Origin of the sequence: Ancylobacter dichloromethanicus, assembly GCF_018390645.1 — a bacterium.
GTDB lineage: Bacteria > Pseudomonadota > Alphaproteobacteria > Rhizobiales > Xanthobacteraceae > Ancylobacter > Ancylobacter dichloromethanicus.
Window position 1 is genome coordinate 661,467 of record NZ_JAHBGC010000020.1, and the last position, 220,538, is coordinate 882,004.

At 67.7% G+C, this 220,538-nt stretch carries 217 protein-coding genes, 3 tRNA genes and 1 pseudogene (1 of these 221 only partly in view); 90 read left to right on the top strand and 131 right to left on the bottom strand.

The window, feature by feature from the left end; all coding sequences use genetic code 11:
- The first annotated feature begins 312 nt into the window (after positions 1-312).
- The 8 genes from KHC23_RS11845 to mazG all read left to right on the top strand — a co-directional run bounded on the left by KHC23_RS11845 (position 313) and on the right by mazG (position 8,655).
- Positions 313-1,320, top strand: a complete 1,008-nt coding sequence (locus tag KHC23_RS11845) for a septal ring lytic transglycosylase RlpA family protein (protein ID WP_246544515.1) — start codon at positions 313-315, stop codon at positions 1,318-1,320.
- 184 nt (positions 1,321-1,504) lie between these two features.
- Positions 1,505-2,659, top strand: coding sequence for a D-alanyl-D-alanine carboxypeptidase family protein (locus KHC23_RS11850; protein WP_246544516.1), 1,155 nt, complete (start codon positions 1,505-1,507; stop codon positions 2,657-2,659).
- A gap of 2 nt (positions 2,660-2,661) precedes the next feature.
- Positions 2,662-3,510 (top strand): dTMP kinase, encoded by an 849-nt coding sequence (tmk, locus tag KHC23_RS11855; protein ID WP_213372701.1) that lies wholly within the window; start codon positions 2,662-2,664, stop codon positions 3,508-3,510.
- Positions 3,507-4,544 (top strand): DNA polymerase III subunit delta', encoded by a 1,038-nt coding sequence (locus KHC23_RS11860; RefSeq protein WP_213372703.1) that lies wholly within the window; start codon positions 3,507-3,509, stop codon positions 4,542-4,544. Before tmk ends, KHC23_RS11860 begins: the two co-directional genes overlap by 4 nt.
- A gap of 35 nt (positions 4,545-4,579) precedes the next feature.
- Entirely contained in the window at positions 4,580-6,136 is a 1,557-nt protein-coding gene (gene metG, locus KHC23_RS11865) for a methionine--tRNA ligase (protein WP_213372705.1), read from the top strand.
- On the top strand, positions 6,133-6,906 hold the full coding sequence (locus tag KHC23_RS11870; protein WP_213372706.1) for a TatD family hydrolase: 774 nt from the start codon (positions 6,133-6,135) through the stop codon (positions 6,904-6,906). The genes metG and KHC23_RS11870 overlap by 4 nt, the downstream gene beginning before the upstream one ends.
- Positions 6,907-6,921: 15 nt before the next feature.
- Positions 6,922-7,722, top strand: coding sequence for an MBL fold metallo-hydrolase (locus tag KHC23_RS11875; protein WP_213372708.1), 801 nt, complete (start codon positions 6,922-6,924; stop codon positions 7,720-7,722).
- A 96-nt stretch (positions 7,723-7,818) separates the two neighbouring features.
- Entirely contained in the window at positions 7,819-8,655 is an 837-nt protein-coding gene (gene mazG, locus KHC23_RS11880; RefSeq protein ID WP_213373224.1) for a nucleoside triphosphate pyrophosphohydrolase, read from the top strand.
- Positions 8,656-8,671: 16 nt separating this feature from the next.
- Here mazG and hflX read toward each other — a convergent pair whose 3' ends face one another.
- From hflX to dusB, 10 genes are all read right to left on the bottom strand, one after another.
- Positions 8,672-10,078 carry a GTPase HflX gene (gene hflX, locus KHC23_RS11885; RefSeq protein ID WP_213373225.1) on the bottom strand — a complete coding sequence of 469 codons (1,407 nt, stop codon included), beginning with the start codon at positions 10,076-10,078 and terminating at the stop codon, positions 8,672-8,674.
- Entirely contained in the window at positions 10,075-10,326 is a 252-nt protein-coding gene (hfq, locus tag KHC23_RS11890; RefSeq protein WP_013166585.1) for an RNA chaperone Hfq, read from the bottom strand. Before hfq ends, hflX begins: the two co-directional genes overlap by 4 nt.
- Positions 10,327-10,535: 209 nt before the next feature.
- Entirely contained in the window at positions 10,536-11,396 is an 861-nt protein-coding gene (locus tag KHC23_RS11895) for a D-amino-acid transaminase (protein ID WP_213372710.1), read from the bottom strand.
- 79 nt (positions 11,397-11,475) lie between these two features.
- Positions 11,476-12,924 carry a TrkH family potassium uptake protein gene (locus KHC23_RS11900; protein ID WP_213372712.1) on the bottom strand — a complete coding sequence of 483 codons (1,449 nt, stop codon included), beginning with the start codon at positions 12,922-12,924 and terminating at the stop codon, positions 11,476-11,478.
- Between the two features lie 27 nt (positions 12,925-12,951).
- A complete protein-coding gene (gene trkA, locus KHC23_RS11905) occupies positions 12,952-14,328 on the bottom strand; it encodes a Trk system potassium transporter TrkA (protein WP_213372714.1) in 1,377 nt (458 codons plus the stop codon).
- A gap of 150 nt (positions 14,329-14,478) precedes the next feature.
- Positions 14,479-15,846: a nitrogen assimilation response regulator NtrX gene (gene ntrX / locus KHC23_RS11910; protein WP_213372716.1), complete on the bottom strand. Its 1,368-nt coding sequence runs from the start codon at positions 15,844-15,846 to the stop codon at positions 14,479-14,481.
- A gap of 14 nt (positions 15,847-15,860) precedes the next feature.
- The gene (locus tag KHC23_RS11915) at positions 15,861-18,128 is read right to left on the bottom strand and encodes a sensor histidine kinase NtrY-like (protein ID WP_213372718.1); all 2,268 of its coding nucleotides are present in this window, start codon (positions 18,126-18,128) and stop codon (positions 15,861-15,863) included.
- Positions 18,129-18,247: 119 nt separating this feature from the next.
- Positions 18,248-19,693, bottom strand: a complete 1,446-nt coding sequence (gene ntrC, locus KHC23_RS11920) for a nitrogen regulation protein NR(I) (protein ID WP_213372720.1) — start codon at positions 19,691-19,693, stop codon at positions 18,248-18,250.
- Between the two features lie 8 nt (positions 19,694-19,701).
- A complete protein-coding gene (locus KHC23_RS11925; protein ID WP_213372722.1) occupies positions 19,702-20,832 on the bottom strand; it encodes a two-component system sensor histidine kinase NtrB in 1,131 nt (376 codons plus the stop codon).
- Positions 20,829-21,860, bottom strand: a complete 1,032-nt coding sequence (gene dusB, locus KHC23_RS11930) for a tRNA dihydrouridine synthase DusB (protein ID WP_213372723.1) — start codon at positions 21,858-21,860, stop codon at positions 20,829-20,831. Before dusB ends, KHC23_RS11925 begins: the two co-directional genes overlap by 4 nt.
- 187 nt (positions 21,861-22,047) lie before the next feature.
- Here dusB and KHC23_RS11935 point away from each other — a divergent pair, with 187 nt between their 5' ends.
- Together KHC23_RS11935 and KHC23_RS11940 are read left to right on the top strand one after the other, a co-directional pair.
- Positions 22,048-23,226, top strand: coding sequence for a bifunctional 2-C-methyl-D-erythritol 4-phosphate cytidylyltransferase/2-C-methyl-D-erythritol 2,4-cyclodiphosphate synthase (locus tag KHC23_RS11935; RefSeq protein WP_213372725.1), 1,179 nt, complete (start codon positions 22,048-22,050; stop codon positions 23,224-23,226).
- Positions 23,227-23,239: 13 nt separating this feature from the next.
- Positions 23,240-23,776, top strand: coding sequence for a CinA family protein (locus tag KHC23_RS11940; protein ID WP_213372727.1), 537 nt, complete (start codon positions 23,240-23,242; stop codon positions 23,774-23,776).
- Here KHC23_RS11940 and KHC23_RS11945 read toward each other — a convergent pair.
- Entirely contained in the window at positions 23,767-24,627 is an 861-nt protein-coding gene (locus tag KHC23_RS11945; RefSeq protein ID WP_213372730.1) for a DMT family transporter, read from the bottom strand. The genes KHC23_RS11940 and KHC23_RS11945 overlap by 10 nt on opposite strands.
- Before the next feature lie 116 nt (positions 24,628-24,743).
- Between KHC23_RS11945 and KHC23_RS11950 the strand changes: the two genes are divergently transcribed.
- Positions 24,744-26,168: an aminotransferase-like domain-containing protein gene (locus tag KHC23_RS11950; protein WP_246544517.1), complete on the top strand. Its 1,425-nt coding sequence runs from the start codon at positions 24,744-24,746 to the stop codon at positions 26,166-26,168.
- On the opposite strand, the gene KHC23_RS11955 is transcribed toward KHC23_RS11950, so the two are convergent.
- The 6 genes from KHC23_RS11955 to KHC23_RS11980 all read right to left on the bottom strand — a co-directional run bounded on the left by KHC23_RS11955 (position 26,155) and on the right by KHC23_RS11980 (position 32,613).
- Positions 26,155-26,793 carry a dihydroxyacetone kinase family protein gene (locus KHC23_RS11955; RefSeq protein ID WP_213372732.1) on the bottom strand — a complete coding sequence of 213 codons (639 nt, stop codon included), beginning with the start codon at positions 26,791-26,793 and terminating at the stop codon, positions 26,155-26,157. The genes KHC23_RS11950 and KHC23_RS11955 overlap by 14 nt on opposite strands.
- A 10-nt stretch (positions 26,794-26,803) precedes the next feature.
- Positions 26,804-27,805 (bottom strand): dihydroxyacetone kinase subunit DhaK, encoded by a 1,002-nt coding sequence (locus tag KHC23_RS11960; RefSeq protein WP_213372734.1) that lies wholly within the window; start codon positions 27,803-27,805, stop codon positions 26,804-26,806.
- A gap of 40 nt (positions 27,806-27,845) precedes the next feature.
- The gene (locus KHC23_RS11965) at positions 27,846-28,871 is read right to left on the bottom strand and encodes an ABC transporter permease (RefSeq protein WP_213372736.1); all 1,026 of its coding nucleotides are present in this window, start codon (positions 28,869-28,871) and stop codon (positions 27,846-27,848) included.
- Positions 28,868-30,424, bottom strand: a complete 1,557-nt coding sequence (locus KHC23_RS11970; protein ID WP_213373227.1) for a sugar ABC transporter ATP-binding protein — start codon at positions 30,422-30,424, stop codon at positions 28,868-28,870. The genes KHC23_RS11965 and KHC23_RS11970 overlap by 4 nt, the downstream gene beginning before the upstream one ends.
- A 124-nt stretch (positions 30,425-30,548) precedes the next feature.
- Positions 30,549-31,559, bottom strand: coding sequence for a substrate-binding domain-containing protein (locus KHC23_RS11975; protein ID WP_213372738.1), 1,011 nt, complete (start codon positions 31,557-31,559; stop codon positions 30,549-30,551).
- 58 nt (positions 31,560-31,617) lie between these two features.
- A complete protein-coding gene (locus KHC23_RS11980; protein ID WP_213372740.1) occupies positions 31,618-32,613 on the bottom strand; it encodes an ABC transporter permease in 996 nt (331 codons plus the stop codon).
- 456 nt (positions 32,614-33,069) lie between these two features.
- On the opposite strand from KHC23_RS11980, the gene KHC23_RS11985 reads away from it, so the two are divergent.
- Genes KHC23_RS11985 through KHC23_RS11995 form a run of 3 tightly spaced genes read left to right on the top strand, consistent with a single transcriptional unit; the run spans position 33,070 to position 35,975 of the window.
- Entirely contained in the window at positions 33,070-34,212 is a 1,143-nt protein-coding gene (locus KHC23_RS11985) for a LacI family DNA-binding transcriptional regulator (protein WP_246544518.1), read from the top strand.
- Positions 34,213-34,221: 9 nt separating this feature from the next.
- On the top strand, positions 34,222-34,884 hold the full coding sequence (locus KHC23_RS11990) for an aspartate/glutamate racemase family protein (RefSeq protein WP_213372742.1): 663 nt from the start codon (positions 34,222-34,224) through the stop codon (positions 34,882-34,884).
- 29 nt (positions 34,885-34,913) lie between these two features.
- Positions 34,914-35,975 (top strand): aldo/keto reductase, encoded by a 1,062-nt coding sequence (locus KHC23_RS11995; protein WP_213372744.1) that lies wholly within the window; start codon positions 34,914-34,916, stop codon positions 35,973-35,975.
- Positions 35,976-35,990: 15 nt separating this feature from the next.
- Here the strand turns inward: KHC23_RS11995 and KHC23_RS12000 are convergent, their stop codons facing one another.
- The 6 genes from KHC23_RS12000 to KHC23_RS12025 form a co-directional block, all read right to left on the bottom strand.
- Positions 35,991-37,241: an RNA polymerase sigma factor gene (locus KHC23_RS12000; RefSeq protein ID WP_213372746.1), complete on the bottom strand. Its 1,251-nt coding sequence runs from the start codon at positions 37,239-37,241 to the stop codon at positions 35,991-35,993.
- Positions 37,241-37,612, bottom strand: coding sequence for a YciI family protein (locus KHC23_RS12005; RefSeq protein WP_213372748.1), 372 nt, complete (start codon positions 37,610-37,612; stop codon positions 37,241-37,243). The genes KHC23_RS12000 and KHC23_RS12005 overlap by 1 nt, the downstream gene beginning before the upstream one ends.
- 26 nt (positions 37,613-37,638) lie before the next feature.
- Positions 37,639-37,944, bottom strand: a complete 306-nt coding sequence (locus KHC23_RS12010; RefSeq protein ID WP_213372750.1) for a ubiquitin family protein — start codon at positions 37,942-37,944, stop codon at positions 37,639-37,641.
- Complete coding sequence (locus tag KHC23_RS12015; protein WP_213372751.1) at positions 37,941-39,026, bottom strand: WD40/YVTN/BNR-like repeat-containing protein; 1,086 nt, start codon at positions 39,024-39,026, stop codon at positions 37,941-37,943. The genes KHC23_RS12010 and KHC23_RS12015 overlap by 4 nt, the downstream gene beginning before the upstream one ends.
- 12 nt (positions 39,027-39,038) lie before the next feature.
- The gene (locus KHC23_RS12020) at positions 39,039-39,455 is read right to left on the bottom strand and encodes a VOC family protein (protein WP_213372753.1); all 417 of its coding nucleotides are present in this window, start codon (positions 39,453-39,455) and stop codon (positions 39,039-39,041) included.
- Positions 39,456-39,787: 332 nt separating this feature from the next.
- Positions 39,788-40,411 carry a GntR family transcriptional regulator gene (locus tag KHC23_RS12025; protein WP_246544519.1) on the bottom strand — a complete coding sequence of 208 codons (624 nt, stop codon included), beginning with the start codon at positions 40,409-40,411 and terminating at the stop codon, positions 39,788-39,790.
- Between the two features lie 271 nt (positions 40,412-40,682).
- On the opposite strand from KHC23_RS12025, the gene KHC23_RS12030 reads away from it, so the two are divergent.
- From KHC23_RS12030 to KHC23_RS12050, 5 genes are read left to right on the top strand one after another with little or no spacing between them, the layout of a single operon-like run.
- Positions 40,683-41,684 carry an amidohydrolase family protein gene (locus KHC23_RS12030; RefSeq protein WP_213372757.1) on the top strand — a complete coding sequence of 334 codons (1,002 nt, stop codon included), beginning with the start codon at positions 40,683-40,685 and terminating at the stop codon, positions 41,682-41,684.
- Positions 41,671-42,675, top strand: coding sequence for a tripartite tricarboxylate transporter substrate binding protein (locus tag KHC23_RS12035; protein ID WP_213372759.1), 1,005 nt, complete (start codon positions 41,671-41,673; stop codon positions 42,673-42,675). Before KHC23_RS12030 ends, KHC23_RS12035 begins: the two co-directional genes overlap by 14 nt.
- 9 nt (positions 42,676-42,684) lie before the next feature.
- Positions 42,685-43,158, top strand: coding sequence for a tripartite tricarboxylate transporter TctB family protein (locus KHC23_RS12040; protein ID WP_213372761.1), 474 nt, complete (start codon positions 42,685-42,687; stop codon positions 43,156-43,158).
- A 7-nt stretch (positions 43,159-43,165) separates the two neighbouring features.
- The gene (locus KHC23_RS12045; protein ID WP_213372763.1) at positions 43,166-44,683 is read left to right on the top strand and encodes a tripartite tricarboxylate transporter permease; all 1,518 of its coding nucleotides are present in this window, start codon (positions 43,166-43,168) and stop codon (positions 44,681-44,683) included.
- Between the two features lie 18 nt (positions 44,684-44,701).
- A complete protein-coding gene (locus tag KHC23_RS12050; RefSeq protein WP_213372765.1) occupies positions 44,702-46,123 on the top strand; it encodes an NAD(P)H-dependent oxidoreductase in 1,422 nt (473 codons plus the stop codon).
- 154 nt (positions 46,124-46,277) lie between these two features.
- Here KHC23_RS12050 and KHC23_RS12055 read toward each other — a convergent pair whose 3' ends face one another.
- Both KHC23_RS12055 and KHC23_RS12060 read right to left on the bottom strand, forming a co-directional pair.
- Complete coding sequence (locus KHC23_RS12055) at positions 46,278-46,976, bottom strand: DUF6064 family protein (protein ID WP_213372767.1); 699 nt, start codon at positions 46,974-46,976, stop codon at positions 46,278-46,280.
- Positions 46,976-47,893 (bottom strand): aldo/keto reductase, encoded by a 918-nt coding sequence (locus tag KHC23_RS12060; RefSeq protein WP_213372769.1) that lies wholly within the window; start codon positions 47,891-47,893, stop codon positions 46,976-46,978. The genes KHC23_RS12055 and KHC23_RS12060 overlap by 1 nt, the downstream gene beginning before the upstream one ends.
- Before the next feature lie 259 nt (positions 47,894-48,152).
- Here KHC23_RS12060 and KHC23_RS12065 point away from each other — a divergent pair, with 259 nt between their 5' ends.
- The 5 genes from KHC23_RS12065 to KHC23_RS12085 are packed head-to-tail and all read left to right on the top strand — an operon-like array spanning position 48,153 to position 52,626.
- Positions 48,153-49,472, top strand: coding sequence for an NtaA/DmoA family FMN-dependent monooxygenase (locus KHC23_RS12065; RefSeq protein WP_213372771.1), 1,320 nt, complete (start codon positions 48,153-48,155; stop codon positions 49,470-49,472).
- Positions 49,473-49,507: 35 nt separating this feature from the next.
- Positions 49,508-50,353, top strand: coding sequence for a transporter substrate-binding domain-containing protein (locus KHC23_RS12070; RefSeq protein WP_213372773.1), 846 nt, complete (start codon positions 49,508-49,510; stop codon positions 50,351-50,353).
- A 25-nt stretch (positions 50,354-50,378) separates the two neighbouring features.
- A complete protein-coding gene (locus tag KHC23_RS12075; protein WP_213372775.1) occupies positions 50,379-51,107 on the top strand; it encodes an ABC transporter permease in 729 nt (242 codons plus the stop codon).
- Positions 51,104-51,862 (top strand): ABC transporter permease, encoded by a 759-nt coding sequence (locus tag KHC23_RS12080; protein ID WP_213372777.1) that lies wholly within the window; start codon positions 51,104-51,106, stop codon positions 51,860-51,862. The genes KHC23_RS12075 and KHC23_RS12080 overlap by 4 nt, the downstream gene beginning before the upstream one ends.
- Positions 51,859-52,626 carry an amino acid ABC transporter ATP-binding protein gene (locus tag KHC23_RS12085; protein WP_213372779.1) on the top strand — a complete coding sequence of 256 codons (768 nt, stop codon included), beginning with the start codon at positions 51,859-51,861 and terminating at the stop codon, positions 52,624-52,626. Before KHC23_RS12080 ends, KHC23_RS12085 begins: the two co-directional genes overlap by 4 nt.
- Positions 52,627-52,666: 40 nt before the next feature.
- On the opposite strand, the gene KHC23_RS12090 is transcribed toward KHC23_RS12085, so the two are convergent.
- On the bottom strand, positions 52,667-53,980 hold the full coding sequence (locus KHC23_RS12090; RefSeq protein WP_213372781.1) for an NtaA/DmoA family FMN-dependent monooxygenase: 1,314 nt from the start codon (positions 53,978-53,980) through the stop codon (positions 52,667-52,669).
- A 287-nt stretch (positions 53,981-54,267) separates the two neighbouring features.
- On the opposite strand from KHC23_RS12090, the gene KHC23_RS12095 reads away from it, so the two are divergent.
- Complete coding sequence (locus KHC23_RS12095; protein WP_213372782.1) at positions 54,268-55,314, top strand: LysR family transcriptional regulator; 1,047 nt, start codon at positions 54,268-54,270, stop codon at positions 55,312-55,314.
- A 258-nt stretch (positions 55,315-55,572) separates the two neighbouring features.
- Positions 55,573-57,567, top strand: coding sequence for a BCCT family transporter (locus tag KHC23_RS12100; RefSeq protein WP_213372790.1), 1,995 nt, complete (start codon positions 55,573-55,575; stop codon positions 57,565-57,567).
- Between the two features lie 100 nt (positions 57,568-57,667).
- On the opposite strand, the gene KHC23_RS12105 is transcribed toward KHC23_RS12100, so the two are convergent.
- Entirely contained in the window at positions 57,668-58,573 is a 906-nt protein-coding gene (locus KHC23_RS12105; protein ID WP_213372792.1) for an SDR family oxidoreductase, read from the bottom strand.
- A gap of 87 nt (positions 58,574-58,660) precedes the next feature.
- Between KHC23_RS12105 and KHC23_RS12110 the strand changes: the two genes are divergently transcribed.
- Both KHC23_RS12110 and KHC23_RS12115 read left to right on the top strand, forming a co-directional pair.
- On the top strand, positions 58,661-59,488 hold the full coding sequence (locus KHC23_RS12110) for a helix-turn-helix transcriptional regulator (RefSeq protein ID WP_213373229.1): 828 nt from the start codon (positions 58,661-58,663) through the stop codon (positions 59,486-59,488).
- A gap of 140 nt (positions 59,489-59,628) precedes the next feature.
- Positions 59,629-60,540: a LysR family transcriptional regulator gene (locus KHC23_RS12115; protein ID WP_213372794.1), complete on the top strand. Its 912-nt coding sequence runs from the start codon at positions 59,629-59,631 to the stop codon at positions 60,538-60,540.
- Between the two features lie 20 nt (positions 60,541-60,560).
- Here the strand turns inward: KHC23_RS12115 and KHC23_RS12120 are convergent, their stop codons facing one another.
- The 7 genes from KHC23_RS12120 to KHC23_RS12150 all read right to left on the bottom strand — a co-directional run bounded on the left by KHC23_RS12120 (position 60,561) and on the right by KHC23_RS12150 (position 68,305).
- On the bottom strand, positions 60,561-62,258 hold the full coding sequence (locus KHC23_RS12120; RefSeq protein ID WP_213372796.1) for a GMC family oxidoreductase: 1,698 nt from the start codon (positions 62,256-62,258) through the stop codon (positions 60,561-60,563).
- A gap of 2 nt (positions 62,259-62,260) precedes the next feature.
- Positions 62,261-63,049, bottom strand: a complete 789-nt coding sequence (locus KHC23_RS12125; RefSeq protein ID WP_213372798.1) for an ABC transporter permease — start codon at positions 63,047-63,049, stop codon at positions 62,261-62,263.
- Between the two features lie 2 nt (positions 63,050-63,051).
- Positions 63,052-63,921 carry an ABC transporter permease gene (locus KHC23_RS12130; RefSeq protein ID WP_213372800.1) on the bottom strand — a complete coding sequence of 290 codons (870 nt, stop codon included), beginning with the start codon at positions 63,919-63,921 and terminating at the stop codon, positions 63,052-63,054.
- Between the two features lie 104 nt (positions 63,922-64,025).
- Complete coding sequence (locus KHC23_RS12135; protein ID WP_213372802.1) at positions 64,026-65,063, bottom strand: ABC transporter substrate-binding protein; 1,038 nt, start codon at positions 65,061-65,063, stop codon at positions 64,026-64,028.
- A 63-nt stretch (positions 65,064-65,126) separates the two neighbouring features.
- Positions 65,127-66,431, bottom strand: coding sequence for an NAD(P)/FAD-dependent oxidoreductase (locus KHC23_RS12140; protein WP_213372803.1), 1,305 nt, complete (start codon positions 66,429-66,431; stop codon positions 65,127-65,129).
- A gap of 20 nt (positions 66,432-66,451) precedes the next feature.
- Positions 66,452-67,174, bottom strand: coding sequence for an HAD-IA family hydrolase (locus tag KHC23_RS12145; RefSeq protein WP_213372805.1), 723 nt, complete (start codon positions 67,172-67,174; stop codon positions 66,452-66,454).
- A gap of 39 nt (positions 67,175-67,213) precedes the next feature.
- A complete protein-coding gene (locus tag KHC23_RS12150) occupies positions 67,214-68,305 on the bottom strand; it encodes an ABC transporter ATP-binding protein (protein WP_213372807.1) in 1,092 nt (363 codons plus the stop codon).
- A gap of 200 nt (positions 68,306-68,505) precedes the next feature.
- Between KHC23_RS12150 and KHC23_RS12155 the strand changes: the two genes are divergently transcribed.
- A complete protein-coding gene (locus tag KHC23_RS12155; RefSeq protein WP_213372809.1) occupies positions 68,506-69,468 on the top strand; it encodes a LysR family transcriptional regulator in 963 nt (320 codons plus the stop codon).
- Between the two features lie 111 nt (positions 69,469-69,579).
- On the opposite strand, the gene KHC23_RS12160 is transcribed toward KHC23_RS12155, so the two are convergent.
- From KHC23_RS12160 to KHC23_RS12170, 3 genes are all read right to left on the bottom strand, one after another.
- Positions 69,580-71,856: a fibronectin type III domain-containing protein gene (locus KHC23_RS12160; RefSeq protein ID WP_213372819.1), complete on the bottom strand. Its 2,277-nt coding sequence runs from the start codon at positions 71,854-71,856 to the stop codon at positions 69,580-69,582.
- Positions 71,857-72,184: 328 nt separating this feature from the next.
- Positions 72,185-72,787: a helix-turn-helix domain-containing protein gene (locus tag KHC23_RS12165; protein ID WP_213372821.1), complete on the bottom strand. Its 603-nt coding sequence runs from the start codon at positions 72,785-72,787 to the stop codon at positions 72,185-72,187.
- Positions 72,788-73,073: 286 nt separating this feature from the next.
- Complete coding sequence (locus KHC23_RS12170; protein WP_213372823.1) at positions 73,074-73,790, bottom strand: SDR family oxidoreductase; 717 nt, start codon at positions 73,788-73,790, stop codon at positions 73,074-73,076.
- A gap of 129 nt (positions 73,791-73,919) precedes the next feature.
- Here KHC23_RS12170 and KHC23_RS12175 point away from each other — a divergent pair, with 129 nt between their 5' ends.
- The 3 genes from KHC23_RS12175 to KHC23_RS12185 all read left to right on the top strand — a co-directional run bounded on the left by KHC23_RS12175 (position 73,920) and on the right by KHC23_RS12185 (position 76,415).
- Positions 73,920-74,825, top strand: coding sequence for a LysR family transcriptional regulator (locus KHC23_RS12175; RefSeq protein ID WP_213372832.1), 906 nt, complete (start codon positions 73,920-73,922; stop codon positions 74,823-74,825).
- 162 nt (positions 74,826-74,987) lie between these two features.
- Positions 74,988-75,617: a LysE/ArgO family amino acid transporter gene (locus tag KHC23_RS12180; RefSeq protein ID WP_213372834.1), complete on the top strand. Its 630-nt coding sequence runs from the start codon at positions 74,988-74,990 to the stop codon at positions 75,615-75,617.
- 549 nt (positions 75,618-76,166) lie between these two features.
- The gene (locus tag KHC23_RS12185; protein ID WP_213372836.1) at positions 76,167-76,415 is read left to right on the top strand and encodes a hypothetical protein; all 249 of its coding nucleotides are present in this window, start codon (positions 76,167-76,169) and stop codon (positions 76,413-76,415) included.
- 131 nt (positions 76,416-76,546) lie between these two features.
- On the opposite strand, the gene KHC23_RS12190 is transcribed toward KHC23_RS12185, so the two are convergent.
- The 3 genes from KHC23_RS12190 to KHC23_RS12200 are packed head-to-tail and all read right to left on the bottom strand — an operon-like array spanning position 76,547 to position 80,984.
- On the bottom strand, positions 76,547-77,668 hold the full coding sequence (locus KHC23_RS12190) for a siderophore-interacting protein (protein WP_213372838.1): 1,122 nt from the start codon (positions 77,666-77,668) through the stop codon (positions 76,547-76,549).
- On the bottom strand, positions 77,665-78,816 hold the full coding sequence (locus KHC23_RS12195; RefSeq protein ID WP_213372840.1) for an ABC transporter substrate-binding protein: 1,152 nt from the start codon (positions 78,814-78,816) through the stop codon (positions 77,665-77,667). The genes KHC23_RS12190 and KHC23_RS12195 overlap by 4 nt, the downstream gene beginning before the upstream one ends.
- Positions 78,810-80,984: a TonB-dependent siderophore receptor gene (locus KHC23_RS12200; protein ID WP_213372842.1), complete on the bottom strand. Its 2,175-nt coding sequence runs from the start codon at positions 80,982-80,984 to the stop codon at positions 78,810-78,812. Before KHC23_RS12200 ends, KHC23_RS12195 begins: the two co-directional genes overlap by 7 nt.
- Positions 80,985-81,247: 263 nt before the next feature.
- Between KHC23_RS12200 and KHC23_RS12205 the strand changes: the two genes are divergently transcribed.
- Positions 81,248-81,898 carry a TetR/AcrR family transcriptional regulator gene (locus KHC23_RS12205; RefSeq protein ID WP_213372844.1) on the top strand — a complete coding sequence of 217 codons (651 nt, stop codon included), beginning with the start codon at positions 81,248-81,250 and terminating at the stop codon, positions 81,896-81,898.
- 87 nt (positions 81,899-81,985) lie between these two features.
- Here the strand turns inward: KHC23_RS12205 and KHC23_RS12210 are convergent, their stop codons facing one another.
- Positions 81,986-82,651, bottom strand: a complete 666-nt coding sequence (locus KHC23_RS12210; RefSeq protein ID WP_213372846.1) for a GntR family transcriptional regulator — start codon at positions 82,649-82,651, stop codon at positions 81,986-81,988.
- Between the two features lie 160 nt (positions 82,652-82,811).
- Here KHC23_RS12210 and KHC23_RS12215 point away from each other — a divergent pair, with 160 nt between their 5' ends.
- The 5 genes from KHC23_RS12215 (at position 82,812) to KHC23_RS12235 (ending at position 88,805) form a co-directional block, all read left to right on the top strand.
- A complete protein-coding gene (locus KHC23_RS12215; RefSeq protein ID WP_213372847.1) occupies positions 82,812-84,179 on the top strand; it encodes a malonyl-CoA decarboxylase in 1,368 nt (455 codons plus the stop codon).
- 9 nt (positions 84,180-84,188) lie between these two features.
- Entirely contained in the window at positions 84,189-85,712 is a 1,524-nt protein-coding gene (locus KHC23_RS12220) for a malonate--CoA ligase (RefSeq protein WP_213372849.1), read from the top strand.
- A 113-nt stretch (positions 85,713-85,825) separates the two neighbouring features.
- On the top strand, positions 85,826-86,848 hold the full coding sequence (locus KHC23_RS12225; protein WP_213372851.1) for a TRAP transporter substrate-binding protein: 1,023 nt from the start codon (positions 85,826-85,828) through the stop codon (positions 86,846-86,848).
- A 131-nt stretch (positions 86,849-86,979) separates the two neighbouring features.
- On the top strand, positions 86,980-87,486 hold the full coding sequence (locus KHC23_RS12230; protein WP_213372853.1) for a TRAP transporter small permease subunit: 507 nt from the start codon (positions 86,980-86,982) through the stop codon (positions 87,484-87,486).
- Positions 87,486-88,805, top strand: a complete 1,320-nt coding sequence (locus KHC23_RS12235) for a TRAP transporter large permease (RefSeq protein WP_213372855.1) — start codon at positions 87,486-87,488, stop codon at positions 88,803-88,805. Before KHC23_RS12230 ends, KHC23_RS12235 begins: the two co-directional genes overlap by 1 nt.
- A 152-nt stretch (positions 88,806-88,957) precedes the next feature.
- Here the strand turns inward: KHC23_RS12235 and KHC23_RS12240 are convergent, their stop codons facing one another.
- Together KHC23_RS12240 and KHC23_RS12245 are read right to left on the bottom strand one after the other, a co-directional pair.
- Positions 88,958-89,893 (bottom strand): pirin family protein, encoded by a 936-nt coding sequence (locus KHC23_RS12240; RefSeq protein WP_213372857.1) that lies wholly within the window; start codon positions 89,891-89,893, stop codon positions 88,958-88,960.
- A 244-nt stretch (positions 89,894-90,137) separates the two neighbouring features.
- A complete protein-coding gene (locus tag KHC23_RS12245) occupies positions 90,138-91,052 on the bottom strand; it encodes a LysR family transcriptional regulator (protein WP_213372859.1) in 915 nt (304 codons plus the stop codon).
- A gap of 154 nt (positions 91,053-91,206) precedes the next feature.
- Between KHC23_RS12245 and KHC23_RS12250 the strand changes: the two genes are divergently transcribed.
- From KHC23_RS12250 to KHC23_RS12260, 3 genes are all read left to right on the top strand, one after another.
- On the top strand, positions 91,207-91,851 hold the full coding sequence (locus KHC23_RS12250; protein ID WP_213372861.1) for a hydrolase: 645 nt from the start codon (positions 91,207-91,209) through the stop codon (positions 91,849-91,851).
- Positions 91,852-91,867: 16 nt separating this feature from the next.
- Positions 91,868-92,710 (top strand): LysE family translocator, encoded by an 843-nt coding sequence (locus KHC23_RS12255; protein ID WP_246544522.1) that lies wholly within the window; start codon positions 91,868-91,870, stop codon positions 92,708-92,710.
- A 134-nt stretch (positions 92,711-92,844) separates the two neighbouring features.
- Positions 92,845-94,626, top strand: coding sequence for a monovalent cation:proton antiporter-2 (CPA2) family protein (locus KHC23_RS12260; RefSeq protein ID WP_213372863.1), 1,782 nt, complete (start codon positions 92,845-92,847; stop codon positions 94,624-94,626).
- 149 nt (positions 94,627-94,775) lie between these two features.
- On the opposite strand, the gene KHC23_RS12265 is transcribed toward KHC23_RS12260, so the two are convergent.
- On the bottom strand, positions 94,776-95,594 hold the full coding sequence (locus KHC23_RS12265) for a metallophosphoesterase family protein (protein WP_271188623.1): 819 nt from the start codon (positions 95,592-95,594) through the stop codon (positions 94,776-94,778).
- 171 nt (positions 95,595-95,765) lie between these two features.
- Here KHC23_RS12265 and KHC23_RS12270 point away from each other — a divergent pair, with 171 nt between their 5' ends.
- The 4 genes from KHC23_RS12270 (at position 95,766) to KHC23_RS12285 (ending at position 101,300) form a co-directional block, all read left to right on the top strand.
- Entirely contained in the window at positions 95,766-97,388 is a 1,623-nt protein-coding gene (locus KHC23_RS12270) for a CYTH and CHAD domain-containing protein (protein ID WP_246544523.1), read from the top strand.
- A 284-nt stretch (positions 97,389-97,672) separates the two neighbouring features.
- Entirely contained in the window at positions 97,673-100,030 is a 2,358-nt protein-coding gene (locus KHC23_RS12275) for an Orn/Lys/Arg family decarboxylase (RefSeq protein WP_213372865.1), read from the top strand.
- 19 nt (positions 100,031-100,049) lie between these two features.
- Entirely contained in the window at positions 100,050-100,610 is a 561-nt protein-coding gene (locus tag KHC23_RS12280; RefSeq protein WP_213372867.1) for a GNAT family N-acetyltransferase, read from the top strand.
- A 255-nt stretch (positions 100,611-100,865) separates the two neighbouring features.
- Complete coding sequence (locus KHC23_RS12285; RefSeq protein ID WP_213372869.1) at positions 100,866-101,300, top strand: lipid-binding SYLF domain-containing protein; 435 nt, start codon at positions 100,866-100,868, stop codon at positions 101,298-101,300.
- A gap of 29 nt (positions 101,301-101,329) precedes the next feature.
- Here the strand turns inward: KHC23_RS12285 and KHC23_RS12290 are convergent, their stop codons facing one another.
- Positions 101,330-101,542 carry a hypothetical protein gene (locus tag KHC23_RS12290; protein WP_213372871.1) on the bottom strand — a complete coding sequence of 71 codons (213 nt, stop codon included), beginning with the start codon at positions 101,540-101,542 and terminating at the stop codon, positions 101,330-101,332.
- Between the two features lie 459 nt (positions 101,543-102,001).
- Positions 102,002-102,943: an AraC family transcriptional regulator gene (locus KHC23_RS12295; RefSeq protein WP_246544524.1), complete on the bottom strand. Its 942-nt coding sequence runs from the start codon at positions 102,941-102,943 to the stop codon at positions 102,002-102,004.
- Between the two features lie 51 nt (positions 102,944-102,994).
- Here KHC23_RS12295 and KHC23_RS12300 point away from each other — a divergent pair, with 51 nt between their 5' ends.
- The 11 genes from KHC23_RS12300 (at position 102,995) to KHC23_RS12350 (ending at position 113,066) form a co-directional block, all read left to right on the top strand.
- On the top strand, positions 102,995-103,729 hold the full coding sequence (locus KHC23_RS12300) for an SDR family oxidoreductase (RefSeq protein ID WP_213372873.1): 735 nt from the start codon (positions 102,995-102,997) through the stop codon (positions 103,727-103,729).
- Positions 103,730-104,087: 358 nt separating this feature from the next.
- Positions 104,088-105,287 carry a tyrosine-type recombinase/integrase gene (locus KHC23_RS12305; protein WP_213372875.1) on the top strand — a complete coding sequence of 400 codons (1,200 nt, stop codon included), beginning with the start codon at positions 104,088-104,090 and terminating at the stop codon, positions 105,285-105,287.
- Positions 105,288-105,295: 8 nt separating this feature from the next.
- A complete protein-coding gene (locus tag KHC23_RS12310; RefSeq protein ID WP_213372877.1) occupies positions 105,296-105,868 on the top strand; it encodes a hypothetical protein in 573 nt (190 codons plus the stop codon).
- 127 nt (positions 105,869-105,995) lie between these two features.
- A complete protein-coding gene (locus KHC23_RS12315) occupies positions 105,996-106,199 on the top strand; it encodes a helix-turn-helix transcriptional regulator (protein WP_246544525.1) in 204 nt (67 codons plus the stop codon).
- Positions 106,200-106,587: 388 nt separating this feature from the next.
- Positions 106,588-107,550 (top strand): helix-turn-helix domain-containing protein, encoded by a 963-nt coding sequence (locus tag KHC23_RS12320; RefSeq protein ID WP_213372881.1) that lies wholly within the window; start codon positions 106,588-106,590, stop codon positions 107,548-107,550.
- 468 nt (positions 107,551-108,018) lie between these two features.
- The gene (locus tag KHC23_RS12325; RefSeq protein WP_213372883.1) at positions 108,019-109,041 is read left to right on the top strand and encodes a phage major capsid protein; all 1,023 of its coding nucleotides are present in this window, start codon (positions 108,019-108,021) and stop codon (positions 109,039-109,041) included.
- Positions 109,041-109,598 carry an HK97 family phage prohead protease gene (locus KHC23_RS12330; RefSeq protein WP_213372885.1) on the top strand — a complete coding sequence of 186 codons (558 nt, stop codon included), beginning with the start codon at positions 109,041-109,043 and terminating at the stop codon, positions 109,596-109,598. The genes KHC23_RS12325 and KHC23_RS12330 overlap by 1 nt, the downstream gene beginning before the upstream one ends.
- Positions 109,599-109,923: 325 nt before the next feature.
- Entirely contained in the window at positions 109,924-110,325 is a 402-nt protein-coding gene (locus tag KHC23_RS12335) for a hypothetical protein (RefSeq protein ID WP_213372887.1), read from the top strand.
- Positions 110,306-110,722, top strand: coding sequence for an HK97 gp10 family phage protein (locus tag KHC23_RS12340; RefSeq protein WP_213372889.1), 417 nt, complete (start codon positions 110,306-110,308; stop codon positions 110,720-110,722). Before KHC23_RS12335 ends, KHC23_RS12340 begins: the two co-directional genes overlap by 20 nt.
- 2 nt (positions 110,723-110,724) lie before the next feature.
- Positions 110,725-112,839, top strand: a complete 2,115-nt coding sequence (locus KHC23_RS12345; RefSeq protein WP_213372890.1) for a tape measure protein — start codon at positions 110,725-110,727, stop codon at positions 112,837-112,839.
- Positions 112,836-113,066 carry a hypothetical protein gene (locus KHC23_RS12350; RefSeq protein ID WP_213372892.1) on the top strand — a complete coding sequence of 77 codons (231 nt, stop codon included), beginning with the start codon at positions 112,836-112,838 and terminating at the stop codon, positions 113,064-113,066. The genes KHC23_RS12345 and KHC23_RS12350 overlap by 4 nt, the downstream gene beginning before the upstream one ends.
- On the opposite strand, the gene KHC23_RS12355 is transcribed toward KHC23_RS12350, so the two are convergent.
- Positions 113,063-113,251 (bottom strand): hypothetical protein, encoded by a 189-nt coding sequence (locus tag KHC23_RS12355; protein WP_213372894.1) that lies wholly within the window; start codon positions 113,249-113,251, stop codon positions 113,063-113,065. The genes KHC23_RS12350 and KHC23_RS12355 overlap by 4 nt on opposite strands.
- Positions 113,252-113,339: 88 nt before the next feature.
- On the opposite strand from KHC23_RS12355, the gene KHC23_RS12360 reads away from it, so the two are divergent.
- Positions 113,340-113,891: a hypothetical protein gene (locus KHC23_RS12360; RefSeq protein WP_213372896.1), complete on the top strand. Its 552-nt coding sequence runs from the start codon at positions 113,340-113,342 to the stop codon at positions 113,889-113,891.
- Positions 113,884-114,156 carry a hypothetical protein gene (locus tag KHC23_RS12365; protein WP_213372898.1) on the top strand — a complete coding sequence of 91 codons (273 nt, stop codon included), beginning with the start codon at positions 113,884-113,886 and terminating at the stop codon, positions 114,154-114,156. Before KHC23_RS12360 ends, KHC23_RS12365 begins: the two co-directional genes overlap by 8 nt.
- 224 nt (positions 114,157-114,380) lie before the next feature.
- Here KHC23_RS12365 and KHC23_RS12370 read toward each other — a convergent pair.
- The 3 genes from KHC23_RS12370 to KHC23_RS12380 form a co-directional block, all read right to left on the bottom strand.
- Positions 114,381-114,470, bottom strand: a tRNA-Ser gene (locus KHC23_RS12370).
- Positions 114,471-114,632: 162 nt separating this feature from the next.
- Complete coding sequence (locus KHC23_RS12375; protein ID WP_246544526.1) at positions 114,633-115,397, bottom strand: hypothetical protein; 765 nt, start codon at positions 115,395-115,397, stop codon at positions 114,633-114,635.
- Between the two features lie 210 nt (positions 115,398-115,607).
- On the bottom strand, positions 115,608-115,883 hold the full coding sequence (locus KHC23_RS12380) for a hypothetical protein (RefSeq protein WP_213372900.1): 276 nt from the start codon (positions 115,881-115,883) through the stop codon (positions 115,608-115,610).
- Positions 115,884-116,444: 561 nt separating this feature from the next.
- Between KHC23_RS12380 and KHC23_RS12385 the strand changes: the two genes are divergently transcribed.
- The 3 genes from KHC23_RS12385 (at position 116,445) to rimO (ending at position 118,980) form a co-directional block, all read left to right on the top strand.
- Positions 116,445-117,014 (top strand): hypothetical protein, encoded by a 570-nt coding sequence (locus KHC23_RS12385; protein WP_213372902.1) that lies wholly within the window; start codon positions 116,445-116,447, stop codon positions 117,012-117,014.
- 164 nt (positions 117,015-117,178) lie between these two features.
- Positions 117,179-117,508: a heme-degrading protein HmuQ gene (gene hmuQ, locus KHC23_RS12390; protein ID WP_213372904.1), complete on the top strand. Its 330-nt coding sequence runs from the start codon at positions 117,179-117,181 to the stop codon at positions 117,506-117,508.
- A 113-nt stretch (positions 117,509-117,621) separates the two neighbouring features.
- Positions 117,622-118,980 (top strand): 30S ribosomal protein S12 methylthiotransferase RimO, encoded by a 1,359-nt coding sequence (gene rimO, locus KHC23_RS12395; protein ID WP_213373234.1) that lies wholly within the window; start codon positions 117,622-117,624, stop codon positions 118,978-118,980.
- 25 nt (positions 118,981-119,005) lie between these two features.
- On the opposite strand, the gene KHC23_RS12400 is transcribed toward rimO, so the two are convergent.
- The 9 genes from KHC23_RS12400 to KHC23_RS12440 form a co-directional block, all read right to left on the bottom strand.
- Positions 119,006-119,770: a bestrophin-like domain gene (locus tag KHC23_RS12400; RefSeq protein ID WP_213372906.1), complete on the bottom strand. Its 765-nt coding sequence runs from the start codon at positions 119,768-119,770 to the stop codon at positions 119,006-119,008.
- Between the two features lie 16 nt (positions 119,771-119,786).
- Positions 119,787-121,004, bottom strand: a complete 1,218-nt coding sequence (locus tag KHC23_RS12405; protein WP_213372908.1) for an ArgE/DapE family deacylase — start codon at positions 121,002-121,004, stop codon at positions 119,787-119,789.
- Positions 121,001-122,281: an allantoate amidohydrolase gene (locus KHC23_RS12410; RefSeq protein WP_213372910.1), complete on the bottom strand. Its 1,281-nt coding sequence runs from the start codon at positions 122,279-122,281 to the stop codon at positions 121,001-121,003. The genes KHC23_RS12405 and KHC23_RS12410 overlap by 4 nt, the downstream gene beginning before the upstream one ends.
- 125 nt (positions 122,282-122,406) lie before the next feature.
- A complete protein-coding gene (locus KHC23_RS12415; protein WP_213372912.1) occupies positions 122,407-123,492 on the bottom strand; it encodes a BMP family ABC transporter substrate-binding protein in 1,086 nt (361 codons plus the stop codon).
- Positions 123,493-123,593: 101 nt separating this feature from the next.
- On the bottom strand, positions 123,594-124,517 hold the full coding sequence (locus tag KHC23_RS12420) for an ABC transporter permease (RefSeq protein ID WP_213372914.1): 924 nt from the start codon (positions 124,515-124,517) through the stop codon (positions 123,594-123,596).
- Positions 124,510-125,586: an ABC transporter permease gene (locus KHC23_RS12425; protein WP_213372916.1), complete on the bottom strand. Its 1,077-nt coding sequence runs from the start codon at positions 125,584-125,586 to the stop codon at positions 124,510-124,512. The genes KHC23_RS12420 and KHC23_RS12425 overlap by 8 nt, the downstream gene beginning before the upstream one ends.
- The gene (locus KHC23_RS12430; RefSeq protein ID WP_213372918.1) at positions 125,576-127,126 is read right to left on the bottom strand and encodes an ABC transporter ATP-binding protein; all 1,551 of its coding nucleotides are present in this window, start codon (positions 127,124-127,126) and stop codon (positions 125,576-125,578) included. Before KHC23_RS12430 ends, KHC23_RS12425 begins: the two co-directional genes overlap by 11 nt.
- A 231-nt stretch (positions 127,127-127,357) precedes the next feature.
- Positions 127,358-128,335, bottom strand: a complete 978-nt coding sequence (locus KHC23_RS12435; RefSeq protein WP_213372920.1) for a quinone oxidoreductase family protein — start codon at positions 128,333-128,335, stop codon at positions 127,358-127,360.
- A gap of 45 nt (positions 128,336-128,380) precedes the next feature.
- Positions 128,381-129,112, bottom strand: a complete 732-nt coding sequence (locus KHC23_RS12440) for a CDP-alcohol phosphatidyltransferase family protein (protein ID WP_213373235.1) — start codon at positions 129,110-129,112, stop codon at positions 128,381-128,383.
- 170 nt (positions 129,113-129,282) lie between these two features.
- On the opposite strand from KHC23_RS12440, the gene KHC23_RS12445 reads away from it, so the two are divergent.
- Positions 129,283-130,494: a UbiH/UbiF family hydroxylase gene (locus KHC23_RS12445; protein ID WP_213372922.1), complete on the top strand. Its 1,212-nt coding sequence runs from the start codon at positions 129,283-129,285 to the stop codon at positions 130,492-130,494.
- Positions 130,495-130,549: 55 nt separating this feature from the next.
- Here the strand turns inward: KHC23_RS12445 and KHC23_RS12450 are convergent, their stop codons facing one another.
- A complete protein-coding gene (locus tag KHC23_RS12450; protein WP_213372924.1) occupies positions 130,550-131,512 on the bottom strand; it encodes an AEC family transporter in 963 nt (320 codons plus the stop codon).
- A 165-nt stretch (positions 131,513-131,677) separates the two neighbouring features.
- Here KHC23_RS12450 and hspQ point away from each other — a divergent pair, with 165 nt between their 5' ends.
- The gene (gene hspQ, locus KHC23_RS12455) at positions 131,678-132,007 is read left to right on the top strand and encodes a heat shock protein HspQ (protein WP_213373236.1); all 330 of its coding nucleotides are present in this window, start codon (positions 131,678-131,680) and stop codon (positions 132,005-132,007) included.
- 86 nt (positions 132,008-132,093) lie between these two features.
- Here the strand turns inward: hspQ and KHC23_RS12460 are convergent, their stop codons facing one another.
- Complete coding sequence (locus tag KHC23_RS12460) at positions 132,094-132,843, bottom strand: invasion associated locus B family protein (protein WP_213372926.1); 750 nt, start codon at positions 132,841-132,843, stop codon at positions 132,094-132,096.
- Between the two features lie 356 nt (positions 132,844-133,199).
- Between KHC23_RS12460 and KHC23_RS12465 the strand changes: the two genes are divergently transcribed.
- Both KHC23_RS12465 and KHC23_RS12470 read left to right on the top strand, forming a co-directional pair.
- A complete protein-coding gene (locus KHC23_RS12465; RefSeq protein ID WP_213373237.1) occupies positions 133,200-134,900 on the top strand; it encodes an extracellular solute-binding protein in 1,701 nt (566 codons plus the stop codon).
- A gap of 165 nt (positions 134,901-135,065) precedes the next feature.
- On the top strand, positions 135,066-135,374 hold the full coding sequence (locus tag KHC23_RS12470) for a hypothetical protein (protein WP_213372928.1): 309 nt from the start codon (positions 135,066-135,068) through the stop codon (positions 135,372-135,374).
- 55 nt (positions 135,375-135,429) lie between these two features.
- Here KHC23_RS12470 and mfd read toward each other — a convergent pair whose 3' ends face one another.
- On the bottom strand, positions 135,430-138,945 hold the full coding sequence (gene mfd / locus KHC23_RS12475; RefSeq protein ID WP_213372930.1) for a transcription-repair coupling factor: 3,516 nt from the start codon (positions 138,943-138,945) through the stop codon (positions 135,430-135,432).
- A 13-nt stretch (positions 138,946-138,958) separates the two neighbouring features.
- Positions 138,959-139,255 (bottom strand): FAD assembly factor SdhE, encoded by a 297-nt coding sequence (locus KHC23_RS12480; RefSeq protein ID WP_213372932.1) that lies wholly within the window; start codon positions 139,253-139,255, stop codon positions 138,959-138,961.
- A gap of 150 nt (positions 139,256-139,405) precedes the next feature.
- Here KHC23_RS12480 and recG point away from each other — a divergent pair, with 150 nt between their 5' ends.
- The 3 genes from recG to mobA are packed head-to-tail and all read left to right on the top strand — an operon-like array spanning position 139,406 to position 142,552.
- On the top strand, positions 139,406-141,487 hold the full coding sequence (gene recG, locus KHC23_RS12485; RefSeq protein WP_213372934.1) for an ATP-dependent DNA helicase RecG: 2,082 nt from the start codon (positions 139,406-139,408) through the stop codon (positions 141,485-141,487).
- A gap of 7 nt (positions 141,488-141,494) precedes the next feature.
- Entirely contained in the window at positions 141,495-141,935 is a 441-nt protein-coding gene (locus tag KHC23_RS12490; RefSeq protein ID WP_246544527.1) for a YbaN family protein, read from the top strand.
- The gene (mobA, locus tag KHC23_RS12495; RefSeq protein ID WP_271188624.1) at positions 141,932-142,552 is read left to right on the top strand and encodes a molybdenum cofactor guanylyltransferase MobA; all 621 of its coding nucleotides are present in this window, start codon (positions 141,932-141,934) and stop codon (positions 142,550-142,552) included. Before KHC23_RS12490 ends, mobA begins: the two co-directional genes overlap by 4 nt.
- Here mobA and mobB read toward each other — a convergent pair.
- Positions 142,537-143,076, bottom strand: coding sequence for a molybdopterin-guanine dinucleotide biosynthesis protein B (mobB, locus tag KHC23_RS12500; RefSeq protein ID WP_213372936.1), 540 nt, complete (start codon positions 143,074-143,076; stop codon positions 142,537-142,539). The genes mobA and mobB overlap by 16 nt on opposite strands.
- 134 nt (positions 143,077-143,210) lie before the next feature.
- Between mobB and KHC23_RS12505 the strand changes: the two genes are divergently transcribed.
- Positions 143,211-143,450 carry a sulfurtransferase TusA family protein gene (locus KHC23_RS12505; RefSeq protein WP_213372938.1) on the top strand — a complete coding sequence of 80 codons (240 nt, stop codon included), beginning with the start codon at positions 143,211-143,213 and terminating at the stop codon, positions 143,448-143,450.
- A gap of 36 nt (positions 143,451-143,486) precedes the next feature.
- Here the strand turns inward: KHC23_RS12505 and KHC23_RS12510 are convergent, their stop codons facing one another.
- A complete protein-coding gene (locus KHC23_RS12510; RefSeq protein WP_213372940.1) occupies positions 143,487-143,777 on the bottom strand; it encodes a DUF2218 domain-containing protein in 291 nt (96 codons plus the stop codon).
- 82 nt (positions 143,778-143,859) lie between these two features.
- On the opposite strand from KHC23_RS12510, the gene KHC23_RS12515 reads away from it, so the two are divergent.
- A complete protein-coding gene (locus tag KHC23_RS12515; RefSeq protein ID WP_213372942.1) occupies positions 143,860-144,495 on the top strand; it encodes a lipase family protein in 636 nt (211 codons plus the stop codon).
- Positions 144,496-144,531: 36 nt separating this feature from the next.
- Here KHC23_RS12515 and KHC23_RS12520 read toward each other — a convergent pair whose 3' ends face one another.
- Together KHC23_RS12520 and KHC23_RS12525 are read right to left on the bottom strand one after the other, a co-directional pair.
- The gene (locus KHC23_RS12520) at positions 144,532-145,017 is read right to left on the bottom strand and encodes a hypothetical protein (protein ID WP_213372944.1); all 486 of its coding nucleotides are present in this window, start codon (positions 145,015-145,017) and stop codon (positions 144,532-144,534) included.
- Between the two features lie 48 nt (positions 145,018-145,065).
- Positions 145,066-145,141: transfer RNA gene (locus KHC23_RS12525), tRNA-Lys, on the bottom strand.
- A gap of 230 nt (positions 145,142-145,371) precedes the next feature.
- Here KHC23_RS12525 and wrbA point away from each other — a divergent pair.
- Positions 145,372-145,971, top strand: a complete 600-nt coding sequence (gene wrbA / locus KHC23_RS12530) for an NAD(P)H:quinone oxidoreductase (protein WP_213372946.1) — start codon at positions 145,372-145,374, stop codon at positions 145,969-145,971.
- Positions 145,972-146,117: 146 nt separating this feature from the next.
- Here the strand turns inward: wrbA and tgt are convergent, their stop codons facing one another.
- The 7 genes from tgt to gyrA form a co-directional block, all read right to left on the bottom strand.
- Positions 146,118-147,272: a tRNA guanosine(34) transglycosylase Tgt gene (gene tgt, locus KHC23_RS12535; RefSeq protein ID WP_213372948.1), complete on the bottom strand. Its 1,155-nt coding sequence runs from the start codon at positions 147,270-147,272 to the stop codon at positions 146,118-146,120.
- Positions 147,269-148,354, bottom strand: coding sequence for a tRNA preQ1(34) S-adenosylmethionine ribosyltransferase-isomerase QueA (queA, locus tag KHC23_RS12540; RefSeq protein WP_213373240.1), 1,086 nt, complete (start codon positions 148,352-148,354; stop codon positions 147,269-147,271). Before queA ends, tgt begins: the two co-directional genes overlap by 4 nt.
- Positions 148,355-148,482: 128 nt before the next feature.
- Positions 148,483-148,941, bottom strand: coding sequence for a peptidylprolyl isomerase (locus tag KHC23_RS12545; RefSeq protein WP_213372950.1), 459 nt, complete (start codon positions 148,939-148,941; stop codon positions 148,483-148,485).
- A 57-nt stretch (positions 148,942-148,998) separates the two neighbouring features.
- Entirely contained in the window at positions 148,999-149,565 is a 567-nt protein-coding gene (locus KHC23_RS12550) for a peptidylprolyl isomerase (protein ID WP_373878504.1), read from the bottom strand.
- A gap of 41 nt (positions 149,566-149,606) precedes the next feature.
- Positions 149,607-150,107 (bottom strand): pantetheine-phosphate adenylyltransferase, encoded by a 501-nt coding sequence (gene coaD, locus KHC23_RS12555; RefSeq protein WP_213373241.1) that lies wholly within the window; start codon positions 150,105-150,107, stop codon positions 149,607-149,609.
- A 72-nt stretch (positions 150,108-150,179) separates the two neighbouring features.
- On the bottom strand, positions 150,180-151,241 hold the full coding sequence (locus KHC23_RS12560) for an alpha/beta hydrolase family protein (RefSeq protein WP_213372954.1): 1,062 nt from the start codon (positions 151,239-151,241) through the stop codon (positions 150,180-150,182).
- 105 nt (positions 151,242-151,346) lie between these two features.
- Positions 151,347-154,160, bottom strand: coding sequence for a DNA gyrase subunit A (gene gyrA, locus KHC23_RS12565; RefSeq protein ID WP_213372956.1), 2,814 nt, complete (start codon positions 154,158-154,160; stop codon positions 151,347-151,349).
- Positions 154,161-154,460: 300 nt separating this feature from the next.
- On the opposite strand from gyrA, the gene KHC23_RS12570 reads away from it, so the two are divergent.
- Positions 154,461-155,087, top strand: a complete 627-nt coding sequence (locus KHC23_RS12570) for a MarC family protein (protein ID WP_213372958.1) — start codon at positions 154,461-154,463, stop codon at positions 155,085-155,087.
- Positions 155,088-155,105: 18 nt separating this feature from the next.
- Here KHC23_RS12570 and KHC23_RS12575 read toward each other — a convergent pair whose 3' ends face one another.
- Positions 155,106-155,504, bottom strand: coding sequence for a DUF2306 domain-containing protein (locus KHC23_RS12575; protein WP_213372960.1), 399 nt, complete (start codon positions 155,502-155,504; stop codon positions 155,106-155,108).
- A 24-nt stretch (positions 155,505-155,528) separates the two neighbouring features.
- Complete coding sequence (ssb, locus tag KHC23_RS12580; protein WP_213372962.1) at positions 155,529-156,095, bottom strand: single-stranded DNA-binding protein; 567 nt, start codon at positions 156,093-156,095, stop codon at positions 155,529-155,531.
- Between the two features lie 293 nt (positions 156,096-156,388).
- Here ssb and KHC23_RS12585 point away from each other — a divergent pair, with 293 nt between their 5' ends.
- Positions 156,389-156,544: a hypothetical protein gene (locus tag KHC23_RS12585; protein ID WP_213372963.1), complete on the top strand. Its 156-nt coding sequence runs from the start codon at positions 156,389-156,391 to the stop codon at positions 156,542-156,544.
- Positions 156,545-156,639: 95 nt separating this feature from the next.
- Complete coding sequence (uvrA, locus tag KHC23_RS12590) at positions 156,640-159,543, top strand: excinuclease ABC subunit UvrA (RefSeq protein ID WP_213372964.1); 2,904 nt, start codon at positions 156,640-156,642, stop codon at positions 159,541-159,543.
- Positions 159,544-159,660: 117 nt separating this feature from the next.
- On the opposite strand, the gene KHC23_RS12595 is transcribed toward uvrA, so the two are convergent.
- The gene (locus tag KHC23_RS12595) at positions 159,661-160,749 is read right to left on the bottom strand and encodes a COX15/CtaA family protein (RefSeq protein WP_246544528.1); all 1,089 of its coding nucleotides are present in this window, start codon (positions 160,747-160,749) and stop codon (positions 159,661-159,663) included.
- 151 nt (positions 160,750-160,900) lie between these two features.
- Between KHC23_RS12595 and KHC23_RS12600 the strand changes: the two genes are divergently transcribed.
- Entirely contained in the window at positions 160,901-161,143 is a 243-nt protein-coding gene (locus KHC23_RS12600; RefSeq protein WP_213372965.1) for a DUF2842 domain-containing protein, read from the top strand.
- A 17-nt stretch (positions 161,144-161,160) separates the two neighbouring features.
- On the opposite strand, the gene KHC23_RS12605 is transcribed toward KHC23_RS12600, so the two are convergent.
- The 3 genes from KHC23_RS12605 to KHC23_RS12615 all read right to left on the bottom strand — a co-directional run bounded on the left by KHC23_RS12605 (position 161,161) and on the right by KHC23_RS12615 (position 163,389).
- Entirely contained in the window at positions 161,161-162,561 is a 1,401-nt protein-coding gene (locus KHC23_RS12605) for a tyrosine-protein kinase family protein (protein WP_271188625.1), read from the bottom strand.
- Positions 162,562-162,738: 177 nt separating this feature from the next.
- Positions 162,739-162,816 (bottom strand) — tRNA-Pro (locus KHC23_RS12610).
- Between the two features lie 39 nt (positions 162,817-162,855).
- Positions 162,856-163,389 (bottom strand): GNAT family acetyltransferase, encoded by a 534-nt coding sequence (locus tag KHC23_RS12615; protein ID WP_213372966.1) that lies wholly within the window; start codon positions 163,387-163,389, stop codon positions 162,856-162,858.
- Between the two features lie 120 nt (positions 163,390-163,509).
- On the opposite strand from KHC23_RS12615, the gene KHC23_RS12620 reads away from it, so the two are divergent.
- Positions 163,510-164,178 (top strand): nitroreductase family protein, encoded by a 669-nt coding sequence (locus KHC23_RS12620; protein ID WP_213372967.1) that lies wholly within the window; start codon positions 163,510-163,512, stop codon positions 164,176-164,178.
- Here the strand turns inward: KHC23_RS12620 and amaB are convergent.
- Positions 164,151-165,692 (bottom strand): L-piperidine-6-carboxylate dehydrogenase, encoded by a 1,542-nt coding sequence (amaB, locus tag KHC23_RS12625; protein ID WP_213372968.1) that lies wholly within the window; start codon positions 165,690-165,692, stop codon positions 164,151-164,153. The genes KHC23_RS12620 and amaB overlap by 28 nt on opposite strands.
- A gap of 391 nt (positions 165,693-166,083) precedes the next feature.
- On the opposite strand from amaB, the gene KHC23_RS12630 reads away from it, so the two are divergent.
- Positions 166,084-166,458 carry a septal ring lytic transglycosylase RlpA family protein gene (locus KHC23_RS12630; RefSeq protein WP_213373244.1) on the top strand — a complete coding sequence of 125 codons (375 nt, stop codon included), beginning with the start codon at positions 166,084-166,086 and terminating at the stop codon, positions 166,456-166,458.
- A gap of 771 nt (positions 166,459-167,229) precedes the next feature.
- Here KHC23_RS12630 and KHC23_RS24380 read toward each other — a convergent pair.
- The 6 genes and pseudogenes from KHC23_RS24380 to KHC23_RS12660 all read right to left on the bottom strand — a co-directional run.
- Positions 167,230-167,490, bottom strand: a pseudogene (locus tag KHC23_RS24380) (MerR family transcriptional regulator); the annotation flags it as partial.
- A 23-nt stretch (positions 167,491-167,513) separates the two neighbouring features.
- On the bottom strand, positions 167,514-167,819 hold the full coding sequence (locus KHC23_RS12640; RefSeq protein ID WP_018390992.1) for an integration host factor subunit alpha: 306 nt from the start codon (positions 167,817-167,819) through the stop codon (positions 167,514-167,516).
- Between the two features lie 98 nt (positions 167,820-167,917).
- A complete protein-coding gene (locus KHC23_RS12645) occupies positions 167,918-168,889 on the bottom strand; it encodes a beta-ketoacyl-ACP synthase III (RefSeq protein WP_213372970.1) in 972 nt (323 codons plus the stop codon).
- Positions 168,886-169,965, bottom strand: coding sequence for a phosphate acyltransferase PlsX (gene plsX / locus KHC23_RS12650; RefSeq protein ID WP_213372971.1), 1,080 nt, complete (start codon positions 169,963-169,965; stop codon positions 168,886-168,888). The genes KHC23_RS12645 and plsX overlap by 4 nt, the downstream gene beginning before the upstream one ends.
- A 121-nt stretch (positions 169,966-170,086) precedes the next feature.
- The gene (locus tag KHC23_RS12655; protein ID WP_213372972.1) at positions 170,087-170,626 is read right to left on the bottom strand and encodes a YceD family protein; all 540 of its coding nucleotides are present in this window, start codon (positions 170,624-170,626) and stop codon (positions 170,087-170,089) included.
- Positions 170,623-171,186, bottom strand: a complete 564-nt coding sequence (locus KHC23_RS12660; protein ID WP_213372973.1) for a ubiquinol-cytochrome C chaperone family protein — start codon at positions 171,184-171,186, stop codon at positions 170,623-170,625. Before KHC23_RS12660 ends, KHC23_RS12655 begins: the two co-directional genes overlap by 4 nt.
- Before the next feature lie 220 nt (positions 171,187-171,406).
- On the opposite strand from KHC23_RS12660, the gene KHC23_RS12665 reads away from it, so the two are divergent.
- Complete coding sequence (locus KHC23_RS12665; protein ID WP_213372974.1) at positions 171,407-171,943, top strand: outer membrane protein assembly factor BamE; 537 nt, start codon at positions 171,407-171,409, stop codon at positions 171,941-171,943.
- A gap of 18 nt (positions 171,944-171,961) precedes the next feature.
- Here KHC23_RS12665 and KHC23_RS12670 read toward each other — a convergent pair whose 3' ends face one another.
- The 9 genes from KHC23_RS12670 to glyA form a co-directional block, all read right to left on the bottom strand.
- Positions 171,962-173,203 carry an NAD(P)/FAD-dependent oxidoreductase gene (locus tag KHC23_RS12670; RefSeq protein WP_213372975.1) on the bottom strand — a complete coding sequence of 414 codons (1,242 nt, stop codon included), beginning with the start codon at positions 173,201-173,203 and terminating at the stop codon, positions 171,962-171,964.
- Positions 173,204-173,290: 87 nt separating this feature from the next.
- A complete protein-coding gene (locus KHC23_RS12675; RefSeq protein WP_213372976.1) occupies positions 173,291-174,055 on the bottom strand; it encodes an ABC transporter substrate-binding protein in 765 nt (254 codons plus the stop codon).
- Between the two features lie 109 nt (positions 174,056-174,164).
- A complete protein-coding gene (thiL, locus tag KHC23_RS12680) occupies positions 174,165-175,175 on the bottom strand; it encodes a thiamine-phosphate kinase (protein WP_213372977.1) in 1,011 nt (336 codons plus the stop codon).
- A 12-nt stretch (positions 175,176-175,187) separates the two neighbouring features.
- Positions 175,188-175,682, bottom strand: coding sequence for a transcription antitermination factor NusB (gene nusB, locus KHC23_RS12685; RefSeq protein ID WP_213372978.1), 495 nt, complete (start codon positions 175,680-175,682; stop codon positions 175,188-175,190).
- Positions 175,683-175,688: 6 nt separating this feature from the next.
- Positions 175,689-176,183, bottom strand: coding sequence for a 6,7-dimethyl-8-ribityllumazine synthase (gene ribH / locus KHC23_RS12690; RefSeq protein WP_213372979.1), 495 nt, complete (start codon positions 176,181-176,183; stop codon positions 175,689-175,691).
- 42 nt (positions 176,184-176,225) lie between these two features.
- A complete protein-coding gene (locus tag KHC23_RS12695; protein ID WP_213372980.1) occupies positions 176,226-176,816 on the bottom strand; it encodes a riboflavin synthase in 591 nt (196 codons plus the stop codon).
- Complete coding sequence (gene ribD, locus KHC23_RS12700; RefSeq protein ID WP_213372981.1) at positions 176,817-177,929, bottom strand: bifunctional diaminohydroxyphosphoribosylaminopyrimidine deaminase/5-amino-6-(5-phosphoribosylamino)uracil reductase RibD; 1,113 nt, start codon at positions 177,927-177,929, stop codon at positions 176,817-176,819. It abuts the gene before it with no gap.
- Positions 177,930-177,960: 31 nt separating this feature from the next.
- Positions 177,961-178,476, bottom strand: coding sequence for a transcriptional regulator NrdR (gene nrdR, locus KHC23_RS12705; protein ID WP_213372982.1), 516 nt, complete (start codon positions 178,474-178,476; stop codon positions 177,961-177,963).
- 9 nt (positions 178,477-178,485) lie between these two features.
- The gene (glyA, locus tag KHC23_RS12710; RefSeq protein WP_213372983.1) at positions 178,486-179,793 is read right to left on the bottom strand and encodes a serine hydroxymethyltransferase; all 1,308 of its coding nucleotides are present in this window, start codon (positions 179,791-179,793) and stop codon (positions 178,486-178,488) included.
- A 257-nt stretch (positions 179,794-180,050) separates the two neighbouring features.
- Between glyA and KHC23_RS12715 the strand changes: the two genes are divergently transcribed.
- Positions 180,051-181,082 carry a histone deacetylase family protein gene (locus KHC23_RS12715; protein ID WP_213372984.1) on the top strand — a complete coding sequence of 344 codons (1,032 nt, stop codon included), beginning with the start codon at positions 180,051-180,053 and terminating at the stop codon, positions 181,080-181,082.
- 18 nt (positions 181,083-181,100) lie between these two features.
- Here the strand turns inward: KHC23_RS12715 and ldtR are convergent, their stop codons facing one another.
- The 3 genes from ldtR to KHC23_RS12730 all read right to left on the bottom strand — a co-directional run bounded on the left by ldtR (position 181,101) and on the right by KHC23_RS12730 (position 183,274).
- Positions 181,101-181,622, bottom strand: a complete 522-nt coding sequence (gene ldtR, locus KHC23_RS12720) for a transcriptional regulator LdtR (RefSeq protein ID WP_213372985.1) — start codon at positions 181,620-181,622, stop codon at positions 181,101-181,103.
- 133 nt (positions 181,623-181,755) lie between these two features.
- Complete coding sequence (locus KHC23_RS12725; protein ID WP_213372986.1) at positions 181,756-182,187, bottom strand: DUF6163 family protein; 432 nt, start codon at positions 182,185-182,187, stop codon at positions 181,756-181,758.
- Between the two features lie 25 nt (positions 182,188-182,212).
- On the bottom strand, positions 182,213-183,274 hold the full coding sequence (locus KHC23_RS12730; protein ID WP_213372987.1) for an enoyl-CoA hydratase/isomerase family protein: 1,062 nt from the start codon (positions 183,272-183,274) through the stop codon (positions 182,213-182,215).
- Positions 183,275-183,535: 261 nt separating this feature from the next.
- On the opposite strand from KHC23_RS12730, the gene hemB reads away from it, so the two are divergent.
- The 5 genes from hemB to KHC23_RS12755 all read left to right on the top strand — a co-directional run bounded on the left by hemB (position 183,536) and on the right by KHC23_RS12755 (position 188,623).
- Positions 183,536-184,597 carry a porphobilinogen synthase gene (gene hemB, locus KHC23_RS12735; RefSeq protein ID WP_213372988.1) on the top strand — a complete coding sequence of 354 codons (1,062 nt, stop codon included), beginning with the start codon at positions 183,536-183,538 and terminating at the stop codon, positions 184,595-184,597.
- A 21-nt stretch (positions 184,598-184,618) separates the two neighbouring features.
- On the top strand, positions 184,619-185,962 hold the full coding sequence (locus KHC23_RS12740) for a branched-chain amino acid ABC transporter permease (RefSeq protein WP_213372989.1): 1,344 nt from the start codon (positions 184,619-184,621) through the stop codon (positions 185,960-185,962).
- Between the two features lie 8 nt (positions 185,963-185,970).
- Positions 185,971-187,197 (top strand): threonine ammonia-lyase, encoded by a 1,227-nt coding sequence (locus KHC23_RS12745; protein WP_213372990.1) that lies wholly within the window; start codon positions 185,971-185,973, stop codon positions 187,195-187,197.
- Between the two features lie 77 nt (positions 187,198-187,274).
- Positions 187,275-187,790, top strand: a complete 516-nt coding sequence (locus KHC23_RS12750) for an RDD family protein (protein ID WP_213372991.1) — start codon at positions 187,275-187,277, stop codon at positions 187,788-187,790.
- An 83-nt stretch (positions 187,791-187,873) separates the two neighbouring features.
- Positions 187,874-188,623, top strand: a complete 750-nt coding sequence (locus tag KHC23_RS12755; protein ID WP_213372992.1) for an arginyltransferase — start codon at positions 187,874-187,876, stop codon at positions 188,621-188,623.
- Positions 188,624-188,682: 59 nt separating this feature from the next.
- Here the strand turns inward: KHC23_RS12755 and parC are convergent, their stop codons facing one another.
- The 11 genes from parC to rpoZ form a co-directional block, all read right to left on the bottom strand.
- On the bottom strand, positions 188,683-190,917 hold the full coding sequence (gene parC, locus KHC23_RS12760; protein WP_213372993.1) for a DNA topoisomerase IV subunit A: 2,235 nt from the start codon (positions 190,915-190,917) through the stop codon (positions 188,683-188,685).
- Positions 190,918-190,974: 57 nt separating this feature from the next.
- Entirely contained in the window at positions 190,975-191,703 is a 729-nt protein-coding gene (gene recO / locus KHC23_RS12765; protein WP_213372994.1) for a DNA repair protein RecO, read from the bottom strand.
- A 9-nt stretch (positions 191,704-191,712) separates the two neighbouring features.
- Positions 191,713-192,648 (bottom strand): GTPase Era, encoded by a 936-nt coding sequence (gene era / locus KHC23_RS12770; protein WP_213372995.1) that lies wholly within the window; start codon positions 192,646-192,648, stop codon positions 191,713-191,715.
- The gene (gene rnc, locus KHC23_RS12775; RefSeq protein WP_213372996.1) at positions 192,645-193,364 is read right to left on the bottom strand and encodes a ribonuclease III; all 720 of its coding nucleotides are present in this window, start codon (positions 193,362-193,364) and stop codon (positions 192,645-192,647) included. Before rnc ends, era begins: the two co-directional genes overlap by 4 nt.
- Complete coding sequence (gene lepB, locus KHC23_RS12780) at positions 193,361-194,116, bottom strand: signal peptidase I (protein WP_213372997.1); 756 nt, start codon at positions 194,114-194,116, stop codon at positions 193,361-193,363. The genes rnc and lepB overlap by 4 nt, the downstream gene beginning before the upstream one ends.
- Before the next feature lie 132 nt (positions 194,117-194,248).
- On the bottom strand, positions 194,249-194,659 hold the full coding sequence (acpS, locus tag KHC23_RS12785; RefSeq protein WP_213372998.1) for a holo-ACP synthase: 411 nt from the start codon (positions 194,657-194,659) through the stop codon (positions 194,249-194,251).
- A 13-nt stretch (positions 194,660-194,672) separates the two neighbouring features.
- The gene (locus tag KHC23_RS12790) at positions 194,673-195,449 is read right to left on the bottom strand and encodes a pyridoxine 5'-phosphate synthase (protein WP_213372999.1); all 777 of its coding nucleotides are present in this window, start codon (positions 195,447-195,449) and stop codon (positions 194,673-194,675) included.
- Positions 195,446-196,039 carry an orotate phosphoribosyltransferase gene (gene pyrE, locus KHC23_RS12795; RefSeq protein ID WP_213373000.1) on the bottom strand — a complete coding sequence of 198 codons (594 nt, stop codon included), beginning with the start codon at positions 196,037-196,039 and terminating at the stop codon, positions 195,446-195,448. The genes KHC23_RS12790 and pyrE overlap by 4 nt, the downstream gene beginning before the upstream one ends.
- 87 nt (positions 196,040-196,126) lie before the next feature.
- Positions 196,127-196,318 (bottom strand): CsbD family protein, encoded by a 192-nt coding sequence (locus tag KHC23_RS12800; RefSeq protein ID WP_213373001.1) that lies wholly within the window; start codon positions 196,316-196,318, stop codon positions 196,127-196,129.
- Between the two features lie 66 nt (positions 196,319-196,384).
- Entirely contained in the window at positions 196,385-198,586 is a 2,202-nt protein-coding gene (locus KHC23_RS12805; RefSeq protein ID WP_213373002.1) for a RelA/SpoT family protein, read from the bottom strand.
- A 195-nt stretch (positions 198,587-198,781) separates the two neighbouring features.
- Positions 198,782-199,171, bottom strand: a complete 390-nt coding sequence (gene rpoZ, locus KHC23_RS12810) for a DNA-directed RNA polymerase subunit omega (RefSeq protein ID WP_213373003.1) — start codon at positions 199,169-199,171, stop codon at positions 198,782-198,784.
- A gap of 243 nt (positions 199,172-199,414) precedes the next feature.
- On the opposite strand from rpoZ, the gene KHC23_RS12815 reads away from it, so the two are divergent.
- Together KHC23_RS12815 and KHC23_RS12820 are read left to right on the top strand one after the other, a co-directional pair.
- Complete coding sequence (locus KHC23_RS12815) at positions 199,415-200,032, top strand: LabA-like NYN domain-containing protein (protein ID WP_213373004.1); 618 nt, start codon at positions 199,415-199,417, stop codon at positions 200,030-200,032.
- Positions 200,033-200,036: 4 nt separating this feature from the next.
- Complete coding sequence (locus tag KHC23_RS12820; RefSeq protein WP_213373005.1) at positions 200,037-200,702, top strand: uracil-DNA glycosylase; 666 nt, start codon at positions 200,037-200,039, stop codon at positions 200,700-200,702.
- Positions 200,703-200,720: 18 nt separating this feature from the next.
- Here KHC23_RS12820 and epmA read toward each other — a convergent pair whose 3' ends face one another.
- On the bottom strand, positions 200,721-201,764 hold the full coding sequence (gene epmA / locus KHC23_RS12825; protein WP_213373006.1) for an EF-P lysine aminoacylase EpmA: 1,044 nt from the start codon (positions 201,762-201,764) through the stop codon (positions 200,721-200,723).
- A 135-nt stretch (positions 201,765-201,899) separates the two neighbouring features.
- On the opposite strand from epmA, the gene efp reads away from it, so the two are divergent.
- Complete coding sequence (gene efp, locus KHC23_RS12830; protein ID WP_213373007.1) at positions 201,900-202,469, top strand: elongation factor P; 570 nt, start codon at positions 201,900-201,902, stop codon at positions 202,467-202,469.
- Positions 202,470-202,649: 180 nt separating this feature from the next.
- On the opposite strand, the gene smpB is transcribed toward efp, so the two are convergent.
- Both smpB and dapA read right to left on the bottom strand, forming a co-directional pair.
- Positions 202,650-203,123, bottom strand: coding sequence for an SsrA-binding protein SmpB (smpB, locus tag KHC23_RS12835; RefSeq protein WP_018390952.1), 474 nt, complete (start codon positions 203,121-203,123; stop codon positions 202,650-202,652).
- Between the two features lie 39 nt (positions 203,124-203,162).
- Positions 203,163-204,053 carry a 4-hydroxy-tetrahydrodipicolinate synthase gene (dapA, locus tag KHC23_RS12840; protein ID WP_213373008.1) on the bottom strand — a complete coding sequence of 297 codons (891 nt, stop codon included), beginning with the start codon at positions 204,051-204,053 and terminating at the stop codon, positions 203,163-203,165.
- A gap of 355 nt (positions 204,054-204,408) precedes the next feature.
- On the opposite strand from dapA, the gene KHC23_RS24665 reads away from it, so the two are divergent.
- Positions 204,409-206,658: a transglycosylase SLT domain-containing protein gene (locus KHC23_RS24665; protein ID WP_213373009.1), complete on the top strand. Its 2,250-nt coding sequence runs from the start codon at positions 204,409-204,411 to the stop codon at positions 206,656-206,658.
- Positions 206,659-206,812: 154 nt separating this feature from the next.
- On the opposite strand, the gene KHC23_RS12850 is transcribed toward KHC23_RS24665, so the two are convergent.
- From KHC23_RS12850 to KHC23_RS12935, 18 genes are all read right to left on the bottom strand, one after another.
- A complete protein-coding gene (locus KHC23_RS12850) occupies positions 206,813-206,950 on the bottom strand; it encodes a hypothetical protein (protein ID WP_213373010.1) in 138 nt (45 codons plus the stop codon).
- Between the two features lie 3 nt (positions 206,951-206,953).
- Complete coding sequence (locus tag KHC23_RS12855) at positions 206,954-209,068, bottom strand: OmpA family protein (RefSeq protein WP_246544531.1); 2,115 nt, start codon at positions 209,066-209,068, stop codon at positions 206,954-206,956.
- A 116-nt stretch (positions 209,069-209,184) separates the two neighbouring features.
- Positions 209,185-210,444 (bottom strand): aminopeptidase, encoded by a 1,260-nt coding sequence (locus tag KHC23_RS12860; protein WP_213373011.1) that lies wholly within the window; start codon positions 210,442-210,444, stop codon positions 209,185-209,187.
- A 145-nt stretch (positions 210,445-210,589) separates the two neighbouring features.
- On the bottom strand, positions 210,590-210,886 hold the full coding sequence (locus KHC23_RS12865; protein ID WP_213373012.1) for a hypothetical protein: 297 nt from the start codon (positions 210,884-210,886) through the stop codon (positions 210,590-210,592).
- A 164-nt stretch (positions 210,887-211,050) separates the two neighbouring features.
- Positions 211,051-211,635: a nucleoside 2-deoxyribosyltransferase gene (locus KHC23_RS12870; RefSeq protein WP_213373013.1), complete on the bottom strand. Its 585-nt coding sequence runs from the start codon at positions 211,633-211,635 to the stop codon at positions 211,051-211,053.
- Positions 211,636-211,785: 150 nt separating this feature from the next.
- Positions 211,786-212,805 (bottom strand): tyrosine-type recombinase/integrase, encoded by a 1,020-nt coding sequence (locus KHC23_RS12875; protein WP_213373014.1) that lies wholly within the window; start codon positions 212,803-212,805, stop codon positions 211,786-211,788.
- A 38-nt stretch (positions 212,806-212,843) separates the two neighbouring features.
- The gene (locus tag KHC23_RS12880; protein WP_213373015.1) at positions 212,844-213,212 is read right to left on the bottom strand and encodes a MerR family transcriptional regulator; all 369 of its coding nucleotides are present in this window, start codon (positions 213,210-213,212) and stop codon (positions 212,844-212,846) included.
- Between the two features lie 5 nt (positions 213,213-213,217).
- On the bottom strand, positions 213,218-213,823 hold the full coding sequence (locus KHC23_RS12885; protein WP_213373016.1) for a nucleoside 2-deoxyribosyltransferase: 606 nt from the start codon (positions 213,821-213,823) through the stop codon (positions 213,218-213,220).
- An 11-nt stretch (positions 213,824-213,834) separates the two neighbouring features.
- Positions 213,835-214,059: a hypothetical protein gene (locus KHC23_RS12890; protein WP_213373017.1), complete on the bottom strand. Its 225-nt coding sequence runs from the start codon at positions 214,057-214,059 to the stop codon at positions 213,835-213,837.
- Positions 214,056-215,177 (bottom strand): DNA polymerase III subunit beta, encoded by a 1,122-nt coding sequence (gene dnaN, locus KHC23_RS12895; protein WP_213373018.1) that lies wholly within the window; start codon positions 215,175-215,177, stop codon positions 214,056-214,058. The genes KHC23_RS12890 and dnaN overlap by 4 nt, the downstream gene beginning before the upstream one ends.
- A gap of 194 nt (positions 215,178-215,371) precedes the next feature.
- The gene (locus tag KHC23_RS12900; RefSeq protein WP_213373019.1) at positions 215,372-216,301 is read right to left on the bottom strand and encodes a DUF2303 family protein; all 930 of its coding nucleotides are present in this window, start codon (positions 216,299-216,301) and stop codon (positions 215,372-215,374) included.
- A gap of 39 nt (positions 216,302-216,340) precedes the next feature.
- Complete coding sequence (locus KHC23_RS12905) at positions 216,341-216,691, bottom strand: hypothetical protein (protein ID WP_213373020.1); 351 nt, start codon at positions 216,689-216,691, stop codon at positions 216,341-216,343.
- A 23-nt stretch (positions 216,692-216,714) separates the two neighbouring features.
- Complete coding sequence (locus tag KHC23_RS12910; RefSeq protein WP_213373021.1) at positions 216,715-216,951, bottom strand: hypothetical protein; 237 nt, start codon at positions 216,949-216,951, stop codon at positions 216,715-216,717.
- Entirely contained in the window at positions 216,948-217,610 is a 663-nt protein-coding gene (locus KHC23_RS12915) for a hypothetical protein (protein ID WP_213373022.1), read from the bottom strand. The genes KHC23_RS12910 and KHC23_RS12915 overlap by 4 nt, the downstream gene beginning before the upstream one ends.
- A 106-nt stretch (positions 217,611-217,716) precedes the next feature.
- Positions 217,717-218,241, bottom strand: a complete 525-nt coding sequence (locus tag KHC23_RS12920; RefSeq protein WP_213373023.1) for a hypothetical protein — start codon at positions 218,239-218,241, stop codon at positions 217,717-217,719.
- Between the two features lie 185 nt (positions 218,242-218,426).
- Positions 218,427-219,221 (bottom strand): hypothetical protein, encoded by a 795-nt coding sequence (locus KHC23_RS12925; RefSeq protein WP_213373024.1) that lies wholly within the window; start codon positions 219,219-219,221, stop codon positions 218,427-218,429.
- Between the two features lie 99 nt (positions 219,222-219,320).
- Entirely contained in the window at positions 219,321-219,746 is a 426-nt protein-coding gene (locus KHC23_RS12930) for a hypothetical protein (protein WP_213373025.1), read from the bottom strand.
- Positions 219,747-219,769: 23 nt separating this feature from the next.
- Positions 219,770-220,177 carry a helix-turn-helix domain-containing protein gene (locus KHC23_RS12935; RefSeq protein WP_213373026.1) on the bottom strand — a complete coding sequence of 136 codons (408 nt, stop codon included), beginning with the start codon at positions 220,175-220,177 and terminating at the stop codon, positions 219,770-219,772.
- A gap of 41 nt (positions 220,178-220,218) precedes the next feature.
- On the opposite strand from KHC23_RS12935, the gene KHC23_RS12940 reads away from it, so the two are divergent.
- Both KHC23_RS12940 and KHC23_RS12945 read left to right on the top strand, forming a co-directional pair.
- Positions 220,219-220,461, top strand: a complete 243-nt coding sequence (locus KHC23_RS12940; RefSeq protein ID WP_213373027.1) for a transcriptional regulator — start codon at positions 220,219-220,221, stop codon at positions 220,459-220,461.
- A protein-coding gene (locus tag KHC23_RS12945; protein WP_213373028.1) for a ClpX C4-type zinc finger protein crosses the window boundary here: on the top strand, positions 220,458-220,538 show its 5' end (the start). Its footprint extends 573 nt past the window's final position; only the first 81 of its 654 coding nucleotides appear in the window; the start codon lies at positions 220,458-220,460; its stop codon lies off the right edge, out of view. The genes KHC23_RS12940 and KHC23_RS12945 overlap by 4 nt, the downstream gene beginning before the upstream one ends.

Genomic DNA, 220,538 nt, shown 5'->3' on the forward strand with positions numbered 1-220,538 from the left:
CGCGCGGCGGCCCAAATCGGGGTGCAGGGTGCGTCGACACCTATGCGACCCGCGCGAAAATGTCCTTTCCGCTTCGTCACTTACACTTCGTTCACCATGTCGAGAGATGCGCCGCATTTTCGCCTCAGTCGGACAGCCTCTTGAGAGACATACAACCGGATCGTCGGTATCTTGCGGTGATCTTGAATGAGGTGCGCCACCCTTCGTCTGCCGGTCTGGCAGGCTGGAGCGGCGCTCACGAACGGTTCGGGGTGAATGGGGACCTATCCTGCTCTTGCTCGTGCTTCCAGCCGCCTCGCGGCGGGTGGAGCGATGGTCCGGTTCGGCCGGATCGCGGCCCTGTGCGGTGTCGGCCTGCTGGTCGCCAACTGCACCGGGGGCAACACGCTGACGAGCAAGATCGACCCGAAATACGGCGTCTCCGCCAGCCCGCGCGTTGTCGCGGCCGGGCAGCCGGTGCCCAAAGGCGGCGGCGCCTACCGTGTCGGCAAGCCGTATGTGGTCGCCGGCAAGACCTATGTGCCGGCCGAGCCGAAGAAGTACCGGGCCGAGGGCCTCGCCTCCTGGTATGGCGATGATTTCCACGGTCGGCTGACCGCCAATGGCGAAGTCTTCGACATGCACTCCATCGCCGCCGCGCACCCGACGCTGCCGATGCCGTCCTATGTGCGTGTCACCAATATGCAGAACCACCGTTCCATGGTGGTCCGGGTTAATGACCGGGGCCCGTTCCACGGCAACCGCGTCATCGACGTCTCCAAGCGCGCGGCGGACCTGCTCGGGTTCAAGAACAACGGAACCGCCCGCGTGCGGGTTGAATATGTCGGGCGCGCGCCGCTGGAAGGCTCGGACGACTTCCAGCTCGCCTCCACGCTGCGCATGAACGGCAAGCCCGCCAATGCGCCCGCGGTCATGGTTGCCTCCGCCGGCTCGCTGCGCGGCCTGTCCGCCGCCAACGTGCCGCTGCCGCCGAGCCGTCCGTTCGATCTCGGTGAGCCGGCCGACGGGCAGCAGGTGGCGCAGGCGCCGGAAGCCTTCTCGGCGCCGATCGCCCCGCAGCGGGTGGCCAGCAAACCCCGGCAGGCCGTGGTGGCCGCCGCGCTTCCCGCACCGCGTCCCGCCGCTTCGGCAACCCGGCGCGTCGCTGCTCCGGCGTCTTCTGCCGGCGTTCAGGTGGCGAGCCTTCCGCCGGCCATCCGGCCCGCGCCGGTACCCGCCGCCGCCGCGCCCACCGGTTGGGTCGTCGGCGCGCAACCGGTGCTGGGCTATGCCGCGACGGGCTTCGACGCGCCGGCCGATACCGGTCGCGGCCTGTACTGATCTGTTCCGACTGCCTGCGTTCTGGCAACGCCGAGCCGCCGGCCGCATTGCGGCGGCGGCGATCGGCTGTTAACTCTGCCCGGAGCCAGGGAGGATCGCCGTGAGGCTGTTGCGCATCATGTTCCCGGGCCGGTCGCCCGCCGGCGTATCGACGGCCACGCGATGGGCGGCCGGATCGCTGGCCATGCTGACATTCCTCATTGCGAGCCTGCTGCCGGGCAGGGCCCAGACGGCACCGGACATCTCGTCGCCGCAGGCGATCCTGCTGGACTTCGATAGCGGCTCGGTGCTGTACGAGCGCGCCGCCGATACGCCCAGCCCGCCGGCCAGCATCGCCAAGCTGATGACCATGGCCGTGGTGTTCGGCGAGATCGACGCCGGCCGGCTGTCGCAGGACACCGAGTTCAAGGTGAGTGAATATGCGTGGCGACGGGGCGGGGCGCCGTCGGGCGGCTCCACCATGTTCGCTGCCGTCAACAGTACCATCAAGGTCAGCGATCTGCTGCGCGGGGCTATTATCCCGTCCGGCAATGACGCCGCCATCGTGCTGGCCGAGGGCATTTCTGGCAACGAACTGGCGTTCACGGTCAGGATGAACCAGGAGGCCAAGCGCCTCGGGCTGACCGGCTCGGTGTTCGTGAATTCCAGCGGGCTGGCCGACCCCGACCAGAAGACGACGCCGCGCGACATGGCCAAGATTGCCGGGTCCATCATTCGCGAGCATCCCGACCTCTACAAGATTTACAGCGAGCCGGATTTTCTCTGGAACAAGATCCGCCAGAACAACCGCAACCCGCTGCTCGGCATGAGCTTGGGCGCCGACGGCTTCATGACCGGCTACGAGAAGGATGCCGGCTTCAATGTCGTCGGCTCGGCGATCCAGAACGGCCAGAGGCTCATCGTCGTCATCATGGGTGCGAAGAGCGAGAAGGAGCGGGCCGAGGATGCCCGCAAGCTGCTCGAATGGGGCTTCCGTTCGTTCGAATCGCGCACCTTGTTCGAGCCCGGACAGATCGTCGGGGAGGCGACGCTCTATGGCGGCGCGCGCAATGGTGCGCCGCTGACGAGCGACGCGCCGATCCGCGTGCTGGTGTCACGCATGGGCGACGAGAAACTGGTGGCGCGCATCCGCTTCGAGGGGCCGGTTCCGGCACCGGTGAAGAAGGGCGAGGAGCTGGCACGGCTGATGGTCTATCGCGGCGACCAGCTTGCGCTTGAAACGCCGCTGGTGGCGGCCGAGACGGTGCCGGCGGGGCCGCTGTGGCGCCGGGCGATGGACGGCGCCTATGAACTGGTCGTGAGCCTGCTGCGTCAGGGCTACGCCAAGCTGACGGGCTGAGCATGCCTGCCCGCACGCCGCCGCCCCCGCACGCCTCCGCACCAGCCTCTCCGCCGGACCGGTCGGAATCGACCAGGAAGGCCCGGGCACCGGCCAAGGCCGAGCCGAAGCCGGCGAAGGCGACGAAGAAGGCGGCGGCCAAATCCGCCCCCGGATCGGCGGCGAAGCCGGCGCCCAAGAGAGCGGTCTCCACCGGACCCGGCCGCTTCATCACCTTCGAAGGCGGGGAGGGGGCCGGAAAGTCGACGCAGGTGCGCCGGCTGCTGGAGCGCCTGCAGGGCCTCGGCATCGACGCGGTCGTGACCCGCGAGCCGGGCGGCTCGACCGGGGCCGAGATCATGCGCCACCTCATCCTTTCGGGCGCCGCCAAGCCGCTGGGGCCGCTGGCCGAAGCCGCGTTGTTCGCGGCCGCCCGCGCCGACCATCTCGACGCCACCATCCGCCCGGCGCTGGCGCGCGGGGCCTGGGTGGTGTGCGACCGCTTCGCCGATTCGACGCGCGTCTATCAGGGCGCACTCGGCGATGTCGATCCGGGCCTGATCGCGGCGCTGGAGGCGGTGACGGTGGGCGACACCCGCCCGGACCTGACGCTGATCCTCGACCTTCCCGCCGAGGTGGGGTTGTCCCGCGCCGCCGCGCGCTCGGGGAGCAAAGCCGACCGCTTCGAGAGCGAGGGGCTGAACTTCCATCGCCGCCTGCGCGAGGCATTTCGCGCGCTCGCCGTCCGCGAGCCCGAGCGCTGCGTGCTGATCGATGCGGGCGCCGGGGTCGACACGGTGGCCGAGGCGATCTGGGAGGCGGTGTCGTCGCGGCTGAAGCCGCCCGCGCCCCGCCGGAGGAAACGCCGATGAAGGACGCTGCGCCGCTCGAAGGCGACCGCTTCGGCACCGCGCCCGCCCCGCGCGAGACCGCGCATCTGATCGGGCATGAGGAAGCGCAGGCCATGGTGCGCACGGCGTGGGACGCCGGGCGACTGCCGCATGCGCTGCTGCTCGGCGGGGCGGAGGGAATCGGCAAGGCGACGCTCGCCTACACCATCGCCCGTTTCGTGCTCTCGGGCGGAGCCGCGCCGGCACATGCGATCGACGTCGATCCCGGCCATCCCGCCGCGCGGCAGGTGGCGGCGCTGTCGCATCCCGACCTGCTGGTACTGCGGCGCACGCCGAACGACGCCGGCAAGCTGCCCTCGATGATCCCGGCCGAGACGGTGCGGCGGGTGCGCAGCTTCTTCGGCTCCACGGCGGCGCTGGGCGGCTGGCGGGTCTGCATCGTCGACACGCTCGACGAGATGAACGCGCAGGGCGCCAACGCGCTGCTGAAGACGCTGGAGGAGCCGCCGACGCGCTCGCTGTTCCTGCTGGTGAGCCACGCGCCGGGGCGGCTGCTGCCCACCATCCGCTCGCGTTGCCGCATGGTGCCGCTGCGCGCGTTGACGGTGGCGCAGGTGGTGGAGGCGCTGGAAACCTTGAGCGTAAACCTTCCCGCGCTCGACCGCAGCCGTTTCCCCGAGGCGGCGGAAGCCTCGGGGGGAAGCGTGCGCGAGGCGCTGGCACTGCTGGAGGGCGACGGCCTCGCCGTGCGCAACGCGACGAAGGTGCTGCTCGATGCGCTGTCGGAGGTCGAACCGAAGGCGCTGCACGCGCTTGGCGAGCGACTTCAGGGCGACCGGGGAGGGGCGTTGGCGAGTTTCGTCGGCACGGTCGAGGGCTGGATCAGTGACCATGCCACCGGGCGTCGCCAGACCGCTTCCGTCCGCCTTGCACGCCTCCCGGAGGTGTGGGAGAAGGTTCGCCGCGCTGCGGTCGACGCCGAAGTCTACAATCTCGATCGCAAGACCCTCGTCTTCCGGATCTTCGCGTCGCTCAACGAGGCCCTGCGCCCCTGATCGCGCGCCGGCCGGCCGCCCCGCAGGAAACCGCCGTGAGACCCGCCTTCTACATCACCACCGCGATCGACTACCCCAATGGCGCGCCCCATATCGGCCACGCCTATGAGAAGATCGCCTCGGACGCGCTCGCCCGCTTCAAGAAGCTCGACGGCTATGACGTCTTCTTCCTGACCGGCACCGACGAGCACGGGCTGAAGATGGCGCAGACGGCGGAAAAACAGGGGCTGACGCCGCTCGAATGGGCGACCAAGAACGCGACCCGTTTCCAGGAGATGGATGCGCTGCTCGGCGTCGAATATGACCGCTTCATCCGCACCACCGACGAGGACCATGTGGTCTCCAGCCAGGCGATCTGGCAGCGCATGGTGGAGGCGGGCGACATCTATCTCGGCGCCTATTCCGGCTGGTACTCGGTGCGCGACGAGGCCTATTACGCCGAGGACGAGACCACGGTGAACCCCGATGGCGTGCGGCTCGGGCCGCAGGGCACGCCGGTGGAGTGGACCGAGGAGAAGAGCTATTTCTTCCGCCTGTCCGCCTATCAGCAGAAACTGCTCGACTATTACGACGCCCACCCGGATTTCATTCGCCCCGAGGTGCGCCGCAACGAGGTGACCAGCTTCGTGAAGGGCGGGCTTCAGGACCTGTCGATCAGCCGCACCACCTTTTCCTGGGGTATCCCGGTGCCGGGCGACCCGGACCATGTGATGTATGTCTGGGTCGACGCGCTCACCAACTACATCACCGGCGTCGGCTATCCCGATATGGCGAGCGCGAGCTTCCAGCGCTTCTGGCCGGCGAACCTGCACATCATCGGCAAGGACATCATCCGCTTCCACGCGGTGTACTGGCCGGCCTTCCTGATGTCGGCCGGCATCGAGTTGCCGAAGACCGTGTTCGCCCACGGCTTCATCCATAATCGCGGGGAGAAGATGTCGAAGTCGGTCGGAAATGTGATCGACCCATTCGACCTCGCACGTGCCTATGGCGTCGATGCGCTGCGCTATTTCCTGCTGCGCGAGATCCCGTTCGGCCAGGACGGCTCTTACAGCCACGACGCCATCGTCGCCCGCACCAATGCCGACCTCGCCAATGATTTGGGCAACCTCGCCCAGCGCTCGCTGTCGATGATCGCCAAGAATCTCGGCGGCACGCTGCCGGCGCCCGGCCTGCTCTCGGCGGATGACGCGGCGATCCTCGCCAGCGCCGATGCCATGGGCACCAAGGTGCGCGAAGCGATGGAGGCGCAGCAGATCCACAACGCGCTCGCCGCCATCTGGTCGGTAGTGGCCGACGCCAACCGCTATTTCGCCGGTGCCGCGCCGTGGGAATTGCGCAAGACCGCGCCGGAGCGCTTTGGCACGGTGCTGTGGACGACGGCGGAGGTGGTGCGCCAGGTCGCCCTGCTGGCGCAACCCTTCATCCCAGAAAGCGCCGGCAAGCTGCTGGATCTGCTTGCCATTCCGGCTGAAGGCCGCAGCTTCGCCAGCCTTGGCGAGGCTGGCCGGCTGGCCGGCGGCACCGCGCTGCCGGCGCCGGTCGGGGTGTTCCCGCGCTATGTCGAGCCCGAGGCGCCGGCCGCCTCATGATCGTCGACAGCCATTGCCATCTCGACTTCCCGGACTTCGCCGCGGAACTTGACGACGTGGTGGCGCGGGCGCGCGCCGCCGGTATCGGCCGCTTGGTCACCATCGGCACACGGGTGCGCCGCTCAGGTGAGGTGAGGGCGATCGCCGAGCGTTTCGACGACGTGTTCTGCTCGGTCGGCACTCATCCGCACAATGCCGGTGAGGAAGCCGACGTGACGCTCGACGAACTGCTGGCCGCAGCGGACCACCCGAAGGTCGTCGCCATCGGCGAGGCCGGGCTCGACTATCACTACGACACTGCGCCGCGCGCGGCGCAGGCGACCGGCTTCCGGCTGCATATCGAGGCGGCGCGTCGCACCGGCCTGCCGCTGGTGATCCATGCCCGCGACGCGGACGAGGATGTGGCGGCGATTCTGGAAGAGGAAAGCGGGAAGGGGGGCTTCGGCTTCGTGCTGCACTGCTTCACCGCCGGGCCGGACCTCGCCCGCCGCGCGGTGGCGCTGGGCGGCTATGTCTCGTTCTCCGGCATCCTGACCTTCAAGTCCGGCGCACCGCTGCGCGAGATCGCCGCCAGCCTGCCGGCCGACCGGGTGCTGGTGGAGACGGATGCGCCCTATCTCGCGCCCAACAGCCATCGCGGCAAGCGCAACGAGCCTTCCTATGTGGTGGAGACCGCCCATATACTGGCGCAGGCGCGCGGCGTGCCGTTCGAGGAGATTGCCGCGCTGACCACACAGAATTTCTTCCGCCTGTTCTCCCGCGCATCCTAGAGGCTTCCGCCCGCCATGGCGTTCATCTTCACCATTCTCGGCTGCGGTTCCTCCGGTGGGGTGCCGCGAGTCGGGCAGGGATGGGGCGCCTGCGACCCGGACGAGCCGCGCAACCGCCGCCGCCGCTGCTCAATGCTGGCGGAGCGCTTCGAGCCCGGCATCGCCCAGCCGACCCGGGTGCTGATCGACACCTCGCCGGATTTGCGCGAACAGCTGATCGGCGCCCAGGTCGACCGTCTCGATGGCGTGCTGTTCACCCATGAGCATGCTGACCACACGCACGGCATTGACGACCTGCGCCCGCTCACCATCATGCACCGGCGCCGCATCGACGTGTATGTCGACCCGGACACCTCGGTGCTGCTGCACCAGCGCTTCGGCTACTGCTTCGAGACGCCGCCGGGCAGCGACTACCCGCCGATCCTCACCGAGCACCGTTACCATGCCGGCGACACGATCCGTGTCGATGGCCCGGCTGGGCCGATCGAGGCGCAAGCCTTCCGCCAGTTCCACGGCAGCATCATCTCGCATGGCTTTCGCATCGGCGGGCTGGCCTATTCCAGCGACCTGCACGACCTGCCGGACGACAGCCTGCCTTATCTTGAGGACCTCGACATGTGGATCGTCGACGCGTTGCGACCCAAGCCGCACCCGACGCATTTCTCACTGGGCGAGGCGCTAGCCTGGATCGAGCGCCTGAAGCCACGCCGTGCCGTGCTCACCAATTTGCACACCGATCTCGACTACGCCACGCTGATGCGCGACTTGCCGGAGGGCGTGACGGCGGCCTTCGACGGCATGAAAATCGAGTTCTGACAGCGCCTTAGGGTGGCGGATTCACGCCGCCCTACATATTTCGCCTTGCTAGTTATTTTCCATAATATGACTTCTGCGAATGAAAGAGCCGTGGATTTGAAGCCTTCTCGTGACATCCATCGCCTGCTGGAAATCATGGCCGCGCTGCGGGCACCGGAGACCGGCTGTCCCTGGGACCTGGCGCAGGACTTCGCCTCGATCGCGCCCTACACCATTGAGGAGGCCTATGAGGTCGCGGACGCCATTGCCCGCGGCGACCTCGACGATCTGTGCGACGAACTCGGCGACCTGCTGCTGCAGGTGGTCTTTCACGCTCGCATGGCGCAGGAGCGCGGCTCGTTCGATTTCGGCGCCGTGGTGGAAGCCATCACCTCGAAGATGATCCGCCGCCATCCGCATGTGTTCGCTGACGCGCATGGGCGGGACGTCGCGGCAGTGAATGCCGCCTGGGACGCGATCAAGGCGGAGGAGAAGGCGGAGCGGGCCGAGCGGCGGCTCCGGCGCGGCCTGCCGCCGGAACCGGAGCAGGGTCGCGCACTGGACGGCGTGCCGGCCGGGGCCCCCGCCCTCACCCGCGCGGTGAAGCTGCAGAACAAGGCGGCCAAGGTCGGGTTCGATTGGCCCAATGTGCGCCCGGTGCTGGCCAAGATCCGCGAGGAGATCGACGAGGTGGAAGCGGAGATCGTGGCCGGGGACCGTGCGGCGGCCGCCGACGAGGTCGGCGACCTGCTCTTCGCGCTGGCCAACCTCGCCCGCCATCTCGACGTCGATCCGGAAGCGGCCTTGCGCGGCACCAACCAGAAATTCGTCCGCCGCTTCGCCTATATCGAGGACCGGCTGGCCGATGAGGGCCGCCGGCCGGACGCCGCCAGTCTCGACGAGATGGAAGCGCTCTGGCAGGCGGCGAAAACCGCGCCTTCCGCCAGGGATTGATGTTCGGGGAGGGCGTTCAGGCCCCCTCGCCCGTCCCCTTGATCCGCCGCGCGCCGAAGCGGCGCTCGATCTGCTCGGCGCGGTCGGGTGGCACGCGCACCGCCAGATGCAGGTGCCCTTCCCCGTCGCTGCGGCGCTCCAGCACTTCGCTGTGGCGATAGAGCCAGCTCAGGCTGCCGCCATCGGCCGCGTCGAGATCGACCGCGAGGCTGACCCGCTCGCGCGAGAGGCGGCGCGAAATCGCCGCGAGCAGCGGCTCCATGCCGTCGCCGGTCAGGGCCGAGACCGGAATCGGGCGGGCGTCGCCTTCCCGCCGGGCGGCGGTGTTGACCAGCCCGGCCCGGCTCTCCGCATCCAGCCGGTCGATCTTGTTCCAGACCTCGATGACGCGGTGGTCGTCCTCCGGGTCGATGTCGAGATCGGCCAGCACGCCCTTCACGTCATGCGCCTGGGCGTCGGCATCGTCATGCGACATGTCGCGCACATGCAGGATCAGGTCGGCCTCGATCACCTCCTCCAGCGTCGCCCGGAAGGCGGCGACGAGCTGGGTCGGCAGGTCGGAGATGAAGCCCACCGTGTCCGACAGGATCACCCGTTCGCCAGTGGGCAACTGCACGGCGCGCAGCGTCGGGTCGAGCGTGGCGAACAGCAGGTCCTGCGCCATCACCTCGGCGCGGGTCAGCCGGTTGAACAGGGTCGACTTGCCCGCATTGGTGTAGCCGACCAGCGCCACCACCGGGTAAGGCACTTTCCTGCGGCTGGCGCGGTGCAGCGCGCGGGTGCGCTTCACCTGCTCCAGCTCGCGCTCGATCTTGAGGATGCGCTCGCCGATCAGCCGGCGGTCGGCCTCGATCTGGGTTTCGCCGGGGCCGCCGAGGAAGCCGAAGCCGCCGCGCTGGCGCTCCAGATGGGTCCAGGAGCGCACCAGCCGGCTGCGCTGATAATTCAGGTGGGCGAGCTCCACCTGCAGCACGCCTTCCTTGGTGCGGGCACGCTGACCGAAGATTTCCAGAATCAGAGCTGTCCGGTCGATGACCTTGGCGGAAAACGCCTTTTCCAGGTTGCGCTGCTGCACCGGGCTGAGCGGGGCGTCGACGAAGACCAGCCCCGCCTCCTCCGCCTTCACGATGCCGGCGACCTCATCGACCTTTCCGGCGCCGAGAAAGGTCGCCGGGCGTACCTGCGATAGCCCGACCAGCAGGCTGCCGACCACACGGAGGTCGATGGCGAGGGCGAGCCCTACCGCTTCGTCCAGCCGCGCCTCCGGCGAGCGACGGACATCGTCGGCCCCTCCCCCGCGGCGGGTGAGATGCGGAACGATGACGACCACGCGGGTGGCGTCGCCGGATGTCTCATGGTCGACGGGCAGGCCGGCGGCACGGCCGGCCGGCGGCCGGCGGGAGGTCTTAAGCTCCAAAATCAGCCCTTCTCGCCGGTCTCGTCCGGCTCGAACAGCTGAACCGGATGGCCGGGCATGATGGTCGAGATGGCGTGCTTGTAGACGAGCTGCGAGTGGCCGTCGCGGCGCAGCAGCACGCAGAAATTATCGAACCAGGTGACGACTCCCTGAAGCTTCACGCCGTTGACCAGGAAGATGGTGAGCGGCGTCTTGTTCTTGCGGACGTGGTTGAGAAAGGTGTCCTGGAGGTTCTGAGAACGTTCCGCGGCCATGATTTTTTGATCCGTTTGTTTGTTGTTGGTCGTCGCTCGGCGCGGTCGCCTTCACCTGTTCGCTCCGTCCGGGAGCGGACAACCATGAAGACGTGCGCCCCAAACATGGCACACCATGCCTTGCGCGCAAGATGCTTTCGCCAAGTTGGTGACGCTTGGCAAGGTCTTTCATTGCCGGCGTCAAGCCCGCGCGGGGACAAGTTCCCGGTTCAGCGGCCGGTCTGGGCATATTTGTGGAAGTTTTCCCGCAGGGCGCGCGCCACCGCGCCGGGGCGGCCGTCGCCTATGAGGTGGCCGTCGATTCGCACCACGGCCGTGGCGAGGTTGGTCGCCGAGGTCACGAAGGCCTCGCGCGCCGCCCGGGCTTCCGCCACCGTGAAGGGGCGCTCGTCGACGCGCAGTTGCAGCGCCTCGGCGACCTCCAGCATCACTGTCCGGGTAATGCCGCGCAGGATGCCGCCTTCCGCCGGGCGGGTGACGAGCCGGCCGTCGCCGGTGACGATCCAGGCATTGGTCGATCCGCCTTCTGTGACATGGCCGGACGCATCGACGAACCACGCCTCGCGCGCGCCGGCCTGCTTGGCGGCCTGCTTCGCCAGCACGTTGGGCAGCAGGCCGATGGTCTTGATGTCGACCCGCTCCCAGCGATTGTCCGGCACGGTAATGACCGCGATCCCCTCCCCCGCCACGGCGTCGGCCCTCGCCGGGTCGACCGAACGCGCGGTGACCACGAGCGAGGGCGGCGTCGCCGGATCGGGGAAATAATGGTCGCGGCGCGCCACGCCGCGCGTCACTTGCAGATAGACTAGGCCGTTGCGCACGCGGTTGCGCCGGATGGTCTCGCGCAGCACCACGCCGAGCGCGGCGAGCGGCATCGGCAGGCGAATGCGCAGTTCATTCAGCGACCGCACCAGCCGTTCCAGGTGGCGGCGCTCGTCCACCATATGGCCGGCGCGCACCTCGCACACCTCATAAACGCCGTCGCCGAACTGGTAGCCGCGGTCCTCGACATGCACGCCGGCATCGGCATGCGGCAGGTAGGCGCCGTTCACATAGGCAATACGCGACATCGTCGGTCTCCACCGTCAGCTCGTTGAATCGAGCGCACCTTCTTGTTGACAAGGTGCTTCCACCGGATCGCAAAAGCTCCTAGCGCCGCCACAGCGCGAAATTGGCCAGGCCCAGCACGACGAGGATCTCCAGCCGTCCGAGAATCATGGCGAGCGCCAGTATAATCTGCGCATAGGCCGGCAGCGCGCCCCAGTCCGGCCAGCTCACCTCCGGCTGCCAGCCCGCCGTATAGACCGGCCCGACATTGCTCAGCGCTGCCATCACCGCGACGAAGGCCGCCTCGAAGCTCGGCATGGACGGCGCGAGCGCGACCGTCAGCGCCGCAATCGTCGAACAGGCGACGCCGAACATGATCCAGATCGCCTTCATCATCTGCAGCGTCACGTTCTGCTGACCGAGCCGGCGCGGGTGCACGGCGCTGGGATGCACCAGCCGCTCCAGTTCCCGCAGGCTCTGCAGTACCATGATGCCGGCGCGGTAGATCTTGATGCCACCGGCGGTTGAGAAGCTGGCGCCGCCGACGAAGATCACCGCCAGCACAAGCGCCACCGGCAGGCTGGCAAAGGCGCCGCCATGTGGCTCGATGCCGGAGGTGGTGACCAGCGAAACGGCAGCGAACAGGCCGTCCTCCAGCGCCAGCGGAACGGACAGCTTTCCTTCGCCGGCGCGGAAGCCGATCGCTGCCGCGGCAAGCCCGAGACCCCCACATAGAACAAAAAAGACTATGTTTTCATACTGTCCCAACGCATTTCTAATGCGTCGCGTGAGCAGCATGCGGTGCCACAGCACGCTGGTGCCGCCAACCAGCATGAAGACGATCAGCACCGCTTTGATACTGAAATGGCCATAGGCGGCGATGCCGTCCGCGTCGGGAAGCAGGCCGCCGGTCGAGAGCGCGGCGCCGGCGAGGCCGAGCGCCTCGAACAGCCTCACGCCAAGCAGGAACAGCGTCAGCGTGCAGAGGATCGTCGCGCCGAGATAGATCGGCAGCACCAGCCGCAGCGCATCGTCGAGTGTCGTCTGGTGGGTCGCGGCGACGAGGTCGGCGCGGGCGCTGCGGTCCGGCAGCCCGCCCATTCCGGCCGGCCCCAGCACCGCGACGAAGCCGACGAGAGAGAGCAGGCCGCCGGCCCATTGCAGCGTCAGCAGCCAGCCCAGCGTGGCCCGCGGCACGTTCTCGATCGCGTGGATCTGCACCGGGCCGGTGGTGGTAAAGGCCGAGACCGCCTCCAGCCACGCATGCAACGGGCTGAGCGAGGTGGTCGCGGCGATCGGGACGGCGGCGACCACGGGGACGCCGATCCACAGCACCAGCAGCAGCCCATAGGCGGCCAGCCGGTCGAGGCGCCCGGCGCGATGGCGCACGGCGAGATAGACCGCGCCGGCGCCGAACACGGTGAGCAGCGCGGTCATCAGGAAGATGTCGGCGCCCGGCTCGTTACGGAACAGCGACACCAGCGCCGAGAGCAGCAGGAACCCCGCCATCACGCCGGCGGTCTGGGCGCTGTAACGGGCGACCGCGATCATGTCCTGCCGCCTCCCAATGGCCGCCGCTCAGAAGAATTCAAGGCTCACCCGGAACAACTGCTCCACCCGTTTCACCTTGTCGGCGAGCGCGAACATCACCACCCGGTCGCGGGCCTGGATCACGGTATCGCCGCGCGGCAGCAGCACCCGCCCGGCGCGGATCACCGCGCCGATGCGCATGCCGTCGAACAGATCGAGCTGGCGCAGAGGCTTGCCGACCAGCGGCGAGGTCTCCAGCGCCTCGGCCTCGATCACCTCGCCGTCGCCGTTCAGCAGCGAGTGCACGCCGCGAATGCGCCCCTTGCGGACATATTGCAGGATCTTGGAGACAGTGATCTGGCGCGGATTCACATAAGCGTCGATGCCGAGCCCGCGGGCGAAGGCCGGATAGGCCGGATCGTTGAGCAGGGACAGCATGCGCTTGGCGCCCAGCTCGCGCGAGAGCAGGCAGGAGAGGATGTTGACGCGGTCGTCATTGGTGACCGCGATCATCGTGTCCGCGTCACCGACGGCGGCCTCCTCAAGGATCGCCCGGTCGAGGGCGCTGCCCCGCAGCACCACGGTGCGCGACAATTGCTGGGCGATCTCCTCGGCGCGCGGAACGCTGTCCTCGATGATCTTCACCCGCGCCTTCGGGTTGCGTTGCTCCAGCTCGCGCGCGACATAGAGACCGATATTGCCGCCGCCGCCGATGACGATGCGCTGCGCCGGCGGCTCGTCATGGCCGAAGATCGACAGCGTGCGGCTCACCTGGTCGGAATGGGCGGCGAAATAGGCGAGGTCACCGGCCAGCAGCGAATCGGTCGAACGCGGCACGAAGGTCTTGCCGTCGCGATAGACCGCCACCACGACGGCGCGTAGATCGGGAAAGAGGTCTGTCAGCTGGCGCAGCGGCGTGTCGAGAACCGGGCAGTCCTCCTGGCAGCGTACCCCCACCACCACGACATTGCTGTCGTTGAAGCTCACCGTGTCGACCGCCCCCGGCAGCGACAGGCGCCGCAGCACCATCTCGCCCACTTCCAGCTCCGGCGAGATCACCACGTCGATCGGCAGATGGTCGCGCGAGAACAGGTCGCGCCAATGGCCTTGCAGATAGCTCTGCGCCCGCACCCGGGCGATCTTGGTCGGCACGTCGAACAGCGCGTGGCCGACCTGGCAGGCGACCATGTTGACTTCGTCGTGCAGGGTGACGGCGATCAGCATGTCCGCCGCCTCCAGCCCGGCGCGGGCCAGCACGTCGGGGTGCGAGCCGTGGCCGACGAAGCCGCGCACGTCGAGTGTGTCGGTGATCGCCTGGATCAGGCGCGGCGACGTGTCGATGACGGAGACGTCGTTCTGCTCTGCGGCCAGACGCTCGGCGATACCGAACCCCACCTGCCCCGCACCGCAAATGACGACTTTCATGGCGACCCCACTCTACCCGCCGGCGCCGGTCGTTACCGTGCTTAGGTACCTTCGGCGCTGTTCGCGAGTCACTCTATAGCAGGTTCGCGCACCGCCACAGCCGCCCGAGCGCGCGGTCCGCACATCTTCCTGCACCCGCGCGACGGGCGCTCAGCCGATGCCGAGCGCCTTCAGCTTGCGGTGCAGCGCGGAGCGCTCCATGCCGACGAATTCGGCGGTGCGCGAGATGTTGCCGCCGAAGCGGCTGATCTGGGCGACGAGATATTCCCGTTCGAACACCTCGCGCGCGTCGCGCAGCGGCAGACCCATCAGATGTTCGCCGCCATTGCCGCTCGGCAGGCTTGGCACCAGCGAGCCGACATCGGGCGGCAGCATGTCGGCGGTCACCGGCGCCTCGGCGTCGCCGGAGGCCAGAATCAGCAGCCGCTCGATGTTGTTGCGCAGCTGGCGGACATTGCCCGGCCAGTCATGCGACTGCAGCACGGCGAGCGCGTCGTCGGCCACCCGCCGGCGCGGCAGGCCGGTCGACTGCGAGATCTGGTCGAGGAAAAACTCGACCAGCTCCGGCACGTCCTCGCGCCGCTCGGCGAGCGGGGGCACCCGCACCGGCACGACGCCGAGCCGGTGGTACAGATCCTCGCGGAAGCGGCCCTCGGCGATCTCCTTCTCCAGATTTCGCGCGGTAGAGGAGATGATGCGCACATCGACCGAGACCCGCGTGGCGCCACCGACGCGCAGGAAGTTCTGGTCGACCAGCACGCGCAGGATGCGATTCTGGGTCTCGCGCGGCATGTCGGCGATTTCGTCGATGAACAGCGTGCCGCCATGCGCTTCCTCCAGCGCGCCGACCTGGCGGCCCTGCCCTTCCCCGACCTCGACGCCGAACAGCTCGACCTCCATGCGCTCGGGCGTGATGGCGGCGGCGTTGATGACGACGAACGGCCCGTTGGCCCGCCCCGAGGCGGCGTGGATCATGCGCGCCGTAAGCTCCTTGCCGGAGCCGGACGGGCCGACGATCATGATCCGGCTGTTGGTCGGGGCCACCCGCTCAATGCCCTGCCGGAGCTGATTCATCACAGAAGACTTGCCGACCAGAAGTTGAGCAACTGCCGTGCGTTGCTTGAGATCGCGCACCTCACGCTTGAGGCGCAGCGTCTCCAGCGCGCGGTCGGCGACGAGGATGAGGCGGTCGGAGTTGAACGGCTTCTCGATGAAATCGTAGGCGCCCTGCTTGATGGCGGCCACCGCCGTCTCGATCGTGCCGTGGCCGGAGATCATCACCACCGGCACGTCGGGATGGTTCTTCTTGATCAGTTCGAGCAGTTGCAGGCCGTCGAGCCGGGAGCGCTCCAGCCAGATGTCGAGGAAGACCAGATTGGGCCGGCGCGCCTCGATGGCTGCCAGCGCCTCATCGCTGTCCTTGGCGGTGCGGGCGCCATAGCCCTCATCTTCCAGTATGCCCGCGACCAGCCCGCGAATATCGGCTTCGTCGTCGACGATCAGAATGTCCGTCGCCATTTGTTTGTTCTCCTTCAGCCGACCAGCCGGGTACCGGCCGTTCCGCCGGTGCCTTTTCCGTCATTGGAGGCGGTGGGGCCGCCATCACGCGCGAAACGCAGGCGGATCCACGCGCCGCGCCCATTTGGGGCATCGTCCAGCTCGATGCCGCCGCCATGCTCTTCCATGATCTTCCCCACAATCGCGAGACCGAGCCCGGTGCCCTTCTCGCGGGTCGTCACATAGGGTTCCAGCAGCCGCGCCCGGTTCTCGGTCGGCAGCCCCTTGCCGTTGTCGATGACGTCGATCGTCACCATCCGCTCATTGGCGTGCACCGCCACCTGGATCCGTGGCGGCTCGCCGCGTTCCTCGGGTGGCACCGCCGCCAGCGCCTCGGTGGCGTTCTTGACGATGTTGGTCAGCGCCTGCGAGATCAGGCGGCGGTCGAAGCGGGCGACCACCGGCTGCTCGGGCACGTCGAAGTCGATGGCGATGTCCGGATTGCCCACCCGCATGAGAAAGACCACCTGGCGCGCGGTCTCGCCCACATCCTGCGACTCGGCCACCGGCTTGGGCATGCGGGCGAAGGAGGAGAATTCGTCGACCATGCGGCCAATGTCGCCGACCTGGCGGATGATGGTCTCGGTGCACTGGTCGAACACCTCGCGGTCGGCCTCGATCACCTTGCCGTAGCGCCGGCGCAGCCGCTCCGCCGAGAGCTGGATCGGGGTCAGCGGGTTCTTGATCTCATGGGCGATGCGCCGGGCGACGTCGGCCCAGGCGGAGCTGCGCTGCGCCACGACCAGCTCGGTGATGTCGTCGAGGGTGACGACCCAGCCATGCTCGGCCTCGCGCGACTGCTCGGTGGTCACCCGCACCGCGATCACCCGGTCGCGGCCGTTGCGGGTCAGCGTCGTGTTGGCCTGCACGCTGCGCTCGCCGACCTCCATCGCCTGGGTGAGCAGCGAGGCCACTTCCGGCACCACCGTGCCGAACTCGCTGCCGAGCACGTCCGCCTCAAGCACGCCGAGCAGCTTTTCCGCCGGCCGGTTGATGATCGAGATGCGTCCCATCGAATCGAGGCCGATGACGCCGGCGCCGACGCCGGACAGTACCGCCTCGGTGAAGCGGCGGCGGGTGTCGATCTGGTCGCGGGCATGGACGAGGTCGTCGCGCTGGGTGCGCAGCTCCTGCGTCATCTTGTTGAAGGTTTCGGCGAGGCTCGACAGATCGCCCTCGGTGCGGCGCACCGGCACCTCGACATAGAGATTGCCGGCGGCGACGAGGTCGGCGGCGCCGATCAGCCGGCGGATCGGTGCCACCAGCCGGTTGGCGAAATGGATGCCGAGCCAGACGGCACAGAGCAGCACGGTCAGCGAGATCACCGCGTACAGCACCGCGAACGCCACCTGCACGCCCACACGCTGCTGTTCGAGGTCGCGATAGTCGACGACGGCGGCCTGCGTCTCCTTGAGATATTCGATCACCCGCGGGTCGACCGCCCGCGCGACATAGAGGTAGAGGTCGCCGAAATCCTTGAGCGGGATGACCGCGCCGACATAGTCGGCGTCGCCGGGAAGGTAGATCAGCGGCTGCTCTTCGGTCGCGTCCTTCAACGCCAGATTCGCCGGCACGACGAATTCGCGGCCGACCCGGATGGTAGCCCGATCGATCACCTGGAGGTTCTTGTCGATGATCATCGCGGCCGGGATGCCGCGCACCACCGCCTGCGCCGTCAACGCCTGTCGGAAGCGGCTGCGGTCCTGGTCCCACAGCGGCCGGATGCGCTGGAGGTCGCGCGCCATGCCGAGAATGTCGCCACGGATCGAATAGGCGTGCTCGCGCACATAGGTCTGGGCCACCGACACCGCATTGTCGACGATGGAGCGGGTACGCACCGAGAACCAGCGGTCGAGCCCCTTGTCCAGCGTGATGCTGGCCAGCACCGCTACCAGCAGCGCGGGCACCACCGCGACGATGCCGAACAGGCCGACGATGCGCACGTGCAGCCGCGCCGCCGCCCTGCCCCGCTTGCGCGCCTTGACGATGCGCCACACCTCGCGGCCGACGATGCCGATCAACACCACCGACATCACGCCGTTGAGGCACAGCACGACGATGACGACATCCTGCGAGGGCACCAGCGGCGTGATGCCGATCAGGATGATGAAACTGGCCAGCGCCATTAACAGCGCCAGCAGCACCGCCAGCGGCGCCAGACCCCACAGCGAGAAACGGAAACCCATCCCGCCGAGATCGAGCGCATCCTGCCTGTCGGTACCGCGAGTCGGAGCGTCGCTCATCCGTCACCACTTCGGCGGCCGGGAATCGGCACGCGCCACTGATGCAATGATACGACACTGGTGCTAAAATGTGACATTGGCGAGCCGCCCCCGCTTTATTTCGCGAGGGCGCGCGTTGCTCACCGACTGGTGCGGATTATCTGGATGTCCAGATCGCGGATTTTCTTGCGCAGCGTGTTGCGGTTGAGACCGAGCAGTTCGGCCGCCTTGATCTGGTTGCCGCGCGTTGCCGCCAGCGCGGCGGAGAGCAGCGGGTATTCCACATCCTTGAGGATGCGGTGATAGAGGCCGGGCGGCGGCAGATTGTCGCCGAAGCCGCCGAAATAGGTGTTTAGGTGCCGTTCGACCGAAGCCGACAGCGTTTCGTCCTGCCCGTTTTCCTCCGGTGATGGCGGGGAGATGGGCGTCGACAGCTCGGCCTCGATGATCGAGCCGGTGATGACCTCCTGCGGGTACAGCGCGGCGAGGCGGCGGATCAGGTTTTCCAGCTCGCGGACATTACCCGGCCAGCGGTAGCGCTTCAGCCGGTCGAGCGCGGCGGCGTCGATCTGCTTGCGCGGCAGGCCTTCGCGCTCCGCCTGCAGGAAGAAGTGGCGGGCGAGGTCCGGCACGTCCTCGGCGCGCTCGCGCAGCGGCGGCAGGCGCAGCGGCACGACGTTGAGGCGGAAGAACAGATCCTCGCGGAACAGGCCCTGCTGGATCAGGATACGCAGGTCCTTGTTGGTCGCGGCGACGATGCGCACATCGGTCTTGATCGGCGTGCGGCCGCCGACCGTGGTGTATTCGCCCTGCTGCAGCACGCGCAGCAGGCGGGTCTGCGCCTCCATCGGCATGTCGCCGATCTCGTCGAGGAACAGCGTGCCGCTTTCCGCCTGTTCGAAGCGACCGGCCGAGCGGGCATTGGCGCCGGTAAAGGCCCCCTTCTCGTGGCCGAACAGCTCCGATTCGATCAGGTCGCGCGGGATCGCCGCCATGTTGATGGCGACGAACGGCCCGTTGCGGCGCTTGCCGTAGTCGTGCAGCGCCCGCGCCACCAGTTCCTTGCCGGTGCCGCTCTCGCCGGCGATCATCACCGTGAGGTCGGTCTGCATCAGCCGCGCCAGCACGCGGTAGATGTCCTGCATCGCCGGGGAGCGGCCGACCAGGGGGATGTTGTCGGCGTCGTCGCCCAGCCCCTTCAGCGCGTTCTCCGGCTTCTTCGGCTCGGACAGGGCGCGGCCGACGATGGAGATCAGCTCCTTCAGGTCGAAGGGCTTGGGCAGGTATTCATACGCGCCCTTCTCCGAGGCGCGGATCGCGGTCATGAAGGTGTTCTGCGCGCTCATGACGATGACCGGCAGGTCCGGGCGCACCTTCTTGATCCGCGGCAGCAGGTCGAAGGCGTTCTCGTCGGGCATCACCACGTCGGTGATGACAAGGTCGCCATCACCCTGGCTGACCCAGCGCCAAAGCGTCGCCGCATTGCCGCAGGAGCGCACCTCGTAACCCGCCCGCGACAGCGCCTGATTGAGCACGGTGCGGATGGCGGCGTCGTCATCGGCAACCAGGATACTTCCCGTCGGCATGGCGGTTCTCAACTCTTCTCGGTACCGCGGGCGGCGCGATACATGGGCATGAGGACACGGAAGGTGGTGCGGCGCGGCTGGCTGTCGCATTCGATGATGCCGCCATGGTCGCCGACGATCTTTGCCACCAGGGCAAGGCCGAGGCCGGTACCGGTCGGCTTGGTGGTGACGAAGGGATCGAACAGATGCGGCATCAGGTCCTCCGGGACGCCGGGGCCGTTGTCGCGCACGCAGAATTCGAGCGGCAGGCTGACCCGCGCCGGGGCGCCGGGCACCATCAGCCGCACGCCGGGGCGGAAGGCGGTGGTGAGATGGATCTCGCCGTCCGGCGAATCGCCGATCGCCTCGGCGGCGTTCTTCACCAGGTTGAGGAACACCTGCACCAGCTGGTCGCGATTGGCGAGTACCGGCGGCAGCGAGGGGTCGTACTCCTCGACGAAGCGGATGTGGCGGGCAAAGCCGGTGCTGGCCAGCGTGCGCACATGCTCCAGCACCGCGTGGATGTTCACCGGCTCGCGTTCGATCGGCCGCTCGTCGGAGAACACCTCCATGCGGTCGACCAGCTTGACGATACGGTCGGCCTCGTCGGTGATCAGCCGGGTCAGCGAGCGGTCGTCGTCGCTGGCGGAAAGCTCCAGCAACTGCGCCGCGCCGCGAATGCCCGACAGCGGGTTCTTGATCTCGTGCGCCAGCATCGAGGCCAGCGCGGTCACCGAGCGGGCGGCGCCGCGATGGGTGAGCTGGCGGTCCATCTTGTCGGCAATGGTGCGCTCCTGCAGCATGATGACGACATGGCCGGGCACTTCCGACAACGGCGCGACATGGATGTCGACGATGCGCTCGCCGCCATTGCGCGGCGTGCCGAGGTCGACGCGGTATTCGTTCACGGCCGCGCCGCGTGTGCGCACCTGCTCGACCAGCGACAGGATCGGGCTGCCGAAGGGCACGAATTCCTGCAACCGATGACGCACCAGAACCGCGAGCGAGGCCTCGAAGAAGGCTTCGGCGGCGACATTGGCGTCGACCAGTCGATTGTCCTCCGCCACCGTGATCACCGGATGCGGCAGGGCATTGACGACGGCTTCCGCGGTCGCTTTCCCGTCGCGCAGGCCCGGACGTTGCGAGGAAACCGAATTCATGCAGCTTCTCTCCATCCAATGTCGTCATAGGCGTCGCGGATTCCGGAGACGACGCGCGCCGGGTCCTCGAGGGTAAGAAGTCGCTTGCGCCAAAGGGCGGCGGCTTCGGGTGCGCGGCCAGCGCTCGCCGCGGCCGCGGCCAGCGACCAGCCGACATGCTTTCGGGCGCAGCGCATGCCGAGGGAGCGGCCGTAATGCGAGAGCCAGCCCTCATAGAGTTCGATCAGCACGTCGCGCTGTTCGGCGAGCGGCGGGTCGGCGGGCGCCCGGCCGGTGCGCAGGAAGGCGGCGACCTGCCCGGGAAACCAGGGACGCCCCTGCGCCCCGCGACCGATCATCACGCCGTCGGCGCCGGAGGCCGCCAGCATCGCGGTGGCGTCGGCGAAATCGACGAGGTCGCCATTGGCGAGCACGGGGATGCGCACCGCCTGCCTGACCGCGCGGATCGCCGCCCAGTCCGCGCGGCCAGTGTAGAACTGGCAGCGGGTGCGGCCGTGAATGGTGATCATCTGCACGCCGATATCCTCGGCGCGGCGGGCGAGTTCGGGCGCCACCGGCGCGCCCTCGTCCCAGCCGAGCCGGGTCTTCAGCGTCACCGGCACCCTCACCGCGCCGACCACCGCCGCGATGATGCGGGTGGCGAGGTCGAGGTCGCGCAGCAGCGCCGAGCCGGCGAGCCCGGTGGTGACCCGCTTGGCCGGGCACCCCATGTTGATGTCGATGAGCGCGGCCCCGGCGGCCTCGGCCAGGCGGGCGGCGCGGGCCATCAAGGCGGGCTCGTTGCCGGCGAGCTGGACGGCGTGCAGCGCCACCCCCGCCCCTTCCGCCCGCAGCAGGGTTTCCTCGTGTCCGGTCTCCAGCGCGCCGGCGGCCACCATCTCCGACACCGCCAGCGACGCGCCGTAGCGCAGCGCCATGCGCCGCATCGGCGCGTCGGTAATGCCGGCCATGGGCGCGAGCACGACCGAGCCCGGCACCTCAACGGTGCCGATCTGAAGAGGGGCGACGGCGGAAAAACAAAGGGTCAAGCGGCGATCACTCGATGCACATTTAATAAGCCCGACCAGCGGTGCCTATATAATAGCCATGCCGAGCGCAGCATCAACCCATGCGAAGGGCTTACGTCAAATCTTTTGCAATCAGGTGCCGCTTTTGCGCTAAACGAGCCGGCGGGGCAAGTCTGCGCTGATGAAGCGGCAGTCAGCGGAAGGGCGGATGCATACGCGGATGCGCACGGACGTGATCGTGGTGGCGGCCGGCAGCGGCCAGAGGGCGGGCGAAGGATTGCCCAAGCAATACCGGTCGCTGGGAGGGGTGCCGGTGCTGCGCCGCACGCTCGCGGGCTTCATCGGCCAGCCCGGCATCCGCAACGTGCTGCCGGTTATCTCGCCCGGACATGCCGAGCTTTGCGACGCCGCCCTTGCCGGCCTCGATGGGGTGCTGGCGCCGGTGGCGGGCGGTGCCACGCGGCAGGCCTCTGTGCGGGCCGGGCTGGAGGCGCTGGCGCAGGACCCGCCCGAGCTGGTGCTGATCCATGATGCGGCCCGCCCCTTCGTCTCCGCCCGGCTGGTGGCGGAAGCCATCGCCATGGCCTCCGCGCAGGGCGCGGCGGTGCCGGCGCTGGCGCTCGTCGACACGATCAAGGCGGTGGCCGCGCCCGGCTTTCTCGCCACCGGTCCCGACCGCAACGCCCTGCGCGGCGTGCAGACCCCGCAGGCCTTCCGCTACGCGATGATCGCCGCCGCGCATCGGGCGCAGGCGGGCGCGGACGACCTGACCGACGACGCGGCGGTGGCGGAGGCCGCCGGGCACCGTGTGGCGGCCTTTGCCGGCGACCCCGCCAACATCAAGCTCACCACGCCGGAGGATTTCGTGACCGCCGAACGCCGCCTGCTGGCTGGACTGGCCGATGTGCGCACCGCCACCGGATTCGACGTCCACGCCTTCGGTCCCGGCGACCATGTGGTGCTCGGCGGCCTGCGCATCCCCCACACGCACGGCCTCGCCGGCCATTCCGATGCCGACGTGGTGCTGCATGCTCTGACCGACGCTCTGCTCGGGACCATCGGCAGCGGTGATATCGGCCATCACTTCCCGCCGTCCGACCCGCAATGGAAGGGCGCCGCCTCCGACCAGTTCCTCGCCCACGCCGCCGGCCTGGTGCGGGCGGCGGGCGGGCGCATCGCCCATCTCGACGCCACAGTGATCTGCGAGGCGCCGAAGATCGGCCCGTACCGCGAGGCGATGCGGGCGCGGATCGCCGCCATTCTCGACATCGCGGTGGCGCGGGTCAGCGTGAAGGCCACGACCAGCGAGCAACTGGGCTTCACCGGCCGGCGCGAGGGCATTGCCGCGCTGGCGGCGGCGACCGTCCGCCTGCCCTGGATCGACTGAGAGGAGAGCGCCCATGGGCCAGACACGGGATGCCATCGACCTGGAGGCGATTCGCGTGCTCGACCTTTGCCGCGCGCGCGGGCTCACCGTCGCCACCGCCGAATCCTGCACCGGCGGTCTCGTCGCCGGTGCGCTGACCGACATCGCCGGTTCCTCCGACGTGGTCGACCGCGGCTTCGTCACCTATTCCAACGCCGCCAAGCAGGAGATGCTCGGCGTGTCGCCGGCGACGCTGGACGCCCATGGCGCGGTAAGCGAGGAGACCGCACGCGAGATGGTGACCGGCCTGCTGCGCGTCGCCAGAACCTCGCTCGGGGTCTCGATCACCGGCATTGCCGGCCCGGGCGGCGGCTCGGCAGCGAAGCCGGTCGGCCTCGTCCACTTCGCCGCCGGCAATCGCGGGGGAGAGGTCCTCGTGCGGCGGGAGGTGTTCGCCGGGCAGGACCGTGCCGGCGTGCGCCGGCTTTCCGTGCTCACCGCGCTCGCCATGCTGGCGGAACTCGCCGCCCGCGAGCCGGTTCGCGACTTCGCGCCGGGTGGTCAGGCATAGCGCCTGGCGCCGGCGACGCAGAACACGACCGCCACCGTCGAGGCCAGCATGCTCCAGGCGATGGTCTCGTGCAGAAACGCCGCTGCCAGCATAAGGCCGAAGAAGGGCTGCAGAAGCTGCAACTGGCCCACCCCGGCGATCCCGCCCAGGGCGAGGCCGCGATACCAGAACACGAAGCCGATCAGCATGCTGAACACCGAGACATAGCCGAGGCCGATCCACGCCGGCAGGCCGATGCCGGCCAGGCTGCCGGGAAGGCTGAACAGGGCGAGCGGCGCCATCGCCGGCAGCGACGCCAGCAGCGCCCAGGAGATGACCTGCCAGCCGCCGAGCCGGCGCGAGAGCGTCGCCCCTTCGGCATAGCCGAGCCCGCAGAACAGGATGGCGGCGATCATCAGCAGATCGCCGGTCAAGGTGCCGCCGCCGCCCTGCGACAGGGCGAAGCCGGCGACGGTGGCGGCACCGAGCAGGGAGAACAGCCAGAACGCCGGCTTCGGGCGCTCGCCGCCGCGCAGCACCCCGAACAGGGCGGTGGCGAGCGGCAGCACGCCGATGAAGACGATCGAATGCGCCGCGCTCATGTGCTGAAGCGCCAGCCCGGTGAGCAGCGGGAAGCCGACCACCACCCCGAGGGCGACCACGGCGAGCGGGACGATGTCGCCCCTTGCCGGCCGCGCCTGTCGGAGCGCGAACAGAAAGCCGGCGCCGAGCACCGCGGCGATCGCGGCCCGTGCCGAGGTCAGGAAGACCGGCGAGAATTCCGCCACCGCGACCCGCGTCGCCGGCAGCGAACCGCTGAAGATGATGACGCCGAGCAGGCCGTTGCCCCAGCCCGAACCCGATTTTTCCATGTCGCTCCTCCGGACGCCGGGATAGCGGCTTTCCGGCCGGCTCGGCAGGGACAGCCCAGTACAATTTCGCGAATCTGTAGCTATGATGAGAGCGGTACACTTGCCGGAATGCGGACATGGCCAAAGCTGGGACAACACGCACCGAGGCGCTGATGCAGGCGGTCCGCGCGAAGATCGCGGCGCGCGCGCTCGCGCCGGGCGACCGCCTGCCCTCGATTCGCCGCCTTGCCGCGACCATGGGCGTGTCGGCGTCGACCGTGGTCGAGGCCTATGACCGGCTGGAGGCCGAAGGGCTGATAAGGGCACGGCGCGGTTCCGGCTTCTTCGCGACGGGCGCCGATCTCCCGCCCCTGGCGCTGGCGGAGATGGGCGCGCTGCGCCCGCGCGCCGTCGACCCGTTCTGGGTCTCGCGCCAATCGCTGGATTCCGACCCGTCGGCGCTCAAGCCGGGCTGCGGCTGGCTGCCGGCGGACTGGATGCCGACGGGCGCCCTGCGCAAGGGCTTGCGGGCGCTGGGGCGCGAGGCGGACGCGCTGCTCACCGACTACGGCAACACAAGCGGCTCCCTCCCCCTGCGCCGCCTGCTGCTCGGCCGGCTGGCCGAGGAAGGCATCGCCGCCGGTCCGGAGCAGATCATGCTGACCGGGTCGGGTACGCAGGCGATCGACCTCATATGCCGGCTGCTGCTGCGCCCGGGCGATGCGGTGCTGGTGGACGATCCCTGCTATTTCAACTTCCAGGCGCTCCTGCGCGCGCATCAGGTCCGCATCGTCGGCGTGCCCTTCACGCCGACGGGGCCGGATGTCGCCGCCTTCGAGCAGGCCGTCGCCGCCGCCGCGCCGCGCCTCTACATCACCAATTCGGCGCTGCACAACCCGACCGGCGCGAGCCTCTCGCCGCAGACCGCGCATCGCGTGCTCGCCGCCGCCGCGGCGGGCGGGCTGACGGTCGTGGAGGACGACATCTTCGCCGATTTCGAGCCCGCCCTGTCGCCGCGCCTCGCCATCCTCGACGGGCTTGACCGGGTGATCCGGATCGGCAGCTTCTCGAAGACGCTGTCCGCCGCCGTGCGCTGCGGCTACATCGCGGCGCGGGCGGACTGGATCGAGAACCTCGTCGATCTCCAGATCGCGACGAGTTTCGGCGGGCCGAGCGCGGTGGCGACCGAACTGGTCGCCGGCATCCTCGCCGGCGGCAGCTATCGCAAGCACATGAACGAGACCCGGCTGCGGCTGGCACGGGCGCGGCAGGAGGCCGCCGAGCGGCTGGCCGCTCTCGGCCTGGTGCCGTGGATCATGCCGCGCGGCGGGTTCTACCTGTGGTGCCGCCTGCCGGAGGGGCTCGACTCATCCGCCCTCGCCCAGCGCTGCCTGGCCGACAATGTCGTTCTCGCGCCGGGAAACGTGTTCAGCGTCTCCCAGAGTGCGGCCTCGTTCCTGCGCTTCAACGTCGCCCAGATGGCCGACCCGCGCATCCTCGCATCGCTGCGCGGCGCAATGGCGGGCCAGCACGGAACGCCCGTGGGCCTCAACCCGCCGTAAACGCGCTCATCTGCCTGACGAGCATCATGCCGACGGTGGCGCCGGCATCCTGCAGGCCGATGGTCTTCTCCTGGAAGGCGGCCGCCTTGCCGTGCTGGGCGAGCAGGGTCTTGGTCCGCTCCAGCGCCGCCTCGGCCTCCTGCGCCGCCGCAGCCATCGCCGGGGCCAGCGCGGCGCCGCTCTGCGCCTGTACCTCCAGCACGGTGGCGACGGGATCGAGCACGTCGAGGATGGTCTTGTCGCCGAGCCGGGCCTTGCCGCGCTCGGCGATGCCGGTGGTGAAGGCGCGCCAGAACAGCGCCGCCTGCGCGGTGCCGATCGCCTCCGTGCCGTCGAGCGCCTTGGCCCCACGCAGGAAGCCGGTGGCGGTGAGCGTGCCCATGGTCGAGGGCGCGGTCTTGGCGATGACCGCGCCGGCGACGCGCAGCAGCTTCGGCAAGCCGGCGCCCGCGCCTTCCGCCGCCACCGCGTCGGCGGCGGCGGTGAAGGACTTCGCCATGGTGATGCCGAGATCGCTGTCGCCGACCTTGCCGTCGAGCGCGATCAGGAAATCCCGCTCGGCGACGAACAGGTCGCGCCAGCTCCGGAACAGGCCGATCAGGTCCTCGGCGCGAAGGACGTCCATCATCGTCTCCTCAGACCTTGTAGTGGGCGAAGAACGGCGTGTTCGCCGCAGCGGCGATCAGCGGGTCGAGCTCGGCGTCGAGCTTGAGCACCGAGATCGAGGCGCCGGCCATCTCCATGGCGGTGGCGAACTCGCCGACCCAGACATATTTCACCTTGGCGCCCTTCGCCTCGAAGAGCTGCGAGACCCGGCGGAACAGGATGTAGAGTTCTTCTTTCGGCGTGCCGCCGAGGCCGTTCATCAGCACGGCGAATTCGTCGCCCTCGCCGGCCGGCAGCTCGGCGAAGACGCGCGCCATCATCTGGTCGACCACCTCGTCGGCGGGCGCCAGCTTTGAGCGGCGAATACCCGGTTCGCCATGGATGCCCATGCCGATTTCCATCTCGTCCTCGCCGAGCGAGAAGGTGGCGTGGCCGACTTCCGGCACCACGCAGCTGGACAGCGCGACGCCGATGGTGCGCACATTGGCCCGCGCCTTGTCGGCGAGGCGGTAGACCTCGTCGAGCGGCAGCCCGTTCGCCGCGGCCGCCCCGGCCGCCTTGTAGACAAAGAAGATGCCGGCGACGCCGCGCCGCTTGTGCTCCTCGCCGACCACGGAAGAGGCGATGTCGTCATTGCCGACGACCTGTTTCACCTGGATGCCGTCGAGGTCGGCAAGCTCGGCGGCCATGTCGAAATTGATGATGTCGCCGGTGTAGTTGCCATAGATGTAGAGCACGCCGGCGCCCTGGTCGATGTACTTGGTCACCTCGTGCATCTGGTCGGCGCTGGGCGACTGGAACACCCCGCCGACGGCGCAGCCATCGAGCATGTTTTCGCCGACATAGCCGAGGAACAGCGGCAGATGGCCGGAGCCGCCGCCGGTGGCGATGCCGACCTTGCCCGTCTTGGGCTCGGCGACCACGAGGCAGCGCTTGTCGTCGTTGACATAGGTCACCTGGGGGTGAGCGCGGTAGATGCCATCGAGCATCTCGTCGACGAAGTTCACCGGGTCGTTGAGAAACTTCTTCATGGGGTCCTCTTGAGCGCGAAGCCGTGGCGGCACGTTGAAATCAGTTGTTCTTCTTCTGGCAGAACATGAAGAATCCGGCGGCCAGCAGGATGAAGCCGCCGACCACCACGCGCTGCCAGGTGGAGGGAATGCCGACCATCACCAGCACGCTGTTGACCACCACGATCAGCAGCACGCCGAGCAGAGTGCCCAGCACGGTGCCGGTGCCGCCGGTGATGCGCGCGCCCCCGAGGACGACGGCGGCGATCACGTTGATCTCGCTGCCGACCAGATCGAACGGGTTGGCCTGCCGGTTGGCGGCGGCGTGGATGATGCCGGCCAGCCCGGCCAGCGCTCCCGCATAGGCGAACAGGAAGATGTGAATGGTCTTCAGGCTGTAGCCGAGCCGCTCGGCGACGCTGGCATTGCCGCCGAGCGCGAAGATGGCGCGGCCCATCAGCGTGCGGCTGAGGATCCACCAGGTGAGCAGCGCCGCCGCCGGCAGCACGAGGAAATAGAATGGCAGGGTGATGGTGCGCCCGTCCCCGGATTCGAACTGGAACAGCGGCATGCGGCCGAAGGCGCCCATCTGCGTGGGCAGCGACATGATCCAGACAGTGCCGATGAAGGCGAGCAGGATGCCGCGGAACAGATATTGGGTGCCGATGGTCACGATCAGCGAGGGCACCCGCAGATGATGCACCAGCAGGCCGTTCACCACCCCGAGCAGCGCCCCGCCGGCGGTGGCGAGCACCAGCACGAGGGCGATCGGCATGTCGGGAACATGATCCTTCACCACCAGTGTCATCGAATACATGGTGAAGGCGGCGATGGCGGTGAACGAGACGTCGATGCCGCCGGCCGCCAGGATGATGAACACGCCGAGCGCGAACAGTCCCATCACCACGCTGGCGCGGCCGATATCGACCAGCGAGGAGGGCTGCAGAAAGGCCGGGTTGATGACCGAGACGGCGACGCAGATCGCCAGCAGGATGATGAAGGTGATGATTTCCGGGCGCCGGCTCACCAGATCGAGAAAGGCGCTTCGGCGCGAGGGTGCCGCGTCCTGAAGATGGGTCGCGCTCATCGGGCGGCCTCCGTCTGCATGTCCGGCCGGGAGGCGAGCATGGCCTGATAGAGTTCCTCCTCGTCGGTCGCCTGCGCGTCGTATTCGGCGACGACGCTGCCGGCATTCATGACAAGGATGCGGTCGCAGTTCTGAAGCAGTTCGGGCAGGTCGTCGCTGATGATGATGAGCCCCATCCCGTCTTCGGCGAGCTGCTGGATCACCCGGTAGATCGTGTCCTTGGAGCCGACGTCGACGCCCACGGTCGGCCCGTGCAGGACCAGCAGCCGGGGGCGGATCGACAGCCAGCGGCCGATCAGCACGCGCTGCTGGTTCCCGCCGGAAAGCGCCCCGACCGGCAGGTCGATGTCGCCGGTGTTGAGCCGCATGTCCTGCGCGATCCTGCCCGCCAGCGCCCTGCCCTTCGCCTTGTCGACGATGCCGAACGCGTTGGCGAGATCGCTCACCACGAGGGCGATCTCGTTCTCGAAGATCGACTTGTCGAGGAACAGCCCCTCGCCCAGCCGGTCCTCCGGCACATAGCCGATGCCGAGGCGGATGGCGTGGGCGGGATGGCCGATCCGTTCGACCTTGCCGTCGATGCGGATACGCCCCCTGGCCGCCGGGGTGACGCCGGCGATGGCGGTGGCGAGTTCGTTGCGGCCGGAATCGGCGAGGCCGGTAATGCCGAGGATCTCGCCGCGGCGCAGGCTGAAGCTCACCCTGGCGAAGCTCGGCGGCAGCGAGAGGCCGTCCGCCGCGAACAACTCCCCGGCCTGCGGCGCGCCGGTGCGGTAGCGCTGGGAATCGATGGTCCGGCCGGTCATCAACTCGGTCAGTCGATGCTTGGAGTAATCGGTGAGCGGGCCCTGCGCCACGCACTGGCCGTCGCGGAACACGATGGCATGGCCGCCGATGCGGTAGCATTCGTCGAGCTTGTGCGTGACGAACAGCACCGCCACGCCCTCGGAGCGCAGGCGCTCGACGACGGCGATCAGATTGTCGACCTCGCGCCGCGTCAGCGAGGTGGTCGGCTCGTCCATGATCACCAGCCTGGCCCGCGTGGCGATAGCGCGGGCGATGGCGACCAGCTGGCGCTGTGCCAGCGGCAGGTCCGACACGATGGCGTTGAGATAGGCGCGGGCGGTCGGCAGGCCGACCGTCGCCAGCGCTGCCTCGGCGGTGCGCTTGAGGCGGGTGCGGTCGAAAAGGCGCGCGAGCCTGCCGCCATGGGCGACGAGTTGCTCGTTGAGAGCGACATTCTCGGCGACGGTGAGGTTCGGCAGCAGCGAGAGGTCCTGATAGACGGTCTCGATGCCGGCGGCGAGCGACTGGATCGGGTCCAGCGCGCGATGGCTGCGCCCTTCCAGCACGATCTCGCCCTCGTCCGGGGCGTGGGCGCCGGACATGATCTTGATGACGGTGCTCTTGCCGCAGCCATTCTCGCCGAGCAGGTGATAGGCCTCGCCCGCCGCGATGGAAAAACTGACCCCGCGCAGCGCATGCACGCCGCCGAAGCGCTTGTGAATGCCGCGCAGTTCGAGGAACGGGCGCGCCGGTGCGGCGGCCGTCATCGGGGAAGTGGAAGCGTGGGACACCGGGGGCTCCCCTGACACCGTAAGGACGCGCGCGGTGGCGACGCGTGCGGGCTTGCGGGGAACGCGCATGGCGTTCCCCGGCGGTTTTGCTGGCGGGCGATCAGAAGAGATATTCCTTGTAGTTGGCCTTGTCGGCGATCACCATGCCGTTGCCGATGATGAGCACGCCCTCGCCCGGGCCCTTCACCACCTTCACCTTCTCGTAGCCGGGCACGCCGAGATCGGCGCCGTCCTCGATCTTCTTGCCGGCGATCAGGCTCTTGGCGACCGAGTTCATCGCCATGCCCGCCTTCTGCGGGTCCCAGAAGCCGATGGCGGTGATGGCGCCGGATTCGAGCAGGTCCGCCGACGGGTTGGGCAGGCCGGTGCCGACCAGGCAGACCTTGCCGGAGAGACCCGCCTCGTCGATGGCGCGGCCGACGCCGAGCACGTCATTGCCCGCCGAGGTCTGGAAACCCTTGATGTCGGGGTGCTTGCGCAGGATTTCCTTGGCCTTCTCATAGGTGCCGTTGGCGTCGTCGAACGATTCGTTGTTCTTGTCGACCAGCACCATGTCCGGGTGTTTCTTGGCGTTCTCCTCGCCGGCGCCAACCCACTGCATGTGGGTGCGGCTGCCGACCGAGCCGACGAAAGTGGTCCACTTGCCCTTGCCGCCCATGCACTCGGCCAGGCGTTCGTTCAGCGCGCGGCCGTAATCGGCATTGTCGAAGGCCTCCACGTCGGCATGGGTGTTCTTCTGGTTGTCGGCCTCGTGGGTGACCACGATGACGCCGCGATCCATGGCGCGCTTCAGCGTGCCTTCGAGCACGGACGGGTCCATCGGCACCACGGCGAGGCCGTTGACGCCCTTGGCGACGAGGTCGTTGACGATCTGCAGTTGCTGAGCGGCGTCGGCGGTGGCCGGGCCGTACTGGGTGGCGACGACGTCCGGATTGTCCTTCTGGAACTGCGTGACGCCGGTTTCCATGCGGTCGAACCACGGAATGCCGCTGATCTTCACCACGGTGGCGATGACCGGCTTGTCCTGCGCCATCAGCGCGCCGGCGGAGCCGGCAACGACGGCCAGCGCCATCGCCGAGCCAAGCAGCATCTTCTTCGAGAGAGCTCCCATAATTTCCTCCTTTGTTGTTTCCACCCTCATGATCCGATCGATGCGTGAGGGTTTCGCATCACACGAGCTTTCGGCTCTTGTTCGGGGTCAGCAGGCCGACCAGATTGTAGCGGCCGACCGCCAGGAAGGTCAGAAGCAGCGCGCCCCAGGCGAAGTCGCGAACGAAGTTCGAGAGGCCGCCGAAGTTCAGCAGGCTCGACATGAGCTGCAGCGCGATCGTCGCCATCACCACGCAGATCACCCGGCCATAGCCGCCCTCCGGGCGGACGCCGGCCATTACCGCGATGAGGATGGCGATCAGCAGGTAGGACGTGCCGTAATCCCATTTCACGTTGACGTTGCGGGCGGCGATGATCACCCCGGCAAGGCCGGCGAGCAGCCCGCTCGTCGCGTAGGTCGCGATCAGCACCCGCGCCTTGGGAAAGCCGGCGAAGGTCGCCGCCTTCGGGTTGGTGCCCATCAGCATCAGCCACAGGCCGAACGGCGTGAACTTGAGCAGAGCGGCGATCAGGCCGGCCGCGCTGACAAAGATCAGGAAGCTGATCGGCACACCGAGAAACAGCCCGTTGCCGATCTGGGACAGCAGTTCGGGACTGCCGACCGCGACCGCGCGCCCGTCGGAGAGCACCACGGCGATGCCGGTGAACAGCATCTGGGTGCCCAGCGTGCACAGGATCGGGGTGATGTTCAGCCGGCTGATCAGCAGGCCGTTGAAGGTGCCGCCGATGAGGCCGGTCAGCAGCGCCACGGCGATGAAGGCGATGGAAAACGCGGTCTCGTTGTCGGTGCTGGACAGGAACGAACCGACGATGATCGCCGAGGCGACGCCGGAGAGATTGGCGAGGGCGATGCCCGACAGATCGATGCCGCCATTGCCCGCGCACATGGCCAGCATCACGCCGATGGCGAGGAAGCCGATCTCCGGCAATTGCCCGGCCATGGATTGCAGGTTGAACGGCGAGAGGTAGGTGCCGCCGGAAATCATCGCCCCTACGGCGAGCAGCGCCGCATTGATGACGACAAGCATGAAAAGCTGTCCGCCGGTGGTCCTCATGGCCTCCTCCCGGGAGTGTTTTTGCCTTTTGGCGTGGGCCTTATTTAGTAAACGTACGACCCATTCACTAAATCCGTAGCAAAGGCTTTCGGCCGGCGCAAGCGGCCTTGGCGTGTTGCGCGGCGCCTTCATCCGCGCTGCCCGCGCATCGCTTCTCAATTGCGCATGACCAGAATCCGTGCAGGCTGGAGCGCGGAGCCGGACGGTGAGCGGCGAGCCGCTGGCGGGCACAAACCCTTTTAGGACAGTTCTTTTGACCTAATTTGCGGCCGATATCCGCGTGCTGCGCCGCATCATTTCGAGCGCCCGAACACACCCGGCCTGGCCTCGGCAGCGACGGCGGTTTCGGGTGCCGATGCTGATGAGGTGTCGATCTTACGCGGCAGTTGCCACCGTGATTATTTTGGCTTAACCCTGATTGGCGGGCTTCAATGTTTACTAAACAATGCGCCGTAAATGACGCTGATCGAAGCCCTCGAGGACACGCGCCGCGCCATGACCGAGAAGAAGTCCTTCACCATCAGGGACATCGCCACCGCCGCCGGGGTCTCGCCGGCCACGGTGTCGCTCGTCCTCAACGGCAAGGGCGAGATTTCCGAGCTGACCCGGGTGCGGGTGCTGGAGGCGGCGGCGCGGCTCAACTATGTGCCCCGTCTCGCGCGCCCCGGCGCAGCGCGGTTGCAGGCCGACACGCTGCCGACGATCCGCTTCCTCAAGATCGCCCGGCACGGGCACACCGTGAACCGCGACCACAGCGTGTTCATCTCCGACTATATCGACGGCATGTCGGCCGAGGCGATGCGGCGCGGCTATGCGCTGGAGGTGGTCAGCCATGAGGGCCAGAGCGCCATCGCCATTGCCGACACGCTTGCCCTCGCCCCGGTGAGCGGCATCATTGCGCTCGGTACCGAGATGGCGGAGAGCGACATCCGCGTGCTGCAAGGCATCGGCCGGCCGATCGTGTTCATCGACACGTTTTTCGACGTGGTCGAGGCCAATTTCGTCAACATGAACAACGAGGATGCGGTGCACCAGGTGTTGGCGCGGCTGCGCCAGCAGGGGTTTGGCCGCATCGGTTTCGTGGCGAGCCATGTCGACACCACCAATTTCCGGCTGCGGCAGGCGGCCTTCCACCGCCACATGGCGCGGCTCGGGCTCGGGGTCGATCCCGGCCATATTCTCTCGGTGGAATCGACGCTGGACGGCGCCTATGCCGACACGGTGGCGGCGCTGACCCGCGGCATCGGGCTGGCCGATTGCTATTTCTGCACCAATGACGTGATCGCCTACGGCTTCATCAAGGCGCTGCGCGAGTTCGGCATCCGCATTCCCGAGGATGTCGGCGTGGTCGGCTTCGACAATCTGCCGGTCGGCGCGACCATGGACCCGGCGCTCACCACCATCGACGTGTCGAAGCGCAAGATCGGCAACCTCGCCGTCACGGTGCTCGACGACCTGATCAATGCCGCCGAGCCGCAGCCGCCGGTGAAGATTCTCGTCGGCGCCCGGCTCGTCGCCCGGCTGAGCGACCGTGGCCCCGCCGATCCGCGCCCCGCGCCCCAGGCCGTGCGCCGGCGCGGCATTGCCGAAAACGCCTGAGGGTCGATCATGCCGCGTCTCGCCTTGCTACACACCGTGCCGGCCCTCGCGGAGGCGCTGCGCCCGCGCCTGGAGGCGGCGCTGCCCGGCTGGGATTTCCTCGACCTGGTCGACGCGAGCCTGCTCGCCGACGCGATCCGGGACGGCGGCCTCAGCGCACAGACGCGGGCCCGCCTCGCCACCCGGCTGCAGGCGGCGAGCACGGGTGCGGACGCGGTGCTGGTGACCTGTTCGAGCCTCGGCGAAGCGGCCGACGACCTCGCTTCCGGCGTCTCGGTGCCGGTGTTCCGCATCGACCGTGGCATGGCGCAGCAGGCGGTGAAGATGGGTGCCCGCATCGGCATTCTCGCCACCCTGCCGACCACGCTTGGCCCGACCGAACGGCTGATCCGCGATACCGCCGCGGCTGCCGGCCACGCGGTCGGCATTGGTGCGCGGCTGTGCGAGGGCGCCTTCGACCGGCTCGCCGCCGGAGACCGTGCGGCGCATGATTACATGGTGCAGGCCTCCTTCGCCGAACTCGCCCCGCATGTCGATGTGGTGGTGCTGGCACAGGCCTCGATGGCGCGCGCCCTCGCCGACCATGCCGGCGGGCCGGTGCCGGTGCTCACCAGCCCCGAGCCGGGCATCGCCGCTGTTGCCGCCGCTCTCAACGCCTCTTTTCCGGCCTGACGGCCGCATTCGTTCCGGGAGACGCCCAGATGAAATACCGCACGCTCGGCCGTTCCGGCCTCAAAGTGTCCGCCATTTCCATGGGGACCTTCTCGTTCGGCGGGGTCGGCGACTTCGCCAAGGTCGCCAATCACGGCGTGCCCGAAGCCCGTCGCCTCGCCGACGTCTGCCTCGATGGCGGCGTGAACGTGATCGACACCGCCAACATGTACTCGCTCGGCCGCTCGGAGGAGATCGTCGGCGAGGTGCTGGAAGGCCGGCGCGAGCGCGTGCTGCTGACCTCAAAGGCGCGCATGCGGATCGGTGATGGCCCCAATGACGAGGGCGTCTCGCGCTATCACCTCATCCGCGAATGCGAGAAGAGCCTGAAGCGCCTGCGCACCGACCACATCGACATTTATTTTCTGCACGAGTGGGACGGAACGACCCCGCTGGAGGAGACGCTGTCGGCGCTCGACGCGCTGATGCGCGCCGGCAAGATCCGTTATATCGGCTGCTCCAACTACTCCGGCTGGCAGGTCATGAAGGCGCTCGGCATCGCTGACGCGTCAAAGCTGCCGCGCTTCGTCACCCAGCAGATCCACTACACGCTGGAGGCGCGCGAGGCGGAATACGAACTGCTGCCCATCGCCGTCGACCAGGGCGTCGGGGTGATGGTGTGGAGTCCGCTCGCCGCCGGCCTGCTGTCCGGACGGTTCGACCGCGACACCTTCCCCGCCGATTCGCGGCAGGCCGCCGGCTGGTCCGAGCCGCCGATCCGCGATGCCGAACGGCTGTGGTCGATCGTCGACGTGCTGAAGGACATCGCGGCGGCACGCGGCGTCAGCGCGGCGCAGATCGCCCTCGCCTGGACACTGACACGGCCGGGCATCGCCTCGCTGGTGGTCGGTGGCACGGAAGACAGCCACTTCACCGACAACATCGCGGCAGTCGACCTGGAACTGACGGCGGAGGAACTCGACCGGCTCAACCTCGTCAGCCGCCCGCCCTACATTTACCCTTACTGGCACCAGCACAATTTCGCCCGCGACCGCTTCAGCCCGGCCGATTGGGCGCTGCATGCGAGCTATGAGGATGTCGGCAAGGTGTGAGACCGCGCCCGCCGTCTAGGTCAATCCGTCGAGATGGCTGCGTATATGGGCCGCCTCGGCCGCGGTGGTGGCGAGGCTTATGGCGGTCATGAAGCCTTCGCGCGCCTCCCGCGTGCGACCGAGCTGCATCAGCAGGGCGCCGCGCACGCCGTGATAGTGGAAATAGCCGGAGAGCCGGTCGCCGAGCGGGTCCACCATGGCGAGCGCGGCCTCCGGCCCGCGCAGCTTGGCGATTGCCACCGCGCGGTTCAGCGTGATCACCGGCGAGGGCTGCATGATCTCCAGCGTGCCGTAGAGCAGGTCGATCTGCGCCCAGTCGGTGTCCTCGGGCCGCGCCGCCCGCGCATGCAGCGCCGCGATGGCCGCCTGCACCTGGTAGGGCCCGGGCTGGCGATGGCGCACCGCCTTGTCGAGCAAGGCGAGCCCCTCACTGATCATCGCCCGGTTCCACAGCGCGCGGTCCTGGTTGTCGAGCAGGATCACCGCGCCGTCGCGGTCGAAGCGGGCCTCGGCGCGGGCCTGCTGCAGCAGCATGAGCGCCGTCAGTCCCATGATCTCGGGCTCGGCCTGGAACAGCCGCAGCAGCAGCCGGGCGAGACGGATGGCCTCCTCGGTCAGCGCCTCGCGGGCGTTCGAGGCGTCGCCGGCGGCGGAATAGCCCTCATTGAAGACGAGGTAGATCATCGCCGCGACCACGCCGAGCCGCTCGGCCCGCTCGACCGGCCCCGGCGCCTCGAACGGCACGCCATCCTCGCCACTCTGAGCGCGGGCGATGCGCGCCTTGGCCCGGGTGATGCGCTGTTCCATCGCCGCCTCGCTCACCAGGAAGGCGCGGGCGATCTGGCCGACGGAGAGGCCGGAGACGATGCGCAGGGCGAGCGCGATCTGCTGCGTCGCCGGCAGCTCGGGATGGCAGCAGATGAACAGCAGGCGCAGCACGTCGTCACGATAATGCGCGCCATCCATGCGTTCGGCGATCGCCGCCTCGGCATCCTCGGTGTCGGACAACGCCTCTTCCGGCGGCAAGGCGGTCTGTTTGGCCCGGCGCCGCACCGTATCGAGCGCGACGTTGCGGCCGACGAAGATGAGCCAGGCGCTCGCGTCGCGCGGCGGGCCGTTCTGCGGCCATGTCTTCAAGGCCCGCAGGCAGGCCTCCTGGAACGCTTCCTCGGCGAGATCGAGGTCGCGGAAATAACGCAGCAGCGCGGCCACCGCCTGCGGACGCGCGGCGGCGAGCGTGGTGCCGATCCAGCGCGCCTCGTCCATCACGGCCGCGCGCCGCCATCGTGGAACAGGCCGACCGGGCGAATCTCGTAGGAACCGCCCGGGTTGGCGGCGCCGAGTTCGCGGGCGATGCCGAGCGCCTCCTCCAGATTTTCGCAATCGAGGATGTAGAAGCCGAGCAGTTGCTCCTTGGTCTCGGCGAACGGGCCGTCGAGCACCAGCGGCGGGTCCTGGTCCTTGCGCAGCGTGGTGGCGGCGGTGGTCGGCAGCAGCCGCGCCACCGGGCCGAGCTTGCCCGCCCTGGCGAGCCGCTCCTGCACCACGGCGAGCCTCTCCATCACCGCGTCGTCCTCCTCCTTGGTCCAGGCGCAGACGACATCTTCCTGATGGTAGCAAAGCAGGGTGTAGAGCATGTGGAGCCTTTCGCAGTGCTGGCGGATCAGCCGCCGCTGATCGCGGTTATGACAAAGACGTCGGCGCCGGCGGCGAGCGGGGTCGCGAGCTTGGCGCGCCGGCCGTCGACGAACACGTTGATATGCCGCCGGATCGCCGGTGTTTCGTCGCAGAGCCGCTCGCGCATGCCGGGCCAAAGCGCATCGAGCCCGTCGACCATCTCGGCGACGTCGCGGGCGACGAGGGGGACGAGCCGGTCGGCGCCGGGGAACAGCACGACGAGATGCGCCGGCAGCCGCACCACCACCGGTGCCCGCGCCCGCTTCCGCGATGCCTCGCTGATCGCCGTCACCGCTCGATCACCAGCGTTTCGACCGAGGTGATGGTCGGCAGATGCGGCGCGACGCAGTCCCAGCTCTCGCCCTCGTCATTGCTGGCATAGAGCCCGCCCGCATTGGTGCCGAAATACACCCCGGCCGGCTCCAGCGTGTCGGTGGCCATTGCCTGGCGCAGCACGTTGAAATAGGCGCTCCCCTGCGGCAGGCCGGTGCGCCGCGCCTCCCAGTTCGCCCCGGCGTCGCGTGTGCGGTACACGGCGGCGTTGCCCTCCGGCATGAAGCGCCCCTTGATGTCGCCGTTGAGCGGGATCAGGTAGAGCCCGTCCGGGTCGCGCGGGTGCACGGCGGCGGGAAAGCCGAAGGAGGAGGGCAGGCCTTCCTCGATGCTCGCCCAGTTGCGGCCGCCATCGTCCGAGCGGTACATGCCGCAATGGTTCTGCTGGTAGAGCCGCCCGCCGCCGCCGGGCGCCATGACCAGACAATGCACGCACTGGCCGAACTCGGGATAGTTCTGCCCTTCCGGCATGAAGTCGGCCCGGGTGCCGCGGTTGCGGGCCTCCCAGGTGGTGCCGCCATCCTCGGTGGCGAACACGCCGGCGGCCGAGATGCCGACCCAGATCTTTTTCGCGTCGACCGGGTCGGGCACCAGAGAGTGCAGGATCAGCCCGGCCCCGCCGGGATTCCATTCCGGCCGGCTGGGATGCTTCTGCAGGCCGTCGATATGGCTCCAGCTGATCCCGCCATCGGTGCTGCGGAACAGTCCTGCGGGCTCGACGCCGGCATAAAGACTGCCATCCGCCGCGACTGCGAGGCTCCACACCGATTTCACCGGCGCCTGCCCGGCCTCATAGGCGAGGCCCTGGCTCGAATGGCTCCAGCTGGCACCGAGATCGGTGGATTTCCATACCGCTGGGCCGAACCACTCATTGCCGCCTCCGGCATAGATGGTGCCGCTCTGGGAATCGGCGACCACATGATTGGTCGGCCAGGTCTCGCAGAACGGGCCGCGCAGCTCCCAGGAGCGGCGCGCGGAATCGCTGGCGAGCAGAAAGGCGCCCTTGCGGGTGCCGACCAGGACAATGACCTGCTGTGCCATGGTGCCCTCCCCTCACATGGTGGAAACGACGATCATCCAGGAGACGCCGAAGCGGTCGGTCAGCATGCCGAAGCTGGAGGCGAAGAAGGTCGGCCCCAGTGGCATGGTGACCGTGCCGCCCTCGGACAGCGCGGTGAACGCGGCTTCGGCTTCGGCTGCATTGGCGACCGAGAGCGACAGCGAGATGCCCGCGAAGCCGGCGCTGTCGGACTGGCAGCCATCCGAAGCCATCAGCTCGGCCTCGCCGATCTTGAAGCTGGAATGCATGATCTTGTCGTCCCAGCCGTCCGGAATCATGCCGGGCGGCGGTGATTCCGGCGCGTCGCGGAAGCGCATCAGCATGGTGACTTCGGCGCCCACGGCGTGCTGGTAGAAGCCGATGGCTTCCTCGGTACGGCCGTTGAACATCAGATAGGCCTGCACATTCATCGTGTCGTCCTCCCTTCGCCGGGCCCCTTGCCCCGGCTGCCTGCCACGAGGACGAACGGCGAAGGACCCGTCCGACATCACGGCCGATTTTTTTTCGCGAGCCCGGCGGAGCAGGACGGCAGGACGGGGTTTGCGCGCGGATGATCGCCCTGGCTCGGCCGCCTGCGGCGCATTCTGGCGATCAACCCCGCGCAGGTCCATGGTGCAGATGGCCCGCACCCTCCCCCGGCGACGCCCGCTCAGATGCGCGCCGGCCCCTCGCCTGTCAGGCGGGTGCATCGGCCAGATCGCCGTTCACCGGCGGACAGACCGGGCGGAACCGCGGGCGCCGCTTATTCCTGCTCCAGAACCTGCCGCGTGGCCTGCCAGCCCTTCAGGTGATGGGTGCGGAGAATCTCGCGCAGCAGCGCCCCCTCGCGCTGCTGCAGCGCGTCGAGAATCTTCTCGTGCTCGACGACCGCGCGCGCCCAGCGCGCCGCCGAGCGGTTGCCGGCAAAGCGATAGCGCCGGATGCGTGCGCTCTCGGTCCGGTAGATACGCGACAGCGGGGCATTGTGGGCGCAGTCGACAATGCGCTGGTGGATATCCTGATTGAGGTGGAAATAGCCCATCAGGTCCCCGCCGCGCTGGCAGTCGACCATGCGCCGGTGAATCGCCTCGATCGCCGCGAACTCGGCGGCGGTGCCGCGCGCGCAGGCCAGCTCGGCCGCAACGCTTTCCAACCCGATCAGCACCTCTATCGCGGCCTCGATTTCGGCCAGCGACAGGGTCATGACCTCGGCGCCCCGATTGGGAACGATGCGCACGAGCCCCTCGGCTTCGAGGATCTTGAAGGCCTCGCGCAGCGGGGTGCGGGTAACGCCGAGCCCCTCGGTCAGCATGCGCTCGGAGATGCGGCCGCCGGGCGGCAGGTCGCCGGCGATGATCATGTCGCGGATGCGTTCGACGACAAACATGGTGCGCCGGCCGCGCGGGCCTGACGACGGCAATTCAGCCTCAGCGGCGGCGGTCTCAGCTTCGCTTAATTGCATGCAAGAATGCTCTCATACCCAGTTATTCATGTCCAGCGCGGTTGACGCGATCCTATGATTACATGCAATATCGTCGTGGCCCCATAGGAAACGTCGCCTTGATGCGGCGTCATGGCCAAGGGAAACGTCAGAAGGAAGGCAACGGCATGACCTGCGCGGGCACCATTGTGCGCCCGGGCCGTCGGGACGGCGCGCAATGAGCGCCCATTCCGCTACAGGCCCCGATAAGGCAGCAAAATCGACAGTTTTCGACCATGGCGCGGAGGACAGCCTGCCCATTGTCGACGCCCACCATCATTATTGGGATCTCTCGCTCGGCAAGCATCCCTGGCTGAACGGCACGCCGGTGGCCGGTCATCGCTACGGCGACTATCGCGCGATCTGCACCACCTTCCTGCCCGAGGATTACCGTCGGGCAGCGGGCCGACAGAATATTGTCGGCAATGTCTATGTCGAGGCGGAATGGGATCCGACCGACCCGCTCGGCGAGACACGGTGGGTGCATGCAATCGCCGAGCGGCACGGCACGCCCCACGCCATGGTGGCGCAGGCCTGGCTCGACCGCGACGATGCGGCCTCGCTGCTGGCGGCGCAGGCAGGCTTTCCGCTGGTGCGGGCGGTTCGGCACAAGCCCCGGGGGTTCGCCCGCCCCGAGGAATGGCACCCGGATCACGGCCTGCCCGGCTCCATGCTGTGCCCGCGCTTTCGCGACGGCTATGCCCGGCTGGCCGATCACGGCCTGCATTTCGAGTTGCAGACCACCTATTGGCACCTGCCCGACGCCGCCGATCTCGCCCGCGCCTTCCCGCACATAAGAATGGTGATCAACCACACCGGCGTTCCCGGCGATCGGCGCCCGGACACGCTGACACGCTGGCGCGCGGCGATGACGGCCGTCGCCGCCTGCCCGAACGTGATGGTGAAGATCTCCGGCCTCGGCGTGCCCGGGGAGGCGTGGACGGTTGCCGCCAATGAGGGGGTGGTGCGCGACACTCTGGCACTGTTCGGCGTCGAACGCTGCATGTTCGCCAGCAACTACCCGGTCGACGGCCTGTTCCGGTCGCTCGATGGCATCTTCGCCGACTTCAAGGCGATGACCAGGGACATGGCGCCGGCCGACCGTCGTCGCCTGTTCAACGACAATGCGAGAGCCGTGTACCGGCTCCACCAACCGGAGGAAGTCCATGCGCAGTCCTGAGAAGCGTTACCTGAGGCCGGCGGCGTGCATCGCCGGGGCGGTGCTCGCGATGCTGACGCTGCCCTTCGCCGCGCCGGCGCGCGCCGACACCTATCCGAGCCGGCCGATCACCGTGATCGTGCCCTATCCCGCCGGCGGGGGCACCGACATCGTGGCGCGCACCCTGACCGGCCTGCTGGAGAAGGAACTCGGCGTTCCGATCAACGTCATCAACAAGGCGGGCGGCGGCGGTATTCCCGGCCAGACCGCGATCGCCCACGCCAAGCCCGACGGCTACACGATCGGCGTCATTGCCTCCGACATCAGTGTCTACAAGGCGCAGGGCCTGGCTGACCTCACCTACAAGGACATGACGCCGATCGGCCAGACCAACGAGTTGGCGTCAGGCGTCTCGGTGATCGAGGGTTCGCCCTACAAGACGATCCAGGAACTCGTCGCCGGCATCAAGGCCCATCCCGGCCAGCTCAAGGCCACCGGGGCCTCGCCGGGTGTCAACTGGCACATTGCCTTTTCCGGCCTGATGCTCGGACTGGGGCTCGACCCCTCGACGGTGACATGGGTGCCGACCCAGGGAGGCACCGCCGGCCATCTCGACGTCGCCGCCGGCAACTCGACCTTCTCCACCGCCTCGCTGGCCGAAGGGCGTGCGCTGATCGAGGCGAAGAAACTGCGTCCGCTCGCGGTGATGGCCAAGGAGCGCCTGCAACTGTTCCCCGACGTGCCGACTCTGAAGGAATCGCTCGGCATCGACTGGACCTTCGCGCTCTGGCACGGCGTCGTCGGCCCCAAGGGCCTGCCGGACGAGCTGATGAACAGGCTTTCGGCGGCTGTGGAGAAGGTCGCGACCAGCGAGGCCTTCCGCAAGCCGCTGGAGGAACGCGGCTTTAGTCTGGTCTATCGCGACCCGGCGGCGTTCCGCGCCTTCATGGCGAGCGATCTCGCCGAGATGGAGCGGATCTTCGTCGAACTCGACAAGATGAAGCAGCAATAGGAGGCGGGCATGAAGTTCGGCGACGGCCTGATCGGCCTGTTCATCGTCGCTCTCGGCGTCGCCGTCTTCGGGCAGGCGCAGGGCTTTCCCAAGGTCGCCGACCAGTTCTACGGACCGGGCCTTTTTCCGCAGATCATCGCGGCGGGGCTGGTCCTGTGCGGCGCCATCCTGTTCGCCCGCACGTTACGCACCGCGCCGGCTGCGTCGTTCCGGGTCGATGCGGTGTCCTGGCGGGGCAACCGGCGTGGGGCGATGAGCGGCGCGATGGTGCTCGCCGCCCTGCTCGCCTTCGTCTTTCTCGGCGACACGGTCGGCTTCCCGATCATCGGTTTCGTGACGTTGGTCGCCTTCTACCTCTGGCTCGGGCGCCGGCTTCCGGTGGCGCTGCTGGTCGCGGCCGGGGTCACGCTGGCGCTCGACCTGCTGTTCCGCCTCGTTCTGCATGTGCCCGTGCCATCCGGGCCGCTGGCCGCGTTCTGGTAGGGTCGACATGGACAAGTTCATTGCCGCCCTCGATCTGGTGGCCCAGCCGGAAACACTGGTGACGCTGGTAGGCGCCAGCTTCTTCGGCTTCGCCATCGGCTGCCTGCCGGGCCTGACCGCGACCATGGCGGTGGCGCTGCTGGTGCCCATGACCTTCTTCATGAGCCCGATCGCGGCGATCACCTCGATCGTTGCCGCCTCGGCCATGGCAATTTTCGCCGGCGACATCCCCGGCGCGCTGCTGAGGATGCCCGGCACGCCGGCCTCCGCCGCCTATGTCGACGACGCCTACGAGATGACCAAGCGGGGCGAGGCGGGCGTGGTCATCGCCTCCAACGCCACGTTCTCGGCCCTCGGCGGCGTGTTCGGTACCATCGTGCTCATCCTCGCGGCGCCGACGCTGGCCGATTTCGCGCTCGACTTCAGCGCCTTCGAGTTCTTCTGGCTGGGCGCGCTCGGCCTGTCCTGCGCGGTGTTCGTCGCCGGCAGCAATCTGGTGAAGGGCCTGACCTCGTTGATGCTTGGCCTGCTGATCGCCACAGTCGGCATGGACTACACCACCGGCCATCCGCGCTTCACCTTCGGCAATGTGAACCTGCTCGAAGGGGTGAGCTTCATTCCCGGCCTTATCGGCATGTTCGCCCTGCCGGAGATCCTGCGCTCGCTGCTCTCCCCGGGCAGTGTGGGCACGGTGGCACAGGTCACCGCGCGCGATGCCTGGCGCAAGACCTGGGATGCCGGCAAGCGCTACTGGAGCCGCGCGCTCTGCGGCAGCGTTCTCGGCACGCTGGTCGGTGCGCTTCCGGGTGGCGGTGCCGATACGGCGGCCTGGATCAGCTATGCCGGTGCCAAGAAGATGTCCAGGGAGCCCGAGAAATGGGGCAAGGGGCATATCGAGGGAATCGTGGCCGGCAGTTCCGCCAACAATGCCGCGCTCTCGGGGGCCTGGATTCCGGCCATCGTGTTCGCCATTCCCGGCGACACCATCACCGCCATCGGCATCGGCGTCCTGTATCTGAAGGGCGTCAATCCGGGCCCGACCGTGTTCATCAATAATGGCGAGCTGTTCTACGCGGTCTTCATCGTCTTCATCCTCGCCAATCTCATGATGTTTCCGCTCGGATGGCTCGCCATCCGCATCGCGCGGCTGGTGCTGCGCGTGCCGCGCGACCTGATCCTGCCGGCGCTGCTGGTGCTCTCCGTCACCGGCGCCTACGCGATCGACAACGACCTGTTCGGTGTGTGGATCCTGCTCGCGCTCGGCCTCACCGCCTACCTGATGGAGGAGAACGGCTTCCCCATCGCGCCGATGGTGCTCGGCATGGTGCTCGGCAAGATCGTCGAACAGAACTTCATGCAGGCGCTGATCAGCACCAATGGCAACGTGCTCGGCCTGTTCGGCCGGCCGATCGCCGCGGTGCTGGGCGGCATTACCCTCCTCGTCTGGGCCATTCCGCTGCTGCGCTGGGGCTGGTCGCGCCTCCGGCCGGCTCACGCGACGCCCCGGGCGGCCATCGAAGACTGATTGCAACCGGAAACCAACATGAACTTCCATCGCTATTTTTCCGCTGACCGCCCGCCGATCGAGACCTGCATTGTCGGTACCGGCGGCTTCGGGCGCAGTTTTCTGGCGCAGGGGCTGCGGGTGCCGAAGATGCGGGCGCGCGTCGCCGTCGACCGCGAGGCGGAGATCGCCGTGGCCTCGCTGCGCGCGGTCGGCGTCGAGCCGCGCCGCATCCATCTGTGCACCAGCGCCGCCGAGGCCCGGGTGGCCTACGAGGCCGGCGATTTCATCGCCGCCGCCGATCTCGCCACCGTCATCGACCTGCCGTTCGAGGTGGTGGTGGAGGCGACCGGCCATCCCGAAGCCGGCGCTCGCCATGCCCGTCTGGCCATCGAGGCCGACCGCCATCTCGCCATCGTCTCCAAGGAGGTCGACAGCGTCATCGGACCGGGGCTCGCCCGGCTTGCGGCGGCGCGCGGGCGGGTGGTGACGCCGGTCGATGGTGACCAGCCGAGCCTGCTGGTCGGGCTGATCACCTGGGCCGAGACGCTCGGGCTGGAGATCGTCGCCGCCGGCAAGGCGAGCGAGTATGATTTCGTGTTCGACGCCGCGAGCGGGCTGGTGACCAGCAATGGCCGCACCATTTCCGCGCCGGCCTTTGCGGCGGCCTGGTCGCTTGGCGACCGGCCGGTAGCCGAACTTGTGGCGGCACGTGCCGCGGCGGCCTCGGTGCTGCCCCAGCGCGCGGTGCCTGATCTGTGCGAACTGCTCGTGGTGGCCAACGCTACCGGCTTCTCGCCGGACCGCCCGGACCTGCACGCCCCCATCGCCCGCATCCCCGAAGTGCCGACCATGCTGGCCGAGCGCGAGGAAGGCGGGCTGCTGTCCGGCACCCGGCGGCTCGACGTGTTCCACTGCCTGCGCGCCCCCGACGAGGTGAGCTTCGCCGGCGGGGTGTTCGTGCTGGTGCGCTGCACCGACCGGGCGAGCTGGCAGATGCTGGCGGAGAAGGGCCATCCGGTCAGCCGGTCCGGTTCCACGGCGATGGTCTATGTGCCGCGCCATCTGCTCGGCATCGAGGCGGCGACCAGCGTGATGGAGGCGGCCCTGCTCGGCGTGTCCAGCGGCGGGCTGGCGCCGCGCCCCCATCTCGACTTGGTGGCGCGCGCCACCCAGGACCTGGCGGCGGGCAGCGTCCTCGAGATGGGCGGCCATCACCACACGATCGAGGGCGCGGAAGCCGAACTGGTGCCCGGCGCGGCGCTTGCCGAGGACGCGCCCGCGCCGTTCTACCTCGCCGCCAATTGCCGGTTGGCGCGCGCCGTGTCGCGCGGACAGGCCATCACCTTCGGCGATCTGGAATTCGCGGCCGGATCGGAACTGCTGGCGCTGCGCCGGCGGCAGGACGCGCTGTTCTTCGGTGCCGCCGCGGCGGCCGACAAGGTGGCGGCGGCGCTGTGATCGCGCCCCGCCCCGGCCATGCCAGCGCGGCGTTGCCGCCGCTTGCGCGGTTCATCATCCGCGGTGTCAGGCACGGACGCGCGGGAGATGATCCATGATAGGGCACTCTTTCGCGCCCGCCGTGCCGGTGCGGGCGTGCGTCCCACGGCCCGCATTACGCTCCCGCCCGGGGTGTATCTCCGCGAGACCCGCGCGGGATCAACCGGAGCACTGCCAGCAGCAGGACGAGCGCGGCGGCGGCGAAGAGCAGCCAGGCCTGGCCCTCGTCCATGGCGCGCAGGGTGAGGCCGCTGAACAGGCACCACAGCAGCGGGATCGGCAGCAGCACGGCGAGCCACCGGCCTCGCGCCGCCAGCAACAGGCCAAGCGTCACCACGGCAGTGGGATCGGGCGCCAGGCCGAACACCTCCGCGCTCGCCAGCCGACGTGAGGCGACCAGCGGCAGCACGGGATAGAGCGCAAGCCCGGCAAGGGCCAGCGCCAGCCCTGTCGCACCGATGGCGTCGCGCCGTCCGAACGCCGGGCCGCCGGGCAGCGCGGCGGCGCCGAGCAGCATGAGGGCCTGCGCGAAGAAGGCCGGCACGGCATAGGCCATGGCCCAGTTGATCGGTTCATAGCGCTGCAGCAGGAAGGACCAGGCGACGAAGGCCCAGAGCAGGCCGAGGACGAGCCCCGTCCACAACCTCGCCACGCCGGGCCGGCGCAGGATCAGGAGAATGAGCGCGAGGCCCGCCGCGGTCGTCGCCAGTTGGAGCGGCCACAGCGCGGCGTTCTGCGCTTCGACCAGCCGCCAATAGATGCGCGGCGAGAACAGCAGGAAGTCCTCAAGCCGGTAGGTCCACCATTCGGACATCACTGCGCGCCGATATGGGCGGCGATACGTTCGCGAAAGACGCCGTCAGGAAGCGGGCCGCCCGCCGCGGCGACGTTCTCGCGCACATGGTCGACCCTTGTGGTGGCGGGGATGGCGACGGTGACGGCGGGATGCGACAGGATGAATGTGAGGATCAGCTGCGCCCAGCTCGCCGCCCCGACCTCGCCTGCCCATTCCGGCAGCGGCTCGCGGTCGAGCCGCCGGGTCAGCGCGCCCTGCCGGAACGGCCGGTTCACGATCACCCCGATACCGCGCTCGGCGGCCAGCGGCAGCAGGCGCCGTTCGGCGTCGCGGTCGAGCGGGTTGTAGGTCAACTGCACGAAATCGAGCGGGTGGCGGCGCATGATCTCCTCCAGCAGATCGTGGCGGCGGCCCTCCGAGGTGGTGATGCCGACATAACGCAGCCGTCCCGCCGCCTTCATCGCGAACAGCGTGTCGAGATGCGCCTCCCAGCCGAGCAGATTGTGCACCTGTAGCAGGTCAAGTTGCTCCACGCCCCAGAGGCGGCGCGTCTGTTCGATCTGCGCCGGGCCGTTCGCGCCCGAGGAGGTCCACACCTTGTCGGCCGAGAACACGGCGCCGGCGTCCCCCAGTTCGGCGAGGCCCCGCCCGACCACGGACTGCGATGAGCCATACATGGGCGAACTGTCGACCATCCGCCCGCCACCGGCGAAGAAGGCTGCCATGACAGCGGTGCACTCGGCCTGCAATTCCGGGTCGTCGCCGACATTGAAGGTGATCCAGGTGCCGAGTCCGACGGCGGGAATCGGCTCGCCGGAGGACGGTATCATCCGGGAAAGCGGCGCGGCTTGAGCGAACGACCGTGCTGGCGGAAGCGCCGCCACGGCAGCGCCGAGGGCGGCAGTTGCCATCAAGCTCCTGCGTGTAATGGTCACCTGCTGCCCCTCCCCGCTGTGCTCTCCTGACCTAAGGTTCGATCCGGGCGCGTCCACCATGGCGGGCGATCACAGCTGCGTGCGGCCCGCCATCTGATTATATCGCAGACGATCTGCCGGCATAATGAGCACGCACAATTTCAGTGCGGACAAACCAAGCTTCGAGTCTTGGCGATACTCGCCTGCGGAGCCGTGGCCTTAACCTTTGGCGCGTGTCGGCGAAATCCGGCCCGCGCATGCCAAGTAAAAGGTGACATCCATGCCCGCAGACCCCTTCCATCTCGCCTGGTTTCTCCAGGGCTCCAGCATCCAGGCCTGGGGCGAGCCGTGGACCGGCAATATCGGCCAGGACTGGATGGGTGCCGATCTCTTCGTCGATCTGGTGCGGTCGATGGAGCGGGCCTGCTTCGACTATCTGCTGATCGAAGATTCGATCTATATCGGCCAGAACTGGCAGAATTCGCGCGACATCTTCCTGAAAGGCGGCATCTGCGTGCCCCGACAGGAGCCCAGCGTGGTGGCGACGCTGCTGGCGGCCTCCACCCGCAAGCTCGGCATCGTGCCGACGCTGTCCACCTTCGCCTACCACCCCTATCTCACCGCCCGCATCGTCTCCTCGCTCGACCAGATTTCCGGCGGGCGCGCCGGCTGGAACATGGTCACCGGCTCGTCGGACTTCTCCGCCCAGAATTTCGGCAAGGAGAAGCTGCCCGAGCACGACCAGCGCTATGTGATGGCCGAGGAATATATCGACATCGTCAAGGGTCTCTGGGGCTCGTGGGAGCCGGGCGCGATCGTCGACGACCTTGAGAACGGCGTGCTCATCGACCCGGCCAAGGTGCACACCATCGACTATGCCGGCGCCCATTATGCCTCGCGCGGCCCGCTCAATTCCGGCCCCTGCCCGCAGGGCCAGCCGGTGATCGCGCAGGCCGGCGGCTCGAAGAGCGGGCGCAAGATCGCCGCCACCCACGCCGATACCATCGTCGCCGCGCCGAACGGCGTCGCCGCCATGAAGCAGTACCGCGACGATGTGCGGGCCCAGATGGCCGAGCTTGGCCGCAACCCGGATGACTGCAAGATCCTGTTCCTGCTTTCGCCCATCGTCGCGGAAACCGAGGACCAGGCGAAATGGGCGGCCGACGAGCGCCGCGTCTCCGCCGCGCAGAACCTCGACGCCCGCATGGCCCGCTTCGGCTGGAGCACCAATCTCGACCTCTCCGGCCTCGACCTCGACACGCCGGTGAGCCAGCTCACTTTGACCACCAATGGCCACCAGTCGAGCCTCTCGCAGTTCCTCACCCGTGCCGGCGACAAGTCGCTGCGCCAGGCGATGATCGACCATGTGAGCTGCGGCTACTGCGTCGACGTGGTCGGCACCCCCGACAGCGTTGCCAGCCAGATGGACGAGATCATGCAGGAGATCGGCGGCGACGGCTTCCTCATCGCCCTCTCCGACGTCTCGCGCCGCTCGGTGGCGACCATCACCGACGGGTTGGTGCCAGTCTTGCAACGCCGGGGTCTGACCCGCCGTGCCTACGCCCACCAGCATCTGCGCGACACGCTGACCGAATTCTGACCCCCCACCCGACCGCCAACCATGGAAAGACGCCGATGATCTCACGCCTCCCGCATCATCATCTCCGCCGGGTCGGGCGCTTTGCCCTCGGCGTCATCCTGTTCGGGGCCGGCCTGTCGGCCGCCTCCGCCGAAAAGCTCAGGCTCGGCAATGAGGGCGTCTACCCGCCCTTTTCCATGGTCGATTCCTCCGGCAACCTCACCGGCATGGAGCCGGAGCTGGCGCGCGAAATGTGCAAGCGCATCGGCGCCGATTGCGAAATCGTGGTCATGGACTTCAAGGCGCTGATCCCGTCCATGCTGCAAGGCAAGTTCGATGGCATCGTCACCCAGATCTCGCCGACCCCGGAGCGGGTCGACAAGGCGCTGTTCGCCACGCCGATCGTCTACAATCCGGCTACCTTCATCGTGAAGAAGGACAGCAACTACACGCTCACCAAGGAAGGCGTCACCGGCAAGGGCCTGCGCATCGCCCTGCAGCGCGGCGCCTCCATGGTGCCCTACATCCACAAGCATTTCGGCAAGGACACCTTCGTCGAGGTCTATTACGACAACCCCGACCAGATGAAGCTCGACCTGCTCGCCGGCCGGCTCGACCTGGTGTTCGATTCCAAGATCAACTGGACGCTGGAACTGATCGCCAAGCCCGAGGGCAAGGACTACATGCTCGCCGGCGGCGACCATTGGCTCGGCGACCCTGCGATCCCCGAGGCCGAGCGGGGCTACAGCTGGATCTTCCCCAAGAAGAGCGAAGAACTGGTCACGCGCGTCAACACCGCGCTGGCCGAGATGATCAAGGACTGCACCTACACCACCATCCGCAAGAAATACGTTCCCGTCGCCACCCTCGCGGCGGAAGCGGCCTGCGAGAAGACCAACTGATCGCGACCCGCGCGGAGACCGGCGCATGACCAACCTCTCCCTTGCCGATCTGGCAGGCTATCTGCGCCAGCTCGGCGAGGGAGCCCTGGTCACGCTGGAACTGTTCCTCGCCAGCTTCGCCCTCGCCTTCGGGCTCGGTGTGCTGATCGGGGTGGCGACGCTGGCGCGCGGCCGGCTCATACGGGCGGCGTGGCGGGTCTATGCCTCCATCTTCATGGGCGTGCCTTCGCTGCTCGTCATCTTCCTCATCTTCTATGGCGGCAGCGCCATGCTCGGCGCGGTGCTGGGCGAGTTCGGCGCGCGCATCGACATCTCGCCCTTCGGCGCCGGAGTCGCGGCGCTCGGCATCGTCTATTCCGCCTATGTCGCCGAGTTGGTGCGTGGCGCCATCGAGAACCTGCCCAAGGGCCAGTTCGAGGGTGCCCGCGCGCTGGCCATCCCGCCGCTGGTCATGTGGGGCCGGGTGATCCTGCCGCAGGTGATGCGGCTCGCCCTGCCCGGCCTCGTCAATGTGTGGAGCTTCATGCTGAAGGAGACGCCGCTGGTTTCGCTGGCCGGCCTGCAGGACCTCGTCGCCAGCGCCAAGATCGCCGCCGGGGCGACCAAGGAACCGTTCCTGTTCTTCGTCGCCACAGCGCTTGTGTTCATCGCCTTCAGCGCCGCGAGCCTGTGGCTGGCGACCCGGCTGGAGATACGCCTCGACCGCGGCCAGCGCCGCGACCCCGCCCGCACTCCGGCCCGGGCTGAGGCATGAACGCGCTGCCGATCGACCCCGCCCTTGCCTGGGAGAGCCTGCCGGCGCTGTTCCAGGGGCTGCAGGTGACGGTTTTCCTTACCGTCCTGCCGCTGCTGATCGGCCTCGCGCTGGCCTTCCCCATCTGCTTCGCCCGCATGTCGGCGCGGCGCGGGCTGGCGCTGCCGGCGGAAACCTTCGTCGTGTTCTTCCGCGGCGCGCCGCTGCTGATCCTGCTCTATCTCGTCTATTACGGCCTCGGCCAGATCGAGGCGCTGCGCAATGGTCCGTTCTGGATCGTCTTCGGCTCGCCCTTCGGCTGTGCCATCGTGGCGCTGAGCCTCAACCACGCCGCCTATATGGTGGAGGTGCTGCGCGGCAGCCTGCTCGCCGTGCCGCACGGCATTGTCGAGGCCAGCGAGGCGCTGGGCATCACAAGGCGCAACATCTTCCTCTGGGTGCGGATGCCGCTCGCCATACGCTACGGGCTGAAGGCCTACCAGAACGAAGTGGTGAGCTTCATCAAGGGCACCGCCATCGTCTCGGTGGTGACCATCACCGACCTGATGGCGGTGGCCAATTCCATCTTCGAGCAGACCTACGATCCCTTCACCCCCATTCTGTGTGCCGCCGCATTCTACTGGGCGCTGGTCAACGTGGTCCGCATCGGCTTCGCCCTCTGGGGTCGCTGGCTTGGCCGTCATAATGAGGACGAGGCCGTCCGCGCCGCCCGCGCGCAGGCGCCGCTCGGCATCTCCGGGGAAGTGCTGCCGTGAACCCGCTCCCGCACAGCCTCGACCTCGCGGCCGAACCCGCCATCGCCATTTCAGGCCTGGTGAAGCTGTTCGGCGACCACCGCGCCCTGGGCGGTGTCGACCTCACGGTTCGGCGCGGCGAGAAGGTGGTGATCTGCGGCCCCTCAGGTTCGGGCAAGTCGACGCTGATCCGCTGCATCAATGCGCTGGAACGCCTCGACGGCGGGCGCATCGTCGTCAACGGCATCGAGTTGACCGCGGACGAGGGCACGGTGCAGGACATCCGCCAGGAAGTCGGCATGGTGTTCCAGCACTTCAACCTGTTTCCCCATCTCACCGCGCTGGAAAACTGCATGCTGGCGCCGCAGCTCAATCGCGGACTGTCCAGGGCGCAGGCCGCGAAGCTGGCGATGGCGCATCTGGAGCGGGTTCACCTCGCCGACCAGGCGCACAAATACCCCTCGCGCCTCTCCGGCGGGCAGCAGCAGCGCGTCGCCATCGCCCGCGCGCTGTGCATGGAGCCGCGCATCCTCCTGTTCGACGAACCGACCTCGGCGCTCGACCCGGAAATGGTCAACGAGGTGCTCGGCGTGATGGAGGACCTCGCGACCGGCGGCGTCACCATGCTGTGCGTCACCCATGAAATGGGTTTCGCCCGCCGCGTCGCCGACCGCTGCGTGTTCATGGATCGCGGTGCCATCGTGGAAGAAGGCGGGTCGCGGGAATTCTTCGACGCCCCGGCGAGCGAGCGGCTGCGTGGCTTTCTCGCGCAGATCCTGCACTGACGAGGATGGCGCCTGCCGCCCTCGCGATCCCCCTGCCCTCTCAGAACTCCCGCAGCGTCTGGCGAAGCGTGGCGCCCTCGGTGTAGCGGGTGCGGGCGAGGCCCCGGCGCTGCAAGGCCGGCACCAGCCCCTCGCAGATATCGGTGATGTACTGCCGGCTGATATTGGCGGTGAACGGGCGGGTGATGAGGAAGCCGTCGCCGCCGACCTCGGCCATCACCTCGCCCATGCGTTCGGCCACCTGGTCGGGCGTGCCGACCAGCCCGTCGAGCCCGCGCGCCAGTTGGTCGGCGCAGAGCTGGCGCAGGGTCTTGCCGCTGCCCGCCTGCTGGAACGCGTCGAGCGAGCCCTGCTCGCCATTGGTGGTCAGGTGGGGCAGCGGCGCGTCGAGATCGAATGTGGAGAAGTCAATATCGGTGATGGCGGCGATCAGCGCCAGCGCCTTCTCGCAATAGTCCGGCGCCTCGACGATGCGCGCCGCCTTGGCCTTCGCCTCCGCCTCGGTCTCGCCGAGGATGGGGGCGACGACGAACAGCACCTTGATCTCGTCCGGGTCGCGCCCGCCCGCCTGCGCCCGCGCCCGCACGTCGTCGCGATAGGCCTTCAGCCCCGCGACGCCCATGGAGGGGGCGATGATGCTGTCGGCGGTCATCGCCGCGAACTGGCGTCCGCGCGGCGAACCGCCGGCTTGCACGAAGGCCGGCCGGCCCTGCGGCGAGGGCACGCAGTTCAGCGGCCCGCGACTCTTGAAATACTTGCCGTTGAAGTGGATCGGCCGCACCTTCGAGGCATCGGCATAGGTGCCGGTGGCGCGATCGCGCACCACCGCATCGGCATCCCAGCTACCCCAGAGCTGCTTGACCAGCTCGACATACTCGTCCGCCATGTCGTAGCGCTCCTGGCGCGGCGGCAGCTTGTCCATGCCGAAATTCTCGGCCGCGAGGTCCTCGCCCGAAGTCACGATGTTCCAGCCGAAGCGGCCCTTGCAGATGCTGTCGAGCGTCGAGCACAGCCGCGCCAGCATGAACGGCGGATAGGCCATGGTGGAGAAGGTCGCCACCACGCCGAGATGGGTCGTGTTGGCCCCGATCAGCGCCGCCATCGGCGAGGGATCGGCCTTCGGGCCCATGATGTTGTGCTTGAGATAGACCTCGTTGGAGCCGCCATAGGCCTCCGAGATCATCAGCGTGTCTTCCAGCATGATGTAGTCGAAGCAGGCCCGCTCCATCGCCTGCGCCATGTCGATGTAGAATTTGCCGTCCCACGGAGCGCCGCCGCCGCCGGTGAACGGCTTGGTCCATTCGTCGACGGCGAAGTTGGTGAACCATCCGAGGTGGAATGGCCGTGCACTCATGACGCTACCCTGTCCGCTGCCTTAAACCAGGCCGCAGCCTAGGGCGGTGCCGGCGACCGACACCATCATGAAAACCCCAAGCGACATTCCGGCCGGGGACGACACAACATTGAGCAGCCGCACCGGGCCTGACCAATCCCTGTGCAATCGGCCCGGCGCGGCAAGGAGGAACGCCGTCGCTCCCGTTGAATGACGCCGCGAGGACGCGGGCGCATGTGCGGCGCACAATTTGCTACGCGCGCCCCACCGGGGCGGAAGTGAGCATCATCGGTACGGAAGGGTTTGCCATGTCGCATATCAGCCAAATCTACGATATCGACCTGAAGCTGCTGCGCTGCTTCTGCACCATCGTCGAGGAGCAGAGCTTCACCGCGGCGCAGGCAGCCCTCAACCTGTCGCAGTCCACGCTCAGCGAGAACCTGAAATCGCTGGAAATCCGTCTCGGCACCCGCCTGTGCCGGCGTGGGCCCAAGGGCTTCAAGCTGTTTCGCGAGGGCGAGGCCGTCTACAAGGCCGCCAAGGAGCTGTTCGTTTCCATCGAGGCCTTCAAGCAGAAAGCGTCCAGCATCCGGCAGACCGCGGCCTACGAGCTGTCGATCGGCATTCAGGACGGCATCGTCGAGAACCCTTCCGCGCGCATCCATGACGCCATCCGCCGCTTCTCCGAGTACTATCCCAATGTCCGCTTCCGCATGGAGGTCATGCTTGGGTTCCAGCTCACCGGCCGCGTTGCCGACGGCATCGTGCATGTCGGCATCGGCCTGGTGAACGAGCACTATCCCCAGTTGACCTATGAGCATCTGTTCGACGAGCAGGGCTTTATGTGCTGCGGCAGCCAGCACCGCCTCTTTGCCGTTCCTGATGAGAACATCACCCTGGCCGATATCGAGACCACGGCCTATTGCAACCGTGGCCACCTCGAATACTACCATCCCGAGCGCATACGCGATCGCACCACCTGCGGCGACATAGGCCTCGGCATCCAGTCCCAGCTTGCGCTGATCCTGTCGGGGCGGAACATCGGCTATGTGCTCGACCATACGGCGCAACCGCTCATCGCCGCCGGGTCGCTGCGCGCGCTGCGACCGGATCTGGTGCGCATCGTCAACCCGGTCACCGCGATGATCGGTCCGGCGGCCGCCGACTTCAAACTCGCCCGGCAGTTCGTGGACTGCCTGATCGACGTCCACATGGAGCTTGGCCAGAGCCGCCTGCTGCCGCGACCGGATTTCGCCACCGGCTGCGGCACCGTGGTGGATCACAACGGCGTCTACAGCGTGCTCTCCGCGGTCAAGGGCCCGGCGTCGCGCTCGGCCAACGCCCCGGCGATGTAAGTCGCCCCTGTCGGGCCGATGGGCGATGCCGACGGAAGGGCCGGTCTCCCCGACGGGTATCTGCAGCCCGTTGCCCGGCGCTGCGGCGGTCACGCCCGGAAGGTCATCACCCCTTCGCGTCGTCGCGCCGGGATTGGCGTCGTCCCCAGTGCAGGATGGCCCGATGTGCGTCGGGACCGAACATTTGATTAAATGCGAGGCTCATTGGATTCGCCTTGATGCGGCTCCGTCACGGCTGTGGCGCGGAAGGAGCATACGATGTTCAAGCCCTTTATCATCAACCCGCCGGTGTTCTTCGGCTCGGTTATCATCATTGGCCTGTTTCTGGCCGTCGGAATCATCCTCCCCGATCAGGCCAGCACCATTTTCGGCACGCTCCAGAGCAAAATTTTGGCCGGGTTCGGCTGGCTCTACCTCCTATCGGTCGGCATCTTCCTCACGGCCGTGCTGCTGTTCTGCCTTGGCGACTTCGGTCGGCTGAAGCTCGGTCCCGATGATTCCACGCCGGACTTCCGTTTCTCGTCATGGATCGCCATGCTGTTCGCCGCCGGCATGGGCATCGGCCTCGTATTCTATGCCGTGGGCGAGCCGATGACCCATTTCATGCTGCCGCCGACCGCCGAACCGCGGTCGATTCCGGCGATGCGCGAGGCGATGTCGGTAACGTTCTTCCATTGGGGCATCCACGCCTGGGCGATCTATGCCGTGGTCGGGCTCTCGCTGGCCTATTTCGGCTACCGTTACAATCTGCCCCTCACCATCCGCTCGGGCCTCTATCCGCTGCTCAAGGAGCGCATCAACGGGCCGATCGGCCACGCGGTCGACATCTTCGCCATCGTCGGCACGATGTTCGGCATCGCCACCTCGCTGGGGTTGGGCGTGAGCCAGATCAACGCTGGCCTGAAGTACCTGATCGGCTTGCCCATCGGGCCGGAGGTCCAGCTGCCGTTGATCGCCGTCATCACCGCCTTCGCCACGGTGTCGGTGGTCACCGGTCTCGACAAGGGTGTCCGCATCCTGTCCGAAGCCAACCTGGTCATGGCGATCCTGCTGATGCTCTTCGTCCTCGCGGTGGGGCCGACCGAACTGCTGTTCCGCGACTTCGTGCAGAATATCGGGCTGTATCTCGACACGCTCGTGCTGCGCACCTTCAACATCTATGCCTATGAGCCGACGCCCTGGATCGACGGCTGGACGCTGTTCTACTGGGCGTGGTGGATTTCCTGGTCGCCCTTCGTCGGCATGTTCATCGCCCGCATCTCGCGCGGGCGCACCGTGCGCGAATTCGTGGTCGCGGTGCTGTTCATCCCGGCGGGCTTCACCTTCTTCTGGATGACGGTGTTCGGCAACACGGCCATCTTCATCGACACCGGGGTCGCCGCCGGCGAGCTTGGCCGGGCGGTGGCGGGGGACGTTTCGGTCGGGCTGTTCCAGTTCTTCGAATACCTGCCGCTGCCCATGGTCACCTCGACCCTCGCCATCATCCTGATCGCGGTGTTCTTCGTGACGTCGTCGGATTCCGGATCGCTTGTCGTCGATTCGATCGCGGCCGGTGGCGAGACGCAAACGACTGTCGGCCAGCGTGTGTTCTGGTGCGTGCTGGAGGGCGTGGTCGCCGCGAGCCTGCTCTTGGCGGGCGGGCTGGGGGCGCTGCAGTCGGCCACGATCGCCAGTGCGCTGCCATTCACCTTCGTCATGTTGGCGCTTGTGTGGGCGCTGTTCGTCGGCATGCAGGCGGACATCGCCCAGCAGAGGGCGCATGCCAGCCAGCCAATGCCGGTGCCGAGCGCACCGGCCGCCGGCGTCACGTGGCAGCGCCGGCTCGCGCTCATTCTCCACGCGCCGACGCAAAAGGAGATCGAGCGCTTTATTCGCGCCGAGGTGCGTCCCGCCCTTGAGCAGGTCGCGCAGGAACTGACGAGCCGGGGCCGTATCGCCGAGGTGCACGAAGAAGACAACGGCGCCATTGCTCTACGCTCGCCGGCCGAGAATGTGCGCGATTTCGTCTATGGCGTGAGCGCGGTCGGCCATCGCCTGCCGACCTTCCTGGCGGCCGGCGCCGGCAAGCCCGAATTCCGCTACGAGGCACGCACCTATTTCTCCAGCGGTGGGCGAGGCTACGACGTGATGGGGATGACCCGCGACCAGCTCATCACCGACGTGCTGGTGCAGTTCGAGCGCTATCTGAACCTCGTCCATTCACCCGAGACGCAGCTTGTGCATGCCGCGCCCGAGCATGAGGTGGAAGGTTAGCGGCGGGACCCGGCCGAGCCGTCTTGCCTGGCCGGGCCCCAACTCCGGGGTTCGCTATCCCTGGAGGACCCTGCGCCGGCGGGCGCCGGGCCCTTGCGCGTCAGCGGGTTCCGGCGGCGAAATAGCCCGCTTCGCTGATGTCGGTCAGGAGATCGGGCCCGGTGGGGTTCCAGCCGAGATCGGCCCGGGTCCGCTCGCTGCAGGCCGGCTGGTCCACGGAGGCGAAGCCGAAGAACCAGCCGAAATGATCGCGGGCTTCGTCCTCGCCCAGCGACACGCAGGGCACGCCGAGGCCGCCCGCAATGGTCTCGGCGATCCTGCGGAACGGAACTCCCTGTTCGGCCACCGCGTGAAGCGTGCCGGCGCCCGGCCCGGCCTCCACCGCGAGGCGGAAGGCGCGGGCGGCATCGTCCACATGCACCGCCGGCCAGGCATTGCTGCCTTCGCCGATATAGGCTGAGCGCCCCTTCTGCCGCGCCATGTCGATCAGCATCGGGACAAATCCATGGTCCCCCTTTCCGTGCACCGTTGGCGGCAGGCGCATGACGCCGGTCGGGATGCCGCGCGCGGACAGGGCCTGCGCCGCCGCCTCCGAGGCGCGGGGATAGCGGGTCGAGGGCGGCAAGGCGAGGTCCGATTCCATCGCGAGCGGCCCCGCGGCGTCGAGCGAAGCCACGCCCGCGGTGACGATGAGCGGCTTGTCGCTCCCCTCGATCGCGGAACCGAGCGTCTCGATGGCGGCGCGATCGATCGCGCATGCCTCGGCAAAGCGCGAGAAGTCGTGGATGAAACCTGTATGAATGATCGCCTCCGCAGCCTCCGCACCCCGGCGGAGCGTCTCGGGAACCTCCAGGTCGCCGCGAATAATCTCCGCGCCTATGCGGCTGAGCGCATCCGCGCCGCGGTCGGAGCGGGCGAGCCCCAGGACCTGATGCCCGTGCGCGAGCAGCTCTCGCGTGACGGCGGTGCCGACAAATCCCGTCGCGCCGGTGACAAACACTTTCATGGCCGTTCTCCTTCTTGCCTGGAAGGAGAATGCCGGCCAGACTATACCCAGTTAAAGATGTGATCTTATAGGGGTATAATGACTGATATGCTGGACGCTTCCGCCGATGCGAACCGCCTCGGCGCGTTCCTGAAGGACCGCCGGCAGCGGCTCGACGCCGCTGCGCTCGGCTTCGGCGGCCGGCGGCGGACGCCGGGCCTGCGGCGCGAGGAGGTGGCGCAACGGGCCCATATCAGCACCACCTGGTACACCTGGCTCGAACAGGGGCGCGGCGGAGCGCCCTCGCCGCGGGTGCTCGACAGTCTCGCCAGGGCGCTGATGATGACCGAGGCGGAGCGGGAGCATCTGTTCCTGGTCGGCATCGGCCACCCACCGAAGGCCCGCACTTCCCCGGGCGAAGGTATCTCAGGCCGGCTGCAGCGGTTCCTCGACGCCATGCCGACGATCCCGGCGACGGTCGCCACCTCCGCATGGGACATCATCGGCTGGAACCGCGCCGCGCGCCGGGCTCTCACGGACTATGAGGCGCTGCCTCCCGGCGAGCGCAACATATTGCGGCGGATGTTTCTCGACCCGGCGACGCGGGCCGCGCAGAGCGACTGGGAGTCGGTGGCCCGGTTCCTGGTCGCGACCTTCCGTGCCGAGACCGCGCGGGCCGGCGAGGATGGGCGGGCCGTGGAACTGGTCGCCGAATTGTCCGGCAAGAGCGCCGAGTTCGGGCGCCTGTGGGGAGAAAACGACGTGCAGATGACCGGGGAAGGCGCCAAGACGATCCGTCACGCAATCGTGGGGGAGATCACCTTCGAGTTCTCGTCCTTCGCCATCGATGGCCGGCCGGACCTGCGTCTGATGATCTATGTTCCTGCGCACGCTGTTGATCGGGAGAAGATGGAGCGCCTGTGCAATGCCCCGTAGCGGGCGACAGAGGCCGCGTCTTCTGGGCAGTGCGCGTCGTCCTCGGCCCGGCCCGAGTGCCGTGTGGAAGAAGGATGGAAAGCCGCGATTGACGACGTCGTTTGCCAATCCAGGCTGCACTGGGTAACCATTTCTAACCAATGGCACCCGATCTCAACCTCGTTTCCGTCTTTCTGGCCGTTGCGGAAGCCCGGAGCTTCCGCGCGGCCGCCGACAAGCTCGGCGTGACCCGCTCGGCGGTAAGCCAGGCGATCCGGCGGATGGAAGACAGGATGGGCATTGCTCTCGTCCAGCGCACGACGCGCAGCGTCAGCCTGACCGAAGCGGGCCTGCAACTGCACGCACGTGTCGCTCCGGCCATTGCCGAGGTCGAACTCGCGCTGGACAGCGCCCGGGATCGGGACGCCGAGCCGAGCGGGCTGCTGCGCCTCGCCGTTTCCTCCATCGCCGAACGGTTCATCTCCGGGCCGCTGCTGGCAAGCTTCGCGCAGGCTCATCCCGGCGTGCAGGTGGACATCACCGTGACCGACGACGAGTTCGACATCGTCGCGGGCGGCTATGATGCCGGCGTGCGGCTCGGCGAAGTGATCGGGCAGGACATGATCGCCGTGCCGGTCTCCGGCGAGCAGCGCCAGCTCGTGGTCGCCGCGCCGTCCTATATCGAGCGCGTCGGGGCGCCCTCGCACCCCTCTCAGCTGTCGCGGCATTGCTGCATCGGCTGGCGGCCCGCACCGGGTGTCGCGCCCTATCGGTGGGAGTTCGAGGAGAACGGTCGCGAATTCGACGTGGCGGTAAACCCCAGGATCACCACCAACGACATGTGGATCATGGTGCGGATGGCCTGCGCCGGCGGCGGCGTCACCTTCGGCATGGAGGAGACTTTCCGGCCCTATATCGAGCGGGGCGAGCTGGTGGCGCTGATGGAGGATTTCCTGCCGCCGTTCCAGGGATTCTTCCTGTATTTCGCGAACCGCCGGAATCTGCCGCCCAAGCTGCGTGTCTTCATCGACCATGTGCGCTATCGACCCGAAAAGGTCACGCCCGGGGCGTGAGCCCCTGCCCGACCGGCGCTTCAGCGCCCTTCGCGGATGAAGGCGGCAACGCGCTCGGCGATCATGATGGTCGGCATGTTGGTGTTGGCGCGCGGGATCGACGGCATCAGCGAGGCGTCGGCGACCCGCAATCCTTCCACCGCGAACACGCGGCCGGAGGGCGAGGTCACGGCGTGCGGATCATCGGGCCGGCCCATCCGGCAGGTGCCGGAGGGATGCCAGGTGCCGCCCACATTCGCGCGCACGAATTCGGTCAAGGCATCGTCGTCGGCCAGCAGGCCCCGGAGGGTGATGCCCTGCGTCACCGCCGCATGGATGAGCGCCGCCCGCAGCGGCCCCGCCAGATCGAGCAGCCCGGCGAGCGCGCCGCGCTGCACCGCGTTCCACGCGCCCGGCGCCGCGATCCTCGCCACGCGCGGCGTGTAGCTGGCCGGGAAGACGGCGTCGCGGGCTCCGTTCATGCCGGGATCGAGCAGCGCCTGCGCACCCAGGCGCAGCGCCGACGTGAGGCGGACGAGGTCGCGCGCGTCGCTGAGCATGCGGAAATCGACCTCCGGCTCCACCGCCGGATCGCGCGAGGCGAGGCGCAGGAAGCCACGCGAATAGGATTTGTTGACCCAGAAGAACAGGCTGCCGGTGCGCCACCCGACCGAATGCCAGCCCGCGCGCGACAGGATCGCGGCGTGCATGTCGCCCGGCGGTGTGCCGTCCATCCCGGAGGAGTAGCGCCACACCGCCTGCTCGTGATGCTCGCCCGGATCGCGTTCGCGCATGGCCGGGGGAAGCCAGGTCGCGACCGCGATCGAGGGGTGCTCCATCAGGTTGCGGCCGACGCCGCGCCGGTCGGCCACAATCGGGACGCCGAGCGCGCGCAGTTCTTCCGCCGGGCCGATCCCCGAGCGCAGCAGCAGCGCCGGCGAATGGATCGCCCCTGCGGCCACCACGACCTGCCGGGCGGCGATGGCGAGCGGCCTGCCTCCGGGCGCCTGGACCTCGGCCCCGACGACGCGGGTGCCCTCGAACAGCAGGCGCGTCGCGAGATGGCCGGTCAGTATCTTAAGGTTGGGGCGCCGGCGGACCTCGGGCGTCAGATAGGCGAGCGAGGTCGGCTGGCGTTCGCCGTGATCGTCGATCGCCGCCACGCCGCGAAAGGTGCCGTCCTCCCACGCGCCGTTCTGGTCGGGGCGGATCGGGTGGCCGCGCCGGTCCAGCGTCTCCATCACCCGGGCGACGAAGGGCGAGATGCGCTCGTCGCTGATGCGCCGCAGCACCAGCGGGCCGTCCGCGCCATGCAGCGGCCCCGCAATGTCGCGGTCGGCCTCGATGGCGCGGAACGCCGGCAGGCAGGCCTGCCAGTTCCACCCCTGCGCGCCGAGCGCTTCCCACTCGTCATAGTCGCCGGGCGCGCCGCGATTGGCCATCAGCGCATTGATCGCCGACCCGCCGCCGAGAAGGCGGGCCTGCTCGTAGCGGCGCGGCCGCCGCCCTGCCCGTCCGGCGGGATCGCCCATCAGCGCGGTCAGGCCGCTCCATAGGTTGGAGGTGTCGAGATAGGCGCGGCCGGGATAGCGCGAGCGCACCTCATCCGGGATGTCGCCGGCGGCGATATTGCGGCCCGCCTCCACCAGGATGACGTCGCACTGCGGGCTTTCGGAGAGGCGCGCGGCCAGCACGCATCCGGCCGACCCGCCACCCAGGATCAGTATGTCGGTGTTCATGATCAGCCGTCGGTCTTCGCCGTGCCACGCGCATTGAGCGAGGCGAGCATCACCACGAGGAACGACATTGCCGTGAGCAGCGTGCTGATGGCGGCGATGGTCGGGTCGATCTCGTCGCGCAGCGCGGTGAACATGCGCTTGGTCAGGGTCTGATACTGGCCGCCGGAGATGAACAGCGCCACCACGGTTTCGTCGAGCGCCGAGATGAAGGCGAACAGCAGGCCGGTGATCACGCTCGGCCGGATCTGCGGCAGCGTGACGATGAAGAAGGTTCGCAGCCGGTTCATGCCAAGGCTGCGCGAGACCATTTCCTGCGCCGGATCGAATTTGCGCAGCCCCACCAGCACCGAGGTGATGACATAGGGCAGGCTCAGCATGACGTTGGCGAGGATGAGCCCGGTCATGGTGGCGAGCAGGCCGATATTGGCATAGACGAGGAACACCCCCACCGCCGTGATCACGATGGGCACCACCAGCGGCAGCATCAGCACCACCTGCAGGCTGCGCAGCAGCGGCGACGAGCGCAGGTTGAGCGCGTAGGCGGCGGCGGTTCCCATCACGGTGGCGATGATGGCGCTCGACACCGCGACGGTCAGGCTGACGCCGGTCGCCTGCATCCAGGCGGGGCTGGTGAAATAGGCTTCGTACCAGCGCAGCGACCAGAAGGGCGGCGGAAAGGCGAGGAAGCGGGCGCCGGAGAACGACATCGGCACGATGATGAGGATGGGAACGAGCAGCCAGACCAATATGAGACCGACGAAGGCGCGCAGCAGGAGCTTCGAAACCGCCATGGTCAGCGTGCCCCCATGATGCGCTCGAACGGGATCAGCAGGCTGGCGAGGCGGAAGATCAGGAAGACGCAGACCAGCAGCACGATGCTGATCGAGGAGGCCGCGCCCCATTCGTTGTAGATCTCGATATTGCGCGACACCAGCATGGAGACCATGAAGGTCCGCCCGCCGCCGAGCAGTTCCGGGGTGATGTAGAAGCCGAGCGTCAGCACGAAGACGAGCACCGTGCCCGCCACCACGCCGGGCAGCGACAGCGGCAGGAACACCCGCAGGAAGACGTGCAGCGGCGTGCCGCCGAGGCTCGCCCCCGCCATGGTCAGATCGGACGGGATCTTCTGCATGGTGGCGTAGAGCGGCAGCACCATGAACGGCAGCAGGATGTGGATGGTGGCGATGATCGTGCCCAACTCGTTGTTGACCAGTCGCAAGGGCTCGTCGATCAGGCCGAGATCGGTCAGCGCGCTGTTCACCAGCCCGCGCCGCTGCAGCAGGATCAGCCAGGCATAGGCGCGCACGAGCACGCTGGTCCAGAACGGCAGCACGATCATCGCCAGGATGGCGACGCTCCAGCGTCGCGGCGCGCCCGCCGCCACATAGGCGACGGGATAGCCGAGCACGATGGTCGCGCCGGTCACGATGAAGGCCATGCGGAAGGTCTGCAGGAACGTCCGCCAGTAGACGTCGTCGGTCAGGAAGCGGGCATAATGGGCGAGGGTGAACCCGCCATCCTGCCGCACCGACTGCCACGCCAGCCAGCACAGCGGCACGATGAGCAGCCCGCCGACCACGAGCAGCGCGGGGGCCAGTAGCAAAAGGACCAGCCGCCCTTCCCGCCGCTGGTGCAGCACCGATGGATTGAGCGATGACGACATGAAACTCTCCCGACCGGAATCCCCATCCGCCCGACGGCAGCCGGATGGGAAAGGATGACCGGCGGAGGCTCGCGGCGCCCGCCGGCCCGTCGCAGGCGTCGAGGCTATTTCTGGATGAAGGAAGCCCAGCGCTTCTGCGCCTCCTCGCCGGCGGGCGAACTCCACCATTCCACCGAGATCAGCACCTGCTTGGCGGCGTTCTCCGGCGAACTCGGCATCTGCGCGGCGCGCGCGGGCGAAATCTTGCCGGTGGCGTAGGCGGCGGGATTGCCGGGGCCGTAGTCGATATAGGCGGGAAAGTTGGCCTGGATGTCAGGCGCGATGGCGGCGTTCAGGAACCTGTAGGCGGTGTCGAGATTGGGGGCGCCCTTGAGGATGCAGAGCGAAGTATCCTGCAGGAAACCCTGGTTGAAGGTGTAGTCGACCGGCATCCCCTCCTTGATCACCGCGGTGACGCGGCCGTTCCAGGCCATTTCCATGTCGATCTCGCCATCGGCGAGCAACTGGGCTGACTGGGCGCCGGAGGTCCACCAGACGGTGACATGCGGCTTCAGCTCCTCCAGCTTTCTGAAGGCGCGGTCGACGTCGAGCGGATAGAGCTTGTCGGCCGGCACGCCGTCGGCCAGCAGCGCCGCCTCCAGCGTGGCGAGCGGGTGGTTGCGCAGGGCGCGCGTGCCGGGAAATTTCTTCACGTCCCAGAAATCGGCCCAGCTCTTCGGCGGGTTCGAGCCGTAGGCCTTCTTGTTGTAGGCCAGCACCGAGGAATAGAATTCATACGATACCGAATAGGGCGTCTTGTAGGCGGGCGGGATGTCCGCGGCGTTGGGAATCCTGGAGAAGTCGAGCTTCTCGATCATCCCCTGCTCGCCGCCGCGGATACAGTCCTTGGTCGGCGTGTCGACGACGTCCCACACCGGCTTGCCGGTGGCGGTCTGGGTCTTCAGCACCGGCCACGCATCCGGCGAGCTGTCCTGATTGATGGTGATGCCGAGCAGCTTGGCCACCGGATCGAGAATGGCCTTGGTCTGGGCTTCCTGATAGGCGCCGCCCTGCGAGACGAAGGTTATCTGCTCGGCGGATGCACCTGCGGCCGACAACAGAAGCGTTGCCATCATCGCCGAAATCGAGAGTGTCACGCGCATTTTCGTTCTCCTCTGGTCGTTCTTGTCGGCCGCTGATTGCAGTGTGGCGATGGTCGCGGCGCGTCATCGCCCGATGGCGTCGAGAAACTGGTACCAGCCCGCGACGAGGCGGACGGCGGGCGCGCGCAGTCCGTAGAGCGGGATGGGATGGAGCGGCAGGCGCGTCGGCAAGCCGAGATCGGGCTTCGCGCCGGTGACCAGCGCGGCGACGTGGCGCCCGATCGCCGAGGCGAGCGCCACCCCGGTGCCGTTATAGCCGACCGAATAGACGACCCGGTCGTCCAGCCGCCCCAGATGCGGCACGCTGTCCAGCGTCATCGCGACCAGTCCCGACCAGCGATGGGTCACCTCTACCCCCGCAAGTTCGGGAAATTGCTGCACCATGGCCTTCTCCAGCGCCGCGAAGGCGGAGTCGCTGTCGGTCCTGCCGAAGGCGCCGCGCCCGCCATAGAGCAGGCGATCCCCCGACTTGCGGAACCAGCGCATCATGCGCCGCGTCTCGGTGTAGCTGCGTCCGCTCGCCAGCAGCCCGGCGCCGGGCGTGCCGGCAAGAGGCTCCGTCGCGATCATCGCCGAGCGGAACGGGATGATCGACGTGCGCAGCGCCGCCGTCGCCGGCGTGAGGTCGGAGTAGGAATTGGTGGCAAGGACAACCTGCCGGGCACGGACCTGTCCGTCCGGGATCTCCGCGACCACCCCATCCCCCTCGCGGCGGACGCGCGCGACCGCGGTGTTCTCGTGAACGGCGATGCCCCGCCTCTCCAGCGCCCCGGCGACACCCAGCAGGAAGTTCAACGGGTGGATGACGCCGCCATGGGTATTGAGCATGCCGCCGACGAAACCGCCTGATCCGGTTTCCGCCGCCACCTCTCCCGCGTCGCGGATCGACACGGCGGTATCGCCGAGCACGTCGCGCAGCCAGGCCGCCTCGCTCCTCAGCATGGCGAACGAACGGGCATTGTGGGCGCAGCGCAGCGAGCCGGTGGGCCGATAATCCGCACCCTCAAGGCCCAGTTCGTCGATCAATTCGCCGACATGTTCGATCGCCTCAACGCCGAGACCATGCATCCGCTGCGCGACATCGAGGCCGTGCCGCGCGGCGATATCCTTGAAACCGACGCGGAACTTGCCGGATACCACGCCGCCATTGCGCCCGCTCGCCCCCCAGCCGATGCGGTTGGCCTCCAGCACCACCGGCGCCAGCCCCGCCCTGGCGAGATAGTGCGCCGTCGACAGCCCCGTATACCCACCGCCGATGACGATGACGTCGAAGCTCCGCTCGCCGCTCAGGCGGCCGAAGGACGGCCGCGCGAGGGATGTCGCCTGCCACAGCGAGGCGGCATCGGCCGGCGGGGGCTGGGGGAGCATGATCCGGTCCGCCCTGCGGATCAGGCCGCGACGCGGTCGTCGGCGCGTTCGGCGTCGACGGCGTCTGCCAGTTGCTTCAGCGAGGCGAAATGGTAGTCCGGCCGCGTCAGCACCGTGGGGTCGGGCGTGCCACCGAAACCCTCGAGCCCCTGTCGCCGCTCGATCCAGCACACGGTATAGCCCTCGGCCTTGGCGACGCCGATATCGTGGTGCTGGCTCTGCGCCACATGCAGGATTTCCGACTGCTGGAAGCCGAGCGCCGACTGGCGTCCCCGGTTGAAGGCGAAGAAGCGCGGGTCCGGCTTGGCGCAGCCGGTCTCGTCGCAGGTGACGCTGTCATGGAACGGGTTGTGAAGCGTCGCCGAATAGGCCGAGAAGGCGGTGCGGTCGGCATTGGTCATCGCGACCAGCCGGTAGGTCTTCCTCAGCCGGCGCAGCGCCTCCACGGAATCGGCGAAAGCGGGCCAGCGCAGCACGGAAAGCTGGAAGGCGTGCGCGGTCGCCTCGTCGGCGTTGAAGCCGCATTCATTGGCGAGCGAGAGATACACGTCCTTCATCGCGAAGGAGGAGCGTCCGTAGAACTTGTCGCGCCCGCGCTTGTAGGGCTCGAATATCTCCTCGTCGCTCGCCGCGGCGGCCTTCGGCCCGCCCAGCGTCCGCACGGCGGTCAGGATGCCGGTTTCGAAGTCGATCAGCGTGCCGACGATGTCGAACGACATGACCTTGAAATCCGTGAACTTCATCTCTGCATTTTCCTTTTGGGGAGACCGGAAACAGGAATCTCAGGCCGCCGGCGGCACCACGATGGTGTCGTCCGGGTGGATGGCGACGGCGATGCGTTCGCCCGGCGCCCTCAGCAGCGCGCGCCCGTGGTGGTTGCCGGGCACGCGCAGGCTCAGACGCGCGCCGCTGTCGAGATCGAAGAAGATGCGGATGCTCTCGCCCTGGTAGAGCGTCTCGCTGACGGTGCCGACGAGCCGGTTCGGCGCGCCCTCCCCGGCATCGGGGACAATGACCAGCTTCTCGGAATGAACCACCAGAAACAGGTTCGGATGGTCCGGAACGGGGCGCGAGGAAACCAGCGTCGTGCCGTCGAGGTCGACCGAGCGATCGTCGCGGCGGCGCACCGGCAGCAGCGCGGCCTCGCCGATGAACCCGGCGACGAAGGAATCCACCGGGTTGTCGTGCAGCCTTTCCGGCGTGTCGACCTGGACCAGACGCCCCTTGTTCATGATGGCGATGCGGTCGCTCATGGTCAGCGCCTCGCGCTGGTCATGCGTCACATAGATCATGGTCGCGGCAAGCTTCCGGTGCAGATGCTTGAGTTCGATCTGCATGGTCTCGCGCAACTGCTTGTCGAGGGCCGAGAGCGGCTCGTCCATCAGGATCAGCCGCGGCTCGAAGATCATCGCGCGGGCAAGGGCGACCCGCTGGCGCTGGCCACCGGACAGTTCGTGGATCTTGCGCTCGCCGAAGCCGCCGAGTTCCACCATGTCCAGCGCCGCCTTCAGCCGTTCCGGCCATTCGGCCTTCGGCATGCGCCGGGCGCGCAGCGGAAAGGTCACGTTTTCCGCCACGTTCATATGCGGGAACAGTGCGTAGTTCTGGAACACGATGCCGATGTCGCGCTTGTGCGGCGGCTCGTTGGTGATGTCGCGTGGGCCGAGATGGATGGTGCCCGAGCTGGGCTGGACGAAGCCGCCGAGGATGCCGAGCAGCGTGGTCTTGCCGGAGCCCGACGGCCCGAGGATGGAGACGAACTCGCCGGGCCCGACCTCAAGGTCGATCTCGTCGAGGGCGCGGAAGCTTCCGTAATATTTGGAAGCGGAACGGATGGTGACGCCCACCGTGTCCCGTAACATCAGCCTGTTCATGTCTTCCCGATCCGGAAGCGAAGGACGGCATTACATCGATTAGGCGGGGCCAGTGCCGCCATCCCCGCCTTCCGCACGGGTGCCAACCGAGGCCGCGATGCCGTTTCACCGTTCTGCGTTCTGCATTCGTTAGCCGCAGCAGACCAACGTTCCCGGGCATATTCAATTGAAAAAAAATGTGCGCAACGTTACATTATGTAATGCGCAAGCTTCGTCTGGCCCTGCCGTCCATGAACGGCTTCTTCACCTTCGAGGCGGCGGCACGCTGCGGCAGTTTCGCCCGTGCGGCCGAAGAGCTCAATGTGACCCCGGCGGCGGTGAGCCGGATGATGGGGCGGCTCGAAGATCATCTCGGCATCACCCTGTTCGAGCGCATCCTCGGCGGGGTGACGCTGACCGAGGCCGGGCGCATCCTTTACGAGGCGATCTCGCGCGGCTTTTCCGGCATCGAGCATGCGCTGCGGGAGATCGAGGACCGCAAGACCGGGATGGAGACGGTCACGCTGTCGGTATCCACCGGTTTCACCACGCACTGGATCATGCCGCACATGGCGGAGATCAAGCGGGCCTTTCCCTCGCTGGACCTGCGCTTCCAGCTCATCATGTCGGCCGTATCGGGGCCGGTGACCGATGTCGATCTCGGCATGCGTTTCGTCGACGGCGCGGATGAGCGGCACGAAGCGCACTACATCATGCCGGAAATCCTGGTGCCGATCTGCAGTCCCGGCTACCGCGATGGCCAGAGCGGCTCGGCGCGGGACGCGGTCGCGGCGATCGAGACGCTGATAAATGTCGTCGAGACCGCGCCGGACTGGTCGCATGTGTTCTTTCCCGGAAATTCCGGCGCGGCGGCCAATTCGATGATCTTCTCCGACTATGCGATCGTGGTGCAGGCCGCCATGCTCGGCCAGGGGGTGGCGCTCGGCTGGCTGAACGTCGCCTGCCACTGGCTGCGCACGCAGGCCCTGGTGCCGGCCGGCCCGCGGGCGCGGGTGACGCAGCGTCACTGCCAGTTCGTGCGCTCGCGCGACCGCCCGCTGCGGCCCATCGTGGCCGATCTGCGCGACTGGATCATCGCCCGGCTCAACGACGATGTGCGGCAAGTGGCGGCCCTCTATCCCGAACTCGGCATAAGCGAGGTTCTGGACCGGCCGCGCGGGTAACACCGGGAAGGCCCGCAGAAAATCCGCACAGCGGACGCGCCGCCATCGGCACGATGTGCAGCCTTCCGCAGGCGGCGCGGCGCCGCCTGCGGCGTTGCGGTTGCCCCGGCTTCAGACGAGGTCGTCCGAGCCGTGCAGCGCATGGGCGACGGGCACGGTTGCGGCCGCCATCTGATCCGCCACCGCCTCATCGGCGGCATCGAGGAGTGCCTGCCATTCGGCCAGCGCGGTCGCGTCCTTGGCCAAGATGTCGTCGATCGACATGTCGGCGAGCGTCACCCCGTCCAGCGTATAGCTCTGGTTGTTGCCGGCGATGTCGATGACGACCGCGCCGCCCGTTTCCGACACCGAGAACGCGTCCGCCGACATCCAGCCGAAATCGAGCGTGTCGCTGGCCGGATCGAAGGACAGGACGGTGTCGCTGCCCCACGCCCAGGTGATGGCGGTGGTGGTGGTTGTCGCCGTCCCGTCGCCTCCGGTGTCCGTGTTCCCGGTGTCGTCCGTGTCGGTGTCGCCGGTCCCGCCAGTGTCGTCCGTGTCCGTGTCGTCCGTGTCCGTCTCGCCAGTCTCGGTGTCGCCAGTCTCGGTGTCGCCGGACTCACCGGTGCCGGTCCCGTCGCCGACGCCCTCGTCACTGTCGCCGCCGGGACTGGAGGTGTCGCCATCGGATGTGCCGGCGTCCGTGCTGTCGGAAATCGTCTTGAATATCTCGGCGAAGGCATAGGTGTCCTGAACGATGCCGCTGCCGGTCGGCGAGACGTAGCCGGTGGCGGAATCGTTGTCGCGGCTGAGCGACCACATGGAGATGCCGGCAACCGCGTCATTCGCCTCAGCGAAAGCGACCAATTGCTGGGCATCCTCCAGGGTGAACACTTCGGAGGTCACGTCGTTGATGCCGATCATCACGGTGATGACGATGGGGCTGTCGAGGCCGATGCTGTCAAGCTGGGCGATGGTGGCCAGCGCGGCGGAAATGGCGTCGGCGCCCATGTCGCCGGTGTCGTAATATTCGCCGTAGTCCATCGCCATGATGTTGACATTGGAGACCTCCACCCCCGCTGCCATGGCGGCGGCGAGAAGGTCGACGCCGTCCTGGGTCAGGCCGGTGGTGAGCACCGGCAGGGTGAACGACACTTCCAGCTCGGGATTTGCAGCCTGCAGCAGCACCAGCGCCTCGTTGCGCAGCGCGTTGGCGGCGTCGTTGGCGATCGCCGATCCCTCGATGTCGAAGTCGAGCCGGGAGACGTGATAGCGGTCGACGATCTCCTGGTAGGCGGCGGCCAGAGCCTCGGCGCTGGAGAAGGTGAGCGCCCCCTCCTGGCCATTGGCGCCGCCGAGCGAGATGGTCACGTCCACGCCCATGGCCTGGAGCTGTTCGACCTGCGAGAGAATGGTGGTGCCATTGGGCAGGGTGTCACCGGCAATGGTCCCGCTGCCGCCCCAGCCCAGCGTATCGGTGCCGGAGGACAGGACGAAGGCGAGGGTGACGGCGCCGAGGCCGGCGGCCGAGACGATCTCGACCACGTTCTGGCTGCTGGACAGCGACATATCGATGTAGGGCGAGAAGGTCTTGTCGCCCGCGCCGGTGCCTTCCGCCGCCGTGCTCACGCTGAGCACTTCCGAGGCCTCGGAAGCCCCCGCTTCGTCGACCGCGACGATGGTGAAGGAATAGCTGGTGGACGGATCCAGCCCCGTGACCTTGTAGTAGGTGGAACTGGTGGTGCCGATCAGGTTGCCATCCTGATAGATCTGGTAGGTATTGACCGTGCCGACCCCGTTCACCTCGGCCGCGTCCCACACCAGCACGGTGGTGGAGGCGGAGGTGCCGGCTGCATAAAGGTCCTCCGGCGCGTCGGGCACCACCGGGGTGGTGTCCATGTAGCCGACGAGGGTCCACACCGAGCTGCCGGCGGAGGGGTCTTCGCCCTGCGTCCACCAGCCGGCCTGGTAAACCAGATTGCCGATGCTGACCCGATCGCCGCCGGTATAGACGTCGCTGGCCGACCAGGCGGTCGCATAGGCGGCGGTGGCGCCATCGCCATTGCCGTCATCGGTGTCCGGTGCGGTGTCGTCATCGGTGCTGTCGTCGCCACCGGAACTGTCGCTGCCGGCGGCGTCGAGCGCCGCCTGCCAGGCCACGAGCGCCGAGGCGTCGCGGGCGGTGATGTTTGCCAGGGACAGATCGGCGAGCCTCACGCCTTCCAGCCTGTAGGTCTGGTTATTGGAGGGGATGGAGATGACGACCGAACCGTTTTCTTCAGAGAGGGTGAAGTTGGTCGAGGAGAACCAGCCGAAGTCGAGGACATCCGTGGCGGGCTCGAAAGATACCACCGTATTGGTGCCCCAAAGCCACGCGATCGTCGTCGTTGTGCCGGAAGCGGAAGACATGACTACCCCTTGATGATAAATCGCCAGTAACAAGACCGATCGGAGGTCGATCAGCAAGAATTCGGATTGACCGGTCGACGTGACCTGTGAACGCCTTTCGTGCGCGCCCCAGTCTTACCAAGTAGTGACTGTTACAATTACGCGCTTCGAAGTTATATTTTATAAGCTTCGGCTTCATGACAGGCGGCACCTGCTGCGGCGGTGGGCTCACCGCCCATGCGTCAATCCTCCCCCAGCCGCCCGGGCCATCCGGTCTGTCTGCGGCTTGGTCAAGCAGCACGTGTGCTTGCCGAGAGCGGTCACCGCCTCGGCCAGCGCCGGCGGCGACCTATTTCAGATCGTCGAAATAGATGATTTCGGTGACGCCCACCGGCACCGTCTTGCCGCACGGCTCATAGGAGATGGACATCAGGGTCCTGGGCCCGAAACGGCGGAAACGGATGTTCCATTCATGACGAACTTCGGCGTCGACGATTATGTCGGTATGTCGGTCGCTCACACCGCTGATAAGGGCCAGCTTGCCGGATGCGATGTCCTTCCTGAGAGCCTCGTTGGCCAGCAGCAATCCGGATTCGTTCACAAGATGGTTGGCGAACGATTTGCCCTGCAGGAGCGACATGCCCGGCCACAGCGCGCGATAGCCCCGGGACGCCGCCACGAAGCGTATGCCTTCAAAATCATAGAGCGCCATGATTCCGGGTTGGCGTTGGGTGAACACGCGCTCCAGCGCGACCTCACCGAAACTGGTGCCGGAGATCATGTCGCTGATGCGCTTCATGAGATCGGGTGATGGCCGGTCGCGCCCGGTCTCCCAGTAGGAAACGGCCGCCTGGGACACGCCGAGCATGTCAGCCAGGGCAATCTGCTTCATGCCGCTCAGTCGACGCCAGGTGCGTAACCTTTGAGGGAAAAGTTCATCATTTTCCGACATCGGCCTGGCATTCCGTCCGAGGTGCACCGTGTATCGCGCCGGGAGATCATGGCGGGGCTGGTTCCGCAGTGTCAATCGGCGCCGGCCTTTTTGTGGTGAAGTTCTACCGCTTTGCATCGGCGGCCGACTGTATCTGTGTGCGCCGCTCTCTCCCGCAGGGGCGACAGGCGCGCGGGATCGAGGCTCTCCGCGGCCCGACCATGCAGCCACGGCCCGCCACCGAAGGCACCGGCGCGGTGCATGGCGCCTCCCGAGCGGTCTCCGCAAGTGAGCCCTGCGGGCGGCGTCACCAGGGAACGGCGCGGCCCTCGCGGTCCAGATAGCGAAGACCGGGCTTGCCCCGCTGCGCGAGGAGCATGGCCACGATCTGCGGCGCGGTCTCTTCGAGGCCGAAGGGCGCATCGGGCCCGCCCAGCTCGGTGCGGATCCAGCCGGGGGCGGCCAGCACCAGGGCGCGCGGTTCCCCGGCATGGCGGGCCGCGTAGCTGCGCATATACTGGTTCAGCGCCGCCTTGGAGCCGCGATAAACCTCGTGTCCGCCCTTGGTGTTGTTCGCGACGCTACCCTGTCCCGACGACATGATGCCGATCACGCCGACCGGCGACACGCGGTCCTGCAAGCCTTCGACCACCCGCATCGGACCCAGCGCATTGGTGACCATCACGTGGACGAACTCCTCGGTCGACACCTCGGCGACGGTCTGCCCCTGATCGGCGTTGGCGGTTCCCGCATTCACGAACAGGATGTCGATGGTGCGCCCGGCGAGCCGCTGGTGCAGAGCGGCGATCTGGTCCGGTTCGGTCACGTCGAGCTGCTCGATCTCGACGCGGCCGGGATGAGCGTCGGCGAGGTCGTGCAGCAAGGTATGGTGGGTGCCGCGCACGGTGCCGATGACGGTCCAGCCCTGCTTCAGGAACTCCGCCGCCATGGCGTGGCCGAGGCCGCGCGAGGCGCCCACGAGCAGGAGGGTGCCGGCCGTTCGGTTTGCGTTTGTCGGGATCATGGGGGTGCCTTTCTTCATTGTCGGCAGCCAACATGCTGACGCGCGAGAAGATGCACCAGACGCACATGATGCAAACAATAGTTGCGTCATGTGCTATGTCGGTCTGGGCGGGCAGTGTAGAGTCCTGCCATGGACACCACCGACCTCAATCTGCTTCCCGCGCTGGACGCGCTCCTGACCGAAGGCAGCGTGACGGGCGCCGCGCGGCGTCTCGGCCTGAGTTCGTCGGCGATGAGCCGGACCCTTGCGCGCCTGCGGTTCGCGACCGGCGATCCATTGCTGGTGCGCGCCGGGCGCGGGCTTGTGCCGACGCCGCGCGCGATCGCGTTGCGCGACCGGGTTCACACACTGGCGCGGGAGGCGCGGGACGTCCTCAGCCCGCAGGACGAAGGTCTGGATCTGGCCACGCTCGATCGAACCTTCACCCTGCGCGCCAATGAAGGCTTTGTCGGGCTGTTCTCCGCCCCGCTGATCTCGACGGTCATCGCTGCGGCGCCACATGCGCGGCTGCGCTTCGCCCCCAAGCCGATGAAGGACTCCGCGCCGCTCAGGGAAGGAGTGGTCGACCTCGAAATCGGCGTGCTCGGCGCCTTCGCGCCGGAAGTGCGCACCCATTTCCTCTTCCGCGACCGATTCATCGGCGTGGTGCGGGCCGGGCATACGCTGCTCTCCGCCCCGGTGACGCCGCAACGCTATGCCGCCGCCCGGCATGTGGTGGTCTCGCGCAGGGGCAGTTTCACGGGACCTGTTGACGAGGCACTGGAAAGGCTCGGGCTTCGCCGGGAGATCGTCGCCGTCGTGCCGGGCTTTCCGGATGCCCTGCGCATCGCCCGTCAGTCGGAGCTGGTGGCGCTCATCCCCCGCTCGTGCCTCGGCGATGAATCCTTCGTGCAGGGGCTGGCCAGCTTCGAGCTTCCGGTCACCACGCCGGAGATCGTGGTCTCGGCGATGTGGCATCCCCGCATGGATGCCGATCCGGCGCATCGTTGGCTGCGCAATGTGGTGATATCGGTGTGCGGCGCGTCGGCGCCGTGACGGCGTGCAATCGGGCCGGTCGCGGATGAGGCGGCGTACCCCGACCCGCCTTCATGTCCCCCGAGGGCACGCGAGGGGCCATCCGGGCTGAATGAAGTGGGGCTTCATCAGGCTTAGAAAAACAAGTTTTACTTGATCGGCGGCACGCTCCACGAACGCGGCATGACACATGTCCTCATGCCCTTCGCCACCGGCTTCCTGCTCTCGGCCGCGCTCATCGTCGCCATTGGCGCGCAGAACCTCTTCGTTCTGCGGCAGGGGTTGCGGCGAGAGCATGTGGGCGCCATCGTGCTGTTCTGCGGCGCCGCCGACGCGCTGCTCATCGGCGCCGGCGTGGCCGGAGTGGGCGCCTTCCTCGCCGCCGTGCCGCGGTTCACCACGCTTCTCGCCTTGGCCGGTGCCGGCTTCCTCGGCTGGTACGGCGTCCGGGCGCTTCGACGCATGGCGTCCCCCGAGGCGATGGCGGTCGTCGCGGCGGGCGATACGACCCTTACGCGCGCGCTCCTGGCCACCGCCGGCTTCACCCTGCTCAATCCGCATGTCTATCTCGACACGGTGCTGCTGATGGGGGCGGCCGGGTCGACCCAGCCGGAGGCGCTCCGCCCCTTTTTCGTCGCCGGCGCCGCCGCCGCGAGCTTCGCCTGGTTCGCCGCGCTCGGCTATGGCGCTCGGCTTCTGAGGCCGCTGTTTGCCCGGCCGGCGGCCTGGCGGGTGCTCGATGCCGGCGTCGGCATCGTCATGCTCACCCTCGCCGTCTCGCTGGCGGCACGGGCGCTGACGGCGCCGGCCTGAGGAGGCGAGCCCCCTGCCCCCGCCGCGCCCGGCGGCCACATTGCCAACTCAATGGCCCGCTAGACATTTCGTCGTCGCTCATGCGGCCGGGCCCCATCGCTGCGATGTCGGGCCGTTTCTTCACTCCCCCATCGACGCACCAGCGTCAGCCGCCGACCACGGGTCGACGCGGCCAAGAGGATATATGCGTACTCACAAGCTTACCCCGCCCGCCCCTTCCATCGTCCGCTCCAGCCCGGATTGGAAGCCGGAGCCCTGCGGTCTCACGCGCGAGCAAGTCCGCGCCATCATCATCGAACAGATCGGCTAGAGCACGCGCCGATCAGCTTGCATCGCAAGCTGATCGGATAACGCGTTCTCTATCTTAGAGTTAGAGTGCGATCCGATCAGATTGGTTCAATCTGATCGGATCGCACTCTAGCCTTCAGGCGGACGGGACGCCCTGCCGCCGCCATCGGGTCAGGAAGGCGAAATATCCGGACGCGGCCTCGATTGTTCTTGATTTGTTCGAGCCCCCGGCACCAGAGTGCACCAACTCGGGAGTCGTCCATGACCAAGAAGACCTTCTATGTCGTCCAGCCCTTCGTGGCGGGCAAGCGCGGTGCGATCAAGGCCGGCCTCCCGATGGAGGTTCGCAGCGCCGCCGATGCCGAACGAATCGCGGAACGCATGAGCCTGGTGAAGCTCGGGGCGATTGCGTTCTCGACCGATGTGGAGCCGGAAAGCGGGGACGCCGACCCGCCGGTTCTGATCGCCACTTTCGGGCAGGTGCCGGACGGGGTGCTGGAGCCCGCCTAGAGCGTTTTCGAGCGAAGCGGATACCGGTTCGCGGCAGGAAAACGCATCAATTCAACAAGCCGGAGCCTCTCGCCAGAGGGGGGCTGACCCATTCCACGCGCTCAGCGGCCCCATCGCCCGACGGTTCGGCACTATGGCAGATAGGCCTCCGCGCCGGTGGCGATGATCTCTTCCTCGCTGAGCGTGCGGTTCCAGTGCGAATAGAACGTCTGGCGTTCCGACGGCAGGCCGACCTCCCGGCGCAGCATGCGGTGGATCTGCCGGAACGCCCCGTGCTCGCAGCCGCCCCAGAAAAAGACGCCGTCGCGATCGTCAGGCCAGACGACCGAGCGCACCGCGTCGGGAAGCAGCGAGGTGCTACCGGCGGGCGCGCCGTCCCGCCGCAGCCAGCGCAGTTCGACACCGGGCGGATGAGCCAGCAACTGCTGTTCGGACGGGTTGTCGATTTCGATGAACGCCAGTCCGCGCGCGTCCCCGGGCAGTTGTTCCAGAATGCGCGCAACGCCGGGAAGCCCGGTTTCGTCACCGGCCAGCACGTGGAACGTGGCGGGCTTCACGCCATTGGCCGCCGGCCCAAGTATGCCGACGATATCGCCCGGTTCGGCCGCCATCGCCCAGCGTGTGGCGGGCCCGGGCCGCTCATGCAGGGCGAAGTCGATGGCGATCTCGCCGGCGGCGGCGTCGATGCGGCGGATGGTGTAGACCCGCGTCGCCAGCGTCTGCCGCTCCGGCCAGACGACACGGCCGCGATCGTCCAGCGCCGGCCATTCGGGCGTCGCGACCCCTTTCGGCTGGAAGATCAGCCGGCAATGAAGCTGATCCGGGCGGTCGTAGCGCGCGAGATTGTCGCCGTGGAACGTGATGCGACGCATGCGCGGCGTCAGCATACGGGCCTGCGCGACCTCCAGCACGCGCAGATCGTCCGGCGGTGCCGCGCCGACCATGTCCCCGGTCCAGACGATGTCCAGCCGCTCGCTGGCGGCGATGAAGCTGATCGGTCCGACCAGCGCGTGTTTCAGCCGGTTGAACGCCGTCCGGTCGGTCGTTTCCACGGCGAGGTGCAGAAGGCCGGGCCGCGCGTCGAGGCGCGCGCGCCCGAACGGGCCTGTCACCTGATAGACCCCGTCAGCCCGGGTGACGCTCATGTCATGGGTGGCGATGGCGTCGAGAATCGGATCGAGAAACCGGGTGAGCCGGGGAAAGACGACGCTCGCCGTCGCGCGATAGAGGCGTGGCAGCCGGGGCGTGTTCATCGCGCGCTCCCTGCCTCGTGCAGCGAGATCCAGAGCGGGCCGTCGATCGGCCGGCTCAGGAAGCGCTCATTGAGCGCGGAAAGCGTCGCCGCAGGGTCCAGTTCGCCGCAGCGCTCCGGATGCAGCCATCTGGCGGCGACCTCGATGAAGAGGATATTGAGCGGCATCACGCCGATCAGCCCGGTCCAGATGGCGTGGACGCGACCATGGCGCACGCTCGCCATCTGGTCGAAACCGGTGCGGCCGGCGAGGCGCGCCAGCGCCGCCCGCGCCGCGTCGGAGTCCAGCCCCGGCCCGACCGCCGGGCGGTTGCCGGCGGCCCAGCCTCCGCCTGAGGCGATGTAGACCTCGTGCGGCGTCGAAATGAGATATTCAAGATGCAGCTTCTGGAACCAGGGCGCCGTCACCGCCGGCAGGGTCCGGCCACCCGCCAGTGCGAGCAGGTCGCCCCAGATGCGGTTGCCGGCTGCCCAGCAGCAATCATCGAGGGTCGACTGGATTTCCAGATAGGTGGTGACGGGCGGGGCGCCGGCCAGACATCCCCGCACCCGTTCGACGTGGCGGTCGACAAAGGCGGCATAGGCGTCCGCCTTCCGGCGCGCGCCGAGAAGCTCGCCCCACATCCGCATAAGCAGGCGCAGAGCCGCGAGCGGGCCGCCCGCCGGCGCCCCGTCGGCGAAATTGCTGGAAGCGTCACTGAAGATCACCGGAACGCCGTTGCGCTCCAGCCATTCCACCAGCGGATCGCGCGGCCCTTCCGGTGCCATGAAGAAGTTCGCCACCACGAGATCGGGCGACAGGCTGGCGATCTTCTCGCGGGAAATTGAGTCGGCCGTCATTTGCCCGACGGTTTCGATGCGCCGGCCACGCTGGAGCTGCGCTTGCAGCGCCGGGCTGTCGATCCGGTCGGTCGCCGCCCAGCCCACGACGAGCGCGGCCGGGTCGGGGTGCAGCAGCGCCATGCTGACGATGTCCCGCGCCTCCAGCAGGACGATCCGCCTCGGCGCCGCGGCCAGCGAGACCGTGCGGCCCGCCATGTCCGTCACGGCGAGGTTGGTATCCGCCCGCGCCGGCCGGGGCCCCAGGAGGCTGCCCAGCGCCAGCGCGGCGCAGAAACCGCGGCGGTCCCATTCGCGGCCGGCTACCATGTGTAGCGCAGGCCCGCCAGCACGAGCCGGCCATTGCCGAACTGGCAGTAGTAGCCGGAGCTGCAGCTCGAATAATAATCCACGTCCAGCAGATTGGTGACGTTGAGCGTGCCCTGCAGTCCCTGGAGTCGCGCGTCCAGAACCCCGAAATCGTAGCGCAGCGCGGCGTCGACCAGCGTATAGCCGTCGACCTTCAGCGTGTTGGCATTGTCGGCGTAGCTGGAACCGACGACACGCACGCCGCCGCCGACCATCAGGCCCCGGAGCACGCCTGAGTCGAAGCTGTAGCTGGCCCAGAACGAGCTGAAATAGTTCGGCACCGCCTGCGGGTGCTTGCCGATATCGGCGGCGACCGTTGACTGGGTGATCGTGGTGTCGAGCAGGGTGACGGCGGCGATCAGTTCCAGATTGCTCGTCAGATTGCCTCTCGCTTCGAATTCGAGCCCGCGCGAGCGGACTTCGCCCTGCTGTACGTTGAAGCCGGGAATGACGTCCTGCGTCAGCACATTCTGCTGGCGGATATCGAACGCGGCGACGGTGAATAGCGCATCCATTCCCTGCGGCTGGTATTTGACGCCGACTTCATACTGCTCGGCCGTGGTGGGAACGAAGGGTGCACCGGTGGCGTCCACGCCGATCACCGGCTCGAACGAGGTGGAGTAGCTGGCATAGGGCGCCAGTCCGCTGTCGAACAGATAGAGCAGGCCGGCGCGATAGGTCGTGGCCTCGCTGGCCTGATCCGAGGAGGAATTGGCCAGCAGGTTGTCGGTGTCCTGCTGCAGCCAGTCATGGCGCACGCCCAGCACGGCATGGAAGCCGCCGAAGGTGAGTTGGTCCTGCGCGTAGAGGCCCGTCTGCCAGAGCGACTGGTCGCTGTCGATCACGGTCGCCAGCGGCCCCACGGGCTGGCCATATTGAGGGGCGACCACATTGAGCGGCGTCGCCGCGCCCATCAGATATTCCCAGCCGCTCGACGCGTTCTGGTAGTCGACGCCGAGGAGCACCTTGTGCTGGATCGCACCGGTTGCGAAGTCGAACTGCGCGTGATTGTCGGAGGAGATGCCCCCGACATCCTCGATCGACTGCACCGCATAGCGCGGGATGAGCCCGGCGGCGGTGATCGGGCCGGCCATCTGCAGCGACTGGAAATCGACGTCGACATGGGAATAGCGCAGGCTTGAGCGGAAGCTCAGCACCTCGTCGAAGCGGTGCTCGAACGTGTAGCCGATGCCGTACTGTTCGCGCTCGAACGAATCGAAAGCCGGATCGCCGATGTTGAGATCGCGGTTGAGGAAGGGCTGATAGGCTGCCGGCGCCAGCGCGCGCGCATAGAGCGAGTTGAAATAGCCGCCGTCCGGGTCCTTCTGATAGTAGCCGTAGAGGGTCAGCGAGGTGTCCGCGCTGGGCTGCCATTTCAGCGCCGGCGCGACCCCGACCCGCTCTTCGTCGACATCGTCATATTGCGTGCCGGACTGACGGCCGATGGCACTGAAGCTGTACTGCCAGGTGCCATCCTCTGTCAGCGCGCCGCGCGAGGTGAGGCCGCCCTGGAGGCGGCCATAGGTTCCGCCCTCAAGGCGGACCTCGTTATAGGGCTCGGCGGCGGGCGCCCGGCTGATCTGGTTGACGATGCCGCCCGGGCTGACCGCGCCATAGAGCACGGCGGAAGGCCCCTTGAGCACGTCGATGCGGTCCAGCAGGAACGGGTCGATGGCGGTCTGGGCGAAGGCCTGGCCGCGCGGGAGCTTCAGCCCGTCGAGAAAGCTGACATAGTTGGTCGCGGTGCCGAACGAGCCGAACCCCCGGATGAAGATGGAATCGTACCGGCCATTGGTGTCGCGGTCCGACAGCACGCCGGCGGTGTAGCGCAACGCCTCGCCGACGGTCTGCGGGTTCTGCTCATCCATCTGGCGGCGCGTGACGCTCGTCACCGATTGCGGCGTTTCCAGCATGGGCGTGTCGGTGCGGGTGGCGGTGGAGGTGCGCTTGACGAGCAGGGTGTCGCGGTTGTCGGCGGCATCGCTGCTGTCCTCCACCACCGTGACGGGATCGAGTTGGATGGCGGCGTCCTGAGCCGAGGCGCCGTTCGACGCCGCGTTCATGGCAACCAGCAACGTGCCGATGGAGACGACGGCGTGGCGGCGCCCGAACAGAATTCGCTGGCTCATCATGTCCTCGGAACCATTCCCGTCCTGCCGACCCCTGGGGGTGCGGGGCGCACACAGGGCGGCCTGACTTCGCTGGCATTCGAGATATCTAAACGGGACGGTTCCGTCCAGTTTATTCATTCACGATATCAGTAGATTAGAATTGGAATTGGTCTCGATTGGAGTTATGGGAGACGCCGTGCGATGGGGCGTATGTCGCGGCAGGAATCGGCATCGCCTGCGGAAGACACGCGGCGGCGCCGCCGGCACCGATGGGGATGAGCATGGTCGAACGGACGGTGGCGCGGCGGGGCCAGCGCGGCGGTCGCCCCTCGCGGGGAAACGCGCAGGAACCGGTCGAGCGGATACTCGACACCGCGACCCGCCTGTTCGCCTCCCGAGGTTTCGCCGGCACCTCGATCGACCAGGTGGCGGCTCTCTGTGGCGCGGGCAAGGACACGATCTATCGACGCTTCCCGTCCAAGGTGGCGTTGTTCGAAGGGGTGGTCGAACAGGCCCGCTCCCGCGCGCTCGCCCGGCTTCAGCAACTGGCGCCGGTCGACGGCGGGGCGATGGAGCGTGTGAAACGCCTGTTACGCACCTTCCTGTCGATCAATATGGAGCCGGAACTGATCGCGCTGAAGCGCATAACCTTCAGCGAGGCCGTCGTGTTCGAAAAATCAGGCCCGGTTCCCTCGCAGCCCGATCCGTTCATGGCGCGCCTGGTCGAGACGGTCGCGGCGGCGCAGGCGGAAGGTCGGCTGCGGGCGGGCGACCCGGCGGCCATCGCCGCCCACCTCATTCACAGCCTGGTGTCGATCCCGACCGCCGACGCCATGCTCGGCGGCACCGTCTACCATGAGCCGGAGGCGCTCGACCGGCACTTCGAGGCGGTCTGGGAATGGTTGATGAAGGGCGTGGCCGCGCCTGAATAGGCCACGGTTCTCAGGGCAAGCGGCCGTCCTGTCGCCGCCTCCGCCGCGTTGGCGCCGCGTCGCGGCGCGCCAGGTGAACTTGCCGCGTCAGTCGGTCAGTTCGGCTTCGTGCTGCAAGGCGGCGAGCAGCGACATGAACCGTTCACCCTGCACCAGCACATGGGCGCGGATCCGCTCGGCCGCGCGGCCGCCATCCCCTTCCAGCAGCGCCTCCAGAATGGCCTGGTGCTCGGCGAGCGAGGTACCGATCCGCCGCGGCACCTTCAGCTGGAGCCGGCGATAGGGCTGCAGCGCCGTCTGCAGCCGGATCGCCTCGGCCCGCAGCACGCGGTTGCCGGTCGCGGCATAGATGGCGACATGGAACCGGGCATTGGCGGGATAATAGGCGTCGTCGTCGCCCGCGGCGACCGCCGCGCAGCAGGCCTCGTGCGCCTGGATGAGGGCGGCCCGGTCCGCCTCGCCCAGCCGCTGCGCGGCCAGCCGCGCGCACGCGGCCTCGATCTCGGCCATCAACTCGAAGGATTCGACGAGTTCGCGCGGCCCGAGCAGCGCGACATAGGCGCCGCGCCGGGGTCGCATCTCGATCAGGCCGGAGGCGGAGAGCTGGATCAGCGCCTCCCGGATCGGCGTGCGCGACACGCCGAAGCGCTCGGCAAGGCCCGCCTCGTCGAGCCTCTGCCCCGGCCGCAGCCGCCCGGCGACGATGTCTTCTTCGAGCGCTTCGCGAAGCCTCGGGGTCTGTTCACCACGCACGGCATACCTCCGCGCGAACAAAGCCACCTTCCCTGCCGCAATGCAAGAGGCCTCGTCTTGTATACTTGATGATTGACTTTAAATGCAGCTTGCCCTTCACTCGATGCAGGAGCCGTGTTCCGGCACGGCCATCAGGCAAAGATCCAACGCTGGAACGGCCATGGGATCGAATACCTCCTTCGTCGCCGACCTCCTGAACTCCATCGCCGAGCGCGGCCGCACGCTGCTCGACCGCTCGCAGCGCGTGAGCGGGGCGACGCGGGTGGAAACACTCGCCGAGCGCTGCGAGACGCTGCTCTCCGGGCGCGGCGAAGCCTCGGGTGTCGCCCTCGCGGCCGATATCCTCGATCGCTACGCGCACATGAAGACCGGCGAGAGCATCGCCTTCTTCGAGGTGCTGGCCGAGAAGTTCGGCCCGGACGTGCAGCGGCTGGCCGCGGCGCTCGACGCCTATGGGCGCGACGGCGTCACCGCCGCCCCCGACCTGCACCGGGCCAGCGAGCCGCGGCGGCAGGAACTGTTCCGCCGCTTCAACCTCGCCCCGGGCGGCACGCTCTCCCTGGTGCGCATGCGCGAGCAACTGATGGAGGCGATGGTGCGCCGGCGCGACCTCGCCGAGGTCGACCGTGACTTCGCGCATTTGTTCTCGTCCTGGTTCAACCGCGGCTTCCTGGTGCTCAAGCGCATCGACTGGTCGACGCCGGCCAATGTGCTGGAGAAGATCATCCGCTACGAGGCGGTCCACGCCATCCGCGGCTGGGACGACCTGCGCGCGCGCGTCGATTCGCCGGACCGGCGCTGCTACGCCTTCTTCCACCCCGCTTTGGTGGACGAGCCGCTGATCTTCGTCGAGGTGGCGCTGATGAAGGAAAGCCCCGGCGCCATCGTCCCCATTCTCGATCCGTCCCGCCAGTCGCTGCGGCCGCAGGACGCCACCACCGCGGTGTTCTACTCCATTTCCAACTGCCAGAAGGGGCTTGCCGGCGTGTCGTTCGGCAATTTCCTGATCAAGCAGGTGCTGGAGGAGATCGCGCGCGAACTGCCCTCGCTCTCGACCTTCGTCACCCTGTCGCCGGTGCCCGCATTCCGCAAATGGCTGGATGCCGAGCGCCGGGCGGAGCAGAGCGTGGTTCTGTCCGCCGCCGACCGCAAGGCGCTGGAGACGCTCGACACGCCGGACTGGGCGGAGAAGGCCGAGCGGCGCGAGGAACTGGCGGCCGTGCTCGGGCCGGTCGCGGCCTATTACTTCCTGGCCGCCCGCACCGCGAAGGGCACGCCGGTCGACCCCGTCGCCCGCTTCCATCTCGGCAATGGCGCGCGGCTGGAGCGCATCAACCTCATGGGCGACCTGTCGGCCAAGGGCATCGCGCAGGCGGCCGGGCTGATGGTGAACTACCGCTACATCCCGGCCGATATCGAGAAGAACCACGAGGCCTTTGCCGCCAAGGGCGAGGTGGTGGCCAGCGCCAATGTGCGCAAGCTACTCAAGGTCGACCCGGCCTCCCGCGCCCTCGTTCCCGTCACCTGAAAAGCCGTCATGTCCGAAAATCACCTGTTCGCCGCCCTCGCTGCCGCCGCCCCCTCCCCCGCCAAGCCGCTGGCGCTGCTGGCCGACGGGTCCAGCGTCTCCTATGGCGAGATGCTGGCGCTTTCCGCGCGGCTCGCCGGCCTGCTCGCCGCGCGCGGCGTGAAGCCGGGCGACCGGGTGGCCGTACAGGTCGAGAAATCCTGGCCCTGCCTTGCCCTCTACCTCGCGACGGTACGGGCGGGCGCGGTCTATCTGCCGCTCAACACCGGCTACACGCTCAACGAGGTGCGCTATTTCCTCGGCGATGCCGCGCCGGCACTGTTCGTCTGCCGCCCCGAGATCGAGGCCGAGGCCAGCGGCCTCGCCAACGAACTCGGCGTGCCCTGTGTCGAGACGCTGGGTGCCGACGGCACCGGCTCGCTGACCACTGCCGCCGCCGCCTTCCCGCCGACCTTCGACGATGTGCCGCGCGGGCCGGACGACCTCGCCGCCATCCTCTACACCTCCGGCACCACCGGCCGCGCCAAGGGCGCCATGCTGACCCATGGCAACCTGCTTTCCAACGCCCGCACGCTGAAGCAATGCTGGCGCTTCACCGACCAAGACGTGCTGATCCACGCCCTGCCGCTGTTCCACACCCATGGCCTGTTCGTGGCGGCGAACATTGTCCTGCTGAGCGGGGCGTCGATGTTCTTCCGAGCCAGGTTCGATCCGCGCGAGGCGATCGAACTGATGGGCCGGGCCACCTGCCTGATGGGCGTGCCCACCTTCTATACCCGGCTGCTCGACCAGCCCGGCCTGACCCGCGACGCGACGGCCCATATGCGCCTGTTCATTTCCGGTTCCGCGCCGCTGCTGGAGGAGACCCACCGCGCCTTTTTCGAGCGCACCGGCCATGCCATCCTCGAACGCTACGGCATGACCGAGACCTGCATGAACACCTCGAACCCCTATGAAGGCGAGCGCGTCGCCGGCACGGTCGGCTTCGCCCTGCCGGGGGTTGCCATCCGCATCACCGATCCGTCCTCGGGCGCGGAACTCGCCGCCGGTGAGATCGGCATGGTCGAGGTCAAGGGCCCGAACGTGACCAAGGGCTACTGGCGCATGCCGGAGAAGACCGCGAGCGAATTTCATGACGGCTACTTCGTCACCGGCGATCTCGGCCGGATCGATGCGCGCGGCTATCTCAGCATTGTCGGCCGCGGCAAGGATCTCGTCATATCAGGCGGCTTCAACGTCTACCCCAAGGAGGTCGAGGGCGAGATCGATGCCATCGAGGGCGTCGTTGAAAGCGCCGTCATCGGCGTGCCGCACCCCGATTTCGGCGAGGGTGTCACCGCCGTGGTGGTGCCGGCCAAAGGGGCCAGCCTGACCGAACAGACCGTCCTTGAAGCACTCGAGGGCCGGCTGGCCAGGTTCAAGCTGCCCAAGCGGGTGTTCTTCGTCGAGGAACTACCGCGCAATACCATGGGCAAGGTGCAGAAGAACATGCTGCGCGACAGTTACAAGGACATCTACCGCCGGAGTGCCTAGAGACAGGCTTCGGCGCCGGACATGACGACAAGACGGGCGGATCAACCGCCTGACAGGACGATACCGAGGAAACGCCAACAGGCCGCCGGAAGGCAGCCGAAACGGAGGAAACCATGACCGCTACGCGACGGATTGCGCGCGCCCTGACCCTTGGCTGCGGCCTCACCCTTGCCAGTGCGCTGGCCTTTGCCACCCCGTCCCTCGCGCAGGACATCACACTGCGCGCCTCGCACCAGTTTCCCGGCGGCAAGGGCGACCCCCGCGACGAGATGGTGCAGATGATCGCCCGCGACGTCGAGGCGGCCAATGTCGGGCTGAAGATCCAGGTCTTCCCGGGCTCGTCGCTGTTCAAGGCCAATGAGCAGTGGGGCGCCATCACCAAGGGCCAGCTCGACATCACGTCCTTCCCGCTCGACTACGCCTCGGGCCGGGTACCGCAGTTCTCCGCCACGCTGATGCCCGGCCTGGTGCGCAATTTCGACCGCGCCGAGCGCCTCAATGACTCGCCCTTCATGCAGGAGATCAAGGCGATCATCGAGAAGAACGGCGCCATCGTGATCTCCGATGCGTGGCTCTCGGGTGCGTTCGCCTCCAAGAAGGGCTGCATCACCGGCCCCGACAGCATCAAGGGCCAGGTTACCCGTGCCGCCGGCCCGGCCTTCGAGCAGATGCTCGCCGCCGCCGGCGCCTCCATCGCCTCCATGCCCTCGTCGGAAATCTATTCGGGCATGCAGACCGGCGTGCTGGACGCCACCAACACCTCGTCGGAGAGCTTCGTCTCCTATCGCCTCTATGAGCAGGTGAAATGCCTGACGGCGCCGGGTGAGAATGCCATCTGGTTCATGTATGAGCCGGTTCTGGTGTCCAAGCAGGTGTTCGACAAGCTCAATCCGGCGCAGCAGAAGGCCCTCCTCGACGCCGGCAAGAAGGCCCAGGCCTGGTTCGCGCAGGAAGTGCGCAAGGGCGACCAGAAGCTGATCGACACCTACAAGAAGGCCGGCGTCGAGGTGGTGGAGATGTCCGCCGCCGATTACGACGCCTGGCTGAAGGTGGCGCAGGAAAGCTCCTACAAGAACTTCGCCGAAAAGGTGAAGGGCGGCGACGAGCTGATCAAGAAGGCCCTGGCCGTCCAGTGACCGCGCCCGCTCCGCGGCCCTGCGGGGTCGCGGAGCGCCCGCGCCACCGGCTCCCGCCGGCCGCTCGCTCCACGTGAGGCGGGCGCCGCCGGCCCGCCGCGCTCCCGCCCCCTCCGACAAGCGAAACCCCCATGATCCGCCTGTTCCTGCGCGCCGTCGATCTCGTCTCCAGGACGGCCGCCATCCTTGCCGGCGTGATGCTGATCGCGGCGATGCTGGTGATCTGCGAGATGATCTTCCTGCGCTATGTGTTCCGCGCCCCGACCATCTGGCAGACCGACTTCGTCGTCTTCTCGGCCACCGCCGCCATGTTCCTCGGCGCGCCCTATGTGCTGCAGACGAAGGGCCATGTGGGGGTGGACGTGATCGAGATCGCGCTGCCGCCGGGGCCGCGGCGCGCCCTCGGCATCCTCGGCGCGCTGCTCGGCCTGCTGTTCGCGGTGCTGATGACCATCGCCAGCGCGATGTTCTTCCACGAGGCCTATGTCAATGAATGGCGCACCTCGACGGTGGCCGCCATAACCCTGTGGATACCGCTGCTGCCGCTGCCGGTCAGCTTCGCGCTGCTCTCGCTCCAATATGTCGCCGAACTGGTCCGCCGCCTGTGCGGCGTGGATCAAGCCCAGGGTCACGCGTGATGAGCCTCTCCCCCACGTCCTCCGGTGTGCTCGTCATCGGCCTGCTGTTCGCGCTGCTGGCCACCGGCATGCCGATCGCCTTCGCGCTCGGCCTCACCGCCATTGGCGGCCTGCTGCTGGCGAACGGCATCGGCGTGTTCGAGGTGCTGGCCGAAACCATGTTCGCGGGCATCGCCAACCTCGCCTATGTCTCCATCCCCATGTTCGTGCTGATGGGCGCGGCGGTGGCCGCCACCCCGGCAGGCCGCGACCTCTACGAGGCGCTGGACCGCTGGCTCAACCGCGTCCCCGGCGGGCTGGTGCTGTCGAATATCGGTGCCTGCGCCATCTTTGCCGGCATGACCGGCTCCAGCCCGGCGACCTGCGCGGCGATTGGCAAGATGGGCATTCCGGAAATGCTCAAGCGCGGCTACCCGGCCTCGGTCGCCACCGGGTCGATCTGCGCCGGCGGCACGCTTGGCATCCTCATCCCGCCCTCGGTGACGATGATCGTCTACGGCATCGCCACCGAAACCTCGATCGGCCGCCTGTTCCTGGCGGGGGTGATGCCGGGACTGATGCTGGTGACGATGTTCATGGCCTGGGCGCTGTACGATTGCCGCCGCAAGAACTTCAATTTCGACGAGGCCGACAAGCGCTTCAGCTTCGGCCAGAAGCTCGCGGCGCTGCCCAAGGTCACGCCGTTCCTCATCATCATCGTCGGCACGCTCTACGTGCTCTATGGCGGCGTCGCGACACCGTCGGAGGCGGCGGGCGCCGGCGCGTTCCTGACGCTTGGCGTCGTCATCGTGATGTACCGGCTGTTCCAGCCCAAGCCGATCTTCGAGATATTCTCGTCGACGCTGCGCGAAAGCGTCATGATCATGATGATCATGGCTTCGGCGGAACTGTTCGCCTTCGCCCTCTCCTCGCTGTTCATCACCCAGACCGTCGCCGGCACCATCGCCGGCCTGGAGGTCAACCGCTGGGTGCTGATGGGGCTGATCAACCTGTTCCTGCTGGTCTCCGGCATGTTCCTGCCGCCGGTCGCCGTCATCGTGATGTCGGCGCCGCTGCTCTACCCGATCATCGTCTCCTCGGGATTCGATCCCTACTGGTTCGCCGTCGTCCTGACCATCAACATGGAGATCGGCCTCATCACCCCGCCGGTCGGGCTCAATCTGTTCGTGGTCAAGGCCATCGCGCCGCAGGTGCCGGCCCAGCAGGTGCTGAGCGGATCGGTGCCCTATGTGCTGCTGATGCTGCTGGGCATCGTGATCCTGAGCATCTTCCCGGAGATCGCCACCTGGCTGCCCACCTATATGATGGGCCCGCTCTGACGGCGGTGAAGCGGCGCCGCATCCGAGATGGGCGTCGTCGGCAATCGGCGGTCGGTCGCGGGCTGGCGGGCCGCGAGCGACCAGGATGAGGACTATGTGTTCGCCGTAGCGCCATGAGGCATCTGGCATCGGCGTTGCCCGCGATCCATCCTTCAGTCCGGAAGGGGAATGTGCTCGTCCCGGTCGTCGATCGGGAGATCGAAGCGCCCCTTGCCCCAGTTCTGCGCGCGCCATTCCGCTTTGGCCGCTTCGATGCGGTCCTTGGAGGACGCGACGAAGTTCCACCAGATGTAACGTGGCCCCGAGAGCGTCGCGCCGCCGAGGATCATCAGCCGCGCGCCCCGATCGCCGGCCGCCACCGTGATCCGGTCGCCCGGGCGGAACACCATCATCTGCGATGCCGCGTATTCCTGTCCCGCGATCGAGATCGAGCCGTCGACGATATAGATGCCCCGGTCCTCGTGATCGTCCGGCATCGGCAGCCGGCTTCCGGCATCGAGCGTCACGTCGGCATAGAAAGCCTCCGAGAGCATCGTCGCGGGGGCCTTCCGGCCATAGGCATTCCCGAGGATGAGCCGGACCGAGAGGCCGCGATCCTCGATCACCGGCAGCGTCTCCTTGCCGTGGTGCTCGAACGTCGGCGCCATATCCTCCTGGCTTTCCGGCAGGGCCAGCCAGGTCTGGATGCCGAACAGGCTGTTCGGCCCGCGCCGGCTCTCGGCGGAGGTGCGCTCCGAATGGGTGACACCGCGTCCCGCAACCATCCAGTTCAGCGCGCCCGGGTGGATGATCTGGTCTGCCCCGGTGCTGTCCCGGTGATGAAAATCGCCGCGATAGAGGTAGGTGACGGTGCCGAGACCGATATGCGGGTGCGGCCGGACGTCGATGCCCTGTCCGGTCAACAATTCGGCCGGCCCGGCCTGGTCGAAGAAGATGAACGGCCCGACCATCTGCCGGTTCGGCGCCGGCAGAGCGCGCCGAACCTCAAAGCCGCCGAGGTCCCGGGCACGTGGGACGATCAGGGTTTCGATCGCATCGACGCCGACCGCGTCGGGGCACCCCGGTTCGATTGCCGGATTCCAACTCATGCGCGTCATCCTCAACTGGGCCGCCGGACAGCCTCGCCTCGCCGAAGCGAAGGCCTGATGTCGATCGGTCCCGACCATGCGGCCGGGTGAAGGCTTCAGGCCGAACCGAGCCGCAAACTAGCGGGTGAGCGCCTGTCCGATTAGTCCCATGTTGCACCAAGCTGTGTCGCGATATTCGGAACGCGCCGGCGCTGCCGCCGGATCGGGCGGCTGAGGCGAGGACCCTGCAACGTCCGCCCGCGGGTCAGGCGCCGTGTTGATCATCGTCGGTGCCGAGCCCCCAAAGCTGTGGATTCAGTTCGAAGCTCTCGATCAGTATCTCGGTGAGAACCCGCACTTTCCGCTCGGGATGCTGGCCCGGAGGGCGGACGACATAAGCGCCCGCCGAAGGAGGCGGATAGCGCGTCATGATCGGAACCAGCGCGCCGGAGGTCACGTAGTCATAGGTGACGCAATCGGGGAGCAAGGCGATGCCGAGCCCTGCGGCGGCGGCGGCGGCAAGCGCGGTCGCGCTGTCGGCCTTGAACCTGCCCTGCGGCTGAACCGTGACGATCCTGTCGCCATCCATGAACTGCCACGCTTCCGTACCCTGCATCAGGGACTGATGGGTAACGACTTCATCCGGCGCCTGAGGTGAACCGTGCGTCCTGGTATATTCCGGGCTTGCGACGAGCTTTCCCAAGATCGGCCCGATGCGCTTGGCGATCAGGTTGGAGTCCTGAAGGTACCCGACCCGGATCGCGCAGTCGAAACCCTCCGCGATCAGATCCACGAAACGATCGCTGTAGGAGGTATGAATCTGAAGCCGGGGGTGCCGATGCGCCATCGCCGCGAGCGCGGGCGCGAAATGGGTCGGGCCGAAGGAGAGCGGCATGGCAACCCTCAGGCGGCCGCGCAGATCGCCATTCGGGTGGATCGATTCCCGGGCGGTGTCGATCTCGGCGCTGGCACGGGCGGCGTGCTCCCTGAAGGTCATCCCGGCTTCCGTCAGCGCGGCGCCGCGGGTCGTCCGCGCAAGAAGCTGAACGCCGAGTTCCGCCTCGATCCGCAAGAGCCGCCGGCTAACGATCGACTTGGAGGTGCCGAGCCGGCGCGCGGCGGCCGATACGCCCCCGGCGTCGGCCACGGCAACGAAGGTGCGAAGATCCTCGATGTCCAATTCGCGTTCCCCGTTTCGCGACACAGCTTGGCGGAATATGGCACTATTCCATTTCCCAAAGGAACAGCAAGTTGCGGCCAGGCAACGTCGCCCGCTGGCGCATGCCTCCCCGTGAATCCATTGCCGTCGCTGCCGGCAGAGAAAGGAAGTCTTGATGACCTTCCGTAATGGCCTTGCTTCGCTTCTTCGTCCCGAAGACTCCGTGCTCGTTCTCATCGACCACCAGCCCTACCAGCTCGCGAATGTGAACAGCCACGAGCCGCAGATGGTGGTCAACAACACCGCCGGTCTGGCGAAGGCCGCCAAGGCCTTCGGCGTCCCCACCATCCTCACCACCGTGATCGCCGCGCGGGGCGGCCTGCTCTTTCCCCAGATCACCGATGTGTTCCCCGGGCAGGAGGTGATCGACCGGACCTTCATCAACACCTGGGAAGACCCCAGGGTTGTCGACGCGGTCAAGGCGACCGGTCGCAAGCAGCTTATCATCGCAGGGCTATGGACCGAGGTCTGCGTCGCGATGCCGGCGATCCAGGCCCTTGGCGAGGGCTGGGATGTGACCGTGGTCACCGATGCCTCCGGCGGCGTCTCCGTCGAGGCCCACCAGGTCGCCATCCAGCGCATGATCGCCGCTGGCGCGAACGTGATGACCTGGCTGGCGGTAGCGGCCGAATGGCAGCGCGACTGGGCGCGGATCGACACCGCCGTCCCGTTGACCGACGTGATCGTCCAGCATGCCGGCGGCAGCGGCATCGCGTATCTGTGGGAGCAGCAATTGCTCAACACGCCGGTGCCGACCTAAGGTCGATAGATCGGGAATGGCGGGGATTTCGTTGCGCGTCGGGGGGACCCGCATCGACGGCCTCGCCATCCTTTTCCGGTCCGGCCCTGCGGCAACGGCTGGTGTCGCCGTCAACCTGCCGATGGCCCCTGCGCGTCCGCGTTTTCACGTCGGGGTTCATGGCGCCGGGCGGATAGGCTGCATTCGACCCGGCTGCTTCTTTGATGACATGTTGCCGAGGTGCGCGATGGAACTGTCTTCGTATTTCGTCTACGTGCTGGTCAGCGCGGCGCAGAGCGCGACACCCGGCCCATCGACATTGTTTCTGGTGAACAACGCCCTCACCCTTGGCTGGCGCCGCGCGGTGGGGGCGTTGAGCGGCGATCTTGTCGCGATCGGGCTGCTGGCGACACTTTCTGCCGTGGGATTGGGCGCTCTGCTCGTCGCCTATCCCCTCGCCTTCACGAGCCTGCGCCTGCTGGGCGCGCTGTACGTCATCTGGCTGGGGTGGAGCTACCTTCGCTCCCCCTCGCCGCCAGAGGGGACTGCCGCCGTGGAGACGCTCCCCGGGCGAGGCGGCATGGCGCTGTGGCTCCACTCGTTCGGTGTGGGGGTCAGCAATCCGAAGGCCGTCCTGTTCTTCGCCGCGCTGTTCCCCCAGTTCATCCCGGCGGAAAGCGGGCCGTCCGTGCTCGCCCTTCTGGTTGTGACTTTCGTCCTGGTGAAGTTCGTCGTTCTCGGCGGCTACGCGCTCGGGGCCCGGCACCTCGTCCGACGGCTCCGTAGTCCTGAGCATGCCAGGCGCGGACGTCTGCTGACCGGTATCATCTTCGTGGTCTTCGGGACGTTGATGATCTGGTCCGCCCTCACCGCCAACTAGCGTGGCGCGAACTGGAAAGATGGTCCTTCTGATGAAAGCGGGGCAATCGCGAAGCGCGACGGCATGTGCCACAAACGATGCTGGCCCTCTGCAAGGCCATCGTGCGTCAGACACCATACCGGAAAGGCAAGTCGATGGCTGAAGCGAGTCTTGGGCAGATCATCGGACCTGCGGTCGTGCTGATGGGAGCGGCTGTCGTCGCCGTGCCGTTGTTCCGGCGGATCGGCCTTGGCTCGGTCCTGGGCTATTTCGCCGCCGGCCTGCTGGTCGGGCCGTCGGTGCTGGGCCTGATCACCGATGCCGAGTCGATCCTTCATTTCGCCGAACTCGGGGTGGTGATGTTCCTGTTCGTGATCGGACTGGAACTGCGCCCGCAAAAACTATGGGCGATGCGCGGCCAGATCTTCGGTCTGGGCTGTGTCCAGGTGGCGGCCGCCACCGCTGCCCTGGCGCTGGCGGGGGCCGCGCTGTTCGGCTTTTCCGGCCCGGTCGCCTTCATCGCCGGGGCGGGCTTCGTTCTTTCCTCGACCGCCGTCATCATGTCGGTGCTGCAGGACCGGGGCGAACTCTCCAGCGCGGAGGGTCAGAAATCGGTCGCGATCCTGCTGTTCGAGGACTTGATGATCGTGCCGCTTCTGGCGGTGGTCGCCTTTCTGTCGCCGCTGTCGCACGGGCAGGCCGGATGGACCGACATTCTGGTGGCGGCGGCTGCGCTGGCGGCGCTGCTGGGGGTGGGGCGCTGGGGACTGAACCCCTTCTTCGCCCTGCTGGCGCGCGCGCGAACACGGGAGGTGCTGACGGCCGGGGCGCTGCTGGTGGTCCTTGGCGCGGCGCTGCTGATGGACGCGGCCGGCCTGTCGATGGCCATGGGCGCCTTCCTCGCCGGCGTGATGCTGTCGAGTTCCAGTTACCGCCATCAGATCGAGAGCGACATCGAACCGTTTCGCGGCCTGCTCATGGGACTGTTCTTCCTCGCCGTCGGCATGTCGCTCGATCTTTCCGTCGTCGCGGCCGCCTGGCCGCTTCTGCTGTCGATGCTGGCCGCGTTCACGGTGGCGAAGGGCGCCGTCGTCTACGCGGTCGCGCGCCTGTATGGCGGCTCCAACCATCAGGCCGTGCACCGGACGTCGATGTTCCTGCAGGGCGGAGAATTCGCCTTCGTGCTCTATGCCGCGGCCATGGCGGGCGGCGTGATCGACGCGCGGGAAAATGCGCTGTTCGTCACCGTCGTCATCCTGTCCATGGCGATAACGCCGCTGTTCATGATAGCCGCCGACCGGCTCTTGCGTACCGGGGCGTCAATGGACGGCGTCGACGTCGCGCACGATCTGAAGGGGCGGATCCTCCTCATCGGCTTCGGCCGCTTCGGCCAGATCGCCTCTCAGCTTCTGCTGTCCAGGGGCATCGACCTCGCCGTCATCGACCGGGACCCGGACCGCATCCGCGATGCCGGCCGCTACGGGTTCAAGGTCTTCTTCGGCGACGGTGCCCGTCTCGACACCCTGCGCCACTCCGGCGCGGGCGAAGTGGATGCGATCATGGTCTGCATCGACGATCCGAAGGCCGCGCTGCAGATCGTGGAACTGGCGCAGCATGAATTCCCGCAGGCCAGGCTTCTGGTGCGCAGCTATGATCGCGGGCACGCTGTCGAACTGATCCGCGCCGGCGTCGATTATCAGATTCGCGAGACGGTGGAATCCGCCTATCTGATGGGAGCGGAAGGCCTGCGTGTGCTGGGGTTTGCCGAAGCCGAGGTCGAGGAGGCGGCGGAAGATATCCGTCAGCGTGACGCCGGGCGCCTGTCCGAGCAGGTCCAGGGAGACCTCATGTCGGGCCGGGACCGGCTGCTCACCCAGCCTATCCCGGAGCCCCTCGTCAGAGCATCGGTGCCTGCTTCGCCGGTAAAGCAAAGCTGACGGTTCTCGCCGCTGTTCCGCCGTGTTCGGGCTTGCCGTGGTGCCGATTCCGGGCACGCGCAACTGGTGCTTTCAGACACCGACGATCGAGACGGGAGAACTCCGACATCTTCGCCTCATGCCCGAAGCCAGATGGCCGGTTGCCGGGCCTACGGCTTGCTCGACAGAAAGGCCTTGTGGTCGCCGTCAATGACCAGCGCGGTGAGGCGGCCGGTCCGATAGGCGCCGGTATCGATGCCGATGCGGTTGATCCGCTCCTCAGGCTTGGCGCTGATCGTGTGTCCGTGGACCACCACTTTTTCCAGGGGCATCAACGAGTCCAGGAAGGGCGCGCGCATCCAGAGGAGATCGTCGGGGTCCTGGCGGTCCAGGGACGTTCCGGGCCGAACCCCGGCGTGGCAAAAGAAATAGTCCCCAAACGAAACCGCGTGCCGCAGCCCTTTCAGGAAGTGCACGTGCGAGGAGGGCACCGCCGCCACCAGCTTCTGATGCACCTGTTCGAGATCGGCTTCTGTCTTCAGCTTCGATCGGTTGAGCTTCACGCCATAGGAACGCGCCGTGACGTTGCCGCCGCTATTGACGAACACGCCGTCGATGCTGGGATGATCGAGAAAGGCGAGGAATTCCATGTCGTGGTTTCCCGCCAGCGTGATGTAGCGGGGATCCGCTGCCTGAAGCGTGATCAGACGGTCGATGACGCCCTTGGAGTCCGCGCCGCGATCCACATAGTCGCCAAGGAAAATGATCCGCCTGTCGTCCGGCTTTGACCGTGCGGTATCGTTCTCGATCTTCTGCAGAAGTTTGTCGAGGAGAGGCAGGCACCCGTGGATGTCGCCAATGGCGTAAATCCGGATTCCCTCAGGGCCTCGAGCCTCGGAAAGGGTGACAAGGGGGGGGTTCCAAAGTCCAAAAATTCTCTGCCGACTCCAATCCGGTGCGCCAGAATGATCCATCGTGCGGTGGAACACAATATTCCGGCGTCGCTCGGCGCGGCGATTTCCCCCGGGGGTTTGCGGGCCGTGCGGGCTTCGTCCCGGAGCCCCGTGACGGCGAATGCTACTTTTATGTGACAGTCCGAGCCGCTATTCCGTGGTCCTTCAAGCTGACGGGAGGTGGCCTCTTCGTGGCGATAAACGGGCTTGTGCCCGGACGAGCGGAGAGACGACATGTCGGAGCAAACGACAGAGGTTCAGTTGCAGGGCGAGGTGGACGTGCCGGAGCCGGCCGGAGCCGGACGCGAGGTCGAACTCAAGCTGTTCACCGATCCGGCCACCCTGCAGCTCCTCCTCAAAGCCGCGGTGATTGCGCGCAACGCCACGTCGAAGGGCGTGGTCCGGCGCCTGGAGGCGACCTATTACGACACCCCCGACGCGGTCCTCGCCCGGCAGGGCGCGTCGCTGCGCGTCCGGCGCAGCGGCAAGCAGTTCGTCCAGACGCTGAAGCTGGCGTCAGAGGGGAGCCCGCTCGAGCGGCGGGAGATGGAAGCGCGGGTGCCGGATATCGCCCCTCAGCTCGATGCGCTGCCACTGGCCGATCTGGGCGCGCCCTTCGCCGCGCTGCCCGGCACTGAACTCGCGCCGGTGTTCTCCACCAAGATCCGCCGCCATATACAGATGGTGGAGTTTGGCGGCGCCGTCATCGAGGTCGCGTTCGACGAGGGAACGCTGAGCGTCGGCGAAAAGGCGGAAGCCGTCTGCGAGATCGAGCTGGAACTGAAAGCCGGCGGGGCGGGTGCGCTCTACGAGCTGGCCTTGTCCCTGCTGGAGCAGGGTCCCGTCCGCATCGGGTTCCAAAGCAAGGCCGAGCGGGGCTATGCGCTCGCCTTTGGCACCTCGCCCACAGCCGAAAAGGCGTTCGCGACGGGCATCGGGCCGGCCGATACCACGGACGAGGTGATCTCCAAGGTCTTGAACGCCTGCCAGCGCCATGTGATGGCGAATCTGATGGCGGCGCATCATGGTCAGGACCCGGAGGGCGTGCATCAGCTGCGGGTCGCGCTGCGGCGTCTGCGCACCGCGATATCGCTGTTTAAAAAGGAAGTCCCCGCCTCGGCGCTCCAATCCCTCGGCCTTGACGCCAAACGGCTGGCGGGAGCCCTCGGGCCTGCCCGCAATTGGGACGTGTTCGCCACAACGACCATCGCCGAGATCGAGCGCGCCAACTTGCCGGGCGTCGACTTCACCGAGCTGCGATCCGCCACCGTCTCGCCCCGTGCTGTCAGCTATCAGGCCGTGCGGGTCGATCTGATCGATCTTGAATGCACCCGCTTCCTGTTGTCGCTCGGCGGGGTGATCGAGCGCCGAAGCTGGCGGAACGATATCGGTGTCGATGCCCTCGCCGTGCTCACCCAGCCGGCACGCGACTTCGCCGGGCGCGGACTGACCCGCCTGCTCCGCAAGGCGTTGAAACAGGGGCATAATTTCCGAAAGCTGCGGCCGACGGCCCGCCATGAGCTGCGCCTGACGCTGAAGAAGCTGCGCTATGGGGCGGAGTTCCTGCTGCCGCTCTACGACCGCGACGGCGCCGCCCGAAAATATCTGAAGCGGATGTCCCGGCTTCAGGACATTCTCGGTATCGACAACGATATCACCACCACGCAGTCTCTGCTGCGCGAGGTGGAGGAGAGCACGTCGCTTCCGCAGGTCCACAAAGCCATCGGCGCGATCACCGGCTGGCAGGGACGTGACCGCATCGAGACCGCCGAGGCGCTGCGGCGCAGCTGGCGGAAATTCATCGATGCCGAGCCGTTCTGGCTCGGCTAGAGCATTTTCGAGCGAAGTGGGTTCCGGTTCGCGTGAAGAAAATGCGTAAAGACAAAAAATCGGGCATGCGCCGCTCAACTCGCACCGCAAACTGATCGGATAACGCGTTCTCTGTCTTAGAGTGAGAGGGCGATCTACCGATCGGATTGGTTCAGTCTGATCGGATCGCGCTCTCGCCGGCTGCGTGCTTCGCTCTCCCTCCAGGCTTGTCGCCGCATTGTCGTGCGCTCGTCATGAGGCACGTCGAAACGTCGCGTCGAAGCCCAACAGGAGCGGATGCCCGGATGGACTATTTCAAACGCTTCAACTTCCTTTTCGCGACCCCCGCCTTCGATGCGGATGATCTGGAAGGCGCCCGCTATCACCAGATCGTCGCGGAAATCGAGAGTTCCGGCTTCGAGGTGGTACGCGCGCGCACCATCGAGGACGCCGAGATCGCGGTTCAGACCGACGCCGCCATCGGCTGCATGATGGTGGACTGGGGCAAGAAGGGCATGGAGGGCAAGACCGCTTCCCTCATCAACCTGATGCGCCGGCGCGGCCTCGACTTCCCGATCATCCTGCTGATCCGCCGCAAGCGGTTCGAAGACGTGCCGGTGGAGGTGCTGGACTTCATCGACGGCTATGTCTTCCTCTCCGAGGAAACCCCCGCCTTCATCGCCAAGAACCTCATCAGCCGGCTCAAGCAATATGCCGAGACGCTGAAGACGCCGTTCTTCGGCGCGCTGGTGGATTATGCCGAAGAGGGCAACCAGCTCTGGACCTGCCCCGGGCACAATGGCGGCGTGTTCTACTCGCGCAGCCCGATCGGCCGGGTGTTCATGGAGCACCTGGGCGAAGCGGTGTTCCGCGACGACCTCGACAATTCCGTGCTCGATCTCGGCGACCTTCTGACCCATGAGGGCCCGGCCCTCGCCGCGCAGAAGGAAGCGGCCAGGATATTCGGCGCCGAGAAGACCTATTTCGTGCTCAACGGCACCTCGACCTCCAACAAGGTCGCGCTCTCCGCTCTCGTCACCGATGGCGACCTCGTGCTGTTCGACCGCAACAACCACAAGGCCGCCCATCACGGCGCGCTGATGATTTCCGGCGGCATACCGGTCTATGTGCCGACCGTGCGCAATGCCTGGGGGCTGATCGGCCCGATGGATTTCGCGGCGCTGGACGAAGAGGCGCTGCGCGCGCGCATCCGCACCCATCCGCTGGTGACGGATCCCCTCGCCTGGCAAAAGCCGCGCCCGTTCCGCGTGGCCGTGGTCGAGCAGTGCACCTATGACGGCACGATCCACAATGCCGAGATGATCCTCAAAAAGATCGGTCATCTGTGCGACTACATCATGTTCGACGAGGCCTGGGCCGGCTTCATGAAGTTCCATCCGCTCTATGCCGGGCGCTTCGCCATGGGGCTGAAGGATCTGGGACCGGACGCGCCGGGCATCATCGCCACCCAGTCGACCCACAAGCAGCTCGCGAGCTTCTCGCAGGCGTCGCAGATCCACATGAAGGACCGGCACATCAAGGGCCAGAAGCGGCGGGTGGAACACCGGCGCTTCAATGAGAGCTTCATGCAGCATGCTTCCACCTCGCCCTTCTACCCGCTGTTCGCCTCGCTCGACGTGGGTGCGCAGATGATGAAGGGGCGTTCCGGCGAAGTGCTGTGGGACGATACGATCCGCCTCGGCATCGAGCTGCGCAAGAAGATCCGCGCCGTGCGCCGGGAGTTCGAGGAGAAGGAACAGCGCCCCGAGCGCCGCTGGTTCTTCGAGCCCTTCGTGCCGGACCGGGTGGCGATTCCCGATGCATCCAGCCCCGGCGCCGTGCATGACGTGCCGTGGGAGAGCGTTTCCACCGACCAGCTCGCCACCAATCCGGCCTTCTGGCATCTCACGCCGGGCGCCGCGTGGCACGGCTATGCCGGCATGACGACCGGGTTCGCCATGACCGATCCCAACAAGCTGACGCTGCTGACGCCCGGCTTCGATCGCGCCACCGGCGCCTATCTGGAGCACGGCATCCCGGCCCCGGTGGTGGCGCAGTATCTGCGCGAGAATCGGATCGTCGCGGAGAAGAACGACCTCAATTCCCTGCTGTTCCTGCTGACGCCGGGCGTTGAATCGAGCAAGGCCGGGACGCTGATCAGCGGTCTGGTCGCCTTCAAGAAGCTGCACGACGACAACGCCTTGCTGGAAGACGTCATCCCCGAGTTCTACAGGCGCCGGCCCGCGCGCTATGCCGGCGTGCGCCTGCGCGACCTGTGCGGCGAGATGCACCGCTTTTTCCGCAACGCCAATGTCAGCGCGCTGCAGGCCATGCAGTTCTCGGCCGAGCACTTGCCCGATATCGCATTGTCTCCCCACGATGCGGCGCGCTGCCTGGTGCGCAACGACGTGGATTACCTGCCCATCGACGCCATTGCCGGGCGTATCGCCACCACGCCGTTCGTGGTCTACCCGCCGGGCATTGCCACCATCGTCCCCGGCGAGAGGCTCACCGAGCGCGCGCAGCCGATGATCGATTACCTCCGGATGTTTGAAGCCTGCTTCGACACATTTCCGGGCTTTGACGTCGAGATACAGGGCGTCTATCGCGAAACCGATGCCACCGGTCGCGTCCGGCTGTATACGTATGTTGTTGCCGAATAGTCAGGAATCCGATCCGCTCATGGAGCAGAAGAACGCGGTCATCATACGCCCGACGCGGGATTCCGACGTCGATGCCATGCTGGCGATCTACCGCCATCACATCCGCCGGGGCGTCGAGGAGGGGGTGGACGACAACGACACGCCGCAGCCCGACGATCTGCGGGAGCGGCGCAAGAACCTGAAAAACCGGCGGTTTCCCCATATCGTGGCGGTCCGGGGCGGCGAGGTGGTGGGCTATGCCTATGTCGTGCTGTTCCGCAAGCGCCCGGCCTACCGCTACACTGTCAAACATTCCATCTACGTCCATCCCCGGCACATCGGCCACGGCATTGGCAGCCGGCTCATGCGCAGCCTGATCGATGCCTGCGCGGCGGCCGGCTTCCGGCAGATGATCGGCTATATCGATGGCGACAACACCGCGTCGCTCGCCATCCACGAGCGGTTCGGCTTCGTCAGGGTGGGGGTCCTCCCGGCGGTAGCCTACCGCTATGGCCGTTGGGCCGACAGCGTGATGGTGCAGCGTTCCCTGGGCCCCGGCGCAACCGCCCCGCCCACGCCCCTGCCCCTCTCCACCTATTGAGCGACGGACGATTCTTCATCGCGGCGGCTCGCCGCCCCCGGCCCCCTCCACGCGGGTTCGGCCATCGTCAACTCAGGGCCAGCGTTCTAGCCGCACACCAACGACATCGGCCGCCGGAGTGGGCGCGCGTGCTGCATGAACCCTGGCGAAAAGACGTTCGGTCTCGCGGTTGATTGTCGCGCAACGAAACGCCAGAGTGGGCGTTGTCCAGCGATGGCAACATGGCACATCGCTCTAGTTTGGAAGGCATCGTCGATGAAAGTCCTGTCGGTACTACGGGTCGGGCTCCTCGCATTGGCTACGCTCATCGGCGCCGTATCGATGGCGAGCGCCGCTGATGGCTCAATCAGCATCCGTATCGTGAAGGCCGGGTTCGTGGTCGGAGGATCGGCCGGCGACGGCGTGCTGACGTTTCAGGGGCGCAAATATCCACTCTCGGTCGGCGGGCTGAGCTATGGCTTGACCTTCGGCGCTTCCGAGACACGGTTGCGTGGAACGGTCAAAAATATCAAGCGTCCGTCTGACGTTTCGGGGGTCTATGCTCAGGGCGGTGCTGGCGCCGCCTTCGGAAAAGGCGCGCAAGTGGTCATCCTGACGAATCAGAACGGCGCCATTTTGGAGCTGAGCGGCGAGCAAAAGGGCGTCATCGTCAGCCTTGATCTGAGTGGGCTGGCTTTGTCGCTGAAGTGAGGGGTCAGGCGTTCTCGCTCATCCCCCGATCATTCGAGCGCAGGTCGGGAAGACGCAATGACCTGATCCGGTGAGGGGCGAACCTCGTCGAGCGCGGCGAGCGCCTGCCGCGCCATCGGGACTTTGTGCGGACGCTGCATCTTCGTGCGTTCGGGCGGGATCGACCGGACTGCGCTCTCCACGTCGATCTCGCGCCATTGCATCGGCCGCAATTCTCCCGGCCGCACGACGGCGAATGCCACCAGCTTCAGGCCGGCAGCCGTCAGGACGTTGCCCTGATAGTCACACCCCGCCCTCAGCGGCGCGCCGATCGCTGTGGGCTCGATGATCGCACAGTGATGTCGGGCTTCGGCGCGACCGGGAGGCGAAGAGCGGCTCGGGCGCGTGCCATTCCCACGCGCGTTCCCGAGGGGCCGATCCCGGCAGGCAGGGGCGAACAACTGTGGAGCGAAATGTGGGGTAATTAGCAACCCCGAACCCGAAAACCCCTCGACGTCAGCTCCTTAAGTGAGGTCAATGGCGGGCCGCGCCCGACGATGATGAGCACTACGTCTACGCTATAGCCCTCTAACGCCGCACGGTTTGGTTTCGGGCTGATCTGCTCAGTCCATTAGGGCTATCAGGCATTCCCCGAATGCTGGGTCTGGTGGTTAAGAGGGACGACCGGCTTCCAGGGTGATGGGCTGGCAAGCTACTGCTCCTCACGATCGAGCATCAGCTTTTGGAGGCGCGCCGAATGCGCGCCTGTAAGCGTGGCCGAATGCGCTTTGCGACGTATAGCCAACTTTACTCGCTACACTCGCGGCGGTCTCCTCACCATGTGTGAGCGCCGCACGAGCGATGGTCAGACGCCACGCCCGTACGTAACTGAGCGGCGGTTGTCCCACTCGGCGCGTGAACTCAGCGGAGAAGGCAGCCCGCGACATACCGGCCTCGCCAGCGAGTTGGGCCACGGTCCATGGTTGCGCGATACCCCCATGAATGGCGCGAAGGACTCGACCGAGCCGAGGATCTGACAGAGCGCCCAGCCACCCGATCTCGACCTGCTCGACGCTCCCCGCATAGGCGCGGATCGCCTCCACCAGCAACACATCGGCGAGCCGGGCACTGACGATTTCCCTACCGATGATGTCCCGCTCGGCCTCGCCTTCCATCAACCCAAGGATCGTCGCCATCGCACCGGATGCCGCCGAGGATCGGGGAACGAACAGGAAGTCCGGCAGCATGCCGAGCAGGAAATCCGCGTTCCCCGGATCGAACGAGACGGCTCCCCCGATCGCGACCGTCTCGTCACCCCCGAGACGCGCGGCATCGCAGTCGGCGCCGTAGAAGGTCTGGCCATCGAGGGGAGGCAGCTCTGGGTCGCTGGCCACCGCATAGGCCGCGCGTCCGAGGAGGCAGACATCCCCCGCGCTCATGAGCTGCGGCGCCCGCGCCGGTAGCATCATCCAGGCGGTTCCCCGCAACAGTGCCACGAACTTGAGCCGGTCGAGAGCTGGAAATGCGAGGGCCCATTGTCCTGCGGCTTCCAGCCGGGTGCGGCGGATCACCCTTGCGCCAAGAACGTTGAGGACATCCGATAGCGGGTCAGTCACAGCCTTAGACGATCTCGATAAATTCATGGATAATCGAGCATAGAACATCTTAAACCAAGTGCATATCTTCTTCGATGAATTCAATGAAGGAGAATCGCATTGGGCATCGAAGGCAAGGTCGTCGTCATCACGGGCGCAAGCAGCGGGATCGGCCGCGCGACGGCAAAACTACTCGCAGAACGCGGGGCTTTTGTCGTGCTAGGGGCTCGCCGCGAGGAGGCGCTCGCAGCGATCGTCGACGAGATCACCGCTGCAGGCGGCAAGGCCGTACACAAGGTGACCGATGTCAGCCACCGGCGCGATCTTGAAGCGCTCGTCGCATTGGCAATCGAGCATGGCGGCAGGCTCGACGTCATTGTGAACAATGCCGGGATTGGGCCCATATCTCGTTTCGATGCGCTGCGCGTCGAGGACTGGGACGCTATGATCGACGTCAATCTGCGTGGGACGCTCTACGGCATCGCTGCGGTGTTGCCCGTCTTCCAGCGTCAACAGTCGGGCCACGTCATCAACATCGTCTCGACCGCGGGCATCAAAATCCTCCCCACCATGGGTGTGTATGCCGCGACCAAGAACGCAGTGCGGACCATCAGCGAAGCCTTGAGGCAGGAAGCAGGACCGAATCTGAGGGTCACCGAGGTTTCGCCGGGGATGATCTCGACCGACTTTGCAAGCTCAATAACCGATCCCACCGTGAAGGCGGCGATTGGAGAACGGGCTTCCAATGTAGCCATCCCACCGGCTTCGATCGCTCGGGGCATCGCCTACGCGATGGAGCAGCCGGCCGATGTCGACGTCGGCAGCATTGTCATCCGACCGACAGCGCAAGACTGAGTGTCCAGTTACGGGTGGCTCTCGGCCTTGGTCACCAACCGTCCATTGGCGACTCCTGCCGGTACGGGGCAGGCTGGACGTCGTGTTCAATATCCGCGTTGGAAGCCCATGCGGCAATCGGCGGTGTTTGAGTCGCTATCTCGCAGAATATCGCGCCATAACGTGCAATCGGCGGGCTGGCGGAAGGGGTGTCCCCTTCCGCCTAATCCATGTGTGTCCGCCACGGTCCACAATAAGCGGCAAACTCCAAGCGCCGCATGGCTTCCGCCGTCCGAAGATGTCCGCTAGAATCCGCTGCAATCCGGCTCATATTTGTGGGCTGAGTTGTGGGCGATCCGCTTAGGCGGAAGGATCGAGAATGCGCGGTTACGGCAAGCTATCGGCCCTGCAGGTGTCCCGGATCGCCGAGCCGGGCCGGTATGGTGACGGCGGCGGGCTTTGGCTGCAAGTGACCCCGGCCGGCACAAAGTCCTGGCTCTTTCGGTTCATGCTGGACGGGCGCGCCCGGCAAATGGGGCTGGGCTCGCTATCCGATGTGACACTCGCTGAAGCCCGCGAGGCAGCGCGGGGCGCCCGCCGGATGGCAAGCGAGGGCATCGACCCTATCGACGCGAGGGCGAAGCAGCGCGCGGAAGCGCGAGCGGCCCGGCTGCGTCACGTCACGTTCCGGGATTGCGCCGAGCGATACGTGACCGCCCATGAAGCCGGCTGGCGAAACCCGAAGCACCGGGACCAGTGGCGGAACACGCTCACGTCCTATGCGGACCCGATCGTCGGAGATCTTGCCATCGGCCAGATTGACACGGCGCTGGTGTTGAAGGTGCTCGAGCCGATTTGGCGGGTGAAGCCCGAAACCGCGTCCCGGACGCGAGGACGCATCGAGGCGGTGCTGGATTGGGCGCAGGCGCGCGGGTATCGACAAGGCGAGAACCCGGCCCGATGGCGCGGGCACCTCGACAAGCTGCTGCCGTCCAAGGCGAAGGTACGGCGGGTTGAGCATCACGGCGCCCTGCCCTTCCTTCGCGTGCCTGCCTTCGTCGCCGCGCTGCGCGCTAAGCCCTTCGTTTCGGCGAAGGCGCTGGAGTTCACCATTCTGACCGCGGCACGTACCGGCGAGGTTATCGGCGCTCGGTGGCACGAGATTGATTTGGGCGAGGCCAGTTGGACCGTGCCGGCTGAACGCATGAAGGCCGGGCGAGAGCATCGAGTGCCCCTGTCCCCGCGCACGGTCGAGATGCTGCGGTCTCTGCCGCGCGAAGATGGTGGATTCGTCTTCCCTGGCGCCAAGGCCAAGAGCGGCTTGTCGAACATGGCGATGTTGCAACTGGTTCGGGGCATGGATGGAACCGAAGGGCTGACGGTCCACGGGTTCCGATCTGCCTTCCGGGATTGGGCTTCCGAACAGACAGACTGCCCCCGCGAAGTCGCCGAGGCTGCATTGGCTCACACCATCAGCGACAAGGTAGAGGCCGCGTACCGTCGCGGCGACTTGTTCGATAAGAGGCGCCGGCTCATGGAAGACTGGGCGACATTCTGCCGATCGAGTGCGAGGGGGTAGAGGGTCGCATGCCGCTTACAGAATCCCCTTTTGGCGCAAGTGGCTGGATGCTGAGTTTTTCGGCATCCAGCAAAAGTGAGCTAGGTCGCTGGTTCCCAATGCTGGACCTTGCGGTGATCGAGCGAGAGGCCGGATTCTATCTCATCCTCAGGAACGCCAGCAGTGAACACCCTTCTCCCCAGGCAGCGAGGAAGCGCATAGAGTCGCTTCGCCGACGATGCTTTGATCTGTTTAGTGACCTGCAGGCGGGGGCGCTTGGTCCGCTTCGCGGTGTAATAGATCAAGCTGCTCCACCCGGCTGTCGGTCCTCGACGACGCATGCACTCGCGGAAATGACGCAGGCCTTGGCCACGGCAGAAAACCGCATTCCCCTGGGGCGTCGCCGACATCCGCATCATTCACTGGTGCTCAATCTCGCCGCCATTTTACGGGACAAGGGGCTCGACGCTGCGCCCAAAGGAGGCTCGCCCCTATGTCGGCTCGTCGAGATCGTGCTGGCAAGCGTTGGGGAACTTGAAGCTGTTGCGAACCGTTCCGATGCGGTTCTGAAGATTGTCCGAGGCGCCTACGGCCTGAGATAGACAATTCCCACTGGGACTGAGGCTGCATTGTCTATCGGGACTTGATGCGCAAAGAAAATCCCTGCGTATAGTCCGTAGCCATCCGCAAACGCCGCGCCACCGCGCGGCACGATTCAGGATGGCACGAATGCTGAAGTTACTGCGCCTTGACGACGTTAAGGCCGCGACAGGCTTGGGGCGATCTTCACTCTACGACCTGATGGCGCGCGGGGAGTTTCCGCGCCCGGTCCCTCTTACAGCCAAGGCGCGCGGCTGGCTCGAAAGCGAAGTTCGCGCCTGGCAGGAGGCGCGGATCGCCAGTCGCGACCAGCACCCCAAAAAGGCTGCCTGACGGATGGCCGATAAAGAGAAACCCGCTGCCATGGGCGTGGCGAGCGGGCTTCGGAATAGCGATCAGCTTGGCAGCGCGATCAAGTCCGAAGATACCCCGAACCGCTTACAGTTCCAAGGGAATGTTTGCCCCCTGCGCGTGGGAGTGGCGAACTAATGGGTGTGGTTGTTGACTTCCCAAAACGCGATCGAGCCGTGTTGTCGGATGGTGTCGTGCAAGGCGGTAAGCACTCGGGCAGGCGGGTCTATCTCATCGAGTACTTCGATGGTGAGGGGCGGGGCTGCGTTGTTTGGGATGGATTGTCCCATGCAACTGCGCTGACGGCTCTTGACGCATGGCGCCGTTGCGGCGTGCCCGTAACTGATCGGGTGCGTCAGGCTGTAGCCGAATGAGTAGCGAAGCGACAACATGGGCGCTTGCGCAGAAGGCGGGCAACGCAAGCGCGAAGGCCGCTCTTCTCGCCCTCGCTGGCTATGCGGACGAGCATGGTCGCTGCTGGCCCTCACTCCAGCGATTGGCCGACAATAGCGAGCAGTCGCGCAAAACGATCTGGCGCCAGTTGCGACACCTCGAGGCGATAGGCCTAATCGATATATTCACCAGGGCGCGGGAGAACGGTTCAAACACGACCTGCGAATATCAGCTGAAGGGCTTCAGCAGCGCCACCGTTTTGGCCGCGCTTCGACGCGCTCCTGCGGTGGGCTTGGGCCATGGTCATTCTGACCACGCCAAGCATGGTCAGAATGACATGGGGCCGGTGTCACTGGTGACACCACCAGAAACCTCACTTGAAGTAGAGGTTACCCCCATATCCCCCAAGGGGGCGGAGGGTGAGGGGACTTCGAAGGGATGGGAGGAGGATGCGGCCTATCTGGCCTTCCTCGCCGAGTACGGCCCCTCCCAGGCCTGGCCGAAGCACCGCGGGCATCGCCAGTGGCTCAAGCTGACCGAGGGCGAGCGCAAGGCCGCTGTGGCAGCGATCCCGGCCTATCGGGCGATCTGCGCCAAGGAGCGGCGCAAGATGACCGATCCATCGGCCTATCTGCGCGGAACGTTCAAGAACTTCACCGTCCGGCTCAAGCCGAGGGCGCCTGAGAGCGAGGCTGTCCAAGCCCTGCGCCGGGCGCTGGCGACGAACTTCGCCGGCGGCGTGATGGTCGAGCTCGGCTCGGCTCAATGGGCGGCATGGGAAACCGTTGCGAAGGAAGCGCAGTTGCCGCTGCGCGCCATCGCCTATTCCGCCCGCCCCTTCGCTGGACGGCCCCACCCGGTGACAGGCCGCTACATGCCCAGCGAGTGGCCACCGAGCCGTGACGGGCCGGATTGCAAGCAGAGGGCGGCGGGCGATTGACGCGCTGATCGCCGGCGCACCCTCCCCCCGGGGGGGAGGATCGAGCCGAAAACGGCCTCGATTGAAGACCGGCGCCGTTCAAAAACTCGCATTTTTGCAGATTAACGTTCTGAGAAGGCAATCTGCATGAGCCATTCCGCTGCCGCTGAGAGACAAAGACGCTACCGCGCGCGAGCTAAACGCCACACTGCGGTGCTTCAAGTGGCGGTTGATCTAGGGCCGCTCGCGGATGCGCTGGTGTCGGAAGGTCTTCTAGGCGAGTGGGATGCAGAAGACCGTGCGCGAATAGCCGAGGCGCTGGCGAAATTGGTGACCCTATGGGTGAAGCGTTACGCATAACGCTTTTCAGCAAAGCTCTGTGCTAGTTCTGGTGCAAATCATTACTGGGAGCGGTTCCGAATGAACCACATGGAAATCAGCCGGGCATACGAATCGAACCTACGGGCGCGAGATTTCATCCGATGGGTGATGGCCGAGGGCAGCGCCGAAACGCCCGGCGAGGCGCGCGAGATATTCGCCGCGCGCTATCCGAACTCCAAGAACCTGGGCCTCATCACCCGCGACGCGGTGCCGGCCGCATCGAGCGGCGGCAGCACGTGGGGTCAGCAGCTTGTCGGCATCAACGTGCTGGTGAGCGAATATGTGAGCGTGATCCGGCCGCGCACCGTGCTGGGCCGCATTCAGGGCTATCGCAAGGTGCCTTTCGAGGTGCGCTATCCCATCGCAACAGCCGGCGTGCCGGCGGCGTGGGTGGAAGAGGGCGGCGCCATCGCGGTGCGCGCCATGGCCTTTTCCGAAGGCACCATGCAGCGGTCCAAGATCGGCGGCATCGTCGTGCTCACCGACGAAATCGTGCGGTCTTTCGCGCCGGACGCCGAAGCTCTTGTCGAACAGGACATCACCGCCGGCATCGTCGAGTTCTCGGACGGCCAGTTTCTCGACCCGACGCATGCCGGCAGCGGCAACGTCTCGCCCGCCTCGATCACCTATGACGCCCCGAGCATCACGGCGAGCGGCGACGATGCGGACGCGGTGGCAAGCGACCTGAAACGCCTTCTCGACCTCATCACCACGGACATGGCTGCGCCGTACATCATCATGTCGCGGCGCTCGGCGACGCATATCGCCAGCCTGGACAATCCCCGATGGGGCAACATCACCATGGGGCCGAACGGCGGCGCGATCTGGGGCATCCCGGTGCTGACCACGATCGAGATGGCGAAGGACGGCGAGAGCCCGGAGGGCAACATCATCGTGGCGCTGGACGCGGCCGAGCTTCAGGTGGCGGACGATGGCGCCGAGGCGACCGTCTCCCGCGAGGCGTCGCTGCAGATGCTCGACAATCCGACCGGCAACTCTGTCGACCCGACCGCCACGACCGTGGTGAGCCTATTTCAAACCAACTGCATCGGCGTGATGGTCATCCGCTTCCTGCGGTGGCAGATGCGCCGCGCCGGCGCCGTCGCCTACATCGCCGGGGTGCCCTACTGATGGACCGGGCGGCGCGCATCGTGCGGATGGAATCGCGCCTGATCGTGCGGGACGTGCGCGAGGACATGCGGGAGATCGAGGGGCTCGCCACGGCCGGCGTCCTCGACCGCGTCGGCGACATCATCGAGCCGCGCGGCGTCCGGGTGAAAAACCCCATCCCCCTGTTGTGGCAGCACGATCACGCGAAGCCGGTGGGCACCGCGTCCCTGATGGCGCCGACCAAGGACGGGGTGCGGTTCAAGGCCAAGCTGCCGCTCGTGAAGAACCCCGGCCTGTTGCAGGACCGGGTGAACGAGGCATGGGACAGCATCAAGGCCGGCATTATCAAGGGCGTGTCCATTGGTTTCCGCCCGGTGCCGGGCAAGGTCGAGGCCATCGTGAACGGCGGCATGCGGTTCCTGGAGGTGGAAGTTTTCGAACTTTCGCTTGTGACCGTGCCGGCGATGCCGCTCGCCGAAATCGACGTGGTGCGCGGCGTGCGGGTGGTGAAGCTCGCCGACCCGGGCCGTGGCCGCGTGGTGATGCTCAACAAACCTCTCAGACACAAGAACGCATGACGGTGGCCGCGTTGGGTACATCATCGTCAGCGAGGCGGCCCGGCTTATCGGGTCCTCAGCCGGGCCGCCGCCGGTCTTCCTGTCGCCGGGGGGGGTGGCGTCAAAAACCTGCCCTGCCTCAGTACCGGCGTCCCCATAAAACAAACGCGCGTGCATAATTGAGGACATTTTGTTGGCGGGGGGGAGATGGGATCGAAAACCCGTCCTGACCGGCCACCGGTGCCGTCCTGACGCTTGGCTAAACCGGTAGAAAAAAGGTTTCACATGGCACTGATCGCGAAAATGAAGGTCGAAAGGCTATCCGGCCTCGAAAAGGGGAAGTCGCATGCAGGACTATGTTGACGCCGTGTTCGACGGCACCAGGCAGCGGATGGGCATCCCTCGTTCGGTGCTTGGCAACTTGGATGCCGAGATCGGCGGGTCGGCCTTCGCAGCGCTGCGCCGGTTCGTGGAGGGACAGTGGTCGCGCCGTGATGTCGAGATCACCTTGGAATATGCGACACTGACGCCCGGCGAGGTGAAATGGATCCTCAACATGCAAGGGGCTATCGCCGGGCACCGCCCGCCGCGCGTTGGCCGCTCCGCTGTTGCGATCCTCCTGGATGAGAAGCCCATCGCGCCCTATGCGGAACTCGCCGCCCTGATCATTGAGGCGGCGCTATACGGCATAGCCCCCGCCGTAGCTGTGTTCGACGAGGGTGCCGGGGATGGCAAAGAAGCCGCGTGACCTCGAACGGCTGCGCCGCCGGCTGAAGGCGATTCCTGCGGCGGTGCGCAAGGAGGTGTTTACGGCTCTGGACAAAAGCGCTGACGAAATGGTTGCCTTGGCCAAGGTTCTGGTGCCTGAAGAGACCGGCGCTTTGAAAAGTACAATCCGCAAGTCGCCAAGAGTGGCGGATTTCGCGATTGACATAGAAGCTGGCGGCGAGGCGACGACGAAACCTGTGAGGGACGGTGCCAGCGCGACATACGACTATGCGTTAGGCGTCGAATACGGCACCCTTGCCGGCAAGAGACCCGCTCAGCCGTTCTTCTATGTGTCGTACCGAGCAAACCGCAAGAAAGTCCGCCCCCGCACTCGCAGGGCTATCACGAAGGCGATCAAGGCAACGAAAAAGGGCTGATCATGGCGACCGATAGAGAAGGGCTGCAAGTCGTCCTCGAAGGCCGGATTACCGACCTTGAAAAGAAGATGGCGCGTGCTGACGGCGTCACGACGCGAACCTACAACAAGATGTCTCAAGGCGCCGCGCGGACGAGCCTCAGCATCAACAAGAGCATGGGGCAGATTGCCGAGCGCACGGGCGCTTCATTCGCGGCGTTCGGGCGTTCGGCGGCGGCCGGCATCGCGGCGGCTCTCTCGGTGCAGTCGATCGCGCGCGCGGCGGCAGCATATACCGACCTCACCAACAAGCTGAAGGTAACGGGCCTGCAAGGCGATGCGCTCGCCGGCACGTTCCGCGACCTGTTTGAGATCGCCCAGCGCAACGGGACCGCCATAGAGCCGCTGGTGACGCTCTATTCCCGCCTCTCGCAGGCGCAGGCCGAGCTTGGCGTGTCCGGCGAGGAACTGACGCGATTCACTGAGGGCATCGCGGTCGCGCTCCGCGCCGGCAGCGCCGACGCGCAGGAGGCATCGGGGGCGCTGCTGCAGTTGGGGCAGGCCCTCGGCGGCAGCGTCGTCAGAGCCGAAGAATTCAACTCGCTGTTGGAAGGCACGCCGACTGTCCTTCAGACCGTGGCGACGGGCCTGGAAGAGGCCGGCGGCTCGGTGTCGAAGCTGCGCAACCTTGTCCTTGCCGGCAAGGTGTCGAGCGAGGCGTTTTTCCGCGCGTTCCTCGCCGGCATGCCGCAACTCGAACAAAAGGCGGCGAAGGCCACCGGCACCGTCTCGCAGGGCATGACGCGCGTCAGCAATGCCCTTATCGCGGTGGTGGGCGAGCTGGACAAGACCACGGGCGCCAGCGAGGCGGCGGCGACAAACCTCTCGAACGTCGGCAAGGCCATCGAGGGGCTTCCCGGCTACATCAACACGGCAGTGGCCGGGCTGAAGACGCTGCGAACCTATCTCTCCGACTTCGGCAACCTGCCGATTTGGCGTCGGATCGGCGAGGCCATCGGCGTGGACTATTCCGCCGAGGGAATGGCGGGCTACGGAATCACGAAGCCCCAGGCAGCGCAGAGGGCCGGATCGAGCCGCGGGGGCGGTACCACGATGGCACGGACGGGCGTGAGCACCGTTTCCATCGCCGACGCGCCCGTGACCGGCGACAAGGCCACCAGGGAGCGCTTGAACGACTATCAGCGGCTGACGGCGGCAATCGGGGAGCGCAGGGACGCCATCAATGCCGAGACGGCGGCGCAGGCCGGCCTGAACCCTCTGGTGAACGATTACGGTTTCGCGCTGGAGAAGGCCCGCGCGCAATACGACCTCATGCAGGCGGCGACCGAGGCCGGGCTGAAAATCACGCCGACGCTTCAGGCGCAGATTGACGCGCTGGCGACCTCCTACGCCGATGCGTCGGTGGCCGCCGGACAACTCGCCGAGGAACAGGGGAAGCTGCAGCAGTCGGCCGCCGAGTTCAACGACCTCGGCCGCGATGTGCTCGGCGGGTTCATTAGCGACATGCAGCGGGGCGTGTCGGCGGCGCAGGCGCTGGAGGGCGCGCTGGGGAAGGTTGCCGACAAGCTGCTCGACATGGCCCTGAACGCCATTTTCCCGAGCACCGGCGGCGCCGGGCTCTTCTCGTCCCTGTTCGGCGGCGCACCGACCGGGCTCGCCTCCGGCGGTCCTGTCCGCGCCGCCACCGGCGGGCGCATCAGCGGGCCCGGCACCGGCACCTCTGACAGCATTCCGGCGCGGCTTTCCAATGGCGAGTATGTCGTAAACGCCGACGCGACCCGGAAGAACCGGGCGCTGTTGGACGCCATCAACAACGGTGTCGTGCGGCACCTCGCAGACGGTGGAGCGGTGGTGCCGAGGCTCCCGGACTTCCGCCCGGCGGTGCAGCACGGTGCCCGCGCGAGCGGTGGCGGGATTGTCGTCCACAACAACGTGCAGACCTTGCCCGGCACAACGGCAGACACGCGCACGAGTATAGGTGCGGACGGTTCCCTCAACATCATGACGAAGATCCGCCAAATCGCCCGAGAGGAAGCGCTGAACCAGTTGAGCCCCGGAAGCAGGGGCGGGCAAATGCTGCAACAGCATTGGGGCGTTCGCCGGAGTGACCTGGCATGAGCGCCGGGACCGACCTCCACGAAATGCTCGCCGACCGGCTGATGGGGCGCGCGGCGAGCACCTTGGAGACGATGGGCGTTGGACACGAGGCCATCGCGAGGGCGTGCCTTCTGGTGGCCGTCGCCGCCATGGCGCGTGGCGAGAGCATCGAGGCCGGCCGGGTGATGCTGGAGAACGTGCTTGCCGGCTACAACGCCAGCATGGGCACGGACGAGGCGCGGCACTAGCGGCCGGCCAGCCATTCCTTGAGGATCATCCGCAGCGCCTCGGGGCGGCTGGGGATAGGCCGCTGATCGGCCCGCCACGCATCCAGCTTTGCCACGAGATCGGGCTGGAGCCGCACGAGCACCGGTTCGCCGGTTTGCGAAGGTCGCTTGCGTGATTTCGCGATATCATCAGTTGAATTGCTCATGATCGCGTGATATCACGGAAGCGCCGGGCGGGGAAGAGGCGGCAACCTCAATCCAGCCCTAACCACAAACCGAAATGGAGCTTCGGCCATGGCTAACCTCGCCCATAGCACAGACTGCTGCGCTTCTCCGCGCCCCGCTGAAGGCACATCGGCTGAAACCGCAGCTGATCCCGTCCTCGCTGCTGTCCTGGCCTATCGGGAGGAAGAGAGCCGCATCAGTGCCCTTCCGGACCCGGAGATTGACGATGTGCCAATGCCAGCATGGGAGCGGCTGGAAAAGGGCCAGCGTCTGCCGGCCGCCACGACGCGCGATGGTGCTGTCGAGGCCCTGCGTACGGCTGCTGAATTTCATAGTCACTCGACAAGTCGTTTCTTCGTGGCGAACCTGATGCAGGCGGCGCTTGGGTTTCTTGATGGCAGGGCAACGCCAGAGGCTCGGATCGACGCCGCGCTCGCCGAGATCAAGGCGGCACTCGCCGAACTGTACCCCCGCCATTTTCTCACCGGCCACGCGAGCCTGCGGGTGAGCACCGGCGCCGTCGTCGCCGGCGCCTATCCCGAGGAAGGGTACGAGGCGCGGCTGCACTTCCATGCCGACAACCTCGCGGCGCTTGTCGCAAAGGGAGGCACCCATGTCTGAAGAATGCCCCGTCTATTTCCCAACGAAAAACACCGGCATGGACGACCTGCACCATTCCCGGAATCTCCTGGTATGCGCGGTGGCAGCCATTTCTGCGATGCAGGATCATCACGTGCCTGTCGACCTCGACAGCCTGCGGTACCTACTCGACGACTCCCTTGCCTATCTGGAGGGCGCCGTCCCGTGGGCCGAGCGCCTAGATCGCGAAGAGACCGACATCGCATATGGTCGCCTCGTTCCTACCCAACAGGCGAAAGGGAAATGAGCCGGCACGTCCCCGAGATTTGCCAGAGGCCAGCCCGGCGGCCCTTCCCGCTCTGTCGGCGGCTTCTGGCGATTGGCCTATGCAGAGTCGCCCGTGTCTACGCGAACGTGGCGGGCGCCCTAATGCGGGGTGGATAGGCCAGATTTCGCCTTGTGGGCGTGCTTGTGGGTGCGTGGACATTGATCAGAAAAACACAAGTAAATACAGTGCGCTAGGGCGTGAAATGGCGGAAGGGGTGGGATTCGAACCCACGGTGGGCTTGCACCCACGGCGGTTTTCAAGACCGCTGCCTTAAACCACTCGGCCACCCTTCCGGACGATCGGCCGCGCGCGGGCGGCCGGCCTTGCCTGTTCGGCGACGGCGGCGCCGGCCATTGCCCCGCACCGCCGTCGGCGGTCTGCTTTAGGGTGTCGGGGACGAGCCCGTCAACCGTCCGCGCAGCGGCGAGCGGGACCATGGAGGCGGGCGCGCGCCCTCATCCGCCCTGGCCGGGGAGAGTGGGCCAGCTTGGCAGGGTCCATCCCGGAACGCTCCAGCCCGGCGTCGTCCACATCTTCGGCAGCGTGGCTGGCGAGGGGGCCCGGGGTGGCGACGCGGGCGGGGCCGGCGCCCGGACCTGGGGAGCGGGCTTCGCGCCCGGACCGCGGGGCGCCGGTTCCCTCCCCTGTTCCTTCGCCTGCGCCCTTCCCCGCCAGCCGGCCATCCAGCGGGCGGTTTCCTGCAGGATGAGATTTTCGACCGCCGGGTGGGTCGGCAGCTGGGCATGGTTGCGAAAGCGCGCGCCGGCGTCCCAGGCGCTGATGTTCTGCGCGCCGCGCACCCGGCTGAAGCCGGGTCCGGCGATGTTGATGCAGCGCGGAACGGTGCAGGCCGGCGGCGCCGGCGCGGCGTCGATGGTGATCACCAGCGGCGGCTTATATCCCGCCCGCGCCAGCTCGGTGGCATAGCGCAGCGCCGTCTCGCCGCCCATTGAGTGGCCGATGATCACGTCCGGCACGAGGCCCTTGGTCTTCAGCATCAGATGCGAATCGGTGCGGGTGCGGAAGCCCTGCCGGGCCAGCGGCCGGGTCAGTGCCGACACGCCGATATAGTCGCTCTCGACATAGACCCCGAGCCCGTCGAGCAGCAGGACGAGCGGCGGCTGCACCGGGGTGGACGGCGCCTCCTGCGCGGCTTCGACAGGGGGCGGCGGCGGGGTCGGGACGACCGCCGGGCCGGCCTGCGCAGGCGGCGGAGACATCAGCGTCACGAGGCCAGCCATGAGCCCGGCCAGGGCGAAAGACACAGGATTCAATGCGGTTGCTCGACGTGAAGAAGGCGCTCTCCCCGCCAAACGCTTAGCGCAACCGCGCGCTCTCCGCCATCGGCTTTGGAACGGACGGGACGAGCGGGGAGCGCAAGGGCACCCCCGCCCGGTCGGATTCGAGGCGTCGGCCTTGGCAACGGGCGCTCAGGCGGCCCGGCTCCAGTGGTGCGCGTCGTTACGCAGGTGGCAGGCGTCGGTCCAGGTGGCGAACGCCACCCAGGCATCGTTCTTCTGCTGCGGCAGGCGGGCGGACTCCATCTGGGTCAGCAGCATCTCGGCGAAACGGCCGAGTCGGTCGTTGCGCAGCGAGCGGATGAGGCCGATGGCGCCGTCGAGCGAGTCGATGGCGATATCCTCCTGGCCGATCAGCACGTGCAGCGGTTCGGGTCGAAAGGCGGGTCCTTCAACGATGTTGGTCATGTGGAACCTCCCTGTCTCGGCGTTGGATGCCCGTTTCGGGCTTGGCCGCGTCCTCTGCGGGCGAGAGATCATAGGCTGCTGAATTTGGCACCGGAATGACGCAGTCAAGAAGTATCTGGGCACGTTTTCGGGCGCACAGGGCGATTTTGGGCCGCTCGGGGCGACAAATCTCCGTGAAGTCTTGATGTCCACCATGAAGAATACGGAACATCGTACATGGAATGTGGCATCCCAGACGGCGGTTCCAGTCTTGGCGGGCGCCTGCGGAAAGATCCGATGCTTAGAACGGGCGCCGTAACGTGCTTTTTCCCCTGGGTCATGCGCAACAACCTCGATTGCGGCGCCGCTCTTCGTCTCACCGCGCGGACCGGGTATCTATTGTTTTCGCGCGAAGAGATATAGTACATAATATACTATGAACTGATCGAATATTTCGCACATGCGAATATTTGAAATTGCTATTGCTGCCCTGCAGCGTCTAATACCTCTTGCGCTGCCATCATTACATCATGCTACGGTAGCACCGGACGGCAGAAGACCGTCCATGAGGAGGAAACGCCAATGAACATTCACAGCAGGCTCGTCGCATTCGCTGCGGCGGCGAGCATTCTCGGTGCCGTGCCGGCCTTCGCCCAGGAAGAGCCCGCGCATGTGAAGCCGGCGACGGCCTATGTGCAGCAGAATCTGCAGCCCTGGCTCAGCGACCCGGTGGTCATTGCCGCCGTTGTCGAGGCCAACAAGAAGCACAAGCGGCTGATGCAGGAAGACATCATCGCGCTGGACAAGGCCTGGGTTGCCAAGGACCCGGCGGTGGTTGATCCCGTCCGCAAGAACGAGCTGTCGGAATTCCTGATCCAGAAGCGGGATGCCTCCGGCGGCGTGGTCACCGAAGTCTTCGTGATGGACAATCGGGGCCTCAATGTCGGCCAGACCGACGGTACCTCGGACCTGTGGCAGGGCGACGAGGCGAAGTGGCAGAAGACCTACGGCGTCGGCCCGGGCGCCATCTTCGTCGACAAGGTCGAGGAAGACGGGGGCAAGAAGATCGCCCAGGTCAGCGCCGTCATTGTCGACAAGGACGTGGCCATCGGCGCCGTCACTTTCGGCATCGACGTCGACAAGCTGAAGTAAGCCCTGAATCAGGCCCTGTCCCGGCCGTGTCTCTCCGGGATATTGGCGGGCGGCGCGAGCCGCCCCTTTTTTTGTCCGCCGCGGTGCCGACGCCGCCGCGCCGCATCGACCTCGGCGACGGCTTGGGCTAAGTCTGCTGCGCCGGGCCAATGAAGGAGTGCGCCATGTTTCTCGCGATGAATCGCTTCAAGGTGAAGCTCGGGTCGGAGGCCGATTTCGAAACCGTCTGGCGCGAGCGCGACAGCCATCTCCGCACCGTTCCCGGCTTCAAGTCGTTTCATCTGCTGCGCGGCCCCACCAAGGACGACCACACGCTGTACGCCTCGCATTCGCAATGGGCGTCGCGGGCGGATTTCGAGGCCTGGACGCGCTCGGAGGCGTTCCGCAAGGCGCATGGCAGCACCGGCGCCAACAAGCCGCTCTATCTCGGCCACCCCGAAGTCGAGCTGTTCGAGAGCGTCCTGCATCAGGCAATGGACGGCGAGGCCGCCTGAGCGCGGGCTCACAAGCGGGCGAGGCGCGGCAGCTCCGCGCCCGGCGCAGTTGACGGACGGGGCGGCGTGCCGTAACCGCTCGCGATCCTGAAATGCCGGGTGCCCTTCCGATCATGGCCGACATCGCGTCCTCCGACGCCTTCTCCTCCGCGCGCGCCGACGCGCCGCGCATCTCCTTCGTGTCGCTCGGGTGCCCCAAGGCGCTGGTCGACAGCGAGCGGATCATCACCAGCCTGCGCTCGGAAGGCTATGAGCTGTCGCGCCACCACGAAGGCGCCGACCTCGTCATCGTCAACACCTGCGGCTTCCTCGACAGCGCCAAGGCCGAGAGCCTCGCCGCCATCGGCGACGCGCTGAAGGAAAATGGCCGGGTCATCGTCACCGGCTGCATGGGCGCCGAGCCCGAGCAGATTCGCGACGTGCATCCCGGCGTGCTCGCCGTCACCGGGCCGCAGCAATATGAGAGCGTGCTGGCCGCCGTGCATCAGGCGGTGCCGCCGCAGCACGACCCGTTTCTCGATCTGGTACCGGCCCAGGGCATCAAGCTCACCCCGCGCCACTATGCGTACCTAAAGATTTCAGAGGGTTGCAACAATCGTTGCACCTTCTGCATCATCCCTAAGCTGCGCGGCGACCTGGTCAGCCGGCCGGCGGCGGAGGTGTTGCGCGAGGCCGAGCGGCTGGTCGCGGCCGGGGTGAAGGAACTGCTCGTCATCTCGCAGGACACCTCGGCCTATGGCGTCGACCTGAAATACGCGCCGAGCCGGTGGAAGGACCGCGAGGTGCGCACCCGCTTCTTCGATCTCGCCCGCGAACTCGGCGGCCTCGGGGCGTGGGTGCGCATGCACTATGTCTACCCCTACCCCCATGTCGACGAGGTGATCGGGCTGATGTCGGAAGGGGTGATCCTTCCCTATCTCGACATCCCCTTCCAGCACGCCTCGCCGAGCGTGCTGAAGCGCATGAAGCGCCCGGCGGCGCAGGAGAAGACGCTGGCGCGCATCCAGGCCTGGCGTGCCATCTGCCCGGAGCTGACCCTGCGCTCCACCTTCATCGTCGGCTTTCCCGGCGAGACCGACGCCGAGTTCGAGGAACTGCTCGCCTTCCTCGAAGAAGCCGGGCTCGACCGCGTCGGCTGCTTCAAATACGAGCCGGTCGCCGGCGCGCCCGCCAATGATCTCGGTGCGGCGGTTGCCGACGAGGTCAAGGACGAGCGCTGGAAGCGCTTCATGGAAGTGCAGCAGCGGGTCAGCGCCCGGCGCCTCAAGCACAAGGTCGGCACCCGCCAGCAGGTGATCATCGACAGTGTCGGGCCGACGGTGGCGGTCGGGCGCTCGAAGGCGGACGCGCCGGAGATCGACGGCGTCGTCCATGTCGCGGCGCGGCGTCCGCTGCGCGTCGGCGAGATCGTCACGGTGAAGATCGAGCGCGCCGACGCCTACGACCTGCACGGCACGGCGGTCGGCTACTGAAGCCCGGCCGCTGCGAGGCGCCGCGCTATTCCAGCACCCGCCGCAACTGGTCGGACGGAACGATGCTCTCGTCCACGGTCGGCCACGCCAGCAGGACCGTGTAGGCAAGCGTCATCGAGAAGGCGATGGCGAAGGTCGATAGGCCGATCATGAGCTGGTAGCGCTTGCCGACATGCAGCGCCGCCAGGCCGATCAGCGACAGCAGGCCGAGCACCATCACCACGACCCAGCGATGCGGTGCGAGATCGGCGTGGAGGATGAAATAGCGGTCCGTCCGCAGCCGGCGCAGATCGAGCTGGCTGGCGAGCATCACGTTGCGGATATGAATCGGCACCGTGGCATCCGCCTCGGCCGAGGCGATCGCGTCCGCCAGCCCGTCAAAGGCCGTGGAGACGTCCAGGTGCGGGCGGACCCAGCCCTCATCCCATTCGCGCAGCGAGAGCGCGCGCGCATAGGCGCCCACCGCGTCGTCGATCGGCTGGCAGGAAGGCCCGCACACCCGGGCGACGTCCAGCATGGCGTCGAGCTTCTGCACCTCCTGCAGCACGGTCTGGGCATAGCGGTTCTCGCGGCTCCAGATATCGCTCACCATGAAGGCGAGGAACAGCGCGAAGGGCAGGGTCAGGGCGCCGAGATAGGAGGTCTGGAGATCGCGCGGGACGAACACCGCGACCAGGCGTGGGCGCATCGCCACCCAGTAGCAGAGCCACCCCGCCAGCAGCGGAATGGTCGCGACGAACAGCACGAAAAGCGGGAAATAGTCGCTGACGAACACCCGGCTCCAGCTCACGCGGCCCGCTCCCCGCTCACGGCTTCAGCAGGTCGCGCAAAGTGGCCTCGATCACCTGCGTCGCCGCCTTGAGGTCGCTGATGCGCACATGCTCGTCCGCCGCATGGGCGTTGGCTTCCAGGATGGAGCGCGGCCCGGCGCCATAGAGCACGGTCGGCACGCCGGCCGCGGTGTAGTGGCGGGCATCGGTGTAGAGCGGCACCGCCGTCGCCGGAGGGATCTCCCCCAGCACCTCGCCGGCGTGCTTCTGGATCGTCTCGACCAGCCGCTCGGTTCCCGGCAGCGTGCGCAGCGGCTCGGCGAGGATGATGCGGCGGCATTCGATCTCGATGCCCGGCAATCCCTCGACCGCCGCTTCGACCAGAGCGCTCAATTCGGCTTCGACGCTCAGCCCGTCCTCTTCCGGCGTCAGTCGGCGGTCGACGCGCATCACGATGCGGTCGGGCACGACATTGGTGTTGATGCCGCCGGAGATGAGGCCGACGGTGATCTTGGGCGAGCCGATGCCCGGCGTCGCGCTGGTGATGCCGTTGAGGCGCCGGCGCTCGGCATAGATCGCGGCGAGAATGGCGGTGGCGGCCTCCAGCGCGTCGGCGCCGGTCTCCGGCATCGCCGCGTGGGCCTGCTTGCCGCGCACCACGATCTCCAGATGCAGGGCGCCATTATGGGCGATCACCACGGCATAGGAGAAGCCGGCGGAAATGGCGTAGTCGGGCTTGCTGATCTCGTGCTCCAGCAGCCAGCGCGGCCCGACGAAGCCGCCCGCTTCCTCGTCATAGGTGAAATGCAGCTCGACCGTGCCGTCGAGCCCTTCCGGCCGTTCCTTCAGCGCCAGCAGCGCGAAGGCATAGGTGGCGAAGTCGGATTTGGACACGGCGGCGCCGCGGCCATAGATCGCCCCTCCCCGCTCCTCCGCGCCATAGGGATCATAGGTCCAGCCCTCGCCGGGCGGCACCACGTCGCCATGCGAGTTGAGCGCGATCACCGGCCCGCTGCCGGTACCGAAGCGCTCGCGCACGATGAGGTTGACCACCGATTTCATGCCATGGGCCAGCACGAAGGGCTCCGGCACCGCGTGGCGCTCGACCTCGAAGCCGAGTTCTTCCAGCAGTTGCCCCGTCACCTCGGCATGGGGCGCGCAGTCGCCCGGCGGGTTGTCGCTGGGCACGCGCACGAGCGCCTTCAGGAACTCGACCTCGCGCGCAAGCCTGTCATTGTCGCCGGAAGTGCTCACGTCAGTGCTCCGCTGGTGCCGCCGTCGCGTTGCGGCAGTTGGAAACGCTCGATGAAACGGATCAGCGCCGCAGCGGCCAGACCCATGTCCTCGGGCGAAGTATATTCCGCCGGGTTGTGGCTGATGCCGCCCCGGCAGCGAATGAACAGCATGCCGACCGGGCACAGCTTCGACATCGCCTGGCCGTCATGGCCGGCCCCGGAGGGCAGCGCGCGCGCGCGATGGCCGAGATCGGCGACGGCGTTGCCCAGCCGCAGCTGCAGGTCGCGGTAGCAGGGGACGGTTGCCACTTCGTGAAAGGCGGAGATGACGACGCCAAGGCGGCGATTGTCGGCGATGGCGTGCGCCTCGCGCTCGAAGCGCGTCAGCGCCTCGCGGCGCGACATGTCCGAGCCGGAGCGCAGGTCGACGGTGAACACCACGCGCGAGGGAATGACGTTGATCGAGCCGGGCTCGACATGCATCCGCCCGACCGTGGCCACCATGCCGTGCGGGTCCGAGCGGGCGATGCGCTCCACCGCCAGCGCCATCTCGGCGGCGCCGGCCAGCGCGTCGCGGCGCAGGCGCATCGGCACCGTTCCGGCATGGCCGGCCTCGCCGGTGACGGTGACCGACAGCCGCGAGGCGCCGGCGATGGCGGTGACGATGCCGAGCGGCTCGCCCTCGACCTCCAGCACCGGGCCCTGCTCGATATGCGCCTCGACATAGGCGATCACCCGCGAGGGATCATAGGCGGCGGCGGCAATGGCGTCCGGGTCCTTGCCATAGGCCCGCAGCGCCTCGGCAAGGCTCACCCCGTCGCCGTCCGTCGCGGCGAGGCTGGCGGGCGGAAACACCCCGGCGCAGGCGGCCGAGGAGGACAGCGTGGTGGGAAAGCGCGTGCCCTCCTCGTCGCCGAAGGCCAGCACGTCGACGCCATAGGGCGGCGCCAGCCCGGCCTGCGCCACCGCCCCGACGGCGAGGATGCCGAGGATCACGCCGAGCGCGCCGTCATATTTCCCGGCATTGGCGACAGTGTCGATATGCGAGCCGATCAGCAGGCGCGGCGCGTCCGGGCCGGCGGGGTGCCAATGGCCGCGCACCGTACCCAGCGCGTCCTCGCTCACCCCGAGGCCGGCTTCGGCCATCCAGCGGGCGACGAGATCGGCGGCGCGCCGGTGCTCCGGCGTCAGGAAGAACCGGGTCAGGTTGTCGGGCGCCGAGGAGATCCGGCCAAGTTCCTCGGTCATCGCCGCCGCGCGGGCTCCGAGGGCGGCGATATCCACGGGGATCGTCATCGGCTCGACACTGCGCCTCCGGCCAGAAGGGCCATTCCGTCCTGAAAGCGCCATCGCATATGGCGCCGCCTTTGGCAACGATGGTGGCGCGGTCCGCCGCCGCGCCACCGGTCACGCGCGGGGCATTACCGGCCGGGCACCTCGTCGTCGATGCCCTTCACGTACCAGTTCATCGACAGGATGGCCTTGTCGGGCAGTACCTCGCCTTCCTTCACCGCCAGCGTGCCGTCCTGCTTGTAGATCGGTCCCTTGAAGGGGTGAAGCGCGCCCGAGGTGATGGCCGCCTGCGTTTCCTCGGCCATCTTCTTCACCTCGTCGGGCATGTTGGTGTAGGGGGCCATCACCACCTCGCCGTCCTTCATGCCGCCCCAGGTGTCGGTCGATGTCCAGGTGCCGTCCAGCACCGCCTTGGTGCGTTCGATATAATAGGGCGCCCAGTCGTCGACGATGGCGGTGAGCTGCGAGTCGGGACCGAACTTGATCATGTCGGAAGCCTGGCCGAAGGCGAACACGTCGCGTCCTTCGGCGGCCTGCATGGCGGCGGGGCTGTCGGTGTGCTGGGCGATCACGTCGGCGCCCTGGTCGATCAGCGCCTTGGCCGCGTCGGCTTCCTTGGCCGGGTCGAACCAGGAATTCACCCAGACGATCTTGATCTTCATGTCCGGATTGACCGACTGCGCGCCCAGCATCATCGCGTTGATGCCGGAGACGACTTCCGGAATGGGGAAGGAGGCGATGTAGCCGATCGTCCCGGTCTTCGACATCCTGGCCGCGATCTGGCCGATGACATAGCGGCCCTCGTAGAACTTGGCCGCGTAGGTCGAGACGTTCTTGGCCCGCTTGAAGCCGGTGGCGTGCTCGAAGAACACGTCCGGATGGCGCTTGGCGACCTTCAGCGTCGGCTCCATGAAGCCGAACGAGGTGGTGAAGATCAGCTTGTTGCCGGCGCGGGCGAGCTGCTCGATCACCCGCTCGGCGTCCGGCCCCTCCGCGACATTCTCGACGAAGGTGGTCTCCACCCGGTCGCCGAATTCCTTCTCGACCGCCTTGCGGCCCTGGTCGTGCTGGTACGACCAGCCGAAATCGCCGACCGGCCCGACATAGACCCAGGCCGCCTTCAGCTTCTCGGCGGCCTGCGCCTCCGGCAGCCCAGGGCCGGCGAAAGCGAGGCCGGCGGCGAGGCCGACCGCCATGGCGAGAATCTTGCGCATGAACGTCTCCGCTCCATCATTCGCGGCCGGAATTGTCACAGGCGCACGCGGCCGCGTCATACGCCGGGAGGCCGCCATGGCGCGACCGATCCGTCGCCCGCTCAGCGGTCGGGCACGAAAGGCACGCCGAGCGAGGCGGGCGCCCCCTGCCCGTGCTTCAGCGCCGAAATGACCACCAGGGCGATGATCGTCGCCAGATAGGGCAGCGCCGAGAGCAACTGCGAGGGAATGCCGAGGCCGAAGCCCTGCACGTGCAGCTGCAAGATCGAGACCGCGCCGAACAGATAGGCACCGGCCAGCAGCCACAGCGGCCGCCAGGCGGAGAACACCACCAGCGCAAGCGCGATCCAGCCCCGGCCGGCGGTCATGTCGGAGGCCCAGAACGGGGTGTAGGCGAGCGACAGATGGGCGCCCGCCAGCCCGGCGCAGGCGCCGCCGAACATCACCGCCAGCGTGCGGATGCGGCGCACCGGATGGCCGAGCGCGTGCGCCGCCGCGTGGTTTTCGCCCACCGCGCGCAGCACCAGCCCGATCCGCGTGCGGGCCAGCACGTAGGCGACGGCGACGAGCAGGAAGATCGAGGCGTAGACGAAGGCGTCCTGCCCGAACAGCGCCCGGCCGACGATCGGCAGTTCGGTCAGCCCGGGAATGTGCAGCACCGGCGCGGCTTCGAGCTGGGTGCCGACGAAACCGGAGCCGATCAGGCCGGCAAGGCCGAGGCCGAGAATGGTCGTCGCCAGCCCGGAGGCGACCTGGTTGGTGGCCAGCCCGATGGCGAGGCCGGCGAACACCAGCGACAGCGTCACCCCCGCCAGCATCGCCGCCAGCGTGCCGAGCAGCAGGCTGCCCGAGCCATAGGCGGTGACGTAGCCGACCGCCGCGCCGACGATCATCATGCCCTCGACGCCGAGATTGAGCGTGCCGGCGCGCTCGGCCACCAATTCGCCGAGCGAGGCCAGCAGCAGCGTGGTCGCCGCCGCCACCACGCTGGCGAGGACCGCGCCGATGATCGCCGCGTCAAGCATGGCTGGCTCCTTCCACGCGCCGGATGCGGTAGCGCACCAGAATGTCGGCCGCCAGAATGGCGATCAGCAGCGTGCCCTGGAACACCCGCGTCACGTCGAACGGCATCCGCATGGTGATCTGCGCCGCCTCGCCGCCGATATAGGTCAGCGCCAGCACGAGGCTCGCCACCAGAATGCCCACCGGGTGCAGCCGGCCGAGCATCGCGGCGATGATCGCGGTGAAGCCGTAGCCGGGCGAGATGCTCGGCTGTAGCTGGCCGATCGGCCCCGCCACCTCGATGATGCCGGCCAGCCCCGCCAGCCCGCCGGAAACCGCGAACACGCCATAGGTGACGCGCCGCTCGTCGAAGCCGGCGAAGGCGGCGGCGCGCGGGGCCGAGCCGGCCAGTTCGATCGAGAAGCCGACCAGCGTGCGGCCGAGCACGAAGGTGGCGACCACCACCACGATCAGCGCGATGACGATGCCGCCATGCAGCCGCCCCTCGCCCGTCAGCAGCGGCATCAGCGCCACATCGTCGAAGGTGACGCTCTGGGGAAAGTTGAAGCCCTGCGGGTCGCGCCAGGGCCCGCGCACCAGATAGTCGAGCCCGAGCTGGGCGACATAGACCAGCATCAGGCTGGTCAGGATCTCGCTGGAGCCGAAGCGCACCCGCAGGAAGGCCGGAATCAGCCCCCACAGCGCGCCGCCAATGGCGCCCAGCACCAGCATGGCCGGCAGCACCCAGGGGCCGGCCCCGGTGCCGTTGGTCGCCAGCGCCAGCCAGGAGCCGAGCACGGCGCCGGCCACATACTGGCCCTCGGCGCCGATGTTCCAGCGGTTGGCGCGGTAGCAGAAGGCGAGCCCGACGCCGATCAGCACCAGCGGCGAGGCCTTCACCACCAGCTCCTGCAGCATGTAGGCGTCGCCCAGCGGCTCGATGAAATAGAGGGTGAAGGCGCGGATCGGGTCGTGGCCCAGCGCGATGAACATCACCGCGCCGACCACCAGCGTGACCAGCAGCGCCACCACCGGCGCCATCGCGTGCCGCAGCGCCGAGATGTTCTCCTGCCGTTCGAGCCTAAGCGGCATGGCTGCCCTCCCCGGCGGCGCGGTGGGCGCCGCCCATGGCAAGGCCGATCGCCTCGCGCGAGGTCTCTTCCACCGGCACCGGCTCGGTCAGGCGGCCCTCGCTCATGACCGCGATGCGGTCGGCGAATTCCAGCAATTCGTCGAGGTCCTGGCTGACCACCAGCACCGCGCAGCCCTCGGCGGCCCGCTGGCGCAGCGTGGTGCGGATGAAGGCGGCGGCCGACGCGTCGACGCCCCAGGTCGGCTGGTCGACCACGATCAGCACCGGGTCGCGCAGCACTTCGCGGCCGATGACGAATTTCTGCAGGTTGCCACCGGAAAGGCGGCGCGCCTTCGGGTCCTTGCCGCCGAAGCGCACGTCGAAACCCTTCACGATCTGCTTGAAGCGCGCGAAGAGCGGGGAGCGGCGGATGATGTCGGCGGTCACGATCTGGCCGTCGCCATGGGTGGTCAGCAGCACGTTGTCGGACAGGCACAGGTCGGGCGCGGCGGCATGGCCGAGCCGCTCTTCGGGCACGAAGCCGGCGCGCAGGGCCCGCCGCTCGGTCGGGCCGAACCCGCCGGCCGGCACCGTGGAGATGACGATGCTCTCACGGTCCTGCACCGTCCTCTCGCCCGACAGCACGTCGAACAGCGCGGTCTGGCCGTTGCCGGCGACCCCGGCGATGCCGACGATCTCGCCGGCGCGGATCTCCAGGTTGATGTCGTGCAGCGCGGAGCCGCGCGAGCCGTCGCCGGCCAGGTTGAGATGGCGCACCAGCAGGCGCGGTTCGCCGAGCGCATGGGTCGCGGCCCGCGGCGTGCGCGGCACGTCGGCGCCGACCATCAGCCGCGCCAGGCTGGCGAAGGATTCCTGCTGCGGGTCGACCTCGGCGATGAACCTGCCGCCGCGCAGCACCGTCGCCCGGTGGCAGAGCCGGCGCACCTCGTCGAGCTTGTGGCTGATGAACAGCACCGCCCGGCCCTCGGCCGTGAGCAGGTCGACGGTGCGGAACAGGTTCTCCGATTCGTCGGGGGTGAGCACCGAGGTCGGCTCGTCGAGGATGAGCACGCGCGGGTCGCCGAGCAGGCAGCGCACGATCTCGACCCGCTGGCGTTCGCCCACCGAAAGCTCGCCGACCCGGCGGTAGGGCTCGACCTCGAGCCCGTAGCGGTGCACGCAGGCGTCGATGCGCGCGGCGAGCACGGAAAGCGGCTGGTGGCCGGGCAGCCCGAGGGCGACGTTCTCCACCACGGTCATGGCGTCGAACAGCGCGAAATGCTGGAACACGACGCCCACGCCCCGGGCGCGGGAACTGGCCGGGTCGGGGAAGACGACCGGTACGCCCTCATAGAGCAGCTCGCCGGAATCGGGTTGCAGCAGGCCGCACAGCATCTTCACCAGCGTCGACTTGCCGGCCCCGTTTTCGCCGAGCAGCGCATGCGTCTCGCCGGCACGGATGGCGAGGCTGACGCGGTCATTGGCGACCAGCGAACCGAACCTCTTGGTCAGTTCGACCGCTTCGAGCAGCGATTTCGGCCGATGAGACGTTTCCCCCATGTCCCTGTCCATGCCGCTAGCCGCAAAACCGCCGGCGCCGGGCACCGCAACCGCGTATCTGCTGGGAAAGTCGCCGCGATTCAAGATTCATGCGCTGGATGCTGTGGGCTCGTTCTGTGGTGGCGGTACACCCGCAGCATGGCAGGACCGAACCGGGGAGCAAGCCTAAAGTCTGATCCGGCCGGTCCGGAATCTGGCGCGATTTGCGTCAGCCACGGGCGTGTCGCACCGTCATGGGATCAGCACGGTGGAGCCGGTGGTACGCCGGGATTCGAGGTCGCGATGCGCCTCGGCGGCGTCGGCGAGGCGGTAGCGCTGGTTGACCGGGATCTTCACCACGCCGCTGCCGACCACCTCGAACAGGTCGTCGGCATTGGCCAGCAGGTCCTCGCGGGTGGCGATGTGGGTGACCAGCGTCGGCCGCGTGGCGTAGAGCGAGCCCTTCTGCGACAGCGCCAGCAGGCTGAAATCCTTGATCGCCCCGGAAGCGTTGCCGAAGCTGGCGAACAGGCCGCGCGGCTTGATGCAGTCGAGCGAGGCCGGGTAGGTCGCCTGCCCCACCCCGTCATAGACGACATCGCACAGCGCTCCCTCGGTGATCTCCCTCACCCGCGCGACGAAGTCCTCCTCGCTGTAGTTGATGACATAGGCCGCGCCGCAGGCCTTGGCGATCTCCGCCTTCGCCGCCGACCCCACCGTGCCGATGACGGTGGCGCCGAGATGCGCCGCCCACTGGCACAGGATCTGGCCGACGCCGCCGGCCGCCGCGTGCACCAGCAGCGTGTCGCCGGCCGCCACCTTGTAGGTCTGGCGCAGCAGGTAGCGGGCGGTCATGCCCTTGAGCATCATCGCCGCCGCGGTCTCGTCCGCGATCGAATCGGGCAGCCTGACCAGCGGGGCGGCGGACATGATCCGCTCCGAGCAATAGGCGCCCAGCGCCGAGCCATAGGCGACCCGGTCGCCCGGCTTGAGCCCGGCCACCCCCTCGCCGATCTCGGTGACCACCCCCGCCGCTTCGTTGCCGGGAATGAAGGGCAGCCCGTTCGGCGCCTTGTAGAGGCCGCTGCGGAAATAGGTGTCGATGAAGTTGAGGCCGATCGCCGTGTGGCGCAGCTTCACCTCGCCCGGCCCCGGCGCGCCGAGGGTGATCTCCTCCAGCGTCAGCACCTCGGGGCCGCCAATCTCGTGGATACGAATTGCCGAAGCCATCATGCTCTCCTGCCAGCAAGGGAAACCGTGTGCCCGCCCCGCGCCTCAGGCGCCCGGGGGCGCGGCGCCGCGGCGCGCGGGAATCACCCCGAACAGGGTGAAATAGGCCGCGCAGGCGCACAGCCCGACGGTCACCCACAAATCCGGCCGCATGTCCTCGACCACGGCGACCATCGCCAGCACCGCCCACAGCGCCAGCAGCGCAAGGGTGACGAGGCGCAGCCGCACCACGCGGAACGGATGGACGAACTTGATCGGCAGGAAGGTGAGTACCGACAGCACCGCGATGATGCCGGCAATCGCCCAGGGGCTGAGCGGCACCAGGAAGAAGTAGAACACCACCACGTTCCACACCGCCGGGAAGCCCTGGAAATACAGGTCGTCCGTCTTCATCGAGGTGTCGGCGAAATACAGCGCGCTGGTCAGCAGGATCGCGGCGCTGGAGATCATCGCCAGCCAGAACGGCATCAGCCCGCCGCTGGCCACCGCGAAGGCCGGCACGAGGCAGTAAGTGAGGTAGTCGACCACCAGGTCGAGCGTGTCGCCGGACCAGCGCGGCAGCACTTCCACCACCTTGGCCCGGCGCGCCATGGTGCCGTCGATGCCGTCGACGAACAGCGCCAGGCCGAGCCAGGCGAACATGATCGACCAGTGGCCCTCGACCGCCGCCATCAGCGCCATCAGCCCGCAGACGGCGCCGGAGGCGGTGAAGATGTGAACGGCGAAGGCCAGCGTGCGGCGCCCGGCCGGACGCGGGCTGAGCGACTTGGTTGTCATCGCCACCGGTTCTTCTCCCACCACCGCGGGCCCCGAGGGATCGCCGCCTGCCTGTTCTGCATCCGTCATATAGCATGTGCCCGCGGTGATCCGCATTGCCAGACCACGCAGGCCTGCTTATCCCACACTACAGGTTCGGCATACAGTCCCGGAGAGGCGGAGCGAGGCACATGTCATCTGACCCGCGACGGCAGCAGACGGTTGCAGTGGTCGGCGGGGGCGCGAGCGGGCTCGTCGCCGCCCTCGCTCTGGCCGCGGGGGGCCTCGCGGTCAAGCTCATCGCCCCGCCGCGCGCGCCCGACCCACGCACCACGGCGCTGATGGACGGCTCGGTCCGGGCGCTCGACGCCCTCGGCCTGTGGGACGGCCTGCGCGCCCAGGCGGCGCCGCTGCGGGTGATGCGGCTGGTCGACGATACGGGCCGCCTGATCCGCGCGCCGGAGGTCGATTTCCGGGCCAGCGAACTCGGCCTCGACGGCTTTGCCTGGAACCTCGAGAACGAGACCCTGCTGGCCGCGCTGGACGCGGCCGTCGCCGGCACCGCCGGCATCGCGCGGATGTCCGCCAGCGTCACCGGTGTCGCGGAGACGCCCGGCGAGGTCACGCTGGAACTCGACGCGGGCGGCACGCTCCCGGCCGCGCTGGTGGCGGCGGCGGACGGGCGCAACTCGCCCTGTCGGCGTGCGGCGGGCATCGAGGTGACGACGCGCGCCTATCCCCAGGTGGCGGTCACCGCCACGCTGGCCCACAGCCGGCCGCATCGTGACATCTCGACCGAGTTTCACACCCGCACCGGGCCCTTCACCCTCGTGCCGCTGCCGGGGGATCGTTCCAGCGTGGTCTGCGTCGTCTCGGCCCGCGAGGCCGAGGCGCTGGCGGCGCTGGACGACGAGGCCTTCGCGCGGGCGATGGAGCGCAAGGCGCATTCGCTGCTGGGGCGCATGCGACTCGATTCGCCGCGCGGCAGCTTCCCGCTCGGCCAGCGCACCGCCACGCGCTTCGCCAGGGGCCGCATCGCGCTGATCGGCGAGGCTGCCCACATCATCCCGCCCATCGGCGCGCAGGGACTCAATCTCGGCATTCGCGACGCGGCGACGCTGGCGGAACTGGTGAGCGACGCCGCCCGCGCCGGGCGCGACATCGGGGCGGCGGAGGTGACCGACGCCTATGAGCGGCGGCGGCGCGGCGATGTCGCCTCGCGCGGCTTCGCGGTGGACCTGTTCAACCGCTCGCTGCTGTCGGATCTGCTCCCCGTCGCCGGCCTGCGCGGGCTCGGCCTCTGGATGCTCGGCCAGTCGCCGGGCCTGCGGCGGATGGTGATGCGCGAGGGGGTCGGCCCGAGCCGCGACGTGCCCCGCCTTCTCGCCGGCAAGCCGCTTTGAATCCAGCAAGTTGGCGCCGTCTTCGGCGAACCCGGTTCACCGAAGACGGTCTCTCCTATTGCAGCAGCCCGTGCGGCAGCATGTCGTGCTGGATGGCGTAGAGCATCGCCGTCACCGTCGCCACCGAGACGACGGTGCCGACCAGCACCCCGCCCGAGGCGCCGGCGACATAGGTGTCGTACTGCTTGGCCATGATGAAGGCGTTCAGCGCCGGCGGCAGGCTCGCCATCAGCACGGCGGTGGCGATCCACACCGGATCGAACCCGCCGACCAGGCTGAGCACCAGCCAGATCAGCGCCGGGTGGATGACCAGCTTGATCGCCAGCAGCCAAGGCACCTCGCCCCCCACGCGTCCCATCGGCCGCAGCGCGACCGACACGCCGAGGGTGAACAGCGCGCAGGGCGCGGCAGCGTTGCGCAGGAATTCCAGCGTCTTGTCGATGGCCGCCGGCGGCTGGAACTCGAAATAGGCCGAGACCACGCCGAGGAACGTCGCGATGTTGAACGGATGGGTGACCACGCGGCGCACCACCAGCAGCAGGGTCTGGCCGAGCCGGTGCTGGTCGCGCCCGCTCACCGCCATCAGCACCGGCACGATGGTGAAGAAGAACAGGCTGTCGAACACGAAGATCAGCGCCGTCGGCACCGAGGCGGCGGCGCCCAGCGCGCCGAGGGTGAGCCCCGGCCCCATATAGCCGACATTGGAATAGGAGCCGACGATGGCGGCGATCGACGCCTCGGGCAGGTTGCCGTGCCGCAGCCACAGGCCGATGAGCAGCGACAGGGTGAAGCACACCGCCGTCGTCGCCGTCGTTGCCAGGATGAAGGAGCCGTTGGTCAATTCGTGAAACGGGGTGCGCGCCACCAGCGAGAAGAACAGGGCCGGCAAGGCGACATAGATGATGAAGAAGCTGAGCCAGGCGAGCCCGCTTTCCGGGATGCGCGCCAGCCGGCCGCATCCCAGCCCCAGGAAGATCACGCCGAAGAAGGGAAGCGCAAGCGCCAGGACCTCGCCCATGCCGGCTCGCTATCGGCTCGGCGGATCGCGGTCAACCGCGATCTTCGGGGGGTATCGAACTGCGGCTGGGCACGCTCGTTGCATCATCGCCGGCACGGCCTGCGGTTGACAGGTTCTGGCGTCGCCCGGTACGGGTCGCGCGCAGGAAAGGCGGACGAAGTGATGATGAAAGAGCGGAACGCCAAATACCGCATCGGTCAGGTCGTCCGGCACCGGCACTACCCGTTTCGCGGCGTGGTCTTCGACGTCGATCCCGAATTCGCCAATACCGACGAATGGTGGGAATCGATCCCCGAGCATATCCGCCCGACCAAGGACCAGCCCTTCTACCACCTGCTGGCCGAGAACGCGGAGACGGAATACGTCGCCTATGTCTCGGAGCAGAATCTGGAACTCGACATCTCGGGCGATCCGGTGCGCCACCCCCAGGTCGAGGAAATGCTGGCCGCCGATGGCGATGGCGGCTGGCGGGTGCGCAGCGAAAGGCTTCAATAGCCGGCCCGGCGCCCCCCGCTCACGGTCCGCCAGAAACGAAAACGCCCGGCTCAAGGCCGGGCGCTCGCATGTCCGGCGGGTCGGAGCTACTGCGCCGGCGCGTTCTTCAGCTTCTCGGCGCCCAGCTTCTCAAGGCCGGCCTTGGTCTGCTGCTCGCGCTGCTCGGCCTCGGCCTTGAGCGCGTCCTGGCGGGCCTTGACCTGTTCCTGGATCTTGGCGATCTGCGCCTCGAACGCCTTCTGGTCGGTCTGCGGGCCGTCATAGACCTTGGCGAAGTCGCCGAGCCCGATCGGGTAGGAGATCAGCCGGCCGACCGCGTTGGCAACCTGCAGCGTCAGGCCCGGCGCCTTCTTCATGCGGTCGACGAAGCCCTGGTCGACCTGGATGTCGCCGCGGCAGAAACGCTCGTCGCACATCACGAAGGTGCCGAGGATCGGCTGCTCGTTGGCCAGCGCCACGCGGAAACCGTTGCGCAGCAGCAGACCGGTCGGGAAGGCCACGGTGAAGGCCTTCTTCGGATCATCCTGCACCTCGAAGATGCCGAAGCGGACCAGGAACTGCCCGGTGTCGGTGATGATGGTCTGCTCCATCTCGCAGACCTGCTTGTTGATCGACGGCTCCTGCCGGCAGCGCTTCACCCACGGGATCGGGATCGCGGGGATCTGTTGCGGGGCGGCGGCCTGCTGGCCGGCGGCGGGGGCCGGCTGGGCGGCAGGGGCCGCGGGCTTGGCGCCCGGCTTGGCGGGGGCCGTCTGGGCCAGCGCGGCGCCGCTGGCCAAGGCGAGCACCATGAAGGCCCCGGCAAGGCTGCGCGCAAAAGTGGAGCGTTTGATCATTTCGATTTCCTGTCGAGCGAACCAGGTAAGCATTGGCAGCGGACGCCTTGGCGCCATAACGGAATCAGGGGGCTGTCTCAAGTCCAATTGAGGCGACAGAGTGACCCCCGGGGAATTCGGTGTCCTGTTCGTGCTAGAACGCCGGTGGCGAGCACGAGCCGAATCTTTGAACAGGGAGCCGATGCGTGTCCGATATCACCCGGCGCGCCTTCGGGCGCAATGTCTTAATCGCCGGCGCGACGGCACTCGGATACCCGCTGCCGGCCCCGGCACGGGCGCAGGAAAGCGCGCCAGCGACGATGGCCCCGGGCATGGCGGCGCCGGGCATGGCGGGCCCCGCCCGGCACGGCATCGCCATGCATGGTGCCCCGCTGCATCCGGAAGGGTTCGCCCATTACCGCAGCGTCAATCCCGAGGCGCCGCGGGGCGGCCGGCTGATACAGGGCGCGGTCGGCACCTTCGACAGCCTCAACCCGTTCATCGTGCGCGGCACGGCGCCGCCCTTCGTGCGCTGGAACATCGTTGAGAGCCTGATGGCGCGCAGCCCCGACGAGGCGTTCACCTGCTACGCCCTGCTGGCGCGCACGGTGGCGACCGACGACGCGCGCTCCTATGTCGCCTTCGAGATCGACCCGCGCGCCCGCTTCGCCGACGGCACGCCGGTGACCGCCGATGACGTGCTGTTCTCCTTCGAACTGCTGCGCGCCAGGGGCCGGCCGAATCACCGCACCTATTACGGCAAGGTGGCGAAGGCGGAGGTGACCGGCCCGCTCGCCATCCGCTTCACCTTCGGCGTGTTCGACCGCGAATTGCCGCTGATCCTGGCCCTGATGCCGGTGCTGGCCCGCCACGCCACCGATCCGGAGAGCTTCGAGCGGACCAGCTTCACCCCCCCGCTCGGCAGCGGCCCCTATGTCGCCACCGAGGTCAAGCCGGGCGAGACCGTGCTGCTGGCCCGGGCGCCGGACTATTGGGGCCGGGACCTGCCGGTCAATCGCGGCAACTTCAATTTCGACAGCCTGCGCTACGACTTCTACCGGGATGTGAATACGCAGTTCGAAGCCTTCAAGCGCGGCCTGTACGACATACGCTTCGAGACCGACCCCGGCCGCTGGAAGACCGGCTACGACATTCCCGCCGTGCGCGACGGGCGCATCGTGACCGAGGAGATCGCCACCGGCACGCCCAAGCCCTATTCCGCGCTGATCTTCAACATGCGCCGGCCGATCTTCGCCGACATGCGGGTGCGGCAGGCGATGGTCGAGCTGTTCGACTTCGAATGGGCGAACCAGAACCTCTATTTCGGCCTCTACCGGCGCAATGGCAGCTTCTACGACGATTCCGAGCTGTCCTCGCTCGGCCGCCCGGCGGACGCGCGCGAGCGCACGCTGCTCGCCCCCTATGCCGACGCGGTGCTGCCCGAGGTCATGGCCGGCACCTGGCGCGCCCCGCGCTCGGACGGTTCGGGCCGCGACCGCGAGCAGCTGCGCCGGGCGCTCGACCTTTTCAAGGCCGCCGGCTGGGAGCTGAAGGCCGGCACGCTGACCGACCGCGCCACCGGCCGGCCCTTCGCCCCCGAACTGGTGGTCGGCTCGAAGGACCAGGAGCGGCTGGCGCTGGCCTATCAGAACATGCTGCGCCGGGCCGGCGTGACGCTGAACATCCGCCTCGTCGACAATGTGCAGTTCGAGACCCGCAAGCAGACCTATGAGTACGACATGGTGCCCTATATCTGGGACCAGTCGCTCTCGCCGGGCAATGAGCAGGCGTTCTATTTCGGCTCGGCCGCCGCCGATGTGCCGGGCACGCGCAATTTCATGGGGCTGAAGAGCCCGGCCGCCGACGCGATGATCGAGGCGCTGCTGGCCGCCCGGGCGCGCGAGGACTTCGTCTCCGCCGTGCGGGCGCTCGACCGGGTGCTCATTTCCGCGCAGTTCTCGGTGCCACTGTTCTACACGCCCGGGCAATGGGTCGCGCGCTGGCGCAAGGTGGAGCGGCCGGAAACGCTGGCCCTGCAGGGCTCGCTGGCGGAAAGCTGGTGGCAGGGGCCGGGGTAAGCCGCCGGCGCGATCGCGCATCGCCGCCACAGCCGGCCAAAAGCGCGCCCGCACGCCTATGAAGCGCTGGACAGGCGCCCCGGAACGCGTTCCTTAAGGGGAGTATGCGTTGCGGGTCCCGAAGGCGGGGTCGGCTTCATGAAGACAGAGTGCTGGAGCAGGTCCATGCGTTACGCCGTCCTTTCCCTTGCCGCCCTCCTCGTTGCGGGCACGCTGCCCGCCGGGGCGCAGCAGCCGATCGAGGTGCACCCGAGCAAGCAGGCCCAGGGCGGGCTGGAGGTCACCATTCCGCCGATCAACAACCCCAATTACCTCGACTACGGCCCGCTGCCGGACAATCCGGGCTCGGGCAAGAGCGAGGACTACATGGATCAGGCGGGCGGCAATTACGAGAACCTCAGCGGCCCCGGCTCGGATGTCGATGCCGACGTGATGCCGGACGATGACGGCGCCTATGAGAGCCCGCTGGAGTAAGGCGCTTCCGTAGAGGCGCGGCGGCCATCAGGCCGTGTTCGCGGCGAGGCGGCCATCAGGCCGCCTTCGCCCCCTGCTCGGCGATTTTCGCCAGTTCCTTCAGCAGGCTCGCGCTGCCCTTGAGCCGCGCATTGGCGCTCGGCCAGTCCTCCGAGAACACCACCTTGCCGTCGGGGCGCATCTTCGCCACCACATGCGGCTTGCCGACGAAGGCGATGAAGCCGGCCGGGTTGGGAAAGCGCCCGTCGCGGAAGGTCAGCACCATGCCGCGCGGGCCGGCATCCACCTTCTCGACATTGGCGCGGCGGCACAGCGCCTTGATGCCCACCAGCTTGAGCAGTTGCTCGACCTCCTCCGGCAGCGTCCCGAAGCGGTCGACCATTTCCGCGCCCATCGATTCGATCTCGGCGTCGCTCTCCAGGTCCGCGAGGCGGCGGTAGAGGCTGAGGCGGACATGCAGGTCCGTCACATAGTCCTCCGGAATCAGCACCGGCGTGCCGATGGAGATGGTGGGCGACCATTTGTCGGCCACCGGCGCGGTGATGCCGGCCTTGAGGTTGGCGATCGCCTCCTCCAGCATCTCCTGGTAGAGCTCGTAGCCGACCTCCTTGATGTGGCCGGACTGCTCGTCGCCCAGCAGGTTGCCGGCGCCGCGAATGTCGAGGTCGTGGCTGGCGAGCTGGAAGCCGGCCCCCAGCGTGTCCAGCGACTGCAGCACCTTCAGCCGCCGGTCGGCCTGCGCCGTCACCTGCTTCCCGGCCGGCAGGGTGAAGATGGCATAGGCCCGCGTCTTGGAGCGCCCCACCCGCCCGCGCAGCTGGTAGAGCTGGGCGAGGCCGAACATGTCGGCGCGGTGCACGATCAGCGTGTTGGCGGTCGGGATGTCGAGGCCGGATTCGACGATGGTGGTGGAGAGCAGCACGTCGAACTGCCCGTCATAGAAAGCGGACATGATCTCTTCGAGCTGGGTCGCCGCCATCTGGCCATGGGCCACCGCGACCTTCACCTCCGGCACGCTCTTGTCGAGGAAGTCCTTCACCTCGGCGAGGTCCTCGATGCGCGGGCAGACATAGAAGCTCTGGCCGCCGCGATAGCGCTCGCGCAGCAGCGCCTCGCGCACGATCAGCGCATCGAACGGGGTGATGAAGCTGCGCACCGCCAGCCGGTCGACCGGCGGCGAGGCGATGATGGAGAGTTCGCGCACCCCGGTCATGGCGAGCTGGAGGGTGCGCGGAATCGGCGTCGCGGTCAGGGTCAGCACATGCACCTCGGCGCGCATCTGTTTCAGCCGCTCCTTGTGGCCGACGCCGAAATGCTGCTCCTCGTCGACGATGACGAGGCCGAGGTCCTTGAACGAAATGGCCTTGCCCAGCAGCGCGTGGGTGCCCACCACGATGTCGACCGTGCCGTCGGCGAGGCCCTTCTTGGTCTCGGAAAGCTCCTTGCCGGTGACGAGGCGCGAAGCCTGCCGCACCACCACCGGCAGCCCCTTGAAGCGCTCGGAAAAGGTCTTGAAATGCTGGCGCGCCAGCAGCGTGGTCGGCACCACCACCGCCACCTGCTTGCCGTTCAGCGCCACCGCGAAGGCCGCTCTAAGAGCCACTTCGGTCTTGCCGAAGCCGACATCGCCGCACACCAGCCGGTCCATCGGGTGGCCGGAGCCGAGATCGTCGAACACCGCCTCGATGGCGGCCTCCTGGTCCTCGGTCTCCTCATAGGGGAAGCGGGCGCGGAACTCGTCATAGATGCCGGCCGCCGGCACCAGGCGCGGCGCCTCCTGCGTCTGGCGCTGCGCGGCGACCTTGATCAGCTCGGCCGCCATCTCGCGGATGCGGCTCTTCATCCGCGCCTTGCGCGCCTGCCAGCCGCCGCCGCCCAGCCGGTCGAGCTGCGCCTCGGTGTCCTCGGAGCCGTAGCGCGACAGCAGTTCGAGATTCTCCACCGGCAGGAAGAGCTTGGAGCCCTCCGCGTAGTGGATTTCGAGGCAGTCGTGCGGCGCCCCCATCGCCTCGATGGTCTTCAGCCCGATGAACCGGCCGATGCCGTGGTCGACATGCACGACCAGATCGCCGGCGGTCAGCGCGCCAAGTTCCGCGATCACGTCCTGCGGCCGGCGCGCCTTGCGCTTGGGGCGCACGAGCCGGTCGCCGAGAATGTCCTGCTCGCCGATGACGACGAGCGCGTCGGTCTCGAACCCGCTCTCGATGCCGAGCACGGCGAGCGCGATGGTGCCTTTCGGCAGCGCCTCGGCGGCGTCGCGCGAGCCGACGGTCTGGGTGCCCTTGAGGCCGTGATCGGCCAGCACGGTGGCGAGCCGGTCGCGCGAGCCCTCCGACCAGGCGGCGAGGATGGTGCGCTTGCCCTTGGCGAGGTCTCTGAGATAGCCGGCCGCGACATCGAACAGCGCCGCCTCCGGGTCCGCCCGCTCAGGCGCGAAGGAGCGCGCCGGGCGGCCGTCGAGGTCGATCACATCCTTCGATTCCGGCAGCGCATAGGCGGAAAGCGCGAGGTTGCGGGCGGCCTCGCGGCGCGCCTTCCATTCCTCGGCGGTGAGATACAGCGCCTCCGGCGGCAGCGGCTTGTAGGGCGCGGAGGCGCCGCCATGCTCCAGCCCGTGCCGGCGGGCGTCGTAATAGTCGGCGATCTGGTCGAGCCGCGAGGCGGCGGCCTCGTCGTCCTGCGCCTCCATCACCACCGGCGCGTCGGGGGCGTAGTCGAACAGCGTGTCGAGCCCCTCATGGAACAGCGGCAGCCAGTGCTCCATGCCGGGGTAGCGCCGTCCCTCGCTCACCGCCTCATACAGCAGGTCGCCGCGCGGCGCCGCGCCGAAGGCGGCGACATAGGCCATGCGAAAGCGCTTCATGGTCTCGCTGGTGAGCTGCAATTCGCTCATCGGCACCAGGTCGAGCGAACGCATCTGCAGCGCGGTGCGCTGGGTCTCGGGGTCGAAGCCGCGGATCGATTCCAGCGTGTCGCCGAAGAAATCGAGCCGCACCGGCGCCGGCAGCCCCGGCGGGTAGAGATCGACGATGCCGCCGCGCACCGCATATTCGCCGGTGTCGCGCACGGTGGAGGTGCGCTGGAAGCCGTTGATCTCGGCCCAGCCGACGACGTCGTCGAGCGAGAGCGCATTGCCCGGCGCCGCCGAGAAGGACTGGGTCGCGATCAGCGCGCGCCTCGGCACGCGCTGCAGCGCGGCGTTCACCGTGGTCAGCACGATGGTGCCGGCCTCGCGGCCCTTCACCCGGGCGAGGCGGGCCAGCGTGGTCATGCGGCGGGCGATCACCGCCCCGTTGGGCGAGGCGCGGTCATAGGGCAGGCAGTCCCAGGCCGGAAAGGGCAGCACCTCGACGCCGGGCGCGAAGAAGCCGAGCGCCCGCTCCAGCTCCGCCATCCGCTCGCTGTCGCGGCAGATCACCATGAGCGTCGGCCACGGCGCGTCGGCCTGCGCCGCCAGCGCGCGGGCGAGGTCGGCGACCACCAGCCCCTCCATGCCGGCGGGCACGTTGGCGAGGGTCAGCGTGCGGCCGGGAGACAGGCGCGCGGCGAGGGTGGAAAGGGGCGTCTTCATCGGGTCGCGGTCTTCATATCTCGGGAACGCCCTCGCCCGACAGGTGGAACTGGCGGAAGCGGTGGAAAAGCGGGGTGTCGAATTCCGGCGCCGGCACGCCGCCGCCGAGCCAGCCATAGAGGTCGGGGTCCTCGACCTCGATCAGCAACTCGAAGGCGGCGACGTCGTCCTCGCTCAACTCGCCGATGCAGGCATCGGCGAAGCGGCCCATCAGCAGGTCCATCTCGCGTGTGCCGCGATGCCAGGAGCGGTAGAGGATGCGCCGGCGGCGGGCGTCGAGACCCGCGCTCGATCGCGTGGTTCCGGTCATGTCTAGGCCTCGGTTTCGCGCCGCCGCGGCGGCGGCGTCACGCAGGAGGCGCCGTGTTTAGCGCGCCGCGCGGCCGCTGTCAGGTGGACAATCGGTGATGTCGCCGGCCGCGTTGCACCGCGCGCCGCCATCGTCCACATTCGCCCGGCCATGCGGCCCGACATTCTCAACCCCTACTTCGCCTCGATCACCGGCCTGCCCGGCATCGGCCCGAAGCTCGCCCGGCCGTTCAACCGGCTGCTCGGGCGCGAGGAAGGCGCGCGGCTGCTCGACCTGCTGCTGCACCTGCCCTCTTCCACCATCGACCGCCGCGCCCGCCCGACCCTGGCCGAGATCGTCCCCGACACGGTGGTGACGGTGGAGATCCATGTCGACCGTCATGTCGCCCCCCCGCGCGGTTCGCGCGCCCCCTACCGGGTCTATGGCCACGACGCCACCGGCGACCTGACGCTGGCCTTCTTCAAGGCCGAGCGCAGCTGGATGGAGCGGCTGCTGCCCATCGGCGAGACCCGCTGGGTGTCCGGCACCGTCACCCTGTATGACGGCATGGCGCAGATGGTCCACCCCGACCGGGTGGTCGACGCCGCCGGCCTCGCCAAGCTGCCGCCGATCGAGCCGCTCTACCCGCTGGTCGAGGGGCTGGCGCACGGCCATGTCCGGCGCGCGGTCGAGGCTGCGCTGGCGCAGACCGGCGAATTGCCGGAATGGCAGGCGAGCCCGCCCGGCATCGGCTTCCACGAGGCGCTGCGCAAGGTGCACCAGCCGCACGACACGCTGGACGCCAGCCCGCTCGGCCCGGCGTGGCAGCGGCTCGCCTATGACGAATTGCTGGCCGGCCAGCTCGCGCTCGCCCTGCTGCGGGCGCGCACGGTGAAGCAGGCGGGACGGCCGAGCCTCGGCACCGGCGCGGTCTCCGAGGAGATCGTCGCCGCCCTGCCCTTTTCGCTCACCGGCTCGCAGGTCGAGGCGCTCCGCGCGATCCGCGCCGACCTCGGCTCGCAGGACCGCATGCTGCGGCTGCTGCAGGGTGATGTCGGCTCGGGCAAGACCGTGGTGGCGCTGCTGGCGGCGGCCACCGTCATCGAGGCCGGGCGGCAGGCGGCATTGATGGCCCCGACGGAGATCCTCGCCCGCCAGCACATGAAGACCATCGCCCCGCTGGCGGAGAAGGCGGGCCTCGCCGTCGCCCTGCTCACCGGCCGCGAGAAGGGGCGCGCCCGCGCCGAGCTTCTGGCCCGGCTCGCGAGCGGCGAGATCGACCTCGTCATCGGCACCCATGCGCTGTTCCAGGAAGGCGTCGATTTCCGCGACCTCGCGCTCGCCATCGTCGACGAGCAGCACCGCTTCGGCGTGCATCAGCGCCTTGCCCTCGCCGCCAAGGGCGAGGCGGTGGACGTGCTGGTGATGACGGCGACGCCGATCCCCCGCACGCTGGTGCTGACCTATTTCGGCGACATGGACTCCAGCGAGCTGCGCGAGAAGCCGGCCGGCCGCAAGCCGATCGACACCCGCGCCATCCCCTCCGACCGCATCGACGAGATCGTCGCCCGGCTCGGCCGGGCGCTGGTAGAAGGCCGCCGCGCCTACTGGATCTGCCCGCTGGTGGAGGAATCGGAGAATTCCGACCTCGCCGCCGCCGAAGCACGCTTCGCGGACCTCAGGGCGCATTTCGGCCCGCTGGTCGGCCTCGTCCACGGCAAGATGAAGGGGGCGGAGAAGGACGCCGCCATGGCCGCCTTCGCCGCCGGGGAAACCCGGCTTCTCGTCGCCACCACCGTGGTCGAGGTCGGCGTCGATGTGCCGGAGGCCAGCATCATCGTCATCGAGCACGCCGAGCGCTTCGGCCTTGCCCAGCTCCACCAGCTGCGCGGCCGGGTCGGGCGCGGCGACGCCGCCTCCACCTGCCTGCTGCTCTACCGCCGGCCGCTCGGCGAGGTCGCCCGCCAGCGGCTGGAGGCGCTGCGCTCTTCCGAGGACGGGTTCTTCCTTGCCGAGCAGGACCTAAAGCTGCGCGGCGAAGGCGACGTGCTCGGCACGCGCCAGAGCGGCTTTCCCGGCTTCAAGCTGGCGCGGCTCGATGTGCATGGCGACCTGCTGCTGCGGGCCCGCGCCGAGGCGCTGGAAACAGTCAAGAACGATTCCGATCTGGTGTCGCCGCGTGGCGCTCTCCTGCGCCTGTTGCTACATATTTTCGAGCGCGACGTGGCGGTGAAGCTGCTCAGCGCGGGTTGATGACTATATGAACGGGGCCGAACGACTTGGCGACGCGGTGATGCACACATTGATGACGGAGCGGGAACCAAAGACATCTTCCCTTCCGGCACCTCTGCGCTGGGCGATGTTCGCCCTCGCCTGGGTGTGCGTCGGGCTGGGCATTGTCGGCATCGTCACCCCGGTGATGCCGGGAACGGTGTTCCTCATTCTTGCCGCCTGGCTGTTCACCCGTTCCTCGCCGCGCTTCGAGCGGTGGCTGCTGACCCATCCGCGCCTCGGCCCCTCGGTCGTCGCCTGGCGCGCGAGCGGCGCCGTGCCGCGCTGGGCGCAATTGGTGGCCGCCGGCAGCATGGCGTTCAGCTTCGCCGTGCTGGTGGTTCTCGGCCTGTCGGTGCCGGTGCTCGCCATCGTCGCGGCGGTGTTCGTCGGCGTCTCTGCCTATCTGCTGACCCGGCCAACCTCGTGAGCGGCAGCGGGACACCCGCCGGGCTGATCCTCGCCGGCGGCCTGTCGCGGCGCATGGGTGGCGGCGACAAGGGGCTGCTGCGGCTCGGCGGCGAGACCATCCTCGCGCGCATCGCCCAAAGGCTCGGCCCGCAGGTGTCGCCGCTGCTGCTGAACGCCAACGGGCCGGCGGAGCGGTTCGGGCTCGATCTGCCGGTGGTGCCGGACACGCTGGCTGGTGCGCCGGGACCGCTGGCCGGTCTCCTCGCCGGCCTCGACCATCTCGCGGGCGTGGCGCCGGACACCCGTTTCCTGCTTACCGTGCCGGGCGACTGCCCGTTCCTGCCGCTGGACCTCGCCGCGCGCCTCGTCGCGGCGGCGCAGATGGCGGGGGCCGCCTACGCGGTTTCCGGCGGGCGCGAGCATCCTGTGATCGGGGTGTGGCAGGTCGCCGCGCGCGGCGAACTGCGCCGCCTGCTGGTGCGGCAGGATGAACGCCGGATGATGCGCTGGGTCCAGCACATCGGCGCCCTCCCCGTGGAATGGCCGGATCGGCCGCTCGACCCGTTCTTCAACCTCAACACGCCGGAAGACCTCGCTGAGGCCGAGCGCCTGCTCGCCGCCTATCCCGCGCCCTGATTCGCCGCCGGGCGCCAGGCGATGCCGTCGAGCGGAGCGGCGTGCTGGTCGACGAAATCGGCGATGGCCTCGATATCGTCGAGGCCGATCACCGGCAGCGGGCAGTCGGACACCTTCATATCGGTGGCGATGCCGACGATGTGGGGGTCTTCCGGGTACAGCAGGGGCTTGCCCAGCTCGGCCCGGCTGATCTCGATCTTGGGATGGTGGTCGCGCTTGAAGCCCTCCACCAGAACGAGGTCGACCGGCGAGAGATGCGCCACCAGTTCCGGCAGGTCGGGCTCGTCGGCGCCGCGCAGTTCGTGCATCAGCGCCCAGCGATTGGCCGAGGAGATCAGCACCTCGCTGGCTCCGACGGTGCGGTGGGTGTGCGAGTCCTTTCCCGGCTTGTCGACGTCGAAATTATGGTGGGCGTGCTTCACCGTGGAGACGCGGTGCCCGCGCGCCACCAGCACGGGGATGAGCCGCGCCAGCAGCGTGGTCTTGCCCGCGCCGCTCCATCCCGCGAATCCGATCAGCCGCATCTCTACCTCCCGTTGTTTTCCCCAGCACGTGGGACGAATGGCGCCGGCGTCAAGCCGGCAGGTCGCATCGCCCGATCGCGGTTTCCGCTTGCCGCCCCCGTCTGCGCGTCCTACTCGGACCCGGGAAGGCTGCCATGGACCGTGACGACACGCCGCACAGGCTCGACCTCAAAGGGCTGAAATGCCCGCTGCCGGCGCTGCACACACGCCGCGCGCTGGCGCGCGCCTTGCCCGGCGCCGTGCTGCTGGTCGACTGTACCGACCCGATGGCGGTGATCGACATTCCCCATCTCGTGCGCGAGGGCGGCCACGCGCTGGAGGCGCAGGCCAGCGCGGACGGCGTGCTGTCGTTCCGCATCCGCAAGGCGGGATAGCGGGAAGCGGGATGGCAGGCGCGCCGGCCGGCGGGTTCAGGCGTCGTGCCAGTCGAAGGTCAGCGGTGCCTCGCGGAAGGCGAAACGGTCGAGATGGCGGACGACCACGCCCTTCATCCGCTCCAGCGTCTCCGCGTCGCCGGCCTCGACCCGCACCGCGAGGCCGTCCGGGCCGGCATCCAGGGTGGCGAGCGCCCCCTCGGGCAGCTTCACCTCGCCATGCTCGGGCGTGAAATTCACCTCCAGCTTGTGCGCCCAGTGCTTGCAGAGCTGCTGCAGGTAGCGGCTGGCGTGGGAGGTCGGCACGGTGGCGGTCGAGGCGGGCATGGGCGACGTCCATACGGGGGATGACAAGCGACCGGGAAACCGGTCTATCTAGCGGCGTGTTCCTACGCTCCGGGGCCCGAGAATGAAACTGCCGCGTCTGCTCCTCACGCTCCCCATCGTCCTCATCGCCGGCCTCACCGGTCTCACCCCCGGCCTCGCCAACCCGGCCCATGTGCCCCATCACGGGCAGAGCGCCGCCGCGCCGCTGCCGTCCCGCGCCGACACCCATGTCTATCTGCTGCGCGGGCTGTTCGGTGTGTTCTCGCAAGGGCTTGACGCGCTGGCGCAGCAACTGGTCGCCCAGGGCTATCACGCGGAAATCTACGGCTGGGACGAGGCCCAGCAGGTCATCGCCCTGATCGGGCAGCGCGAGCAGCAGGGCCATGAAGGCCCCGTCATCCTGATCGGCCACTCCCTAGGCGCCAACGCCGTCATCTCCGTCGCGGAGAGCATCCAGACGCAGGCGATCCCGGTCGACCTCGCCGTCACCTTCGATGCCACCGCGCCCGACCCGGTGCCGCAGAATGTCGCGGTGCTCATCAATTTCTGGGCGCAGGACGGGTTCGGCGTTCCGGTCACGGCGACACCGGGCTACACCGGAGATCTGGAGAACATCGATCTCTCCGGCCAGCCCGGCATCGACCACACCAGCATCGACACACTCGACCAGTTCCACCAGACCGTCATCGCCCGGCTGGAGGGCCTGACCGGAAACTGAGGCGCCGGCGCCCAAAATGAGAGCCGGCCCAAGGGATTACTTCAGCGCAGCGTCGACCGCCTGACGCACGAAGGCTTCCGGCGCAACCTTGGCGGCGGCCGCCTTGGCGTTGATGTCGTTGAGAATCTGCGGCGGGAAGGCGACGTCGAGGATCACCGCGTCGGCGCTGTCGAGCGAATAGACCGTGCGCGTCACGCGCGAGGCAAAACCGGCCAGCTTCTCGGTCTTCTGCGCGTCGCTCAGCCCAGCCTGCGCCGCGACGCCGGGGCAATAGGCGGTGATCACGCCATCAATGATGAGCCCGGAGCCGAGGCCCTTGCCGCGCAGCGAATCGACCGCCGCGTCGAGCGCGTCCGGCGCGTCGAGTCCGTCGCCCGTGGGCAGCACCGCCTTGATGGTCGCCGCCTGGGAAGCCTCCAGCGTGCTTTTCGGGCACTCGAAGGCACCGGCCGCGAGCGCCGGCTGGGCGGCGGCGACGGCAAGGACGAAGGCCGTGGCCGGGAGGAACTTCGCGTATGTCATCTCAACACCTGCTGCTGAAAACGGCTTCAGGAACAACGCCCTTGCACGTGGTGAGCCCGCTGGGACTCGAACCCAGGACCCCATGATTAAAAGTCACGTGCTCTACCGGCTGAGCTACGGGCTCCCACGGGGTGGGGCTTAAGGGTTTCGATCCGCGAAGGCAAGCCGCCCGGGGCATTCATGCGCAGGGTTTCCAGAGCGCGCGCCGCTCCGCCGGGGCAACGCGATTTGATTGCGGAGATGCAAGACCGCTCCGTCGATCATGCCGCTTCCAGTGAGTGACCGGCAACACTAGCCTGCGCGCGACATCTGGCGGGTTCACGATCCCGTGGCTCGCGGCGAGGAGAGAGACTCATGGCGAAAGTTCTGGTGCTGTATTATTCGACCTATGGCCATATCGAAACCATGGCGGAGGCCGTGGCCGAGGGTGCACGCGAGGCAGGCGCCGAGGTGGTGGTGAAGCGCGTGCCGGAGACGGTGCCCGAGGAGGTCGCCAGGGCCGGCTACTTCAAGCTCGACCAGAAGGCGCCGGTGGCGACCGTCGATGAGCTGAAGGACTATGACGCCATCATCTTCGGCGCGCCCACCCGTTTCGGCACGGTGGCCTCGCAGATGCGCAGCTTCATCGACCAGACCGGCGCCCTGTGGTTCGGCGGCGCGCTGGTCGGCAAGGTGGGGTCGGTGTTCACCTCTTCCGCCACCCAGCATGGCGGCCAGGAATCGACCATTCTCGGCTTCATCCCGACCCTGCTGCATCACGGCATGGTGGTGGTCGGCCTGCCCTACGCGTTCCAGGGCCAGATGGGCGTCGACGAGATCAAGGGTGGCTCGCCCTATGGCGCCTCCACGATCGCCGACGGCGACGGCTCGCGCCAGCCCTCGGCGGCCGATCTGGCCGGTGCCCGCTTCCAGGGCAAGCATGTCGCGACCATCGCCGGCAAGCTCGCGGCTTGATCGCATAAGTGACGTCATACCCGGGCTGGGCCCGGGCATGACGTCGTGACATTACCCGCGCCATTGACGGCGCCCCGTGCGCTCCGTGCGTAACGCGATCCCGGATCGGCCTTCGGTCGTCCGGGATGACGGCCGGCGAAACAGGCTCAGCGCGCTGCGATGTCCCCGCGCGCCCAGCCTTCTTTCACCTCGGCCTTGAACGCCCCCAACCGCCGCTCGGCGATGGCGGTGCGGATGCCGGCCATCAGGTTCTGGTAATAGGCGAGGTTGACCCAGGTCAGCAGCATCGATCCCAGCATCTCGTCGCAGCGCACGAGGTGGTGGAGATAGGCGCGGGAATAATCGCGCGCCGCCGGGCAGTCGCTTTCCTCGTCGAGAGGGCGCGGGTCGTCGGCGTGGCGGGCGTTCTTGAGGTTGATCCGGCCAAAGCGGGTGAAGGCCTGGGCGTGGCGGCCGGCGCGCGTGGGCATGACGCAGTCAAACATGTCGACGCCGCGCGCCACGCTCTCGATCATGTCGTCCGGCGTGCCGACGCCCATGAGGTAGCGCGGCCTGTCCACGGGGAGGATCGGCGTCACCACATCCAGCATCGCCAGCATCACGTCCTGCGGCTCGCCGACCGCGAGGCCGCCGATGGAGTATCCGGGAAAGTCGATGTCGACCAGGCCGCGGGCGGATTCCATGCGCAGTTCCGGGTCGTCGCCCCCCTGCACGATGCCGAACAGCGCCCGGCCCTTCGGCTGCGCCTCGAACGCCTTCTTCGAGCGTTCGGCCCAGCGCAGCGACAGGCGCAGCGCGCGGGCGATATCGTCCTTTGACGCCGGCAGCCGCACGCACTCGTCGAGCTGCATCTGGATATCGGCGCCGAGCAGGCCCTGGATCTCCACCGAGCGCTCGGGCGTCAGCTCATGATAGGCGCCATCGATATGCGAGCGGAAGGTCACGCCCTTCTCGCTCATCTTGCGCAGGCCGGCGAGCGACATGACCTGGAAGCCGCCGGAATCGGTGAGGATCGGGTGCGGCCAGCGCATCAGCTCGTGCAGCCCGCCGAGCCGTGCCACCCGCTCGGCACCGGGACGCAGCATCAGGTGATAGGTGTTGCCGAGCAGGATATCGGCGCCGAGGTCGCGCACCTGTTCGGGATACATGCCCTTCACCGTGCCGGCGGTGCCGACCGGCATGAAGGCCGGTGTGCGCACGATGCCGCGCGGGGTGACGACCTCGCCGAGGCGTGCCGCGCCGTCGGTGGTATGCAGGTTGTAGTGAAAATGGGTCAGTTCGCGAGTGTCGGGATTATTCATGGCCGGGCTTGTGGCAGCAAAAGGCAGGCATCGCCATAGGAATAGAAGCGGTATCCGCTCGCGATCGCGTGGGCATAGGCACGCTTCTGGCTCTCGTGACCGATAAAGGCGGCCACCAGCATCACCAGCGTCGAGCGCGGCAGGTGGAAATTGGTCAGCATGCCGTCGATGAAGCGGAAGTGGCTGCCCGGCGTGATGAAGATGTCGGTCTCGCCGCGCCACGCGCCGAGCCGCCCCTCGTCCACCGCCGCGCTCTCGATCAGCCGCGTCGCCGTGGTGCCGACGGTGACGATCCTGCCGCCGCGCGCCTTCACCGCGTTCAGCGCCGCGGCGGTCTCCGGCGAGACCTCGCCCCACTCGGCATGCATCCGATGGTCGCTGGTGTCGTCCGCCTTGACCGGCAGAAAGGTGCCGGCGCCGACATGCAGCGTGACGCGATGGGTCTCGATCCCGCGCGCCGCCAGACGTTCGATCAGCGAGGGGGTGAAATGCAGGCCAGCGGTGGGGGCCGCGACGGACCCCTCATGCGCCGCGAACATGGTCTGGTAGTCGGCGCGGTCCTGCGTGTCGTCGGCACGTTTTGCGGCGATATAGGGCGGTAGCGGGATATGGCCGATGGCGGCGATGGCGGCGTCGAGCGCCGGGCCGGTTTCCTCGAACCGCAATGTCACCTCGCCGCCCTCGCCCTTGGCCGCGACGCGAGCTGCGAGCGTGGCCCTGCCGTCGGTGGCGGTGAATTCGATCATGTCGCCGGGCGCCAACCGCTTGCCGGGCCGCGCCAGCGCCAGCCAACTCTCCGGCCCGAGCCGCTTGTGCAGCATGGCCTCGACCCGAACCCCTTCGCCCTGCGAGGAGTCGCGACGCCGGATGCCGTCGAGCCGGGCGGGGAAGACGCGGGTGTCGTTGACCACCAGCGCGTCGCCCGGCGCCAGCACGTCGGGCAGGTCGCGCACCTGCGCGTCGGTGAGTTCCGGCACGGCACCGGGACGCACCACCAGCATTCGCGCCGCGTCGCGCGGCGACACGGGCCGCAGCGCGATGCGCTCGGGCGGTAGATCGAAATCGAACAGGTCGACGCGCATGCGATTGAAAGCCTGGAAGACGGTGCAGGCCCGACGGTCGATGGCCGGTCGGGGCATGGCTGGATATAGCGATCCCGGCGCGCGCGTTTGCGCGGCCGGGATGACGCCGACTCTCAAGGTGAAGGCGATCAGGCGGAAACGGTCGCCTTGACGATCTTGTCCGGGTTCTGCACCGGCTCGCCGCGCTTGATCTTGTCGACATTCTCCATGCCTTCGATCACCTCACCCCAGACGGTGTACTGGCCGTCGAGGAAGCCGGCATCGGCGAAGCAGATGAAGAACTGGCTGTCGCCCGAATCCGGGCTCTGGGCGCGGGCCATGGAGACCGTGCCGCGCACATGGCGGCCCTTGTTGAATTCGGCCTTCAGGTTCTTGCCCGAGCCGCCGCGGCCGGTGCCGGTGGGATCGCCGGTCTGGGCCATGAAGCCGTCGATGACGCGGTGGAACACCACGCCGTCATAAAAGCCCTGCTTGGCCAGTTCGCTGATGCGCGCCACATGGCCCGGGGCGAGGTCGGGACGGAAGCGGATGGTGACCGGCCCCTGCGTCGTTTCGAGCAGCAGCGTGGTTTCGGTGGTGTCGGTCATTCTACTCTCCTTGCAAAAGATACAGGCGGTGCGGCGTCACTTGACGTCCGCGCGGCGTCACTTGACGTCCGCAGCCACCTTCATCGAGACGATCTTGTCCGGGTTCTTCACCGGCTCGCCGCGCTTGATCTTGTCGACATTCTCCATGCCGGAGACGACCTCGCCGATGACGGTGTACTGGCCATTGAGGAACGAGGCGTCGCCGAAAGTGATGAAGAACTGCGAATTGGCGCTGTTCGGGGCGGAAGCGCGGGCCATGCCAACCGTGCCGCGCTTGAACGGTACGTTGGAGAACTCCGCCGGCAGGTTGGGGTAGCGCGAGCCGCCGGTGCCGTTGCCGTACTGGCCATCGCCGGTCTGCGCCATGAAGCCCTCGATGACGCGGTGGAACGGCACATTGTCGTAATAGCCCTCGCGCGCCAGCGTCTTGATGCGCTCGGCGTGCTGGGGGGCGAGATCCGCGCGCAGCACGAAGATCACCGGCCCTTTGGTGGTCTGCATGATGATGGCGTTCTGCGGGTCGACATTCGGGGGCAATTTGGGCGCCTGCGCCGACACTGGCGCGGCGGCCAGCACGGCCAGCGCGCAGGCGACGGAGAAGGCGGCGAGAAGGCGTCGGATCATGGGCATGAACTCCGTTGAGCGATGGCGGGCGCCGCCCGCCGCTAGGCCCCGCGCCCGAACCGGCCGGTGAGGCGGGCCAGCACCGGGCTGGGCACGAAGGCGGACACATCGCCGCCCATGGCAGCGATCTGCCGGACCAGAGTGGCGGTGATGGGGCGGGCAATGGGCGAGGCCGGCAGAAACACCGTCTGCACGCCGGGCTTCAGCGTCGCGTTCATCCCCGCCATCTGCATTTCATAGTCGAGATCGGTGCCGTCGCGCAGCCCGCGGATCAGCAGGCTGGCGCCATGTTGCTGCGCGGCGTCGACCACCAGATTGTCGAAGGTGACGCATGCGAGCGCCGCGCCTTCTTCCTGCGCGATCGGCTCGAACACCTCGCGCAGCATCTCCAGCCGCTCGGCCGGGGCAAAGAGCGGCGACTTGCCGGGATGGATGCCGACGCCCACCACGAGCCGGTCGACCAGCCTGGCGGCGGCGCGGGCGACCTCGACATGGCCGTTGGTCGGCGGGTCGAACGAGCCGGGATAGAAGGCGGTGCGCATGGCGCTCATCATTGGCCTCTCGGTGCGCGGCAAGCGTTAGCGGCCCGTTGCGCGTGATGCAAGCGTGCCACGTCAGGGCGGCCCGAGGCTCGCGTCGAGGAAACGCCCCACCTCCTCTGCCGTGCGCCCATGCAGCGTGGCGCGATCCGCCGCCGGCGTGCCGTCCCGGCAGACCATGCCGTCGCCGGGTGTGTCCGCTTCCAGAAGCGCGGCGGCGCCTGATTTGCACAGGGGCAGGAAGCTGAAATGGGCGGCGCCGTCGAGCGCGAGATAGGTAACGCCGCTGGCCGGCAGATGTTCAACAAGATAGCCGGATTCGAGCTTGGCGGGGATCCGGTCGTCGCCCTCCCCCGCCGAGATCACCAGCACCGGTATCCTGATCGCCGCGAGGGTGTCTGGCGTGAAGCCCCGCGCCATGCCGAGATCGAGCGCGACCGCCGCGCCGATGCGCGGATCGCGCAGGTCGCCGGCGAGCCTGGCACGGGCATTGGGCGTCTGGCCGGCGCCGAGTTCGTGATAGGCCTCGCACGCGCCGAGCGTCGTGTTGACCGCGCAATCGGCCTCGAGCCGCGCCGGGTCGGTCCGGGCACCGGCCATGGCCAGCGCGGTCCAGCCGCCGAGGGAATGGCCTATGATGCCTACCTTGTCGGCGTCCACGCCCAGCGCGGGATCGCGGGTCACGTGGTCGATGAGCCGGGAGAGATCGTGCGGACGCTCCCACAGCTGCGCGCCGATCTCCGGATTGCGGTTGCGGCTGGTCGTGCCCGGATGGTTCACCGCCGCGACCACATAGCCACGCTGAACCAGCGCGGCGGCGAGCCAGCCTTGGTTGCCGACATGCCCACCATAGCCGTGGGAGAGCACCACCAGGCGATGGCGGCCTGCCGCCGGCAGGGCGTCGACCATTACCGGCACGCCGACGAAGGCGGCATTGTCGCCCATGAGCGTCGCCGGACCGGGCGCGGCAGCCGGGTACCAGACCGTAGCCTCAAGCATCCGGCCGGGCTGGTCGGCGAGCCGCATCCGGCGAAAACCGACGTCGGTGGTAGCCGCCGAAGCCGCATCGGCGGCGAAGAGAAGCGCGAACGCGACAAGCAGCGCCCCGACCATCGGCCGGACAGACGGGCGCATCATAAGCGGCGGCTCCCTTCGAAATCCGGCGTCGCGGCGTATGACGCCGGCCGGTCATCACCCGGCGGTCACGGCTCGCCCATCACCGGACGGCCGCGAGTCGCGCTCTCAGCCCGCCGCCTCCTCGCCCCCGTCTTCGCTAGCGAGGCCCTCGGCTCCCAGAGCCCCCTCATCCTCGTCCTCGCTGACGCGCTCGACCGAAACGACCTTCTCGTCCTCGGCGGTGTCGAACACGATCACGCCCTGGCTGCCACGCCCGACGGTGCGGATGCCGTTGACCGGGCAGCGGATGAGCTGGCCGCCATCGGTGACGAGCATGATCTGGTCGGCTTCCTCCACCGGGAAGGAGGCGACCAGCGGCCCGTTGCGATGGTTGACTGCCATGGCGACGATGCCTTTGCCGCCGCGCCGCGTGGTGCGGTACTCGTAGGACGAGGTGCGCTTGCCGTAGCCGTTTTCCGACAGGGTGAGGATGAACTGCTCCGCCGCGCCCATGGCGACATAGCGCGCCTGGTCGATCTCGGCGGGGGCGGCGGCAGCCTCCCCGGCCTCGCTCTCGGCGATCTCCGCCTCGACGATCTCCACCTCGGCGAGGTCGGCTTCCTCACCATTGGACTCGACGCCATTCTGGCTGCGGCGGATGGCGTTGGCGAGCTTGATATAGGCCGCGCGCTCCTCGGCCGTCGCCGTCACATGGCGGATAATGGCCATCGAAATGAGGCGGTCGCCCTCTTCCAGCTGGATGCCGCGCACACCCATCGAATCGCGGCCCTTGAAGACACGCACCTCGGTGGTGGGGAAGCGGATGCACTGGCCCCTGGCGCTGGTGAGCAGCACGTCATCGGCCTCTGTGCACAACTGGACGCCGGCGATGGACTCGCCCGCCTCCAGCTTCATGGCGATCTTGCCGTTCCGGTTCACATTGGTGAAGTCGGACAGTTCGTTGCGCCGCACCGTGCCGGAATTGGTGGCGAACATGATCTGTAGCCGGCTCCACGCCCCTTCGTCCGGAAGCGCCATGATCGAGGTGATCCGCTCGCCCTCGGTCAGCGGCAGGATGTTGACCAGTGCCTTGCCGCGCGACTGCGGGGCGGCGACGGGCAGGCGCCACACCTTGAGCTTGTAGACTTGGCCCTTGGAGGAGAAGAACAGCACCGGCGCATGGGTGGATGCGACGAAAAGCCGGGTAACGAAGTCCTCGTCCTTGGTCTGCATCGCCGAGCGGCCCTTGCCGCCGCGCCGCTGCGCCCGGTAGGTAGAGAGCGGCACGCGCTTTACATAGCCGGCATGGGAAACGGTGACCACCATGTCCTCGCGGGCGATCAGGTCCTCATCCTCGAAGTCGCCCTCGGCCTCGGCGATCTCGGTCTTGCGCGGGGTGCCGAACTCCGCCTTCACCGCCAGCAACTCGTCCTTGACGATGGTGCGGATGCGCTCGCGGCTGGCGAGAATGTCGAGATACTCGCGGATCTCGACGGCGATCTTGTCGAGTTCGTCCGCCACCTCGTCGCGGCCGAGCGCGGTGAGGCGCTGCAGCCGCAGATCGAGAATGGCGCGCGCCTGCTCGGCGGAGAGACGGTAGGTACCGTCCTCAGCGAGGCGGTGGCGCGGGTCGTCGATCAGCGCGATCAGCGGCGCGACATCCATTGCCGGCCAATGGCGGGTCATCAGCGCCTCACGCGCGGTCGCGGGGTCGGGCGAGGTGCGGATGGTGTGGATGATCTCGTCGATATTGGCGACGGCGATGGCAAGCCCGACCAGCACATGGGCGCGATCGCGCGCCTTGCGCAGCAGGAATTTGGTGCGCCGGCTAACGACATCCTCGCGGAAGGCGACGAAGGCGGTCAGCAGGTCAAGAAGGTTCATCAGCGCCGGCTTGCCGCCATTCAGCGCCACCATATTGGCGCCGAACGAGGTCTGCAGCGAGGTCATGCGGTAGAGATTGTTCAGCACGACGTCGGCCTGGGCGTCGCGCTTGATCTCGAACACCACGCGCATGCCTTCGCGGGACGATTCGTCGCGAATCTCGGCAATGCCCTCGAGCCGCTTCTCCCGCACCAGCTCAGCGATGCGCTCGATCATCGTCGCCTTGTTCACCTGGTAGGGAATCTCGGTGACGATGATGGCGTCGCGGTCCTTGCGGATCTCCTCGATGGTGGCGCGCGAGCGCATGACGATGGAGCCGCGGCCGGTGAGATAGGCCTGCCTTATGCCGCTGCGCCCGAGGATCAGCGCCCCGGTCGGAAAGTCCGGGCCGTGGATATGGTCGAGCAGCCGCTCGACATCGAGCGCGGGGTCGTCGATCAGCGCGACGCAGGCGTCCACCACCTCGCCGAGATTGTGCGGCGGAATGTTGGTGGCCATGCCGACCGCGATGCCCCCGGCGCCGTTGACCAGCAGGTTGGGGAAGCGGGCCGGAAGAACCGTCGGCTCCTGCTCGCGGCCGTCGTAATTGTCCTGGAAGTCGACCGTGTCCTTGTCGAGGTCGTCCAGCAGGTTCATCGCCGGCTTGGCGAGGCGGACCTCGGTGTAGCGTTCGGCCGCCGGCGGATCGCCGTCGACGGAGCCGAAATTGCCCTGGCCGTCGATCAGCGGCAGGCGCATGGAGAATTCCTGCGCCAGCCGCACCAGCGCGTCATAGATCGCCTGGTTGCCGTGCGGATGGTACTTGCCCATCGTATCGCCGGTGACGCGGGCGGATTTGTTGTAGGGCCGCTCGGGCGTGTAGTTGTTCTCGCGCATCGAGAACAGGATGCGGCGGTGCACCGGCTTGAGGCCGTCGCGCACATCGGGAAGGGCGCGCGAGACGATCACGCTCATCGCGTAATCGAGATAGCTGCGCGACAGCTCCTCGGTGATCGAGACGGGCCGGATATCCGAAGGGCCGCCGCCCTCCGGGTTCAATGTATCGGAATCGGACAAGGAATCGTCTTTCCGTGGTTGCGGAACGTATGGTCCTGTGTAGCCGATTCCACCCCGCAACACCAGCAAGGCGGCATTTTCGACGGCACGAAAAGAATAAACATTTCAGAGCCTTACAGCCGCATTTCCGCAGCGGTGGCGGATCGTGGCGGAAGCGTGGCGGCGGGGCCCTCCCGCGCGGGCCGCAACGGCCCTTGGCATGCCCGGCGGCACGCGATCTACTGGAGCGGGCCGTCTTTGCGCGGCGTGTGCCGGCCGCGCCGAAACAGCGGCCGCCGGCGGCGACGGCGGGGGCGCGACATGCTGGACTACATGTTCTCGGCAGTCGTCACCATGGTGGTGGTGATCGACCCCATCGGCCTCGCGCCGCTGTTCCTGGCAGTGACCTCCGACCTCACCGGCGCCGAGCGGCGCCTGGTGGCGCTGCGCTCGGCTGCCATCGCGCTCGCCATACTGGTCGCGTTCGGCCTCGTCGGCGCCCCGCTGCTGGCGGCGCTGGGCATCACCCTGCCCGCCTTCCGCATCGCCGGCGGGCTGCTGCTGTTCGCCATCTCGTTCGAAATGGTGTTCGGCCGCCGCACCGAGCGCAGATTCGACCCGTCCGAGGTGGCTCAGCGCGAGAAACTGCTGCGCACGCTCGCCGTCTTCCCGCTCGCCATCCCGCTAATGGCGGGGCCGGGCGCGATCACCGCCATTCTGCTGCTCGCCGGCGAGGCGCATGGCGACCCGACGCAGCTGGTGCTGCTGTTCGCCATCACCGCGCTGGTGATCGCCGGCTGCCTCGCCGTCTTCCTCGCCGCCGAACGCATGGACAGGCTCCTCGGCGTCACCGGCAACGTCATTCTCTCGCGCCTGCTCGGCATCGTGCTGACGGCGCTGGCGGTGCAGTTCGTGATCGACGGGATCAGGGCCTCGTTCCTGACCTGAGCCCGAGCGAGACCTCGTTCAGCCGCCGAACAGCACCTGATTCATGATGCGGCCGGGCCAGAAGGTGAACAGCCCGGCGGCGATGAGGCCCCAGTAGAACAGGCCGGTCATGCCCGCCGCGTGACCGGCTACGTCGCCGCGGTGCGCCCGCAGCAGCGCCAGCGGCAAGGTCACGACCACCAACAGGGAGAGCAGGTGGATGGGGCCGAACGGCCCGATCCAGCGCATCCCGCTGATCCAGAACGAGGACACTGCCACGGTCGCCATCAGCCCTGACCATAGCCAGCCGAAGCTGCGATGAGGCAGCGTGCCCTTGGGCGCGACGAACTGCACCGTCCCGAGGCCCAGCGCGGCGATGGCGCTGAAGGCGTGCAGCCGGATGGCCGGCGAAGCGTCGAGCAATGGGGCAAGATCCATCCGGCTCTCCCCCCGTACCGCCGCTCAGAACGGGATTTCGTCGTCGAGATCGCCGCCGCCCGCGCCACCACCGAACTTGCCGCCGCCGGCCGCGCCGCCGCTGACCGGGGCCGGCTTGCGCTCGCCACCGAAGGAACGTCCGCCGCCCGAGCCGCCGCCATAGCCCCCGCCGGAACCGAAGTCGCTGCCGCCGCCGGCGCTGTAGTCATCGCCGCCACCTTCGGAGCCGCCGCCCCCGCCACGGCTGTCCAGAATGGTCAGTTCGCCGCGGAACGGGCGCAGCACCACCTCGGTGAAGTAGCGTTCGCCGCCGGACTGGTCGGTCGCCTTGCGGGTCTCGATCTGGCCCTCGATATAGACCTTCGAGCCCTTGCGCAGATATTGCTCGGCCACACGCAGCAGGTTCTCGTTGAAGATCACCACGCTGTGCCACTCGGTGCGCTCCTTGCGCTCGCCGGAGGCCTTGTCGCGCCATGTCTCGGAGGTGGCGATGCGCAGATTGCACACCCGCCCGCCATTCTGGAACGTGCGCACTTCCGGATCGCGACCGAGATTACCGATCAGGATCACCTTGTTGACGCTGCCCGCCATCTTGTCCTCCGAAACTGTCGGACGCCCGCCGTGGCGCGCGCTCTTAAATTAGGGGACGCATACTAGACCAGCCGGCCCCGGATGGCGCCCCGCAACATCCCGGGGAGAGACGCTTGTCCACCACTTTGCGGCAGCGCATCTCGTCGGATGGCGCACCAGGACAAACGCTCCTGTTGTTCTTGTTATGTTCCTAGCATTAAGGCTAAGCTGCCGCAAGTCGTCGAGTCGCACATTGCGAAGTGCCGGAGCCGGACTATGTTTACCCTGTGTTCTAAAAGGGAGCCTGTCCCATCATGACCCAGTTGCGCAACCGTCCCCGCGCCCGCGCCATCGCCATCCGCGCCGAGGAGGCCCGCCAGGACCTGATCCGTCGGGCCATTCTCGCCGTAGCCGGCGGGTTGGTCGTGGCGGCCGGGCTTGCGGCGGTGCTGAACGGCGCCGGGGGCTGACCCCCTCGCCGGGCGGGCCCTCCGCGGGGCTGCGCCGCCCCGAAAATGCAGATATGGCGTAGCTGCCCGTAAGAAACCGGCGAGAAGAGTGCGCAATGAAGGACCGCGTGGATATCCCGCGCCGCGACGCCCGTACGATTGCGATCCGCGGCGCGCGCGAGCACAACCTCAAGAATGTCGATCTCGAAATTCCGCGCGACAGCCTGGTGGTGTTCACCGGCCTTTCCGGCTCGGGTAAATCGTCGCTCGCCTTCGACACCATCTATGCCGAGGGCCAGCGGCGCTATGTCGAGAGTCTCTCGGCCTATGCGCGCCAGTTCCTCGAGATGATGCAGAAGCCGGATGTCGACCAGATCGACGGCCTCTCCCCGGCCATCTCCATCGAGCAGAAGACCACCTCGAAGAATCCGCGCTCGACGGTCGGCACCGTCACCGAGATCTACGACTATATGCGTCTTCTGTGGGCGCGGGTGGGCGTGCCCTATTCGCCGGCCACCGGCTTGCCGATCGAGAGCCAGACCGTCAGCCAGATGGTCGACCGGGTGCTGGCGCTGCCCGACAAGACCCGCCTCTATCTGCTCGCCCCCGTCGTGCGCGGGCGCAAGGGCGAATACCGCAAGGAACTGGCCGAGTTCCAGAAGAAGGGCTTCCAGCGGGTCAAGGTCGACGGCGAATTCCACGAGATCGCCGAGGCGCCGGCGCTCGACAAGAAGTTCAAGCACGACATCGACGTGGTGGTCGACCGCCTCGTGGTGCGGCCGGACATCGCCAGCCGGCTGGCGGATTCGTTCGAGACCGCGCTGGGCCTCGCCGACGGCATCGCGGTGATCGAGTTCGCCGACGAGAAGGAAGAGAGCGGCGAGCCGCGCCGCATCGTGTTCTCGGAAAAGTTCGCCTGCCCGGTCTCCGGCTTCACCATCGCCGAGATCGAGCCGCGGCTGTTCTCCTTCAACAACCCGTTCGGCGCCTGCCCGACCTGCGACGGCCTAGGCCATGAGAGCAAGATCGACCCCGACCTCATCGTGCCGGACAAGTCGCGCACGCTGAAGCAGGGCGCCATCGCGCCCTGGGCGAAATCGACCTCGCCCTATTACGGCCAGACGCTGGACGCCATCGCCCGCCATTACGGCGTCAAGCTCACCGTGCCATGGGCGGACCTGCCGGAGAAGGTGCGGAACGTCATCCTGCATGGCTCCAAGGCCGACACCATCCGCTTCGTCTATGATGACGGCGTCCGCGCCTATGAGACGGTGAAGACCTTCGAGGGCATCGTCACCAATCTGGAGCGGCGCTGGCGCGAGACCGAGAGCGACTGGGCGCGCGAGGAGATCGGCAAGTATTTCTCCGCCGTGCCCTGCGCCGCCTGCGACGGCTATCGGCTGAAGCCCGAGGCGCTGGCGGTGAAGATCGCCGGCCGTCACATCGGCCAGGCGGCGGAGCTGTCGGTTCGGCACGCGCTGGACTGGTTCGGCTCGCTGCCCGAGCAACTCACCGACAAGCAGAACGAGATCGCCGCGCGCATCCTCAAGGAGATCCGCGAGCGCCTCGCCTTCCTGCTCGATGTCGGGCTGGACTATCTGACGCTGGCGCGTGCCTCCGGCACATTGTCGGGCGGAGAGAGCCAGCGCATCCGCCTCGCCTCGCAGATCGGCTCCGGGCTGACCGGCGTGCTCTATGTACTGGACGAGCCCTCCATCGGCCTGCACCAGCGCGACAATGAGCGTCTGCTCGGCACGCTGCGCCGTCTGCGCGACCTCGGCAATACGGTGATCGTGGTGGAGCATGACGAGGACGCCATCCTCGCCGCCGATTATGTGGTAGATGTCGGCCCCGGCGCCGGCGTGCATGGCGGGCGCATCGTGGCGCAGGGCACGCCGCCGGAGATCCTCACCAATCCGAACTCGCTCACCGGCAAATACCTGACCGGGGAGATGGCCGTGCCGGTGCCCCGTCGCCGCAAGCCGGACCGCAAGCGGCTGCTGCGGGTGGTCAATGCGCGGGCCAACAATTTGAAGAACGTCACCGCGGAGATTCCGCTCGGCCTGTTCACCGCCGTCACCGGCGTTTCGGGGGGCGGCAAGTCGACGCTGCTGGTCGACACGCTGTACCGCGCCGTGGCGCGCCGGCTCAACGGTGCCTCGGAGCCGCCGCTGGCGCATGACGGGCTGGAGGGGCTGGAACATCTCGACAAGGTGATCGACATCGACCAGTCGCCGATCGGGCGCACCCCGCGCTCCAACCCGGCCACCTATACTGGCGCCTTCACGCCGATCCGCGAATGGTTTTCCGGCCTGCCGGAGGCCAAGGCGCGCGGCTACGGGCCGGGCCGCTTCTCGTTCAACGTCAAGGGCGGGCGCTGCGAGGCGTGCCAGGGCGACGGCGTCATCAAGATCGAGATGCACTTTTTGCCGGACGTCTACGTCACCTGCGATGTCTGCAAGGGCAAGCGCTACAACAGAGAGACGCTGGAGGTCACCTTCAAGAACAAGTCCATCGCCGACGTGCTCGACATGACGGTCGACGAGGGCGCCGAGTTCTTCAAGGCGGTGCCGGCGGTGCGCGACAAGCTGGAGACGCTGGCGCGCGTCGGGCTCGGCTACATCCATGTCGGCCAGCAGGCCAACACGCTGTCCGGCGGCGAGGCGCAGCGGGTCAAGCTCTCCAAGGAGCTGTCCAAGCGTGCCACCGGGCGCACGCTCTACATCCTCGACGAGCCGACCACCGGCCTGCATTTCCACGACGTGGCGAAGCTGCTGGAGGTGCTGCACGAGCTGGTCGAGCAGGGCAACACGGTGGTGGTGATCGAGCACAATCTCGAAGTCATCAAGACCGCCGACTGGGTCATCGACCTCGGCCCGGAGGGCGGTGATGGCGGCGGCGAGATCGTCGCCGCCGGTCCGCCGGAGGTGATCGCCAAGAGCGGGCGCAGCCACACCGGGCGGTTCCTCGCCGATGTGCTGGCGCGCCGGCCGCTCAAGCCGCGCAGCGCGGCAGAATAGGCGGGCGGCGGACGTCGCCGCCTGCTGCAGTCCGGGTGCAGAAGGCAGCTTGAGGGCGGCCGGGTGGCAGCTTGATGATGCAGCAGCGCTTGCAGCGACTTCTGCAGCCGGGCAGCGTCAGGCGCCCTCCCTCAACCGCACCAGATTTACCGTCACGGCGATCAGCACCAGCGTCGCGCCGAACTGGTGCGCGAGCGCGATGTCGATCGGGACCTGATGGATCAGCGTCAGGATACCGAGGGTCGCCTGCGCCGCGACCAGGGCGAGAATGAAGTTCGCCCGCCGACGTACCGCGCCGCCCACCCGGCGCGCGCTCAGCCAATGCCCGACCGCCAGCGCGAACAGCACATAGGCAAAGAGCCTGTGATTGAACTGAACGGTGAGAACGTTCTCGAAGAAATTCCGCCAGACGGGTTGTTGCACAAGCAGATTTTCAATCGGCGGCACGATGTGGCCGTCCATCAGCGGCCAGGTCGTGTAGGTCAGTCCGGCATCAAGGCCGGCCACCAGCCCGCCGAGGAATATCTGCACCAGCACGACGGCGAACAGGATCCGCGCATAGCCGCGCAGCCAGTCGGGCGAGGCCCGCTTTTCCCGCGCCGGCTTCAGCGAGACAGCAACCGCCACCGTGGCGGCGAGGATGACGCAGGCCAGCGTGAGATGGGTGGCCAGCCGGTACTGGCTGACATCGACCCGGTTCACCAGCCCCGAAGCCACCATCCACCAGCCGACCGCACCCTGGAGCCCGCCAAGCACGAACAGGCCGCCGAGCTTCCAGCCGAGGGAGCGGTCGATCACGCCGCGCCAGAGGAAGAACAGGAACGGCAACAGGAACACGAAGCCGATCAGCCGCCCGAGCAGGCGGTGCCCCCATTCCCACCAGAAGATGTATTTGAACTCCGCGAGGCTCATGCCGCGATTGATCTGCTGGTACTGCGGGATCTGCCGGTACTTGTCGAATTCCGCCTGCCACGCCGCGTCGCCGAGCGGCGGCAGCGTGCCGGCGACCGGCTTCCATTCAGTGATCGACAGGCCGGATTCGGTCAGCCGGGTCGCACCGCCCACCACCACCATCAGCACGATGAGCGCGGCGACGGCGTAGAGCCAAAGGCGCACCGGCCGCAGCCGATCGCCCGCCCGATGGCCGCCGGCAGGCACCGCAAGGGCTTGGCTGCTGACGTGCGTGGCGACGTGATCCTGGGCCATAGGCCTGCGCTCCCTGCATTGGCGGCCGCCCGCCCCCGGCCGCTCCGCGCCGGGCGCTTCCTCCCGGGCGCGGCGAGCGATATAGAGGCCAGTGCCCGCATGCAACGGGACTCATTGTCTCGCGCCAATCATTTCCCAGCCGGAGCTGCCGATGTCCGACCCGCATACCAGCCTGTCCGCCCGTTCGCGCAAGCTGATCGGCACGGTGCTGATGGTGCTGCTGGTACTCGGCTGGGCGCTGGGGGCGATGGCGCTGGCGCAGGGCCGCGTCACCACCCTGCCCGCCTTCTGGCAGTTCATTGCCTATGTCGTGCTCGGTGCCGGCTGGATCGTCCCGGCCGGGGCCCTGATCCGCTGGATGCAGAAGCACGACCGGCGTCCCGAAACGCTCTGACGCTTTGAAGGCCGGCTTCAGGCGGCGCGCGAGAACGCCTTTTCCGGGCTTTCCGGCGTGAAGGTGATCATCGCGATATCGCCGAACCCAAGCGCGGCAAGCGCGTCAAAGGCCTGCACCGCGTCGGTCGCCATGGCACCCGGCTGGGTGACCAGGATGGTCGTCGGGCTGAGGCCGGCGATCCGCTCGGCGCCGACGAGATCGCCCAGCGGCGGCGCGGCCACAATCACGTGATCGTAGGTCTGTTTCAGCGCGGTGAGGATCAGCGGCAGGCGATCTGCCGCCACCAGCCCGTCGGCCTCGCGCGCCCCGCGCCCGGGCGGAATGACATGGCAGCGCGAGGCGCTCTCGCGATGGATGGCATCGGAGAAACCGGCGACGCCGGTCAGCAGGTCGGTCAGGCCGGGCGCGCGCGGGTCGGCGGTGAGACCCTCCAGCGAGGGTGAGGCGATATCCAGGCAGACCACCACCACCCGTCGCTCGGCGGCGCCGGCCAGCGACCGGCCGAGCGCGAGCGCGCAGCGGGCAATGGATTCGTCGGCGCGGCTTCCGGTGACGGTGACGAGGCGGGCCGCGGCGCCGCGCAGTTCGACGAGGCGCGACAGATCCGCCTGCTCGCGTTCGCGCGACAGCAGCCGCAGTGAACTGCCCATCTCGGCGCATTCGGCATGTTCGGCGGATGAGCCGCCGATCCACGGCAGGTGCTGCAGTGGCCGGGGTGTGGTTTCCGGCATCGGCACGGCGCCGAACTCGTGGCCCCCCGTCGACCGGCGACGGCGCATCCAACTCTGCAGGCCGAACACCAGGGCGAAAGTGCCAATGCCGGCAACGAGGCTCGAGACGAGCGGCGTCGGCCAGCGCGGGGCGGTGGCCGGCACGGCCGACACCACCATGCGGGCCGGCACGGCGGACGGGGAACCCTCGTCCGCTGCAAGGGGGGCGTGGGTCTGGCGCAGTTCTATGTAGCTAGAGGCGAAGGCGTTGGCGACATCGGCCGAGAGGCGGGGATCGGCCGAGACGAAATCAACCTCCACCTGCCCGCCGCCGACCTGACGCACGCTCAGGCCCCGCTCGATGGTTCGTAGCGCCAGTGTCTCCCGCGTCACCGGTGCCGTTCCCGGAGGCATGGCGTATCCCGCCACCCGCACCGCCGCGCCGGACAGTACGCCGCGGCCCTCACTGGTCGGTGAGGCCAGTCGGGCGCCCAGCCGGCGGGTCTCGATGACCTGCCGGGCGAAATCGCGCGAGGACAGAACCTTTACCCCGTCGCGCCCCCCCGCGACGTCACGACCGTCGATCCACAGGCGGGACTGGGATTGGTAACGCGGAACGGCGACCTCGCTGGTCACACCGGCAAGGCCGAGCCCCACAAGCGTCGGCGCCAGAAGGAGGCGCAGAAGTCGCCGTGCCCGCCGCACGGGGCGAATCCCTGTGCCTGGCGCCATCGCCTCATCGGCGGTAGCGGCTGCCGTCTCCACAGAGCCTGCACGCGGGTCCATCATGGGGCCTATTAGGCACCTTCATGGTTTCCACCGTGTTAAAGCAGAAGAGCCTTCGCGGAGCGATCCACCGGCCGCGCCAAGGCGGCGGTGAAATGGTCGGAGCGAGAGGATTTGAACCTCCGACCCCTAGTCCCCCAGACTAGTGCGCTAACCAGGCTGCGCTACGCTCCGACGCCGCGAGGCGCCGTCTGTCTAGCGATTCACCGGCCGCTATGCAAGCCGGCCCGGGCCTGTGGACGGCGGCTCTTTCGCGTCCATGGCCATATCCTCCCCTTCGGGGCGGTCATTCGGCTCCGGACCGACCTCTTTTTCGGTCGCCGCGCTCAACCTTTGGAACAATCCGAGGCAGACCAGCGTCAGGCAGCCGGAAAAGACCAGCAGCGCCGCGTATTTCACCTCGGCGACGTTCTCGCGCGCGGTCTCGAACACCAGGACCAGCGCCTCCAGGAACAGGGCGATGATGATGGTGGAGACGAATTTCGTGAGCCCCCGCCTCGCGTCCGCCGCCGTGCGCCGCTCGCGGCCGGCCGGCACTTCTTCCTCGAAGAAGTACTTCGCCACGTCGAACAGGGCGATGGCGACGATGAGATAACCGACCGCGCCAAGCAGAGAGTGGTGGATCTTCCCGCCGCTCGCCATGGCGTCGCGCAGCACGGAATAGGGGGCGTACAGCAGAAGCACGGCGGCGATGGACATAAGCACGCCGGCGGCGATGGCGAAGACGACCCGGATCACAAAACTCATAGGCCGGCTCCTGTAACCAAGGTGCTGCGGTAACTAGGGTCGGCTTTTCCCGTGGCAAGTATGCCACGCCGCGCGGGAGCGTTCTATGATGGAGCGATTGCTCGCATCGGGAGTGCCCCCATGAACCACCATGCCCACGGAACGTCGCAGCCCGTCGGCGCGCCAGTTGCGGCGCCGCTCGATATCCCCGCCAGTGAAGAGATGCTGGGGCGGCTCGAATCCCGCCGCTCCTCGCCGCTGCGTGAGTTGCTGGAGCCCGGGCCGACGGCGGCGGAGCTTGAGCGCATGCTGCGCCTTGCCGCGCGGGTGCCGGACCACGGCCGGCTGACACCCTGGCGCTTCGTCATCCTCGCCGGCGCTGCACGGCGCGCCCTTGGCGAGCGGCTGGATGCGCTCTATGCGCGGCAGAATCCGGGGCTGCCGGCCGCCAAGGCCGATATGTGGACGCTGTATCTGCTCCGCGCACCGCTAACGGTCATACTGGTGAGCCGGCCCGATGCGGCGGCCAAGGTGCCGGAATGGAACCAGGTGCTCTCCGCCGGTGCGGCAGGAATGGCGCTCACCGTCGCCGCGGCGGCGATGGGCTTTTCCACGCAATGGCTGCTGAAATGGCCCGGACGCGATCCGCAGGCCGCCGCTCTGATCGGCGTGGCCGCCCCCGAGCGGATCGCCGGCTTCATCCATATCGGCCGCCCGGCTGCGTCGAGCGAGGACCGGCCGCGCCCGGTCCTCGACGAGGTGGTGCATTACTGGACGCCCGGTCAGTCGATGTCGAACGACACGCCCTGAGCGAGGGGAAGCGCGCGGGAGTAGTTGATAGTGTTGGTGGCACGCCGCATATAGGCCCGCCACGCATCCGAGCCCGACTCGCGCCCGCCGCCGGTTTCCTTCTCGCCACCGAAGGCGCCGCCGATCTCGGCACCGGATGGGCCGATATTGACGTTGGCGATGCCGCAATCCGAGCCTTCGTCCGAGAGGAACGCCTCCGCCTCGCGCAGATCGTTGGTGAAGATCGACGAGGACAAGCCCTGTGGCACGCCATTGTGCAGCTTGATCGCCTCCGGCAGGCCGGTGCAGCGCAGCACGTAAAGGATCGGCGCGAAGGTCTCGTGCTTCACCACGTCAATCTGTTCGTCGAGTTCGACCAGTGCCGGGCGGACATAATAGGCGTCCGGGTGCGCGTCGACCTGCACCCGCTCGCCGCCGTGGACGCGGCCGCCGGCGGTGCGGGCCGCGTCGAGCGCGGCCTGCATGGCGTCGAAGGCGGCCTTGTCGATCAGCGGGCCGATCAGCGTGCCCGCCTCGCGCGGATCGCCGATGCTGACGGAGCCGTAGGCCTTGCCGAGGCGAGGCACCAGGGTGTCGTAGACGCTCTCATGCACGATCAGTCGGCGCAGCGTAGTGCAGCGTTGGCCCGCCGTGCCCATCGCCGCGAAGGCGATGCCGCGCAGTGCGAGGTCGAGATCGGCGGACGGGCAGACGATGGCGGCATTGTTACCGCCGAGTTCCAGGATGGAACGGCCGAAGCGGCGCGCCACACGCTCGCCGACGACCCGGCCCATGCGGGTCGAACCGGTGGCGGAGATGACCGGCACGCGGGCGTCGTCGGTCAATGCCGCACCGACTTCGGCGCCGCCGATGAGAAGCTGGGAAAGCCCTTCCGGCGCGCCGCGAAAGGCGAAGGCGGCGCGTTCGAACAGCGCCTGCACCGCCAGCGCGGTCAGCGGCGTCTTCTCCGACGGCTTCCACAACACGGCGTTGCCGCAGACCAGCGCCAGCGCGGCGTTCCACGACCACACGGCGACCGGGAAGTTGAAGGCGGTGATGATGCCGACCGGACCGACCGGGTGCCAGGTTTCCATCATCCGGTGGCCGGGGCGCTCCGAGGCGATGGTGAGGCCGTAAAGCTGGCGCGAGAGACCGACCGCGAAGTCGCAGATGTCGATCATCTCCTGCACTTCGCCAAGACCTTCCGAGAGGATCTTGCCGGCCTCCAGCGTCACCAGCCGGCCGAGTTCGGTCTTGTGGGCGCGCAGTTCCTCGCCCAGCAGCCGCACCAATTCGCCGCGCTGCGGAGCCGGGACTGCCCGCCAAGCTTCGTAGGCAACCGCCGAGCGCTCGACCGCCCGTCCCACATCGGCGGCGTCCGCCTCCGGCACCTGGGCGATGATCTCGCCGGAAATCGGCGACCGGACAGGCCTCGTGCCGTTGCGCCAGCTGGAATCGGGTACGCCGAGACCGCGCAGGAGATCGAAGACCTCGTCCGCAACCGGCTTCACCTCGCGGGTTTCGTTCATCGCCATTCTCACGCTCCTCGACAAATGGCCGCAGCCCGACGCGCTCAATAGCATCCCGCGCGCGGCAAAATCCATCGTGGCGTTGGGATTGGGGGCACGGCCGAAAGCGTCTCCAGATCAACCGGGCGCCTGCCGTAAAAGACTGGAACAGTCACCGCTTCAAGGCGTTGCGGCCATGGCTACAGCGCGTGGAGATCACCGAAATGGATGCGCCAGGTCGCGGATCATAACGAAGTTGAGCGTGACTATACGGACGGTTTTTATTATGATGCATACAATGACATGCTTAGCGCCGGCGCGTTATAGCCATAATGTCGTGATGACCTTGCCATATTTCCTTTTCATGCATCGCGCCTCGTACAACAGGAGAAGGAAGAAGGTATTGACGGCTTGGGGAATGGGACGGGTTGCCGCAGCGGCATTCGCGACGGGGATCATCTTTATCGCCGGCGGCAATGCTGCCTTTGCAAACTCAAAGAAGACCAACATAATCGCGACGTCTGGAATGGCGTCCTATTACGGCTATGGCGGGCGCACCGCCAATGGCGAGCGGCATAGTGCGAAGGCCATGACGGCGGCGCACCGCAGCCTGCCCTTCAACACAAGGGTTCGCGTCACCAACAAGGCCAATGGCCGTTCTGTCGTGGTGCGGATCAATGATCGCGGCCCGTTCGTGAAGGGGCGCATCATCGACGTGTCGACCGCCGTGGCCGATGAACTCGGCTTCCGCAAGCGAGGCGTGGCCAAGGTCGAGATCGCTGTCGTCGACTGAAGACAGCGGCCGGATACCCGTTTAGCCGCTCCGGTCCCGCGCGGCGTCGAGAAGACGCTGGCAGTCCTGCAATTCGTAGAGCGCCGCTTGCAGCCGCTGAATATCGTCGCGGCTCAGTCTCGCCCGGGCGGGGGCCTCGTCACTCTGTACCCCGCCTGCGCGTGGCGTCGTCGGCACGGCCGGCGGCACCGCCGCTGACGTCGCCTGAAATGGCGGCGGCACGAAGTTCAACTCATCCTCGGGTATGTGCGCGGCCGGTCCGGAAACGACGGGCCGGAACGGGAAGGATGCGCGGGCCTCGGGCTGATTCGTCTCCGTCGGGTGCGGCTCGATAGGCGAGCGTTCGACCGGAACCGGCTCGGGCAGATGGTTGCCCGGGTCCCGTCTATCCGGCACGGTCCTTTCGAAGGGCGGCGGCGCCACCTCGATCTGCGGCGGCTCTTTGCGCCGCAACGGTTCGTGACGTGACGGTCTTGCCGGCGGCTCCAGATCCGCCAGCAGGGGCAGGTCGAGATGATCGGGCTCGCCATCAGGCCGACGCCGCGCGCGGCGGGCCGGCGCGTCCTCGGCAGGGTCGCGCTGGCGGCCGGGCAACAGATTGAGAATACCGCCAAGGGTGCCGCCGCGCGGCGCCTCCGGCTCCGGTGCTCTCGCGGGAGGCGCGGTATCGGGGGACTCATCCAGTGGAGGCGGCGCGGGCGCACGCGCACCGCGCTCCTCACGTCGGTCCAGTTCGGCAATGGCCTGGTCATCCGCCTCGACGTCGCGCCAGATGGCTTGCACATGGCGCGGGCCCTCTTCCTTCAGTATGCGCTGGACGCCGCGGATCGTGTAGCCTTCCCCGTAGAGCAGGTGGCGGATGCCACGCAGCAACTCCACGTCGTCCGGGCGGTAATAGCGCCGACCGCCGCCGCGCTTGAGCGGGCGGATCTGCGGAAAGCGGGTTTCCCAGAAGCGCAGGACATGCTGGGGGAGGTCGAGGTCTTCGGCGACCTCGCTGATCGTGCGAAAGGCGTCCGGCCCCTTCTCCACCCCCTGCTGCTCCTGTCGCGGGCTCACGACTCGGGCGAGGCCCCGTTGATCTGCTGCTTCAGGATATTGGACGGCTTGAACACCATGACCCGGCGCGGCGCGATCGGCACCTCCTCGCCCGTCTTCGGGTTGCGCCCGACGCGCTCGCCCTTCTGCCGCACCACGAAGGAGCCGAAGGAGGAGAGCTTCACCGTCTCGCCGCGGGCGACGCAATCGGCGATCTCGGAGAGAACCGTCTCCACGAGCGCTGCCGATTCGGTCCGCGACAGTCCGACCCGCTGATAAACCGCCTCGCACAGATCGGCGCGCGTGATGGTGCGACCTGCCATTGCCGTCTTCCCTGTCCCGTCGATGTTGTTGTTTCTGACCGCCAAACTAGGCGCCGCCGGCGCCGCCGGTCAACGGCACTTCGCGCATGAGCGGCGGATTACCAGCGAACGAGCGCCGATGCCCAGGTGAAGCCACCGCCCATCGCCTCCAGCAGCACCAGATCGCCGCGCTTGATCCGGCCGTCCGCGTGCGCGGCGGCGAGGGCGAGCGGGATCGAGGCGGCCGAGGTGTTGCCATGCTGGTCGACGGTGATGACCACCTTCTCGGGCGCGATGCCGAGCTTGACCGCGCTGGCGTCGATGATGCGCCGGTTGGCCTGGTGCGGCACGAACCAGTCGATGGTGTCGGCGTTTTCGCCCGTCGCCTCGAAGGCGTCGACGATCACATCGGTGATCATGCCGACGGCGTGGCGGAACACCTCGCGGCCCTCCATGCGCAGGAAGCCGACGCTGCGGGTCGAGGAGACGCCACCATCGACATAGAGCTTGTTCTTGTGCCGGCCGTCGGAGCGCAGATGCGAGGTCAGGACACCCCGCCCCTCCTCCTCGTCGCGCACCGCCTCCAGCACCATTGCCCCGGCGCCGTCGCCGAACAGGACGCAGGTCGTGCGGTCGGACCAGTCGAGGATGCGCGAGAACGTTTCCGCGCCTATGACGAGACAACGCCGATAGGCACCCGACTTGAGGAAATTATCCGCCGTCGCCAGCGCGAAGACAAAGCCCGAGCATACGGCCTGAATATCGAACGCCGCGCCGTGGGTGATGCCGAGGCCGGCCTGCACGCTGACTGCCGTGGCCGGGAAGGTATTGTCCGGCGTCGAGGTGGCGAGCACGATGAGGTCGATATCATCGGCAACCAGGCCGGCATCTGAGAGCGCTGCGCGTGCCGCATGAAGCGCGAGGTCCGACGTGACTTCGCCGTCGGCGGCGATGTGGCGCATACGGATGCCGGTGCGCTGCACGATCCATTCGTCTGAGGTGTCGACCATTTGCGCCAGGTCGGCATTGGTCAGGCAACGGGCCGGCAGATAGGAGCCGACGCCACGCACCACGGAACGGATTGCACTCACGATGGAACCTGTAACTCGTCAGAGGCGGAGGCATCCGCAGCGGCGGCGAGGCCGACTTGCGGACGGTCGTTCATTCCCGCCTCGATGCGGGAAAGCAGCTTGTAGCGCACCATGTCGTAGCCGATATCGACCGCCGAGGCGAAACCTTCGGCGTCAGTGCCGCCATGGCTTTTAATGACCACGCCGTTGAGGCCGAGGAACACCCCGCCATTCGACTTGCGCGGGTCGAGCTTCTCGCGCAGCGCGCGGAAGGCGCCACGCGCCAGCAGATAGCCGATCTTCGCGAGGAAACTGCGACTTATCGCGCCCCGCAGGAACTCGGACACCTGCTTTGCGGTGCCCTCGGCGGCCTTGAGGGCGATATTGCCGGAGAAACCTTCGGTAACGACGACGTCGACCACGCCCTGGCCGATGCCGTCGCCTTCGACGAAGCCATGATAGGCGAGGCCGGGATGATCCGCCTCGCGCAGGGCGGCGGCAGCGTCCTTGACCTCCTCGGCGCCCTTGATCTCCTCGACGCCGATGTTGAGCAGTCCGACGCTCGGCCGCTCGATGTCGAAAACGATGCGGGCCATGGCCGCGCCCATCACCGCCATGTCGACGAGGTGCTGGGCGCTGGCGCCGATCGAGGCGCCGACATCGAGCACGACGCTTTCGCCCCGCGTGGTCGGCCACAGGCAGGCAATCGCCGGACGGCCGATGCCGGCCATCATCTTGAGGTTGACCTTGGCCATCGCCATTAGCGCCCCGGTATTGCCGGCGGAGACCGCGCAATCGGCATCCGTCATGCGGACAGCGTCGATGGCGCGCCACATCGAGGACACGCGCCGGCCCTGCCGCAACGCCTGGCTGGGCTTGTCGTCCATGCGCACAACGACGTCGGTGTGAACCACCGTGCTCGCGGCCGCCAGACGCGGGTGACGCTTGAGGATCTCGTTGATGCGCACGGAATCGCCGTACAGCAGGAAACTGATGTCCGGATGGCGGGTGAGCGCGATCTCCGCACCGGGAAGGACCACGTCGGGGCCGTGGTCGCCGCCCATGACGTCGAGCGCTATTCGAACGGTCGAGGACATCTAGCGGCGAGGTCTCATTGCTCGGTGGGACGGCGATGCGACGCCGGGGCCGCGAAGACGGCATGCCTCACTTGCGCGGCCATGACAATAGCATCCGTGCATTTCCCGGCCATGAGCCGGACTAATCCGAGCCTCCTTCATCGCGCCCGCGCAGCTTTGCCAGCGCCGCGAAGGGCGAAATCTCCTCCGGCCCGGGCTCGGCCGGTCCCTCGAAGCGCACTCCCGGCTTGCGCGGATACGGGTCAAGACCGAGGGCCAGAAATTCGGCCGCCACGGCACCGGCGTCGATGGTGCCGTCGATGAGCGGATCGGGCAGGTCGAGTTCGGCGACGTCGATTTCGGCGCCGGGGCGGATCTCGGGAATCTGCTCGGGCGGCGCGAAGCGCAGGTCGATGTCTTCCGAAACCCGTGTGTCGAAGGGCTCCAGCGTCACCACGCAGGTCTGGGTGGCGACCGCGTCGATATGGCCGGTGACATGCACGGTGCCACGCGGTCCCGGCGTCAGGGTGACCTGCGCCGTCATCGAAGGAATGCCGGGAATACCGAAATCCCTCGCCATCGCGGCGCGGGTGGCGGCGTCCGGCACCAGCTTCACGGTGAGACCCTCGTCCGGCAGGCTCGCCGCGAGCACGGGTCTGGAAAGGGGCGAAGCGTCGGTCATGACGGTTGGGTCTCCATGGTGCCGGGAGCGGCCGGCGGGGCCAGCGGGAAGTCGCCGACGGCGAGCGCCGCGAAGGGTATGGCTCGCAGCGCGGCCGCCGCTCCTATCATATAGTCCGCCAGGGCGCGCGCCTGTAGCCCATGCGCTTCGTTCGAGCCGTAGACATTGCGCAGCACGGCCTCGCCGAGGGCGTCGAGATCGCCCGCCTCGAGCGGCGCCTCATAGGCGCCGACACGGCCATAGAAGGCTTCGGCAACCTTCTTCATCTTCTTCGGAACGGTCAGGTCGCCGACACCCATCTCGCGCAAATTCGCGTCCATGTCGGTGCAGAAGGCATCGAATACCCGCTGCCCCAGCGCCCTGCGCGCCTCGCTCTCGTGCTTCAGACGATGAAACAGCAGGAAGGCATGGACGAGGATCATCTCGAAGCGGCCTGCGATGGTGTCGGGCACGCCGTAATCGGTGTAAAATACGGGTTGGCGCGAATGCGCCACGATCGCGCCATAGAGCCGCTGAATGGTCTCGTCTCCGCCATTCCGGCGGAAGAAGCGCAGAATCATGGACGGCTCCTGCCTCGTTGCCGCTGCCGCCTCGGCGGGCGCGGCGTTGGGGCGGGGTAGCGCGGGTCGCCTTCGCTGGCAAGCCCGGGCCCGCAACAGCGCCGTGACGGGGCGTCGGGCGGCTGCTCGACAGTTGCGTGGTGGCCCTGCCCTGTGCTTTCTGCCCCTGTGCCGCCCGCGCCCGCTGGCCTGTGCGGCAAGAGCTTTCGGAGTTGAGTGGATGGCATCGACGCGCGCGACGCGAAACAGGGCTCCCGGCACCCGGATCGCCGCACTGGCGTCGCTCGCCACCGCCGGCATGGCGGTGGTCGGCCTTACGGGCTGCTCCGGTGACATGCCGATGGCGACCGCCAACATGGGCCTTCCCCGGTCACCGACCGGTTTCGTCCAGGAGCAGCAGCGCGGCTACGTGATCGCCCCTGAAGCGCTGGAGCAGATCCCTATCGGGTCAAGCCAGGAGCAGGTGCTGCTGGTGCTCGGATCGCCCTCGACCGTCGCCACCGTGGACGGCGAGGTGTTCTACTACATCTCCCAGAAGGCGAAGAAAGTGATGTTCCTTCGCCCCGAGATCACCGAACAGCGGGTGATCGCGGTGTATTTCGACCCGAAGGACAAGCGCGTCACCCGCGTCGCCGATTACGGCCTGAAGGACGGCAAGGTGTTCGACTTCATCAGCCGCACGACGCCGACCGGCGGCAGCGAAGTGTCGCTGATGGGCCAGATCTTCAACGCGACCACGTTCCGCCCGGGATTGTAGTCGCCCGGCGATGCGCCCTCACCCGAACCGCTCGGCAGCGAACGGCGCGGGGTCGGCACACGGGGTCTGACCGGTCATCATTTCCGCCAACAGGCGACCGCTGACCGGACCCAGCGTGAAGCCGAGATGCTGGTGGCCAATGGCGAGCCACATGCCGTTCTGGCCGGGCGCCGGCCCCAGCACCGGCAACATATCGGGAAAGGCCGGCCGGCACCCCATCCAGGGTTCCGCCTCGGCCCGGCCGCCGAGCGGAAACAGTCCGCGCGCCAGCACTTCCGTCTTCTCAAGCTGTACCGGGCTCTTGGGGGCGTCGCGACGGGCGAACTCCACGCCCGTCGTCAGGCGGATGCCGGCGACCGTCGGCGTGATGACATAGCCGCCTTCTTCGTCCAGCACCGGGCGCGACAGCGAGGCGCCGCCCTCGGCATGGTAGTGCATGTGGTAGCCGCGCTTGACCGCGAGTGGCAGCGCAAGGCCGAATGGACGCAGCACGTCCATCGCCCAGGGGCCCAGCGCCACCACCACCTCGGGCGCCTCGACGCTCCCCTCCTCCGTCGTCACCGCCCAGCCGGAGCCGAGGCGCGCCAGGCTGCGCGCGTCGCCGCGCCGCACCTGCCCGCCTAATTCGGCGAAATGGGCCGCATAGGCCTGGGTGACCCCGCCCGGGCTCGATACCGAATGCGGGTCCGACCAGATCACCGCGCCGCGGAAAACCGGCCGCAGGAAGGGCTCCATCGCCAGTGCCTCATCGATGCCGATCTCGCGGACGCTCAGCCCGTAGCGTCGCGCGAGCGGGAATTCGCTGCGCTCATTGTCGAGCCCGGCTTCGGTGCGGTAGAGCTTGAGCCAGCCGCCCTCGCGAAAAAAATGCGTGGCACCGGCGGCGCGGGCGAGACGGTCGTGCTCCTGAACGCTGAGCACCAGCAGCGTCTCCATCGTGCGGGCGTAGTCGAGGATGCGGTCCGGCGCGGAAGCGCGCCAATAGGCGAACATCCACGGCACCAACCGGAGCAGCGCGCCCCAATGGTAACTGGCCGCCGGATTGCGCCCGAGCGCCACCTCGGCCAGCGCGGAGAGCTTGCGTGGAAAAGCGACGGGATAGAGCGAGGCGCGCTCGACCAGGCCGGCATTGCCGTAGGAAGTCTCCTCTCCCGGACCGCGCCGGTCGACCAGCACGACCGAGCGGCCCCGCTGCGCCAGGTGCAGGGCGACACTGGTGCCGACGATGCCGGCGCCGAGCACGATCGTATCGGTCTTCATGATGAACCTGAGGGCGGACAAGGGGGCGGCAAGGTGGGCGAAGTGAGAGGCGGCGGAAGGCCGATCCGCCGCCGCCTCGCTTGGATATCAGTTGATCGGGAAGGGGAAATACCGGGCATTGATCTTGGCATAGGTGCCGTCCGCCTCGATCTCCCTGATCGCCTTGTTCAGCATCTCGCGCAGCTCGTCTTCGTCCTTGCGGACGGCGATGCCGGTGCCCTGCGGATTCACGTCCTTCAGGTCCGGGCCGACGAACTTGCAGCATTTGCCGTCCGTGGACTTCTCCAGCCATTCATACAGCACGAACTTGTCGGCCAGCACCGCATCGAGGCGGCCGGCGGCGAGGTCGGCATTGGCTTCGTCCTGGGTCGGGTAGAGCTTGATGTCGGAATCCGGGTACTTGTCCTCGAGATAGGTCGAGCCGGTGGTGGAGGACTGGGCGCCGATCGTCTTGCCCTTCAGCGCCGCCGGGGTGATCTCGGTGATCGGAGTGTCCTTCGGCGCGATGAAGCTGCCCGGGGTCAGATAATAGGGAATGGTGAAGGCCACCTTCTCCTTGCGCTCGTCGGTGATCGACATCGAGGCGAGGATGACGTCGTATTTCTTGGCCAGCAGCGCCGGGATGATGCCATCCCAGTCCTGAGCGACGAAGGTGCATTCCACCTTCATCTTGGCGCACAGCGCCTCGCCGATCTCGATGTCGAAGCCAACCAGCTTGCCGGAGGAATCGACGGAATTGAAAGGCGGATAGGCCCCCTCGGTGCCAATACGGACTTTCTTGATCTCGGCATGGGCGGCCCCCGCGCCGATGGCGAGGGAGGCGGCTACGAGCAGAATCCCGGTGAATTTCATCTGGCTGTTCCCATTATGCGGCGCCGGATTTTCCGGCTGCCTCGGCCGAGGCTAGGTTGGGGCCGGGCGGCAGGCAATCAGGGAATCCATCGACTTTTGGCGGAGTCCGTCAGAAATGGCTGAAGCTGTCACGGGCAAATGACACCGGCGCGCCGTTGCCGTCACGCACCGTCAGCCCCTCCCCCTCATGGGTGTGCCCGATCACCGCGACGCCGATGCCGGCCATGGTGGCCAGTGTATTGAAACGGCCCAGTTCGTGATGGGGCACGACGGCGAGGATCTCGTAGTCGTCGCCACCGGTCAGCGCGACCTCCAGCAACGCCGGCTCCGCGTCCACGGCCCGGCGCGCCGCTGGGCTCACCGGCACGCGCGCAATATCGATCTCGCCGCCGATGCCGGACGCAGAGAGCAGCTTGGCGAGGTCGCCGACCAGCCCGTCCGACACGTCCATCGCCGCACTGGCATGCTCCCGCAGCGCCCGGATGAGCGGCAGGCGCGGGCGTGGATGGAGATAGCGGTCCTTGAGGAAACAGGCCTCCTCCGCGTCCAGCGCCGCAAACCCCGGCCGGTCGGGTGCAAGGCGCAGGGCAAGGCCGAGCGCCCCGTCGCCGATCGTGCCACTCACCACGATGGCCTGCCCGGCCTTGGCACTGGCGCGGCGAACCATGGTGCCGGCCGGCACCGCGCCGATGGCGGTGATGGAAACCGTGAAGGGCCCGGGCGTGCGCACCGTGTCGCCGCCGAGCAGCGGCGCGTCGTAAAGAGCGGCATCGCCGCCAATGCCCCGTGCGAACGCCTCCAGCGCGGAGGCATCCATACCGGGCGGAATGGCGAAGGCGAGCATCACGCCCAACGGCCGGGCGCCCTTGGCGGCGAGATCGGACAGGTTCACCCGCATCGCCTTGCGGGCGATCGATTCGGCGGGGTCGTCGGCGAAGAAGTGGATGCCGGCGACCAGCATATCCTTGGTGAACACCAGTTCGTCGCCGGGTGGAGCCGCGAGCAGCGCCGCGTCGTCCTTGAGGCCGAGGGCGCCGGGATGGGTGGCGATCGGAGCGAACAGGCGGGCGATCAGCCGATCTTCAGCGGACGTCCCTGGCCCGACCGATTTTTCCGCCATCCCGATCTCCCTCTAGCCGGGGAAATCCGCCGGCCGCTTCTCGCGCGCGATGCCGTCGAGCACCGCATTGACCATGCCGGTTTCCTCACGTTCGAGGAAAGCCGCCGCGACATTCACATATTCGGCGATGACCACACGGGCAGGAACGTCCGGCCGCGCGGAAAGTTCATAGGTCCCGGCGCGCAGGATCGCACGCAGCACCGCCTCGATGCGCTTGAGCGGCCAGCCATTGACCAGCGCGGCGTCCAGCAGCGTATCGACGCCGCGCTGCTCGCGCACCACACCGCCGACGATGTCGCGAAACAGGTTGAGGTCGGCGGCGGCAATCTCGTCGCCCTCGATCTCCCGGCCGATCCAGTGGCTTTCGAACTGGGCCAGTATCTCCGTCAGCGGGGTCGCCGCGAGGTCCATCTGATAGAGCGCCTGTACCGCGTTGAGGCGGGCAGCGCTCTTGCGCACCGGCTTGTGGCCGGCATTGCTGGTGGCTGGCTTGTCGTCATCGGTCATCACGTTTCACCCGACCCGGCGTTTCAGCCGAAGCAGCGCCAGCGCTGCCTCAGCCGCGCCGCCACCCTTGTTGCCTTCCGACACGCGGGCGCGAACCCAGGCCTGCTCATCCGTCTCGACGGTGAGGATGCCATTGCCGAGCGGCACCCGGCGGGCGACCGCGAGGTCCATCAGGGCACGCGACGACTCGCCGGCGACAATTTCAAAATGATAGGTCTCGCCGCGCACCACGCAGCCGAGCGCCACCACGGCGTCATAAGGCCTGCCGGCCGCGAGGGCCGCGTCGAGCGCGATGGCGGCGGCGATCGGAATTTCGAGCGCACCGGGCATGGTGATGACATCGGCACTCGCGCCAGCGGCCTCGACGGCGGCAAGCGCGCCGGCCAGAAGCTCGTCGGCGATATCGTCGTAAAAGCGCGCCTCGACGATGAGGACCCGCTCGCCGGCGAGCGGCACGGTTTCAGCGGTATCGGATGCGCGCGGCGGGCGGGGGCTCGCCATGGTGTTACCTCATGAACTGACAGAGCCGACGACGTACAGGCGTCAACGGAACTCCGCAAGCCGCGCGGCGTAGCGAGCCATCATGTCGACTTCGATATTGACACGGCTCCCCGCCCCCACCTCGTTCCATGTGGTGTGCGCGAGGGTGTGGGGAATGAGCAGGCAGGAGAAGCGAATGCCGTCGACCTCGTTGACCGTCAGCGACGTTCCGTCGAGCGTCACCGACCCCTTGATGGCGATGAACGGCGCCAGCGCCGCCGGCACCTCGAAGGTGAAGCGGGTCGTCGCGCCGAGATCTTCGCGCGCCACGACCTCGGCCACGCCGTCGACATGGCCCTGCACGATGTGGCCGCCAAGTTCGTCGCCGATCTTCAGGGCGCGCTCAAGGTTCACGCTGTGCCCTTCCGTCCAGCCGGCGACGGTGGTCACCGCGAGCGTCTCCGGCGCGGCCTCGACCTCGAAGGCGTCCGCCTTCAGCGCGACGACCGTGAGGCACACGCCCGAACAGGCGATCGAGGCGCCGAGATCGATTCCGGCCGTGTCGTAGCGCGTGGCGATGGTGAGCCGCCGCACCTCGTTGCGGGTGTCGACCGCGCGCAGGGTGCCGATGTCGGTGACGATGCCGGTGAACATTTATCGACGCCTCATGATCCGCAGGCGATCCACGCCTTGCCATTGCTCTTCCACCACCGACAGATAGTCACCGAGGGCGGAAAGCGGCAGCCCCTCCAGCGCATCGAGCGCGCCCACCCCGAGAACCGTCGGCGCCTCGAACAGGTTCACCTCGTCGACCAGGCCGGCCGCGACGAACGAGGCCGCGACGCGCGGCCCGGCCTCCACCATCACGCGGGTGAGGCCGCGCAGGGCGAGCAGCTTAAGCGTATCGTCGAGATCGAGCCCGCCCTCCGGACGGCGGCGCACCCGCATCACCTCGATGCCCATTGCCCCCAGCACCGTCTCCGGCTCGGCCGGTGCGTCCTCGGCGGCGACGATCCACAGGGGCGCGACATCGAGGCTGCGGGCGAGCGCGCTGGTCGGCGGCAGCCGCAGGTCGGCGTCGAGCACGATTCGCAACGGCGAGCGGTCCTCCATCCCCGGCAGGCGGCAGGTCAGCAATGGATTGTCCGCCAGCACGGTGCCGATGCCGGTGAGCACCGCGTCATGGGTCGCGCGCAGCATGTGAACCCGGCCGCGCGCGGTCTCGCCGGTGATCGCCGTCGGGTGACGTCCGGCCAGACCGACCTTGCCATCGGCGGAAACCGCGAGCTTCAGCATCACATGCGGGCGGCCTTCGGTGACGCGGAGCATGTGGCCGGCATGGTCGACCAGTGCCTGCGCCGCGCCGATGCCGACGTCCACACCAATTCCGGCCTCGCGCAGAATGGCGAAGCCGCGGCCGGCGACACGGAAATCGGGATCCTGGACAGCGGCCACCACGCGGGCGATGCCGGCTGCCCGCACGGCGTCGACGCAGGGCGGCGTGCCGCCATGGTGCGAGCATGGTTCCAATGTGACGTACAGCGTGGCGCCACGCGCGCCCTCCCCGGCCTGCGCCAGTGCCTGCGGTTCCGCGTGTGGGCGCCCGCCCCGGGCGGTCCAGCCGCGACCGATCACCACCGGACCATTGGCCGTGTCGCGGACCACGAGCGCGCCGACGGCGGGGTTCGGCCAGGTGCGCCCCTGCTCCCGCCGGCCGACGTTCAGCGCCGCCGCCATCAGGGCCTCGTCAAGGGCTGACGTGGTCATGGCGTGGAGACACTGCCGCGGGCGGACGGCATCAGTCGTCGAGACCCGCATCGCGGACCCGGCGAACCGTCTCCTCGTCGGGCTCGGTATCGACGGGGCGGGGTTCCAACTCGCCCAGCAGGGTCTCGAAATCCTTTGCCTCACGGAAATTGCGGTAGACGGAGGCGAAGCGGACATAGGCGACATCGTCAAGCTGCTTGAGGCTCTCCATCACCCGCTCGCCGATCATCTCCGAATTGATCTCGCTCTCGCCCATGCTCTCCAGCCGGCGCACCAGACCGGAGACAAGGCGTTCCACGCGTTCGGGATCGACGGGCCGCTTGCGCAGCGCCACTTCGATGGAACGGGCGAGCTTGTCGCGGTCGAACGGCACGCGCCGGCCGGAGCGCTTCAGCACGGTCAATTCGCGCAGTTGCACCCGCTCGAAGGTGGTGAAGCGGCCGCCGCAATCCGGGCAGATGCGGCGGCGGCGTATGGCGGCGCTGTCCTCGGTCGGACGGGAATCCTTGACCTGGGTGTCGAGGCTTCCGCAATAAGGACAGCGCATCGCTCGGCCTCAGTTGTAGATCGGGTAGCGGGCGAGCAGATCGGCGACTTTCACCCGAACCGCGCCTTCCACGAGGCTATCCTCGTCCGTGCCCTTCTGCGAGAGCACATCGAGCACTTCGGCGATCATGTCGCCGACCTGCTGGAACTCGGCCACGCCGAAGCCGCGCGTGGTGCCTGCCGGGGTGCCGAGGCGCACGCCGGAAGTGACCATCGGCTTTTCCGGGTCGAACGGGATGCCGTTCTTGTTACAGGTGATGTGGGCGCGGCCCAGCGCCGCCTCGGACACCTTACCGGTGAGCTTCTTCGGGCGCAGATCGACCAGCATGAGGTGGGTGTCGGTGCCGCCGGAGACGATCTCGAAGCCATGACCCTTGAGGTTCTCGGCCAGCGCCTTGGCGTTCTCGACCACATTCCTGGCGTAGACCTTGAACTCCGGCTGCAGCGCCTCGCCGAAGGCGACCGCCTTCGCGGCGATGACGTGCATCAGCGGGCCGCCCTGGGTGCCGGGGAAAATGGCGGAGTTGAACTTCTTCGCCAGCGCCTCGTCATCGGTCAGGATCATGCCGCCGCGGGGGCCGCGCAGGGTCTTGTGCGTGGTGGTGGTGGTCACATGCGCGTGCGGCACCGGATTGGGGTGCACGCCGCCCGCCACGAGGCCGGCGAAATGAGCCATGTCGACCGTGAGATAGGCCCCGACCGAATCGGCGATGGCGCGCATCTTCGCGAAGTCGATATGGCGCGGATAGGCCGAGCCGCCGGCGATGATGACCTTCGGCTTGTGCTCGTCGGCGAGCTTGGCGACCTCCTCATAGTCGATGCGCTGGTCGTCGCGGCGCACATTATAGGGCACCGGCTTGAACCACTTGCCGGACAGGCTGACCGGGGCACCGTGGGTCAGGTGACCGCCGGCGGCGAGGTTGAGGCCGAGGAAGGTATCGCCCGGCTGCATCAGCGCGAAGAACACGGCGGTGTTGGCCTGCGCGCCGGAATGGGGCTGCACATTGGCAAAGCCCGCGCCGAACAGCTTCCTGGCACGGTCGATGGCAAGCTGCTCGGCGACGTCCACGAACTGGCAACCGCCATAATAGCGTCGGCCAGGATAGCCTTCCGCATATTTGTTGGTGAGCACCGACCCCTGGGCTTCCAGCACCGCCCGGGAAACGATGTTCTCGGACGCGATCAATTCAATCTCGTCGCGCTGGCGGCCGAGCTCGGCGGTGATCGCGCCGGCGAGTTCCGGGTCGGTCTCGGCCAGCGAAGCCGAGAAGAAGCGGTTGGTGAAATCAGCGGTAGAAGCGTGAGCTTCGGACGACATGGACCGGCCTCCCTGGGCGGTGGCGATGCCTCCCGGCCGGCGGTGTGCCGACCGCGAAATCGAGGCGGGTCGCTTAGCACAGCGCCCCACGCTTTCAAAGCACGCTGCCCGCAGGGTTGCCTTGCATCCACCCGGCAACTCGAGCGGAACCGTGCGACATGGCGGGTTGCCGATGTCTGCCTGCGACGGATGACAGCGGGTGCCGTGGCCGCGTATCGTCCCGCCCTCACCTGGTTCGCGAATCCGGAACGCTCCGCATGAAGATCATCCACTCGCCGCGCCATCTCGGCCATTCCGGCCACGTCGAACTGATGAACGGACAGGTCGTTCCGGCCTTCGAGAAGCCCGAGCGGGTGGCGATGATCCTCAACGCCGTCGGCGAGCGCCCCTTCGGCACACTGATCGAGCCGGCGGCGCATGGCCTCGACCCGCTGCTGAAGGTGCATGAGGAGGCCTATGTCCGCTTCCTCGCCAGTGCGTGGCAGATGTGGACGGCGGACGGGCGCGATTTCCCCGCACTGCCGAGCTTCTGGCGGGCGCCGGGCATGCGAACCGACCTGGAGCCGGAAAGCATCGACGGCAAGCTCGGGCATTTCTCCTTCGACGCCGGCTGCTGCATGGTCGCCGGAACCTGGGATGCCGTGCAGGCCGGCGCCGACAGCGCGTTGACCGGGGTCGACCTCATGGCGGGCGGCGAGAAATCGGCCTTCGCGCTGTGCCGGCCGCCGGGCCACCACGCCCATGCGGCAACGATGGGCGGCTACTGCTTCATCAACAATGCCGCCGTCGCGGCGCAGGCCTTCCGCGACCTGGGGGCCGCGCGCGTCGCCATCCTCGACGTCGACTACCATCACGGCAATGGCACGCAAGCCATCTTCTACGACCGGCCCGACGTGCTGGTCTGCAACATCCACGCCGACCCGGCGCAGGAGTTCCCCTATTTTCTCGGCTATACCGACGAGACCGGGGCCGGCGCCGGGGAGGGCTTCAACGCCAATTTCCCGCTGCGCTGGGGCACCGATTACGCGGGCTGGGGCGCCGCGCTCGACACCGCCTGCACGCGTATTGCCGACTACGGGCCGGACGTGGTGATCGTCTCGCTCGGCGTCGACACCTACAAGGACGACCCGATATCGCAGTTCAAGCTCGACAGCCCGGACTATCTGAAGATCGGCGCGCGGATCGCCGCGCTCGACCGCCCGACCCTGTTCGTGATGGAAGGCGGCTACGCGGTTGAGGCGATCGGCATCAACGTTGCCAATACATTGGAGGGATTTCTTCAGCGTTGAGGTGAACCCGCCGACAGCTCAGAGCTGATAGAGGATCTGGTCGGTCCAGAACCGCTCCAACCGGTTCAGCGCCTTGTTGAGGTGCTGGAAATCCTGCGGGCCGATGCCGCCGATCTGCTCGATGGTGGCGAGGTGCTTGACGTGCAGGCCCTCGACGACGTCGCGCACTTCCGTACCCTTCGGCGTCAGCCGGATGCGCACCGCGCGCCGGTCCACCCGCGAGCGGCGATGGTCGAGAAAGCCGGCCTCGACCAGCTTCTTGAGATTGTAGGAGACATTGGCGCCGAGATAGTAGCCCCGCGTGCGCAGCTCGGCGGCGGTGAGTTCGGCATCGCCGATGTTGAACAGCAGCAGCGCCTGTACCGCGTTGATGTCGTCGCGCCCGCGCCGGTCGAGTTCGTCCTTCACGACATCCAGCAGCCGCCGGTGCAGCCGCTCCACCAGAGTCACCGCTTCCTGATAGAGCGGGCGGATCGCCTCCCGCCGTTCTTCCTCGGCCTCGTTGAAGCTGACGACATTGGTCGCCTGACCTGCTCGCATGGATCGCATCCCGGTCTCGAAGGGGGATTGGCTCCCTCTCATGTGGCCGGAAGTCTGGCGAGGCGCGGCTAAGATGGGTTTAAGCGACAGGCTGAATCCTTCGTCACCGCAACGGGTTAATGAAAGATGAAACTCAGTTCTCGCTTTCGCGCGCCGCCCTGTAGGTGAGGAAGGCGTAGACGGCGACCAGCACCGTCTCGATGGCGGCGACGATCATCAGCCGGCCGACGCCCTCCGGAGCGGAGGCGTTGATGAGGATCTGCACCATCGCCGTCACCAGCCACAGCACGACGCCCCATGAGGCGCCGAGCCACAGCCCGACGGCGGCGACCGGGTTCATGATAGCGGCCCAGATCACCGCCGACTTGGCGGCGAGCGAGAGCATCTCGAAGCGGCTGGTGTCGCCATCCCACACGCCGCAGATCAGCGTCCAGCTGTAAACGGTCTTCACCATCAGGAAGCCGGCGAGGCAGCGGAGATAGAGGACCACGCGCGACTGCCACAGCGGCATGCGCGTGCCGGCTGCGCCGAGCGTGGCGTCGATGGGGTCGTAGGGCGAACTCATGGCGCTTGCATACTCCAAAAAGCGCTCAGGCGAGCAGCAATTCGTCGGCGAGCGGCTCGTCGAACAGGGCGGCGAGCGCGGCGGGGTCGACATCCTCCAGCCGCGCCGGCTGCCAGACCGGCCTCTGGTCCTTGTCCACCAGCAGCGCGCGCACGCCCTCGAAGAAGTCCGGCTGGTCGAGCAGGCGCGTCACCAGCCGGAATTCCAGCCCGAGGCAGCCGGCGAGATCGAGGCCGAGCCCGCGCTGCATCTGCTGGAAGGCAATGTGCACGCTGGTCGGCGAGGCGCGGCGGATTGTTTCCAGCTGGACTCGGGCGAATTCGGCGGCCTCGCCCTCCCCTTCGCCCACCTTCTGCAGCGCGATCACGATCGCCGCCACCGAGCCGCCGGCGAAGATGCGGTCGATATGGGGGTAGAGATGCGCCAGGGCGGGCGCCGGCGGACGGACCGCCAACCGGGTGATCGCTCCCTGCATCGCCTCGCCCGCCGCCAGCGCGTCGATCAACTCCGGCCAGCGGACAGCCGGTATGTGGTGGGTATAGAGGCCGAGCGCAACCGCGTCCGCCATGCCGATGCGGGCGCCGGTCATGGCGAGCCAGGTGCCGCTCCAGCCGGGCAGGCGCGGCAGCACATAGGTGCCGCCGACATCGGGAAACAGGCCGATGGCGACCTCAGGCATGGCGAAGCCGAGATGTTCGCCCGCGATGCGGTACCGCCCGTGGCCGCTGAGCCCGAATCCGCCGCCGAAGCACAACCCGTCGACCAGCGAGGCGAAAGGCTTGGGATAGCGGGCGATGAGATAGTCCAGCGCGTATTCGTCGCGCCAGTACTGCCGCGCTTCCTCCTTGCGGCCGGTGCGGCCGAGTTCGGCCATGGCGCGCACGTCGCCGCCGACGCAAAACGCGCGCTCATGAGCGGAGCGCAGCACCACATGGGCGATGCGGGGATCGTCGATCCAGGCGCGCATCGTGGCGTCCATCGCCTTGACCATGGCGTGGTCGAGCGCATTCAGCGCTCGCGGGCGATCGAGCGTCACGATGCCGGCGGCCCCGCGCCTCGCGAAGCTGATGCCGATGTCTGCGGTCATGTCGTCCACGTCGATGCCTCGCCACTACCGGTGTTCCGCCACTTAAGGCTTTCTCGCCGCAACGCAAAGCCGGACTTCGGACGATGCTCCCGGCGAACCGCGTCAACATGCCCCGCGACCTGATGCCGGGCTTATACGCAATCGCCCGGGTGAAGAGGTCGCGCGCGACGCGGTATGGAGCTATAACCATTCGAAAGTGCCGCGCCGGAGGCGACGCGGCGGGATTCCGCCCTCCTGGCGGGTGTCTTTGCGAGCGTGTCCATGACCATTCCCTTCGCCCGTCCGCGTCCCGTCCATCCCGAGCCCTCCGGTCGGCCGGATGCGTCGTCGACGCTCGAACTGGTGCAGCGTCCGCGCCGCAACCGCAAATCCGAATGGGCGCGCCAGCTGCTGCGCGAGAACACGCTCACCGTGGCCGACCTGATCTGGCCGATCTTCGTCAGGGACGGCCAGAGCGAGCGCACCCCGATCGGCTCCATGCCGGGTGTCGAGCGGCTCACCGTCGACGAGGCGGTGCGCGAGGCCGAACGGGCGGCGCGAATGGGTATTCCGGCGCTGGCGCTGTTTCCCTATACCGACCCCGCGCTGCGCACGGTCGACGGGCGCGAGGCGTTGAACGGGGGCAATCTGGTCTGCCGTACGCTGCGGGCGATCAAGGACGCGGTGCCGGAGATCGGCCTGATCACCGACGTGGCGCTCGACCCCTATACCAGCCACGGCCATGACGGGCTGCTCGACGCGAACGGGCGCATCCTCAACGACGAGACCGTGGCCGTGCTGGTCGAGCAAGCTCTGGTGCAGGCCGATGCCGGCGCCGACGTCATCGCCCCCTCCGACATGATGGACGGGCGCGTCGGCGCCATTCGCCGCGCGCTCGATGCCGGTGGCCATCTCGACGCGCAGATTCTCGCCTACAGCGCCAAATACGCATCCGCCTTCTACGGGCCGTTCCGCGACGCGGTCGGCTCCACCGGCTGCCTCAAGGGCGACAAGCGCACCTACCAGATGGACCCGGCCAACGGCATGGAGGCGCTGCGCGAGGCGGCGCTCGACATCGAGGAAGGCGCCGACATGCTGATGGTCAAGCCCGGCCTGCCCTATCTCGACATCGTCTACCGGCTGAAGGAGGCCTTCGGCCTGCCGACCTTCGCCTATCAGGTGTCGGGTGAATACGCGATGATCGAGGCCGCCGCCCGCAATGGCTGGCTCGATGGCGACAAGGCGATGATGGAGAGCCTGATGGCCTTCAAGCGCGCTGGCGCCGACGGCATCCTCACCTACTTCGCGCCGCGCGTGGCCGAAAAGCTGGCCCGCGACGCCTAGCGACTGCGAGCGCCAGCTGCAATGCCCGGCTGCGCGCGCTGCTGCCACCTCCTGCTGCAACTTGCCTTGATCTGCCTCGGCTTGCAGTTGGCCGGCTGCGGCTCGGTGATCGATGCCGACCAGGCCCGCATCTGCCGGGCGGTGGCCCCGGCGCTGCACGACGAGGGTACGGAGATCGTCGAGACGCAGCTCGCCCCGGTCCGCAACGCCGCCGCGGCGCTGCGCTACACCTACCGGGCGCGCGGGCCCCTCGGCAGCGCCCCCCACGAACTGATCTGCCGGTTCGCCGCGCAGACCGGCGCCGGGCGCTTCGACCTCGTCGCCGCCCTCGCGGATGGCGCACCGCTGGGCGAGGTGAAGCTCTACATCCTCAAGCGCTGGTGGCTGGAGGAGGCGCAGCCCGAAGCGCGCGGCAGCCCGCTGTTCCGGCTTGGGCCGCGCGGTGCCTACTGGCTCCAGCAGGTGCTGGGCGGCCTTGTACTGATGGGCGTCTACGGCCTGGTCGCCACCGGCTTCGCGCTGGTGCACGGCCTTTATGGCCGGATCAACCTTGCCTTCGGCGAGGTGGCGGTGGCCGGCGGCGTCTACATGCTGGTCGCGGTCAGCCTCGCGGGCGCGGCGGGACGCATCGGCCCGCTCGGGCTGGCAACGGCCCTGCTGGCCGGGATTGCGGGAGCGGCGCTGCTGAGCTGGATGATCGGACGCACGGTGTTCGTGCCGGTCGCCGCGCGGGTGCGCTCGCCCCAGCCGGTGCTGATCGCCACGCTCGCCGTCGCCATCGTGCTGGCGGAATTGTTCCGCCTCACCGCTCCCAATCGCGAGAACTGGCTGCCGGCGCTGCTCAACCGGCCGATCTTCGTCGCCGGACAGGACGGGTTCGTCGCCACCGCGACGCCGGCGCAGTTACTGGCGGCAGGACTTACCCTGACCGGCATCTCGCTGTTGCTGGGCCTCGTCCGGTTTACCGGCTATGGCCGCGCCTGGCGCGCCCATGCCGACGATCCGCTGATGGCGGCGCTCGTCGGCGTACGGGTGCCACGGCTGGTGGGGGGCACCTTCGCACTGGCGGGGGGCTGCGCCGGGCTTGCCGGAGCGGCCCTGGTGGTGGCTTATGGAACGATTACGCCCGGCGAAGGGCTGTCGATGACGCTCAAAGCCTTGATTTCGGCAATTATTGGCGGCATTGGCTCGGTGCCGGGCGCATTGCTGGGCGCCGCCCTCGTCGCCGGCGTCGAAATCGTGTGGTCGTCCGCCTTCGATATCGCGTATCGCGACGTGGTGATCTATTGCCTTCTGGTGGCCGTTCTCATTCTGCGGCCGGGAGGCCTTCTCCAGCGTGCGGCACCTTCGCCGCGAGAATTCTGAGTGGTTCGATGACTTTGCCCGTAACCCCCGCCGATGTCGCCGCCGCACGCAAGCTGCTGGACGGCGCGGTGCTGCGCACGCCCACCCTGCCGGCGCCGCGCCTCTCGGCGATTACGGGCGCCCATGTCTATGTGAAATACGAGAACCTGCAGGTCACGGCGAGCTTCAAGGAGCGCGGCGCGCTGACCAAGCTCTCCAGCCTCTTGCCGAACGAACGCGCCGCCGGCGTCGTCGCCATGTCGGCCGGCAACCATGCGCAGGCCGTAGCCTATCATGCCGCACGGCTCGGCATCCGCGCCACCATCGTCATGCCCAGGCACACGCCGATCGTGAAGGTCGCGGCCACCGAGGCGCATGGCGCGCGGGTGGTGCTGCACGGCGAATCGGTCGGCGACGCCTCTGAGGAGGCCGACCGCATCGCCCAGGCCGAGCACCTCGTCTGGGTTCACCCCTATGACGACCGCCACGTCATCGCCGGCCAGGGCTCCATCGCCGCCGAGATGCTGGAAGACGCACCCGACCTCGACGCGCTGCTGGTGCCGGTCGGCGGCGGTGGCATGATCGCCGGCATGGCGGTCGCCGCGCGCGACATGCGGCCCGACATCGAGATCGTCGGCGTCGAGACGCGGCTCTACCCCTCGATGTGGAACGCGCTGCACCAGCAATCGCTGCCCTGCGAGGGCGCGACGCTGGCGGAAGGCATCGCGGTCAAGCAGGCCGGCGTGCTGACGCGCGAGCTGGTTTCCGCGCTGGTGTCGGACGTGGTGCTGGTCGGCGAGCCGACCATCGAGCGGGCGGTGAACCTGTTCCTGACCCAGCAGAAGACGCTGGCCGAGGGCGCCGGCGCCGCCGGCCTCGCGGCACTGCTCGCCGACCCGGAGCGCTTTCGCGGCCGCAAGGTCGGGCTGGTGGTGTCGGGCGGCAATATCGACCCGCGCATCGTCGCCTCCATCATGATGCGCGAGCTGGAGCGGGAGGAGCGGATCGTCTCGTTCCGTTTTTCCATGCTGGACCGGCCGGGCGAACTCGGCATCATTGCCGGCCTGCTCGGCAGCCTCGGCGCCAACATCCTCGAAGTGGAGCACAAGCGCCATTTCCTCGACGTCCACGCCAAGGGCGCGCGCCTCGACGTGACGGTCGAGACCCGCGACCGTGCCCATGCCGACGACGTCTACCGGGCGCTGATCGACAATGGCATGGACGTGGTGCGGGTCGACTGGCAGTCGGCCAGTTAGAACTTGCCGGCCCACTCGTCGGCCCCCTTGCCGGCACCGACACGCGCCACCACCTGACGGTGGAGGAGGAGACCGGCATGTTCGACACCCGCAATGGCGACGAAGCGAGGCCCTACGCCTTCGATCCGCTCGTCGAGCCGGAATATTTCCGTGGCGTGCTGTTCCGCCGGTTCCTGGCGTTTCTGATCGACGCGGTAATGATCTGCGTGCCGGTCGGCGCGGCCGCTTTGCTGATCTTTGTGTTCGGCTTCCTCACCCTTGGGCTCGGCTGGTTCCTGTTCGGGCTGCTGGGGCCGGGCTTCGTGGTCTGGGCGCTGGTCTATACCGGGCTGACGCTCGGCGGGCCGCGCTCGGCCACCATCGGCATGCGGGCGATGGGGATCGAGATGCGGCTCTGGTACGGGGCGCCGATGACCCCGCTGCTGGCCGTGGTCAGCCTCGTGCTGTTCTGGGTGTCGATGAGCGTATTCACGCCGCTGGTGGCGGTCGTCGGGCTGCTCAACCGCCGCAAGCGGCTCGTCCACGACTTCGTCGTCGGCACGGTGGTGACCAATGACGAGGCGCGCGCCGACGAATTGCGCCGCTATCGCTGACAAACCCGGTGAGCGGCGAACGCAGGCTTTGACGTCGCGGCCGGGGCGCGCAATCCTTGACGCCTTCGCAACGTGAACAAGCCGTGACCGAACATTCGCGCGACACACCGCAGTTCTACCTGACCGCACCCTCCCCCTGCCCCTATCTGGCGGGCCGATGGGAGCGGAAGGTCTTCACGCATCTGGTCGGCGAGCGCGCCACCCAGCTCAACGACGTGCTGACCCATGGCGGGTTCCGGCGCAGCCAGTCGATCGCCTATCGCCCGGCCTGCGAGCAGTGCCGCGCCTGCGTCTCGGTGCGGGTGTGTGTCGACGATTTTCGTGAGACCCGCAGCTTCCGCCGTGTGCGCCACGTCAACGTCGATCTGGTCGGCGACATCCGCGCCGCCATCCCCACCGCCGAGCAGTATTCACTGTTTCGCGGCTATCTCGACAGCCGGCACTCGGATGGCGGCATGGCCGACATGACCGTGCTCGACTACGCGATGATGGTGGAGGACAGCCATGTCCGCACCCGGCTGATCGAGTATCGCCGGCACGGGCCGGGCACCGCAGTGAGCGGGCGGGGCCAGGGCGCGCTCTACGGCGTGGCGCTGACAGACGTGCTCGCCGACGGCCTGTCCATGGTCTATTCCTTCTACGACCCTGAAGAAGCCGAGCGCTCGCTCGGCACCTTCATGATTCTCGATCATGTCACCAAGGCGAAGGCCATGGGCCTGCCCTATGTCTATCTCGGCTACTGGGTCGAAGGCTCCGACAAGATGAACTACAAGCGCCGTTTCCTGCCGCAGGAGCGGCTCGCGCCGGCAGGCTGGCTGCGGGTGGAGGAATAACGCATCGCGGTGCCGCGTCGCGGAGAGCGATAGCGACCGGCTCCCCCCCCCGGCGCGCCTCAGCCGAACCTGTTGTTGCGGGGGAACCCCTTGGGCGGCAGGCGGCCGGCGCCGGCGCGCTCGCCGCGCCATTCGGCGAGATCGGTCACGGTCCAGGTGCGGCCCGACGTGTCGGTCCAGGTCAGGCCGTCGGCGGCGGCGAACACCTTCACGTCGCTCATCGCGCCGTCCTTGTAGCGCTGCAGCCGCACGCCGCGCCCGCGGGTCATCTCCGGGATCTGCGACAGCGGGAACACCAGCAGCTTGCGGTTCTCGCCGATGACCGCGACGCTGTCGCCAGCGGCCACCACCACCTTCACCGCCTCCTGCGCATCGACGCCGAGCACCTGCTTGCCCTTGCGGGTATTGGCGAGGCAGTCGTCCTCGGCGACCAGGAAGCCGCGTCCCTCCTTCGCCGCCACCAGCAGCCGGCGCCCGCCCACATAGGGCAGCACGTCGAGAATGTCGGCCTCCTGCTCCAGCTCGATCGAGAGGCGCAGCGGCTCGCCATGGCCGCGTCCGCCCGGCAGCTTGGAGGCATCGAGCGTATAGAAGCGGCCATTGCTGGCGAACACCAGCAGCTTCGCCGTGGTCTCGGTGAAGAAGCGGATCTTGAGCTGGTCGTCGCCCTTGAAGGCAAGAGCCGAAAGATCGGCGACGTGACCCTTCAGCGCCCGGATCCAGCCCTTTTCCGACACCACGACGGTGATCGGCTCACGCTCGACCAGCGCCTCGATCACCGCATCCGCCTTGTGCACCGACGCCTCCCCGAAGGTGGTGCGGCGGCGGCCGAGCCCGGTCTCGGGGGCGAACATCTTGCGGGTCTCGGCGAGCTGCGCGGCGACCGTCTTCCATTGCCGCGCCTCGGAGGCGAGCAGCTTCTCGATGCCGTCCTTCTCCTTGGTGAGCGCGTCGTGCTCCTTGCGGATCTCGAATTCCTCGAGCTTGCGCAGGCTGCGCAGCCGCATGTTGAGAATGGCTTCCGCCTGCACGTCGCTCAGCTCGAAGCGCTTCATGAGGGCGGGCTTGGGCTCGTCCTCCTCGCGGATGATGGCGATCACCTCGTCGAGGTTGAGATAGGCGATGAGGTAGCCGCCGAGCACTTCCAGCCGGTGCTCGATCTGGGCGTGGCGATGGCGCGAGCGGCGCAGCAGCACCTCGCGGCGATGGTCGACCCATTCGCGCAGAGCCTCCAGCAGGCTCACCACCTTCGGCACCTGCCCGCCGACCAGTACGTTCATGTTGAGCGGGAAGCGGGTTTCCAGCTCGGTCAGCCGGAACAGACTCTCCATCAGCAGTTCGGCGTCGACATTTCGCGCACGTGGCTCCAGCACGAGGCGCACATCCTCGGCCGATTCGTCGCGCACATCGGCAAGAAGCGGCAGCTTCTTCTCGTTCAGCAGGTCGGCGATCTTCTCGACCAGACGGGATTTCGGCACGCCATAGGGAATCTCGGTGACGACGATCACATAGGTGCCGCGCCCGGTCTCCTCCTTCTCCCACCGCGCCCGCAGCCGGAAGCCGCCGCGGCCGGTGGCGTAGGCATCGGCGATCGAGGACGGGGACTCGATGATGACGCCGCCGGTCGGGAAGTCGGGGCCCTTCACAAAGGCCAGCAAATCGTCGGTGGTGGCCTGCGGGTTGTCGATGAGGTGCAGGCTGGCGTCGATCAGCTCCGCCGCGTTGTGCGGCGGGATCGATGTCGCCATGCCGACCGCGATGCCGGTCGAACCATTGGCCAAAAGGTTGGGGAAGGCGCCCGGCATGACGACCGGCTCTTCCGTCGTGCCGTCGTAATTGGGCCGGAAATCGACCGCGTCCTCGTCGATACCCTCGAGAATGAGGCGCGCCACCTCGGTCAGGCGGGCCTCGGTGTAGCGTTCGGCGGCGGCGTTGTCGCCGTCGATATTGCCGAAATTGCCCTGCCCGTCGACCAGCGGATAACGCTGCGAGAAGTCCTGCGCCAGCCGCACCATGGCGTCATAGATCGCCGCATTGCCGTGCGGGTGGAATGAACCCATCACGTCGCCGACGATCTTGGCGCTCTTGCGGAAGCCGCCGCCGGGATCGAGCCGCAGCAGACGCATGCCGTACAGAATACGGCGATGCACCGGCTTCAGGCCGTCGCGCGCGTCCGGCAGCGCCCGGTGCATGATGGTGGAAAGGGCATAGGCGAGGTAGCGCTCTTCAAGCGCCGCCTTCAGCCCGATCGGTTCGATCGTGCCATCATCGGTCGGAATCGGTGGCTCACCCATGCCTTTTGCTACCGCGAAGCGGCGCCGGGAACAAGACGCGAACGCGCCCGTGCAAATCTATCCACCGGGCCGCTTGAGCGCCGCGATCAGCGAGGCCCGGGCGTCCGGCAGCGGCAGGCCGCGCGGGTCGAAGACGCGCCGCGCCAGAAAGTGGCCCGTGAGCGCGAAGGCGGCCTCGACATCCTCCGGCAATGGCGGCTCGGCGACCTCGCCGACGAGGAAATAGGGCAAGTTGAACAGCCTGGCCTGCCACGGCGCGCCGGCATCGCGGCTGACCGCGCGGCCGGATTTGGGCGACACATAGAGCAGGTCGTTGCGCCCGCCGGTCGCCGCGCAGCTTTCCAGATCGAGGCCGAAGCCGAGTTCGGCCAGCATGGTCAGTTCGAACCGGGCGACCATCATCCCGGTGAGGCGCGGATGATCGAGATGCTCGACCATGGTGACGAGCATGGCGTGCAGCGCCGGATGCGGATCACGCTCCGGCAGCAGGCGAACAAGGCTGCCTATATGGCTGAGCGCGAAGGCGGAATGCGCCTGCCCCATCAGCCGGCCGGCACGCGGCGCGGTGACTTCCAGCGCGAAGGCGCCGAGGTGCTCGTCGAGCCGGGCGCGCCAGGTCACCTGCACGCCGTTTCCCGCCTGCAACGAGGCCGCCTGCCGGCGTGATCCGCCACCCCGCACCAGGCCGAGATGGCGGCCGTGGCTGGCGGTCATTAGTTCGACGATGGCACTGGACTCACCGTGGCGGCGCACGCCGAGAATGATGCCCTCGTCGGACCACTCCATCGGGCGGCCTCACTCCTGTGGGAAATCCAGCCCCATCTCGCGGTAGCGGGCGGGGTCGTCGGCCCAGTTCTCGCGCACCTTGACGAACAGGAACAGGTGGACCGGCGCCTCGACGATATCGGTGAGTTCCTTGCGTGCCGCCATCGAGATCGCCTTGATGGTCTCGCCCGCCTTGCCGAGCACGATCTTCCGCTGACTCTCGCGCTCGACGAAGATGGTCTGTTCGATGCGCACCGAGCCGTCCTTGCGCTCCTGCCAGGAGTCGGTCTCCACCGTCGAGCGGTAGGGCAGTTCCTCGTGCAGCCGGTGGAACAGCTTCTCGCGGGTGATCTCCGCCGCCAGCGAGCGCATCGGCGCGTCGGAAATCTGGTCCTCGGGATAAAGCCACGGGCCGAGGGGAAGGATTTCCGCCAGCCACTGCCGCAGTTCCTTGAGGCCGTCACCCGCGAGGGCGGAGACCATGAACAGACGGTCAAAGCTGGTGAGTTCGGCGACCCTGGCGGCGAGCTCCAGCAGGCTCTCGCGCTTCACCAGGTCGATCTTGTTGAGCAGGATCGCACGCGGGCGGCGCACATCGGCGAGGCCGCGGATGATGGATTCGACGTCCTCGTTGAGGCCGGCGCGGGCATCGATCAGCAGCACCACGGCGTCCGCGTCCCCCGCCCCGTTCCAGGCGGAGCGCACCATGGCCTTCTCCAGCCGGCGCTTGGGGGCGAAAATGCCGGGGGTGTCGACCAGCACGATCTGCGTCGCGCCTTCGATCGCGATGCCGCGCACCAGCGAGCGCGTGGTCTGCACCTTGTGCGAGACGATCGACACCTTGGTGCCGACCAGCGCGTTGGTGAGCGTCGACTTGCCGGCGTTGGGCGTGCCGATGAGGGCGACGAAGCCGCAGCGGGTGTTTTCGCGGGCCTCGTCGGGTGTCTCGTCGCTGATGTCGTTCATTGCGTGACCCGTTGGAGAAATGCCGCAGCGGCGGTCTTCTGCGCGTTCTGCTTGGAGGAGCCGGTCGCCTCGACCGGCTCGAAGCCCGGCACGTCGACGGCGATCCGGAATTCGGGATTATGATCGGGACCGGAGCGCTCGACCAGCCGGTAATGCGGCGGCGGCAGGCCCCGCCCCTGCGCCCATTCCTGCAACGCTGTCTTCGGGTCGCGCGCGGAGCTGCCGGGGACGGCGAGGCGGGCGCGCCAGAAGCGCTCCACCACGCCCTCGGCGGCGGGATAGCCGGCGTCGAGATAGACCGCTGCCAGTACCGCCTCGACCACGTCGGCGAGAATGGCCGGGCGCTCGCGCCCACCGGAACGGTCCTCGCCGGCGCCGAGGCGCAGATGCGGGCCGAGCCCCATGGCGAGCGCCACTTCGGCGCAGGCATCCTCGCAGACGAGATCGGCGAGGCGGCGCGACAGCTCGCCCTCCTCCGCCTGCGGATAGGCGCGGTACAGCATGTCGGAGACGACCAGCCCCAGCACATGGTCGCCGAGGAATTCCAGCCGCTGATAGGAGCGCACCCGCGCCTTCGATCCCTGAACGCCGGTCACCGAGCTGATATGGGTCAGAGCGAGGCGCAGATGCGCGCGATCGGCGAAGGCATGGCCCAGGGCTGCTTCCAGCGCGTCGAGGCCGGCGTCGTCGGGGACGCGCGACTTGGCCCGCGTCATCGCACGAAGGAGAAGAGGCGGTCCCAGCGCACCGTCCAGGGCCATTTCCAGAACTGCCAGGCGGCGTCACCTTCCTTCACCGAGAAGAAGATGATCTGCGCCCGGCCGATCAGGTTCTCATAGGGTACATAGCCGACCTGGCTGAGCACCCGGCTGTCGGTGGAGTTGTCGCGGTTGTCGCCCATCATGAAGTAATGGCCGGGCGGCACCTTGTAGACCTCGGTATTGTCGTAGAAGCCGTTGTCGACGAGGTCGAGCGTGTAATAGCTCACGCCGTTGGGCAGCGTCTCGGTCCAGCGCTTCACGCGCTCTACCCGGCCATTGCCCTCGTCGTCCATCCAGTAGCCGGCGTCCTCGCGCTTCACCGCCACGCCGTTGATGTGCAGCACCCCGCCGATCATCTGGATCTCGTCGCCCGGCAGGCCGATCACCCGCTTGATGTAGTCGGTGCTCTCGTCGCGCGGCAGCTTGAACACCACCACGTCGCCACGGTTCGGCGTCGAGCCGAGGATGCGCCCGTCAAACAGCGGCGGCGACAGCGGCAGCGAGAAGCGGCTGTAGCCATAGCTGAACTTGGAGACGAAGAGGTAGTCGCCGACCAGCAGCGTCTCTTTCATCGACCCGGAGGGGATGTTGAACGGCTGGAACAGGAAAGTCCGGATCAGCAGGGCGATCAGGAACGCCTGAAGGATGACCTTCACGGTCTCGCCGAGGCCGCCTTCCTTCTTCTTCGGTTCGGTGGTCGACGTCATGTTGCCTTCCGGTGCGCTCAGCGGCACGGCGTGCGCCACGCAGGGCGGCCGTGCGCTCCTATAGCCGCTCGGCGAGGCCGCGGCAACGCGCCCCGCTCACGATCGCACGAGGTTACGCGGCGTCAGCGCGCCCTACCCGCCGTGCGAAGCGGGAACCGCGCTGATGATGACGAAAGCCTGGGCGAGCGGGCCGTCATCGGTGATGGTGAGGTCGATCTGAACCTCGAAGCCGGCCGGGGTGATGGCGTCGAGCCGCGCCTTCGCGCCGCCGGTCAGCAGCATGGTGGGGCGGCCGGAGGGCAGGTTGACCACGCCCATGTCGCGCCAGAACACGCCCTGCGCCAGCCCGGTGCCGAGCGCCTTGGCGCAGGCTTCCTTGGCGGCGAAGCGCTTGGCATAGCTCTCGGCGCGGCGGGTGCGGCGGTCGGATTTGGCGCGCTCGACCGGCGTGAACACCCGGTCGAGGAAACGCTCGCCGTGCCGCTCCAGCACTTCGGCGACGCGCCTTGCGTCGGTGATGTCGGAGCCGATGCCGAGGATCATGTCCGGCCCTCCCTCACGCCGCCTGCGGCGCGCCGAGCCGGGCGCGGCCGCGCGCCATGCCGGTTCGCATCTGGCGTATCGCGCCCTCGAGGCCGACGAAGATGGCTTCGCCGATGAGGAAATGGCCGATGTTCAGTTCGCGCACCGGCTCGACGGCGGCGATTATCTCCGCCGTGGCGAAGTCGAGGCCATGGCCGGCATGGATTTCGAGCCCGAGCGCGCTCCCGTGCGCGGCCGCCTCAAGCAGGCGCGCCAGTTCCGCCTCGGCGCTCCCCGTCTCGCCGGCGGCGAGGAATTCGCACCAGGCCCCGGTGTGCAGCTCGATCACCGCCGCGCCGATATCGGCGGCACGGGCGATCTGGTCCTCGTCGGGCGCCACGAACAGCGAGACACGGATGCCGGCATGGGCGAGCTTCTCGACCTTATGGGCGAGATCGACGCCACCGCCGATGACGTCGAGCCCGCCTTCGGTGGTGCGCTCCTCACGCCGCTCCGGCACCAGGCAGGTGGCGTGCGGGCGATATTCGAGGGCGATGGCGACCATCTCGTCGGTCGCCGCCATCTCGAAGTTCAGCGGCACGCTCAGCCGGTCGCGCAAGCGGCGCATGTCGCTGTCGCGGATGTGGCGGCGGTCCTCGCGCAGATGAGCGGTGATGCCGTCGGCACCGGCGGCGCAGGCGAGTTCGGCGGCGCGCACCGGATCGGGCAGATCGCCGCCGCGGGCGTTGCGGATGGTGGCCACGTGGTCGACATTGACGCCGAGGCGGATGGGAGGAACGATGCGGGTCACGCCTTCGCCCCCTGTATGCCGCGCGAGCCGGGCTTGATCGGCGGCAGCGCCGCGAGTTCCGGCGGCAGCGCGTCGGCGGGATAGGCGGGAATGTCGAGCCGGGCCAGCGAGACCAGCGTCACGCCGAGATCGGCCTTGCCGTTGGAGCGGTCGATCAGGCAGGCGGCGCCCACGACATTGGTTGTGTGCTCGGCGATCGAGGCCAGGCATTCGCGCGACGACAGGCCGGTGGTGACGATGTCCTCCACCATCAGCACCCTCGCCTCGGGGGGAATGGTGAAGCCGCGCCGGAGCTGGAAGGTGCCGCCCTCGCGCTCGACGAACACCGCCTTGGCGCCGAGATGGCGGGCGGTCTCGTAGCCCGGCACGATGCCGCCGACGGCCGGCGACACCACATAGTCGATCCTGCCGAAGGCAGCCTCAGCCTTCTGCGCCAGCGCCTTGCACAGGCGCTCGGTGCGCACCGGGTCCTGAAAGATGAACATCTTCTGCAGGAAGACCGGGCTGCGCAGGCCCGAGGAGAGGATGAAATGCCCCTCCAGCAGCGCGCCGGCGGCACGGAACTCGGCCACGACCTCGTCTTGTGTCATCTCGAATGCCCGGAGCAGGTTTCTGAACGGTTCGGGTGATAGCCCATCCGTGGGGCGGCGTCACCCATCCGTCATCGGCCGGCCCGCTCACGCGCCGGCGGAAGGCAATCCGCGGTCCACACAGCGGCTGCGGGCGCGGACGCAGGCCAGCGCGGCCTCCCCGGCCAGTTGCTCGACGCGGGCGCTGGCGACCAGATGGCGGTTGCCGGCGACCCGGCCCCAGAAGGCCCTCACGGCGCCCGCCGCGATGCGGAAATTGGCCTGGATCTGCTCGGTCATCGGTGTTTCCTGGAGGCGTCTCACGGGACTGCCGAGGAAACGCCGAACAGGGTTAACGGCTCCTTATCAGCCGTTTACCCGCTCCACGCTCGACACCACCGGGCGGGCGCGCAGATCGGCGATGATGCCGTTGAGATGACGCAGGTCATAGACGCCGATGTCGATCACCATGCGGGTGAAGTCGGCCGAGCGCGAGGACATGCGCAGATTTTCGATATTGCCGTCGCGTTCGCCGATCACCTGCGCCACCTGGGCGAGCGAGCCGGGCTCGTTGGTGGCGACGACGACGATCTGCACCGGGAAACGCTGCGGGTCGTCTTCCTCGACATCCCACCGCACATCGAGCCAGCGTTCCGGCTCCTCCTCGAAATCCTGCAGCGCCGGCGACTGGATCGGGTAGATGGTGATCCCCTCGCCCGGCGACAGGATGCCGACGATGCGGTCGCCCGGCACCGCGCCGCCATTGGGAGCGAAGCGAACCGGCAATTCGCGGTTGATGCCGCGGATAGGGATGGCGGTTTGCGGGTCCGGGTCGCTCTCGATGCCGGGAATCTTGAATTTGAGGCTCTGTCCCTGCTCCAGCTCGAACCAGCCCTCGCCCTTGAGCGCGGCGCGCTCTTCCGGGCGCGGGCCGGTCCATTCGGGATGAACCGCCTTCACCACGTCGTCCGAGCGCATCTCGCCACGCCCGACCGCCGCATAGACATCCTCAAGCGAGGCACGGGCGAGCCGGCCGACCGAGGCGGCGAGCTTGTCCTCGGAAAACACCTTGCCGGCCCGCACGATCGCTCGCTCGACGATCTTCTTGCCGAGCCCGGCATATTGCGCCCGCACCGCGGCGCGGGTGGCGCGGCGGATGGCAGCGCGCGCCTTGCCGGTGACGACGATCGATTCCCATGCCGCCGGCGGCGTCTGGCCGGAGGCGGTGATGATCTCGACCTCGTCGCCATTCTGCAGTTCGGACACCAGCGGCGAAATCTTGCCGTTGATCTTCGCCCCGACCGCCCGGTCGCCGACGCCGGTGTGGACGGCATAGGCAAAGTCGATCGGCGTGGCCCGGCGCGGCAGGATGATCAGCCTTCCCTTGGGGGTGAAGCAGAACACCTGGTCGTGGAACAGCTCCAGCTTGGTATGTTCGAGGAACTCCTCCGGGCTGGAGCCTTCCGCCAGCAACTCGATGGTGCGCCGCAGCCACGCATAGGCGCTGGAATCACGGGTCAGCGGATCGGACCCGCCATTGTCCTTGTACAAGGCATGGGCGGCGATGCCGTATTCGGCGATCTCGTGCATCTGCCGGGTGCGTATCTGCAGCTCGACGCGCTGCCGGCCGGGGCCGACCACCGTGGTGTGGATCGAGCGATAGTCGTTCTGCTTGGGGGTCGAGACGTAGTCCTTGAAGCGCCCCGGCACCAGCGGCCACTTGGTGTGGACGACGCCGAGCGCGGTGTAGCAGTCCTCCACGCTGTCGACCAGGATGCGGAAACCGTAGATGTCCGAGAGCTGCTCAAAGGCGACGGACTTCAGCTCCATCTTGCGCCAGATCGAATAGGGGCGCTTCTCGCGGCCGGTGACCACGGCGGCGATGCCCTTCTGGGCGACGGCGTCGGACAGCTCGCGCTCGATCGCGGCGACGAGTTCGCCATTGTTCTCCTTCAGCGCCTGAAGGCGGCTGAGGATGGAATTATAGGCCTCCGCCGACAGCTGGCGGAAGGAGAGGTCCTCCAGCTCCTCGCGCAGGTCGTGCATGCCCATGCGCCCGGCCAGCGGGGCATAAATGTCCAGCGTCTCCTGCGCGACGCGGGAGCGCTTCTCCTCCGGAACCCATTTCAGCGTGCGCATGTTGTGCAGCCGGTCGGCGAACTTGACCAGCAGCACCCGCACGTCATCGGCGATGGCGAGTAGCAGCTTGCGCAGGTTCTCGGCCTGCTTGGCCTGCTTGGAGACGAGGTCGAGCTTCTTGATCTTGGTGAGGCCCTCGACCAGCGCGCCGATCTGCGGGCCGAAGATCTTGTCGATCTCGTCGCGCGTCGCGTCGGTGTCCTCGATCGTGTCGTGCAGCAGGGCCGCGACGATGGTGGCATCATCGAGCTTGAGGTCGGTCAGGATGGCGGCGACTTCGAGCGGGTGCGAGAAATAGGGATCGCCCGAGGCGCGCTTCTGCGTGCCGTGGGCCCGCATCGCATAGACGTAAGCGCGATCGAGCAGCGCTTCGTCGGTATTGGGGTTGTACCGGCGCACGCGCTCGACGAGCTCGTACTGCCGCATCATGACAGAAACTCGCGAGAAAGATCGGCCGGGGCGGCCGCCAAGCTAGATATCGTCCGCCAGCCCGGCCAGTGCAAGCTGCATGTCGCGGGAGATGCAGGCAAAATGCAAACGGCCCGGCACAGGCCGGGCCGCACGACACAGATGTTCCGGCGATCAGCCCGGGCCGGTCAGCCCAAGCCGGTCAACCCAGCCCGATCAACCTTCGTCGTCGTCGCTCGGCTCCGGCGGCACCAGGCCCTGCAGGCCGGCCAGCAGTTCTTCCTCGGTCATGCGGTCGAGCATGATGTCGGAATCGTCGGCACCGGACGACGCCGAGGACGCGATCATCGGAACCGTCTCCGGCTCCGGCTCGTCCACCTCGGTGAATTTCTGCAGCGAATGGATCAGCTCCTCGCGCAGATCCTCCGGCGAGATGGTCTCGTCGGCGATCTCGCGCAGGGCGACGACCGGGTTCTTGTCGTTGTCACGGTCAACCGTGATCGGCGAGCCGGACGCGATGGTGCGCGCGCGGTGGCCGGCAAGAAGGACCAGCTCGAAGCGATTGTCGACCTTGTCGATGCAGTCCTCGACGGTGACGCGAGCCATGCCTCGGCACTCCTGACGGTGTAAGGGAAGCGGCCTCCTTAAAGCAATGCGGCCGGCGGGGCAAGCTTTCCACGCCAGAACGGGGCGCCATCTCCTCACGATCCGGCGATTAAAAGCGGCGGACAACGGCCCCGCCGTCTCGCGCCCGCCACAAATCAGTTATGTGTATGGGCGGACATAGGGTGCCCCTGACGGGGGTGACCGGGTCGCGATTAAAACTATCAGTCTGGGTATTTTCTCGTTATGGTCAACGGCATGGAAAAGATCGCCCTCTTTATTGACGGGGCAAATCTGTACTCGGCCACCAAGTCGCTGGGCTTCGACATTGATTACAAGCGCCTGCTGAAGGAATTTCAAGGGCGCGGCTATGTTCTCCGGGCCTTCTATTACACGACATTGGTTGAAGATACGGAATACTCGTCGATCCGCCCGCTTCTCGACTGGCTCGACTATAATGGCTACTCGGTGGTGACGAAGCCGGCGCGTGAATTCACCGACAGCCAGGGCCGCCGGCGGGTGCGTGGCAACATGGATATCGAGCTGGCGGTCAACGCCATGGAGCTTGCCGGCCATGTCGACCACATCGTCATCTTCTCCGGCGACGGCGACTTCCGTTCGCTGGTGGAAGCGGTGCAGCGCAAGGGCGTGCGGGTGACGGTGGTCTCCAGCATCCACACCCAGCCGCCGATGATCGCCGACGAACTGCGCCGGCAGGCGGACGTGTTCCTCGACCTCGTCGACCTCCAGGCCCGGGTCGGGCGCGACCCGGCGGACCGTTCCGGCCGCATGCAGGAAACGCCACGCTTCCTCGAACGCCGCACGCCGGCGCCTTCGGCCGACGACGACACCTCGGACGCCTGAGCCGATGCAAACGGCGCTCTCCGCCGCCCCGGCCCTGGCCGAGCCGGAGCGCGACTGCCCGCTCTGCCCGCGCCTCGTCGCCTTCCGCGAGGTCTGGCGCGGGCAGGAGCCCGACTGGCACAATGCCCCGGTGCCCTCCTTCGGCCCGGTCGACGGGCGGCTGCTGATCGTGGGGCTGGCACCGGGGCTGCGCGGAGCCAACCGCACCGGCCGCCCGTTCACCGGCGACTATGCCGGCGAACTGCTCTATTCGACCCTGATCAGATTCGGCTTCGCCACCGGAACCTTCGAGGCGCGGCCGGACGATTCATTGCGGCTGTTCGATTCCCGGCTGACCAATGCCGTGCGCTGCGTGCCGCCGGAGAACAAGCCGACCACGCAGGAAATGCGCACCTGCCGGCCGTTTCTTTCCGCCACGATCGGCCTGCTGCCGAGTCTCAGCGCCATCGTCGCCCTGGGCAAGATCGCCCACGACCAGGTGCTGGCGGCGCATGGCGAGAAGCTCTCGCATCACAAATTCGCCCATGGCGCGGTGCACCGGCTGGGCGAGGTGGTGCTTTTCGACAGCTATCATTGCTCGCGCTACAACACCAATACCGGCGTGCTGACCACGGAAATGTTCCACGCCGTATTCGCCAAGGTGCGCGCGCATATCGACGCGCTGGGCTGATACCGGTCAGGACACCGACTAGGGCGCGACCGGCGCCCAGAGCACGTCCTCGATGCGCGGGGCGCCGGACGCCAGCATCACCAGCCGGTCTAGGCCAAGCGCGATGCCGGAGGCTTCCGGCATGCGCGCGAGGGCGTCGAGGAAGTCCTCGTCGATCGGGTAGCGCTCGCCATAGAGCCGCTGCTTCTCGTCCATCCACGTGATGAAGCGGCGGCGCTGCTCGGCGGCGTCGGTCAGTTCGCCGAAGGCGTTGGCGAGTTCGACCGTGCAGACATAAAGCTCGAAGCGCTCGGCGAGGCGCGGATCGTCCGGCCTGGCCCGCGCCAGCGCGGCCTCCGAGACCGGGTAGTCGCACAGGACGGTGGGCCGGCCGATACCGAGTTGCGGCTCGATCTTCTCGACCATCACCCGGGAGAACACATCGGCCCAGCTGTCGTCGCCCGCCACCCGGATGCCGGCCGCGCGCGCCGCGTGCCAGAGCCCGTCGCGGTCGTTCGCCGCCACGCCGACGGTTTGCATCAGGTCGATGCCGGCGAAACGGCTGAAGGCCTCCGCCACGGTGAGCCGCTCCGGCACCAGCGTGACGTCGCACGCCTTGCCGCCGAAGTGGAAGGCGGTGGCCCCTACGGTCGCCGCCGTCACCGCCAGCAGCGCCGCGCAATCCTCCATCAGCGACTGATAGTCCTGATGCGCCCGGTACCATTCCAGCATGGTGAACTCAGGATGATGCAGTGCCGTCCGCTCACCGTTGCGGAACACGCGGGCAAAGGTGAACAGGCGCGCCTCCCCCGCCGCCAGCAGTTTCTTGGCGGTGAATTCCGGCGAGGTGTGCAGGTAGCGCGGCGTGCGGGAACCGTCCGGCCGCTCCAGTTCGGTGGCGAACGCCTTGAGATGGGTCTCGTTGCCCGGCGAGACCTGCAGGATCGGCGTTTCCACCTCGACGAAATCCCGCGCCGCGAAAAAGCCGCGCAGCGCGGTCGTTATCTTCTGGCGCGCCATCAGGAAGGGGCGCCGGTCGGCATGGCGATCGGGCGACCACCAGGGCGAAGCGGGAAAGGACATCGGCGGTTCTCCGGCGTGCGCGGTGCGCCATGCGGGCGGGGTTGGCGGAAGGCGGGCGCGCTTGTATAGGAGGCCGCAACGGAATCCCAGCGGTGCCCCGCGCGATGCGGCGCACCCAACAGCCAGAGGACCGCAATGGTCAAGGTCATCGCCAGCACGCTGCGCAAGGGCAACGTGGTCGACATGGACGGCAGGCTCTACGTCGTGCTCACGGCCGAGAACATCCACCCCGGCAAGGGCACCCCGGTGACCCAGCTCGACATGCGCCGCATCTCCGACGGCACCAAGGTCTCCGAGCGCTACCGCACCACCGAGCAGGTCGAGCGCGCCCTTGTGGAGGACCGGCCCTACACCTTCCTGTATTCGGATGGCGAGGGCTTTCATTTCATGAACCCGGAAAACTACGACCAGATCGCGGTGTCGCCGGATGTGATCGGCGACCAGGCTGCCTATCTGAGCGACGGCATGCAGGTCATGCTGTCGGTGCACGAGGGCAACGCCATCGCCATCGAGCTGCCGCAGCGCATGGTGCTGGAAGTGGTCGAGACCGAGCCGGCGATGAAGGGGCAGACCGCTTCCTCCTCCTACAAGCCCGCCATACTCTCCAACGGCGTGCGCTCGGCCGTGCCGGCGCATATCGGTGTCGGCACCCGCATCGTGGTGATGACCGCCGACGGCTCCTATGTCGAGCGCGCCAAGGACTGAGATTTTCTCTCGGATCGAATCAAAAAGCCCGGCCAAGTGCCGGGCTTTTCTTTTGGATTGGACCTTCTTGATCCCCGCCGCAGCGAAGCGGAGCGCCGCGACCGCTCCCCGCTTCTGCTGGCGATCCCGGACCGGCCCGCGGCCATCCGGTATGACGATGAAGGTGGGACCCGACGACCGCTACCCGCGGTCGCGCATCAGCCGCTGCTTGTCGCGAGCCCAGTCCTTGGCCTTCAGCGCCTCGCGCTTGTCGTGCGCCTTGCGGCCGCGAGCGATGGCGATCTCCACCTTGGCCCGGCCCTGCTCGTTGAAATAGATCCGCAGCGGCACCACGGTCATGCCTTCGCGCTCCACGGCCTGCCAGATCTTGGCGATCTGACGCTTGTGCAGCAGCAGCTTGCGCGGCCGGCGCGGCTCGTGGTTGAAGCGGTTGGCCTGCAGATATTCCGGGATGAAGGTGTTGTAGATGATCGCCTCGCCCGTCTTGGCGGAGACATAGCTCTCCGCCACCGTGGCGCGACCGCTGCGCAGGCTCTTCACCTCGGTGCCGGACAGCGCGATGCCGGCCTCGAACACCTCGCCGATCTCGAAGTCGAACCGCGCCCGCCGGTTATCGGCGACGACCTTGCGTTCTTGCGTCTTTTTCTCAGCCATCGCTTTGCTCCGGACCGGAGCGGATGCCCCGATCTGACGTCAGTTGAGCAGCCCGGCGTGGCGCATGGCCGCGCGGACGGTCTCCTTGGTCTTCTCGGTGACGGGCACCATGGGAAGGCGCGCCTCTTCGGCGATCTTGCCGAGAATGCTCAGTGCATATTTGGTGGGGCTCGGGTTGGTTTCAACGAACAACGCCTGGAACAGCGGGAACAGCCGGTCCTGGAGCTCCAGCGCCTTGGCGTAGTCGCCGGCGATGCAGGCGTCGATCAGTTGCGCGCAGAGCTTGGGTGCCACGTTGGAGGCGACCGAGATGCAGCCATCCCCGCCATGCGCCATGAAGGCCAGCGCGGTGGCGTCCTCGCCGGAGAGCTGGTTGAAGCCCGGCCCCATCGCCTGGCGCTGCAGGCTGACACGCACGAGATTGGCGGTCGCGTCCTTCACACCGGCGATGTTGGGCAGTTCCGACAGCCGCGCCATCGTCTCCACCGACATGTCGATCACCGACCGGCCGGGGATGTTGTAGATGTAGATCGGAATGCCGATGGCGTCGTTGATGGCCTTGTAGTGCTGGTAGAGCCCTTCCGGGCCCGGCTTGTTGTAATAGGGCGTCACCACCAGCACCGCGTCGGCGCCGGCCTTCTCGGCGTGGCGGGCGAGGTCGATGGCCTCGATGGTGTTGTTGGAGCCGGCACCGGCGATCACCGGCACGCGCCCGGCGGACTGGGCGACGGTCCATTCCACCACGCGCTTGTGCTCGTCATGCGACACGGTCGGGCTCTCGCCGGTGGTGCCGACAGGCACGAGGCCGTGAATGCCTTCCTCGATCTGCCAGTCCACGAGGTCGCGGAGCGCTTTCTCATCCAGCGCGCCGTCGCGGAACGGCGTTACGAGCGCCGTAAAGGATCCACGGAAGGGCAGCGGGTGAGACATGGCGCGCTCCTGAAGCTTTCTCATCCTTGTCGCTCAACCCCGGCAGGATGGGCCGGGCATGACGCGGCAAAGGGAGCATCAGATATCGCGTCGGCGCCACCGAAGGAAGGGCATTGTTGTCGCGTCCCGCGGCAAAGCTTGGCAAAGCGCCCGGCGTGCGCCACCCTGCCGCCGTTTCGCCGGGTTGATCGGCTAGAGGCGGAGTGGCGCAGCGGTTGAATGGCTTGAGCCCGGCTGCGCGGGGGTTGTGGTTAGCAATTCGTCAATAAGATCGCGAGACAAAGGGAGTGCCGGCTCCGGCCGCGATAGTGGTCGGCCCCCAGGCGGCTTCGGGTTGTCAGGAGTGCGAACAGCCATGCGCGAAAGCGTGAACGATCATCCGCTTCGTCGTTCCGGAGCCGTGCCGCGGCGCCGTGCCGGTGCCGTTCTGCCGGTCACCGCCGCCCTGCTGCTCGGCTCGGCCGGCCTCATTCCGGCGCTGTACCCGTCTTCCGCCCAGGCCGTGACACCCGTGCCGACCCCGGCGCCAAAGCCGGCCGCCAAAACGGCGAGCGCCAAGGGAAAGCCGACAACCGCAAAGACCGCGGCGAGGGATGCGAAGCCGGCTCCCACGCCCTCGGCCAGGCCGACCGTGTCGCCGTCCGCGAAGGTGACGGCAGCCTCGGCCGCCGGCGGCATGGCGCTTGCGGCGTCGCCCTCGTTTTCGGGCTCGCTGAGCGCCCTCAAAACCGCCACCGACCTGATCGACAAGGGCCAGAGCGCGCAGGCGCTCGCCATGGCCGACCAGATGCGCGACCCCGGCGCGCAGGCGCTGGTGCGCTGGCTGGCGCTGCGGGTCACCGCCCGCGATGTCGGCTTCGACCGCGCCGTCGCCATCCTGCAGGCGCACCCCACGCTGCCGACCCCGATCGTGCTGCGCCGCCGGCTCGAATATCTGCTCTATGTCGAGAACAAGGACCCACAGACGATCCTCGCCTTTTTCGCCGAGCAGGCGCCCTATTCCGGCGAAGGCAAGATCGCGCTGGCACGCGCGCTGTTCGCCGCCGGCGACCAGAAGGCGGGCGCGGCCTGGCTGCGCAATGCCTGGCAGGAAGACGCACTCAACACCGACACCGAAGCCACCGTCATGGTGGAGTTCGGCGGCCTGCTGACCCGCACCGACCACAAATACCGCGCCGACAAGCTGCTCTACGCCGAGGACAGCGAGCGCGGCCTGCGCGCGGCGCAGCGGGCGGGCGACGACGTGGTGAAGCTGGCGCGCGCGCGCATCGCGCTGTCGACCGGCAAGGGCGATGTGGGCAAGCTGCTGGCGGCCGTGCCGGCTTCGCTGCGCTCGGACCCGGCCTATATCTACACGCTCGCCAAGATGCAGCGCCGGAAGGGCGACCACGCGGCCGCCGCACGCACGCTCGCCAGCGCGCCGAAGGACCCCGGCCTGCTGGTCGATCCCGACGAATGGTGGATCGAGCGCCGGCTGGTGGCACGCGGGCTGCTCGACAAGGGCGATGCCCGCACCGCCTACAAGGTGGCGCGCGACGCGACGGTGCCGGAAGACGAGCACATGCGTGCCGATCACCACTTCACCGCCGGATGGCTGGCGCTGCGCTACCTCAACGATCCGAGGGCCGCGCTGGCGCATTTCGCCAAGATCCCGGAGAACCAGACCCATCCGGCCACGGTCTCGCGCGGCCATTACTGGCAGGGCCGTGCCTATGAGGCACTGGGCTCGACCGCCAATGCGCGGTCCCAGTACGCCACCGCCGCCCAGTACGGCACCGCCTATTACGGGCAGCTCGCCGCCGCGCGGCTCGGCAATTCGCGGGTCAAGATCCAGACCGCGCCGACCGCCACCGCCGCGCAGCGCAATGCGTTCAACCGCGACGAAGGGGTGATGATCTTCAAGCTGCTGGAGAAGCTCGACAAGTCGAACCTCTCCATCGCCCTCGGCTATGACCTCGCCGAAAGGCTGCCGGATGCCGCGCGGCTGGGCCTGCTGGCGGAACTGGCGAAGCAGCAGGGCGATGCGCGGGCCATGACGATGATCGGCAAGATCGCGCTCAATCGCGGCATTCCGCTGGAGGCCGAGGCCTACCCCACTATCGGCATTCCGCGCTACCAGCCGATCACGGAAGATGTCGACCGCTCGCTGGTCTACGCCATTGCGCGGCAGGAGAGCATGTTCAACCCGTCGGCGCTGTCGAGGGCGGGGGCAACCGGCCTGATGCAGGTGATGCCGGCCACCGGCCGCACCATCGCACGCCGGACCGGCACCAAGCTCGATCCCAGGCGGCTTGCCGTACCGGCAGTGAACGTGCAGTTCGGCGCGGCTGAGCTGCGCAGCCTGCTCGACAACTACCAGAACAATTATGTGCTGACCTTCGCCGCCTACAATGCCGGACGTGGCAATGTGGCGAAATGGATCGCGGCCTATGGCGATCCGCGCGATCCCGCGATCGACCCCATCGACTGGGTGGAGCGCATCCCGTTCTCCGAGACGCGCAATTATGTGCAGCGGGTGATGGAGAACGCGCAGGTCTACAAGTCGCGCTTCGGCTCCCGCGATTCGCTGCAGATCGAAGCGGACCTGCGCGGCTCGCGGTTCTGACCTCGCGCCTCCGACCCGGCGGGAGGGGCAGCCCCCTCCCCGTTTCAGCTCGCGCGGCGTCGCCCGCCGAACATGCGGCGGAGCCAGCAGCCGCCGATGCAGCCCACCAGATAGGCCGCCACCAGCAGCAGCGTCACGTCGATCGCGAAGGGCGTCATGAATCGGCCTTTCCGGTGTCGTCCGCCGCGGCCCGACGGCGCGCCGGCGTGCACCCGCTCCACCAGCCGGTGACGAGGCCGATGACCAGTGCTCCGGCGATATAGGGCCAGAGTTCGAGCGCCAGGAACCACATCGCCTACCTCACGATCAACCGGACACCGCCGGCCGTGCTGGCGACCGAATCGGCGGGGGACTGGACGGCTAGCGCCCGGCGTTCATCGGTAACCAGCCGGTCCGGCGCAATGCCCGCGGCGGCGAGATACCGGACCAGCGTCTGGGCCCGCGCGGCGGCCTCCACCGGGCCGGCGTCCGGTTGGCGAATGGAAATCTCGATCAGCGCTTCCGGACAACTCGCGGCCGCGGCGGCGATCTGGTCCAAAAGGCCCAGACTTGAGGCCTGGACGGCGGCGCCCCCTTCCTCGAAGGTGACCGTGCCCTTTTCCAGCAGTTGCGAAATGGTCTTCTGGCACGTCGCGGCGTCGACGCGGGCGGGCGCGGGCATGACGTCCAGCGCCACGTCGAGCGTGAAGCCTGAGGGCAGCCCCTCCGCCAGAAGTGCCTCGATCGACGGCACCGCCTCGGCATAGAACGCCGCGCCGGTCACCTTGAGCTGGCCATCGTCGAAGCGCGCTTCACCGACCTCGAGCCGCGACAATTGCCGCATCGCCGTCATGACGGCGGCGGTGAACCCCTGCGGCGCACCCTGCGCGATCGCCGATACATCGTTCACCCGGGCGCCGACGAACTGCACCTTGGCCGCCTCGACCAGGCGCTCATGCTCGGTCGGGGACGGGAAGAACCCGGAAAGCGTCAGGCCGTCCGCATCCTTGCGCAGGCTGAACACATAGGGCGACACCACCGGCGGGCGGACGTCGCTGCGCAGCGTGAGCCCGCGGGGCGGCGACTTCTCCAGCGCCGCCCGAACCGCCACGAACGCCGCCGAATCCAGCGCCTCCCCGGACACGGAAAGTGTGGTGCCGGTGCCGCGAACCGCACCTTGGCGGAGCCGGGAGAGCTGGTCGAGTCCAAAGCCGGTGGCGGCGACCCACTCATCGGCGGGTGGTCCGCCGGCGGCGATGCGCATCTCGTCGCTGGCCGGCACGCCGGGAAAATTGCCCCGCACCGAATCGAGGATCAGCCGCTTGGCTTCCTCGGAGGGCGCGTATCCGGTCAGCCTCACGCCGTTGGCCGTGCGCTGCACGCCCCAGACGAACGGGTCGACGGTCGGCGGCTCAACCGCGAAACGGGTCAGCGTATAGCCTTCCGGCAGATTGCGCCGCGCCCCCGCCAGCGCGTCATAGGCGGCGAAATCCGGGGCGGTGCCGTCGATCGTGATGGTGGTTCCGGACAGCGCGACCTTGCCGTCGGGCAGCCGGCCGAGCTGGCCGAGCGCGAACGACACCGCCTTCAGCCAGCCCTCGGTCGGCGGGGCGCCGTCGGCCAGCCGCAACTGGTCGGATATCGCCGCGCCGGGCACGGCCGCGCGCACCATGTCGAGCAGGGCGCGCCGCGCGTCGCCGAGCGGGATGTAGCCCGCCAGCGTCACGCCGCCATCGGCCTCGCGCGCCGCCGACCAGATGAAGGGCGACACCGCCGGCGGCAGCACCGCGAAGCGGGCCAGCTTGAAGTCGCCCGGCAATTCGCTGCGCACGGTCACTTCCAGCGCGTCGTAGCTGGCGAAATCGGGGGCCCTGCCCTCGATCGAGAACGAATCGTCGGAAATGGTGATGCGCCCGGCCGGCATCTTGGCGAGTTGCTCGATACCGAAGGCGACCACGCCGATGAAGTCGCCGGCCGGCACGCCGCGGGCGCGCACCAGATCCTTCTCGCCGGTCACCACGATGCCGGGCGCCATGGCGGCGGCGGCCTCGGCGATGCGCCGGCGGGCATAGGATGAGGGAACATAGCCTTCGAGATGCAGCTTGCTGCCGTCGCGGATGGCGGCGAATGTGAAGGGCCGGCGCTCCGGCAGCAGCGTGGTGCGGTCCTCGACGACGCGCACGCCGGACAGACGCCCCAGCTCGTAACGGACCTTGATCCGTGCTTCCTCCGAAAGTGCCTCGCCCTCCAGCAGGGCGTTGCGGCCTTCGAAGCGGGCATGGGCCCAGGATTCGCCGATCATCGACATCAGCGTTTCCGCCCGGTCGGTCAGATCCCGCTCCACCGGCGCCCGCGCAAAGGTGACGGCGACAACCACCAGCACGGCTAGGGCAGGCAGCCCTTTCCACCAGGCGCGCCAACGACACATCATCTCGTCTCCCGTCCGGCGGCGGAGTTCACCCGGCCGCAAGGCGGCGCGACTTCACCATAGTTACGGGCCATCAGGAAGCCGCCCCGTCCCGCCGGCGCGCCATCAGACCCATTCGCCTATACCCATTCGCCCCTGCGCATCACCGGCTCGGTGTCGCCCGAGGCGGTGATGCCGTCGACATCGACCTCGCCGGAGCCGATCATCCAGTCGATGTGGATGAGGCTGGCATTGGCACCGCGCGCCGCCAGCTCGTCCGGCGTCAGCGACGTGCCATCGACGAAGCACTTCGAATAGGACTGGCCGAGCGCGATATGGCTGGCCGCGTTCTCATCATAGAGCGTGTTGTAGAACAGCAGGCCGCTCTTCGAGATCGGCGAGGAATGCGGCACCAGCGCCACCTCGCCGAGCCGACGCGCGCCTTCATCGGTGTCCAGCACCTTGTTGAGCACGTCGGCACCGGTGCGCGCCCGCGCCTCGACGATCCGCCCGCTCTCGAAACGCACCGCGATCTCGTCGATCAGCGTGCCCTGGTAGGAGAGCGGCTTGGTGCTGGCGACATAGCCGTCGACCCGGTCCCGGTGCGGGGTGGTGAAGACTTCCTCGGTCGGGATGTTGGCGTTGCAGACGATGCCGTTCTTGGCGGCGGATGCGCCGCCCGCCCATTCATGGTCGTCGGCCAGCCCCACGGTGAGGTCGGTGCCGGGGCCGCGGAAGCGCAGCGCCGCGTAGCGCCGGGCGTTGAGCTGCCCGGTGCGGGCACGCAACTCGACATTGTGCGCCTCCCATGCCGCTACCGGATCGACCGCATCGACGCGCGAGGCCGCGAAGATGGCGTGCCAGAGCTTGGCGACGGCGATATCCTCGGGGTCGTCGGGGAACATCGCCTTCGCCCAGGACGGCGAGGCGTAGGACACGATGGTCCAGTTGATGTCGAAATTGGCGATGTGGGCCAGCGCCGGCATATAGGCCTTCGAGCGCGCCCGGTTGGCGCGCGACACCTTGCCGGGGTCCTCATTGGCCAGCAGCGAGGGGTTTTCGCCGGCAATGGCGAGCCGCGCGGCACCGCCCTCGAAGGCCTTCGCCATGCCCTCATAGAGCCAGCCCGAGGCGGTGTCGAAGCTCTCATCGGGCGCGTTGCGGAAGCGCATAAGGCTCGCCTCCTCGTCGCTGAACAGCGTGGTGACGAGGCTGGCCCCGGCCTTGTAGGCATGCTCGGTGATTCGCCGCACCAGCGACAGCGCGTCGAGCGAGGCGGTCATCACCAGTTCCTGGCCGGGGCGCAGCCCGAGCCCGACATGCACGGCGACCGCGCCCAGCCGGTCCAGCCTTTCCTCGTGCGAGAGCTGATCGGGAGGAGTGGCGGCGTGCTTGGTCATGGTGGTGGCCTCCGAACCGGGAACGGCGCGTCGCCGCACCGCCATTCAAGAAAGGCGGAACGCCTCCCGTCAAGCTGGAGCCCATATACACGAAAACGGGCGAGCCGATGGCCCGCCCGTCGCCTTCAGGTTTTTTGGTGCGCGATCAGCGCTCGCTGCGCTTGTTCGCACGCTCCTGGTTGATGATCGCCTGATCGCCGGGCATGTACCACGGGTCGGCATAGGACGGCTCGTAGCCGTAGGACGGGCCGAGCGGCGCCGAGCGCACCGGCGGACCATAGGACCGACCGCCATAATAGGTTTCGCCCATATAGACGTTGCGCCCCTCATGTACCGGCCCGCGGTAGTCCGGCCCGCGATAGGCCGGGTCAGCGAATGCGGCGCCCACGCCGCCGGCAGCCAGGATGCCTACAGTCGCCGCAGCAAGAACGATCTTGCGCATGATGTCATCTCCGTCATCCGAAAGCTTTTACTTCTAGGCCGGCATATGAATTCCGACCCGTTCGGACAGACAACGACGCAAGGCGCCAAAATGTTCCGCTCACATCTTTGCGCGCGAATGACGCATCAAGGTGAAGGACGGCGAATGCCCGAGACGGCGCGCCTCTACCAGCCGATGAGCCAATCTGCCAGCGTGCCGGCGAACAGCGCCGCCGCAAGGCTCACGGCGATCGCCAGCAGGACGGCATGGCGGGTTCGCCGCTGCAGGACGCGGTTCTTCACCGCCACGTCCAGTGCCGCCACCGCCTCGGCGACGGCCTGCTGCGCGGAGGCGCCGACGGCACGCCCGTCGGGCACGATCATCAGGTTCTCCGGCTTGCCCCAGTCCTCGACCAGATGGCCCTCGCCGTCCCGTCCCGAATCGACCGGGGGAATTCGCTCGGTCAGAGGGCGTGGATCGGCCGACCAGAGGAAGACCGGCTTGCCGCGCGCTTCGGCATAGCCGATCTCGAACGCCGTCCCCGGGTCCATATGGACGCCGCGAAACGGCGTGATGTTGGCGACCAGCGCATCTGCGGCGTCGATCATGTCGATGCAGGCCTGACGGATGTCGACACCCTCTTCATGCAGCGGGAACAGGCCCTCGGCCCCCGCGGCGGCACAGATCGCCTTGAGGCGCGCGCCCTCGGCGGCAGCATCGGGCCGGAACACTTCGGGCCCGGCGAGATAGAGGCGAAGCGCGGGAAGCATCGGAGGAACTCGCAGGGAGGGAAGCAATGGCCGGCCTGGCCCCCCTGCCCTCACCAGGCAACCGTATCGGGTCGGCCTCGGGCCAGGTGAGGGGTGGCGACCGCGGCTGGGCTCGAACCAGCGACCTGCCGCTTAGAAGGTCGTGGTTCGTTAATCCAATTTACGCTTAGACCGCAAGGCCTTGCGAGCGCTCTTTTTGCCCAACTCGGGATTTTCTCGGGACTCGGTGCGCCGAACGTGCATTTCGCGGCGCTCCGCCTCGTCGGTTACGCGGGCATTCATGGCCTCTGCGACATCCTCGGTCAGGGCATGGGCATAGCGCATCGTGGTCTTGATATCCGAGTGGCCAAGAAGGTTCTGGACCGCCTTCAGGTTCTTCGACGCGCGCAGCGTGCGGGTGGCGCTGGTGTGGCGGAGGTCGTGGATCTTCAAATCGGTGAGGTCGGCCTTGACCCTGTCGCGGGCGAATCGACTGCCCCAGCCCCAATAGGTGACGGGATAGCGTTTTCCCCGCACATAGCGGTTGCCGCTCTTGGCGCAGGTGCGGGTGCGCTGCGCGACGAAGGTGAAGACGTGGACCCTGTGGTGCCCGCGCAGCGGCCATAAAAGGTTCGTGATCTCCCGCGTGATCGGGATGACGTGGGGCTTGTCGCCCTTGCCCACGACGCGGATGACACCGGATGCCCAGTCGACCTGGGGCCATGTCAGGCTGACCACCTCGCGCCGGCGTAGGCCCGAGGCCTGGGCGAACAGCCGGACGGGGCGATAATCATCCCTTTCGACGGCCTCGATGCTGATCTCTTCGTCGAAGCGCAGCTCACGAACCCGCTCGCGCGGCTCCGCCAGGATATGCGACGCCCAATCGGGTTCGTCCGGCAGCACGACCTTCCACACCTTGCGGGCGCGCTGGAAGATGCGGCGCAGGATCTGAGTGAAGCCGCGGTTCACGGTTGCCGGCGATACGACGCCACGGCGCGGGTCGCCGAACCGATATTCGCCGCGCCGGCGCGCGACCCAGCCGGCGAGCTTCTCATCCGTAATGTCGGCAAGGGAGGTGCTGGGGCCGATGGTCCTGACCAGTTCAGCCAGTTCGCGATCGAGATCGACCGCGTTGGTGGTGTGCTGCCCGACTTCGTGCCAGTACCGGCCGGCGGCATCGTCGATCGACATGCGCGAGCTGGTGGTGGCGCCACGCGCGAAGGCCGCCCTTACCCGTTCCTTTTCGGCCCGCTCGACTTCTTCTGCCGCGCGGCGAGACGTTTCTCCCGTTGAGCCAGAAAACCGAACACCGCGCCGCTGGAAGTCGTAGTGGTAGAATGGCGAGTCCGCGCGTTTGTAGACGGACATGTCTGGCGCCTTTGCCTTTCCAGAAACTCAAGGATATCGGCCAGCGTGAATTCCCGCCGGGGCCGTGTCACGCCCACGCCCATGGCGCGGTAACGGATGTTCCCCGCCTTGGCGTGCCGGAGCAAGGTGGAATAGTCCATGCCCAGCAGGTCCGCCGTTGCTTTCGCCGGCAGGCTGATACGACGCGCGAAAGCGTCGAGCAGCGGCTGGGGAATAGGTTCGGCCTGCATGCGCCCTACCCTCCCCGGCTCGCGAGCACGGTGGCGGCAAGCGCCACACCACCCAGCATGGCAAGAACCACCCACGCGAAGCGGCGGCGTGCGTTGCGCCGCTCGGCCGTGTTTCGGGCGCGGTGGCGGATATCATCGACGGCCGCACGCATGGCCTTTTCCGCTGTCTCCCAAACCGGGCCGGCGTCGGCGGCGATCATCAGATTCTCGGCCAGCTCGAAATCCTCGACCAAGTGGCCGTCATCGTCGCGCCAGCCATCCGCATCGAGTTCGACCCCGGCCGGGATGCGGTCGCGCAGAGGGCGCGGATCATTCGACCAGAGGTGCACGGGCTTGCCGCGGGCCTCGGCATAGCCGATTTCCCACGCCGTGCCGGGATCCATGTGGTGGCCGCGAAAGGGCGTGATGTTCGCCACCACGGCGTCGGCCGCGTCAATCATCTCGCTGCAGCGGCGCTTGATAGCTTCGGCGTCATGCACCGGCTCGCCGTCCAGCGGAAAGACACCCTCGGCGCCAGCCCGCTGCGCGATCTGCTTGAGCCGCTTGCCCGCAGCGGCGGCGTCGGGACGGAAGACTTCGGGGCCGGCGAGGTAGAGATGCGGTGTTTTCATGACGCTTGATCCTAGAACGAAATCCGGTCGTCGAGGTCCACCTGTGCTGCGGCCTTGGCCTGGCGCCAGATGGGCGGCATGGGGAACTCTGCCGTGACGGCATCCACCCGGGCATTGAACTGCGCGCGCGCCTCTGCGGGGATGAGCGGGGCGATGACCTCCCGCAGGCGGGCGATGCCCTGGCGCGCGCCAGCGACGTAAGCCCGGCGGTGACGATGGCGGTTCCTGGTCATCACGAAACCCTCATCGGCATGAGGACGCACAGGGCGTCGGTCATGTCCGGGCGGCGGAGGATGGTGGGGGAGCCGGGATCGTGGAGCGCGATCTCGATGGGGCCGGTCTTGGCCGTGGCGGCCAGCACGTCCATGACGTACTTGCCGTTGAAGCCGATGCTTATTTCCTCGGCGGCATAGGCGATCTCGATCTCTTCGTAGGCCGAGCCGGCATCCGGGTTCGTCACCTCCAGCACCAGGCGGCCCTCGCCAAAGGTGCACTTGACCGCCCTGCCCCGCTCGGCCGCCACGGTGCCGACGCGGTCGACGGCGGCGTTCAGCTCTTCCGCCTGCAGGGTGGCGACCTTGTCATTGCCCGAGGGGATGACCCGGCCATAATCGGGGAAGGTGCCGTCGATGAGCTTGGTGGTGAAGCACGCCTTGCCCAGCGTGGCGGCGAGCTTGACCTGCGAGACCCGCAGCGCCAGCGGCGCCTTGTCCGCCGCCTGGGCCATGCGGGAAAGCTCTTCCACCGCTTTACGCGGGACGATGACGCCCGGGAAATCCGGCAGGCCCTCGACGGTGAGCGAGGCGAGCGAGAGGCGGTGCCCGTCCGTCGCCACCAGGCGCAGGCGATCGGCCACTTGGGGGTCGCGGTGCAGATAGATGCCATTGAGGTAGTAGCGCGTCTCTTCGGTCGAGATGGCGAACTTCACCCGCTCGATGGCGTCGGCAAGGGCGTGGCCGGGGAGATCGAAGGCCACGCCGTCTTCCACCCGCGCGAGGCTGGGGAAATCGGAGGGAAGCAGAGTTTGCAGGGCGAAGCGGGAGCGGCCGGCGCGCAGGACGGCGGTGCCCTTGTCGGCTGACACCTCGAGCTTGATCTGCGTGCCCTCGGGCAGCTTTTTGACGATGTCGAGCAAGGTCTGCGCCGGCAGGGTGGTTTCGCCCTCGGCCGCGCATTCCGCCGGCAGGCTGTCCTCGATCTCGATGTCGAGATCGGTGGCGATGAGGGTGAGGCGCCCGGCTGAAGCCCGCAGCAGCACATTGGCGAGAATGGGGACGGTGTTGCGCCGCTCGACGGCGTGCCGGGCGCGCTGGAGCGCGGCGAGGAAGGCGGCGCGCTCAAGGGTGATGTTCATGGCGGCGTCTCTCGCGTGAGGGTGAAGGGGTGAGCCGGGCGGCGGGGCTGGGAGCGGGAACGCCGCCCGGCTCGGTTCGCGGCGTGTCCCGCGCCGCGAAGGGGATGGAAAGGCCGGGCGGCGCGGAGGCGCGGGGGGCGCCGCCCGGCAGGTGTCCCGGCGCCCCGCCAAAGGCGCCGGGGGGAGGAACGAGGTCAGGATTCGGGGGAGCCCTCGAAGGTCGGCAGGTCCGTGTCCTTGCCGGCCTTGAGGAGATCGTTCTGCACGCGGGTGCGCAGCCAGAACTCCCAGCGATAGAGCTGGTAGAACCACGTCACGGCGCCCTGCCCGGCGCGGTAGCGGATGCGGGCGGGGATACGGACCAGATCGCCATCCACGAAGGGCGGCAACTGGATCATGAAGATGCCGGGGATGTCGATCGGCTCGCCCTTGGCATTGGTGTGCTCGGTTTCGAACACGATCTGCCGTTCGCCGGTCTGCAACCGCAGGCCCTGCTTCATCTTGGCGCCGACATTGACTTCCAGATGCCGGGAGAGCTCCAGAAGCTCATTCGGGAGGGCGAAGCGCTCCTTGAACAGGGGCTGATAGTCCGTCTTCTCCTGCTCGAAGGGGGCGGAGAGTTCGGCCGCATGCTCCTCCAGAAACTCGGCGAAGGCCTGCTGTTCCATCGGCTTGTTGTTGTTGCCGACCCACGCCTTGAATTCCTCGGTGAGGGGGAAGGCATAGGCCACGCGGTGCTGCTTGTGCGCCGTGCCGTGATCGCGCGTGTAATAGTCGATCACCGCCGTGAGCGAGGGCTTGGGCCATGTGGTGCTGGCGAAGATGACGCTGTCGGCGCTCTTGTGCCGGTTCACCAGCCCGATGAAGCTTTCCAGCGTGTCGACGACGGCGGTGCCCTTGATCCGCTCCGGCCCTTGCCGGAAGCGCTCGATCTCATCCTTGACGGGGATGACGCGCTGATTCTTGCGATCCCACAGCGCGGGAATGCTGGACGGCAGGCCGGCGCCGAGGCCGGAGGTGGGAATGTGCAGAATCTCCGGCGTCGCGGCGTCGTGCGCGAGATCGGCGATGAAGCGCGCGGATGCCGCGGGGGGCAGGTCCGGCTTGTGCTCGGTGATGGACACGGGGAGCTTCTCCTGTCAGCGGGGTGAAACGGGGGATGATCAGGCGGGTTCGCGGTTGCGCGGGCGCTCGCCGACTTCGGTGGGGCCGCCGAACATGTCGACCTGGCTGGGGTGCTGGACGGAGAGGCCGCCTTCGACGACCCAGAAGGGCGTGGAGGTGAAGCCCTTCTCTTCCGGCAGCTTGGCCTTGACCTGCGGCTTCATGTCGATGCGGTCGCCCAGCTTCACGAAATCGATGGTGAGGGTGAGCGTGCCCTTGACCTTCTCTTCCGGGTGCTCCTGCAGCGCCTGGATGACGGTGCGTAGTTCGGCGTCGACCTTCTCCTGGAAGCGCCCCCGGTTCGACAGGCCAAGCGCCTGGAACAGGCTGTGAATGATGTGCTTCGACATGGTGTTCCCCTGCGGGTCGGCGGTCAGCCGTGGTTGGTGGCGAAAAGGTCGAGGTCGGCGGCGAGGCTGCGGATGCCATCACCTGCCCGGGCGGCACGCTTGGCAGCGGCTTTTTCTTCCGCCACCTCGTTGCGCAGCAGGCGGTGCGTCAGGCGCTTAAGCTGCTGCGCGACACCCGCGCGCGGCGCGTGCTTGCGGCGGGCCTCGGCGTACTTCTCCGCCAACTGGCGGCGGCGCAGGCGATCATGGGCGAGGCTCATGCGGACCTCCTTGTGGCGGGGGCGGCGCGAAAACTCTGAGCGCGGGCGCCGGGCAGATGGGCGATGAAAAGCTCGTGCAACTCGATCGCCGCGCGGGCCGGCGGCAAGAGGCGCTGGCGGGTGGGCAGCGGGGGTACGGCCTCGATGGAAGGCGCCCAGGGCATGGGCGGCCTGCTGAGGAAATCCCGCCGCTCGGTGACCAGCGCGGTGAGGTCGGCGCGGTGCACGAAGGCTTTTTCCGCCTCGCTGGGCGGGTCGACCAATGCGGCGGCATGGATGGCGGCATCGTGCCGGCGCTCGATCTCCGCCATTACCTGGCGCAGCGTGTCCTCGGCCGTGGCGCCGAACATTTCCCGCGCGATGGCGAATTCCATCGCCTTGACGGGGGGCGCCTTGTCGCCGATGCGGCTCTCATGCACATCGTGCAGCAGGACAAGCGCCCTCTCCCGTTCGGTGGCGCCGACCGCGCAGGCCACGCGGTAGGCGATGAGGGTGTGATTGGCGACCGAGACCGCCACCGAGGATGCGCCGACATAGCGATTGATGAGGGCGAGCTGGTCCGCGATCTCGGCGAAATCGACCTGGCCGGGGCGTGGCGCGACCAGATCGAGCGCGCGGCCATTGCGGGACTGGAGCCAGACGCGGGGGGGCAGGCTCATTCGTCCCCCCAATCCGGGCCGACGAACACGTAAAGCACCAGCGCAACGCCGATGCCGGCCAAGAGGCAGAGCAGGAGGACGCCGAGGATGAGCAGAGCGGTGCCCATCACGCGGCCTCGCGGGCGCGTTCGGCCTCGGCCTTCGCCTTGCGGGCCTGCCGGTAGCGGGCCTGAGCAACTTTCATCGCCTCGGCCAGCTGAACGGCGGGAAGGCCGGCCTCGGTGATCTCCGCCGCCGTGTAGCCCTCGCAGGCCAGAACATCCACTGTCACGGGGATGCCGGCGAGATCGAGCCGGCGCATGTCCAGCGCCATGCGGTCGACCAGCGCCTCGTAGCAGGGAGCGCGGTCGGCAAGGCGGCGCGTGTCGGCGCATTCCGCCACCATCTGAGCGAAGGCGTGCGCGGTGCCGCTGGCGGCCATCCAGTCCTGCGCGGAAAAGACCTGGTGGCCGAAGGCGAAGGCCTCGCCCTCCGCCGGGGTGGCGCGGAAATGGGCGTCGCGCATGGCAAAGCCCATGGCGAGCACCAGGCCGTGGCGCTCGATCAGCCCATCGCATTCCGTATGGGGGGCGACGAGGCCGTGGCGGCGGAAGAAGGCGACAAGCGCCGATTCATGGTGGGCGGGGTGCATGCGTCGCTCCCAATCGCGTGGATTGAGAAATTGATAGCGGTACTAACACTTCATCGCAAGTGAAAATGATAGTATCACTATCATTCTTAAGCGCGACATGAGAGCCAAACTATAGATTCGGCCGAATCGGAGCATTGAAATGAACGCTGGCGGACAGATTTTTCGATGCGGACCGGCGCGGAGCGTCAGGCTGGGCGGCCCCACTCAAAACTGTTGCCATAGCGGGCTACGCTTGCCTTCTCGCCCTCCTCAGCCTCGCGGCGGCCGTAGACGAAAGTCGTGCGGGAGATGTTTTGGCGGCCAAAAACATCAAGGTAGCTGACCACAACGTGAACGTAGAAAGCACCCTTGCCTTCGACGAGGCTCTGGTGCTCCTCCGCCGTGAATATCTTGAAGCGGCGGATCTCGGTGGCCCCCGGAATATTGGGAGCGAGCCCGGCGGTATTGCCCGGCAGGGAGTGGAGAACATAGGGATGGTTGGCTGCTTGTGGAAAGGCGGCGAAGATAATCGAGCCGCGCACGTCAACCGATCTGGCCGGGGTGGCGCCATTGTTGATAAAGCCGATCTTTACCCGCAGCTTGGCTCCAATGGCGCACGCGGACAGCCGGCAATCCTTCGCGGTCACATAGGCGCGGACCTGCGCCTCGCCAATGGTGCGGGTTACATCTACGGCCTCAACGGCGGCGCGGCTGGCCTTTTCGGCCTCCCGCACAGCTTCCCGGGTGGCGCGCAAGGTCCAGTACAGGAGACTGAGACCAATGGCGGTAAAGATGACTGAGACCCAACTGGCTGCTGCCGTGAGCCAGGCCGTTCTGGGCTCTCCCCACCAGAGCTCTTTCCGCGATTGATCGGTGGCATTCTTGAACCGACCCTCATCGCCTGCCTGTGGGCTGAGCTCGGCATCAACCACCGGCTCAAGCACGAGCTCTTCGCCATTCTGCACTTCTTCTGTCGGTGCCTTGGGTTCGGCTTTTTCCACCTTGTGTTCTGGCGCTGGCTGCTGGGCTAGAGGTGCCGAGCAAAGGGCGACGAGCCCCAACGCTGCCAGAACGCCTTTCAGCCAGCAGGAGGGCACCGCCTATCCTTCCGTTGGTGGCGGCGGCGCGAAAATCTCTGAGCAACGCGACATCGCCCACTCTCCGATAGAGTCACCAGTGGGCTTGATATCGAAGATGATGCCGTTAGGCTGCACGGTTAGTTGAACCGAACATTGCATCTTGATATCGGCGGCCGGCGAATAGCTCGTATTGGCGACGCCGAAGGAATAGCTGGTGGTCGACGTTGCCGGCAACGTGTATATTTTCGGCACCGATTGCCAAGCGTAAATCTTACGGCCGTCTGCGAGATCATAACTCGACTGCGGCGGACCATGAGCGACGAAGAAATCATCAGCCGCCCGGCCGATCCACTCCGAGTTCAGCTGTTCAGCTGCCTTCTCCGTAGTGCACCCTGCAAGCAAGAGCACCCCGCAGAATGCCAGTGCTGCGCCATGTCGGGCTTTCATTGAACGCCTCCCCAGACGGGAGATCAGGCTGCCTTGTCGTCCTTACCGCCGTCAACCACCTTTGATTGCAGGAAGCGGATGAAATCAAGCGCCTCGCGCTGCTGATCCTTGTTCAGCGTGTCCCAAATCGACCAGGGCGCGCCGACTTGGGTCGGGTCGCGCATGATGAGATCGGCCGGCTCGCAGTGCATGGCAGCGGCCAGTGCCTCAAGCATCGGCTGAGTGTAGCCGGTTTCGCCGCGCTCAAGTTGCGATATGGCGCCGTGGGTGACACCGACGATCTCGGCCAGTTGCTCCTGCGTCAACCCGCGATGCTTCCGCCACTGCCGGATGAAGTGGCGGGGCTTCGGCGGTTTGAAATTGGTGCGGACTTTAGCCATCCACACATTGTGCTCGCCCTTGCGCGACGAACCAGACAGTACAACTAACATACGACTTGCATCAGAATGTTAGTACAGCTATCAAATGCAGCATGGCTCATCTGTTTGATACCCTTCCCAAGCAACGCGGCATCATTTCCGACATTGCCCGCGCTTGCCGGATTACGCCCGGCGCGGTGTCGCAATGGAGCCGTGTCCCCGCTGAGCGCGTGCTCGATGTGGAGCGCGTGACCGGCGTGCCCCGCCATGAGCTGCGGCCCGACCTCTACCCGGCGCCGACCATCGCACCAGCCCCCTCACCGCACCATGAGAACGACGAGGAGTGCGTTGCATGAGCCGCTTTGCCACGTATCGCTGCACCTTCTGCGGTGCTCTTAGCGACGATGTCGAGACGCTGTTCGCGGGGCCGAAC

What these genes read in the sequence shown, in the direction of transcription:
- KHC23_RS12330 (WP_213372885.1), top strand. Translation starts at nt 109,041, where the DNA reads ATGGACCGGGCGGCGCGCATCGTGCGGATGGAATCGCGCCTGATCGTG.
- KHC23_RS12110 (WP_213373229.1), top strand. Translation starts at nt 58,661, where the DNA reads ATGCTGGACGCTTCCGCCGATGCGAACCGCCTCGGCGCGTTCCTGAAG.
- tmk (WP_213372701.1), top strand. Translation starts at nt 2,662, where the DNA reads ATGCCTGCCCGCACGCCGCCGCCCCCGCACGCCTCCGCACCAGCCTCT.
- KHC23_RS11995 (WP_213372744.1), top strand. Translation starts at nt 34,914, where the DNA reads ATGAAATACCGCACGCTCGGCCGTTCCGGCCTCAAAGTGTCCGCCATT.
- KHC23_RS11975 (WP_213372738.1), bottom strand. Translation starts at nt 31,559, where the DNA reads ATGGGAGCTCTCTCGAAGAAGATGCTGCTTGGCTCGGCGATGGCGCTG.
- KHC23_RS12655 (WP_213372972.1), bottom strand. Translation starts at nt 170,626, where the DNA reads ATGACCGACGCTTCGCCCCTTTCCAGACCCGTGCTCGCGGCGAGCCTG.
- ntrX (WP_213372716.1), bottom strand. Translation starts at nt 15,846, where the DNA reads ATGGCGACGGACATTCTGATCGTCGACGACGAAGCCGATATTCGCGGG.
- nrdR (WP_213372982.1), bottom strand. Translation starts at nt 178,476, where the DNA reads ATGCGCTGTCCTTATTGCGGAAGCCTCGACACCCAGGTCAAGGATTCC.
- era (WP_213372995.1), bottom strand. Translation starts at nt 192,648, where the DNA reads ATGAACGACATCAGCGACGAGACACCCGACGAGGCCCGCGAAAACACC.
- KHC23_RS12480 (WP_213372932.1), bottom strand. Translation starts at nt 139,255, where the DNA reads ATGACCGGAACCACGCGATCGAGCGCGGGTCTCGACGCCCGCCGCCGG.
- ldtR (WP_213372985.1), bottom strand. Translation starts at nt 181,622, where the DNA reads ATGCGAGCAGGTCAGGCGACCAATGTCGTCAGCTTCAACGAGGCCGAG.
- KHC23_RS11845 (WP_246544515.1), top strand. Translation starts at nt 313, where the DNA reads ATGGTCCGGTTCGGCCGGATCGCGGCCCTGTGCGGTGTCGGCCTGCTG.
- KHC23_RS12670 (WP_213372975.1), bottom strand. Translation starts at nt 173,203, where the DNA reads ATGAAGACCGATACGATCGTGCTCGGCGCCGGCATCGTCGGCACCAGT.
- mfd (WP_213372930.1), bottom strand. Translation starts at nt 138,945, where the DNA reads ATGAAGACGCCCCTTTCCACCCTCGCCGCGCGCCTGTCTCCCGGCCGC.
- KHC23_RS12575 (WP_213372960.1), bottom strand. Translation starts at nt 155,504, where the DNA reads ATGGATCTTGCCCCATTGCTCGACGCTTCGCCGGCCATCCGGCTGCAC.
- efp (WP_213373007.1), top strand. Translation starts at nt 201,900, where the DNA reads ATGGTCAAGGTCATCGCCAGCACGCTGCGCAAGGGCAACGTGGTCGAC.
- KHC23_RS11875 (WP_213372708.1), top strand. Translation starts at nt 6,922, where the DNA reads ATGGCGTTCATCTTCACCATTCTCGGCTGCGGTTCCTCCGGTGGGGTG.
- KHC23_RS12325 (WP_213372883.1), top strand. Translation starts at nt 108,019, where the DNA reads ATGGCCGAGGGCAGCGCCGAAACGCCCGGCGAGGCGCGCGAGATATTC.
- KHC23_RS12000 (WP_213372746.1), bottom strand. Translation starts at nt 37,241, where the DNA reads ATGGACGAGGCGCGCTGGATCGGCACCACGCTCGCCGCCGCGCGTCCG.
- KHC23_RS12225 (WP_213372851.1), top strand. Translation starts at nt 85,826, where the DNA reads ATGACCGCTACGCGACGGATTGCGCGCGCCCTGACCCTTGGCTGCGGC.
- rimO (WP_213373234.1), top strand. Translation starts at nt 117,622, where the DNA reads ATGGCCGACATCGCGTCCTCCGACGCCTTCTCCTCCGCGCGCGCCGAC.
- KHC23_RS12450 (WP_213372924.1), bottom strand. Translation starts at nt 131,512, where the DNA reads ATGGGCGAGGTCCTGGCGCTTGCGCTTCCCTTCTTCGGCGTGATCTTC.
- KHC23_RS12930 (WP_213373025.1), bottom strand. Translation starts at nt 219,746, where the DNA reads ATGAAAGCCCGACATGGCGCAGCACTGGCATTCTGCGGGGTGCTCTTG.
- KHC23_RS12230 (WP_213372853.1), top strand. Translation starts at nt 86,980, where the DNA reads ATGATCCGCCTGTTCCTGCGCGCCGTCGATCTCGTCTCCAGGACGGCC.
- recG (WP_213372934.1), top strand. Translation starts at nt 139,406, where the DNA reads ATGCGGCCCGACATTCTCAACCCCTACTTCGCCTCGATCACCGGCCTG.
- KHC23_RS11970 (WP_213373227.1), bottom strand. Translation starts at nt 30,424, where the DNA reads ATGACGGCCGCCGCACCGGCGCGCCCGTTCCTCGAACTGCGCGGCATT.
- KHC23_RS12235 (WP_213372855.1), top strand. Translation starts at nt 87,486, where the DNA reads ATGAGCCTCTCCCCCACGTCCTCCGGTGTGCTCGTCATCGGCCTGCTG.
- KHC23_RS12295 (WP_246544524.1), bottom strand. Translation starts at nt 102,943, where the DNA reads ATGTTCTATGCTCGATTATCCATGAATTTATCGAGATCGTCTAAGGCT.
- hemB (WP_213372988.1), top strand. Translation starts at nt 183,536, where the DNA reads ATGACCATTCCCTTCGCCCGTCCGCGTCCCGTCCATCCCGAGCCCTCC.
- KHC23_RS12820 (WP_213373005.1), top strand. Translation starts at nt 200,037, where the DNA reads ATGCAAACGGCGCTCTCCGCCGCCCCGGCCCTGGCCGAGCCGGAGCGC.
- KHC23_RS12940 (WP_213373027.1), top strand. Translation starts at nt 220,219, where the DNA reads ATGGCTCATCTGTTTGATACCCTTCCCAAGCAACGCGGCATCATTTCC.
- mobB (WP_213372936.1), bottom strand. Translation starts at nt 143,076, where the DNA reads ATGCGGCTGATCGGATTCGCGGGATGGAGCGGCGCGGGCAAGACCACG.
- KHC23_RS12315 (WP_246544525.1), top strand. Translation starts at nt 105,996, where the DNA reads ATGCTGAAGTTACTGCGCCTTGACGACGTTAAGGCCGCGACAGGCTTG.
- KHC23_RS11925 (WP_213372722.1), bottom strand. Translation starts at nt 20,832, where the DNA reads ATGAATTCGGTTTCCTCGCAACGTCCGGGCCTGCGCGACGGGAAAGCG.
- KHC23_RS12805 (WP_213373002.1), bottom strand. Translation starts at nt 198,586, where the DNA reads ATGATGCGGCAGTACGAGCTCGTCGAGCGCGTGCGCCGGTACAACCCC.
- KHC23_RS12075 (WP_213372775.1), top strand. Translation starts at nt 50,379, where the DNA reads ATGACCAACCTCTCCCTTGCCGATCTGGCAGGCTATCTGCGCCAGCTC.
- pyrE (WP_213373000.1), bottom strand. Translation starts at nt 196,039, where the DNA reads ATGACACAAGACGAGGTCGTGGCCGAGTTCCGTGCCGCCGGCGCGCTG.
- KHC23_RS12630 (WP_213373244.1), top strand. Translation starts at nt 166,084, where the DNA reads ATGGGACGGGTTGCCGCAGCGGCATTCGCGACGGGGATCATCTTTATC.
- KHC23_RS12430 (WP_213372918.1), bottom strand. Translation starts at nt 127,126, where the DNA reads ATGGGGGAAACGTCTCATCGGCCGAAATCGCTGCTCGAAGCGGTCGAA.
- KHC23_RS12730 (WP_213372987.1), bottom strand. Translation starts at nt 183,274, where the DNA reads ATGACCGCAGACATCGGCATCAGCTTCGCGAGGCGCGGGGCCGCCGGC.
- KHC23_RS12915 (WP_213373022.1), bottom strand. Translation starts at nt 217,610, where the DNA reads ATGAGCCTGCCCCCCCGCGTCTGGCTCCAGTCCCGCAATGGCCGCGCG.
- acpS (WP_213372998.1), bottom strand. Translation starts at nt 194,659, where the DNA reads ATGATCCTCGGCATCGGCTCCGACATCACCGACGCAAGGCGCGTCGCC.
- KHC23_RS12150 (WP_213372807.1), bottom strand. Translation starts at nt 68,305, where the DNA reads ATGAACAGGCTGATGTTACGGGACACGGTGGGCGTCACCATCCGTTCC.
- KHC23_RS12105 (WP_213372792.1), bottom strand. Translation starts at nt 58,573, where the DNA reads ATGAAAGTGTTTGTCACCGGCGCGACGGGATTTGTCGGCACCGCCGTC.
- KHC23_RS12445 (WP_213372922.1), top strand. Translation starts at nt 129,283, where the DNA reads ATGTCATCTGACCCGCGACGGCAGCAGACGGTTGCAGTGGTCGGCGGG.
- KHC23_RS12675 (WP_213372976.1), bottom strand. Translation starts at nt 174,055, where the DNA reads ATGAAATTCACCGGGATTCTGCTCGTAGCCGCCTCCCTCGCCATCGGC.
- KHC23_RS12740 (WP_213372989.1), top strand. Translation starts at nt 184,619, where the DNA reads ATGCCCGGCTGCGCGCGCTGCTGCCACCTCCTGCTGCAACTTGCCTTG.
- KHC23_RS12365 (WP_213372898.1), top strand. Translation starts at nt 113,884, where the DNA reads ATGTCTGAAGAATGCCCCGTCTATTTCCCAACGAAAAACACCGGCATG.
- nusB (WP_213372978.1), bottom strand. Translation starts at nt 175,682, where the DNA reads ATGACCGATGACGACAAGCCAGCCACCAGCAATGCCGGCCACAAGCCG.
- KHC23_RS12170 (WP_213372823.1), bottom strand. Translation starts at nt 73,790, where the DNA reads ATGATCCCGACAAACGCAAACCGAACGGCCGGCACCCTCCTGCTCGTG.
- KHC23_RS12070 (WP_213372773.1), top strand. Translation starts at nt 49,508, where the DNA reads ATGATCTCACGCCTCCCGCATCATCATCTCCGCCGGGTCGGGCGCTTT.
- KHC23_RS12440 (WP_213373235.1), bottom strand. Translation starts at nt 129,112, where the DNA reads ATGACAACCAAGTCGCTCAGCCCGCGTCCGGCCGGGCGCCGCACGCTG.
- KHC23_RS12190 (WP_213372838.1), bottom strand. Translation starts at nt 77,668, where the DNA reads ATGAACACGCCCCGGCTGCCACGCCTCTATCGCGCGACGGCGAGCGTC.
- ssb (WP_213372962.1), bottom strand. Translation starts at nt 156,095, where the DNA reads ATGGCGGGCAGCGTCAACAAGGTGATCCTGATCGGTAATCTCGGTCGC.
- KHC23_RS12385 (WP_213372902.1), top strand. Translation starts at nt 116,445, where the DNA reads ATGAACATTCACAGCAGGCTCGTCGCATTCGCTGCGGCGGCGAGCATT.
- KHC23_RS12460 (WP_213372926.1), bottom strand. Translation starts at nt 132,843, where the DNA reads ATGATCAAACGCTCCACTTTTGCGCGCAGCCTTGCCGGGGCCTTCATG.
- KHC23_RS12045 (WP_213372763.1), top strand. Translation starts at nt 43,166, where the DNA reads ATGGACAAGTTCATTGCCGCCCTCGATCTGGTGGCCCAGCCGGAAACA.
- KHC23_RS12310 (WP_213372877.1), top strand. Translation starts at nt 105,296, where the DNA reads ATGCCGCTTACAGAATCCCCTTTTGGCGCAAGTGGCTGGATGCTGAGT.
- KHC23_RS12100 (WP_213372790.1), top strand. Translation starts at nt 55,573, where the DNA reads ATGTTCAAGCCCTTTATCATCAACCCGCCGGTGTTCTTCGGCTCGGTT.
- hfq (WP_013166585.1), bottom strand. Translation starts at nt 10,326, where the DNA reads ATGGCCGCGGAACGTTCTCAGAACCTCCAGGACACCTTTCTCAACCAC.
- KHC23_RS12350 (WP_213372892.1), top strand. Translation starts at nt 112,836, where the DNA reads ATGAGCGCCGGGACCGACCTCCACGAAATGCTCGCCGACCGGCTGATG.
- KHC23_RS12140 (WP_213372803.1), bottom strand. Translation starts at nt 66,431, where the DNA reads ATGCTCCCCCAGCCCCCGCCGGCCGATGCCGCCTCGCTGTGGCAGGCG.
- KHC23_RS11915 (WP_213372718.1), bottom strand. Translation starts at nt 18,128, where the DNA reads ATGAGCGACGCTCCGACTCGCGGTACCGACAGGCAGGATGCGCTCGAT.
- KHC23_RS12185 (WP_213372836.1), top strand. Translation starts at nt 76,167, where the DNA reads ATGACCAAGAAGACCTTCTATGTCGTCCAGCCCTTCGTGGCGGGCAAG.
- KHC23_RS12125 (WP_213372798.1), bottom strand. Translation starts at nt 63,049, where the DNA reads ATGGCGGTTTCGAAGCTCCTGCTGCGCGCCTTCGTCGGTCTCATATTG.
- KHC23_RS12745 (WP_213372990.1), top strand. Translation starts at nt 185,971, where the DNA reads ATGACTTTGCCCGTAACCCCCGCCGATGTCGCCGCCGCACGCAAGCTG.
- KHC23_RS12200 (WP_213372842.1), bottom strand. Translation starts at nt 80,984, where the DNA reads ATGAGCCAGCGAATTCTGTTCGGGCGCCGCCACGCCGTCGTCTCCATC.
- KHC23_RS12490 (WP_246544527.1), top strand. Translation starts at nt 141,495, where the DNA reads ATGAACGGGGCCGAACGACTTGGCGACGCGGTGATGCACACATTGATG.
- KHC23_RS12920 (WP_213373023.1), bottom strand. Translation starts at nt 218,241, where the DNA reads ATGCACCCCGCCCACCATGAATCGGCGCTTGTCGCCTTCTTCCGCCGC.
- glyA (WP_213372983.1), bottom strand. Translation starts at nt 179,793, where the DNA reads ATGTCGTCCGAAGCTCACGCTTCTACCGCTGATTTCACCAACCGCTTC.
- KHC23_RS12855 (WP_246544531.1), bottom strand. Translation starts at nt 209,068, where the DNA reads ATGATGTGTCGTTGGCGCGCCTGGTGGAAAGGGCTGCCTGCCCTAGCC.
- KHC23_RS12600 (WP_213372965.1), top strand. Translation starts at nt 160,901, where the DNA reads ATGTCCGACCCGCATACCAGCCTGTCCGCCCGTTCGCGCAAGCTGATC.
- KHC23_RS12165 (WP_213372821.1), bottom strand. Translation starts at nt 72,787, where the DNA reads ATGTCGGAAAATGATGAACTTTTCCCTCAAAGGTTACGCACCTGGCGT.
- queA (WP_213373240.1), bottom strand. Translation starts at nt 148,354, where the DNA reads ATGCGCGTCGACCTGTTCGATTTCGATCTACCGCCCGAGCGCATCGCG.
- dnaN (WP_213373018.1), bottom strand. Translation starts at nt 215,177, where the DNA reads ATGAACATCACCCTTGAGCGCGCCGCCTTCCTCGCCGCGCTCCAGCGC.
- KHC23_RS11850 (WP_246544516.1), top strand. Translation starts at nt 1,505, where the DNA reads ATGCTGACATTCCTCATTGCGAGCCTGCTGCCGGGCAGGGCCCAGACG.
- KHC23_RS12615 (WP_213372966.1), bottom strand. Translation starts at nt 163,389, where the DNA reads ATGAGTTTTGTGATCCGGGTCGTCTTCGCCATCGCCGCCGGCGTGCTT.
- KHC23_RS11870 (WP_213372706.1), top strand. Translation starts at nt 6,133, where the DNA reads ATGATCGTCGACAGCCATTGCCATCTCGACTTCCCGGACTTCGCCGCG.
- KHC23_RS24665 (WP_213373009.1), top strand. Translation starts at nt 204,409, where the DNA reads ATGCGCGAAAGCGTGAACGATCATCCGCTTCGTCGTTCCGGAGCCGTG.
- KHC23_RS12660 (WP_213372973.1), bottom strand. Translation starts at nt 171,186, where the DNA reads ATGATTCTGCGCTTCTTCCGCCGGAATGGCGGAGACGAGACCATTCAG.
- KHC23_RS12195 (WP_213372840.1), bottom strand. Translation starts at nt 78,816, where the DNA reads ATGGTAGCCGGCCGCGAATGGGACCGCCGCGGTTTCTGCGCCGCGCTG.
- KHC23_RS12570 (WP_213372958.1), top strand. Translation starts at nt 154,461, where the DNA reads ATGCTGGACTACATGTTCTCGGCAGTCGTCACCATGGTGGTGGTGATC.
- trkA (WP_213372714.1), bottom strand. Translation starts at nt 14,328, where the DNA reads ATGAAAGTCGTCATTTGCGGTGCGGGGCAGGTGGGGTTCGGTATCGCC.
- KHC23_RS12345 (WP_213372890.1), top strand. Translation starts at nt 110,725, where the DNA reads ATGGCGACCGATAGAGAAGGGCTGCAAGTCGTCCTCGAAGGCCGGATT.
- KHC23_RS12375 (WP_246544526.1), bottom strand. Translation starts at nt 115,397, where the DNA reads ATGTCTCCGCCGCCTGCGCAGGCCGGCCCGGCGGTCGTCCCGACCCCG.
- KHC23_RS11960 (WP_213372734.1), bottom strand. Translation starts at nt 27,805, where the DNA reads ATGAAGAAGTTTCTCAACGACCCGGTGAACTTCGTCGACGAGATGCTC.
- KHC23_RS12285 (WP_213372869.1), top strand. Translation starts at nt 100,866, where the DNA reads ATGAAAGTCCTGTCGGTACTACGGGTCGGGCTCCTCGCATTGGCTACG.
- KHC23_RS12910 (WP_213373021.1), bottom strand. Translation starts at nt 216,951, where the DNA reads ATGAGCCTCGCCCATGATCGCCTGCGCCGCCGCCAGTTGGCGGAGAAG.
- KHC23_RS11895 (WP_213372710.1), bottom strand. Translation starts at nt 11,396, where the DNA reads ATGTCGCGTATTGCCTATGTGAACGGCGCCTACCTGCCGCATGCCGAT.
- KHC23_RS12080 (WP_213372777.1), top strand. Translation starts at nt 51,104, where the DNA reads ATGAACGCGCTGCCGATCGACCCCGCCCTTGCCTGGGAGAGCCTGCCG.
- KHC23_RS12360 (WP_213372896.1), top strand. Translation starts at nt 113,340, where the DNA reads ATGGCTAACCTCGCCCATAGCACAGACTGCTGCGCTTCTCCGCGCCCC.
- KHC23_RS12520 (WP_213372944.1), bottom strand. Translation starts at nt 145,017, where the DNA reads ATGACATACGCGAAGTTCCTCCCGGCCACGGCCTTCGTCCTTGCCGTC.
- KHC23_RS12355 (WP_213372894.1), bottom strand. Translation starts at nt 113,251, where the DNA reads ATGAGCAATTCAACTGATGATATCGCGAAATCACGCAAGCGACCTTCG.
- KHC23_RS12880 (WP_213373015.1), bottom strand. Translation starts at nt 213,212, where the DNA reads ATGCAGGCCGAACCTATTCCCCAGCCGCTGCTCGACGCTTTCGCGCGT.
- KHC23_RS12250 (WP_213372861.1), top strand. Translation starts at nt 91,207, where the DNA reads ATGACCTTCCGTAATGGCCTTGCTTCGCTTCTTCGTCCCGAAGACTCC.
- uvrA (WP_213372964.1), top strand. Translation starts at nt 156,640, where the DNA reads ATGAAGGACCGCGTGGATATCCCGCGCCGCGACGCCCGTACGATTGCG.
- KHC23_RS12640 (WP_018390992.1), bottom strand. Translation starts at nt 167,819, where the DNA reads ATGGCAGGTCGCACCATCACGCGCGCCGATCTGTGCGAGGCGGTTTAT.
- KHC23_RS12020 (WP_213372753.1), bottom strand. Translation starts at nt 39,455, where the DNA reads ATGAATGTGCAGGCCTATCTGATGTTCAACGGCCGTACCGAGGAAGCC.
- KHC23_RS12015 (WP_213372751.1), bottom strand. Translation starts at nt 39,026, where the DNA reads ATGGCACAGCAGGTCATTGTCCTGGTCGGCACCCGCAAGGGCGCCTTT.
- KHC23_RS12145 (WP_213372805.1), bottom strand. Translation starts at nt 67,174, where the DNA reads ATGAAGTTCACGGATTTCAAGGTCATGTCGTTCGACATCGTCGGCACG.
- KHC23_RS12620 (WP_213372967.1), top strand. Translation starts at nt 163,510, where the DNA reads ATGAACCACCATGCCCACGGAACGTCGCAGCCCGTCGGCGCGCCAGTT.
- KHC23_RS12800 (WP_213373001.1), bottom strand. Translation starts at nt 196,318, where the DNA reads ATGACCGAGCAGATCCAGGCCAATTTCCGCATCGCGGCGGGCGCCGTG.
- dapA (WP_213373008.1), bottom strand. Translation starts at nt 204,053, where the DNA reads ATGTCTCACCCGCTGCCCTTCCGTGGATCCTTTACGGCGCTCGTAACG.
- KHC23_RS12065 (WP_213372771.1), top strand. Translation starts at nt 48,153, where the DNA reads ATGCCCGCAGACCCCTTCCATCTCGCCTGGTTTCTCCAGGGCTCCAGC.
- hmuQ (WP_213372904.1), top strand. Translation starts at nt 117,179, where the DNA reads ATGTTTCTCGCGATGAATCGCTTCAAGGTGAAGCTCGGGTCGGAGGCC.
- KHC23_RS12465 (WP_213373237.1), top strand. Translation starts at nt 133,200, where the DNA reads ATGCATGGTGCCCCGCTGCATCCGGAAGGGTTCGCCCATTACCGCAGC.
- KHC23_RS12120 (WP_213372796.1), bottom strand. Translation starts at nt 62,258, where the DNA reads ATGAACACCGACATACTGATCCTGGGTGGCGGGTCGGCCGGATGCGTG.
- KHC23_RS11860 (WP_213372703.1), top strand. Translation starts at nt 3,507, where the DNA reads ATGAAGGACGCTGCGCCGCTCGAAGGCGACCGCTTCGGCACCGCGCCC.
- tgt (WP_213372948.1), bottom strand. Translation starts at nt 147,272, where the DNA reads ATGAATAATCCCGACACTCGCGAACTGACCCATTTTCACTACAACCTG.
- KHC23_RS12130 (WP_213372800.1), bottom strand. Translation starts at nt 63,921, where the DNA reads ATGTCGTCATCGCTCAATCCATCGGTGCTGCACCAGCGGCGGGAAGGG.
- KHC23_RS12050 (WP_213372765.1), top strand. Translation starts at nt 44,702, where the DNA reads ATGAACTTCCATCGCTATTTTTCCGCTGACCGCCCGCCGATCGAGACC.
- KHC23_RS12095 (WP_213372782.1), top strand. Translation starts at nt 54,268, where the DNA reads ATGTCGCATATCAGCCAAATCTACGATATCGACCTGAAGCTGCTGCGC.
- KHC23_RS12155 (WP_213372809.1), top strand. Translation starts at nt 68,506, where the DNA reads ATGCGCAAGCTTCGTCTGGCCCTGCCGTCCATGAACGGCTTCTTCACC.
- KHC23_RS12205 (WP_213372844.1), top strand. Translation starts at nt 81,248, where the DNA reads ATGGTCGAACGGACGGTGGCGCGGCGGGGCCAGCGCGGCGGTCGCCCC.
- KHC23_RS12595 (WP_246544528.1), bottom strand. Translation starts at nt 160,749, where the DNA reads ATGGCCCAGGATCACGTCGCCACGCACGTCAGCAGCCAAGCCCTTGCG.
- KHC23_RS12905 (WP_213373020.1), bottom strand. Translation starts at nt 216,691, where the DNA reads ATGTCGAAGCACATCATTCACAGCCTGTTCCAGGCGCTTGGCCTGTCG.
- hspQ (WP_213373236.1), top strand. Translation starts at nt 131,678, where the DNA reads ATGAAAGAGCGGAACGCCAAATACCGCATCGGTCAGGTCGTCCGGCAC.
- KHC23_RS12415 (WP_213372912.1), bottom strand. Translation starts at nt 123,492, where the DNA reads ATGCGCAAGATTCTCGCCATGGCGGTCGGCCTCGCCGCCGGCCTCGCT.
- ntrC (WP_213372720.1), bottom strand. Translation starts at nt 19,693, where the DNA reads ATGCCGACGGGAAGTATCCTGGTTGCCGATGACGACGCCGCCATCCGC.
- KHC23_RS12005 (WP_213372748.1), bottom strand. Translation starts at nt 37,612, where the DNA reads ATGCTCTACACCCTGCTTTGCTACCATCAGGAAGATGTCGTCTGCGCC.
- KHC23_RS12865 (WP_213373012.1), bottom strand. Translation starts at nt 210,886, where the DNA reads ATGCGCAAGATCGTTCTTGCTGCGGCGACTGTAGGCATCCTGGCTGCC.
- KHC23_RS12040 (WP_213372761.1), top strand. Translation starts at nt 42,685, where the DNA reads ATGAAGTTCGGCGACGGCCTGATCGGCCTGTTCATCGTCGCTCTCGGC.
- KHC23_RS11900 (WP_213372712.1), bottom strand. Translation starts at nt 12,924, where the DNA reads ATGATCGCGGTCGCCCGTTACAGCGCCCAGACCGCCGGCGTGATGGCG.
- KHC23_RS12935 (WP_213373026.1), bottom strand. Translation starts at nt 220,177, where the DNA reads ATGTTAGTTGTACTGTCTGGTTCGTCGCGCAAGGGCGAGCACAATGTG.
- KHC23_RS12275 (WP_213372865.1), top strand. Translation starts at nt 97,673, where the DNA reads ATGGACTATTTCAAACGCTTCAACTTCCTTTTCGCGACCCCCGCCTTC.
- KHC23_RS12305 (WP_213372875.1), top strand. Translation starts at nt 104,088, where the DNA reads ATGCGCGGTTACGGCAAGCTATCGGCCCTGCAGGTGTCCCGGATCGCC.
- plsX (WP_213372971.1), bottom strand. Translation starts at nt 169,965, where the DNA reads ATGTCCTCGACCGTTCGAATAGCGCTCGACGTCATGGGCGGCGACCAC.
- KHC23_RS12505 (WP_213372938.1), top strand. Translation starts at nt 143,211, where the DNA reads ATGGACCGTGACGACACGCCGCACAGGCTCGACCTCAAAGGGCTGAAA.
- KHC23_RS12420 (WP_213372914.1), bottom strand. Translation starts at nt 124,517, where the DNA reads ATGCTTGACGCGGCGATCATCGGCGCGGTCCTCGCCAGCGTGGTGGCG.
- epmA (WP_213373006.1), bottom strand. Translation starts at nt 201,764, where the DNA reads ATGTCCTTTCCCGCTTCGCCCTGGTGGTCGCCCGATCGCCATGCCGAC.
- KHC23_RS12470 (WP_213372928.1), top strand. Translation starts at nt 135,066, where the DNA reads ATGCGTTACGCCGTCCTTTCCCTTGCCGCCCTCCTCGTTGCGGGCACG.
- KHC23_RS11980 (WP_213372740.1), bottom strand. Translation starts at nt 32,613, where the DNA reads ATGAGGACCACCGGCGGACAGCTTTTCATGCTTGTCGTCATCAATGCG.
- KHC23_RS12240 (WP_213372857.1), bottom strand. Translation starts at nt 89,893, where the DNA reads ATGAGTTGGAATCCGGCAATCGAACCGGGGTGCCCCGACGCGGTCGGC.
- KHC23_RS11935 (WP_213372725.1), top strand. Translation starts at nt 22,048, where the DNA reads ATGCATACGCGGATGCGCACGGACGTGATCGTGGTGGCGGCCGGCAGC.
- KHC23_RS11985 (WP_246544518.1), top strand. Translation starts at nt 33,070, where the DNA reads ATGACGCTGATCGAAGCCCTCGAGGACACGCGCCGCGCCATGACCGAG.
- KHC23_RS12665 (WP_213372974.1), top strand. Translation starts at nt 171,407, where the DNA reads ATGGCATCGACGCGCGCGACGCGAAACAGGGCTCCCGGCACCCGGATC.
- KHC23_RS12870 (WP_213373013.1), bottom strand. Translation starts at nt 211,635, where the DNA reads ATGCTTCCCGCGCTTCGCCTCTATCTCGCCGGGCCCGAAGTGTTCCGG.
- KHC23_RS12025 (WP_246544519.1), bottom strand. Translation starts at nt 40,411, where the DNA reads ATGTTTGTCGTCGAACGCATCCGCGACATGATCATCGCCGGCGACCTG.
- lepB (WP_213372997.1), bottom strand. Translation starts at nt 194,116, where the DNA reads ATGACGTCGACCACCGAACCGAAGAAGAAGGAAGGCGGCCTCGGCGAG.
- ribH (WP_213372979.1), bottom strand. Translation starts at nt 176,183, where the DNA reads ATGGCGAGCCCCCGCCCGCCGCGCGCATCCGATACCGCTGAAACCGTG.
- KHC23_RS12135 (WP_213372802.1), bottom strand. Translation starts at nt 65,063, where the DNA reads ATGCGCGTGACACTCTCGATTTCGGCGATGATGGCAACGCTTCTGTTG.
- smpB (WP_018390952.1), bottom strand. Translation starts at nt 203,123, where the DNA reads ATGGCTGAGAAAAAGACGCAAGAACGCAAGGTCGTCGCCGATAACCGG.
- KHC23_RS12750 (WP_213372991.1), top strand. Translation starts at nt 187,275, where the DNA reads ATGTTCGACACCCGCAATGGCGACGAAGCGAGGCCCTACGCCTTCGAT.
- KHC23_RS12850 (WP_213373010.1), bottom strand. Translation starts at nt 206,950, where the DNA reads ATGTGGTTCCTGGCGCTCGAACTCTGGCCCTATATCGCCGGAGCACTG.
- KHC23_RS11955 (WP_213372732.1), bottom strand. Translation starts at nt 26,793, where the DNA reads ATGGACGTCCTTCGCGCCGAGGACCTGATCGGCCTGTTCCGGAGCTGG.
- KHC23_RS12215 (WP_213372847.1), top strand. Translation starts at nt 82,812, where the DNA reads ATGGGATCGAATACCTCCTTCGTCGCCGACCTCCTGAACTCCATCGCC.
- KHC23_RS12715 (WP_213372984.1), top strand. Translation starts at nt 180,051, where the DNA reads ATGAAGATCATCCACTCGCCGCGCCATCTCGGCCATTCCGGCCACGTC.
- KHC23_RS12335 (WP_213372887.1), top strand. Translation starts at nt 109,924, where the DNA reads ATGCAGGACTATGTTGACGCCGTGTTCGACGGCACCAGGCAGCGGATG.
- KHC23_RS12260 (WP_213372863.1), top strand. Translation starts at nt 92,845, where the DNA reads ATGGCTGAAGCGAGTCTTGGGCAGATCATCGGACCTGCGGTCGTGCTG.
- KHC23_RS12220 (WP_213372849.1), top strand. Translation starts at nt 84,189, where the DNA reads ATGTCCGAAAATCACCTGTTCGCCGCCCTCGCTGCCGCCGCCCCCTCC.
- KHC23_RS12030 (WP_213372757.1), top strand. Translation starts at nt 40,683, where the DNA reads ATGAGCGCCCATTCCGCTACAGGCCCCGATAAGGCAGCAAAATCGACA.
- KHC23_RS12180 (WP_213372834.1), top strand. Translation starts at nt 74,988, where the DNA reads ATGACACATGTCCTCATGCCCTTCGCCACCGGCTTCCTGCTCTCGGCC.
- KHC23_RS12560 (WP_213372954.1), bottom strand. Translation starts at nt 151,241, where the DNA reads ATGATGCGCCCGTCTGTCCGGCCGATGGTCGGGGCGCTGCTTGTCGCG.
- KHC23_RS12035 (WP_213372759.1), top strand. Translation starts at nt 41,671, where the DNA reads ATGCGCAGTCCTGAGAAGCGTTACCTGAGGCCGGCGGCGTGCATCGCC.
- wrbA (WP_213372946.1), top strand. Translation starts at nt 145,372, where the DNA reads ATGGCGAAAGTTCTGGTGCTGTATTATTCGACCTATGGCCATATCGAA.
- parC (WP_213372993.1), bottom strand. Translation starts at nt 190,917, where the DNA reads ATGGGTGAGCCACCGATTCCGACCGATGATGGCACGATCGAACCGATC.
- KHC23_RS12380 (WP_213372900.1), bottom strand. Translation starts at nt 115,883, where the DNA reads ATGACCAACATCGTTGAAGGACCCGCCTTTCGACCCGAACCGCTGCAC.
- recO (WP_213372994.1), bottom strand. Translation starts at nt 191,703, where the DNA reads ATGGAGTGGTCCGACGAGGGCATCATTCTCGGCGTGCGCCGCCACGGT.
- thiL (WP_213372977.1), bottom strand. Translation starts at nt 175,175, where the DNA reads ATGGCGGAAAAATCGGTCGGGCCAGGGACGTCCGCTGAAGATCGGCTG.
- KHC23_RS11950 (WP_246544517.1), top strand. Translation starts at nt 24,744, where the DNA reads ATGGCCAAAGCTGGGACAACACGCACCGAGGCGCTGATGCAGGCGGTC.
- KHC23_RS12860 (WP_213373011.1), bottom strand. Translation starts at nt 210,444, where the DNA reads ATGACCAAGCACGCCGCCACTCCTCCCGATCAGCTCTCGCACGAGGAA.
- KHC23_RS12510 (WP_213372940.1), bottom strand. Translation starts at nt 143,777, where the DNA reads ATGCCCGCCTCGACCGCCACCGTGCCGACCTCCCACGCCAGCCGCTAC.
- KHC23_RS11945 (WP_213372730.1), bottom strand. Translation starts at nt 24,627, where the DNA reads ATGGAAAAATCGGGTTCGGGCTGGGGCAACGGCCTGCTCGGCGTCATC.
- KHC23_RS12425 (WP_213372916.1), bottom strand. Translation starts at nt 125,586, where the DNA reads ATGCCGCTTAGGCTCGAACGGCAGGAGAACATCTCGGCGCTGCGGCAC.
- KHC23_RS12515 (WP_213372942.1), top strand. Translation starts at nt 143,860, where the DNA reads ATGAAACTGCCGCGTCTGCTCCTCACGCTCCCCATCGTCCTCATCGCC.
- KHC23_RS12435 (WP_213372920.1), bottom strand. Translation starts at nt 128,335, where the DNA reads ATGGCTTCGGCAATTCGTATCCACGAGATTGGCGGCCCCGAGGTGCTG.
- KHC23_RS12585 (WP_213372963.1), top strand. Translation starts at nt 156,389, where the DNA reads ATGACCCAGTTGCGCAACCGTCCCCGCGCCCGCGCCATCGCCATCCGC.
- KHC23_RS12280 (WP_213372867.1), top strand. Translation starts at nt 100,050, where the DNA reads ATGGAGCAGAAGAACGCGGTCATCATACGCCCGACGCGGGATTCCGAC.
- KHC23_RS12320 (WP_213372881.1), top strand. Translation starts at nt 106,588, where the DNA reads ATGAGTAGCGAAGCGACAACATGGGCGCTTGCGCAGAAGGCGGGCAAC.
- KHC23_RS12695 (WP_213372980.1), bottom strand. Translation starts at nt 176,816, where the DNA reads ATGTTCACCGGCATCGTCACCGACATCGGCACCCTGCGCGCGGTCGAC.
- KHC23_RS12550 (WP_373878504.1), bottom strand. Translation starts at nt 149,565, where the DNA reads ATGATCCGACGCCTTCTCGCCGCCTTCTCCGTCGCCTGCGCGCTGGCC.
- KHC23_RS12885 (WP_213373016.1), bottom strand. Translation starts at nt 213,823, where the DNA reads ATGAAAACACCGCATCTCTACCTCGCCGGCCCCGAAGTCTTCCGTCCC.
- KHC23_RS12815 (WP_213373004.1), top strand. Translation starts at nt 199,415, where the DNA reads ATGGTCAACGGCATGGAAAAGATCGCCCTCTTTATTGACGGGGCAAAT.
- KHC23_RS11940 (WP_213372727.1), top strand. Translation starts at nt 23,240, where the DNA reads ATGGGCCAGACACGGGATGCCATCGACCTGGAGGCGATTCGCGTGCTC.
- coaD (WP_213373241.1), bottom strand. Translation starts at nt 150,107, where the DNA reads ATGCGCACCGCCTTCTATCCCGGCTCGTTCGACCCGCCGACCAACGGC.
- amaB (WP_213372968.1), bottom strand. Translation starts at nt 165,692, where the DNA reads ATGGCGATGAACGAAACCCGCGAGGTGAAGCCGGTTGCGGACGAGGTC.
- ribD (WP_213372981.1), bottom strand. Translation starts at nt 177,929, where the DNA reads ATGACCACGTCAGCCCTTGACGAGGCCCTGATGGCGGCGGCGCTGAAC.
- KHC23_RS11965 (WP_213372736.1), bottom strand. Translation starts at nt 28,871, where the DNA reads ATGAGCGCGACCCATCTTCAGGACGCGGCACCCTCGCGCCGAAGCGCC.
- KHC23_RS12255 (WP_246544522.1), top strand. Translation starts at nt 91,868, where the DNA reads ATGGCGGGGATTTCGTTGCGCGTCGGGGGGACCCGCATCGACGGCCTC.
- KHC23_RS12160 (WP_213372819.1), bottom strand. Translation starts at nt 71,856, where the DNA reads ATGTCTTCCGCTTCCGGCACAACGACGACGATCGCGTGGCTTTGGGGC.
- KHC23_RS12545 (WP_213372950.1), bottom strand. Translation starts at nt 148,941, where the DNA reads ATGACCGACACCACCGAAACCACGCTGCTGCTCGAAACGACGCAGGGG.
- KHC23_RS12725 (WP_213372986.1), bottom strand. Translation starts at nt 182,187, where the DNA reads ATGAGTTCGCCCTACGACCCCATCGACGCCACGCTCGGCGCAGCCGGC.
- KHC23_RS12340 (WP_213372889.1), top strand. Translation starts at nt 110,306, where the DNA reads ATGGCAAAGAAGCCGCGTGACCTCGAACGGCTGCGCCGCCGGCTGAAG.
- KHC23_RS12115 (WP_213372794.1), top strand. Translation starts at nt 59,629, where the DNA reads ATGGCACCCGATCTCAACCTCGTTTCCGTCTTTCTGGCCGTTGCGGAA.
- KHC23_RS12090 (WP_213372781.1), bottom strand. Translation starts at nt 53,980, where the DNA reads ATGAGTGCACGGCCATTCCACCTCGGATGGTTCACCAACTTCGCCGTC.
- KHC23_RS12055 (WP_213372767.1), bottom strand. Translation starts at nt 46,976, where the DNA reads ATGTCCGAATGGTGGACCTACCGGCTTGAGGACTTCCTGCTGTTCTCG.
- KHC23_RS12875 (WP_213373014.1), bottom strand. Translation starts at nt 212,805, where the DNA reads ATGTCGATCGACGATGCCGCCGGCCGGTACTGGCACGAAGTCGGGCAG.
- rpoZ (WP_213373003.1), bottom strand. Translation starts at nt 199,171, where the DNA reads ATGGCTCGCGTCACCGTCGAGGACTGCATCGACAAGGTCGACAATCGC.
- KHC23_RS12410 (WP_213372910.1), bottom strand. Translation starts at nt 122,281, where the DNA reads ATGACGATCCCCGTGGATATCGCCGCCCTCGGAGCCCGCGCGGCGGCG.
- KHC23_RS11990 (WP_213372742.1), top strand. Translation starts at nt 34,222, where the DNA reads ATGCCGCGTCTCGCCTTGCTACACACCGTGCCGGCCCTCGCGGAGGCG.
- rnc (WP_213372996.1), bottom strand. Translation starts at nt 193,364, where the DNA reads ATGACGCGGGCCAAGTCGCGCGTCCCCGACGACGCCGGCCTCGACGCG.
- KHC23_RS12175 (WP_213372832.1), top strand. Translation starts at nt 73,920, where the DNA reads ATGGACACCACCGACCTCAATCTGCTTCCCGCGCTGGACGCGCTCCTG.